Annotated in this window: 180 protein-coding genes, 6 tRNA genes, 1 riboswitch and 1 other annotated feature (1 of these 188 running past the window's edge); of the genes, 33 read left to right on the forward strand and 153 right to left on the reverse strand. The window is 37.3% G+C overall.

All coding sequences use genetic code 11. The annotated features are described in order from the left end of the window. From EKM68_RS01540 to rpsL, 43 genes are all read right to left on the reverse strand, one after another. Nucleotides 1-497: the 5' end (the start) of an ABC transporter substrate-binding protein gene (locus tag EKM68_RS01540; protein WP_125587918.1), read on the reverse strand. 505 nt of this gene lie to the left of the window's left edge; only the first 497 of its 1,002 coding nucleotides appear in the window; its start codon is at nt 495-497; the stop codon falls past the left edge of the window. Between the two features lie 16 nt (nt 498-513). Further along, nucleotides 514-1,275: an ABC transporter permease gene (locus EKM68_RS01545; RefSeq protein WP_164509327.1), complete on the reverse strand. Its 762-nt coding sequence runs from the start codon at nt 1,273-1,275 to the stop codon at nt 514-516. Further along, nucleotides 1,244-1,540: a thiamine-binding protein gene (locus EKM68_RS01550; protein ID WP_125587919.1), complete on the reverse strand. Its 297-nt coding sequence runs from the start codon at nt 1,538-1,540 to the stop codon at nt 1,244-1,246. Before EKM68_RS01550 ends, EKM68_RS01545 begins: the two co-directional genes overlap by 32 nt. Nucleotides 1,541-1,608: 68 nt before the next feature. Continuing rightward, nucleotides 1,609-1,706: riboswitch (TPP riboswitch) on the reverse strand. 191 nt (nt 1,707-1,897) lie between these two features. Then, nucleotides 1,898-2,467 carry an SOS response-associated peptidase gene (locus EKM68_RS01555; RefSeq protein ID WP_125587920.1) on the reverse strand — a complete coding sequence of 190 codons (570 nt, stop codon included), beginning with the start codon at nt 2,465-2,467 and terminating at the stop codon, nt 1,898-1,900. A gap of 22 nt (nt 2,468-2,489) precedes the next feature. Beyond that, the gene (locus EKM68_RS01560; protein WP_125587921.1) at nt 2,490-2,888 is read right to left on the reverse strand and encodes a hypothetical protein; all 399 of its coding nucleotides are present in this window, start codon (nt 2,886-2,888) and stop codon (nt 2,490-2,492) included. A 109-nt stretch (nt 2,889-2,997) separates the two neighbouring features. Continuing rightward, entirely contained in the window at nt 2,998-3,390 is a 393-nt protein-coding gene (gene rpsI / locus EKM68_RS01565; RefSeq protein ID WP_025023827.1) for a 30S ribosomal protein S9, read from the reverse strand. 13 nt (nt 3,391-3,403) lie between these two features. Then, nucleotides 3,404-3,847, reverse strand: a complete 444-nt coding sequence (rplM, locus tag EKM68_RS01570) for a 50S ribosomal protein L13 (RefSeq protein WP_125587923.1) — start codon at nt 3,845-3,847, stop codon at nt 3,404-3,406. Nucleotides 3,848-3,974: 127 nt separating this feature from the next. Continuing rightward, the gene (truA, locus tag EKM68_RS01575; RefSeq protein ID WP_125587924.1) at nt 3,975-4,721 is read right to left on the reverse strand and encodes a tRNA pseudouridine(38-40) synthase TruA; all 747 of its coding nucleotides are present in this window, start codon (nt 4,719-4,721) and stop codon (nt 3,975-3,977) included. Nucleotides 4,722-4,723: 2 nt separating this feature from the next. Then, nucleotides 4,724-5,521, reverse strand: a complete 798-nt coding sequence (locus EKM68_RS01580; protein ID WP_125587925.1) for an energy-coupling factor transporter transmembrane component T family protein — start codon at nt 5,519-5,521, stop codon at nt 4,724-4,726. Beyond that, nucleotides 5,522-6,376 (reverse strand): energy-coupling factor ABC transporter ATP-binding protein, encoded by an 855-nt coding sequence (locus EKM68_RS01585; protein ID WP_125587926.1) that lies wholly within the window; start codon nt 6,374-6,376, stop codon nt 5,522-5,524. It lies immediately after the preceding gene. After that, nucleotides 6,352-7,185, reverse strand: a complete 834-nt coding sequence (locus EKM68_RS01590; protein ID WP_125587927.1) for an energy-coupling factor transporter ATPase — start codon at nt 7,183-7,185, stop codon at nt 6,352-6,354. Before EKM68_RS01590 ends, EKM68_RS01585 begins: the two co-directional genes overlap by 25 nt. Before the next feature lie 186 nt (nt 7,186-7,371). Then, nucleotides 7,372-7,752 (reverse strand): 50S ribosomal protein L17, encoded by a 381-nt coding sequence (gene rplQ / locus EKM68_RS01595; RefSeq protein ID WP_125587928.1) that lies wholly within the window; start codon nt 7,750-7,752, stop codon nt 7,372-7,374. 30 nt (nt 7,753-7,782) lie between these two features. Next, the gene (locus tag EKM68_RS01600) at nt 7,783-8,721 is read right to left on the reverse strand and encodes a DNA-directed RNA polymerase subunit alpha (RefSeq protein ID WP_125587929.1); all 939 of its coding nucleotides are present in this window, start codon (nt 8,719-8,721) and stop codon (nt 7,783-7,785) included. 63 nt (nt 8,722-8,784) lie between these two features. After that, the gene (gene rpsK, locus EKM68_RS01605; RefSeq protein ID WP_025023834.1) at nt 8,785-9,171 is read right to left on the reverse strand and encodes a 30S ribosomal protein S11; all 387 of its coding nucleotides are present in this window, start codon (nt 9,169-9,171) and stop codon (nt 8,785-8,787) included. A gap of 22 nt (nt 9,172-9,193) precedes the next feature. Further along, nucleotides 9,194-9,559 (reverse strand): 30S ribosomal protein S13, encoded by a 366-nt coding sequence (gene rpsM / locus EKM68_RS01610; RefSeq protein ID WP_125587930.1) that lies wholly within the window; start codon nt 9,557-9,559, stop codon nt 9,194-9,196. Between the two features lie 23 nt (nt 9,560-9,582). Further along, on the reverse strand, nt 9,583-9,699 hold the full coding sequence (rpmJ, locus tag EKM68_RS01615; RefSeq protein ID WP_010018546.1) for a 50S ribosomal protein L36: 117 nt from the start codon (nt 9,697-9,699) through the stop codon (nt 9,583-9,585). Nucleotides 9,700-9,728: 29 nt separating this feature from the next. Beyond that, on the reverse strand, nt 9,729-9,947 hold the full coding sequence (infA, locus tag EKM68_RS01620) for a translation initiation factor IF-1 (RefSeq protein ID WP_010018544.1): 219 nt from the start codon (nt 9,945-9,947) through the stop codon (nt 9,729-9,731). A gap of 95 nt (nt 9,948-10,042) precedes the next feature. Next, nucleotides 10,043-10,696, reverse strand: coding sequence for an adenylate kinase (locus tag EKM68_RS01625; RefSeq protein ID WP_025023836.1), 654 nt, complete (start codon nt 10,694-10,696; stop codon nt 10,043-10,045). Nucleotides 10,697-10,710: 14 nt separating this feature from the next. Further along, nucleotides 10,711-12,006, reverse strand: coding sequence for a preprotein translocase subunit SecY (gene secY, locus EKM68_RS01630; protein ID WP_125587931.1), 1,296 nt, complete (start codon nt 12,004-12,006; stop codon nt 10,711-10,713). Further along, nucleotides 12,006-12,446 carry a 50S ribosomal protein L15 gene (rplO, locus tag EKM68_RS01635; RefSeq protein ID WP_125587932.1) on the reverse strand — a complete coding sequence of 147 codons (441 nt, stop codon included), beginning with the start codon at nt 12,444-12,446 and terminating at the stop codon, nt 12,006-12,008. The genes secY and rplO overlap by 1 nt, the downstream gene beginning before the upstream one ends. A gap of 28 nt (nt 12,447-12,474) precedes the next feature. Continuing rightward, complete coding sequence (gene rpmD, locus EKM68_RS01640) at nt 12,475-12,660, reverse strand: 50S ribosomal protein L30 (RefSeq protein WP_025023839.1); 186 nt, start codon at nt 12,658-12,660, stop codon at nt 12,475-12,477. A gap of 17 nt (nt 12,661-12,677) precedes the next feature. Continuing rightward, nucleotides 12,678-13,178, reverse strand: coding sequence for a 30S ribosomal protein S5 (gene rpsE, locus EKM68_RS01645; RefSeq protein ID WP_025023840.1), 501 nt, complete (start codon nt 13,176-13,178; stop codon nt 12,678-12,680). A gap of 18 nt (nt 13,179-13,196) precedes the next feature. Then, entirely contained in the window at nt 13,197-13,562 is a 366-nt protein-coding gene (gene rplR / locus EKM68_RS01650; protein ID WP_318530712.1) for a 50S ribosomal protein L18, read from the reverse strand. Between the two features lie 19 nt (nt 13,563-13,581). Then, nucleotides 13,582-14,112: a 50S ribosomal protein L6 gene (rplF, locus tag EKM68_RS01655; RefSeq protein ID WP_125587934.1), complete on the reverse strand. Its 531-nt coding sequence runs from the start codon at nt 14,110-14,112 to the stop codon at nt 13,582-13,584. 31 nt (nt 14,113-14,143) lie between these two features. Then, entirely contained in the window at nt 14,144-14,542 is a 399-nt protein-coding gene (rpsH, locus tag EKM68_RS01660; RefSeq protein ID WP_125587935.1) for a 30S ribosomal protein S8, read from the reverse strand. A 28-nt stretch (nt 14,543-14,570) separates the two neighbouring features. Next, on the reverse strand, nt 14,571-14,756 hold the full coding sequence (locus EKM68_RS01665; RefSeq protein ID WP_025023844.1) for a type Z 30S ribosomal protein S14: 186 nt from the start codon (nt 14,754-14,756) through the stop codon (nt 14,571-14,573). 18 nt (nt 14,757-14,774) lie between these two features. Beyond that, the gene (gene rplE / locus EKM68_RS01670) at nt 14,775-15,317 is read right to left on the reverse strand and encodes a 50S ribosomal protein L5 (RefSeq protein ID WP_025023845.1); all 543 of its coding nucleotides are present in this window, start codon (nt 15,315-15,317) and stop codon (nt 14,775-14,777) included. A 16-nt stretch (nt 15,318-15,333) separates the two neighbouring features. Continuing rightward, on the reverse strand, nt 15,334-15,579 hold the full coding sequence (rplX, locus tag EKM68_RS01675) for a 50S ribosomal protein L24 (protein ID WP_056979757.1): 246 nt from the start codon (nt 15,577-15,579) through the stop codon (nt 15,334-15,336). A 32-nt stretch (nt 15,580-15,611) separates the two neighbouring features. Next, nucleotides 15,612-15,980: a 50S ribosomal protein L14 gene (rplN, locus tag EKM68_RS01680; protein WP_125587936.1), complete on the reverse strand. Its 369-nt coding sequence runs from the start codon at nt 15,978-15,980 to the stop codon at nt 15,612-15,614. A 31-nt stretch (nt 15,981-16,011) separates the two neighbouring features. After that, nucleotides 16,012-16,287, reverse strand: a complete 276-nt coding sequence (gene rpsQ, locus EKM68_RS01685) for a 30S ribosomal protein S17 (RefSeq protein WP_125568053.1) — start codon at nt 16,285-16,287, stop codon at nt 16,012-16,014. Nucleotides 16,288-16,310: 23 nt separating this feature from the next. Continuing rightward, nucleotides 16,311-16,505, reverse strand: a complete 195-nt coding sequence (gene rpmC, locus EKM68_RS01690) for a 50S ribosomal protein L29 (protein ID WP_025023849.1) — start codon at nt 16,503-16,505, stop codon at nt 16,311-16,313. After that, on the reverse strand, nt 16,495-16,926 hold the full coding sequence (gene rplP / locus EKM68_RS01695) for a 50S ribosomal protein L16 (protein ID WP_125587937.1): 432 nt from the start codon (nt 16,924-16,926) through the stop codon (nt 16,495-16,497). Before rplP ends, rpmC begins: the two co-directional genes overlap by 11 nt. Before the next feature lie 3 nt (nt 16,927-16,929). Further along, the gene (gene rpsC / locus EKM68_RS01700) at nt 16,930-17,601 is read right to left on the reverse strand and encodes a 30S ribosomal protein S3 (RefSeq protein ID WP_125587938.1); all 672 of its coding nucleotides are present in this window, start codon (nt 17,599-17,601) and stop codon (nt 16,930-16,932) included. Between the two features lie 32 nt (nt 17,602-17,633). Further along, nucleotides 17,634-17,987: a 50S ribosomal protein L22 gene (rplV, locus tag EKM68_RS01705; RefSeq protein WP_125587939.1), complete on the reverse strand. Its 354-nt coding sequence runs from the start codon at nt 17,985-17,987 to the stop codon at nt 17,634-17,636. Between the two features lie 20 nt (nt 17,988-18,007). After that, the gene (gene rpsS, locus EKM68_RS01710) at nt 18,008-18,289 is read right to left on the reverse strand and encodes a 30S ribosomal protein S19 (RefSeq protein WP_125587940.1); all 282 of its coding nucleotides are present in this window, start codon (nt 18,287-18,289) and stop codon (nt 18,008-18,010) included. A 34-nt stretch (nt 18,290-18,323) separates the two neighbouring features. Beyond that, nucleotides 18,324-19,157, reverse strand: a complete 834-nt coding sequence (gene rplB, locus EKM68_RS01715) for a 50S ribosomal protein L2 (RefSeq protein WP_125587941.1) — start codon at nt 19,155-19,157, stop codon at nt 18,324-18,326. 16 nt (nt 19,158-19,173) lie between these two features. Beyond that, a complete protein-coding gene (rplW, locus tag EKM68_RS01720; RefSeq protein WP_125587942.1) occupies nt 19,174-19,461 on the reverse strand; it encodes a 50S ribosomal protein L23 in 288 nt (95 codons plus the stop codon). Then, entirely contained in the window at nt 19,461-20,081 is a 621-nt protein-coding gene (gene rplD, locus EKM68_RS01725) for a 50S ribosomal protein L4 (protein ID WP_025023856.1), read from the reverse strand. Before rplD ends, rplW begins: the two co-directional genes overlap by 1 nt. A gap of 17 nt (nt 20,082-20,098) precedes the next feature. Continuing rightward, a complete protein-coding gene (rplC, locus tag EKM68_RS01730; RefSeq protein WP_125587943.1) occupies nt 20,099-20,734 on the reverse strand; it encodes a 50S ribosomal protein L3 in 636 nt (211 codons plus the stop codon). A gap of 31 nt (nt 20,735-20,765) precedes the next feature. Further along, complete coding sequence (rpsJ, locus tag EKM68_RS01735; RefSeq protein WP_025023858.1) at nt 20,766-21,074, reverse strand: 30S ribosomal protein S10; 309 nt, start codon at nt 21,072-21,074, stop codon at nt 20,766-20,768. A 313-nt stretch (nt 21,075-21,387) separates the two neighbouring features. Then, a complete protein-coding gene (gene fusA / locus EKM68_RS01740) occupies nt 21,388-23,487 on the reverse strand; it encodes an elongation factor G (protein ID WP_125587944.1) in 2,100 nt (699 codons plus the stop codon). Between the two features lie 33 nt (nt 23,488-23,520). Further along, the gene (gene rpsG / locus EKM68_RS01745; protein WP_025023860.1) at nt 23,521-23,988 is read right to left on the reverse strand and encodes a 30S ribosomal protein S7; all 468 of its coding nucleotides are present in this window, start codon (nt 23,986-23,988) and stop codon (nt 23,521-23,523) included. 44 nt (nt 23,989-24,032) lie between these two features. Further along, a complete protein-coding gene (gene rpsL, locus EKM68_RS01750) occupies nt 24,033-24,446 on the reverse strand; it encodes a 30S ribosomal protein S12 (protein ID WP_076613697.1) in 414 nt (137 codons plus the stop codon). 224 nt (nt 24,447-24,670) lie between these two features. Between rpsL and EKM68_RS01755 the strand changes: the two genes are divergently transcribed. Continuing rightward, nucleotides 24,671-25,339 carry a prepilin peptidase gene (locus tag EKM68_RS01755; RefSeq protein ID WP_125587945.1) on the forward strand — a complete coding sequence of 223 codons (669 nt, stop codon included), beginning with the start codon at nt 24,671-24,673 and terminating at the stop codon, nt 25,337-25,339. Between the two features lie 4 nt (nt 25,340-25,343). On the opposite strand, the gene EKM68_RS01760 is transcribed toward EKM68_RS01755, so the two are convergent. From EKM68_RS01760 to pth, 22 genes are all read right to left on the reverse strand, one after another. After that, complete coding sequence (locus EKM68_RS01760; RefSeq protein ID WP_125587946.1) at nt 25,344-26,162, reverse strand: alpha/beta hydrolase; 819 nt, start codon at nt 26,160-26,162, stop codon at nt 25,344-25,346. Nucleotides 26,163-26,274: 112 nt separating this feature from the next. Beyond that, nucleotides 26,275-26,904: an alpha/beta hydrolase gene (locus EKM68_RS01765; protein ID WP_225422942.1), complete on the reverse strand. Its 630-nt coding sequence runs from the start codon at nt 26,902-26,904 to the stop codon at nt 26,275-26,277. Between the two features lie 170 nt (nt 26,905-27,074). Beyond that, the gene (rpoC, locus tag EKM68_RS01770; protein WP_125587947.1) at nt 27,075-30,743 is read right to left on the reverse strand and encodes a DNA-directed RNA polymerase subunit beta'; all 3,669 of its coding nucleotides are present in this window, start codon (nt 30,741-30,743) and stop codon (nt 27,075-27,077) included. A gap of 29 nt (nt 30,744-30,772) precedes the next feature. Then, a complete protein-coding gene (rpoB, locus tag EKM68_RS01775) occupies nt 30,773-34,378 on the reverse strand; it encodes a DNA-directed RNA polymerase subunit beta (RefSeq protein ID WP_125587948.1) in 3,606 nt (1,201 codons plus the stop codon). 255 nt (nt 34,379-34,633) lie between these two features. After that, nucleotides 34,634-37,126: an ATP-dependent Clp protease ATP-binding subunit gene (locus EKM68_RS01780; RefSeq protein WP_125587949.1), complete on the reverse strand. Its 2,493-nt coding sequence runs from the start codon at nt 37,124-37,126 to the stop codon at nt 34,634-34,636. Nucleotides 37,127-37,417: 291 nt separating this feature from the next. Beyond that, nucleotides 37,418-37,491, reverse strand: a tRNA-Pro gene (locus tag EKM68_RS01785). A 19-nt stretch (nt 37,492-37,510) separates the two neighbouring features. Further along, nucleotides 37,511-37,582, reverse strand: a tRNA-Gly gene (locus EKM68_RS01790). Between the two features lie 4 nt (nt 37,583-37,586). After that, nucleotides 37,587-37,659: transfer RNA gene (locus EKM68_RS01795), tRNA-Thr, on the reverse strand. 50 nt (nt 37,660-37,709) lie between these two features. Beyond that, a tRNA-Leu gene (locus tag EKM68_RS01800) sits at nt 37,710-37,792 on the reverse strand. Nucleotides 37,793-37,841: 49 nt separating this feature from the next. Beyond that, nucleotides 37,842-37,914, reverse strand: a tRNA-Val gene (locus EKM68_RS01805). 546 nt (nt 37,915-38,460) lie between these two features. Continuing rightward, nucleotides 38,461-39,948: a lysine--tRNA ligase gene (lysS, locus tag EKM68_RS01810; protein ID WP_125588076.1), complete on the reverse strand. Its 1,488-nt coding sequence runs from the start codon at nt 39,946-39,948 to the stop codon at nt 38,461-38,463. A gap of 74 nt (nt 39,949-40,022) precedes the next feature. Beyond that, a complete protein-coding gene (gene dusB / locus EKM68_RS01815) occupies nt 40,023-41,027 on the reverse strand; it encodes a tRNA dihydrouridine synthase DusB (RefSeq protein WP_125587950.1) in 1,005 nt (334 codons plus the stop codon). Between the two features lie 83 nt (nt 41,028-41,110). Next, entirely contained in the window at nt 41,111-41,992 is an 882-nt protein-coding gene (gene hslO / locus EKM68_RS01820) for an Hsp33 family molecular chaperone HslO (RefSeq protein WP_125587951.1), read from the reverse strand. A gap of 67 nt (nt 41,993-42,059) precedes the next feature. Next, nucleotides 42,060-44,222: an ATP-dependent zinc metalloprotease FtsH gene (ftsH, locus tag EKM68_RS01825; RefSeq protein ID WP_125587952.1), complete on the reverse strand. Its 2,163-nt coding sequence runs from the start codon at nt 44,220-44,222 to the stop codon at nt 42,060-42,062. 82 nt (nt 44,223-44,304) lie between these two features. Next, nucleotides 44,305-44,850, reverse strand: a complete 546-nt coding sequence (gene hpt, locus EKM68_RS01830) for a hypoxanthine phosphoribosyltransferase (RefSeq protein WP_125587953.1) — start codon at nt 44,848-44,850, stop codon at nt 44,305-44,307. Between the two features lie 2 nt (nt 44,851-44,852). Further along, entirely contained in the window at nt 44,853-46,181 is a 1,329-nt protein-coding gene (gene tilS, locus EKM68_RS01835; RefSeq protein ID WP_125587954.1) for a tRNA lysidine(34) synthetase TilS, read from the reverse strand. Nucleotides 46,182-46,258: 77 nt separating this feature from the next. Beyond that, nucleotides 46,259-46,660 (reverse strand): S1 domain-containing RNA-binding protein, encoded by a 402-nt coding sequence (locus EKM68_RS01840; protein ID WP_125587955.1) that lies wholly within the window; start codon nt 46,658-46,660, stop codon nt 46,259-46,261. Nucleotides 46,661-46,682: 22 nt separating this feature from the next. Further along, complete coding sequence (locus tag EKM68_RS01845) at nt 46,683-47,075, reverse strand: FtsB family cell division protein (protein WP_125587956.1); 393 nt, start codon at nt 47,073-47,075, stop codon at nt 46,683-46,685. Nucleotides 47,076-47,169: 94 nt separating this feature from the next. Beyond that, a complete protein-coding gene (locus EKM68_RS01850) occupies nt 47,170-47,412 on the reverse strand; it encodes an RNA-binding S4 domain-containing protein (protein ID WP_125587957.1) in 243 nt (80 codons plus the stop codon). Nucleotides 47,413-47,414: 2 nt separating this feature from the next. Next, nucleotides 47,415-48,971, reverse strand: a complete 1,557-nt coding sequence (locus EKM68_RS01855; RefSeq protein WP_125587958.1) for a putative polysaccharide biosynthesis protein — start codon at nt 48,969-48,971, stop codon at nt 47,415-47,417. 5 nt (nt 48,972-48,976) lie between these two features. Next, the gene (gene mfd / locus EKM68_RS01860) at nt 48,977-52,504 is read right to left on the reverse strand and encodes a transcription-repair coupling factor (RefSeq protein WP_125587959.1); all 3,528 of its coding nucleotides are present in this window, start codon (nt 52,502-52,504) and stop codon (nt 48,977-48,979) included. A 279-nt stretch (nt 52,505-52,783) separates the two neighbouring features. Continuing rightward, on the reverse strand, nt 52,784-53,341 hold the full coding sequence (gene pth, locus EKM68_RS01865) for an aminoacyl-tRNA hydrolase (protein ID WP_125587960.1): 558 nt from the start codon (nt 53,339-53,341) through the stop codon (nt 52,784-52,786). Nucleotides 53,342-53,485: 144 nt separating this feature from the next. Here pth and EKM68_RS01870 point away from each other — a divergent pair, with 144 nt between their 5' ends. Both EKM68_RS01870 and cbpA read left to right on the forward strand, forming a co-directional pair. Further along, nucleotides 53,486-54,469: an L-lactate dehydrogenase gene (locus tag EKM68_RS01870; protein ID WP_125587961.1), complete on the forward strand. Its 984-nt coding sequence runs from the start codon at nt 53,486-53,488 to the stop codon at nt 54,467-54,469. 107 nt (nt 54,470-54,576) lie between these two features. Beyond that, nucleotides 54,577-55,239 carry a cyclic di-AMP binding protein CbpA gene (gene cbpA, locus EKM68_RS01875; protein WP_125587962.1) on the forward strand — a complete coding sequence of 221 codons (663 nt, stop codon included), beginning with the start codon at nt 54,577-54,579 and terminating at the stop codon, nt 55,237-55,239. Nucleotides 55,240-55,288: 49 nt separating this feature from the next. Here cbpA and EKM68_RS01880 read toward each other — a convergent pair whose 3' ends face one another. The 6 genes from EKM68_RS01880 to EKM68_RS01905 all read right to left on the reverse strand — a co-directional run bounded on the left by EKM68_RS01880 (nt 55,289) and on the right by EKM68_RS01905 (nt 63,596). Then, entirely contained in the window at nt 55,289-57,076 is a 1,788-nt protein-coding gene (locus EKM68_RS01880) for an ABC transporter ATP-binding protein (protein WP_125587963.1), read from the reverse strand. Next, nucleotides 57,069-58,829, reverse strand: a complete 1,761-nt coding sequence (locus EKM68_RS01885; RefSeq protein WP_125587964.1) for an ABC transporter ATP-binding protein — start codon at nt 58,827-58,829, stop codon at nt 57,069-57,071. Before EKM68_RS01885 ends, EKM68_RS01880 begins: the two co-directional genes overlap by 8 nt. Before the next feature lie 131 nt (nt 58,830-58,960). Beyond that, the gene (gene alr, locus EKM68_RS01890; protein ID WP_125587965.1) at nt 58,961-60,073 is read right to left on the reverse strand and encodes an alanine racemase; all 1,113 of its coding nucleotides are present in this window, start codon (nt 60,071-60,073) and stop codon (nt 58,961-58,963) included. Nucleotides 60,074-60,101: 28 nt separating this feature from the next. After that, nucleotides 60,102-60,470: a holo-ACP synthase gene (gene acpS / locus EKM68_RS01895; protein WP_056979751.1), complete on the reverse strand. Its 369-nt coding sequence runs from the start codon at nt 60,468-60,470 to the stop codon at nt 60,102-60,104. 111 nt (nt 60,471-60,581) lie between these two features. Then, on the reverse strand, nt 60,582-62,150 hold the full coding sequence (locus EKM68_RS01900; RefSeq protein WP_125587966.1) for a DEAD/DEAH box helicase: 1,569 nt from the start codon (nt 62,148-62,150) through the stop codon (nt 60,582-60,584). Between the two features lie 81 nt (nt 62,151-62,231). Beyond that, a complete protein-coding gene (locus EKM68_RS01905; protein WP_125587967.1) occupies nt 62,232-63,596 on the reverse strand; it encodes a UDP-N-acetylmuramoyl-tripeptide--D-alanyl-D-alanine ligase in 1,365 nt (454 codons plus the stop codon). Between the two features lie 89 nt (nt 63,597-63,685). Between EKM68_RS01905 and EKM68_RS01910 the strand changes: the two genes are divergently transcribed. Continuing rightward, nucleotides 63,686-64,924 (forward strand): multidrug efflux MFS transporter, encoded by a 1,239-nt coding sequence (locus EKM68_RS01910; RefSeq protein ID WP_125587968.1) that lies wholly within the window; start codon nt 63,686-63,688, stop codon nt 64,922-64,924. 14 nt (nt 64,925-64,938) lie between these two features. Here the strand turns inward: EKM68_RS01910 and EKM68_RS01915 are convergent, their stop codons facing one another. From EKM68_RS01915 to EKM68_RS01940, 6 genes are all read right to left on the reverse strand, one after another. Further along, nucleotides 64,939-65,187 carry a type B 50S ribosomal protein L31 gene (locus tag EKM68_RS01915; RefSeq protein ID WP_125587969.1) on the reverse strand — a complete coding sequence of 83 codons (249 nt, stop codon included), beginning with the start codon at nt 65,185-65,187 and terminating at the stop codon, nt 64,939-64,941. Nucleotides 65,188-65,287: 100 nt separating this feature from the next. Next, nucleotides 65,288-66,781, reverse strand: coding sequence for a ribosomal protection-like ABC-F family protein (abc-f, locus tag EKM68_RS01920; protein WP_125587970.1), 1,494 nt, complete (start codon nt 66,779-66,781; stop codon nt 65,288-65,290). A gap of 237 nt (nt 66,782-67,018) precedes the next feature. Further along, nucleotides 67,019-68,296: a UDP-N-acetylglucosamine 1-carboxyvinyltransferase gene (locus tag EKM68_RS01925; protein ID WP_125587971.1), complete on the reverse strand. Its 1,278-nt coding sequence runs from the start codon at nt 68,294-68,296 to the stop codon at nt 67,019-67,021. 38 nt (nt 68,297-68,334) lie between these two features. After that, on the reverse strand, nt 68,335-69,948 hold the full coding sequence (locus tag EKM68_RS01930; RefSeq protein ID WP_125587972.1) for a CTP synthase: 1,614 nt from the start codon (nt 69,946-69,948) through the stop codon (nt 68,335-68,337). Between the two features lie 161 nt (nt 69,949-70,109). Then, complete coding sequence (gene rpoE / locus EKM68_RS01935; RefSeq protein WP_125587973.1) at nt 70,110-70,766, reverse strand: DNA-directed RNA polymerase subunit delta; 657 nt, start codon at nt 70,764-70,766, stop codon at nt 70,110-70,112. Nucleotides 70,767-70,812: 46 nt separating this feature from the next. Then, complete coding sequence (locus EKM68_RS01940; protein ID WP_125587974.1) at nt 70,813-71,253, reverse strand: DUF1934 domain-containing protein; 441 nt, start codon at nt 71,251-71,253, stop codon at nt 70,813-70,815. A gap of 63 nt (nt 71,254-71,316) precedes the next feature. On the opposite strand from EKM68_RS01940, the gene EKM68_RS01945 reads away from it, so the two are divergent. The 5 genes from EKM68_RS01945 to mscL all read left to right on the forward strand — a co-directional run bounded on the left by EKM68_RS01945 (nt 71,317) and on the right by mscL (nt 76,502). Beyond that, the gene (locus tag EKM68_RS01945; RefSeq protein WP_125587975.1) at nt 71,317-72,147 is read left to right on the forward strand and encodes a lipoate--protein ligase family protein; all 831 of its coding nucleotides are present in this window, start codon (nt 71,317-71,319) and stop codon (nt 72,145-72,147) included. Continuing rightward, complete coding sequence (locus EKM68_RS01950) at nt 72,147-73,487, forward strand: HD domain-containing protein (RefSeq protein WP_125587976.1); 1,341 nt, start codon at nt 72,147-72,149, stop codon at nt 73,485-73,487. Before EKM68_RS01945 ends, EKM68_RS01950 begins: the two co-directional genes overlap by 1 nt. Nucleotides 73,488-73,580: 93 nt before the next feature. Continuing rightward, on the forward strand, nt 73,581-75,281 hold the full coding sequence (locus EKM68_RS01955; RefSeq protein WP_125587977.1) for a glycerol-3-phosphate dehydrogenase/oxidase: 1,701 nt from the start codon (nt 73,581-73,583) through the stop codon (nt 75,279-75,281). Nucleotides 75,282-75,334: 53 nt separating this feature from the next. After that, on the forward strand, nt 75,335-76,012 hold the full coding sequence (locus EKM68_RS01960; RefSeq protein ID WP_164509328.1) for an MmcQ/YjbR family DNA-binding protein: 678 nt from the start codon (nt 75,335-75,337) through the stop codon (nt 76,010-76,012). Nucleotides 76,013-76,088: 76 nt separating this feature from the next. Then, nucleotides 76,089-76,502, forward strand: coding sequence for a large conductance mechanosensitive channel protein MscL (gene mscL, locus EKM68_RS01965; protein ID WP_125587979.1), 414 nt, complete (start codon nt 76,089-76,091; stop codon nt 76,500-76,502). 42 nt (nt 76,503-76,544) lie between these two features. Here mscL and EKM68_RS01970 read toward each other — a convergent pair whose 3' ends face one another. The 14 genes from EKM68_RS01970 to EKM68_RS02035 form a co-directional block, all read right to left on the reverse strand. Next, on the reverse strand, nt 76,545-77,576 hold the full coding sequence (locus EKM68_RS01970) for a hypothetical protein (RefSeq protein WP_125587980.1): 1,032 nt from the start codon (nt 77,574-77,576) through the stop codon (nt 76,545-76,547). A gap of 83 nt (nt 77,577-77,659) precedes the next feature. Further along, nucleotides 77,660-79,075: a DASS family sodium-coupled anion symporter gene (locus tag EKM68_RS01975; protein WP_125587981.1), complete on the reverse strand. Its 1,416-nt coding sequence runs from the start codon at nt 79,073-79,075 to the stop codon at nt 77,660-77,662. 95 nt (nt 79,076-79,170) lie between these two features. Beyond that, entirely contained in the window at nt 79,171-79,362 is a 192-nt protein-coding gene (locus tag EKM68_RS01980) for a hypothetical protein (protein ID WP_125587982.1), read from the reverse strand. A 138-nt stretch (nt 79,363-79,500) separates the two neighbouring features. After that, complete coding sequence (locus EKM68_RS01985) at nt 79,501-80,478, reverse strand: ribose-phosphate diphosphokinase (RefSeq protein ID WP_125587983.1); 978 nt, start codon at nt 80,476-80,478, stop codon at nt 79,501-79,503. Between the two features lie 12 nt (nt 80,479-80,490). Further along, nucleotides 80,491-81,879: a bifunctional UDP-N-acetylglucosamine diphosphorylase/glucosamine-1-phosphate N-acetyltransferase GlmU gene (glmU, locus tag EKM68_RS01990; RefSeq protein ID WP_125587984.1), complete on the reverse strand. Its 1,389-nt coding sequence runs from the start codon at nt 81,877-81,879 to the stop codon at nt 80,491-80,493. A 75-nt stretch (nt 81,880-81,954) separates the two neighbouring features. Further along, nucleotides 81,955-82,797: a pur operon repressor gene (purR, locus tag EKM68_RS01995; protein WP_125587985.1), complete on the reverse strand. Its 843-nt coding sequence runs from the start codon at nt 82,795-82,797 to the stop codon at nt 81,955-81,957. A 156-nt stretch (nt 82,798-82,953) separates the two neighbouring features. Further along, nucleotides 82,954-84,573, reverse strand: a complete 1,620-nt coding sequence (locus EKM68_RS02000; protein ID WP_125587986.1) for an SLAP domain-containing protein — start codon at nt 84,571-84,573, stop codon at nt 82,954-82,956. A gap of 269 nt (nt 84,574-84,842) precedes the next feature. Further along, a complete protein-coding gene (locus tag EKM68_RS02005; protein ID WP_025024823.1) occupies nt 84,843-85,130 on the reverse strand; it encodes a Veg family protein in 288 nt (95 codons plus the stop codon). A 79-nt stretch (nt 85,131-85,209) separates the two neighbouring features. Then, on the reverse strand, nt 85,210-86,100 hold the full coding sequence (gene rsmA / locus EKM68_RS02010) for a 16S rRNA (adenine(1518)-N(6)/adenine(1519)-N(6))-dimethyltransferase RsmA (protein WP_125587987.1): 891 nt from the start codon (nt 86,098-86,100) through the stop codon (nt 85,210-85,212). Continuing rightward, nucleotides 86,090-86,656, reverse strand: coding sequence for a ribonuclease M5 (gene rnmV, locus EKM68_RS02015; protein ID WP_125587988.1), 567 nt, complete (start codon nt 86,654-86,656; stop codon nt 86,090-86,092). Before rnmV ends, rsmA begins: the two co-directional genes overlap by 11 nt. Beyond that, a complete protein-coding gene (locus EKM68_RS02020) occupies nt 86,656-87,420 on the reverse strand; it encodes a TatD family hydrolase (protein ID WP_125587989.1) in 765 nt (254 codons plus the stop codon). Before EKM68_RS02020 ends, rnmV begins: the two co-directional genes overlap by 1 nt. Next, the gene (metG, locus tag EKM68_RS02025; RefSeq protein ID WP_125587990.1) at nt 87,420-89,438 is read right to left on the reverse strand and encodes a methionine--tRNA ligase; all 2,019 of its coding nucleotides are present in this window, start codon (nt 89,436-89,438) and stop codon (nt 87,420-87,422) included. The genes EKM68_RS02020 and metG overlap by 1 nt, the downstream gene beginning before the upstream one ends. 60 nt (nt 89,439-89,498) lie before the next feature. Next, the gene (locus EKM68_RS02030) at nt 89,499-90,200 is read right to left on the reverse strand and encodes an NAD-dependent protein deacylase (RefSeq protein ID WP_404810783.1); all 702 of its coding nucleotides are present in this window, start codon (nt 90,198-90,200) and stop codon (nt 89,499-89,501) included. A 38-nt stretch (nt 90,201-90,238) separates the two neighbouring features. Beyond that, entirely contained in the window at nt 90,239-91,195 is a 957-nt protein-coding gene (locus EKM68_RS02035; RefSeq protein ID WP_125587992.1) for a hypothetical protein, read from the reverse strand. A 44-nt stretch (nt 91,196-91,239) separates the two neighbouring features. Here EKM68_RS02035 and EKM68_RS02040 point away from each other — a divergent pair, with 44 nt between their 5' ends. Continuing rightward, entirely contained in the window at nt 91,240-91,752 is a 513-nt protein-coding gene (locus EKM68_RS02040; RefSeq protein WP_125587993.1) for a YbhB/YbcL family Raf kinase inhibitor-like protein, read from the forward strand. Here the strand turns inward: EKM68_RS02040 and EKM68_RS02045 are convergent. The 5 genes from EKM68_RS02045 to EKM68_RS02065 all read right to left on the reverse strand — a co-directional run bounded on the left by EKM68_RS02045 (nt 91,749) and on the right by EKM68_RS02065 (nt 95,878). Then, nucleotides 91,749-92,672, reverse strand: a complete 924-nt coding sequence (locus EKM68_RS02045) for a Ppx/GppA phosphatase family protein (protein WP_125587994.1) — start codon at nt 92,670-92,672, stop codon at nt 91,749-91,751. The two genes, EKM68_RS02040 and EKM68_RS02045, sit on opposite strands and share 4 nt — an antisense overlap. An 88-nt stretch (nt 92,673-92,760) precedes the next feature. After that, entirely contained in the window at nt 92,761-93,300 is a 540-nt protein-coding gene (locus tag EKM68_RS13795; protein WP_318530713.1) for a transporter, read from the reverse strand. 139 nt (nt 93,301-93,439) lie between these two features. Next, a complete protein-coding gene (locus EKM68_RS02055) occupies nt 93,440-94,402 on the reverse strand; it encodes an aldo/keto reductase (protein ID WP_125587995.1) in 963 nt (320 codons plus the stop codon). Between the two features lie 51 nt (nt 94,403-94,453). After that, nucleotides 94,454-95,227 (reverse strand): ABC transporter permease, encoded by a 774-nt coding sequence (locus EKM68_RS02060; protein WP_125587996.1) that lies wholly within the window; start codon nt 95,225-95,227, stop codon nt 94,454-94,456. After that, entirely contained in the window at nt 95,228-95,878 is a 651-nt protein-coding gene (locus tag EKM68_RS02065) for an ABC transporter ATP-binding protein (protein WP_318530714.1), read from the reverse strand. Nucleotides 95,879-96,188: 310 nt separating this feature from the next. On the opposite strand from EKM68_RS02065, the gene EKM68_RS02070 reads away from it, so the two are divergent. The 3 genes from EKM68_RS02070 to EKM68_RS02080 all read left to right on the forward strand — a co-directional run bounded on the left by EKM68_RS02070 (nt 96,189) and on the right by EKM68_RS02080 (nt 102,666). Next, entirely contained in the window at nt 96,189-98,645 is a 2,457-nt protein-coding gene (locus tag EKM68_RS02070; RefSeq protein WP_164509329.1) for a hypothetical protein, read from the forward strand. 207 nt (nt 98,646-98,852) lie between these two features. Continuing rightward, entirely contained in the window at nt 98,853-101,282 is a 2,430-nt protein-coding gene (locus EKM68_RS02075; RefSeq protein WP_125587998.1) for an ABC transporter permease, read from the forward strand. Nucleotides 101,283-101,847: 565 nt separating this feature from the next. Beyond that, nucleotides 101,848-102,666, forward strand: a complete 819-nt coding sequence (locus EKM68_RS02080) for a 2-keto-4-pentenoate hydratase (protein ID WP_125587999.1) — start codon at nt 101,848-101,850, stop codon at nt 102,664-102,666. Between the two features lie 47 nt (nt 102,667-102,713). Here the strand turns inward: EKM68_RS02080 and EKM68_RS02085 are convergent, their stop codons facing one another. From EKM68_RS02085 to trpS, 5 genes are all read right to left on the reverse strand, one after another. After that, on the reverse strand, nt 102,714-102,926 hold the full coding sequence (locus EKM68_RS02085; protein ID WP_125588000.1) for a hypothetical protein: 213 nt from the start codon (nt 102,924-102,926) through the stop codon (nt 102,714-102,716). 147 nt (nt 102,927-103,073) lie between these two features. After that, nucleotides 103,074-103,796: a DUF4811 domain-containing protein gene (locus tag EKM68_RS02090; protein ID WP_125588001.1), complete on the reverse strand. Its 723-nt coding sequence runs from the start codon at nt 103,794-103,796 to the stop codon at nt 103,074-103,076. Next, complete coding sequence (locus EKM68_RS02095) at nt 103,796-105,295, reverse strand: MDR family MFS transporter (protein WP_125588002.1); 1,500 nt, start codon at nt 105,293-105,295, stop codon at nt 103,796-103,798. Before EKM68_RS02095 ends, EKM68_RS02090 begins: the two co-directional genes overlap by 1 nt. Before the next feature lie 35 nt (nt 105,296-105,330). Further along, complete coding sequence (locus EKM68_RS02100) at nt 105,331-105,774, reverse strand: MarR family winged helix-turn-helix transcriptional regulator (RefSeq protein ID WP_164509330.1); 444 nt, start codon at nt 105,772-105,774, stop codon at nt 105,331-105,333. Nucleotides 105,775-105,910: 136 nt separating this feature from the next. Further along, nucleotides 105,911-106,936 (reverse strand): tryptophan--tRNA ligase, encoded by a 1,026-nt coding sequence (gene trpS / locus EKM68_RS02105; RefSeq protein ID WP_125588004.1) that lies wholly within the window; start codon nt 106,934-106,936, stop codon nt 105,911-105,913. Nucleotides 106,937-107,230: 294 nt separating this feature from the next. Between trpS and helD the strand changes: the two genes are divergently transcribed. Continuing rightward, on the forward strand, nt 107,231-109,519 hold the full coding sequence (gene helD / locus EKM68_RS02110) for an RNA polymerase recycling motor HelD (protein ID WP_125588005.1): 2,289 nt from the start codon (nt 107,231-107,233) through the stop codon (nt 109,517-109,519). Here the strand turns inward: helD and EKM68_RS02115 are convergent. Both EKM68_RS02115 and EKM68_RS02120 read right to left on the reverse strand, forming a co-directional pair. Further along, a complete protein-coding gene (locus tag EKM68_RS02115) occupies nt 109,492-109,797 on the reverse strand; it encodes a hypothetical protein (RefSeq protein WP_125588006.1) in 306 nt (101 codons plus the stop codon). The two genes, helD and EKM68_RS02115, sit on opposite strands and share 28 nt — an antisense overlap. A 149-nt stretch (nt 109,798-109,946) precedes the next feature. Further along, on the reverse strand, nt 109,947-110,612 hold the full coding sequence (locus EKM68_RS02120; protein ID WP_125588007.1) for a CPBP family glutamic-type intramembrane protease: 666 nt from the start codon (nt 110,610-110,612) through the stop codon (nt 109,947-109,949). A gap of 112 nt (nt 110,613-110,724) precedes the next feature. Here EKM68_RS02120 and EKM68_RS02125 point away from each other — a divergent pair, with 112 nt between their 5' ends. Continuing rightward, nucleotides 110,725-111,792 (forward strand): acyltransferase, encoded by a 1,068-nt coding sequence (locus EKM68_RS02125; RefSeq protein ID WP_125588008.1) that lies wholly within the window; start codon nt 110,725-110,727, stop codon nt 111,790-111,792. A gap of 41 nt (nt 111,793-111,833) precedes the next feature. Here the strand turns inward: EKM68_RS02125 and EKM68_RS02130 are convergent, their stop codons facing one another. The 3 genes from EKM68_RS02130 to EKM68_RS02140 form a co-directional block, all read right to left on the reverse strand. Then, complete coding sequence (locus EKM68_RS02130; RefSeq protein ID WP_125588009.1) at nt 111,834-113,474, reverse strand: collagen-binding domain-containing protein; 1,641 nt, start codon at nt 113,472-113,474, stop codon at nt 111,834-111,836. A gap of 133 nt (nt 113,475-113,607) precedes the next feature. Continuing rightward, the gene (locus tag EKM68_RS02135; RefSeq protein ID WP_125588010.1) at nt 113,608-115,704 is read right to left on the reverse strand and encodes a collagen-binding domain-containing protein; all 2,097 of its coding nucleotides are present in this window, start codon (nt 115,702-115,704) and stop codon (nt 113,608-113,610) included. A gap of 191 nt (nt 115,705-115,895) precedes the next feature. Further along, entirely contained in the window at nt 115,896-117,833 is a 1,938-nt protein-coding gene (locus tag EKM68_RS02140) for an elongation factor G (RefSeq protein ID WP_125588011.1), read from the reverse strand. Nucleotides 117,834-117,981: 148 nt separating this feature from the next. Here EKM68_RS02140 and EKM68_RS02145 point away from each other — a divergent pair, with 148 nt between their 5' ends. Then, nucleotides 117,982-118,668, forward strand: a complete 687-nt coding sequence (locus EKM68_RS02145) for a YjjG family noncanonical pyrimidine nucleotidase (protein ID WP_125588012.1) — start codon at nt 117,982-117,984, stop codon at nt 118,666-118,668. Between the two features lie 48 nt (nt 118,669-118,716). On the opposite strand, the gene EKM68_RS02150 is transcribed toward EKM68_RS02145, so the two are convergent. Together EKM68_RS02150 and EKM68_RS02155 are read right to left on the reverse strand one after the other, a co-directional pair. Next, nucleotides 118,717-118,790: transfer RNA gene (locus EKM68_RS02150), tRNA-Thr, on the reverse strand. A 51-nt stretch (nt 118,791-118,841) separates the two neighbouring features. Further along, nucleotides 118,842-119,363, reverse strand: a complete 522-nt coding sequence (locus tag EKM68_RS02155; RefSeq protein ID WP_125588013.1) for an HdeD family acid-resistance protein — start codon at nt 119,361-119,363, stop codon at nt 118,842-118,844. 128 nt (nt 119,364-119,491) lie between these two features. Between EKM68_RS02155 and EKM68_RS02160 the strand changes: the two genes are divergently transcribed. Continuing rightward, a complete protein-coding gene (locus EKM68_RS02160; RefSeq protein ID WP_125588014.1) occupies nt 119,492-120,142 on the forward strand; it encodes a metal-dependent transcriptional regulator in 651 nt (216 codons plus the stop codon). A gap of 24 nt (nt 120,143-120,166) precedes the next feature. On the opposite strand, the gene EKM68_RS02165 is transcribed toward EKM68_RS02160, so the two are convergent. From EKM68_RS02165 to EKM68_RS02215, 11 genes are all read right to left on the reverse strand, one after another. Then, the gene (locus EKM68_RS02165; protein WP_125588015.1) at nt 120,167-121,051 is read right to left on the reverse strand and encodes an alpha/beta hydrolase; all 885 of its coding nucleotides are present in this window, start codon (nt 121,049-121,051) and stop codon (nt 120,167-120,169) included. After that, nucleotides 121,051-121,410, reverse strand: coding sequence for a carboxymuconolactone decarboxylase family protein (locus tag EKM68_RS02170; RefSeq protein WP_125588016.1), 360 nt, complete (start codon nt 121,408-121,410; stop codon nt 121,051-121,053). The genes EKM68_RS02165 and EKM68_RS02170 overlap by 1 nt, the downstream gene beginning before the upstream one ends. Before the next feature lie 91 nt (nt 121,411-121,501). Continuing rightward, on the reverse strand, nt 121,502-123,100 hold the full coding sequence (locus tag EKM68_RS02175) for a TIGR03766 family XrtG-associated glycosyltransferase (protein ID WP_125588017.1): 1,599 nt from the start codon (nt 123,098-123,100) through the stop codon (nt 121,502-121,504). Further along, the gene (locus EKM68_RS02180; protein WP_125588018.1) at nt 123,093-123,521 is read right to left on the reverse strand and encodes a 6-carboxytetrahydropterin synthase; all 429 of its coding nucleotides are present in this window, start codon (nt 123,519-123,521) and stop codon (nt 123,093-123,095) included. Before EKM68_RS02180 ends, EKM68_RS02175 begins: the two co-directional genes overlap by 8 nt. Before the next feature lie 3 nt (nt 123,522-123,524). After that, complete coding sequence (locus tag EKM68_RS02185; protein WP_125588019.1) at nt 123,525-124,880, reverse strand: TIGR03111 family XrtG-associated glycosyltransferase; 1,356 nt, start codon at nt 124,878-124,880, stop codon at nt 123,525-123,527. Further along, the gene (xrtG, locus tag EKM68_RS02190) at nt 124,880-125,479 is read right to left on the reverse strand and encodes an exosortase family protein XrtG (RefSeq protein ID WP_125588020.1); all 600 of its coding nucleotides are present in this window, start codon (nt 125,477-125,479) and stop codon (nt 124,880-124,882) included. The genes EKM68_RS02185 and xrtG overlap by 1 nt, the downstream gene beginning before the upstream one ends. A gap of 37 nt (nt 125,480-125,516) precedes the next feature. Further along, nucleotides 125,517-126,710: a Firmicu-CTERM sorting domain-containing protein gene (locus tag EKM68_RS02195; RefSeq protein WP_125588021.1), complete on the reverse strand. Its 1,194-nt coding sequence runs from the start codon at nt 126,708-126,710 to the stop codon at nt 125,517-125,519. Nucleotides 126,711-126,924: 214 nt separating this feature from the next. Then, nucleotides 126,925-127,731 (reverse strand): DUF975 family protein, encoded by an 807-nt coding sequence (locus tag EKM68_RS02200; RefSeq protein ID WP_125588022.1) that lies wholly within the window; start codon nt 127,729-127,731, stop codon nt 126,925-126,927. 51 nt (nt 127,732-127,782) lie between these two features. Continuing rightward, entirely contained in the window at nt 127,783-128,712 is a 930-nt protein-coding gene (locus tag EKM68_RS02205; RefSeq protein ID WP_125588023.1) for a DUF4097 family beta strand repeat-containing protein, read from the reverse strand. Then, the gene (locus EKM68_RS02210; RefSeq protein WP_125588024.1) at nt 128,712-129,368 is read right to left on the reverse strand and encodes a DUF1700 domain-containing protein; all 657 of its coding nucleotides are present in this window, start codon (nt 129,366-129,368) and stop codon (nt 128,712-128,714) included. Before EKM68_RS02210 ends, EKM68_RS02205 begins: the two co-directional genes overlap by 1 nt. Next, nucleotides 129,358-129,675: a PadR family transcriptional regulator gene (locus tag EKM68_RS02215; protein ID WP_125588025.1), complete on the reverse strand. Its 318-nt coding sequence runs from the start codon at nt 129,673-129,675 to the stop codon at nt 129,358-129,360. Before EKM68_RS02215 ends, EKM68_RS02210 begins: the two co-directional genes overlap by 11 nt. A 170-nt stretch (nt 129,676-129,845) precedes the next feature. After that, nucleotides 129,846-130,069, forward strand: a binding site (T-box leader). A 175-nt stretch (nt 130,070-130,244) separates the two neighbouring features. Between EKM68_RS02215 and EKM68_RS02220 the strand changes: the two genes are divergently transcribed. The 6 genes from EKM68_RS02220 (at nt 130,245) to arsB (ending at nt 135,265) form a co-directional block, all read left to right on the forward strand. Then, on the forward strand, nt 130,245-130,898 hold the full coding sequence (locus EKM68_RS02220; protein WP_125588026.1) for an amino acid ABC transporter permease: 654 nt from the start codon (nt 130,245-130,247) through the stop codon (nt 130,896-130,898). Between the two features lie 15 nt (nt 130,899-130,913). After that, nucleotides 130,914-131,555: an amino acid ABC transporter ATP-binding protein gene (locus tag EKM68_RS02225; protein ID WP_125588027.1), complete on the forward strand. Its 642-nt coding sequence runs from the start codon at nt 130,914-130,916 to the stop codon at nt 131,553-131,555. Nucleotides 131,556-131,576: 21 nt separating this feature from the next. Continuing rightward, complete coding sequence (locus EKM68_RS02230) at nt 131,577-132,434, forward strand: amino acid ABC transporter substrate-binding protein (RefSeq protein WP_125588028.1); 858 nt, start codon at nt 131,577-131,579, stop codon at nt 132,432-132,434. A gap of 443 nt (nt 132,435-132,877) precedes the next feature. Continuing rightward, a complete protein-coding gene (locus tag EKM68_RS02235) occupies nt 132,878-133,744 on the forward strand; it encodes an aldo/keto reductase (protein ID WP_125588029.1) in 867 nt (288 codons plus the stop codon). A gap of 115 nt (nt 133,745-133,859) precedes the next feature. Next, the gene (locus EKM68_RS02240) at nt 133,860-134,165 is read left to right on the forward strand and encodes an ArsR/SmtB family transcription factor (protein ID WP_125588030.1); all 306 of its coding nucleotides are present in this window, start codon (nt 133,860-133,862) and stop codon (nt 134,163-134,165) included. Between the two features lie 59 nt (nt 134,166-134,224). Beyond that, nucleotides 134,225-135,265: an ACR3 family arsenite efflux transporter gene (arsB, locus tag EKM68_RS02245; RefSeq protein WP_125588031.1), complete on the forward strand. Its 1,041-nt coding sequence runs from the start codon at nt 134,225-134,227 to the stop codon at nt 135,263-135,265. 46 nt (nt 135,266-135,311) lie between these two features. On the opposite strand, the gene EKM68_RS02250 is transcribed toward arsB, so the two are convergent. From EKM68_RS02250 to EKM68_RS02265, 4 genes are all read right to left on the reverse strand, one after another. Then, on the reverse strand, nt 135,312-136,085 hold the full coding sequence (locus EKM68_RS02250; protein WP_125588032.1) for a PhzF family phenazine biosynthesis protein: 774 nt from the start codon (nt 136,083-136,085) through the stop codon (nt 135,312-135,314). Nucleotides 136,086-136,272: 187 nt separating this feature from the next. Further along, a complete protein-coding gene (locus EKM68_RS02255; protein ID WP_125588033.1) occupies nt 136,273-136,887 on the reverse strand; it encodes an NAD(P)-dependent oxidoreductase in 615 nt (204 codons plus the stop codon). A 26-nt stretch (nt 136,888-136,913) separates the two neighbouring features. Beyond that, nucleotides 136,914-137,312 (reverse strand): SRPBCC family protein, encoded by a 399-nt coding sequence (locus EKM68_RS02260; protein ID WP_125588034.1) that lies wholly within the window; start codon nt 137,310-137,312, stop codon nt 136,914-136,916. 63 nt (nt 137,313-137,375) lie between these two features. Next, the gene (locus tag EKM68_RS02265; protein ID WP_125588035.1) at nt 137,376-137,957 is read right to left on the reverse strand and encodes a TetR/AcrR family transcriptional regulator; all 582 of its coding nucleotides are present in this window, start codon (nt 137,955-137,957) and stop codon (nt 137,376-137,378) included. Between the two features lie 171 nt (nt 137,958-138,128). Here EKM68_RS02265 and EKM68_RS02270 point away from each other — a divergent pair, with 171 nt between their 5' ends. Beyond that, nucleotides 138,129-138,776, forward strand: a complete 648-nt coding sequence (locus tag EKM68_RS02270; RefSeq protein ID WP_125588036.1) for a GntR family transcriptional regulator — start codon at nt 138,129-138,131, stop codon at nt 138,774-138,776. Here EKM68_RS02270 and EKM68_RS02275 read toward each other — a convergent pair whose 3' ends face one another. The 5 genes from EKM68_RS02275 to EKM68_RS02295 form a co-directional block, all read right to left on the reverse strand. After that, entirely contained in the window at nt 138,777-140,198 is a 1,422-nt protein-coding gene (locus EKM68_RS02275) for an anion permease (RefSeq protein WP_125588037.1), read from the reverse strand. Nucleotides 140,199-140,232: 34 nt separating this feature from the next. Further along, nucleotides 140,233-140,751 (reverse strand): LeuD/DmdB family oxidoreductase small subunit, encoded by a 519-nt coding sequence (locus EKM68_RS02280; RefSeq protein WP_318530716.1) that lies wholly within the window; start codon nt 140,749-140,751, stop codon nt 140,233-140,235. 6 nt (nt 140,752-140,757) lie between these two features. Then, nucleotides 140,758-142,038, reverse strand: coding sequence for a 3-isopropylmalate dehydratase large subunit (locus EKM68_RS02285; protein WP_125588039.1), 1,281 nt, complete (start codon nt 142,036-142,038; stop codon nt 140,758-140,760). Nucleotides 142,039-142,228: 190 nt separating this feature from the next. After that, a complete protein-coding gene (locus EKM68_RS02290; RefSeq protein WP_125588040.1) occupies nt 142,229-143,005 on the reverse strand; it encodes an ABC transporter permease in 777 nt (258 codons plus the stop codon). A gap of 18 nt (nt 143,006-143,023) precedes the next feature. Then, nucleotides 143,024-143,959, reverse strand: coding sequence for an ATP-binding cassette domain-containing protein (locus tag EKM68_RS02295; RefSeq protein ID WP_125588041.1), 936 nt, complete (start codon nt 143,957-143,959; stop codon nt 143,024-143,026). A gap of 151 nt (nt 143,960-144,110) precedes the next feature. Between EKM68_RS02295 and EKM68_RS02300 the strand changes: the two genes are divergently transcribed. Beyond that, nucleotides 144,111-144,629: a MarR family winged helix-turn-helix transcriptional regulator gene (locus tag EKM68_RS02300; RefSeq protein ID WP_125588042.1), complete on the forward strand. Its 519-nt coding sequence runs from the start codon at nt 144,111-144,113 to the stop codon at nt 144,627-144,629. A 96-nt stretch (nt 144,630-144,725) separates the two neighbouring features. Here the strand turns inward: EKM68_RS02300 and EKM68_RS02305 are convergent, their stop codons facing one another. Continuing rightward, nucleotides 144,726-146,969, reverse strand: coding sequence for an ATP-binding cassette domain-containing protein (locus EKM68_RS02305; protein ID WP_125588043.1), 2,244 nt, complete (start codon nt 146,967-146,969; stop codon nt 144,726-144,728). A gap of 425 nt (nt 146,970-147,394) precedes the next feature. On the opposite strand from EKM68_RS02305, the gene EKM68_RS02310 reads away from it, so the two are divergent. Beyond that, entirely contained in the window at nt 147,395-147,868 is a 474-nt protein-coding gene (locus tag EKM68_RS02310) for a nucleoside 2-deoxyribosyltransferase (protein WP_125588044.1), read from the forward strand. A 39-nt stretch (nt 147,869-147,907) separates the two neighbouring features. On the opposite strand, the gene EKM68_RS02315 is transcribed toward EKM68_RS02310, so the two are convergent. After that, entirely contained in the window at nt 147,908-150,382 is a 2,475-nt protein-coding gene (locus tag EKM68_RS02315) for a MucBP domain-containing protein (RefSeq protein ID WP_125588045.1), read from the reverse strand. A gap of 186 nt (nt 150,383-150,568) precedes the next feature. On the opposite strand from EKM68_RS02315, the gene EKM68_RS02320 reads away from it, so the two are divergent. Together EKM68_RS02320 and EKM68_RS02325 are read left to right on the forward strand one after the other, a co-directional pair. Then, on the forward strand, nt 150,569-151,744 hold the full coding sequence (locus EKM68_RS02320; RefSeq protein ID WP_225422944.1) for a CynX/NimT family MFS transporter: 1,176 nt from the start codon (nt 150,569-150,571) through the stop codon (nt 151,742-151,744). Nucleotides 151,745-151,895: 151 nt separating this feature from the next. Beyond that, complete coding sequence (locus tag EKM68_RS02325) at nt 151,896-153,113, forward strand: MFS transporter (protein ID WP_125588047.1); 1,218 nt, start codon at nt 151,896-151,898, stop codon at nt 153,111-153,113. Between the two features lie 52 nt (nt 153,114-153,165). Here the strand turns inward: EKM68_RS02325 and EKM68_RS02330 are convergent, their stop codons facing one another. From EKM68_RS02330 to EKM68_RS02425, 20 genes are all read right to left on the reverse strand, one after another. Then, nucleotides 153,166-154,137 carry an alpha/beta hydrolase fold domain-containing protein gene (locus tag EKM68_RS02330; RefSeq protein ID WP_125588048.1) on the reverse strand — a complete coding sequence of 324 codons (972 nt, stop codon included), beginning with the start codon at nt 154,135-154,137 and terminating at the stop codon, nt 153,166-153,168. Between the two features lie 80 nt (nt 154,138-154,217). After that, the gene (locus tag EKM68_RS02335) at nt 154,218-154,652 is read right to left on the reverse strand and encodes a CopY/TcrY family copper transport repressor (RefSeq protein ID WP_225422945.1); all 435 of its coding nucleotides are present in this window, start codon (nt 154,650-154,652) and stop codon (nt 154,218-154,220) included. 84 nt (nt 154,653-154,736) lie between these two features. Then, nucleotides 154,737-155,306 carry a VIT1/CCC1 transporter family protein gene (locus tag EKM68_RS02340; RefSeq protein ID WP_125588049.1) on the reverse strand — a complete coding sequence of 190 codons (570 nt, stop codon included), beginning with the start codon at nt 155,304-155,306 and terminating at the stop codon, nt 154,737-154,739. Nucleotides 155,307-155,402: 96 nt separating this feature from the next. After that, complete coding sequence (gene leuD / locus EKM68_RS02345; protein WP_125588050.1) at nt 155,403-155,987, reverse strand: 3-isopropylmalate dehydratase small subunit; 585 nt, start codon at nt 155,985-155,987, stop codon at nt 155,403-155,405. Beyond that, nucleotides 155,987-157,348 (reverse strand): 3-isopropylmalate dehydratase large subunit, encoded by a 1,362-nt coding sequence (leuC, locus tag EKM68_RS02350; protein WP_125588079.1) that lies wholly within the window; start codon nt 157,346-157,348, stop codon nt 155,987-155,989. Before leuC ends, leuD begins: the two co-directional genes overlap by 1 nt. A gap of 10 nt (nt 157,349-157,358) precedes the next feature. Continuing rightward, on the reverse strand, nt 157,359-158,429 hold the full coding sequence (gene leuB / locus EKM68_RS02355) for a 3-isopropylmalate dehydrogenase (protein ID WP_125588051.1): 1,071 nt from the start codon (nt 158,427-158,429) through the stop codon (nt 157,359-157,361). Further along, nucleotides 158,429-159,583, reverse strand: a complete 1,155-nt coding sequence (locus EKM68_RS02360; RefSeq protein ID WP_125588052.1) for a 2-isopropylmalate synthase — start codon at nt 159,581-159,583, stop codon at nt 158,429-158,431. The genes leuB and EKM68_RS02360 overlap by 1 nt, the downstream gene beginning before the upstream one ends. Before the next feature lie 370 nt (nt 159,584-159,953). Beyond that, a complete protein-coding gene (locus EKM68_RS02365; RefSeq protein ID WP_125588053.1) occupies nt 159,954-160,814 on the reverse strand; it encodes a helix-turn-helix domain-containing protein in 861 nt (286 codons plus the stop codon). Between the two features lie 200 nt (nt 160,815-161,014). Next, a complete protein-coding gene (locus EKM68_RS02370) occupies nt 161,015-161,923 on the reverse strand; it encodes a glycine betaine ABC transporter substrate-binding protein (protein ID WP_125588054.1) in 909 nt (302 codons plus the stop codon). 36 nt (nt 161,924-161,959) lie between these two features. Continuing rightward, nucleotides 161,960-162,808, reverse strand: coding sequence for an ABC transporter permease (locus EKM68_RS02375; RefSeq protein ID WP_125588055.1), 849 nt, complete (start codon nt 162,806-162,808; stop codon nt 161,960-161,962). Next, nucleotides 162,801-164,000: a quaternary amine ABC transporter ATP-binding protein gene (locus EKM68_RS02380; protein ID WP_125588056.1), complete on the reverse strand. Its 1,200-nt coding sequence runs from the start codon at nt 163,998-164,000 to the stop codon at nt 162,801-162,803. The genes EKM68_RS02375 and EKM68_RS02380 overlap by 8 nt, the downstream gene beginning before the upstream one ends. A 439-nt stretch (nt 164,001-164,439) precedes the next feature. Then, the gene (gene dltD, locus EKM68_RS02385) at nt 164,440-165,696 is read right to left on the reverse strand and encodes a D-alanyl-lipoteichoic acid biosynthesis protein DltD (protein WP_125588057.1); all 1,257 of its coding nucleotides are present in this window, start codon (nt 165,694-165,696) and stop codon (nt 164,440-164,442) included. A gap of 3 nt (nt 165,697-165,699) precedes the next feature. After that, nucleotides 165,700-165,936 carry a D-alanine--poly(phosphoribitol) ligase subunit DltC gene (gene dltC, locus EKM68_RS02390; RefSeq protein ID WP_125588058.1) on the reverse strand — a complete coding sequence of 79 codons (237 nt, stop codon included), beginning with the start codon at nt 165,934-165,936 and terminating at the stop codon, nt 165,700-165,702. A 20-nt stretch (nt 165,937-165,956) separates the two neighbouring features. Continuing rightward, nucleotides 165,957-167,168 carry a D-alanyl-lipoteichoic acid biosynthesis protein DltB gene (gene dltB, locus EKM68_RS02395; protein ID WP_125588059.1) on the reverse strand — a complete coding sequence of 404 codons (1,212 nt, stop codon included), beginning with the start codon at nt 167,166-167,168 and terminating at the stop codon, nt 165,957-165,959. Then, nucleotides 167,161-168,681 carry a D-alanine--poly(phosphoribitol) ligase subunit DltA gene (gene dltA / locus EKM68_RS02400; RefSeq protein ID WP_125588060.1) on the reverse strand — a complete coding sequence of 507 codons (1,521 nt, stop codon included), beginning with the start codon at nt 168,679-168,681 and terminating at the stop codon, nt 167,161-167,163. Before dltA ends, dltB begins: the two co-directional genes overlap by 8 nt. A 26-nt stretch (nt 168,682-168,707) precedes the next feature. Continuing rightward, a complete protein-coding gene (locus EKM68_RS02405; RefSeq protein WP_125588061.1) occupies nt 168,708-168,857 on the reverse strand; it encodes a teichoic acid D-Ala incorporation-associated protein DltX in 150 nt (49 codons plus the stop codon). 548 nt (nt 168,858-169,405) lie between these two features. Further along, nucleotides 169,406-170,041, reverse strand: coding sequence for a GNAT family N-acetyltransferase (locus EKM68_RS02410; protein ID WP_125588062.1), 636 nt, complete (start codon nt 170,039-170,041; stop codon nt 169,406-169,408). Nucleotides 170,042-170,118: 77 nt separating this feature from the next. Beyond that, nucleotides 170,119-170,829, reverse strand: a complete 711-nt coding sequence (locus EKM68_RS02415; RefSeq protein ID WP_125588063.1) for a hypothetical protein — start codon at nt 170,827-170,829, stop codon at nt 170,119-170,121. A 60-nt stretch (nt 170,830-170,889) separates the two neighbouring features. Continuing rightward, nucleotides 170,890-171,159 (reverse strand): 30S ribosomal protein S14, encoded by a 270-nt coding sequence (gene rpsN, locus EKM68_RS02420; protein WP_125588064.1) that lies wholly within the window; start codon nt 171,157-171,159, stop codon nt 170,890-170,892. A gap of 108 nt (nt 171,160-171,267) precedes the next feature. Continuing rightward, nucleotides 171,268-171,891: a GyrI-like domain-containing protein gene (locus tag EKM68_RS02425; protein WP_125588065.1), complete on the reverse strand. Its 624-nt coding sequence runs from the start codon at nt 171,889-171,891 to the stop codon at nt 171,268-171,270. Nucleotides 171,892-172,041: 150 nt separating this feature from the next. Between EKM68_RS02425 and EKM68_RS02430 the strand changes: the two genes are divergently transcribed. Next, nucleotides 172,042-172,761, forward strand: a complete 720-nt coding sequence (locus tag EKM68_RS02430) for a WxL domain-containing protein (RefSeq protein WP_125588066.1) — start codon at nt 172,042-172,044, stop codon at nt 172,759-172,761. A 12-nt stretch (nt 172,762-172,773) separates the two neighbouring features. Here EKM68_RS02430 and EKM68_RS02435 read toward each other — a convergent pair whose 3' ends face one another. Together EKM68_RS02435 and EKM68_RS02440 are read right to left on the reverse strand one after the other, a co-directional pair. Beyond that, nucleotides 172,774-174,273: an N-6 DNA methylase gene (locus EKM68_RS02435; protein WP_125588067.1), complete on the reverse strand. Its 1,500-nt coding sequence runs from the start codon at nt 174,271-174,273 to the stop codon at nt 172,774-172,776. A gap of 24 nt (nt 174,274-174,297) precedes the next feature. Then, the gene (locus EKM68_RS02440) at nt 174,298-176,001 is read right to left on the reverse strand and encodes an N-6 DNA methylase (protein WP_125588068.1); all 1,704 of its coding nucleotides are present in this window, start codon (nt 175,999-176,001) and stop codon (nt 174,298-174,300) included. Between the two features lie 206 nt (nt 176,002-176,207). Between EKM68_RS02440 and EKM68_RS02445 the strand changes: the two genes are divergently transcribed. Both EKM68_RS02445 and EKM68_RS02450 read left to right on the forward strand, forming a co-directional pair. Next, nucleotides 176,208-176,996: a WxL domain-containing protein gene (locus tag EKM68_RS02445; protein WP_125588069.1), complete on the forward strand. Its 789-nt coding sequence runs from the start codon at nt 176,208-176,210 to the stop codon at nt 176,994-176,996. A 154-nt stretch (nt 176,997-177,150) separates the two neighbouring features. Continuing rightward, nucleotides 177,151-179,049 carry a glucose PTS transporter subunit IIA gene (locus EKM68_RS02450; RefSeq protein WP_125588070.1) on the forward strand — a complete coding sequence of 633 codons (1,899 nt, stop codon included), beginning with the start codon at nt 177,151-177,153 and terminating at the stop codon, nt 179,047-179,049. Here the strand turns inward: EKM68_RS02450 and EKM68_RS02455 are convergent. Continuing rightward, nucleotides 179,046-179,777 (reverse strand): GntR family transcriptional regulator, encoded by a 732-nt coding sequence (locus tag EKM68_RS02455; protein WP_125588071.1) that lies wholly within the window; start codon nt 179,775-179,777, stop codon nt 179,046-179,048. The two genes, EKM68_RS02450 and EKM68_RS02455, sit on opposite strands and share 4 nt — an antisense overlap. A 178-nt stretch (nt 179,778-179,955) precedes the next feature. On the opposite strand from EKM68_RS02455, the gene EKM68_RS02460 reads away from it, so the two are divergent. After that, nucleotides 179,956-181,035: an SGNH/GDSL hydrolase family protein gene (locus tag EKM68_RS02460; RefSeq protein WP_125588072.1), complete on the forward strand. Its 1,080-nt coding sequence runs from the start codon at nt 179,956-179,958 to the stop codon at nt 181,033-181,035. Nucleotides 181,036-181,853: 818 nt separating this feature from the next. Beyond that, a partial coding sequence (locus tag EKM68_RS02465; protein WP_125588073.1) for a BspA family leucine-rich repeat surface protein occupies nt 181,854-184,294 on the forward strand: 2,441 nt, incomplete at its 3' end.

Raw genomic sequence — 184,294 nt, forward strand, 5'->3', positions numbered from 1 at the left:
TTGCTGTAATCTCCACCATCTTGTTCCATGACATTCTTGATCATTGCTTTTTCGATCGGTGAATCCCAGGTTGCATAGGTCTTTCCTTCTAACCCCTTAGGGCGATCGATACCATCACCTTTACGTGACATAATGCCTGATGTATTGTGCTGCATGATAGCCGCTACAGCAGTGATTGGCAATGGTTTCTTGGAAGCATAGTTAGCTGCTAACGTATCTTGAGCTGAAATACCAAAATCAGCCTTACCACTGGCTACAATCGAACTCGCATCACCATCTGATGGTTGAACAATTTTTACATCCAAACCTTGTTTCTTAAAATACCCCTTTTGTTTAGCAACGTATAAACCAGTATGATTCGTATTCGGTGTCCAATCAAGTACGATCGTTACCTTTTTTAAATCTTTAGCTGCTTGTTTTGAATTTGCCTTATTACTACATCCCGCAAAAATTGTAAAAATACTTAAAATCAATAATACTTTCCATTTTAACTTCATGTTGTTCCCCCGTAATTTAATTCCTTTTCCAAGGCATACTATATTTTTCAATCACATTAACCACTGCAACCAATAACAAACTTATAATTGAGATCAGAAATATCACTGCAAACATCTTGTCAAAGTCATATGACTTGCGAACTCGCGTCATGTAGACACCCAGACCAACAAATCCTCCCAGCCATTCTGAGATAACTGCACCGATAACTGCGTAAGTAACTGCGATTCGTAACGCTGAAAAGAAATCTCCTAAACTAGCCGGCAATTTGATATGAGTAAAGATTTGAAATTGATTAGCACCCATTGATCGTAATAACCGTATTTCATCCGCATCAACTGACGAAAATCCATTCAACATCGCTACCGATACTGGAAAAAATATCGTGATAACGATCAAGACTACTTTTGGCATAATTCCAAATCCAAACCAAATCGTTAATAACGGTGCGATTGCTACTGTGGGAATTGTTTGAGTCAAGACTAGTACTGGATACAGCGCATCTTTGACGCTCTTGAAATGATCCATGAATATTGCTGCAATAATTCCTAAACTGACACCCGAGATCAACCCGACTACTGCCTCAACCAACGTGACTTTAGCGTGAAATACCAGTAAGTGAAAATCACTGATAAACGCCTGAACAACTTGTAATGGCGACGGAAGCATAAAATCCGGTACTAACTTAAAAAAGCTCGCTGACTGCCAGATAATAATTACTAAAACTACCGAAAGAATTGAGTAAATATTAATGTTGGTGCTTCTTTGTTTTTTTCTCAATACTCAAGACTTCCCCTTCTGGCTTATACACAATCTTAATATATGCAGAAACACTAGGTGCACCAGCTTCAATGGCAACAAGCTGACATTTTTTAACGATTTCCATTAACTCATCGTATTCGCCTTCGATTGAAGTCTCAAAAGCTCCAACTTGATAATTCAAACCAGTACTGGCAATATAAGCAATAACCTTATCTACAATACCGATCAAGTTATCTTCATCCTTGGCGTTTGGTAAAACTTGAATTGCTACACTAGCTTCCATATTGATTTCCCCATTTCAATTATTTATAAAAAAAGACACTCCCCCAGAATAGAGAAATGCCGAATTCGTCAACTAAATGACTCGCTCCCTACGCTGGTATTGACCAACAGGTTCAAAGGGTCAGGTTATACCTTCTCAACGCATACGCGTTCCCCTGCAAAATATTATATTGCTCCTAAAATGATGTACTTGTGATATATCTGCTGCTTTAGGACTCCCAAAGATTACAGGATGAAAAAAGGCCTGTCAATTTATCAACAATGGACTTATTGATTCATGACAGACCTACACATCGTGCTATGATTGAATTTTTATCTAAATTTTTACCTAGTTATTATATTAACGTATAACCATATATTAATTATTAAATGGCACTGATTCTAGCATTGGCATTGGCGAATTCAAAAATTCAATGGCAAATTTTTGATCGTAGATCCAGGATTTAATTTGCGTCTTTTGTAAAATCAATGGCATCCGATCATGAATTTTTATCATTGAATCATTGGGTGCAGTTGTCAGCAAGACACTATGTGGTTCCCCATCAAAATTCTTATAACAACCGGCAATATAGAGTGTTTCAGGATCACTACCATAATTAAAACGATGTTTAACTTTGTCATCCGACCATTCAAAAAATCCTGTCGTGGGATATACACAACGCCTATTCATAAATGACTCCGCAAACATTGGCTTTTGCATAATCGTCTCTGAACGAGCATTGATCACATTTTGACCTTGTTTAAATCCGGGAAATCCCCATTTCATCGTTACAACTTGGACCTGATTTGTACCAGATCTAACGATTGCTGTTTGATCTGTGGGAAAGATTTCTCCAGTCTTAGGCTCATAGCCGTTTTCCACAGCTAACTGATAGATTTTGTTGATTTCGTCATTATCATTGGGTTGAAAAGTAAATCTTCCACACATAGTAATAGCTCCTTAATACTTATTATCTTGCGGTAAGCCCACATATATACGCCACATAACAGGCAAAATCACCTTGGCGTTTCCGTTCTTGACCGAAACGTTCTTTACCAATGATCTTGCGCCAGCCAGTGTCCATATTTCTTTGCTTTAAATATCTTTCTAAAATATCTACATTGTTGATAACCGCATCATGTTTTCTAGTTCTTTTTAAATCAGTATCATTTCGAACCTTGTTAGTTGAAATACTCCAGACCGCTCTAATATTTGCATATGAAATACAAGCATTTACAAGATCATTATATAGCTCTCTTGCATCTTTACCCGCTCCATCCACTGATGACAAGATATGTTGATGTGCTTTTTTAGCCTCCTCAAAAGTAAGGACTGGTGCTTTCGATAAGATTTCATCATAATCAAACATTATCTGACCTCTTTAATTATATTTACATTCTATGTTATCATACAAAATTTTGAGCACAAAAAAACACTCACCAACAGGTGAGTGTCCAAAGTGTAATATCTGGAATATATTAACGTTTTGAGAATTGTGAAGCTTTACGAGCTTTTTTAAGACCTGGTTTCTTACGTTCCTTCATACGAGGGTCACGTGTTAAGAGACCAGCTGCTTTAAGAGTAGGTCTAAAGTCTGGATCGACATTTAGAAGTGCTCTAGCAATACCATGTCTGATTGCTCCAGCTTGTCCTGAGAAGCCACCACCATTAACGTTAGCAATAACGTCATAGTTAGCACCTGTTTCAGTAAGATCTAATGGTTGTTTCATATCAGCAATCAAATTGTCAAAAGGAATGTAATCTTTGACATCACGCTTGTTGATAGTAATTTTTCCGTTTCCGGGAACTAATAGAACACGGGCTGTTGAGTCTTTACGACGGCCTGTTCCAGCATATGATACTTGTGCCAAAATGTTTTCCTCCTTAAATTAGTTTGTTGATATCCAACTCTTCTGGATTTTGTGCTTGGTGATTGTGATCAGGACCTGCATAAACATGCAACTTCTTGATTTCAAGACGACCAAGAGTGTTCTTAGGTAACATACCACGAATTGAGTCTTCAACAAACATCTCAGGTTTTGTTGCTCTCTTTTCGCCGGCACTAATGCTCTTCAAACCACCTGGATGATCTGAGTGAGAATAATAAATCTTTCCCTTTGCTTTTTTACCTGTTAATTTTACTTTATCTGCATTGATGATAATAACATTATCACCTGTATCAACGTTAGGTGTGTAAATTGGCTTGTTCTTACCTCTAAGAATTGAAGCTACAACTGATGAAAGTCTACCTAAAACGACATCTTCACCATCAATCACATACCATTTACGTTCAACTTCACTTGCTTTTGCTAATGGTGTTGTACGCACTTTAAATTCCTCCAGTTTCTACGTCTGTTTGACACTCAATAAGTTTCCGGGGCTCATCGTGGGGCAAACAATACCAACAACAATAATACTTGGTATTGTTCCATAAGTCAATAATTATCCACAGGTTTTATTCATAAAATACCTGTTTCAAATAAAGCCCACTAGCCGGTGCCGTCCCGCGTGCCTCTTGACGGTCTTTTACTTCAAATAATCTCAAAAAATCATGAACGTCTCGTCTGCCATTACCAATTTCCAGTAATGTAGCAACAAGAATGCGCACCATATTATATAGGAAACCATTTCCGGTAAATTCAAAAACCAATTCATTTTCCGATTCTATATATTTTACCGTAGCTGAGTAGATTGTGCGAACTTTATTTTCAATTACTCCACCAGATGCCGCAAAACTTGTAAAATCATGCTCACCTTCAAGGTCTTTCAGCGCAACTTTGATCTTGTCCGCATCGATCGGATATTGATAATGACCTGTGTAAAACCGCTTAAAGGGATTAGTGTAATGGCCCAAGTCGACTCGATATTGATAAGTTTTTCGTTTTACACCAAAACGCGCATGAAAATTCTCGTCAACTATCTCAGAGTTTTCCACAATCACATCTAAAGGCATAAGTGAATTGATTGCCCTCAACATATTTTCAGCTGCCATATTCCCAGGATAATCAAAGTGAATAACTTGGCCTAACGCATGCACGCCAGCATCAGTTCTACCCGAACCATAGACTTCAACATGTGTACCTTTAGTCATTTTGGATAATGCCTTTTCCACTTCACCTTGAACTGTACGCATATCTGGCTGACGCTGAAAACCATGAAATTTGGTACCATCATAAGCAATGGTTAACTTATATCTTGTCATATTTAATAACTCCGAATAAATAATAAAATTACCGTGATCAGCAACATCACAATTGCTGCAACCGTATCACGTGTAGACCAACTCAGAACACGATATTTACTACGTCCCTCACCGTCTTTATATCCACGAGACTCCATGGCGATGGCCAAATCATAAGCAATCGAAAAACTACTGACAAATAGAGGAATCAAAATTGGTACGAAAGATTTGATCCGTTTGATCAATCCACCTTCACCAAAATCAACCCCACGTGCTCTTTGAGCATCCATGATCTTAGTTGTCTCATCGATCAATAGTGGCACGAACCTTAATGCAATCGACAACATCAAAGCAACTTGTGTTACTGGAAACTTGATAGCCTTTAACGGCTTTAAAATGCTCTCGATTGAATCAGAAATCTCGATAGGTGTCGTTGTCAATGTCAGTAAAGTTGAAACAAAAATAATCAGCACGAAACGTACAAAAATATATGCTGAGATAACCAATCCTTCTTTGGAAAGAGTCAGTATTCCAAAGCTCCACAGAGGATGTTGACTTGGAGTAAAGAACATCTGCAGCACAACTGTAAACAATATTAGCCAAAACATCGGTCGAAGTCCTCTAAGAAAGAAACCTAAATTGATTTTTGACAGATATACCGCAAATAAAACAAACAATAGCAAAAAGCCATAAGATGCAACATTGTTTGCTAAAAATACAATTCCAATAAAATAAAATGTAATCAAAAACTTTCCACGAGGATCAAGCCGATAGAGCAATGAATCCCCTGGTAAATATCTCCCAAGAATTAATTTGTTCATTTAATCACCATTAATTTGTCGTTTTATTTCAGTTGATAAGTCACTGATAGTTATAGGTAATTGATCGAAGTTAAAATACTTTTGTGATAACTTCTGTGCAAAAATCGCACTTTGGGGAAGTGTCAACATATCATCTGTTAATAACTTTTGATTGTTGAAAACTTCCATAGGTGTTCCTTCAGCAATTTTTTTACCATCATGCATAACTACTACTTCGTCTGCATAGTTGGCAACATCATCCATATTGTGTGTGATCAGAATAATAGTACGGCCCTCTGTTTGTAAATTCTTAAACAGATCCATTATTTCCTTGCGACCAACTGGGTCAAGTCCGGCTGTTGGCTCATCCAAAATAATTGTTTCCGGATGAGTTGCTAGAACTCCAGCAATTGCTACACGCCTCATCTGTCCACCTGATAGATCAAAAGGAGATTTGCTTAAATATTTTTCGTCCAAACCCACAAGTTTAATCATATCATGTGCAGCCGTCTTTGCATCCTCTTCAGAGACACCAAAATTCATCGGTCCAAACATAATATCTTTTTCCACAGTGTCTTCGAATAACTGACTTTCAGGAAATTGGAATACCATACCGACATTTTTGCGAAGTGACTTCAAATTCTTATTATTAGTTTCAGCGTTGATCTCCCTGTCGCCGACCATAATAGTCCCACTAGTAGGTTTCAATAGTGCGTTAATATGCCGTACTAAGGTTGACTTCCCACTACCTGTTTTACCGATAATTGCTGTGAACTTTTTATCTTTGATATCAACTGACACGTCATCCAGTCCCAAGGCTGCCAGAGGATTATTTGCTTCATATGCGTGCGTTACATGTTTGAAGATGATTTCCATATGCTTTTAACTAACTCCTCTTCATTTAAGTAGCCTTCAGGCAATTCTACAGTGTCTCTTAATGAGTTTGCCACTTGACTCGAAAACGGCTCCTCAAGTCCAAAATTGGTCAGCTCAGGGCCAAGATCGTAAATAGCTTTGGGATCAGAATCTTCCACAACTCTTCCATCATTTAAAACAACGATTCTTTCAGACAATTGTGTTTCTTCAATATCATGAGTGATCGAAATAATTGTGATCTCTTGCTCTTTGCGAAGACGCTTAATCAAATCCAGAACTGTCTTACGCCCATTAGGGTCTAGCATACTGGTAGACTCATCCATGATAATAATCTGTGGCTTGGTAGCCAGCACTCCAGCAATCGCTACACGCTGTTTTTGTCCACCTGAGAGAGATTGTGGATCACGTGTCTTATATGACTGCATGTCAACCATCTGTAGAGCTTGATCAACCTCTTTGATCATCTTATTGCGAGGTACACCCTGATTTTCTAAACCAAAAGCCACATCGTCCTCAACCGTTGCTCCAACGAATTGATGATCTGGATTTTGAAAAACTATTCCGATTTTTTCCCTAGCTTCCCAGATATTTTCTTCGTCTATGATTTGACCAGCTATTTCAATCGTACCTGAGTCACATTCAATTAGACCATCAATGAGTTTAGTAAGTGTAGATTTACCACTACCGTTCTTACCAACTATTGATAGCCATTCATTAGAATGAATATCTAATGAAAGATTATTGATTGCGGGAGCCTCTGAATCCGGATATGTATATGTTACATCTTTTATAGAAATTATATTCTCCAATTGTTTCTCCTCAATATCTGCTAGTTATATCATAGCGAAAAAAAGTGTTTTTGGGTAAAAAAAAATCATTCGACAAATTAGTGTTTCGTTTTACCGAAATCTCAGAGATAGACTTAGCTATTTTCATAACCATCATCTTAACACTCACTAATTCATCAGAATGACTGATTTTTAATAAACTTATTATTAAACTAATTCAATAATAACCATTGGAGCTGCGTCGCCACGGCGAGGGGCAGTCTTCAAAATACGTGTATATCCACCATTACGCTCTTGGTAACGAGGTGCAATATCACTAAACAACTTTTGAAGTGCTGATTGAATAACAACTGCATCGTCTTCTTCTGAAATGTTAGCAACTTCGTTTCTAACATATGCAGCAGCTTGACGACGAGCGTGAAGATCTCCACGCTTACCAAGGGTAATCATCTTTTCAGTTGTACGGCTGATTTCCTTAGCACGAGTTTCAGTTGTAACAATACGTTCATTAATGATTAAATCAGTAGTTAAATCACGTAACATTGCTTTTCTTTGAGAACTTGTACGTCCTAATTTACGGTAGCCCATGTCTATACCTCCTGTTTGAATTTCAGACTATTAGTCTTCTTGCCTTAATGACAATCCAAGATCAGCGAGCTTTTCTTTAACCTCAACTAATGACTTGCGTCCAAGATTACGAACTCTCATCATATCAGCCTCAGATTTTTCAGTTAGCTCTTGCACAGTATTAATACCGGCACGCTTCAAACAATTGTATGAACGAACTGATAAGTCCAATTCTTCAATTGTCATTTCAAGCTTCTTCTCTTTTTGTGTTTCTTCTTTTTCGATCATCATATCAGCGCTCTTAGCTTCTTCTGTAAGGTTTACAAAACTTGTTAAGTGTTCTGTAAGAATCTTAGCAGATAAACTAATAGCTTCTCTTGGTCCAATTGAACCATTTGTCCAGATATCAATTGTTAATTTGTCGAAGTCGTTTCTCTTACCCACACGAGTGTTTTCAACTTGATAGTTAACTTTATCTACTGGTGTAAAAATAGAGTCAACTGGCAAAACACCGATAGGTGTTTCATCTGTCTTATTTTGTTCTGCAGGAGTATATCCACGACCATTTTTAATTGTCATTTGCATGTGGAAGTGTCCACCCTCAGCAACAGTACAAATAAATTGTTCTGGATCGAGGATTTCCAAATCATCGTCAGCTTTGATGTCCTTTGCCGTTACAGTAGCAGGACCAACAACGTCGATTTCAGCTTTTAAACTGTCTTCAGCATAAGATTTTAGGTTTAAACCTTTAACGTTTAGCACAACTTGTGTAACGTCTTCGATCACACCATCAATAGCTGAGAATTCATGCAATACACCATCTATTTGAATATCTGAAACCGCTGTGCCGGGTAATGATGCCAATAGTACTCTACGTAGAGAGTTTCCTAAAGTTGTACCATAACCTCTTTCCAACGGTTCGATAATATACTTACCGTAATCATTGCTTTCTTCAACTGCAGTGATAGTTGGCTTTTCAAATTCGATCATTCGGTTAGTTCCCCTTTCAAAACGAAATGTGTGTAGCTTAGTTCATATGGGTATAAAACCATTCTATACACGACGACGCTTTGGAGGACGTGAGCCATTATGAGGAACTGGTGTGACGTCACGAATAGCTGTGATTTCCAATCCAGTAGCTTGTAATGAACGAATTGCAGCTTCACGACCTGAACCAGGACCCTTAACAGCTACTTCGACTGTTTTCATACCATGTTCCATTGATTCTTTAGCAGCTGCTTCACCAGCCATTTGTGCGGCAAATGGTGTTGATTTACGGCTTCCTTTGAATCCTAATGCACCGGCTGATGACCATGAAACGGCATTACCGTTAACATCAGTAATCATAACTAGTGTGTTGTTGAAAGTGGAGTGGATATGTGCAACACCAGATTCAATATGCTTCTTAGTACGGCGCTTACGACCTTTACTTTGTGCCATGAATTAACCTCCTATCTGTTAATTACTTCTTCTTACCCGCGATAGATACTTTCTTACCTTTACGAGTTCTTGCATTGTTCTTTGTGTTTTGACCTCTAACTGGTAAACCACGACGATGTCTCATTCCACGGTATGAACCAATTTCTTGTAGTCTCTTAATGTCCATGCTTACTGAACGACGTAAGTCACCTTCAACACGTACTTTGTCAACTTCTGCACGAATCTTATCTTCTTGATCAGGAGTTAAGTCTCTTGTACGTACGTCTTCAGAAACGCCGGCATCTTTTAGCACTTTTTGGGCTGTTGTATTACCAATACCAAAAATGTATGTTAAGGCAATAACGATTCTCTTATCACGAGGTAAATCTACACCTGCTATACGAGCCATTAATTGCACCTCCTATATTTTTATTATCCTTGTCTTTGTTTGTGCTTTGGATCTGCAGAGCAAATAACCATAACGCGACCGCGTCTCTTAATTACTTTACAGTGTTCGCACATAGGTTTAACGGATGGTCTTACTTTCATGTTGGAACCTCCATTCCATTAAAATCATATTATCTGTATCTATATGTAATTCTTCCCTTGGTTAAATCATAAGGGGATAATTCCACGGTAACTTTATCACCGGGTAAAATTCTAATGTAGTGCATACGGATTTTACCTGAGACATGGGCCAACACAGTTGCTCCATTTTCAAGCTTTACCTTAAACATTGCATTAGGCAATGTTTCTGAAATTGTACCTTCTACTTCAATGACATCTTCTTTTGCCAAAGATATTAACCTCCATCGGGATGAAATTCATCTGCATATACCGCAAGATTATACAATAATCTCACGAACATGTAAACAAATAAAAGTAAAAAGTCTTACAGACTTTGTAAAACTTTCTTTACTTCGTTATAAACTTCATCTATTTCTTGTTCACCATTGACCTTATGTAACAAGTTTAACTTGTCATAAAAATCAATTAATGGTGTATTCATTTCAATATTAACTTTTAATCTGTTCTTAACTGTTTCTGGTTTGTCATCCTCACGTTGGAAGAAATCATGTCCGCCACAGACGTCACACGTTCCTTCAACCTTAGTAGGATTGTAGATCTTATGGTACGTAGCTCCACATGTTGAACAAATATATCTTCCAGATAAACGATCAACTAATGCCTCAGGCTTTACATCTATGTAGATGACAGCATCTATAGGTTTGTTTACATTCTTTGCAATTGTCTGTAAAGCATTTGCCTGTTCAAGAGTTCTCGGAAATCCATCAAGCATATATCCATTCTTTTGAACGTCTTCCTTAGCTAAACGTTCTTCAACGATAGCTTCAGTAACGTCATCAGGAACTAACGCACCCTTGTCGATAAATCCTTTGGCTTTTAGACCAACTTCAGTTTTATCTGACATAGCTTGTCTGAACATATCTCCAGTAGAAATATGAACAACCTTAAAATCTTCAACAATCTTTTCAGCTTGAGTACCCTTACCAGCACCAGGTAATCCCATCAATACAATATTCATTGTCACATCTCCAATTATCTAATAAACCCAACGTATTCACGTTTCATCAATAGACCTCTCAATTGACGATCCATTTCTAGCGCAACACCAACGATGATCAACAAACTTGTACCACCTAATCCAATGGATTGAGGTAAGTTGAACAAGTTGGCAGCTAACAATGGAAGCAATGAGACAAGTCCTAGGAACACTGAACCAACAGTTGAAAGCTTCATTAGGACGCTTGACATGAACTTGATAGTCTCATTACCAGGCCATACACCAGGGATATAAGCTCCCTGCTTTTGCAAGTTTTCAGCAAGCTTCTCAGGATTTACTTGAACAAATGCATAGAAGAATGTGAATAACACAATCAACAATGTATATAGTAGAGATCCTGTTGTCGTTTGCATACTGAATATATTAGTTAATACTTGATACCATGTATCTTCACTATGATTTGCTTGGAACGCCATCAAAATTGTTTGAGGCGTAACAATAAATGAACTAGCGAAGATAACTGGAATAACACCAGCAACGTTAACTTTCAATGGTAGGAAACTTTCGCTACCACTTCCAGCTGCACGTCTTGTATATTGGATTGGAATTCTTCTATTTGCTTGTTGTACATATGTAACAAATAGTACAACCACCAAAATAGCAATGGTCAATCCGACCATGAATGCAATGTTCTTTGCGAGATCTGCAGAACTAGCATTTGTAATATTATCACGGTAAATTTGGTAAATTCCATTAGGGAATCTAGCAATAATACCAGCAAAAATAATTACTGAAACACCATTTCCAAGACCTTTATCAGTAATCTGTTCACCAATCCAAGTAAGCAACATAGTACCACCAGTTAAGATGACACCAATTGTTATAAATGCTCGCATGTTTGGTGACTTGACTAGTCCCAAACCACTCAATTGGTTAAATCCAGCAGTGATACCGATTGATTGAACAAAACCTAAAACAATCGTCAAATATCTCGTTACTTGATTTAATTTTCTACGACCAACTTCACCTTGTTTACTCCATTCAACAAATTTAGGAACAATATCCATCTGTAATAGTTGAACAACAATTTGAGCGGTAATGAATGGCGAAACACCCATTGAGAAAATAGAGTAGTTTGAAAGACCACCACCTGTTACGGTATCCAGTAGGGGAACTAACCCTGAGGAACCAACCTTGTCCATCGCAGCAGCGTTAACACCAGGGACCGTAATTTGTGATCCTAAACGATATATCACAAGTAACATCAAGGTAAATAGAATCTTTTTACGAATTTCCTTCACCTTTAGAGCATCTCTGATAGTTCTAAGCATTAGATCACCTCTACAGTTCCACCAGCAGCTTCGATTGCTTTAGTAGCAGCGTCAGAGCTTTTAGCAACTTTTACAGTTAACTTAGCACTAACTTCACCATTTGCAAGTAATTTGACACCGTTATATTCTTTCTTAACGATTCCAGCTTCTTTTAATGTAGCGATATTAACTTCAGCACCGTCATTAAACTTGCTTAGGTCTTTAAGGTTTACAATAGCGTATTCCTTGCGGTTGATATTGTAGAAACCACGTTTTGGCATACGACGGAACAATGGCATTTGTCCACCTTCAAAACCAATACGTGTTTTACCACCAGATCTAGCTAATTGACCTTTTTGTCCACGACCAGCAGTTTTACCTTGGCCACTTGAAGTACCACGACCTAGACGCTTTCTTGATTGTCTTGAGCCTGTACTTGGTTTAAGTTCGTTTAGTTCCATTATTGCACCTCCTAATCTTTAAAAATTATTAATCTTTAACTTCTTCGACACTTACTAAGTGAGCGATTTTAATTACAGCACCACGAATAGCAGGATCATCCGGCTTAACAACAGAACTATTAACTCTTCCGAGTCCTAGTTCTTTAACAATTGTGCGTTGAGCAGGAAGGCGGTGAGCTGCACTTCTAATAAGAGTAATCTTAAGTTTAGCCATTGTTACACACCTTTCTTCTAGTTAAGCAAGTTTTGAGCTGAGATTCCGCGCATTTCTGCAACACTTTCAGCAGTCTTGATTTCTTTTAGTCCTTCGATTGTAGCACGAATTACGTTAATTGGTGTATTTCTACCAAGTGATTTACTTGTAATATCACCAACACCAGCTAATTCGAGAACGGCACGAACAGCACCACCAGCGGCGATACCAGAACCTTCAACAGCTGGCTTCAACATGATCTTACCAGCACCGAATTTACCGATTACTTCGTGAGGAATTGTTGAACCTACCATAGGAACATTGATCAAGTTCTTTTTGGCATCTTCAACAGCTTTACGAATGGCTTCAGGAACTTCTTGAGCTTTACCTGTACCGAAACCGACGTGACCATTCTTGTCACCAACGATTACAATAGCAGCAAAACGTAGACGGCGTCCACCTTTAACAACCTTAGTAACACGGTTGATTGAGACAACGCGATCTTCTAGTTCGAATTGAGATGGATCGATATATGTCATAAATTTGGTTTCCTCCTTCTAGAATTTTAGCCCATTTTCACGAGCTGCTTCAGCAAGATTTTGTACACGACCATGGTATAGATATCCTCCACGATCAAATACAACATTACTGATCTTAGCTTCATTAGCTCTTTGTGCAACTAATGCACCAACAGCTTTAGCTTGTTCAACTTTTGAACCGTCTTTGACTTCTTTATCAAGAGTTGAGGCACTTGCTAGCGTTACACCCTTTACGTCATCAATTACTTGAGCGTAAATGTTTTTATTAGAACGGAATACATTTAAGCGTGGGCGCTCAGCAGTACCAGAGATTTTACCACGAACACGTTTTTGGCGCTTTTGACGTGCTTTGTTTTTATCTGGTTTTGAAATCACAATATTCACCTCATAGAATTATTTAGAACTATTTACCAGTCTTACCTTCTTTACGACGTACATATTCGTCAACATAACGAATACCTTTACCCTTATATGGTTCTGGGGGACGTACATCGCGAATTATAGCAGCAAATTGTCCAACCTTTTGCTTGCTAATTCCTGAAATATTGATTTCAGTATTTGAAGGTGATTCGATTTTGATACCTTTTGGTGCTTCCATAATAACAGGATGTGAGTAACCAACTGAAAGTGTTAATGTGTCACCTTTAACTTGTGCACGGTAACCAACACCTCTAAGTTCAAGCTTCTTTTCGAAACCTTCTGTTACACCAAGAACCATGTTGTTAAGGTTGGCACGCATAGTACCATGAAGAGCTTTGTCATTATCGTTTTCACGATCAAACTTAGCTTCGTTACCTTCAAGAGTTAACTTGATTTTTGAATTAAAGCGTCTTGTTAATTCACCCTTTGGGCCTTTAACAGTGATGTCTTCATCTTTTTGTGTAATTGTAACTCCTGCTGGGACTTCAATTACTTTATAGCCGATACGACTCAAATTAGTGCACCTCCTTGTCTTTTAAAAATTATTACCAGATGTAAGCAATTACTTCTCCACCCACGTGTTGTGCGCGAGCTTCTTTGTCAGTAATAACACCTTTTGATGTTGAAAGAATAGCGATACCTAATCCATTAAGAACCTTTGGTACGTTATCTGAATCAACATAACTACGCAAACCTGGTCTTGAAATACGTTTCAAGCCTGTGATAACGCGTTGTTGATCTTTACCATACTTAAGGAAAATACGAAGTACACCTTGTTTGTTATCTTCGATAACTTCGTAATCCTTGATAAATCCTTCATTCTTCAAAATCTCTGAGATGCTCTTCTTTATGTTTGAAGCAGGAACTTCTAGAGATTCATGTTTAACCATATTAGCGTTACGAATACGTGTTAGGTAATCCGCAATAGGATCTGTCATGACCATTAAATTTACCTCCTTATTAGTGTTGTTTCTACCAACTAGCTTTTCTCATGCCAGGGATTTGACCTTTATGAGCCAATTCGCGAAGGCAAACACGGCAAAGCTTAAATTTACGATATACAGAATGTGGACGACCACAGCGTTCGCAACGAGTATATGCTTGTGATGAGAACTTAGCAGGTCTATGATTCCGTACAATTTGAGATGTCTTAGCCAATGAATTTGACCTCCTTTATTATTTTGTGAATGGCATTCCGATTTGTGTTAATAGTTCACGTGATTCTTCATCAGTATTAGCTGTTGTTACAATAACAACGTCCAATCCACGAATCTTATTAACCTTATCGTAGTCAATTTCTGGGAAAACCAATTGTTCTTTAAGTCCTAGTGTGTAGTTACCACGGCCATCAAATGAGCGTGTACCAACACCACGGAAATCACGAACACGAGGTAATGCAATGTTAATCAACTTGTCAAGGAAGTCGTACATACGGTCACCACGAAGTGTAACCTTAGCACCGATTGACATACCTTCACGAAGTCTGAAACCAGCGATTGATTTCTTAGCCTTAGTGATCAAAGGTTTTTGACCAGCAATTTGGCCTAATTCTTCAACTGCTTCATCAAGATTCTTTGAGTTAGCAATTGCGTCACCAACACCCATGTTCAAAACAATCTTTTCGATCTTTGGTGTTTGCATAACTGATGTGTAATTGAATTTTTCCATCATTGATGGTGTAATTTCTTTTACATACATTTCTTTTAATGCATTAGCCATTTAGTTTTCTCCTTTCTTATTTATCTTCTTTTTTATCAGATGATTTACTTACTACTTTTACGTTAGTTACACTAATAGGTCTCTCAACGTCGATGATTCCACCTTGAGGTTGTGTATTAGTTGGCTTCGAGTGTTTCTTAACAACATTTACGCCTTCGACGATAACTTTATTGGCTGAAGGGATAGCTTGTTTAACTACGCCTTCTGTGCCTTTGCTATCACCAGAAATAATTTTAACGTTGTCTCCAGTTTTTACAAACACTATTCAGCACCTCCTGAGTTAAATTGATCTTTTTATAGCACTTCTGGTGCTAATGAGACGATCTTCATAAAATCGTTATCACGTAGTTCACGAGCAACGGGTCCGAAGATACGAGTTCCTCTAGGTGTCTTGTCAGCGTTAATAATAACCGCAGCGTTTTCGTCAAATCTGATGTATGAACCATCTGTACGGTGAGCACCGGACACTGTTCTTACGATAACGGCTTTAACAACGTCACCTTTTTTAACAACGCCACCTGGTGTTGCTTGTTTGACAGTAGCAACAATGACGTCACCGATATTAGCTACCCTGCGGTTTGAACCACCAAGAACTTTAATAGTTAGAATTTCACGAGCTCCAGAGTTATCTGCAACTTTTAGACGACTTTCTTGTTGAATCACTTCTTGGTCCTCCTCTCATCAGTAATTGTTTCTAGATAATAACTGCTTTTTCGACGATTTCTAATAAACGGAAGCGCTTTGTCTTTGACAAAGGTCGAGTTTCCATGATACGTACAACATCGCCAATCTTTGCTTCGTTCTTTTCATCTTGAACGTAGAACTTCTTTGAATATCTAACACGCTTCTTGTATACAGGGTGGTTCTTGTATGTTTCAACAACAACTACGATAGTTTTGTCCATCTTGTCTGATACAACGCGGCCTTGATATACCTTACGGCTATTACGGCTTTCTTGTGTTTCGCTCAACTTGAGATCTCCCTTCCTGTTTATTAGTTTTCGTTATTCTTTTGATTTTGAACAGTTCTTAATCTTGCAATGTTTTTTCTTACAGCCTTAAGACGAGCTGTGTTTTCCAATTGGCCTGTGGCTTGTTGGAAACGCAAGTTGAATAGTTCTTCTTTATATTCGTTAACTTTATCTTGCAATTGAGCAGCAGTTAGCTCTTTGATTTCACTAGCCTTCATCAGCGCCACCTACTTCCTCACGTTTTACGAACTTAGTTCTAACTGGTAATTTGTGAGATGCAAGTCTCAATGCTTCACGGGCAACATCTTCTGGAACGCCACCGATTTCGAATAAGACTTTTTCACGCTTTACAGGAGCAACCCAACCAGCAGGTGCACCTTTACCATTACCCATACGAACTCCGACACCTTTTGCAGTGTATGATTTATGAGGGAAGATTTTAATCCAAACCTTACCACCACGCTTCATGTAACGAGTCATAGCAACACGGGCTGCTTCAATTTGTCTATTTGAGATCCAGCTTGAGTCAAGTGACTTCAAACCGTAATCACCAAAATCAACATTCTTACCACCCTTAGCTTCTCCGCGCATCTTGCCACGGAATTCACGACGGTGTTTTACACGTTTTGGTACTAGCATAGATTATTCTCCTTTCCCTTCAGTATTTTCTTGGTTATGTTTTGGCTTGTCAGGAAGAATTTCACCACGGTAGATCCAAGTTTTAACACCTAAATTACCATATGTTGTGGCTGCTTCAACCCAAGCATAGTCAATATCTGCACGTAATGTGTGTAGAGGAACAGTTCCCTCTGTATGCCATTCTCTACGAGCCATATCGGCACCGTTTAAACGACCAGAGATTTGAACCTTGATACCCTTTGCACCGGCACGTCTTGAACGTTGAACGGCTTGACGTTGTGCACGTCTAAATGCAATACGAGCTTCTAGTTGACGAGCAATGTTCTCACCAACAAGTTTTGCATCCAAATCAGGTTTCTTGATTTCGATAATATTAATATGAATGTTTCTGTTAACTAATTTGTTTAGTTGGTTACGTAATTTTTCAACTTCAGATCCACCCTTACCGATGACCATACCAGGTTTAGCTGTATGAATTGAAACTGTAACGTTCTTTGCAGTACGTTCGATTTCGATTCTTGATACGGAAGCATTTGATAAATTGTCTTCAATATACTTACGAATCTTAAGGTCTTCATGTAAAAATGTTGAAAAGTCTTTTTCTGCATACCATTTGGCATCCCAGTCACGGATAACACCAACACGGAATCCGACTGGATTAATCTTTTGACCCACTCAAGTTACCTCCAATACTAATCTTTTAAATACTAGTCTTTTTCACTTACAACAACTGTAATGTGACTTGTTCTCTTGTTAATTGGTGATGCTGAACCTTTAGCTCTAGGACGGAAACGTTTTAGAGTTGGTCCTTCGTCTACGAAAGCTTCGCTAACGAATAAGTTTTGTGCATCTAAATCAAAGTTATGTTCTGCGTTTGCAATTGCTGACTTAAGAGCTTTGGCAATAATTGGAGAGCCTGCTCTTGGTGTGAATTGCAAAATTGCAAGTGCTTCAGCAGCGTTCTTACCTCTTATTAAATCAATAACAAGGCGAACTTTGCGAGCTGCAATACGAACATTCGTCACTCTGGCTGTTGCAGATGTAATTTCTTGTTCTGCCATCTTTTAAGTCTCCCTTCTTATTACTTAGCTACTGTTTTCTTATCGTCAGTACCATGACCATGGAATGTACGTGTTGGTACGAATTCGCCCAACTTGTGTCCAACCATATCTTCTTGGATATAAACTGGAACGTGCTTACGACCATCATGAACTGCGATTGTGTATCCTACGAAACTAGGAAAAATTGTTGAACGTCTTGACCATGTCTTAATAACTGACTTCTTTTCAGAATCTGCTTGAGCATCGATCTTCTTTAAAAGATGTGCGTCTGCGAATGGTCCCTTTTTTAAACTACGACTCATCTTATGTCCTCCTTATATTATTCTAACGAAATAACTACTTACCTTTTCTGTGACGAACGATAAGCTTTTCAGATTTGGCATGTGATGAACGAGTCTTCTTACCCAAGGTCTTCTTACCCCATGGTGACATTGGTGATGGATGACCGATAGGTGCTTTACCTTCACCACCACCGTGTGGGTGATCGTTAGGGTTCATAACTGATCCACGAACTGTTGGTCTAAATCCTTGCCAACGTTTACGTCCAGCTTTACCAATCTTGATTAACTCATGTTGTTCATTACCAATGGCACCAATACTTGCGCGGCAAGCTGAAAGTACCATACGTACTTCACCTGAAGGTAAACGTAATAGTGAATACTTACCATCTCTACCTAGTAATTGGATTGAAGTACCAGCAGAACGTCCTAGTTGACCACCCTTACCAGGTTTCATTTCTACGTTATGTAGAATTGTACCAACTGGAATGTTTTCTAGTGGAAGTGCATTACCGGGTTTGATATCTGCATCAACACCTGATTCAACAACTTGTCCAACTTCAAGACCCTTAGGAGCTAAGATATATGCTTTAACACCATCTGAGTAGTGTAGTAGTGCAATATTAGCTGTACGGTTAGGATCGTATTCAATAGCTTTAACTGTAGCTTTAACACCGTCTTTAATACGTTTGAAATCAATAATACGGTATTTTTGTTTGTGACCACCGCCACGGTGACGAACTGTAATATGACCGTAAGAATTACGACCGGCTGTATGGCTTTGTGATTCTAGAAGTGTCTTTTCAGGAGTTGTCTTTGTGATCTCTGAAAAGTCAGAACCTGTCATATTACGACGACCATTTGTGGTTGGCTTATACTTGATAATCGCCATTATTTGACCTCCTTATTTATTCTTCATCAAAAATTTTAATTTCGTCTGAATCAGCTGTAAGTGTGATGATAGCCTTACGACGTCTTGCTGTTTTACCAACGTAACGACCTTGGCGCTTCTTCTTACCAGCAACATTCATAATGTTTACTTTTTTAACTTTAACACCGAAAACTTCTTCAATAGATTGGCGTACAAGTACTTTGTTTGCATCAAGTGCAACATCAAAAGTATATTTCTTGTCGCTCATAGCATCCATTGAGCTTTCAGTGATAACTGGGCGAATAATTACGTCTCTTGCGCTCATTATCCAAGCACCTCCTCAATCTTAGAAAGTGCTGCTTGTGTAACAACTAACTTCTTAGCGTTAATAACGTCAAGAACGTTAACACCTTCTGGTGCAACAACTGTAACTTTATCAATGTTTCTTGCTGATAAAGCAACGTTGTCATTACCATCTTCAAGTACTACTAAAGCTTTGTCAGCACCTAACTTATTAAGCAATTGAGCAAAGTTCTTTGTACTTGGTTTGTCGTATGAAATTGAGTCAATAACGATTAGGTTACCGTCAGCAGCTTTTTGTGAAAGTACAGACTTCAATGCCAAACGGCCAACCTTCTTAGGAAGGTGATATGAATATGATCTAGGAGTTGGGCCGAATACGACACCACCACCTACCCATTGAGGTGATCTGATAGAACCTTGACGAGCACGTCCTGTACCTTTTTGACGCCATGGCTTCTTACCACCACCACGTACTTCAGAGCGGTTTTTAACATCATGTGTACCTTGTCTTAATGAGGCACGTTGCATGATAACTGCATCTGTGACTACGCTGTTGTTTGGTTCGATACCAAAGATTGAATCATTTGCTTCAACAGTACCGTTTTCAGCACCGCTATCTTTGTAAGCTGTGATTTTTGTCATAACTCATTTCCTCCTTCCTATTTTTGATTAGCTTTAATAGCTGTTTGAATTTTAACTAGTGAGTTTTTTGCACCAGGTACATTACCCTTAATCATAATTGCATTACGATCTGCATCAACTTTAACAACAGTTAAGTTTTGTGTAGTTACGCGATTGTTACCCATGTTTCCGGGAAGCATCTTACCTTTAAATACACGGTTGATGATGGCACCCATTGAACCTGCGATACGGTGATATCTAGAACCGTGAGTCTCAGGACCTCGAGCTTGTCCAAACATCTTAATGTTACCTTGCATTCCATGTCCCTTTGTTGTACCTGTAACGTCGACAACATCACCAGAATTAAATGAATCTACTGAAACTTCTCCACCTAATTCATAGTCTCCCATTTCAACATCGCGGAATTCGCGAATGTAATGCTTAGGAGTTGTGTTTGCCTTATCTGCATGACCTTTGGCTGGTTTGTTTGATAGAACTTCGCGTCTATCTTCAAAACCTAGTTGAACGGCCTCATAACCGTCAGTTTCTACTGTTTTAACTTGCATAACAACATTTGGTGTTGCTTCTACAACTGTAACGGGAACTAATTCACCGTTATCAGTGAAAACTTGAGTCATTCCGACTTTTTTACCAAGAATTCCTTTTCTGGCCATGTTTGCACCTCCAATAATTTATTTTTGATAATTATAATTTAATTTCGATATCTACGCCTGATGGTAGATCTAGCTTCATTAATGAATCAACTGTCTTAGGTGATGGATTAACGATATCAATAAGTCTTTTATGTGTACGCATTTCGAATTGTTCTCTAGAATCCTTGTGCTTATGTGGTGAACTCAACACTGTATATAGTGAACGTTCTGTTGGCAAAGGAATTGGACCTGAAATCTTAGCACCAGTTCTTTTTGCTGTTTCCACAATTTTGTCAGCTGATTGATCTAGAATACGATGTTCATAAGCCTTCAAACGAATGCGAATCTTTTGACTTGCCATGGGGTTACCTCCTTTTTGTCTCTTTCAAGATGACCGGCTCCGTGAAAATATCCGCCAGCCCTGCCGTGGCAAAGCGGCCGGGTGTGTCGCAACCTCTCACTTCTAAACCGTCGATATTATTTATTAATACCTCTAAGCACATACTTCTACTAGAAATAAGCACTCTTATAATAATACACGCCGTCTTCTCATATTTCAAGAGTTTTCACATTTTTTTTGAATTTGAAATACGTTTTCTTTATATAGAAGAAACATGACTTTTTTTGTAAATAAAAAAGCAAATCCAAATGGATTTGCTTTTAATTTAATGCTATTACTTTTCTTCAGCGTTTCCGCCATTCTTTTTAATAATATCAGCTTGAATTGACTTAGGAACTTTTTCGTAATGATCAAAGACCATTGTGAAAGTACCACGTCCTTGAGTAGCTGAACGAAGTGTTGTGGCATAACCAAACATCTCTGAAAGTGGAACGAATGAATTAACAAGTTGTGCATTACCACGAGCTTCCATTCCTTCAACACGTCCACGACGAGCTGTGATTTGGCCCATAACATCACCAAGGTAATCTTCTGGAGCAACAACTTCAACCTTCATAATAGGTTCAAGAATTACAGCACCGGCAGACTTAGCAGCGTTACGTAAAGCAATTGAAGCAGCAATCTTGAAGGCAGCTTCTGATGAATCGACTTCGTGATATGAACCATCATATAACTTAGCTTTAACATCAATCAAAGGATAACCAGCAAGAACACCGTTTGCCATTGATTCTTTCAAACCTTGTTCAACTGAAGGAATATACTCACGAGGAACAACACCACCGACGATAGCATCTTCGAACTCGAAGCCTTTTCCTTCTTCATTTGGTGTAAATTCAACCCATACGTCACCGTATTGACCTTTACCACCAGATTGACGAACGAACTTACCTTGTGCACTTGTTGACTTAGTGAATGTTTCACGATAAGCAACTTGTGGTTCACCAACTTTACATGCGACCTTAAATTCACGTTTCATACGGTCAACCATGATATCCAAGTGTAATTCACCCATTCCGGCAATTAATGTTTCACCAGTTTCAGGATTTGTTTCAGATTGGAAAGTTGGATCTTCTTCAGAAAGTTTTTGGATAGCGATATCCATCTTGTCTCTATCTTCCTTTGAATCAGGTTCGATAGAAACTTGGATAACTGGATCTGGAATATCCAATGATTCAAGAATCAATGGATCATCAGGATCTGTAAGTGAGTCACCAGTTGTAGTATTCTTCAAACCGATAACAGCAGCGATATCACCTGAGAATACTTCTGGGATTTCCTTACGGTGGTTAGAATGCATTTGTAGCAAACGACCAACACGTTCACGTTTGTCTTTTGAAGCATTAAGAACGTATGAACCTGATTCCAATGTTCCTCTATATACACGAATGTATGTTAGACGACCAACGAATGGGTCAGTAGCAATCTTAAATGCCAAACCAGCAAATGGTTTTGTATCATCAGCCATAAGTTCAACTTGGCTATCATCCTTAGGATCTGTAGCGTTGTATGGACGAACTTCAAGTGGTGATGGTAAGTAATCAACAACGGCATCCATTAACATTTGAACACCCTTGTTCTTGAAGGCAGAACCTGCAAGTACAGGGAAGAATTTCAATGCAATAGTAGCTTTTCTGATTGCTGTACGTAATTCATCATTGCTAATTTCAGTGCCATCAAGGTATTTCTCCATGATGTCATCATCAACATCAGCAACTGATTCAACTAATTCAGCACGTTTTTCTTTTGCTTTTTCTAAGTATTCGTCAGGGACATCAACTGTATCCCACTTTGTACCTAATTCATCTTCGTCATATAGATCGGCTTTCATTTCGATCAAGTCGATAACACCTTCGAAGTTGTCTTCAGCACCAATAGGCATTTGAACAGCATGTGCGTTAGCATCTAGTCTGTCATGAAGTGTTTGAACTGAGTAGTCAAAGTTAGCACCGATTTTATCCATCTTGTTAACGAAAACAATACGGGGAACACTATAGTTTGTAGCTTGACGCCAAACATTTTCAGTTTGAGGTTCAACACCTGATTGAGCATCAAGAACTGTAATAGAACCATCTAGAACACGTAGTGAACGTTCAACTTCCATTGTGAAGTCAACGTGTCCTGGAGTATCAATAATATTGATACGGTTACCTTTCCATTCAGCAGTTGTAGCAGCTGATGTGATGGTAATACCACGTTCTTGTTCTTGGGCCATCCAGTCCATTTGTGAAGCACCATCATGTGTTTCACCAATTTTGTGAATCTTACCAGTATAGTACAAAATACGTTCTGTAGTTGTAGTTTTACCAGCATCGATATGAGCCATGATACCAATGTTACGAGTATCTTCTAGTGGGAATTCACGTTTATTAGCCATTAAACTTTGTTTCTCCTCTCAATTTATTATTAATTACCAACGATAATGAGCAAATGCACGGTTAGCATCAGCCATCTTATGTGTATCTTCACGTTTCTTAACAGCTGCACCTGTGTTGTTAGCTGCATCCATAATTTCATTTGCTAGACGTGCGTCCATTGTATGTTCACCACGTAGACGAGCATAACTAACGATCCAGCGAAGACCTAATGTTGTACGACGATCTGGACGTACTTCAATAGGAATTTGGTAGTTAGAACCACCGATACGGCGAGCCTTAACTTCAAGAACAGGCATAACATTGTTCATGGCTTCTTCGAAGACATCCAATGGTTCGTTGCCAGTCTTATCTTTAATAATGTCAAATGCACGGTAGAGAATTGATGAAGCAGTTCCTCTCTTACCATCGTACATTAAATGATTGATCAAACGTGTAACTAACTTTGAGTTGTACATTGGATCAGGTAATACATCGCGTTTTGGAGCGCTACCTTTACGCATATTAAATTCCTCCGTTATTACTTATTTCTTTGTTTGTGATTAAATTATTTCTTAGGCTTCTTAGCACCATATTTTGAACGGCTTTGCATACGTCCATCAACACCGGCAGTATCTAAAGCACCACGAACAACGTGATAACGAACACCAGGTAGATCCTTTACACGTCCACCACGGACAAGGACAACACTATGCTCTTGCAAGTTGTGACCAACACCTGGGATATATGCTGTGATTTCGATAAGGTTTGATAGTCTAACACGGGCATACTTACGTAGGGCTGAGTTAGGCTTCTTTGGTGTCATTGTTCCGACACGAGTTGCTACACCACGTTTTTGTGGTGCTGGGTTCTTTGTAGCAACTTTCTTCATACTGTTGTAACCGTAGTTCAATGCAGGGGCATTTGATTTTGACCCTTGTGACTTGCGGCCTTTACGTACCAATTGATTAATTGTAGGCATTCAAGGTTCCTCCTAAAAATTTAAGTACACACATCCAGGTGGTTCATAATTTTGTAAAATAATAAACCACCTGGGTGGCATACGATATGAGCTTATACTTAAACAAACTACTACTCTGCTAATAAAAGCACGTCTACTAGAATATCATCTAAAAAAGTACATGTCAATGAAGTATCAAAGAAAAGATTCAAATAAAACACGTAATTTAGTTTGAGGTGATAAAAATGACATACTTATTTAATTTAGTAGTATTTGTCCTAGGTTCCAGTATAGTCTCATTTTTGACGGTTATCGCACATGATTTTCCAAAAATCCAATTAAATCGGCGTTCACAGTGCAATAATTGCCAGAATATTTTAAGTTGGTATGAGCTTATACCAATTTTTAGTTTCATACTAACCGGTGGAAATTGTAAAAAATGTAATTTTGATATTCCCATAATGTATCCCATAACGGAAACTATCGGTGGATTATACTTAATAGTAGTTTTAATCAAAGATAAAGATATTTACTTTGCCATTCCACTTATGATAATGCTGGTTACACTTAGTTTCATGGATTATTTTTATGGATATATCTACCCTGTCTGTTATGCTCTAATCTTGCCAACTTTCATTTATGCATTACTGCACGGATATCCATTGTATTTCATCACTGGAATATTGACTTACAGTGCATTATTTTTGATGAATCATTTCTATCAAAGCATTGGGCTGGGTGATGTTGAACTCTTAGGACTTCTAGCCATTCTATTTGGTTATGAAGATATTTTAAAAATAATTCTGATCTCCTGTTTGTTATGTATTATTCATTATTTTGGCAATAAAAAAAGATCATTTAGATTTATTCCTTACATCACTGCAGCAACGGGAATAGTCTATCTGATCTCATAATTATTTAAACCGGTAATATTCTTTGTAACTTGAGCCAATTCAGGCACATGCTCCACCATTTTGCATCAGCATAATTCACATATGAACCTTCTCCAGGATCCTCAGTAATATGAGTTGCCAAGGACAATCCATGACGTCCGGTTGCGAACAAATGCAACTCATACGGCAATCCTAATAAATCCATCTTCTGTGCATAAACAATCGAGTTCATAACAGGAACCGTTTCATCACTAACAGTTTGCCAAATGAAAGTCGGTTTAGAGTTTTTTGTCAGATGCTCCTGAGTCTGCCAATAAAAAATATCTGGGCTGATTTTTGTTGCCTCATCGACACTATCAGGATATCCCATTGTTAAATCGATTACCGAATAACTCAAAATAGTAGCACACGGTTCAACTTCTATTGGTTCATCAAATATTTCATCACGTGTTTCCGGATCAGTCATCAATGAATTGTAATTAGCAACGATATGTCCTCCAGCCGAAAATCCAATTAAAAAAACCTTATCCAAATCTATTTGATGTAATTCTGCCTGACTTTTGATCCAGTTCAACGTCACTGCCGTCTCTTGTAAGGATATTGGATAGATGGGTTTGCCATCATTTATTAGTTTGTAATGCAAAACTATAGCGTGAATTCCTGCCGCGGCGAACTTAAGCGCAATTGGCTGTGCTTCACGATCAGAATGAAACGTGAAACCTCCTCCTGGAAAAATAATTACCAACGGATGCTTGACTTCAGATGTAAAATCACTGATTGGATCCAGCCAATATGTATCTATATCAAATTTAACATTCTTATAGAACAATTTTTGTGTATTCATAAGAAACATCTCCTTGGACGTTTATCAAAAGCACTATAGAAGATTGATCGACTTCAACCAATTCATTCCTAGCTCCCACCAATTTGCTACAAAACTATTCAAATGTAATTCATTACCTGGTTGTTGCGTGAAATAAGTTCCTAGCGACAAGCCATGTTTGCCAAATAAAAGTCGGTTTAGCATCTGTTGTTAAATGTTCTTGCGCTTGCCAAAACAATTCATCAGATGTGACTGCTAAACGATGAACTTCAGTTCGCGGATAGCCAGCGGTTAAATCAATAACTGGATAACATAAAAAATTAGCAGCTGGTAACACGTTCACTTCATCAATCATAACCTTATTTTGTGAAGTTTTATTTGTCATAATCGAATTGAAATTAGCAACCACATGTCCTCCGGCCGAGAATCCCACTAAAACTATCCGATTTAAATCAGTCTGATGTACTTCAGATTGACTTTGTAACCAATTCAATACTGTTGCAGTCTCTTGTAAAGCTAGTGGATAAACTGGTGTATTATTTTCAATCAATTGATAGTGCAATACTATCGCATGAAAGCCTTCTGATGCAAACTTCAAAGCAATTGGTTGTGCTTCTCGATCTGTTTGAAAAGTAAATCTTCCACCGGGAAAAATAATTACTACTGGGTGTTTAACTACGGTTGTAAAATCATTAATTGGATCTAACCAATACTTATCTATTTCAAAACTATGATTCTCGTACATTAATTTTTGTTTATCCATGATGTTCCCTCTCAGCAACATGTTTATACATCTATTCTAAACTTAATTGTTTATTTTGCCATTATATTTAATTATTAATAATAATTAAATGGTATACAATTCGTATCGTTTACCATTAGACAAAAAAGAACTCCATTACTAATTTAATAGTGATGGAGTTCTTTATTTAATTAATGCTTTTCTTCTTTAGCAGATTCTTCAGCCTTCATTTGGGCCTCAATATCTGAAATTGTATATGCACCATTAAGTGAGTTATCAGCCATAGGACCTGTCTTCTTAGGTTCCATGTGGTTGTACTTAGCCATACCTGTACCAGCAGGGATAAGTTTACCAATAATAACATTTTCCTTAAGTCCAAGAAGTGGATCATTCTTACCTCTGATTGATGCATCAGTAAGAACTCTTGTTGTTTCTTGGAAGGAAGCAGCTGACAAGAAACTGTTTGTTTCAAGAGATGCCTTAGTAATACCAAGCAATACTGGACGTCCTGTAGCAGGAATACCACCGTTAAACAATGTCTCACGGTTGTGATCTGTAAATTGAGAAATATCCATTAATTGACCTGGTAATACATCAGTATCACCTGGATCAAGGATTCTGATCTTACGTAGCATTTGTCTGATCATAACCTCGAAATGCTTATCAGAAATATCAACACCTTGCATACGGTAAACTTTTTGAATTTCCGCAAGTAGATAGTTTTCTGTTGTTTGAACGTTTGTAACCTTAATCAATTCCTTAGGATCGATTGAACCTTGTGTCAACTTGCCACCACGATCAACGTGATCGCCTTCAGCAACAGCGACACTTGATGTATAAGGAACACTATAAGATCTAGTATCAATAGCACCTTCAACCGTGATTTCCTTAGTATGTTCTGCAGGGTTTTCATCGATGGCAGTAATTGTACCGTCAACCTCTGAAATAATTGCAAGACCTTTAGGGTTTCTAGCTTCAACAACTTCTTGAACACGAGGAAGTCCTTGTGTAATATCGTCGCCACCAGCAACACCACCGGTATGGAAGTTACGCATAGTCAATTGTGTACCTGGTTCACCGATTGATTGAGCAGCAACAGTACCAACTGCCTCACCAATTTCAACTTCTTCACCAGTAGCCAAGTTACGACCATAACATTTCTTACATACACCGTGTTTTGTATCACAAGTAAATGCAGAACGGATTGTTACTTCCTTAACACCAGCATCAATGATCTTTTGTGCCAATGTTTCGTCCATAAGAACGCCACGAGCAGCAAGAACATCACCAGTTTCGGGATCTTTAACAGTCTTTTGTGTATAACGTCCAACAAGACGGTCATACAATGGTTCGATCATATCTGTACCTTCCATGATTGAACTTACAAGAAGTCCACGGTCAGTACCACAATCCTCTTCACGAACAATAACATCTTGAGCAACATCAACTAGACGACGAGTCAAGTAACCTGAGTTAGCTGTCTTCAAGGCCGTATCAGTCATACCTTTACGAGCACCGTGGGTTGACATGAACATTTCCAAAACAGATAGTCCTTCACGGAAGTTAGAAATAACAGGGATTTCCATCATACCACCATTAGGGGCAGCCATAAGTCCACGCATACCTGCGAGCTGTGTAAAGTTTGAGATGTTACCACGGGCACCAGAGTCCGACATCATTGAGATAGGGTTTGTTGGATCAAATGAATCAATTAGTAATTGTTGAATTTCGTCTTTAGTATCATTCCATACACTGATAACACGATCATGTCGTTCATCATCAGTGATAAGTCCACGACGGAATTGCTTAGAAATTGAAGCAACTTGTTTGTGGGCCTTTTCGATGATTTCAGGCTTTTCAGTTAAGTTAGGAACATCTGTAACACCAACTGTTAATCCAGAGATAGTACAGATTGTGTAACCTAATTCCTTCATATCATCAAGTAATGATGAAGTTCTTTGAACACGATAAACCTTGAATACTTTGGCAATGATATCTGACATGTAACCACTCTTGACTGGGTCTACAAGATCCATTTCATCAAGACGTTTGTTGATGTCTTCACCTTTACCTAAGAAGTACTTATCAGGAACACCGTTTTCCAAGTTATCATCAGTTGGTTCGTTCAAGTATGGGAAATCTTCTGGAAGAATTTCGTTGAAGATAACCTTACCAACACTAGTCATAATAATGCTATCGCGTTGCTCATCAGTAAATGGCTTGTTTGGCATTGATGATACAGCCAAACCAATACGTGTATGGTAGTGAACATCACCATTAAGCAATGCAGTTTGAACTTCGTTTGAATCTCTGAAGATCTTACCTTCACCAGTCATATGTCTTGTTTCAATTGTTAAGTAGTAGTTACCCAAAACAACATCCTGTGATGGTGTAACGATAGGCTTACCATCTTTAGGAGCAAGGATATGGTGAGCAGCAAGCATAAGCATACGTGCTTCAGCTTGAGCTTCATCTGATAGAGGAACGTGAATGGCCATCTGATCACCATCAAAATCGGCATTGTAAGCTTCACAGGCCAATGGGTGAAGACGGATCGACTTACCATCAACCAATACAGGTTCAAAAGCTTGAATACCAAGTCTGTGAAGTGTAGGGGCACGGTTAAGTAATACTGGACGTTCTTTAATAACGTCTTCTAGTACATCCCAGATATCGTCATCTTGACGATCAATCTTTCTTCTAGCATTTTTAACGTTAGAAGCAATTTCACGTTTAACTAATTCGTGCATTACGAATGGCTTGAATAATTCCAGAGCCATTTCACGAGGAAGTCCACATTGATAGAACTTCAATGTAGGACCAACGTCGATAACAGAACGACCAGAGTAATCAACACGTTTACCAAGTAAGTTTTGACGGAAACGTCCTTGCTTACCTTTAAGCATATGTGATAGTGACTTCAATGGACGGTTACCAGGTCCTGTAACAGGACGGCCACGACGACCATTATCGATCAACGCATCAACAGCTTCTTGGAGCATTCTCTTTTCGTTTTGAACGATGATATTAGGAGCATGTAGATCTAACAATCTCTTCAAACGATTATTACGGTTAATTACACGACGGTACAAGTCATTCAAGTCAGAAGTAGCGAAACGGCCACCTTCTAGTTGAACCATAGGACGTAAGTCAGGTGGGATAACGGGAATAGCTTCCATTACCATCCATTCAGGCTTGTTACCAGATTTTTGGAAAGCACTAATAATATCCAAACGTCTAATAGCACGTGTACGTTTCTGACCTTGTGCAGTCTTCAATGTTTCACGTAATTCTTTAACTTCGGAATCCATATCAACTTTGCTGAGAAGTTCTCTGATACCTTCGGCACCCATTTTGGCAACAAATTTATCACCGAATTCTTCACGCTTCTTACGATATTCAGATTCTGTAAGTAGTTGTCTTTGTTCTAGGTCTGTATCGCCTGGTTCAATAACAACATATGAAGCAAAGTAAATTACTTCTTCAAGGTTTCTTGGAGTCATGTCCAATACAAGTCCCATACGTGATGGAATTCCCTTGAAATACCAGATGTGTGTAACTGGTGCAGCTAATTCGATATGAGCCATACGTTCACGACGGACCTTTGAACGTGTAACTTCAACACCACAGCGGTCACAAACGATACCCTTATAACGGATACGTTTGTATTTACCACAGGCACATTCCCAGTCTTTAGTTGGTCCAAAAATTCTTTCGTCGAATAGACCATCTTTTTCTGGTTTCAAAGTACGGTAGTTGATTGTTTCAGGTTTCTTAACTTCTCCATAAGACCAGCTACGAATCTTGTCAGGAGATGCTAAACCAATTTGCATACTTTCAAATTTATTAACGTCTATCAAAAGGTAACCTCCCTAAATCTAAATTATTACTATTTTTCTGATTTAGTACTTTGTGATTCGGCTGATTGTTGTTCTTCAAGCTTTTTAGCTTCTTCTTCAGCACGTTTTTGTTCTTGTTGTTTAGCAAACTTAGATAGAGCGTCAATACTTACCGTATCTTCATCTTCGTCCATATCTCTAAGTTCGATTTCTTTGTTATGAGAGTCAAGAACCTTCATATCAAGTCCCAAAGCTTGTAATTCTTTAACCAGAACACGGAATGATTCCGGAACACCTGGCTTAGGAATACTTTCACCCTTGACAATAGCTTCGTAAGTCTTCACACGACCAACGATATCATCTGACTTGTATGTCAAGATTTCTTGAAGTGTATAAGCAGCACCATAAGCTTCAAGTGCCCAAACTTCCATTTCACCAAATCTCTGTCCACCAAATTGTGCTTTACCACCAAGTGGTTGTTGAGTAACTAGTGAATATGGTCCGATTGAACGAGCATGTAACTTATCATCAACCATGTGGGCTAATTTCATGTAGTACATGACACCAACAGCAACACGGTTCTTGAATGGTTCACCAGTACGTCCATCATAAAGGATCGACTTACCATCTGAATCCATATCAGCTTCTTTAACAATATCCCATAATTCATCATCTTGAACACCATCGAAAACAGGTGTAGCAACGTGAATTCCAAGTTTTCTAGCGGCCATTCCTAAGTGAAGGTCTAGAACTTGTCCGATATTCATACGAGATGGAACACCCATTGGGTTCAATAGAATATCTACTGGAGTACCATCGGGCATATATGGCATATCTTCTTGAGGGACAACGATCGAAACGGTACCTTTGTTACCATGACGTCCGGCCATCTTGTCACCAACTTGAATCTTACGTTTTTGAGCGATGTAAACACGAACTAACATGTTAACACCAGGGTCTAATTCGTCGCCGGCTTCACGAGTAAATACCTTAACATCTTGGATAATACCGCCACCACCATGTGGTACACGAAGTGAAGTATCACGAACTTCACGAGCTTTTTCACCGAAAATAGCATGTAATAGACGTTCCTCGGCTGATAATTCTGTAACACCTTTAGGTGTAACCTTACCAACTAAGATATCTCCGTCACGTACTTCAGCACCAACACGGATAATACCAAACTCATCAAGATCTTTAAGTGATTCCTCACCAACGTTAGGAATCTCACGTGTGATCTCCTCAGGTCCAAGCTTTGTATCACGTGCTTCTGATTCGTACTCTTCAATATGGATTGAAGTATAAGCATCTTCACGTACAAGTTTCTCTGAAAGCACAATGGCATCTTCGTAGTTGTACATGTTCCATGTCATGAAAGCAATAAGTGGGTTTTGACCAAGAGCTAATTCACCATTTTCCATAGCAGGACCATCAGCGATAATATCGCCAGCCTTAACTACTTCACCCTTGCGAGCAATAGGTCTTTGGTTGTAACTCTTACCGTTATTTGAACGACGGAATTTTGTAACTTTATATTCATCAGTTGTACCATCATCATCACGTTTGATAGTGATCTTTTTAGCATCAACATAATCAATCGTACCAGCATGCTTAGCAAGTAATGCAGCACCAGAATCGTGGGCGGCAATATATTCCATACTTGTACCAACAAGTGGAGCATGTGGATTGATCAAAGGAACAGCTTGACGTTGCATATTAGCACCCATCAAGGCACGGTTAGAATCATCGTTTTCCAAGAAAGGAATACATGCTGTAGCAACTGAAACTACTTGCTTAGGTGAAACATCCATGTAATCGACTTTTTCAGGTGTTGTTTCAATATTGTCATCTTTGTGACGAGCCAAAATTGTGTTATCAACAAATGAACCATCATCGTTCAATAGAGTATTAGCCTGAGCAACAATATAGTTATCTTCTTCGTCAGCTGTTAAGTAATCGATCTTATCTGTAACTTTATGTGTATCCCATGAAACACGACGATAAGGTGTTTCGATGAAACCGTACTTATTAATAATGGCATAACTAGCCAAGTTATTGATAAGTCCGATATTAGGACCTTCGGGAGTTTCAATTGGGCACATACGACCATAGTGAGTATAGTGAACATCACGGACTTCATATCCGGCACGGTCACGAGTCAAACCACCAGGTCCAAGAGCTGATAGACGACGTTTGTGTTCTAGCTCACCAAGTGGGTTAGTCTGATCCATGAATTGTGACAATTGTGATGAACCAAAGAATTCCTTGATTGAAGCTACAACAGGTCTAATGTTGATCAATTGTTGAGGTGTAACAGTTGATGAGTCTTGAATTGACATTCTTTCACGTACAACACGTTCCATACGTGACAAACCAATACGGAATTGGTTTTGAAGTAATTCACCGACTGAACGAATACGACGGTTACCCAAGTGATCAATATCATCGGTTGTACCAACACCTTCTCTAAGGTTCAAGAAGTAGTTGATTCCAGCTAAAATATCAGCAGGTTGAATTGTACGAACATGTTCGTCAATGTGACCATTACCAATTAAGTTAACGACTTTTTCGTTATCATTTTCTGAATAGATCTTAATTGATTGAATAGTAATAGGATCTGTCAAGACACCTTCGTCTGATGGTTGAAGTGTAACGGTCTTGAAATCGTCACGGTCAAGGTATGGGCTAAGTTTGCTCATAGCATCGCGATCTAATAATGTATCCTTAGCCAAAATAACTTCGCCTGTGTCAGGATCAGCTAATGTTTCAGCCAATGTCTTATTCAATAATCTTGTCTTAATGTTGAGCTTCTTGTTGACTTTGTAACGACCAACAGGAGCCATATCATATCTACGTGGGTCAAAGAATCTAGCATATAGCAATGAACGAGAACTATCTGCAGTCTTTGGTTCACCAGGACGGAGTCTTTCATAAACATCCTTCAAGGCTTCTTCAACACGCGAATCACTTTCATCCTTATGTACGTCTTTTTCAAGAGTAAGATTCAAAGTGTCATTTTCACCGAAGATATCAAGAATTTCAGAATCAGCACCGAAACCTAAAGCTCTGATCAATTCAGAAATAGGCAACTTTCTAGTTCTATCAATTCTTACATATCCAAGGCCTTTAGCATCTGTTTCAAATTCTAGCCATGCACCACGGTTAGGAATAACTGTTGTACCGTAGTTAACACGACCGTTTTTGTCAGTATCATCATTGTAATAAATACCAGGTGAACGTACTAATTGAGAAACAATAACACGTTCGGCACCATTGATAATGAAAGTACCTTGTTCTGTCATTAATGGGAAGTCACCGAAGAAGACATCTTGTGTCTTGATCTCACCAGTTTCGTGATTAGTTAACTTCAAAGTGACATGCAATGGTGCTGAGTAGTTAGCATCATGTTGTCTTGCTTCTTCAACAGTATATTTAGGTTCTAGTAATTTGTAGTCAACATATTCCAATGAAAGATTTCCAGCAAAATCATCAATAGGCATAATATCGTCAAACATATCTTTTAGTCCTTCATCTAAGAACCAATTATAAGAATTTGTTTGGATGTCTATTAAATTTGGCAGTGGAAGTACTTCCTTGATCTTTGCATAACTACGACGAACACGGTGTGCACCATAATTAACGTTATGATAAGTCAAATTTTTCACCTCAACATATAATTTGTTCAAAATATAACGCCGTCCTAATATTACAATTGTGTTACAAATTGCAAGAAAACGGTTTACAAACCGGTTTTTAGGCAAAAAAAAACCAAAAATAGAACTGAATCTATTTTTGCTTTTTCTTATTACGGCATAACCACGGACAATAGATCGCGGCTTACGTTTTGAACTTTAAATCTCATAAAAGAATATTACTCGCAATCATTATCATTGTCAATAGTCAAGCTCTTTTTAATGAGTTAATGATTTGCCAGCCTTGGTTGTAGTCTTAGCTTTTTTAGCAGCGACACTGATCGATAGTTTACCTTGCTTCGAACCAACCTTGATCGTATCACCTTCGTTGACCTTGTTCATCAGCAACAATTCACTGACTGGATCTTCGATCTCACGTTGAATAGTTCTTCTCATTGGACGAGCACCATATTCTGGATTATATCCGTCCTTAACTAAATCACTAAATGCCGATGGAGAAATAACTAGTTTGATATTTCTCTCTTCTAGACGTTTAGCCAAATTACTACTCATAATCTTGGCAATTGCCTTAAGTTGATCCTTATCAAGTGCCTTGAAAACAATCGTTTCATCAACACGGTTCAAAAATTCTGGTCTGAAGAATTTTTTCAATTCAATATTGATACGATCTTGCATTTCCTTGAAATCGTCGTGAACATCCTTAGCACCAAATCCAACTGACTTATCATCTTGTAATGCACGAGCACCCAAGTTAGAAGTCATGATGATAATCGTGTTTCTAAAGTCGACTTTACGACCTTTGGCATCAGTCAAGATACCATCATCTAATACTTGTAGCAATAGATTGAAGACATCTGGATGTGCCTTTTCAACCTCATCAAGTAAGATTACTGAATAAGGCTCATTTCTAACCTTCTCAGTCAATTGTCCACCTTCGTCAAATCCAACATAACCAGGTGCTGAACCAATTAACTTAGACGTACTGTATTGTTCCATGTACTCTGACATGTCAACACGAATCAAATTATCTTCTGAACCAAACATTACTTCCGCAATGGACTTAGCAAGTTCAGTCTTACCAACACCAGTAGGTCCAAGGAACATAAATGAACCAATTGGACGGTCAGGATCCTTCATACCACTTCTGGCACGACGAATTGCACGTGATACAGCTCCAATAGCCGCATTTTGTCCGACAACACGCTTGTGTAGCTCACGTTCAAGGTTTAATAGACGTTCGCTCTCTTTACGAGTGATCTGTTTAACTGGAACACCAGTCCATTCAGCAATGATTTCAGCAATATCATCGACCTTAACAACTGGTTTCTTAGAACGGCCATTGTTTTGGTCTTCTTTGATCTTAGCAATTTTTTCTTGAATATCTTGTTCGTGCTCACGAATCTGAGCAGCCTTTTCAAAATCTTGATCCAAAATTGCGTCATTCTTATCGTTGATAAGTTGCATTGATTCATTAGTTAATTTTTCAAGATCATTATTCTTAGACACATTGTGGATACGCACCTTAGCTGAAGCCTCATCCATCAAATCAATCGCCTTATCAGGCAAAAAACGATTTGTTAGATAACGTGATGACAACTTAACGGCAGCTTCAATCGCTTCGTCGGAAATCGTCAAACCATGATGTTGTTCATATCTTGGACGCAAACCTTCAAGAATCTTAACTGATTCTTCTTCAGTAGGCTCCTCGATGTGTACTTGAGCAAAACGACGTTCCAGCGCCGTATCTTTTTCAATGTACTTTTGATATTCATTCAATGTAGTAGCACCGATCAATTGCAATTCACCACGAGCAAGTGCTGGTTTCAAAATATTAGAAGCATCGATGGCACCTTCAGCACCACCAGCACCAATCAATGTGTGCAATTCATCGATGAATAAAATAACATGTTTGTCTTTGTAAATTTCTTCGATGATTTTCTTTAATCTATCTTCAAACTCACCACGATACTTAGTACCGGCAACTAATGAGCCCATATCAAGCATCATGATACGTTTATTTTGCATATCTAGTGGAACATCCTTGGCAACGATTGCGTTGGCCAATCCTTCAGCGATAGCAGTCTTACCAACACCAGGTTCGCCAACTAGAACAGGATTGTTTTTTGTTCTACGACTAAGAATCTGAATAGTACGTTCAACTTCTTTCTCACGGCCGATAACAGGATCGATTTGATTTTCAGCAGCGATCTTAGTTAAATCACGTGCTAAGGAATCAAGTGTTGGTGTCCCAGCGACTTCTTTTTTCTTTTGACCTTGTCCAATACCTCGACGAGTTGTCTTGTTAGACATTCCCATCTTGTTCAATAGTAGACTCTTTGTCTTTGTGAGACTTAATCCCAAATTAGATAAAATACGATTTGCCAAATTATCAGCATCATCCAAGATAGCCAGTAGAATATGTTCAGTACCAATACGACTCGTATTGTACTGATTTGAAATTTCTTCGGAACTAGCGAGAATTGTTTGTCCCTTAGGCGAATAAGGAAGGTAAATTCCCTTTGCGGTATTAGATGAAACATCACCATAGCCAGTCAGATGTTCGATTTCTTCTTTGACATCCTTGTCGCTAACAGCTAAGTCTCTTAAAGTAATACCGGCGATACCATCATTTTCCATTGTTAGACCTAATAGAATATGTTCAGTACCAACAGCATTATGATGAAATGTTTTAGCTTGATCTTGGGCCAAAACAAGTGCGTTCTTTGCGCTTTCGGTAAATACTTTGTCCATGATAACTACCTCGACTTATAAATTCTTTAGTGTAGAAAGTATAATTCTGTTGTGTAAAAATGCAAGTGATTAGCTTAATTACTCTATAAAACCACTTATCCCACAAAAAAGTTTGATTTCTATCTTAACATTAATATAATTTTTTTTGTACCAAAGTTACTTATTTTCAAGATAAATAACTTTCTATTGCTATTATCCCACAATCTGAACTTTGACATTACTAAAGAGCACAAACAAAAGAGATCATCCACTTCGTATAGAAGTCGATGATCTCTCTTTAATTGTTTTGAATCGGGAAAACAAGATTCGAACTTGCGACCCCCGCGCCCCGAACGCGATGCTCTGCCAAGCTGAGCTATTTCCCGATAGCTCCATGAATAATGAAGCGGAAGACGGGATTCGAACCCGCGACCCCCACCATGGCAAGGTGATGTTCTACCACTGAACTACTTCCGCATAATGCCGACTAGAGGATTCGAACCTCCGACCCCCTGTTTACAAGACAGGTGCTCTGCCAACTGAGCTAAGTCGGCATCAGTATAACACTTAGTGTAAACCTAATTCAATATCATAAATATCGAAATACGGGTGAAAGGACTTGAACCTTCATGTCCATAGGACACTAGAACCTAAATCTAGCGCGTCTGCCAATTCCGCCACACCCGCAAAGTGTTAATGATACTATGAAAACCACTAAACTTGTTTAAAAGTTTAATGGAGGATACAGGGATCGAACCTGTGACCTCCTGCTTGTAAGGCAGATGCTCTCCCAGCTGAGCTAATCCTCCATGTGTCGTGTAACAAACAACTATATTATTATACCCAAAATACACAAAAAAAGTCAACGATAATTCGTCAACTTTTCGAAAAATATCATATTTAGTTAATTGGTTATTCTGTTTCCGACTGCGGTTACAAAATATTTCATCTGCCGTGGGGACCGGCTCGAGCCAAAATACGGTCTCGAACCTCGACTTGAAGCTTTGCTTCGCAAATCTCCCAGCTCGTCCCGTGGTGTAAGAACGGATAATTTACCGTTCTAACGCCACCTTCACGGCTGATGAAATATTTCTCCACCTTCGTCTAATACTTAGCAGTAATTTAGATATGCTATCCAAACTAATATTACGTTCAGGATATATAGCCGGAGATCAAAAGTGATAAGACAGCTGTGATAGTTCTGTAAGACGGGGTTTCACCGTCCTACAGAACTGGACGACTTTTGAAATCTGCGGTCTATGCAGAGTTCAAAAACGAGACCTCAGACCGCACTATGGCTGAGGTCGGTCCCACAGCAGTCTTATCACCTTTTGATTGTAGGCGAAGAAGCGCTATTACTCGTTATTACTATTATCTTCAGGCTTCATAGTAGGGAAAAGCACAACATCACGAATTGTTGGTGCATCTGTCAATAACATAACTAGACGATCGATACCAATTCCTAGTCCACCTGTTGGTGGCATACCGTATTCCAATGCTTCAACATAATCATCATCGATACCTTCAGCTTCATCATTACCTTCGGTTCTTTCAGCAGCTTGAGCTTCAAATCTTTGACGTTGGTCAATTGGATCATTCAATTCAGTAAAGGCATTACCATATTCATGTCCTAAGATATACAATTCAAATCTATCAGTGAAACGTGGGTCTTGTTTATTCTTCTTAGCAAGTGGTGAAACTTCGATTGGATAACCATAGATAAATGTTGGTTCTTTGATCTCATCTTCGACAAATGTTTCAAAGAATTCACTAATGATGTGTCCAACTTGCCAATATTTTTCATAATGAACATTGTTGTCATCGGCTAATTTACGAGCTTCATCAACTGTCATTTCTTGAGTGAAATCAATCCCAGTCTTTTCTTGAATAGCATCGACCATTGATACACGTTTGAATGGCTTGCCTAAATCAACATCTTCACCTTGATACGTAATTTCAGTTGTTCCAAGAGCTTTTTGAGAAGCATGTCTGATGATCCCTTCAGTTTCATCCATTACATCATTGAAATCAAAGTATGCAGCATATGTTTCAAGTGATGTGAATTCAGGACTGTGTTGTGTATCTAATCCTTCATTACGGAATACACGTCCAATCTCATAGACACGTTCAAATCCACCAACGATAAGTCTCTTCAATGGTAATTCAAGCGCAATTCTCAAATACATATCTTCATTTAGAGCATTGTAATGAGTAATAAATGGCTTGGCATTAGCTCCACCAGCTTGGGCATTCAAAGTAGGTGTTTCAACTTCCATGAAGTCTTCACCATCTAAATATTCACGTACAGCTGAGATGATTTTTGAACGTTTCTTGAAACGGTCGAAACTGTCTTGGTTAGCAATCAAGTCAAGATATCTTTGACGATACTTTTGTTCAACATTTGTTAAACCATGGAATTTGTCAGGCAATGGGCGTAATGACTTAGCTAGCATAGTTACCTTAGTAGCTTTAACTGTCAATTCACCCATATCAGTCTTCATAACATGTCCTTCGATACCTAAGTTATCACCGATATCTGAACGTTTGAAGATATGATAATTCTCTTCACCGACTTCGTCTTTACGCACGTAAATCTGAATCTTACCGCTTCTATCCTTGATATCAGCAAATCCAACTTTACCCTTACCACGTTTAGTCATCATACGACCTGCAATGATAACTGGTGTATTTTGTTCTTCCAAAACATCCTTAGCCTCTTCGCTATATTTGTCTTGAAGTGTTTGCGTCAAGTCAGTTCTGACAAAACGTGAACCGTATGGATCTACACCTTCATCATATAATTCTTGAAGTTTTTCACGTCTAACCCGTAGTTGGTCATTCATGACTCTTGTTTTCTTTATATCTTCTTTAGTTGGTTGCTTCTTATTATTTTCGTTACTCAAAATTTTTCCCCTGTCTACGAAATTTTTGAAGATCTGGCTTCTCGTTGTTCGTAACTTTCAACAAATTGATCTAATGTGTCAAAAACTTCATGAATTGAATTTTCATTCATCACTTTAGCACGAGTTCTGACTGCATGGGGAATCCCCTTTAGATAATATGCTGCCTGTTGACGAAATTCTGGAACACCGACGTGCTCACCTTTTAAGTCTACCAGACGTTCGAGTTGAAGTTTAGCTATATTCACTTTTTCTCTGACAGTTGGATCAGGTAATATGTCCCCCGTTTCAATATAATGCTCCATGGCATTGAGCTTCCATAAGTTACCAAGTACGGCTCGGCCGACCATAGCAGCATCTGCACCAACTTCTTCAATCATGAACTTAGCATCTTGAGGCGTTCTGATGTCACCATTTCCCATGAAGGGAATGGTTAGTTTTTCTGCAACATCATGTAAAATATCCCAGTTGGCATGTCCATTATAGAATTGTGCTCTCGTACGTCCATGCATAGCAATGGCAGAAGCCCCAGCCTCTTGCGCCGCAAGTGCATTCTCAACAGCATACAAATGGTCCTCATCCCAACCGGTCCTCATCTTTACAGTGACCGGCTTATCAATGGCGGAACTAACCGCATGGACCATTTCATATACTTTGTCTGGATCTAATAGCCAACGCGAACCAGCATCATTTTTCACCACTTTTTTGACCGGACATCCCATGTTGATATCAATTATATCAGCAGCGGTGTTTTCAGCAACAAACTTAGCGGCATTAACAAGTGAATCCTTATCACCGCCAAAAATTTGAATACTGACTGGGTGTTCTTTTGGATCAACGAACAACATATTCATTGTTTTTTCGTTATGATACTTGATTCCTTGATCACTGATCATCTCACAAACTACTAATCCAGCACCGAATTCACGAGCAGTCAGTCTGAATGACGAGTTAGTGATTCCGGCCATTGGAGCAACAACAATCTGATTAGGTATCGTCACGTTGCCTATTTTCCATTCCATACCGTCTACCTCAAGAGAACTTCTTACATTTTTATTTACAACTTGACATGATAACAAATTTTACATTTAATTGGCAAACATCATTACTTTTTTTCAGAAATTATCTTTTGCAACTCTGCTTCATTAAATTGATATTTGTTCCCACAAAACTTGCAGACAGCCTCTGCTCCATGGTTCTCATCAATCATTGCTTGTAATTCATCAGTTGCTAATGTAGCAAGTGACTTTGAAAACTTTTCTTTTGAACAGTCACACTTGAATTGAATTGGCATCGTGTCGAGGATCTTCATGTCGATTCCGTTCATCAATTTGTTCATAACTTCTTCATTACTCAATCCTTCGTTCAGCAAGGTCGAAAGATTAGGGACAATTTTTAAATTGTTTTCAATTTTGTCAATATCAGTATCTCCAGCACCTGGAAGTGTTTGAATTAAGAAACCGCCCGCAGCACCCACTGTTTCATTGGGTTGCACGAAGACAGATACACCGATAGCTGAAGGAATCTGTTCTGACTTGGCCATATAGTATGTAAAATCAGCACCGATCTCGCCTGAAACTAATGGTACTTGACCAGTAAATGGCTCTTTTAAATGCAAATCTTTAGTTATGCTCAGAACACCCTTAGTTCCAACCGCACCTTTAACATCAATATGATGGTCGTCATTCAATGGCAAACTAACGTGATTATTTTGGATATATCCTTTAGTATCACCATTAGCATTGGCATCAACAACAATAGCACCGGCTGGCCCATCACCCACAATACGTGTTGTCAAAACTTCGTCCTCTTTAAGCGTCGAAGTGGCAACTAGGATCGAACCAATCATGGTCCGACCAAGAGCGGCAGTAGAATTGCTCCAAGTATCGTGTCGCTTTTGGACTTCCGCAATTGTTTCAGTCGCGTTCACAACATAAACTCTGAATTTACCGTCTTTGGAAACAGCTTTAGTTAAAATATCAGACATTTTTTAATTTCCTTTCCGTGAAAAAAGCGACTCGAATGAGTCGCTTCTTTGATTGATACATATTTTACTACTTATCTTCATTATTGTTATCAGAATTATCATCTTTTGATGAATCTGACTTGTTATCTGCATTGTCATCATGTTCAGAATCGTCTGATTTTTCTGATGGGAATTCAGTTTCATTCGCATCAGTATCATCAGTCTTATCTGTAGTTGACTTAACGCCTTGTTTAGCAGCATCCTTAGCATCAACAGCACGTTTTGCTTGTTCAAAAGTAGCAGCACTTTCTGATGGGAATTCTGTATTGATATCATTATCGGGCATCTTGCCGTCATTGAACAAACTCAAAATTTCCTTTTCGTTAAGTGTTTCATACTTCAATAGAGCTTCAGCAATTAGTTTATGTTGTTCACGATGGCTTTCGATGATTTCTCGAGCTTGTTCGTGACCTTCATCAAGAAGACGTTTAACTTCTTGGTCAATAGCCTTAGCAGTATCTTCTGAGTAAGCAGGTATTTGACGATATCCACCACTACTAAATGGTTGTCCATCTTTTTCAAGTTGAACTGTACCTAGACGATCAGTCATACCATATTCAGTAACCATTGTACGAGCAATTTGTGTTGCTTGCTCGAAGTCATTTGAAGCACCCGATGATTGTGAGCCAAAGATTATTTCTTCAGCCGTACGTCCACCAAGTAATCCAGCAATTTGTTCTGTAAATTCTTTCTTAGTTATAAGGTTTTGATCATCCTTAGGAAGCATGATGGCATAACCACCAGCCTTACCACGAGGAACAATAGTAACCTTTCTAACAACTCGTGAATCATTTAGAACCAAACCAATAAGAGCATGTCCGGCCTCATGGTATGCAACCATGTGACGTTCTCGATCAGAGATGACACGGTTCTTCTTAGCTGGACCAGCAATAACACGGTCTTCAGCTTCGTCAATATCAGTTGGATCAATTCTTTGCTTACCACGTCTAGCAGCAACTAAGGCAGCTTCGTTAAGTAAGTTTTCAAGATCAGCACCAACGAAACCAGGAGTTGTTTGTGCTAATTGTTTCAAATCAACATCATCAGTAAATGGTTTGTTCTTGGCGTGAACTTTAAGGATAGCTTCACGTCCTTTAACATCAGGTCTACCGACAAGAATCTTACGGTCAAAACGTCCTGGACGAAGTAAAGCAGGATCCAAAACATCTGAACGGTTAGTAGCTGCCATAACAATGACACCTTCATTACCAGTAAATCCGTCCATTTCAATAAGTAATTGGTTAAGTGTTTGTTCACGTTCATCATTTCCACCACCGGTACCAGAACCACGTTGGCGACCAACGGCATCGATTTCATCAATAAAGATAATTGATGGAGCGTCCTTCTTGGCATTCTCAAACAAATCACGAACACGCGAAGCACCGACACCAACGAACATTTCAACGAAATCTGAACCAGAGATTGAATAGAATGGAACTTTAGCTTCACCAGCAACAGCTTTGGCAAGCAAAGTCTTACCAGTACCAGGAGGACCTTCGAGAAGGACACCTGATGGGATTCTTGCACCTAGAGAAACATACTTACGGGGATCTTTCAAGAACTCAACAACTTCAACAAGTTCTTGTTTCTCCTCTTCTGCACCAGCAACATCTGAAAATCTAACTTTGTTCTTCTTAGGGTCTTCAGGTTTAACTTTGGACTTACCAAAGTTCATAACACGGTTTGCACCGCCACCTTGTCCTCCACGCCCCATCATCGCAAAGATGATAAAGAAGAAAAGAATAAATGGTAGTACTAAAGTAAGAATTATTGAGATCCATTGAGATGACTGTGATTTGGCACTAGCAGTCGTCTTAACTTTCTCAGCCGAAGCGGCGTTATTAATTCTCTTCAGCGTATCATTATTGGGTAGTACGGTCGAAGTAAATTGAGTCACTTTAGATTGACTAGTAGTTTGGCTTCTATTGAAAATAGATACAGAACGTGTTGTCTCTGTAGTTTGAGCCTTCTTGTACTGACCAGTAACTTGGTAAGCACCACTAACTGGTTCAATCTTAAAGCTCTTAACCTTCCCTTGTTTCAACTGTGTAATAAATTGATCCTGACTTAGAGTTTTAGATTGATCTGAGGATTGACCACCAGCAAACCAACTTGCTGCGAGCACTAAAACTACGAAGAGCAAGATATAAAACAGGCTATTATTGATTAACCTATTTCGATTATTTTTCATATATTTCCTCCTAATTACTTAGACGTTACATATTGTAACATTGACAAGCATTAACACAATAATAATTGTACCGCTAACTTAATTATTTTGTACTATAAACATCTGGCTTCAAGACACCGACATATGGCAAGTTGCGGTAGTGTTCGTTATAGTCCATACCGTACCCCACGACAAAGGCATCAGGTATCTGTACACCGATATAATCAACCTTTACGTGCTTGATTCTACGAGATGGTTTATCCAAGAATGAAACCAACTTGATAGAATTAGCTTCACGAGTCTCAAATAGTTTAACCAAACGATCCAATGTATATCCTGTATCGATAATATCTTCAACGATAACTACATCGCGTCCTCTTAATGAAGTATCTAAATCTTTAATAATTCTGACATCACCCGTTGTAGTAGTATTTTCACCACCATAACTAGAAACATCCATGAAATCATATTCCATAGGAATATCAACATGCTTGATCAAATCCATCATAAACATGGCTGCTCCACGCAGAATACAGACAAAAAGTGGATTCTTACCTGCATATTCCTTAGTTAGTTCCTTTCCAAGACGCTCATTTGCTTTAGCGATTTCTTCTTCCGAAACTAATATTTTTTCAATATCCGAATTCATTTCTATACCTCATCCTCAAAGTCGATTTTCAAAAAGTAATTACCTTTTTTTAAATAATCGCTTAATTTATAAATTTTTTCAACCCAAACTACCTGATTATCGAATAATATCAAAGGAATTTTGTTTCTTTGGTATTCTGGAATTTTTTCGTTGATAAATCTTTTGCTTAACTTTTGATGTCTGCCATCAGAAATTAATAGTTTATCACCATTACGGCGATTACGTAATGTTATTTTATCAGGTATCTTGTCTGTGATGATCATTGCTTCATCTTGAGAACATTCTTTTAATAGAAATCTTTTGTTATTAACTGAAATTGGTTCTCCAACTTTAATCGCATAACTATAATCAATATTGTCAGTTTTATCTGACAGTATGAAGTCATTGTATGTGCGAATAAATTTCCAGCCATATTCTAAATCGATAGAAGCATTAGGATTATCTCCCAATATAACGGTAATTATTTGTTCCACCTGTTTATTGCTGACAGGAATATCCAAGTTACGAGTGAAGAATTCACCCCAGAATAATGTCTGTTGGTTTTCATCCAATACCTCTAGTGGTTTCAGTCTTCCTTCGATTTTGTGACCATCGATTTTCACTTTCATATTCACTTGAATGGCTTGAAATTGCGAAACCGCCAAATTTATCAACGCAGTTAGTTGTTGATCAAACAATCTGAAATGAGATAACATCTGTCCATTTTCTTTTTGTAACTCCGGAAAAATATTATTTCGTAATCTATTACGCATAGTTATATTCTCAAAGTTCGTCTCATCTTGAACATGATCTATATCATGTTTTTTTGCATAAGTTCGTAATTCTGACTTAGTAAAATCTAATAAAGGTCGAACGAGTTGACCATTTTCAAACGAACGCTGTTGCCGCAAACTAGTAACTTCATAGACATTTCCAGAGCGGATCATCTTCATTAGGATATTCTCAGCCATGTCATTGGCATGATGAGCAGTTAATAACGTATCATAATTATCTTTGTCCATTATATTAGCAAAGTATTGATAGCGAAACTCACGGCCAGCCGCTTCCATACCCACTTCATCATCCGGTTGATCAGTCCATTTGGTGGTATAAAATTTATAAGATTTTTTTTGACAATGCCGTCTTAAAAATTCCACTTCAGTTGCACTATCTGGACGCAGATCATGATCAACATTGATGACTGCAAATGAATCTTTATCAACTATTCTAGCAATCAAATCCAATAGAACCATCGAATCAACGCCACCAGAAACAGCGACAAGTAGTCTCTTAGTATGATATTTTTTTAAAATTTTTCTAACAGTTCCTAGTAACTTTGTATCTAATTCCACATTTGACCTCCAAAGTCCCTGAAATAAAAAAAGCTGAGACAATCGTCACAGCTCTTATTTTGTTCTATTAGTTTTTATTAACTTCTACGGCCACCACGGCCACCACGTTTGCCTTCAGTATTCTTGCGAATAACGCTCATTCGTTCTTCGCTTTCTTTCATGAATCCTGACATCATGTCATCAAAAGTCTCAACTGGTTTGTGTTGTGGCTTTCTTTCACGGTGTTGGAATTTAGGCTTTCTTGGTTGTTCTGTAGCTTGTTTAATTGAAAGTGCAATTTTGTGATCTTTATCGTTAAGAACTAAAACCTTTACGGTATCGCCGACTTTAAGTACATCGTGAATGTCTTTAACGTAGCCATTAGCAATTTCACTAATGTGAACCATTCCGCTTTGTCCTTCACCTAGGTCAACAAATGCCCCAAAATTTGTAATTCCAGTAACCTTACCTTCTGTTTTAGCTCCTACTTCAACTGTCATCTAAATATAATAGTTCCTTCCCCTATTTTTGAATCGCATTAACATTATCCGGCAAATTGTAAACTAACTCGCCAGGCTTAGAGTACATATATTTTTCCCGAATATATCTCTCTAAGTAATTCTTATCTTTTAGTTGATTTATTTCTACTTTCAAGTCACTTTGAGTGGCTTTTTGCTTGTTAAGCTTTTTTTGACTGACTTCAATACTCTGTGCAGTCGATGTATATGTCATATGTGCACTGATGATCTGAAATCCCAAAGTAAACAAAACAATAGCAAACATAACACCAATAGCAACTAGTCGCCGTTTATGAACTTTTTTTTCAAAGTCACTGCGACCAGGTTTTGTAGAAGTTTTTTGTTGCTTCGGTTCAAGAACTGAAACATTGGAATTTGCTAATTTACGTACTTCCATGCCACTACTCCCCTAGAAATTATTACTTTGAGTATAACAATTTTAGAGAATGTTTTGAACCTGTTTTGACTTTTTTTAATCTAATTGCAATCTTTTAATCAATTTCTTCGAACATATCGGCGGAATCAGTCTTCTTAGTTGTTTCTTTAATGTTCAAAACTCTAATCTTCATAGTCTTTTCACCAAAATGAAGTTCCATTGTGTCACCAACGGAGACCTCTGTAGACGATTTGGCTACACGATCATTGATCAATGCACGGCCGTTGTCCGCAAACTCCTTTGCAACGGTTCTTCTCTTAATAATTCTACTTACCTTCAAAAATTTGTCTAATCTCATAATTAATCCTCAATCTTCATGAATTTTGTAATGAACTCGCCCATTGGCAAAATTTCCCATTCACTTTTGCTCAAAACTTTTAATTTCTTGGATAATTCCAAATAAATCATTACCCCAATTGGAATTAACACAATACTAATTAATATACTGTGCTCACGGCTTAAGAACAAGTAATGTGAGCTAATAGTAGCCAAAATCTTAAGAACAACGCCCATAAATATTCCGATTGAAATAACTTTGATCAAAAAATCTCGATTCAATAGGAAAACACCATTATCGTAGATCAAATACATTCCTACCAGAATAATGCATTCACTCAAGATGGTTGCTAAAGCTGCTCCAACAATATTTAAATATGGTATCAGCAAAATATTCAATGCTATCTTTGCGACCAATGAAATGATGAATAAAACCAACTTTATCAAGTTTTTTTCATCATCACCACTAGTTATCGCCACCATCAAGTTAATGAACGAAACGATCACGATCGACAACATGTAAATTGCCAAAGCTAGTGAACCGTCTGCCGTCGTGAACAGCATCGTATTAACTTCCGGCATCAAGGCGACCAATCCTGCAGTCTCAGCGACCGCCAGCCAGAGACAGACACGCATCATCTTCTGAATGATCGTCTTATTGACCTTGGTCTGATTAGTCTCTCGTAGCTGCGGCATGATCGTCGATACGAATGAAAGTGAAATAACAATTCCTAGTTGTATCAATGGTTGTGCCCGATCGAAGACGCCCTTTAAAATTTCGGCATGGTCGATCGGCATGCCACTATGCATCAGCAATCTCAAAATTGTAAACGAATCAATAAACTGATAAAAAATCGTAATTCCTGTAAAAACAACGATCAAAAGTATTTCTAATGCTAATCCACGTTCAATCTTTATCTTAACTTCTTGATCATCTCGTAACCAAGTCTCGCGTTGCTTAACAAAAGTTATCATCAATACCACGACTGCAAACAGACCACCAATAAAAGCTCCACTGTTAGCAATTGTACCCATTTGGTAAATATCAAAAAAACCTCTGCCAAATAAAATTGCTGAACCAATGATAATTATAATTCTAATAAATTGTTCCAAAATTTGTGAAATCGCACTCGGTGTCATTTCTAGATCACTCTGGAAGTATCCTCGAAAAGTTGCCTCAAAAGGAACTAGTAAAAACGTTAAGGACACCGCTCGAATCTCATGAAACAACTGTGAATCTCCCATAAAAATGGCTAAGTATCTAGCCGAACCCCAAAGAAAAATAGTTATTAGCAAACATCCTGCTAGTAGTGCTATAAAAGTCAGCTTGAGAAGTTTACTTTTTGCCGCCGGACTTTCCTGCTGAGCAAAGGTCTTCGAAATAACTACTGGTAATCCTGATAAAGCTAAAACTGAAAAAATACCATAGATTGGATAAACCTGCTGATAGATAAAATATCCCCGATCACCAACAATGTTTTGTAGCGGAATTCGATAAATTGCGCTCATCAGTTCTGAAAAAAGTGAAGCAATCGTCAGAATCCACGTACCTTTGATGGCTCTTGATACTTCTCTCTTCATTGTTATTAGTTTTTAATTTTTTCCTTTTTTAGTTTGTCGAACTCTTTTGCCATTTCTATAGCAAACTTTTGTAATTGTGGGAACCATTCACCTTTTCCAACACTACCTGAATCCAAAGAAATACTGAATTCATCTTTGTTGTTGTGAACAGTTGCTTTCATCGTCGTATTACCTAAGAATTTGAAGACCAAGTCACCTGTCAAATAATCATTAGCTTTGTCGGAGAACTTCAAGACGATCATACCGCTCTTCATAATGACATTCTTAACCAATGACTCATCTAATGATGTCTTCAACAAACTGACATCCAACAAATTAGAAACTTCTTGTGGATAATCACCAAAACGATCCAACAATTCGGATCTAACCTCTTGATAATTCTCATCTGAATCAATTTGACGGATACGTTTGTACAATTCAACTTTTTGACGTTCATCACTTATATAATCAGATGGAATATAAGCATCCAATTCTAAGTTCAATTCAGCGTTAGTCTTCTCAGCCTTAGTATGACCACGTTTCTTGGCAACAGCGTCATTTAACATCTGTGTATAGAGATCGAATCCAACTGAATCAATGAATCCATGTTGTTGCTTACCTAGTAAGTTACCGGCACCACGAATTGACAAATCACGCATTGCAATCTTGAAGCCTGAACCTAATTCTGTAAAGTTCTTGATGGCTTCTAGTCGTTGTTCTCCTACTTCGGTCAAAACCTTGTTAGGTTTGTACATCAAATAGGCATAGGCAACTCGATTAGAACGTCCCACACGTCCACGAATTTGATACAGCTGTGATAAGCCATATCGGTCAGCATTTTCAACAATCAAGGTATTAGTGTTTGGCATATCAACACCGGTTTCAATGATAGTCGTTGTAACCAAAACATCATAATCACCGGCAAGATAATCGGAAATAACACCTTCCATTTGAGTCTCAGTCATGCGACCATGTGCCGTCGCAATTCTGGCATCCGGAACTAATGCTTGTAATTGCCCAGCAACTTGCTCCATATCATCAACCCGATTGTGCAAGTAAAAGACTTGTCCGCCACGCTCCATTTCGCGCTTGATTGCCTGAGCAATGACATCGTAATTTTGTTCCATTACATATGTTTGGACTGGATAACGATTGCTTGGTGCTGTTTCGATCAATGATAGATCTCGCACACCTAGCATCGACATGTTCAATGTTCTAGGAATCGGTGTCGCTGTCAGCGTAAGCACATCCACATTGGCTTTTAATTGCTTGATTTTTTCCTTGTGCTTAACGCCAAAACGCTGTTCCTCATCAATTATCAATAGACCAATATCTGAGAACTTAACGTCCTTTGACAACAATCGGTGTGTACCGACAACGATATCAACTTGGCCTTCGGCCAATCCTTGAATGATTTCCTTACTGTGTTTTCTTGATTGGAATCTTGATAATACCTCAATATTAACTGGAAATCCCTCGAAACGATCTTTCATCGTTTGGTAATGTTGTTCAACTAACAAGGTCGTCGGAGCCAAGAAAACAACTTGCTTACCTGCTTCAACGGCCTTGAAGGCTGCACGTAAGGCAACTTCTGTCTTACCAAAGCCAACATCTCCAACTAATAATCGATCCATGGGGTGGGCCTTTTCCATATCGTGTTTGATCTCATCGATTGAACGCAATTGATCTGGTGTTTCTGGATATGGGAAAGCATTGTCGAAGTCATGTTGCATATCATCATCTTTAGGGAATGGATAACCCTTTTCAGCCTCACGCTTAGCATATAGGTCAATCAAGTCATCAGCAATATCCTCAATACTTGATTGAACTTTACGCTTAGTTTTTTGCCATTCATTACCACCAAGTTTGTTGACACGCGGTGACTTGCCTTCAGCTGAAACATATTTTTGCACCATATCCAATTGTGATACTGGAATAAATAGTCGACCATCGTCACGATATTCGATGGTAATGTAATCTTGATGCTTCCCATCGACTTCCATCGTCTGCATCCCAATGAACTTACCAATACCATGATTAACATGAACCACGTAATCACCAGGCTTGAGTTCGTTGTAGCTCTTCAAACGTTCAGCATTAGCCAAGGTCTGATGACGACGACGTTTAGGCTGCTTATTAAACAATTCTTTTTCCGTAATGATGGCTACTTTTTCTTCGGGCATCTCAAATCCTAGTCCCAAACTAGCATTCATAATTTGCGTCTGATCTTCAATTACTTTTTTATCAGTCGTCAAAGTAGCCTTGATTCCGAAGTCGATCAAAGTATTATTGATGGCCGAAATACGTTTTTCATTATTGATCAACAGTAAGATCGTATAGCCTTGTTTTTGCCAACGCTCTACTTCTGACTTCAACAATGGCATCTGACTGAAAAATTGTTGCATACTTCTGACGGGCACATTGTGTAATTGATCAAGGCGGATATGTCCCATTCCTTGTTGAAAAGCTGACATGTAAACTTGCGAATTTTCGTTTGTTTTCATCATTTCAATGAAATCTTGACGAATTACTTGTTCAGGCAACGCCTTACCAAACTCTAACTGACTAGCTAACCAGGCTTGATTATCAGCTCTGTTGTCATTGGACTGCTCAACCAAACGACTGTATTCGTTGAACATGATAATATCATCAGTGTCTAAATAATCCAATAAACTACTAGGTTCGTCCGATAAGAAGTCAATAATGCTACCAATATTATCAGGACGCATTCCTTCTGACAATTCTGCAATCATTTGTGAAAAAGTCAGATCTAGATTAGTCTTAACTTCTTTATTATCGCCTGCTGATTTAACTTGTCTGTCATAACTTTTCTGAAGTTTTTTCAATCCAGCTTCAACTTGTTCAGCAGTAATAACACGATCATTGGATGGTAAAATTTCAATTTCATCGAGTTCCTCCATACTACGCTGTGTTTCAGTATCAAAGAATTTAATCTTATCGACGTCATTACCAAAAAATTCGATTCGGACAGGATTATCGACATTCAGTGGGTAAATATCAACAATATCACCACGAATAGCGAAGTCACCTGGCTTCGCAACTAATTTATCTTTGTTATAACCCATTTGTACAAAAGTCGAATTAAGACTTTCCAAGTCATATTCTTCATTCATGGCAATTTTCATTTGTGCTGATTTGAATAGTTCCTTTGACGACAGTGCATATTCCAGTCCAGCAACTGAAGTCACCACGATACCTGGTTCATCACTGACCAAGAAACTAAGGGCATCGATCCGCTGACTCAATTCATCAGGTGAACTAGTTGCTATTTCAGTTGATATAGCCTCTTCAACTGGAAAAATATGCATGTGTTCACTATCTAACAGGTTTAAATCATCGTATAAACGGTTTGCATGAAAGTTAGTGTTTTCTACTATTAATATTTTTTTGTTTTTTTGTTTAAGTGTTTGTAATGCAAATAGGGAAATCGTTGAACCAATCAATCCCGTCAACATATTTTTTGTCTTTGGTTTGACTTGTTCAATAAATTCCCCAAGATTCAATTTATTTGCAATAAAGTCTATTAGGTTCACGTTTGATTCCTTTCTGTTAAGAGAGTGGAGAAAGCCGGGAGATTCTGAGCACTGCCTAAGATAGCGAAGGTGCCAACGAAGTTGGTGCATTTGCTATCTGTAGCAGGCGCAGGAATCTGGCTTTCGGAACTCGTTTTGGAAAACGGATAAGTATGCGAAAACGAGTTTCGGAGGGACAAACCTCTGCGCTTACTACGATTAATAATTGCACCAACTTCGTTGGCACCATCATTAATCTAGGTAATGCTCAAGGTCTGACCGCCCCTCCTACACTCTCTATCAATTATACTTATTCATCAACTGATCAAACGTATCTCCAGCGATCCAATCTTTTACAGCACTTGCTGCGTTATCGATCCCAGTCAATGCGACTGGTGCTTGGTCCTTGGTAAATGGAGTCAAAACCCAATTTACGACGGTCTGTTTGTCTGGATGTTGAATACCGATCTTAATACGTTTGAAGTCTTTTGTACCCATAGATGCGATTATACTCTTAATCCCATTATGACCACCGGCTGAGCCCTTGGCACGTAGTCTAATTTTACCGATTGGCATATCAAGGTCATCTTGGATGACCATAATTTCTTCTGGTTTGATTTGATAATATCCTGTCAAGAATTTCACAGCTCGACCGGATTCGTTCATAAATGTTAAAGGTTTAACTAGAAAAACCGTTTCGCCGTCAACTTTGAATTTACAATATTCAGCCTCAAAATCTTTTTTCATTTGAGTTTGACTATATTCTTCCATTAACTTGTCGATCGTCATGAAGCCCATATTATGCTTTGTACGGTCGTATTTTTTTCCTGGATTTCCTAATCCAACGATAAGTTTCATATTAATACCTCATTTCAACTTGTAATTATATCATGCAAAAAGTGGGAATTTTTTACTTTTTTCACAATCACCCTGTTTATTTTCAAAAATTATTTGTATAATTGGATACGAAACATATTTATTTCGAAGGGATGATAAAAAAATATGACAACTCCAACAAATGAAAAGAACCACCAAAAAGTACTTCTAGTTGGTGACGGTGCTGTAGGTTCAACTTTTGCCTACGCAATGACACTTCAAGGTATTGCACAAGAACTAGTAATCTGCGATATCGCCAAAGATAAGATTAAGGGTGACGCAATGGATCTTGCTGATGCACTTCCATTCTCATTCCCTAAGAACATTCACGCTGGTGAATATTCAGATGCCAAGGATGCTGACATCGTTGTTATCACTGCTGGTGCTCCACAAAAACCAGGTGAAACAAGACTTGACCTTGTTAACAAGAACTTGAACATCTTGAAGACAATCGTTGACCCAATCGTTGAATCAGGATTCAATGGTATCTTCTTAGTTGCTGCTAACCCAGTTGATATCTTGACATACGCTACTTGGAAACTTTCAGGCTTCCCTAAGGAACGTGTAATTGGTTCAGGTACATCACTAGACTCAGCTAGACTACAAAAATTCGTTGGTGAAGAATTAGACATCGACCCTCGTGCCGTTAATGGTTACATCATGGGTGAACATGGTGATTCAGAATTCGCTGCATGGTCACACTTGTCAATCGGTGGAGTTACAATGGCTGAATGGATGGAACAACACCCAGAGGTTACACAAGATACTCTTGATGCAATCTACAAGAAGGTTGTTAACGCTGCTTACGACATCATCAATACTAAGGGTGCTACATTCTACGGTATTGGTACTGCACTTGCAAGAATCTGCAAGGCATTGCTAAACGACGAAAACACTGTTCTTCCATTATCAAACATGATGACTGGTCAATATGGCGTTTCAGATATTTATATCGGTTCACCTGCTATCATCAACCGTAAAGGTCTAAAACAAATCATCGAAGTTCCATTGAACGATGAAGAATCAGAACAAATGAAGAAATCAGCTGCAGAACTTGAAAAAATTCTTAAAGATGGTTTTGAAGCTACAGGTATCAAGGGTCGTCAATAATCCTTAATATTCAAGCTAAGAGTTGAAACTTATGTTTCGACTCTTTTTTTTTTCATTTTTTTACTGTATTATTGATTCAACTAGAGAAGATTGGATGTGTGATATATATGTTAGTAAAATCATTGGTTTTAAAAAAGGAAAAACTCACAACCGTCAAAGAAACTGTAACTCTTGAAGAAGCCTTGAAGGTTCTTGAAGACTCAGGTTATCGTTGTGTACCAATTCTTGACGAAAGTGGTCAAATATTCAGGGGAAATATTTACAAGATGCACATTTATCGTCATAAGTCACGTGGCGGAGACATGAACTTGCCCGTAACAACATTGATGAAAAACGCTACTAAGACAATTAGTGTTGACTCACCTTTCTTCAAAGTATTCTTCAACATCAAAGATCTTCCTTACATTGCCGTACTCGATGAATCAAACTTATTCTACGGAATCCTAACTCACTCAAGATTATTGAGCATGTTATCTGATTCATGGAATCTAGAAATCAGCAGTTACGTTTTGACTGTAAGTTCATCAGGCGATCGTGGTGATCTTGAAAAAATGTCGAAGATAATTTCGAAGTACGCTTCAATTTCCGCCTGTGTAACATTGGACGCTAAGTCGAACGAAGTTGTCCGTCGTACATTGTTCACATTGCCTTCAGGTACAAGCATTGACACCTTGAAAGAAATTATCAAACGTCTTGAAAAGAAGAGCTTTGTCGTTGCTGAGATCGATGATTTGAAGTCTGGTAAGATTTTGAACCGTGACACTTTATAATTAATGAAAAATAAAAAATTGTTACCTTAATTGGTAGCAATTTTTTTGTTTAATCCATCGATTGAAGTTCATATAATTCTGAATACAATCCTCCAGCCGCAAGTAATTCATCATGTGTTCCTCGTTCAGCGATACGACCGTGGCTCAAAACTAATATTTGATCAGCATCTTGAACAGTCGACAATCTATGCGCAATGGCAATCGTCGTTCGATCATCCCTCATTTTTGATAATCCCTTGGTTATACTCTGTTCAGTCTGGGGATCGATATTTGCGGTAGCCTCATCCAGTATTAATACCTTCGGATTACGGACAATAGTTCTAGCAAACGAGATTAATTGACGTTGTCCAGCTGAAAAACTGCTGCCGCGTTCAATTACCTTAGCATGGTACTGGTCAGGTAAATTCTCAATAAACTCATCTGCATCAACAAATCTCGCGGCCTGTTCAACTTGCTCATCTGAAATACTGTCATCATACATGCGAATATTATTAGTAATGTCGCCATAGAATAAGTATGGTTCTTGAATAACTAACCCCAACTTATCACGCAATTCCTTAGTTGAATAATCACGAATATCATGATCATCAATCAGAATCTGACCTTCGCCAAACTCATAAAAACGCAGCAAGATATTAATAATCGAACTCTTACCACTTCCCGTATGTCCAACCAAGGCAACGGTTTGTCCTGGTTCAACCGTGAAAGAAATATCCTTCAAGATTGGTTCTCCTGGTACATAACCAAAGGTAACGTGGCGAAATTCAATTTTACCGACCGCAATCTTAGCATCACTGGCTTCATTTTGTTTCGGATTAGTTGTCTGATTATCAAATAATTTCATAATTCGATATCCAGCAACCATTCCATCTTGGAAGTAGGACATATAGTTCATAACATTAGAGAGTGGATTAAAAAAGTTTTGTTGATATGAAATAAAAGCATAGATGACACCTGCTGCCACAATTGTATGTGTGCTTTCTAATCCAAATCCACCTAAGGCAATTACTTCAGCCAATGTGAACATCAAAGTAATCGTTGGATACAGCAAGAATGAATTAACATTGATCATCTTATTTCTTTGTGTGAAGTACAAATTATTCTTATGTTCAAATTCCTCGATCATCCGCTTCTGTTGACCAAACTGTTGAATGATGCTGATACCCATTAGTGACTCATTCAGTTTGGTATTGATCTGGCTCAAATATTCACGCAAACGTTGATAGATTTTGGAGCTCAAATGTTGATACAACCAAATCAAAACATACAGTGCTAAAACAAATAGCGCTGTCGCAATTGCCAATGTAGCATTAACTGACATCATTGCCACAAAGGCTGAAATTATTGAAAATGCTGCCACTAAGATCATCAAAAACAATGTCCAAAAATCATACAAGGTCTTAGTATCATTGGTCACTCTGGAAACAATCGATCCAGCAGGTGTCTTGTCAAAGTAGTCCATCCCTAAAGTATGTAGCTTGCGGAATAACTGACTGCGAATTTGTTCCAGTGTCCGTTCGGCTCCCATTGAAAAAGCAAAGTTTTGAACAAATTGAACCATCGCCTTGATGACTGTTCCGATAAAATAAACAATCGCAAAACCAATAATGATCTGAATACCAGTGTCTTGATGAACCAAGTAGTGATCCATATAATATTGCAACAATCTCGGTAAAATTATATTAATCACGCTCAAACCAACGGCAAAAATTATTGCCGTAATAAATTGGCGTTTGAATGCCCAAGCAAAACTAAACAACCGTTTCAAAATATTTCGTTGCTGTTTTCTAGAAAGTGTTTGAATGTCATCAATTGTTGTTTCTTCTTTTTTATCCACGATTGTCTAATCTCCCTTCTATTTCTGCATTTTTAGCTTGCAAATTGAACGTATCATAATACCAGCCCTTATTAGCCAGTAATTCTTGATGGGTTCCGTGTTCGATGATCGTCCCATGATCAACCACCAATATTTGATCGGCATATTCTACTGAACTCAATCTGCTGGCGGCGATAATTGTCGTACTCTTACTTCGGTTGGCGGCAATGCGTTCTTCAATATTACGTTCCGTTTTCGAATCCACCGCTGATAATGAATCATCTAGAATCAATAACTCAGGATCACTCAAAACAGCCCTAGCAATCGCTAGACGTTGTTTTTGTCCACCAGACAGTGAAACACCTAACTCACCTACTTGAGTGTCGTAACCCTTAGGCATACCATCAATATCATGATTCAAATCCGCAATGTGCGCCGCTGCCGTAACTTGTTCCTGTGTCGCATCAATATTCGCAAATCTAATATTGTCACGAATATCGGTTGAGAACAAAAAGTTAGTCTGTGGAACATAACCAATGGTGTCCAAATAATTATTTAACTTAAAGTCACGAATATCGTGATCACCGACAGTAATTTGACCGTTGTAGTGATCGAAGTCACGCATCAATAAGCTAATGATCGTTGACTTACCACCACCAGTTGGACCAACGATACCCATTGTTTGACCCTCTCTTAATTCAAAACTGACATTGTTAAGTGCAGCTGCTTCGTCATCTGGATAATGGAACTTTTTCATTTCAAAATCTAAAACACCGTTTGGTGCGGATTTCACTTCGTGACGTGGGGCAACTAATGATGATTTTTCATCCAACAATTCAGTAATACGATCATAACTAGCCGAGCCACGTTCCAAAATATTAAACAAGCTACCAATAGCAAACATTGGCCAAGTTAACTCTGCCATATAAGTAATAAAGGAGACTAATTCACCAATCGTAATCTGTGAGTGGATAACCGCCAGTCCGCCAAGGATAATTGTAATGACATATGAGATACCCATGATTATTGAAGTCAATGGATCAAACATAGCATCTAGTCGATAGGACTTTTTATTTGCTTTAATATTTTTATCCACATACTTATCAAAGTCTTGTTCATCTTGATGTTCCTGACCTAATGCCTTTAATACTTTGATTCCAAGAATACTCTCCTGCGTCTTGTTGTTGATACTGGAGAATGCTGCTTGCGACTTCATGAAGGCATCATGAATCTTATTTCCAAGTACATTCGCCATAACTGCCAACAGAAGCAATGGCAAAATAGCATAAAATGTCAGCTTCCAATTAACAAACATCCCCATCGCAAAAATCATCGACAGTCCGGTTATTAAAGAATCAGCCAGCGTCAACACTCCGGGACCAGCAACTTCACGAACCGCATCAATATCATTTGTCGCGTGTGCCATTAAGTCACCAGTCCGCCACTTCTGATAAAAAGTTGTGTCCATCTTCATAAAATGCCTGAAGAGACGATTACGCAAATCTCGTTCCAAAACATAAGAACTACCAAAAATCATTTTTTGCCAAACAAACCTCAGCAAATATCCCAAGATAGCTACTAAGACTAATAAAATCAAATTCATCATTAAAAAATGAATCGTCAGCGTCCTCTTACTGACAGCATCGACAATGATACCAACTATACGTGGTGGTATTACATTACAGGCGGCAACCAATAATAGTGCCAGAACTCCTAATGTATACTGCTTCCATCGATGCTTAAAAAACCAACTTAATCTAGAAAAAATCCCCATATTAATTCACCTATCATTAAAAATTCAATACTAGTTACTTTACACCTTCAAGTAGACTATAAGGCAACATTTTTGTTTTAAAAATTTCAATAAAAAAACCACATCATTTCTGATGTGGTTTGATTTTTAATCTATTTAACATACTTTCTAGGTAATCTCTCACTCAATCCACAAAGAACTTCATAATTAATAGTTCCAGCATATTGAGCAACTTCAGTAGCAGTGATCTCATCATCGCCATCTTTACCGATCAAAGTAACCTTACTGCCAACTGGCATTTCTTCAGGTAATTTAACCATGAATTGGTCCATGCAGACGCGTCCGACAATTGGGCAACGCTTGCCATTGACCAAGACTTCAAATTCTTGCATACGACGCAACCAACCATCAGCGTAACCCATTGGAACAGTTCCGATCCATTCGGAATCTTCACTGGTATAGGTGGCACCATAGCCAACACTATCACCTTTATTGATCCGCTTAACAAAGACTAGTTCTGAATATAGACCCAAGGCAGGTTTCAATTCATATGGGGTCTTTGTAATATCAGTTTGTGATGGATTCAAGCCATACAAGGCAATTCCGTCACGAATCAAATTAACTGCTAAATCTTGATGCCATAAGGCTGTGGCTGAATTAGCACAGTGAACATATTTGAATTCAGTTGGTAAGTCACTAGACATTTCTTTGAAACGACTAACTTGTTTTTCAAAGTATTTTTCATCCGGATTGTCAGCTGTAGCAAAATGAGTAAATAATCCTTCAGCAATAAATTTATCAGAATTATCATTTAAATAATTACAAGCAGAAATTAAATCAGCTTTTTCTCTAAAACCAATTCTACCCATGCCACTATCAATTCCCAAATGAACTTTGAGATCTTTAACTCCAGTAGCAGCAGCTTGCTGTAACCACTCTAAACTACCCACAGTTAACGAAATATCAGCGTCTGCGGCAATTTTGGCATTATCTACACCAGTTATGCCCAAAACTAATATTGGAGCTTGAACGCCATTTTGACGTATTTCAAGGCCTTCATCCAGGGTAGCGACACAAAGTCCGCTAGCGCCGTATTCTAGTTCAGCCGTAGCGACTGCCACTAGCCCATGTCCATAAGCATTGGCTTTGACCACAGCGAAGACATCTGTACCTTCTGGTACAGACCTCAATTCGTTCTGCAAATTTTCCTTTAGATTACTTAAATTAACCTCGACATATGCGGGGCGATGGATTGATGGTAACATGTGATACCTCCTAAAAAGTTACAAACAACTATTCAGACTTATCAACATCCTCAATAATAACTTCTGTTATTACAAGTTCATCCGTATCTGAAATAGAAATTTGAATGTTTCCCTCAAAAATATCCGTTTTTATATATGGTTGACCAGACTCATAATTTAATACACTCAAATCATGAAATCCAATCTTGCCTAATCCGGTTCCCATGGCTTTGGTAAATGATTCTTTAGCTGAAAACCTACCTGTCAAATAAGTCATTTGAGCTTTTTCAGTCTTCTTAGTTAAGAATACCGCCATTTCCTCACTTGTCAAAACCTTATCCGCAAATCTAGGATGTCGACCATAGATCTTACGAACACGATCGATTTCCGCAATGTCTACTCCTAGTCCTTTTATCATAATATCTCTCCATAATTTTTTTGAAAAAAAAGACAAAGCAAATTTAATCACCTTGTCTTCATTACTTATATTATAAAACAAATGTTTTATTTTCCAAATATTTACGTCAAATTAAAGATTTGTTCTAATCTTGAAGTTCTTCTTTGATTGACCCTTTGACTTAGATGAACTGTTGCGGCTGTCATGACGTTTTTCGCCTGACTTACCACTACCACCACTGTGGTTGCTGTTTCCACCACGATCATCATGTCTTCTTGAATGATGGTTGCCACTACCGCCACCATTACGGTTACGATCACGGCCGCCACCAAAACGTCCACGTCTACCATGGCCTGAACGGCTGTGACTAGTTTTACGTGAAGGAAGTGGTCTTTCTGGAGCAATCTTAACAGGAACACTTTGTGCGTCCTTGATAGTTGTGCTCAAGTAAACCTTAACTAAGTCTTCTGGTGAATACTCTTCTAACAATTGCTTAACAGCATAGTCGAAACGATCTAAGTTCTTGTCAACACCAATAGTATTCTTAACTTCTTCTTTAACTGCCTCCAATTGTCCTACAAGAACTTCATTGTCAGTAGGTGGAGCAAGTGGTTTCATACGCTTCTTTGTAAGATTCTCAATTGTACGTAAGTAACCCATTTCGTTAGGTGTAACGAATGTTACAGACACACCAGAATGTCCGGCACGACCAGTACGGCCAATACGGTGAACATAACTGTCAGGGTCTTGAGGAATATCATAGTTATAAACGTGTGACACACCTGAAATATCTAGTCCACGAGCAGCAACGTCAGTTGCAACAAGGAATTCTAGCTTACCAGCTTTGAACTTACGAAGGACACTAGTACGTTTGTCTTGTGACAAATCACCGTGAAGTCCTTCAGCATTGTATCCACGAGCTTGCAAACCACGTGTTAATTCATCAACACGACGCTTCGTTCTACCGAAGATCAAGGCTAATTCTGGTCCTTGAACATCAAAGATTCTTGTCATTAAGTCGAACTTCTCGAAGTCGCGAGCCTTAACGTAGTATTGATCGATCTTGTCAGCAGTTAATTCTTTTGACTTAATCTTAACGATCTTAGGTTCTGTCATGAACTTATCAGCAATACGCATGATAGGCTTAGGCATTGTTGCTGAGAACAATAGAGTTTGGTGTACGTTAGGAACATTTGAAAGAATACTTTCAATGTCTTCAACGAATCCCATATCTAGCATTTCGTCGGCTTCGTCCAAAACAACTGTTTTGACGTTACCTAATTTAAGAGTGCGTCGGTTGATATGATCGAGCATACGACCTGGAGTACCAACAACAATATTAGGATGATTCTTTAAGGCACGAATTTGTCTTCTGATGTCAGAACCACCATAAACAGATTGAACTCTAACTTTTTTGTCGCGGCCTAATCTGTATAACTCTTCTTGAGTTTGGATAGCTAATTCTCTAGTAGGTGAGATAATTAGCGCTTGAATATCTGTAGATGACATATCGATGGCATCTAAAATTGGTAGACCAAAAGCAGCGGTCTTACCTGTACCTGTTTGGGCTTGTCCAATGACGTCGTCTCCGGCTAATACCATTGGAATAGTTTCTGCTTGAATGGGGGTAGTTTCTTCGAAACCGGCCTCATTTACAGCTTGTAGTAATCTTGAATCTAAATTTAATTCACTAAATTTCACAAAAATCCTCCAGTTGTTACGCGTTAAAATCACAATTGGCAACTATAACACGTTATTCAATCATTCTCAAATAACACACTCTTATACTAATTTACTTAATACGTTCTCCAAATGAATGCCATGACTAGCCTTTAATAAGACAGTGTCAGTTGAGTTTATTTCTTTTTCTAAATCATTTGTTAATTCCGTTAATTGATCCTTGCTATACCAAATCAAATCATTATCAGCATATTTTTGATCCAACTTGGTTTTCAGAGCCTTCATTTCATCCCCTACAAGATAAACTTTTGCAAAGTCCCTTGTATTGATGTGGTCCGCAAGTGATTCGTGCAAATGTTTTGATGCACTACCGAGTTCCAGCATGTCTCCTAGAACGACGATCTTACGTCCAGGGGTTGAAATCTTTTTGAGACTTTCTAGAACTTCAATTGCAGCAGTCGGGTTTGAGTTATATACATCACTTAAAATGTCTGCGCCATTTTTTGCTTTTAACCATTCTGTTCTATTCTCGGTAACATATAGGTCAGCCAAAGCTTTTGCCATAGCCTCTGGCTTAACATGAAGGGCTTGACCAACTAAAATTGCAGCCAAGGCATTCTTAACATTATATTCGCCCATCATCGGAATATCAAACTCTAAGTCCGGCCAAAGGTTAGTTTTGAACGAAGTTGTCGACTTCCCAGCCTTTATTGACGTAGCGTAAAGCGTATTCACATCTTTTTTTCCAAAAGTTAATTTTTTTTGTTCAACTTTTTGAGCACGTTCGGTCAATAGCGGTTCGTCACCGTCAAAAACAAACTTGCCGTCCTCTTGCAGATGATCGACTATCTCCATTTTAGCATCAGCAATCTTATCACGTGTGCCAAAGAACTCAATATGAGCCTCACCGACCATTGTAATAACTGAAATATCCGGATTAGCCAGACTACTTAAGTGATCGATCTGACCTGGACGATCCATTCCCATTTCTACCACTAATACCTCTGTATTGATCGGCATGTTCAAAATAGTAAATGGCACTCCGATCTCATTATTAAAGTTCATTGGTGTCTTAGCCACATTGTTATTAGTTGCTAGGATTGCTGCAATCATATCCTTAGTAGTTGTCTTACCGTTACTTCCGGTAACAGCCACTACCTTAGGATTGACCTTTGCCAAATAATACTTAGCTAATGTCTCAAACGCAGTTGAAACATTCTTAACCACTACATAAGGAATCTCTTGATTAGGGATTTCGTGATCACTCTGCCAAACAGTTGCACTGACCCCATTAGAAATTGCACTGCCGATAAATTCATGACCATCACGTTCACCTTTTAGTGGGAAGAACAAGTCTCCCTCCTTAGCTTTGCGACTATCAAAACAAACCCCAGTAATATCTACGTCAGGCACAGAGTCAACGTTGATTTTTAAAGCAGAATAAACTTCTTTTAACTTCATTTTCATGAATATTTTTCCCCAATTCTGAAAAATTATTTTAATCCACACTAAATAAAAAGAGTATAGTATATTATTTAGAAAGGAATTGATGCACTATGACATCTAAATCATCAAAAGTATCTGGGGAGAATAGTTATTGGCGACGTAATCTAACTGTTCTCTGGTTCAGTACTTTCATGACAGGTATTGGCTTTAGTATGATAACACCCTTTTTGCCATTATACATTAATCAACTGGGGAATTTCACAAAAAACCAACTTGTCATTTGGAATGGTATTGCATTCTCTTCTACCTTTTTAGTTATGGCGATCGTATCTCCTATTTGGGGGAAAATTGCTGATCGTAGGGGCCGTAAGCTCATGCTTATCCGTGCCGCTCTTGGTATGGCAATCGTCATCTCACTTCAAGCCTTTGTCACAGCTGCTTGGCAAATTGTCGTTTTAAGACTCTTGCAAGGTGTCTTCTCAGGTTTTGTAAGTAACGCTAATACTTTGATTGCATCAACTGCCCCACGTGCAGAAAGTGGTAAAGCACTTGGTACATTGAATACCGGTGTCATATCTGGTACATTACTCGGACCATTAGTCGGTGGTGTAATTGCACAATACTTCGGATATAGAATTCCATTTATGCTTACTGGATCTTTATTATTCTTGGCATTTATTTTGGTCACGATCTTTATTAAGGAAGATTTCACCCCTATTCCTAAGGGTGAAGAAGAATCAACCAAAGAAATTTTCCACAAGTTGAAAAATCCTAATTTGATCCTAGCAATGTTTGTTACTACCATGATCATTCAAACATCTAATAACTCGATCAATCCAATTATCAGTTTATATGTTAAACAACTAATGCATGGATCTGACAAAGTCACCTTGATTGCCGGCTTCGTTGCTGCTGTTCCTGGTATTGCTAATATCATTGCTGCCCCACGTTTTGGAGCACTAGGCGATAGGATCGGTACCAGTAAGATTTTGATCGGTGGCTTGATTTTTGCAGTTCTAGTATATATTCCACAGGCGTTTGTTACTAACGTCTGGCAACTGGCAACCTTGAGATTCTTTGTTGGAATCTCAGATGCTTGTCTAGTTCCACAAGTTCAAACCTTGCTGGCGAAGTATACTGACGCAAAATACACTGGTAGAATCTTCGGATATAACCAGTCGTTCCAATCCGTTGGTAATGTCTGTGGACCGTTACTTGGTTCGTTCATTTCTAGTACCCTAAGCTACTCCGCTGTCTTCATCAGTACCAGCTGTTTGGCAGCCATCAACTTGGCCTGGGTATCCACGCATTTCAGAGCAAAAAAAGGTAAAAAAATAAAAGCCTCCTAATATAGGATGGCTTTTTATTTTTGTGATAAACCATATTTCTTGTTGAAACGATCGATACGTCCATCTGCTTGAGCAAACTTTTGCTTACCAGTATAGAAAGGATGTGAGTCTGATGAGATTTCAACACGAATTAGTGGATATTCTGTACCTTCGTAATCAGTTGTTTCGCTTGATTGAACTGTTGAACCAGCTAAGAACTTCTTACCTGTTGATGAGTCCATGAATACAACTTGGTGATAATCTGGATGAATTCCTTGTTTCATTCTATGTCGCTCCTTTGCCCTAAATCTTTTGCAGAAATAGAGATTAATTTACTAACGGTATTAAATATTAACATGAACTTCCACTTTATTCAATACAATTTTATTTTTGTAAGACTACTTTTTGATCAGAAACCTCATCTATTAGATCTTGATCGTGATCAATCAGCAGCATCGTTGGATGCTGTTTTTTGATTGCATCAATAATCTGTTGGCGCGTAATAACGTCTAAGAAGTTTAGTGGCTCGTCCCACAGATAGACATTTGCTTCTTCCGACAAACTAATTGCCAAAGCAACTTTTCTCTTTTGACCTTGACTCATGTTTTCCACAGGTTGATCAAATAGCTCACGTTCAAAGCCTAATTTGCGCAGATTTGAAAAAATCATTTCTGCATCAAGATGTTTTTTAGTAGCAAGCTCTCTGATCATACCGGTTAATTCGTCTTCTTGAGCTAGATACGAGACTTTTACATTGCTGCCAATATGCAACTCTCCTGTTTGTTCAAATGGCTGTCTGAGGCCCAGAATCTGTTTAAAAACTGTTGTCTTCCCCACACCATTTTGTCCAACTAAAGCAATAACTTTATTAACAGGCAACTTAAAGCTTATTTCTGGGGTTACCACCTCATCGTGTCTTAATTGTAACTTATCCACAGTAATTAAATGTTTCGGATGGTTTAATTCCACGTAATTTAGTTTGATGGGGTCTTCGATCTCAATATTTTTGAGTAGACTCTGTTTCGTGTCGATTTCTTTATCCACACGATTAGCAATCGTTTTAGCCTTTTTCATCATTTTGGCAGATTTATGACTGATGAAACCCTTGTCCAAGTTGACTTGTTGCAATCCAGTTTTAAATTTACCTTTCTCAGTCTGGCGTGACCAGTTTTCTCTTTTCACAGCCGTTTCGTGTAACCTGTTGATATCTTTTTTGAGATGATTCTTTTCCTCAAGCTCCGATTTATCTTGTAAATTCTTCTCATGTTCCCAAGTATCGAAGTTTCCCTTATACACATCAACATCTTGACGATTGATCGAAATAACATGATCGATAACTTGATTCAAGAAGGTCTTATCATGACTGATAACAATGAAGCCCTTCTTACTCTTGAGATAATCGGCGACCACCTTACGTCCAACAATATCTAAATGATTAGTTGGTTCATCGATCAACTGGAATCCATAATCATCAATGAATAGAATCGCCAATAATATTTTGGTTTGTTCTCCCGGACTTAAGGTCGAAAAATCCTGTTCTAGAACATCAGACTTAACTTGTAACTTATCCAACTCCACTTCAATTTTCCACATATCGTAATCTTCTAAGTCAGTTAATTCTTTGACGATTTCCACAGCCGAACGGTTTTTATCAGCAATCTTCTGTGGATAATAATAAAAATTCAAGTTGGAAATAATTTGTCCACTGTACGGCAACTTTCCCAGTAAAATATTCATCAAAGTTGTCTTACCACGGCCATTGCGACCAATCAAGCCTAGCTTCCAGCTCTCATCGATCCTCAGATTTAGTGAATCGAATAAATTATCCACCATTTGATCATATTTAAAGTTTAAATTTTCTATTTGTATTGTTCCCATAAATAAAACACCTCGTTTACGGTGCTTTGACTCCAACAAAAAAAGGACACTAATTATCAGCATCCTTTAAAATTATATCTTTTAAGGGACAGACATTGAGACACACTAAGTCGAAGTCAAATTACACACTTATTTTGTATAATTTAAAATTTCAACTTAATTTCTCAACGGCTGCACTCCCTTTCTTGTTATAAACTATTTAATAATCTACCAACAAATTAAATATCTGTCAATACTTTATTCAACTAAATCATCTTCACCGATCAACTTAACATCGGCACCTAGACAATGCAACTTCCAAACAACCTGGTCGTATCCACGCAGAATATTCTCAGCATTGTTAATAGTTGTTTGTCCATCAGCCAACAATCCGGCAATCATTAAGCAGGCTCCAGCGCGAATTTCTTCAGCTGAAACTGTTGCTCCCTTGAGCTCAGCACCACCACGAACAAAAATCAAATCATTTTCACTCGTAATATTAGCGCCCATCTTGTTGAGTTCTGCAATGTGCTTGATACGCTTAGGATAAATCGTATCGATCACCATTGCTTCACCACTAGCCTTCATCAGAAGTGGTGTGATGGGTTGTTGCAAGTCTGTCGCAAAACCTGGATATGGCATCGTCTTAATATTTACTGCCTTTAATTCCGGAGAATTCTTGACATAAATACTATCTTCACCAATTTCCAAATTAACGCCCATTTCATCTAACTTAGCCAAGAATGCATCCAAGTGTTCACTGATGATATTTTTGACTAATATTCCGCCACCATTGGCAGCGGCCAAACTCAAATATGTCCCTGCTTCGATACGATCAGGAATGATAGTATGTGCATTATTTGAACGCAGACTATCAACACCTTCGATACGAATAGTTTCCGTACCCACGCCACGAATAACAGCTCCCATATTGTTAAGGAATGTTGCTAAGTCAATAATTTCTGGTTCCTTAGCAGCATTTTCAATGATGGTCGTACCTTTAGCTTTTACAGCAGCCAAGATAACATTAATAGTAGCCCCAACTGAGACCATGTCCAAAAAGATCTTTGCACCTTTTAGTCCGCCATTTGGGGTTGTAATAATGATCTGACCGTGTTTGTTTTCAACCTGAGCGCCGAGTGCTTCGAATCCCTTGATATGTTGATCAATTGGACGTGGTCCAATGTCATCGCCACCTGGGAAACCAACCACAGCTCTGCCAAAACGGCCCAACATAGCTCCCATAAAGTAATATGAAGCACGCAAACTGCTTACCTTACCACTAGGTAGTTCGGCAAATTGAATCTTTGTCGGATCGATCTTTAATACGTCATCTTTCATTTCTGAAGAAACGTTCATATCTTTCAAAATAGAACGTAAATTTTTTACATCTCTAATTTGTGGAACTGAATCTAACACAACAGGTGTATCAGATAATATAGCGGCTGGAATTAGCGCCACAGTGCTATTCTTAGCACCGCCAATTGTTACTTCACCTGATAACTTTTTTCCACCATTGATTACAAGTTTTTGCATAAGCTTTTCCCTAACTAATTTTTAACTACTTCAGGAAATTACATATCCTCTTCGTCTAGCCCTGAAGCTGCACCAATAAATGCTTTGAATAGACCTTCTGGTTTTGTTGGTCTTGATAAGAACTCTGGGTGATATTGAACTGCAATATGGAACTTATTGCTTGGAACTTCAATAATTTCAACCAAATGGTTATCGGGAGAAACACCTGAGAATACTAATCCTAAATCTTCGAATTGTTTACGATATGAGTTGTTGAATTCATATCTATGTCTGTGTCTTTCTTGAATTACTGATTGATCATCATAAGCAGCAGCTGTCTTTGATCCTGGTTTCAACTTACATGGATATGCACCTAAACGAAGTGTACCACCACGATCTTCAACATCCTTCTTATCTGCCATGATATCGATAACTTTGTTTTCTGCATCAGGATCAACTTCACCAGTTGTAGCATCCTTGATACCGGCAACGTTTCTGGCAAACTCAATACTTGCCATTTGCATACCTAAACAAATACCGAAGTATGGAACATCATGTTCACGTGCATACTTGATTGTTGTGATCATGCCTTCAAGCCCACGGCTACCAAAACCACCAGGAACTAGGATACCATCAGCATCACCCAGCATCTCCTCAACATTATCTTCAGTAATCAGATCCGCAGAGATCTTCTTTAACTCGATATCTGTATTATAAACATAACCAGCCGAGTGAAGTGCTTCTGTAACAGAAATATAAGCATCTTGTAACTTTGTATACTTACCAACAAGTGTGATCTTTGTTGTGTGCTTCAAATTATGCACACGATCAACTAGCTTGTTCCAGTCTGTCATATCAGCTTCTGGAGTTTCAAGATGTAAGTAGCGACATACGATATCATCAAAACTTTGTGCCTGTAGATTCAATGGAATGTCATATAGTGAACTAGCATCACGTGATTCGATAACAGCTTCTGAATCAACATCACAGAATGATGCAATCTTGTCTTTCATATTTTGTGGCATAGGTTTTTCGGTACGAACAACCAAGATATTAGGTTGAATACCAATTCCACGTAATTCTTTAACACTGTGTTGTGTTGGCTTTGTCTTCATTTCGCCAGCAGCCTTCAAGTAAGGTACTAGTGAAGTATGGATATAGACAACATTTTCTGAACCAACTTCAGACTTCATTTGACGAAGTGCTTCCAGATATGGAAGTGATTCGATATCACCAACTGTACCACCGACTTCTGTGATAATAACGTCAGAATCAGTTGTTGTAGCAGCGCGCATTATTTTTTGCTTAATCATATCTGTAATATGTGGAATAACTTGTACTGTTGCTCCGTTGTAATCACCACGACGTTCGCGACGAATTACTTCTGAGTAAATCTTACCTGTTGTAACGTTTGAATACTTGTTCAAATCGTTATCAATAAATCTTTCATAGTGTCCTAAGTCAAGGTCAGTTTCTGTACCATCATTGGTAACGTAAACCTCACCGTGTTGATATGGACTCATGGTTCCTGGATCCACATTAATATAAGGGTCGAATTTTTGCATTGTTACCTTTAGCCCACGGTTCTTTAGTAATCTACCAAGGGATGCCGCAACAATACCCTTACCAAGAGATGAAACAACTCCACCTGTAATAAAAATATACTTAGTCATAGCTTTCCTCCACATATTCTTTCTAGGGAATTCCTACTCAACCAAAAATAAAAAAGTCCCCTATTCTACTGAACAGGGAACTTGTAATTAGACAATCTAATAGAGCCCAAACAATATAATACTGTTATCTATCCAAATCGTCAAACTTTAAATTCACAAATTTAAATATCGTCGTCTTCATCATCGTCTGAGTCGTCTTCATCATCTTCGTCACTAAGGTCGATGTCAGCGTCCTTATCGTCTTCGTCATCAGTGTCAAATTCTGATAGTTGACCTTCGATACCATCTTCTAAACCAGTATCTTGTTCGTCATCACTATCGTCATCTACTGCAAGATCTGAATTCGTAAACTTAGAAAGATCTGGACCATTACTTGATGAACCATCACTCTCGTCATCGTCGTCATCCATATCATTTACATCTAAGTCAGCGTCATCATCGTAATCGACAACATCATCATCTTCAGCATCATCACTCATGAAGGCATTAACCTTTTGGGCTGCCTTATGTGTATTTTCAGTACCGTTATCTTCTGGATGGTTAACTTCTTCATCAACAGAATCAAATGGATACCATTTGCGCAATCCCCAAACGTTCTCACCAAGTGAAAGAAAACTTCCGTCATTATTTAAATCTGTATAAAATTGAGGAAGTGAGTCCTTAACATCATCATCTGATCTACCTAAGTAGTCCTGAATCTTATTAACAATGTCAGAAAAGTTCATTGCCTCTTTCTTGCTTGTATCAAGAATTTCGTAAGCAACCTCAATTAGAGAAAGCTCATCTTTGTTTTGGTTCTTGAATTTTTCAAATTCCAAACGGGTACACGTCCTTTCGCAGCGTCTTATTTATAATGATAGATTGTCAAGCACTAAAAATCAATCGAAACTTGTAATTACCTACTATATTATTGTCATAAATCAAATCATAATCAATATTTATTTTGCCAGATAGCGGTTGATCAACGATTTCGACTACAGAATCTTTTGTAAAAGTATTTAAAGGCATAACGCCATACTCTGTTTCCAGATGTCCACTGTTGTGATTTTTATGAGTGAAATACAATAGAGATGCCAAGTTTGTTGACTTAGCAACACGTTTGACGTGAATTTCTCCACTATCCATGATCTTAACTAAGATTGATGCTTTATCATTATTTTCTAGACTCTCATTAAATCTCAAGTACATTGATTTACCAATTTTGGTAAACTTACCAGGTTCGGCAATCTTTGTATGAGTCAGTTCTCCAGATTGGAGAGTTTCCATATTTAGTTCTACATTTACATTCACACTGTTATTTTCCAATATACGACGCCTCTACATGCTAAAATTAGAATAACAATTAATTTTAAAGAAGTGATTAACTAAATGAATAAATCATTAGACAATACAATTCTATTATACAATCAAGAAATAATTAATGACGAAGATATGCTCGTACCATTCGCTGATACTGGAGCAATCCTAAAATTCGTCTCTGAAAATTCCATCCCTGTGGCCCACTTTTGGACCACACCACCCACTGTTATCCTAGGTCTTCAAGACCAACGACTCAAGAATATCGCGGGAGGAATGCGGCGATTAGAAGAAAAAAACTATATCTATTATGTTAGAAACTCCGGTGGTCTCGGAGTCGTCACAGATTCAGGAATTCTCAATTTTACATTATTTTTACCAAATAAAAACAATATCACAATTGACCAAGCATATGAACAGATGCATCAAATTATGCAAAAAAGTTTTTCTGACCAAATTGAAACTGGCGAAATAACTCGTTCATATTGTCCCGGTACCTATGACCTGAGTATCCACGGTAAAAAAATTGCTGGAATATCTCAGCGTCGTGCTGGCGATGCAGTCGCCATTATGGCCTATATCAGTGTAACAGGTGACCAGAAGAAACGCTCGCAATTAATGAAAGATTTTTATGAAATTAGTAATTATCCAAAACACGAAAATATTGAATACCCTAACATCGACGTCCACTGTATGAGTAACCTAGATGAAATACTCACTGATACTTTGACGATCGACATCGCCAAGCAAAGAATTCTTGCCGAATTAACCACAAACGGCTATCAAATAGATCGAGGTAACTTTAATATTGTCAGAGAATCCTTACCTTATAAAGATGCTTATAACCAAACAATGAATGATCTTATTTACAAAAACAAAAAACTACTATTGGGGGAAGAATAATGACTTATAATCTCGAAATGTTGCCCAGAGAAAAAGTTTTCCGTGATCCGATCCACAATTATATTCATGTTCAACATCGAGTGATTCTCGATTTGATCAATACCAAAGAATTCCAAAGATTGCGCCGTGTTAAACAATTAGGAACTGCCTCATTTACTTTCCAAGGCGCTGAACATTCTCGCTTTACTCACTGCATGGGTGTCTACGAAATAACCCGTCAGATATGCGATAACTTCCAACGAAACTATCCAACCAAAACTCCTGGTGACGGCTTGTGGGATGATAATGAACGAATTGTCGCTCTATGTGCCGCATTGTTGCACGATGTTGGTCACGGTCCGTACTCGCACACCTTTGAACACATCTTCAATACTGACCACGAAGCCTGGACACGTGAAATAATCACATCCCCAGAAACCGAGATCAATCAAGTATTACGCAAAGTATCCGCCGATTTCCCTGAGAAAGTTGCCGGCGTCATTGCCCATACATACGAAAATCCTCAAGTTGTTCAAATGATTTCTAGTCAAATCGATGCTGACCGCATGGACTATTTATTGCGTGATGCCTACTTCACTGGTACCAAGTACGGTATGTTTGATTTAACCAGAATCTTAAGAGTTATGCGTCCTTACAAAGGCGGCATTGCCTTCGATAATGATGGCATGCACGCCGTTGAAGATTACGTACTCTCGAGATTCCAAATGTATCAACAAGTCTATTTCCATCCCGTATCACGTGGTATGGAAGTTGTCCTAACAAAACTATTACAGCGTGCTAAGGACCTATACGAACACAATCATATGAACGACTTTGAAATGCCGAGTTTGTTGATCCCATTCTTTGAAAATCACGTTGATATCAATGACTACTTGTTACTAGACGACGGAGTTTTGAACACTTACTTTACCTTATGGCAAGACTATCCTGACGAAATTCTCAAGGATCTGGCTTATCGATTCTTGAATCGCAAGCCATTCAAATCGGCAGAATACAATCAAGTAACCGAAAAAATGTTACCGGAACTCGCCGATATCGTTGAGAGTGCTGGCTTCGACAAAAAATACTATACGGCTATCAATACTAGCTATGACTTACCATACGATACGTACAGTCCCAATAGTAATAAGAGTCGTACCCAAATCGAAATCATGAATGATGACGGGTCATTGATTGAACTTTCGACTATCAGTAACTTAGTCAACGCCTTGACTGGCAAGATATCTGGCGACGAACGTTTCTACTTTCCTAAGTCAATGTTGATTGAACATCCGAGTGATATTTTCAGCGACGCCTATGTTAAATTCCAAAGCCATATCCATAATGATTCACTCATCTAAGTTTTTTCCATCGTTCCAAGGTGAAACGCTTCCAGTTTGTTACTTAATTTACTAAAATATAAGCAAATGAACTTTTTTTAGGAGGAACACTCAATGAAAGAATTCTCAGAAAAAACTAGAACTGATAACTTGCAAGCTATGCAAGACGATGAACTTGATCTTTTGGTTATCGGTGGTGGTATTACCGGATCAGGTATCGCCCTTGATGCACAAACTCGTGGTTTGAAGACCGGTCTAGTTGAAATGCGTGATTTTGCTTCGGGAACATCCAGTCGTTCAACTAAGTTAGTCCATGGTGGCCTGCGTTACTTGAAACAAGCCGCTATCAATGAAGTTCACGAGGTTGGTAGTGAACGTGCCATTGTCTATAACAATGGTCCACAGATTACTACCCCTTTGAAGATGATGCTACCATTTTATGATGGTGGAACTTTTGGTCCTTTCAGTACTGCTATTGGACTTGATGTTTACGATCGTTTAGCACAAGTTAAGCCTTCTGAACGTAAGTACATGCTTGATCCACAAAAAACCATTGACCGTGAACCATTCATCAAGAGTGAAAATCTCAAAGGTTCAGGTGTCTACGTTGAATATCGAACTGACGATGCCCGCTTAACATTGGAAGTAGTAAAAAAAGCTAATGAACTCGGCGCTTTGATTGCTAACTACACCAAAGTCACTGGACTGTTATATAATGCCGAAAACAAAGTCTGTGGCGTAATCTTTAAAGATATGGTCACCGGTAAAACTGGTGAGATCCATGCCAGAAAAGTTGTTAATTCATGCGGTCCCTGGGTCGATGAAATTAGAGATATGGACGGATCTAACGAAGGCAAACACTTGCACTTAACAAAGGGCGTTCACTTAGTTATCGATCATGAAAATTTCCCTATCTCTAACTCCATTTACTTCGATACACCTTTCCACGATGGCCGAATGATGTTCGCCATACCTCGTGAAGGAAAAACTTATATTGGAACAACTGACACAACTTGGACTGATGATCCCAAAGAACCAAATATCACTGTCAAAGACGTAACTTATATCTTAGCTGCTGCTAATCAAATGTTCGACTTGCCAGAACAACTAACTCCAGATGATGTTGAATCTGGTTGGTCTGGTGTTCGTCCATTGATTCAAGAAGAAGGTAAATCACCTTCAGAAATTTCTCGTAAAGACGAAATCTTCAAGTCAGACTCAGGCTTGCTTTCGATTGCTGGAGGTAAATTAACTGGTTATCGTAAGATGGCTGAAAAAATCGTCGATGAAGTTGCCTTCGAGTTATACACTGAAACCGACTACGAATATCAATCAGCAGAAACTGAGAACCTCACTCTATCCGGTGGTGATGTTGGCGGAGATGAAGGCTGGCGTAACTATTTCGATGAAATGGCTGAACAAGGTATCGTTAACTTTGACTTGGACCGTGAAGATGCTGAAAAACTAGTTCAAAGATACGGTTCAAATGTAACTGACATCTACGACCTGTTACCTGATGAAGAAACTAAAGATAATCTTCCGCGTGTCGACTGGGCCATGCTACAATATGGGTTGCAGGCAGAAATGGTTGAACATCCAATCGATTATCTACTCCGTCGTAGCAGTCAAATGTTATTCGATATCAATCACATGAAAGATATTGAAAATGCCGTAATCGACTATATGACCAAGTTCTACAATTGGGATGAAGATACAAAGCAAGCGATGACTGATGAGGTCAACGAAAAACTTAAATTAACTGATTTGAGCGATATTAAAGATGCTTATCACGAACATATCGCAAAAGAAATTTAATTACTCAAAAGCCTGTCTAATTAGACAGGCTTTTTATTTTAGGGGGAAATATCTTGGCAACCACAATCACGGACAATGCACTCAAGGACAAAAAGTTTAACTCAGACAAAGCACTAAGTTTCGGTTTCAAAGAAACCGCACCTGATCAGTATAACTTTCAAACTACTATTCTCGATAACCAATTCAATTTGGCGATTGAGCTTAATTCCAACGGAGACCTGACCACCGAATTACTCGATAATAATGGCGAAATATATAGTCTCCATTTAGATCCACAAGCAAACGGCACCTTCGTCAATGAGGTCAGAACCGCCTATCTTGAGGTCATCTACAATATCTCGTCAGAATGTTTCGACTCCGACGTTTTCAAAACACAACAAGTCAAAGACATCACCAAATATATCAAACAAAAATATAACAGTGACCTAGAATTCTTGTGGAGAAAATTCCCCAAGAACGCCATCTGGCGCAGACCTGACAACAATAAGTGGTTCTGCCTAACGATTGGTATTAATGGCGATAAAATTGGTTTAGAATCCGATGCCGACATTGAAATCATCGACCTTAGAATTGATACTGACGACTTAAACCAAGTCATTGATAACAAAGTATTCTTCCCTAGTTATCACATGAACAAAAAACACTGGTACACAGTCTACCTTGACGGGAGTCTTTCGAATGCAGAATTATTCAAACGAATTGATGACAGCTATGACCTCGCTAAAAAATAATTAATTTATTGTCACACACTTCCGAATTTATAGTAAAGTAGTCAGTATATTCAAAACTGTAAAGGAGAGCAACTTAATGTTTAAAGAATTTCAAGAGTTTATCTCTCGTGGTAGTGTTGTCGACTTGGCCGTTGGTGTTATCGTTGGTGCCGCCTTTAATAATTTGGTATCAGCGTTGACTACTTACATCATCAACCCATTACTAGGTATTTTAATTGGTCAGATCAACTTGTCCGAAATGAAGTTCGTCGTACTTGGAGCCAGTTTCCAAATTGGTGACTTCGTCAATGCCTTGATCAACTTCTTGATCATCATGTTCGTTATCTTCACCATTGTTAAATTAATGAATAAGATGCGTCGTGACGGTTCTAAGAGTAAATTCGACGAGAGTGTCGAAGAACTTGACCCACAACTTGAATACTTGCAACAAATTCGTGATTTGCTAAGATATCAACAATTACGTGACCAAGAAAAAAATAAAAGAAGATAAAAAAGAGCCGATGAAAAAATCATCGGCTTTTTGAGTACAATTTTATTTAAGTGGCGTAACGACTTTCAAATCAAGTGCTTGAATAAAACCACTATCTCCATCAACCACCATTGGAATAACGTTGACACTTGGTGCAGCACTAGTTACATAACTCTCATCAAGTGGCATCATACCATCGATACTAATATCCAAGGTCTTAGGAATACCTTCAATGTGGATCTTATTATCAATTGCCGGAACCTTAGCCACATCATCACAGATTTTATGAACATAGACCAAACTTACTTTTTCTTCACCATTGACCATTCCAGTCATAGTAAACCTATGTCCACTGATAGTACCTTTTTTAACTGTCCCAAATGTGGGATGCAAATCTTCAGGCGCAGTGAAGCATTCATGTTCAATCTTCATATCATCGAACTTGAATCCTAATCTTTCACCCATTTCGTAGACGCCCGATACATAATACGAAGCAATGCCCATCTTAAGTCTATCTTGTGGGAAACTATCTGGGTCCATTCCGTATCCAAATACTTTTACCCAACTAGAATAATTGTGTTGATCATCTTCACCAGATTGAACCACGATCTTATCCACTCTGCCCATTAAACCAGCCATTACAGTTGGAATGTACGAAGCATATGCACCTGGCAATAATCCTGTAGGTAAATATGAAACCCCATTTTCCTTCGCAGCATCGTTAATCATATTATACAGATCCGGAGTTGTTACTTGTGAATAATAAATTGGCAATGTTGTAATGACATTCTTTTTTTCCTTCAGAACACGGCAGATATCCACAGCACTTGGTGTAAAACCACCCTTTTCGTCACGAACCAGCGGCGTGTAATCAAGAACAACATCTGCATCGATCTTTAGAGCATCGTCAATATTATCCAAAACCGTAATACCAGTCTTAGGAAAACCAAATATCTCACCAGAATCCTTGCCGACCTTCTTAGGATCAACATCAACCGCACCCACTAATTCCAATGACTCTTTGTCTTGAATCATTCTGACAGCTGCACGTCCAACGTTTCCTAGACCCCAAACGATTACCTTATATTTCTTCATCAAATCACCCCATTACTTGTATTTTTCATGCTCAGCATATCACAAAGTAACGAGTGTTTATAGTTGTATAGACAAAATAGTAATTAAAACATACCTAGTAGTTTCCACCAGCCAATTCCTATAATCATGAAGATCAAGAATTCAGTTAGAGAAACAATAAAACCGACTCTCCACCATTCTTTCTGAGTTACATACCCCGTCGCAAAATAAATTGAGGCGGTTCCTGTTCCATAGTGAGTTGTACTTGGTGAAATACAAGTTAACATTGCAAACATCATGATGACCATTGTTGGATTAGCACCCAAACTAACTAAGACCGTTGCGAATGGAATATAAAGTGCCTGCATATGTACCAAAACACTGGTAAAGAAATAATGAATATATAAATATACTAATGCCAAAATAATAAATGCTAATGTCAGGCTCATTCCTTTGACACTATCCGCCATAATATTCTTGAACCATTCAATGACGCCTGTCTGTGCCAAATATGGTGTGATTGCCATCAATGGTGGTAACCATAAGAAAATATTCCAAACTTTTTTCTCAGTTAAAATATCCTCCAAGCCGATAATGCCTGTCACAATTAAAATTGCTAATCCCAACAAGGCAATACTTGTGTTATCCAATTTTGTAAACTGCGTTGTCGACCAAAGTACGATCATCAGAATAAACACGGCGACCATAATACTTTCTTTGAGCGAAATTTTTCCCATCTTATCTAATTCCTTCTTCGCAAAACTTTGCGCATTGGGAATTTTTTTTAATTCCGGCTTGTGAATAAAATAAATCACCAGTGGAACAATAATCAACGCCAGAATACTCGGAACTGAAGCGTACTTGAACCAGTCAAACCATGATATTGAAATATGAAAAACACTCTTCCCCATACTGATTGCCAGCGGATTAGTTGCCATCGCTGTCAAAAAGAGTGAACCAGCAATCAAGTTCTGATGAAAGCTAGTTAATAGCAAATACGAACCAATCTTATTCTGAGTTCCATCGTCTGGCTCTGAACCAAGCGACTTTGATAATGACATCGTGATCGGATACAACACTCCCGCTCCACGGGCGTTAGTATTCGGTACAAATGGCGCCATGATCACATCACAGATCGTCAATACATATGACAACGCTAATGATGAATGACCGAATCGATAGATCAAATAATAAGCGATTCGAAAGCCCAATCTAGTTGTACGAAAACCGATTGCCACAAAAAAGGCGAACATGATCAGCCAGACTGCACTATTACCAAAACCGGCATAAACTAATTCTGCCGGCATCGCCTGTGAAATAGTTAGCGTCGCCATCATAATGATTGATAGTATCGCCAATGGTGCAATATTCAGTAGACACCCCAAAATAAAACCCACAAAAATTGCAAAAGTATGCCATCCTGCTGCCTTAACACCAACTGGAACTGGTAAAAACCAAATCACAGCGACTGCTAAGACAATCAGAATCGAATAAACTATTTTTTTATTACGTCCTTGCATTGTTTCTCCCCTTAATTAATTTCTTTTATTGTATCAAAAAAGAGGATGACAAAAATATAAAATTCAGTATATAAAATTATAATTAATTTATATATTTAAAAGAGCATATCCGCATGTCCACTGACAACGATGAAACTCAAACAGATAACCGCTGTAATTCCTATAGCAAATCCAACCGTTATCAAATCCGACTTGTAAGTTTTGATATTGCGACTATATCGATCATTTTTTAAACAAAACATTAGAATAACTACAATCATTGTAAAAGTCCAAAACATTGGAATCATCGTCAACACCACCAGTAAAAGTACTTTTTGTTTACAAAAAATACTACTTTGAAACAAGTTAATCAAAGCATCGACTCAGAATAGACTGATTGGAAATAAAAAAGACGAAACTCCAAATGAGTTTCGTCCTAACAATTATTATTTATTACGTTTGAAACGTGTATCGAACAATGGACTAACTGGTTCATTATCATGGATACGACGAATTGCGTCTCCGATAAGTGGTCCAACTGAAACTTGGATCATACGGTCGATGATTTTGTCTTTAGGAAGATTGATTGAATCTGTAACGATCAACTTCTTGATTGGTGAAGCTTCAATTCTTTCAATTGCTGGGCCTGAAAGGATTGGATGTGTACAACATGCATAAACTTCAGTAGCACCGGCATCGATCAATGCTTGTGATGCCAACGTAATTGTACCCGCAGTATCGATCATATCATCGATGATAATTGCACGTTTGCCTTTGACATTACCAATGATGTTCATAACTTCAGCAACATTAGCACGAGGTCTACGTTTATCAATGATAGCAATCGGTGTCTTCAAGAATTCAGCAAGTTTTCTGGCACGAGTAACACCACCATGGTCAGGTGAAACAACCACAGCATCTTCTTCAAGATGATTTGTTAAGAAGTAATCAGCAAGAAGTGGAGCACCCATCAAGTGATCGACAGGAATATCGAAGAAACCTTGGATTTGTGCAGCATGTAAATCAAGTGCAAGTACACGGTCAACACCGGCACGTTGCAACATGTTAGCAACTAGTTTAGCAGTGATAGGTTCACGTGAACGTGACTTTCTATCTTGTCTAGCATAGCCATAGTAAGGAATAACTACGTTGATCAAGTGTGCTGAAGCACGCTTCAAAGCATCGACCATGATCAATAATTCCATCAAGTTATCGTTAACTGGAGCTGAAGTTGATTGAATCAAGAAAACTTCGGCACCACGAATACTCTCTTCAATGTTGATTTGGATTTCACCGTCACTGAAACGTGTAACTGATGATTTTCCTAGCGGAATTCCTACTTCTTTGGCGATTTTTTCTGCCAAAGGCTTGTTTGAGTTCAACGCAAAAATCTTCATTGGTCGTTCGTTATTTTGATATGACATTAATTTCCACCTTTATTTCCAATCTTCACTTTTTGATAATGGTAATTTGTTCCAAAAATCTTCTTTGTTAGTTTGTCTCTCTCTAGCAATCGCCATAGCGTGCTTAGGAATATCTTTGGTAATCGTTGAACCAGCAGCGATGAAAGAATGATCTGCCATATCCACCGGAGCGATGATGTTTGAATTACTTCCGATGAATGTGCAGTCACCAATATTACTGTGCCACTTTTTAACACCGTCGTAATTGACAAAGACTACACCGCAGCCAACGTTGATATCAGTTCCAAGAGTTGCATCACCAACATATGTTAAGTGACCCACCTTAGTACGATCGCCAATTGTCGCATTCTTGATTTCACAGAAATTACCGACGTGAACTTCCTTGCCGATCTCCGCCTTGGGACGCAAGTGTGAATTAGGACCCAAGTCACTGCCTTCATGCATAATTGCACTTTCAACCGTTGAACTGATGATCTTAACATTGTTATCAATTGTAGCATCTTCAAGTCTTGAACCTGAACCAATCAAACAATCAGAACCGATAGTTGTCTTACCAAAAATCTTGGTATTTGGTTCGATAACAGTATCACTGCCAATTTTAACATCGACATCAATATATGTGTTGTCAGGATCGATAATCGTCACACCGTCACGCATGTGCGCTTCATTGATACGTGTTTGCATCAACTTTTCAGCGTGTGATAGAGCAACTCGATCATTAACACCCATTGATTCAGATAAATCAGCCATTTGATATGCAGCAACCTTCTTACCTTGATCCTTGAACATAGAAATTAAATCTGGTAAGTAATACTCACCTTGTGCGTTGTCATTCTTGACATTGTGCAAATTGTTAAATAACAATTCGTTATCGAAACAAAATACACCAGTGTTGATTTCTTGAATCTTCTTTTCAGTTTCTGAAGCATCTTTTTGTTCGACGATCTTCACAACATCACCATCAGCATCACGAACCATACGGCCATATCCGAACGGATTGTCTGCATGAGCTGTCAAAATAGTAACGGCAGCATTTTGTTCTTCATGATAAGCAAATAGTTTTTCGAAAGTTTCAGCAGTAAATAATGGACAGTCACCATTGATAATCAGTGTTGTTCCTGCTTTACCAGCCAAAACATCTTCAGTTTGTAATACAGCATGGGCAGTACCCAGTTGTTCTTTTTGCAAGGCGTACTTAGTACGATCTCCTAGAAGATCACGAACTTTTTCAGCACCACTGCCGATAACAGTTTCAACGATAGTAGGATTAACTTTTTCTACTTGAGTCAAAACATGATCGACCATAGCTCTACCAGCTACAGGATGCAATACTTTGTACAATTTTGATTTCATTCTTGTGCCCTTGCCGGCAGCGAGAATTATTACATAACGATTCGACATTGGAAACTCCCTTTCAGTCACTCAAATATCCTTATATATAATAGCATTATTCACATACTCTACTCAATTATGTTTTTACTCAAAATAACTGAAATCTGTTTTTGCTAAATAATCGCCGGATTCCATCTTGAGAATACGATTGACTGTATCTATTTCTTTGACCTTAAAAATCGAAGTTACCTTATTGTCTCTGAATTCAGACTTCACGTTAATGTTCTCTGCGAAGACAGTTGCTCCAGCAAAAATCGCATTGAATTCAGAAATAAGGCTGCGCATACCGTTGATAGTCCCACCGCCCTTCATGAAGTCATCGACTACTAAGACACGTGACCCCTCTGGCAAACTACGTTTGGATAACTCCATTTTTTCGATTCGATCTGATGAACCGGAGGCGTAATTAACACTGATAGTTGAACCCTCAGTTATCTTTGAATCACGTCGAACAATCACAAATGGGATGTTCAAAAAACTGGCGACACTTTGGGCAATTGGAATCCCCTTAGTGGCAACGGTCATGACCACGTCAATTGAACTTTGTGAATATTGCGTTGCAATCATTCTTCCAATCGTTCTCAAAACTTCTGGATCAGCTAACAAATCCGTGAGATACAAATAACCACCGGGCAGAATTCTGTCAGGTTCTTCTAATCTCTTAGTAGTCGTAGTTACAAAATCTGTGGCTTCCTTCTTGGAAATACCGGGTGTGAAAATAACCCCTCCACCAGCACCGGGCAACGTCTCCAAGGCACCAATGCCGCGAATCATAAATGTGCGTCTTAAAATACCTAGATCCTCAGAAATCGATGACTTAGCTGATTCGAATCTGTCAGCGAAAAAAGCCAAAGAAATCAGAGTGTGTGGTCTCTCCAGCAAATAACGAGTCATGTCGATTAATCGTTCGCTTCTTCGTGTTTTCATATATCTCTCTCCTAAAAAACCTGTCTCAATTAAAATTATAAAGTAAATTACATAACAATCAATTCATTTTCCACTAACTTGTTAAGATTTTCAAGTCTTTTTGCTCAAATGGACATGAAAAAAGCCCTGATATTTAATCAGAACCATTTTGAGTCGTTATTTTAATGTTACTGCACTTGCTGGAATCCATTCGTCTGTTGCCACACGATACATCAATTCACCATTGATCGTGGCTGACTTGTCAGTAACGAATTCCGAACCAACCTTCAAGCCTCGATTGCCAGTCTTACCCTGACTGTTGTACAACACAGAACTCTCATTGATCTTCAATGTTCCACTAACTGAAGCATATTTGACCACATCACTGTCACGAACCCATTCATGAGTCGCTACCCTGTGGTATTTTTCACCTTGGAACAAGGCATATCTGTCCGTTGACCAATTACTAGTTGCCTTCAACGCACGATTCTTCTCCACACCACTGTTACGGAATTTCACGATTTCCTTGTAATCCCCACCGTGAGTTTGCTTAATTGAACTATTGTATTGGAAAATTTTCACATCAGTTGCTTTAACCCATTCGTTGTCACCAATTCCATAATACTTTGTGTCACCAACCGTATTTTCTTGTTTTGTGACGAAATCAGTTGTTTCTTTTGTAAGAGATTTATTCCCAATACTCTTACCATTTTCATCATAAATTGGAAGTGACTTTTCATCTGTCATGATGTTAGTTGGATCGATAACTTGGATGTTTGAATCATCTGAACCGTTATTTCCGCCACCCCCATTACCTCCACCAGAATTTTCATCTGGATTTTTCCCAACTACGACCGTGATTGGAAAATCATGACCATCTATCGAATATGTTACTTGGAACTCCTCACCCTCTTTTTCAGTATTTTCGTCATTCCAATCAGTAGTTATTCTACTTTCATATTCATTTTTGTCTATAATTTCCCCATATTTATCAGTTACACTCTCAATCAAACTATACGGATCCCATTTTGAATTAAATTCCACTTCAACACTATTATCTTGTGCATTGTCTTTAAAATTAATCTTAGGATCTTGTACTGTGAAACTATATGGCTGATTTATAGTAACGCTTTGGTCTCCGCTCAAAATCAGATTGTTAATATTAAACATATGTTGGAAAGATACTTCTATTTTTCCTGAGTAATCACCAGACGAAAAGGGTTGGTATTCACTATTCGCCATTAAATCAGAAATAGTTAGTATGCGATTCCCCATAAACTTACTTTGTACTTCTTTTCCATTCAACTTTACAGTAAATTTACCAGTCAGACCACCAATTAACGAATTTTCACCAATATAATGATTCAAATCAATAGATATTGAATCATTATTGGGTATTACATTTTCTTCGTTAATGGTCACTTTAGAATCATAAAAAATCTTTTCTAAAGATTTCATCTTAGATAATTCATCAAAATTAGTAATTGAATTTCCAGTAGCAAACAAAGTTTTAACATTTTTAGCATATTCTAGTCCCTTTAAACTTTTAATGTTAAAACCCTTCAAATCTAATATTCCACTAAGATTACCAAGATCTTCCTGTGTAAAATCTTCATTCCCCAGTTTCCCACCAATAACTCCCCGCAAATTACCATCTGGCATCCATGCAGATTGTGAGGCCATAACTGTCTGAACCTGACTCAAATTAGAGATCACCGGCATATTCACCACCGTCGATGTCAATAACATCCCTGCAGACAACCCTGTAGCCACCAAAATTATTTTTTTCTTACTCATAACATTCACTTCCTTTTTTGTGATTTTTTTAACGTAATATCATTGTATATAGTTACCTGTTGCCCTGTCACGTTTAAACACAACTAAAATACAAAAAAATTTATAATAGTGTGTGAAAAGCCCATCAAATAGGCGTTTCAGCACTACTCATCTATCACTACGAAACACACATCTCACCACTAAGTCTCGCAACTTTGTCATTTTGAAACACAAAACAGCACAAAAAAATAGGATTGCCTTCTCTCGGCAATCCTATTTTTTAGTATCTATTATTCAGCGTCAGCAACCTCTGCATCGGCGCTTGAATCTGCTTCTGTTTCTTCACTGTCGAATGTAATATCGATAGATTTTGTTAGTAGATCAGCATAACTATATGAAACTCTTTCAAAAGAATTTTCATTTTGATCCAAATCAACTACAAAAACTGAATGGAATGTTTCTGCTAAAGTTCCGCGACGGCGGATAACTTTTTTACGACCTGCTTGTGCTACAACCGTTAAGTTCTCGCCTAAATGAGCATCTAGACGACTCTTAATTGATTTCAATGACGTTGGCATATTATATATCACTCCTTAGGAGTGCAATTTTACCACGGTTTCATGAAAATTACAAGAAGATTATCATTTTATAAACTAATTATTTTTCAGTTCTTTGTTTTAGTTCCGTCGCCATCTTCTTATATTGTTCAATCGAAACCTGTTCACCACGTGCATTTTCAGCAATTTCACAGTCAGTGAAAACTTCCTTGATCAGTGCACGATTTTCATCTGTACGGCCAAGCCAATTTAAGAAATTATTCATAAGACTCTTTCTCTTCTGAGCAAAAGCTGAACGAATAACTTTATTAAAGAAAACAGGATCTTCAATATTTATCTCGGCTTTTGGTTTTCGTTCCAAAACAGCCACGGCTGAATCGACCTTCGGTCTAGGAATGAAAGAATTCTTACCAACGATACGAGCAATTTTTGCGTCCATTTGTGTTTGGACAGCAATTGTTAGTGAGCCATATTCACGGTGCCCCGGATTAGCAGTGATTCGCTCAGCAACTTCTTTTTGCATCATTAAGACTAGTGCTTGGAATGGATAATCACTATTGATCAAGTTGAGCATGATCGGTGTTGTGATGTAGTAAGGCAAGTTAGCAACAACTTTGATTGTCTTACCTTCCAAGTGATGCTCTTCAACGAATTCATCTAAGTCAACTTTTAGAATATCCTGATTGAAGACTTCGATATTATCGTAATAACTCAATGTATCTTCTAGAACTGGGATCAATGTTGAATCAATTTCGAATGCATAAACTTTCTCAGCCACTTGTGACAATTTTTCGGTCAAAGCACCGATACCAGGTCCAATTTCAATAGCAATTTCGTCTGACTTTAAGCCACTTGCATCGACAATGTCATCCAAGACTGTTTCGTTGGTTAAAAAATTTTGTCCCAAACTCTTCTTAGCACGCAACTTATATTTACGAAGAATATCATTGGTGCGGATCGGATCAGCAATACTTAATCTATTAATTGTCATGGGAACTTCCTTTATCAAATTTTTCAACTGCAGCGAGTAAGTCTTGTGGTGCAACTTGTAACATATTCAAGCGATTCAAGAATTGTTTAGCATTCGTATAACCAAGTTTTAACTCTTCACCAACGAATTCACGGCGCTTCTGAGATTGGATATCTCCAATCAAACCAAGGTCGATCATGTCATCAGTACTATAATCGTCAACTAAATCTGAGGTCGTATAAACAGCTGCCAACGCCTTTTTTATATCTTCATCTTTAGCATGTTCGATTCCTAGGCTGCCATCACTCTTCTTAGGTACAGCCTTGTCTCTTGGCAAAAATGCTTGTTTAGCATCTGGTACAACTTTGGAAATTATCGTCCGCAATCGATTACCGTTGAAGTCAGGATCAGTAAAGATGATGACACCACGCTTTTGTTGGGCCATTTTAATTCGTTGAATCGTTTCATCATTGATAGCTGAACCGATAGTTTCAATTGTATCGACATCACCCAAACAATCCTTTAAGCGATTAGTGTCGGACTTTCCTTCCACTACAATTATTTCTTTTATTTTCATTATTTAATGTTATAGACTCGATGTGCGTTTTCAAACGTATGCTTGGCAACTACTTCTGGGTCCATATCCTTATATTTGGCGATTGCATCTAACACGAAGCGAGTATATCCCGGCTCATTCTGGTGGCCACGATATGGAACTGGTGCTAGATAAGGTGCATCAGTCTCAACCAGTAATCGATCAAGCGGTGTGTTCTTAGCGGACTCATGAACTTCAGGCGCATTCTTGAATGAAACGACCCCGCTATATGAAATCATCAAGCCTAAGTCTAAGAATTTGTTCAACCAATCGAGCCCACCGTTGAAACTGTGCATGATAATACCTGACTTAGACATATCATGTTGCTTCAAAATTTCATACATATCAGCAAATGCATCACGACAATGAATTGAAACTGGCATGTCATATTGTTGGGCAACGTCTAATTGCTTCAGCAAAGTTGTCTTTTGAACTTCTGGTTCAGGATTCTCATCCCAATGATAATCCAAGCCAATTTCACCAATGGCGACAACTTCAGGCAACTTGATCTGATTGACTAGTTGTCCTTCATTGTATTCTTTGGCAAATTCAGGATGCCAGCCAATAACAGCATGAAGTGGTTTGTAATTTTGAGCTAAGCGAATAGCTTCAATATTGTACTCTTCATTCTGACCAATGATCGCCATCTCATCGACATCGTATTCAGCAGCACGATCAATATACTCTTGAGTTTTGCCAGCAAATGCTGGGTCATTCAAATGTGTGTGCGTATCAAAAATTTTCATTATCCAAGAATTGCTCCATTTTTGTGTGAATTATCAACAAGAACTAGCTTAACATCGTCGCCCATCTCAGTTGAAAGCAACATACCGTTACTCCATTCACCACGAATCTTTCTTGGTTTAAGGTTGATGCAGGCAACAACTTTTTTACCGATCAATTCTTTATAGTTAGGATAGAATTCGTACATGCTTGAGAGAATCTGACGTTCAATACCCGTCCCATCATCCAATGTGAATTGTAGTAACTTATCAGCATTAGCGGCACGTTTACAATCAAGGATCTCAGTTACGACCATCTTAACTTTTGCGAAATCATCAAAGCTGATTTCCTTAGGATATTCATCCTCTTCTTCTTTTTGAGCCTTAGCTTTGGCTTTAGCTGACTTACTCAACTTGCCGCCACCATTCTTAGCTTGTTCTTCTGCCATCTTACCCTTGATGTATTCAACTTCTTCATTGGCATCAAGTCTAGGGAAAATTGGTTCAGGATCACTAGTTACAGTCTTACCCACAACTGTGTCACCGAAGTCTAAGCTCTTGTCGTTATCATAGTCTAAGCCTAATTGAGCGAAGATCTTGATTGGTGATTGTGTCATAACTGGACTGATCAAGAGTGCAATCAATCGCAATGATTCTGCTAGATGACCAAGAACTGATTGTAGTTCAGCCTTCTTAGCATCATCTTTAGCCAGGACCCAAGGTTTTGTTTCGTCAATGTACTTATTAGCACGACTGATAAAGGCCCAGACACTAGCAAGTGCTTCTGGGAATTCAAACTTGTCCATATGCTCACGATAGTCTGTCAATGTGTCAGCATATGACTTCTCAAGATCCTTATCTAAGTCAGTTACAGCAGCAATTGAAACAACCTTACCATCATCATACTTATTGATCATTGAGATAGTTCTATTGAGCAAATTACCAAGATCATTAGCGAGGTCATAATTGATTTTATCAACATAATCTTCTGGCGTGAAGACACCGTCATTACCAAATGGCATTGCACGCATCAAATAGTAACGAAGTGAATCTAGTCCGTAACGGTTAACTAACATTTCAGGATAAACAACGTTACCCTTAGACTTCGACATCTTACCGTCTTTCATCAACAACCAGCCATGTCCGAAGACTTGCTTAGGTAAGTCAATATCAAGTGCCATAAGAATGATTGGCCAGTAGATAGTATGGAAACGAACGATTTCTTTACCAACGAATTGAACATTAGCAGGCCAGAACTTCTTAAATAGCGAATCATCTTCACCCATATAACCAAGTGCCGTGATATAGTTCAACAACGCATCGACCCACACGTAGACAACATGCTTAGGGTCACTAGGAATTGGAACACCCCACTTGAAGCTAGTTCTTGATACCGCTAAGTCTTCAAGGCCGGGTTTGATGAAGTTATTGATCATTTCGTTCTTACGAATTTCTGGTTCGATAAAGGTTGGATTATCTTCGTAATACTTCAATAGACGATCAGCGTACTTGCTCATCTTGAAGAAATATGAAGGTTCCTTAACTAGAGTAACTTCGTGACCTGATGGAGCTTTACCACCAGTAACATTACCGTCCTTGTCACGGAAAACTTCAGCCAATTGTGATTCTGTGAAGTATTCTTCGTCATCAACTGAATACCAGCCAGTGTATTCACCTAAGTAAATATCGCCTTGAGCAATCAATTTTTCAACAATTTTTTGAACAGCTTTAACGTGATAATCATCAGTTGTACGAATGAACTTGTCATTAGAAATCTCAAGTGTCTTCCACAATTTCTTGATGTCAGCTGCCATCATATCAACATATTCTTGTGGTTCCATGTTCTTAGCTTCGGCTTTTTGTTCGATCTTCAAACCGTGTTCGTCAGTACCAGTTAGGAAGAACACATCGTAGCCTTCATTACGTTTGTAACGAGCCAATGTATCCGCCGCAATGGTCGTATATGAATTACCAATCGTCAATTTACCTGATGGGTAATAAATAGGAGTAGTTATGTAAAAAGTCTTATTATCTTTAGTCATTTATATTCTCAAGCCTCCGCAAATAAATAGTTATGCAATAGTTGTTATTAGTATATCATTTTAAATTTGAGAAAAAACATTAACTGCGTCATCAGAAATAGCCAAAACTTCGGAATCCAAGTCCAAGTTCTCCTTATTGATAACGACTAACTTGGCGTTAGGTTTCGCATATCTCAGCAATCCCGCAAAAGGATAAACCTTGAAGCTAGTCCCGACAACAACCAATAAGTCGGCACGTTCGACGTCTTCGACCGCATGCTCAACATTATCTGGATTGATATTTTCACCATAGAGAACAGTCGTACCAGGACGAATGATTCCATTATCCTCGTGATGACGATAATCCTTAAGATAGTACTTGTAATCAAATTCTTTACCACAAGTTAAGCAGTGAATATTGTCGTACAAGTTACCGTGGAATTCCACGACGTTCTTGGCACCAGCCTTAGTATGGAGCTTATCGACATTCTGTGTGACAATGGCACCTTTTTGATTACTGATCTCAGCCATTTTCTTATGAATGATATTTGGTTCCGCATCCGGAAAGTACATATTGTGAACTGTGAAGTCGTGAAAAACATCAGGATGTTCAATCAGATTATCATGACTCAACATATATTCAGGTGGAAAATCATACTTTTCACGCTTATATAAACCATTCTTCGAGCGATAATCAGGAATCCCTGATGGTGTCGAAACACCAGCACCAGTCAAAAATGTCACAAACTTAGCCTTCTGAAGCAGATCTTTGAATTCTGAAATTTTGTCCGTCATAAAATCCTCCTTATATTTTTCAAAAACTATCTAGTAATGTACTTTACTCCGCTTTGCGCAAATGCTTTTTCTACTGTTTGTTGATAGTAAGCCTTATAAAATTCTGGCGTTACTTTTTTGGGATCAATATTCAATGTCGCTACACTCTGGCCGTCATTAACGCCAAGTAAGATAAAGGCATCTTTTTTAGTAGCACGATTAGTATAAGGCGAATGTTTGATCTGGAACAATTGATTCAATGTCAATCTCAATTGTCTGCTTGATACGACTGGTGTTACATTCAAGAATTCATGATAATGCATCCCTTCGTAGCCGTTAGAAATAATCAAGTCATTATAGCCTTCCAGAACGTGGATCAAAGTACGTCTGAATTGGAAAGGAACTGTCATATCATTTTTTTCTAATTGTTCAACGAAGTCCGCAGCAACCTTATAGGAAACAGGAAATTCCATCTTCCATTCAGCATCTTTAGCATGTTCGCCGAAGACGATTCCATCAAAGATAATTAAGGAACGATAGAATCTCATATTAGCAAGATCTAACGTAACATGTGGATTCAAAGCATGGTCGATCCCTTTGATGTATTCTTGCTTGATTTCGTCAGTATAACTGCCGTCTTCAATTTGCTTCTTAACAATCTCTGAATGCTCCAGAGTTTCAAATAATGAATTAGCAGTTGAAAGAATACGACCATCATTATCTTCCTTACCTGATGTAACAGCACAAGAAATAATTGGTTCACCAGAATTTTCTAGTTCAATATGATAGAGTTCATGTAATAAAACAAAATCTTTATATTTTTCATTAGTAATAATTACTTCGATTTGGCCATTGTTATTCTTATGACTAGCTTGATCCAATGTTAGATACTCGTGGTCGGAATAATCACTATAAACAACTACGGGTCTTCCAACTAATTGTTCAATTTTTCGAATCTGATTTACAATAACATCAGATAGATTTTTTATATCTATTTGTTCCATTATATTACCTCGTTATAAATAAATTTTTAAGGAGATGGGTTTATATGGAAATAAATGTACATTTGGATAACGGATTGTTACCAGATAAATACGGTAAATTTGCATCCGCTAACGATATTAAAAATGGGAAACCGCTTATTAGTTTCCCAATTAAATTATCAAATATTCCCGCAAGTACAAAATCACTTGCCTTCACATTCACTGATCCAGATTCTATTCCAGTCTGTGGATTTGAATGGATCCATTGGACAGCCGCTAATATCTCGCCTGATCAATTGGAACTTCCTGAGAACTTCAGCCGTATGGCTAAAGATCCAGTAGTTCAAGGCAAGAATAGTTCTGCCAGTCCTTTATTAGGCGACACTGATGATGATTTAAAAATCGGCTACAATGGACCTTACCCACCTGACGCAACACATGATTACGCACTAAAAGTATACGCCTTGAGTGACGTTCTTGATATTAAAGAGGGCTTTTGGATGAATGAACTTCTCCACAAGATGGAGGGAGAAGTTCTTGATTCAGCTCAAATAACCCTACCTAGTCGTGCTAATTAATCTTTTTCCTGTAGATTCATCTTATGAAAATAATCAAAGACATAACCTTCTCTAACACCGAAATTCGAAAAGCGAATTTCTTTAGAGGGGGTTTTTTTGATGATCTCAGAAATAATCAACATTCCACCAAGGATAACTTCATATCTGCCATCACTCAATTCTTTGATCTGACTACGTTCATCATTAGAAGCATGCACTAGTCGATTGAATAGCTGATCGATCTGATCAATCGTTACGATAGAATTATGAAGGGTCTTCTTACGCTTACCCTCACGATTCAAAATACTAGTGACAGCGCGTAAAGAACCGCCTAAACCTACAAAGGCTGCACTAGCATTCATCCATTGTAAAGTATCCAAATGTTCACCAATTTCTCGTTTGGCCGCATTCAATTCTTGAGACTTAATTGGGTCACTCTTTAAGTAGAGGTCAGATATGGATATCGCTCCGATCGGAATACTCAATCCATGCTTCAGTCGGCCTTTTTTTGCCAAACTGATTTCACTACTACCACCACCAACATCGACGATCAGTGCATCTTTGACCCGCATTGTATTGCGGACAGCTACGTAATCATAGTAGGCTTCTTCTTGCTCATCAATAATATGCAGTTGCAGCCCTGTTTCTTTCAAGACTGCAAAAATTAATTGTTCTTGATTTTTTGCCATTCGCACAGCTGCCGTGGCAATTAAACTAATTCTATCTACTTCATATCTTTGGATCCTATTTTGAAACTTCTTAAGAACATCAATTGTTTCTTCAATTTGTTCATTCGTTAATAATCGACTATGTGCAATCGATTTGCCTAACCGGACAGGCTCACGCCATCGATCCAAGGTTTTAAAACGATTCCGCTTTGAAGATCTATACACTGATGTTCTGATGGAGTTAGATCCTATTTCTATCACTGCTAACTTCACATTGCATCACATCCCATTGTGATAATTATATAAAAAAAAAGACCCACATAGTAGGTCTATCTTCACAAAGTTATAAAAACAATAAAATTTACTTACTTCTTCTACTCATTCTTGTGCCAGTGCTGCCATAATTTTGGTTATTTTGTGGATTATTATAATTTTGAGCTTGTTGTTGATTTGCTTGATTGTTATAGCCATATTGCTGATTATTCGGCTGATATTGATTTTGTTGACGAGAATTATTTTGTATATTTGATGAATTATTTATCGCATATCCGTTTTTTGATGGATGATGCAAAAACACAAATACTACTCCTATAATCAACACAACAATTGCAGGAAATGCCATGATTGCTGAGGCTAAAAATAACGCATTTCCGATAATTCCCAAAATTGGACCTACTAATGAAATACCAACTTTTTTGCTTTGAATCAATGCAACTATGTTCAAGACTATCCCGATACCAGCCATTACATAGAAGAAGGCTCCCGTACCTCCGGTCACATGCGTCCCCGTGAACCCATCACTCACTGCTGCTCCAAAAATCATTGGCCAGGATATTGCGAACAAAACACAATTTATAATTTCAACGATCCCAGTAGCTAAATTAATTTTCAAATTTTTCATAGTCATCCCCCTTAATATTTAATTCCCTTAATTTAATATTATTCTGAATAAGGCAGGGCTTCAATATATTTCGTTATTTATGCCCAATTAAATTTCAAAATAAAAAATGATCCCGATTTTTCAATCAGAATCATTTTGTTTAGATCATTGGTTTTTCCCATACTCCACGAGTATCGATACTAGTTTCATAGGCCAATTTTTCCATTAATAGACATTCTTCTTCGGTCAAAGATACTTTACTTGCTGCTAAGGCATCTTCAACATGAGAAGGTTTTGTTACGCCCAATATAGGTACAGTCCCCTTAGAAATCGCCCAAGCCGTCGCCACTTGTGCAACTGATAGGCCCTTGTCTTTTCCAATCTCACGCATCGCTTTAATCAGTTTTTCCAGTTTAGGAAGCAGTGGATTGTATTCCTTAGCTCTGCGACTACCTTCTGGCAAAGGATGATTCGTATCATACTTACCTGACAAAGCTCCCTGCTCGAGCACCATGTATGAGAAGAAAACAATATTATTTTGTTTACAATAATCAATTATACCGGCTTGCTCTGAAGCACGATAAAGCAAACTGTAATGATTTTGAACAGCCGAAATCTTCAACCCAGCATCTGCCAAAATGCTAGCGGCCAATTTCAAATCATTCAAATCGTGATTTGATAATCCAATATGCTTGATTTTTCCTGACTTAACTAACGGAATCAATTGTGGTGTCCACTTCTTCACGTCAGCTGAATTGTGAATCCAATAAATATCCGTGTAATCGGTGTGCAGTCGCTTCAAGCTACCATCTAGCATTGTTTCCATGGGATGTTCTACATCTTGAGCAATTCTGGGCGTGAACTTAGTCGACAAAATGACATCCTTACGGTCGATATTTTGCAAGTAATCACCCAAAATTGTTTCTGAATCCCCCATCGCATAAACCGCAGCGGTATCCCATAAATTCAAGCCACATTTCATTCCGGCATCAAAAACTGATTTCAAATCATCCTTATTAAGGTGATTACCAAATATCTGATCACCACCATTATTGCCAGAACCCCAAGACCACGTTCCTAACGCAACTGGTGGAATACTTAATTCATTATCAAGTTTTACCATGTTATTTGTCCTCCTCAACTAATACATCTATGGAGTCAATTATAGTATTAATTATGAAAGCAAGTTGGAATTAAGCTGTTTTTGATCGTTATAAAATTGTTGATAAGCGAGATAACAAGAAATGAACGAGCCAATACTTGTTGAAGCTAACAACATAAAAGTAACCATAATTTGATACTTAATAGCTTTGACCGGATCAACCCCAGCAATAATCAAACCTGACATCATCCCTGGCAATGCGACCAAGCCAAGTGTCTTGATAGAATCAATCGTTGGCTGCATTCCACTCTTGATGCTTTCACGAATAATATCTTCGGATGCTAATTTGATATCAGCACCTAATGCAAGTTTTTCAAGAATCTGTTGGTGACGATCGGTGAATGACTGCTTCATATTGCGATAACAGAGACCGATAGCAACCATGATGTTACTAGCAATCATTCCGGTAAATGGCACAATCTGTTCAGGAATAAATTGAATCGAACCAGTCCATACTAATGTACCTAACGTAACGACTGTTCCAACTGATATTGCCAGAAGTGAGAATTGAAATGCCTTGGGAATACCATTTCCACGTTTGCCAGCATTCCATGAAGCATTAATAACAATAATCACAAAAAATGCCATTGTCAGCCAAACGTCATTAGCCTTGATAACAAATTTTAAAACGTAACCAACGATCGTCAATTGGATAATCGCACGGACAACGCCGATGATAATATCTTTATCGATCTGAAGCTTCTGCCAATAGCCGATAACCAAAGCAATAATTACTAGAATAAATCCTAATGCTAATGTTGAATTTGAAACTGTTAAATTAGCCATCTAGATTACCTCGCCATTCTTGACCGTAACTTTGTCAATTGCTTGCTCGATCTCTGAATCATCATGTGTAACACGTAGAATTGTCAAACCATCATCTTGATTGAACTTGTTCAGAATATTATGCACGATTTCTTTGTTATCGGCGTCTAATCCAGCGGTAACTTCATCTGTAATCAGAACTTCCGGTGGAAAAATCAAATTTCGTAACAAAGCAATCCGTTGCTTTTCACCACCAGAAACATCATTGACACTCTTGTCAATATAGCTCTCATCTATATTAACGTAGTTCAAAAATTTGATGACTTGATCGCGATCAAAATCTTTTCCACGAACGGTGTAAGGAAATTCTAGATTATCTTTGACCGTCTTACCAAATAATGTCGGCTGCTGAAAAGCATAGGAAACTCGACGACGATAATCGGTTGGCTCGTATGAGCTTATTTTTTTACCCTTAAATAAGGCTTCACCCGATGTGGCGCTGATCATCGATGCCAAAATCCGCATTAAAGTACTTTTACCACTACCGGATGGGCCAATAAATGTAATGTACTTTCCTTGCTCGATATTTAAATTAATATTTTTCAGAATTTTCTTATCTCCTACCTGATAAGAAAGGTCAGTTAGTTCAAAAATGTTATTCAACTGCTTCACCCCATAATTATTTTTGAAACCCTCTGCGTTACTTATACTACTTATAAGATTATCTTTCATTTTGTGCCAAATTGCCAATAACTTAATCGCCATCACAAATAAAATCATAACTCACTAATTGCTGTTGTATTAATCATTTAATACTAATCAAACGAATGATTAATAATATTAAACAATTATTCTTACAAAAATTGAACCGTATACGCCATTATATTTATATATAATGGCAGTGAACGTAATTAGGAAGATACCACAACTTCCTAAACACACGTAGAAGCATTCTAAAAAATATGAGCGAGGGGCTAATATTATGATGAGGAGAAAAGAATACTTCAGAAAATCTTTTTTAATCTTTTTCTGTTTTTTAAGTTTAATTTTATCTTTTGGCTTGGTTAAGACGGCTCATGCATCGGTAATTGATGGAATTGATGACGGAATTACTAATTGGATACCAGCTAGTCAAAACCAAGTTGGACTAAAGGATCTTGGCCATGGACTACATTTGGGTTACACCTTTGGACTTGCAAGTGATTTGAATCTAAATGTAACTAATGGTAGCGACGGCACCATTACTAAAGATTCCACTGCTGTTGGTGGTAATAATCTTTATTATTCAAAATTTAATGTATTCCTTAAAACACCAGCAGGAACTTATGTTCCAACTACTATGCAAGGCGGACTAACCGGTACAAGTCTAACCGTTGCTGCTGACCAAGTTTCACTCTCATCCCCAGACTTCTTAATTGCACCAACTAATGATTCTACTGGTGACGGTGCACTTGGCCTAAAGACGCAAGAATACGCATTACTTTCAAATGCAAAAGTAGGTAATGTTACAAACTCATTTACAAACAAAAAATTCTACATTGGATCTGATGCCAACAACAATCCTGCGTACAAAATAGTCGGAGATTTTAATCGTACCGATACAGGTGGTAAAAATATATGGGGCACCTATAAAAATCTTAAGGCGGAATTATTAATAAGGATATCGCCTGGTAATGCTCCTGTCGTACAAAGAGAACTATACATAAGGAATAATGACACTACAACTCAATCGTTCGGTGTATTGTTTGGTGAGGATACCTCCTTCGGTACTGCTAAGGGATATGAAAATGATTCTGTTCCCATATACGATTTAGGTAATAAAAGTGGATTATATATCGAGAATCAAAGGGTTCATACGACTGACCCCAGCTATAAATTAATGATTACTAACAAATTAAAAGACGGACCAACTAGTTACGTTGGGCAAAAAATGGCAAGTCCACAAAATTGGCTCACCGGTTTTTCAGGAAGTAAGTTCTCAGGTACTGGTGATGAATCCAAAGGTTATTCGTATGGTTCAATGATAACAGGTGGTAACGTTGATTCAGCCTATACTCAAAAATGGGATTACACTACTTTAGCACCGGGGAAAATTGCCCATTATGCAACCGCAATTGGTGCTACTGAGTCACCCTATGCACTGCCAGTTCCAAATAAATCATTTACCAACGAAACAAGTACTGATGGCAAAAATCATGTTGGCGATACATTGAAGTTTTCACTGAATATTATTAATTACGGTTTTCAAAGTAGTTGGGGCTACAAACAATTAGTTGATAAGATACCTGATGGTCTTCAAATAAAACCAGGATCAATTAAAATGACTAGTGCTAATGGAACAACCTCATCTATTCCAGATGATGATTATGATTCTTCAACTAAGACACTAACAATTCCGATGGCAAATGAATCCATTACTGATGGTAAGGAAAACACCGTCACATTTGAAACAATTATTGCTTCATCTGCAAGTTCTCAAACACTGACTAACACCGGTGAGTTTACTGGTACTGATAACGCTACAGGTTCAAATTCAGATACCTACAAGGCATCTGTAGATATTCCCATTGAAAAATCCGCATTCACGTATAACTTTACTCATTATTTAAAAAATGAAACTACCGGCGAAACAACTTATGGTACATCAACGAAAGCTAAGGCCGGAGACATCATTGATTATGAGACTACCTTTACTGTTCCTTCGGATAGTACAGATTATTATCAAAGCGGTACTTTAACCAATCCTATTCCCGACGGTCTTGAAAAAGTAACCGCAACGATGACAGGTTCTGACAATAATACTTACAATATAAATCCAAATATTCCACAGGGTATTTCGTATATTAAACGGGGCAATTCAATAAAAATGAATGTTCGTGCAAAAGTAACAAAAGCCACTGCTGGAATTATCAGTAGCACAGCTCTCATAACTGGTACAACAAGTTCAGGTGCATCAACCGGTGATATAGTTTCAAATGAAGCTGACGTCAACATATCTGACGTAGTCGGTTTCACCGAAACCCCAAGTCTAATCAACTTCGGTTCATTAAACTTCACTGGACAGGAAGAATCCTTAACCAATGTTGCCACAACTGGACAGTTAATTGTCAATCACCCAACTGACAACAACTACACTGTTTCAGTTGCTTATGATAATGACAACGCTACTACCCAGATGAGAAACAGTGATGGTGATACATTATCACCTACTTCTGATGGATTGATATTCATCAAGTCACGCACTAGTTCTCCTGACGACAAAGGTACATGGATGCCGATCACACCTAGTGGTACGCCAATTCAGACCAGTACCTTCAATGGTACACAGAACCTAACGAACTACATCGGTGTGGGTGATTGGAAATTGAATATCAATTCCAACACCAAGCCTGGTGCTTACAATGGTACATTGACGTGGTCAATGGCAGATTCCATTTAATACACAAATCAAAATACGTTCAAATTTCATCTAATGATTATGATAAATTTGAACGTATTTTTTGTTTTTATCATTTAATATCAAATAATTATATTCTAAAAATATTCTTTAAAAGCTTTTTTATAACTACTGAAATAGCTGTGAAATTAATATACCATGTTGTTGACGAATCCAAAAAATACGTTAACTAACCTGGAGGATATTATTTTGAAAGGCAAAGTGCGACTCAAAATATTATTTTTGATATTATTTATTTTTTCATTTTTATTTGTCTTATTTATCTCAACCGAAACTACAACCATTGCGGACACATCCCCAACAACAAAAATAACTTGGAATCCTGGTGTCGTCTTTGACGATGGTATTAAAAAATGGTCCTATCAAAGTAATAATCAAGTTGGTAACTTAAAAATAAGTAACAATCTTCAACTTGGTTATGCCTTCGGGTTAGCCGCAAATACGTCTAAGAAGGTCACCACCGGTGGAGATGATCAAATCGCAACAGATTCATTTTTCAGTGGACAAAATACTTATTATTCTAAGATAAATACTTTTTTAAATGACAATGGAAACTACATAAGTGCACTATTTCAATCCGGAATTACCTCCTCGTCAACTGCAAGTCAATATGTTTCAGCTTCCTCACCTGATTTTATGTTAGTACCAAGCAAAACATCTAGTAACATTAGTGCCCCTAAATATTCTATTTTAAGCAACTTCTTATCTGGAAAAAAATACTACGTGGAATCAGATGCTAGCAAAAAGAACTTAGCATACAAAGTTGCTGGTGATTTCATAAGAAATGATAGCTCTGGCAATTACAACTTGCAGATGGAAATAGTCCTCCGACCATCACCAAGTAATGCCGCCATCGTCCAACGCGAATTGTATATCAAAAATAATACTCAAACCGAGCAAGACTTTGGAATACTGTACGCGGAGGATACACAGCTTGATGGAAATGACCGTATACCAATTTATTCGTTAGGAAATAACAGCGGTATTTTCATCCAAAATTACGCCTACAAATTATTATTTGATCGTAGCTTGCCAGATGGTCCGTCTAATTATGTCGTCTCATCGTATGACTCCAGTTCAATGGATTGGACCAAGGGATTTACTCCCGCAAACTTCTCTGGTAATGGTACTGAGTCTAAAAATCTGAATTATGGCGACAAGATTATCAGTGGTGCTATTGATACTTCCTACACGATGAAATGGCCATACACGACCTTGAAACCCGGTGCAACAGCGCATTACGTTTCATCAGTCGGTGTCTCTCAACCAAAATACGCTATACCAAAGGTCACAAAAACTTACACGAATAAAACTAGTACCGATGGCAAAAATCGTATCGGTGACAAATTGAATTTTGATTTAAAAATAGCAAACATTGGATACAACAGTAATTGGTCCTTTACCAAACTAGTTGATAAGATTCCTGACGGATTACAGATTGACCCTAATAGTCTAGTTCTCAAAAACCCTGATGGCACAACAACTCCTCTGCCTGCCGAAAACTATGATACAAGTTCCAAAACTTTGACGATCCCACCGGCCTTAACTGTTCCTGATGGTAAATCAGCGTCAATCTTATTTGATACGACGATACTATCAAATGCTGGTGGCACTACGGTTCACAATATTGGAACATTCTCCGGCATTGACACGGGCTCAGATGATACAGAAGAAAGAAATTATACCGCTACAGTTGATATTCCAGTCGAAAAACTTGCCTTTGATTATACCTTTACTAAACAAGTCAGAAATTTAACTAATGGCGAGGCGACTTACAGCGATAGTACCAACGCCAAACCAGGAGACATCGTTGAATTCAAAACTAAATTCATGGTCAACCCGGCCAGTGCTAACTCGCTCAATGAAAATAGTTATATCTACGAGGTACTACCCAGAGGCCTAATTGGAGAAATGGGAAGACCAGTAAAAACTGAATACACTAACTCAGCTCTAAATGGTCAAACATCGTTCAAAGACACGCAGAATATGTCGGCTTGGATTCAAAAAATCGATCCTGGAAACAGCGTAACAATGGTATTTCCTGCCATAGTTACACAACCGTCTTCAGGAACTCTGAGCAGTACCACAAAAATAACACCCGTAAATACAAGTGGCGGTTCGAGCCTCGGAACACTCTACACAAATGTAGCCGATGTAGTAGTTCAAGATATGAATACTAGTGGCTTCAGACAAACACCATCATTGATCGACTTCGGACAAATCAATTACGGTGCAGAGAGTCGTCTTCTGACTAATGTTTCAACTGTCGGCCAACTTCTAGTTGAGCATTCTGCCGCGACGAACTACAAAATATCCGTCGCCTACGATAATGATAACGAAGATACAAAACTCAAAAACGAAGCCGGCGATACCCTACCAAGTTCAAAAGATGGGCTATTGTTCATCAAACAGCGTGAATCAAATCCAACCGATGCTGGTACTTGGAAACCTATTACGCCAAGTGGAACTCCGATCCAATCTGCCTTTTTCAATTCACCATCGCCTAACTTAACTGATTATGTTGGTGTCGGAGACTGGCAACTAGCAATCGATTCACAGGCCAAACCAGGAAAATATACTGGAACATTAACTTGGACGATAGAAGACGCGATGAGTTAATTAGAAGCATTATCAGAAAAAAGCTGATAATACTTTTTTGTTTTTCAATCGCTTGATATAAAAGGATTTACAAAATTTTAAATTAGAAAATAATTAATTTATTTTAATTTTAGCATTGACATATCTAATAAAAGAGTTTAAATTAGCAACCAATCAATAACAAACAAAAAAGACGTTCATCAGAAATTTGCTTATCTCAGGTATCTCAGAAAGTTGTCGGTCGATGCGAGGCAACACATTACCTGAATAATCATTATCACCTGACAGTCGTGCTTCAAATCGGACTCTCCGTATTAGAAGTCACTGGTTGCACCCATTATCGTGCCGACAAATTATTTATAGTTTGTTTGAGGTACAAGTGAGTAATCACATGTGCGAATAAAGGTGGTAACACGTCCTAGACGTCCTTTGATGACTTAGTTCATCTTAGGGCGTCTTTTTGTTTATTGTTAATTAATTTCAAATCAAAAGAGGTGAGTCTCTATGGAAGCAAATATTAGTGAATCCCAGATTAAGGGTCAGATTAAGATTTTACATATAACACAAATAAATGGAGGCTCCACCTATGACACAAAATACAACTGAGACTTTAACAAATACACGACTAACAGAAAAAGAAGCTGAATTAACACAAGCACTCTACAATTCATGGAAAACTCAAAATCCGCTCAATGAAGACGAGTGGTCATATTATGCCACTGACGACGAGACCGCTTATCGCGTCCAAGACGAATTAACTAGATTGAAGAATGAATCAGTTGGTGGCTACAAGGTCTCGCTTACTAGTCAACAAACTCAAGACATGTTCAGCTCAAATGAACCACTGTATGGTGCTCAACTTACCAGTCACTTCCTGCATGCACCAACTTCAGTTAACTTGAGTGATCTAATGGAACCACTAGTAGAAGTCGAACTTTGCTTCCGAGCTAAGGAAGAACTGAATGCCAATGACACATTGGAAGATTTATTAAATAAAACCACCGTGGCTCCGGCTCTGGAAGTGCCTGATTCAAGATTCAAAGATTGGTTCCCGAGCCTATCGAAGTACTTGGTCATGTCAGATGCAGCAGTTGGCGGCTTAGTTGTTTATGGGGACGAGTTCGATACCAAGTTATTTCAGACGGTCGACGCGCTTGAGAATGTCAACTGTACTTTACTTCACGACGGGAAGGAACTGAAGTCCGGTAAATCGACTGAGGTGCTTGGTAATCCACTCAAATCACTCAAATGGTTAGTCGATAAATTAGCAACTCAACATAAAACTTTACGGAAGAATCAACAAGTATCGTCAGGCACCTTCGTCTTACCACCAACACTTACAAAGGGTGTCTGGCAAGCAAGATTCGATAACGGTCTTGGTAATGTTGATCTCGATGTTAAATAACTCCACAAAAAAAGAGCCGATAGACTCGACTCCCAATTTTAAAATTATTATTTACAATCGTTAAATGCACTAATGGCGTTGTTAGCAACGTTAACATCAGTATCAACAACTTTATCGCCAATTTTAGCAGGTGCTGGAATACTTGTATCTGTATCGATCTTTGGGCTTACCGTGGCTGCTGAAACAGTTGTTACTAGTCCTGTTGCCAAGGCCGTCAACAAGGCGCCACCGTATAAAAACAATTTCATGTTATTTTTCATAATAGTTATCTCCTAGGAGTTTCCTATTAATTAACAGATCCCTCAATGAATTCTTTCCTTATTTCCATCTTCATGGCCAGTTATACTCGCTAATAATAGTTAAGTCGACAAAAAAAGCCGGATCTCTCCGACTTGTCTACTTAGCTATTATTTAGTTACTTCTTCAACGACTTTTGCCATTGCTTGTGCTTTAAATTCTTTTTGAGCTTGTTGCATAACTTGCTTTTGTTGCGCAGAACTCATTGAAGGATTGACTGTCATTGCCTTTGTAACTGCTGCTTTGATGTATGCTTCACCTTCGGTCTTCATTTGAGCTTGGACTTTTTTACTCTTCAATTCTTTACTCAACTTAGCAGCTTGAGTGGTTGACAAGACTAACCAATCATTCCCAACGTGGAATGTATTCGATTGTTTGATGAACTCTTTGTTATTACCTGAGATACTGAATAGGAATGAATAAAAACCATTCTTATATTCCCAACGAGTCGTCTTCTTAGTCAAAGTATTTGAGCTCGAACCCTTCTTAACTTTGTTAGTAACGTTAAGATCTGCTTTAGTATGGTTAGGATTCTTAGCTTTTTCCGTTTCAGGGGTGCGATAGACATAAACATTTTCATCACCGCTTGTTCCCAATTCCTTATAAAGTAGGACATTAGAACCCTTTTGTACGGTTTGAATTTGAATTGTCTTTTCACTAGTTACCTTTTCCATACCGAAGTGACTATATTCATTTGATACTAATAGAACAATACTTCCGATAAACATAATAATAAAAATCGCTGTTAAACTATAACCGACTTTTTTATTTTGAATAAAGACGGCAAAGTAATATGCCAAAATGGCACAAATAATAATTGATGCTATAACCATTATTTGTCACCTTCCATTTCAACGTTCATTTTTTCAGGATCTATTTCTTTTGACTTAGTGTTATTTTTTACCATAAACGTAGTACCAAGAGCAATAACACAGAATAGAATAGCAACACCGAAGGCTGCATGATAACCATTCAAGGTTGCATTGAAGAACTTATCTTGATACTTAAGTGGTGATTGAGCAAGGATGCTCTTACCAGGTTTCAAATTATTTGTAACGTTAGTCAAGACACTGACCAAGATGGCTGTACCCATTGAACTGAAGACCTGACGAACAGTGTTATTAACAGCAGTACCATGACTTATCAAGTCAAATGGCAAAGCATTCATACCATCAGTTGTAACAGGCATCAAGACCATTGAGATACCAAACATACGAACCATGTATAAGACAACAATATCTAGAACAGGTGTTGATTTAGTTAAGAATAAGAATGGAATTGTACCGGCAGTCAACAAGAACATACCCATACGAGCTAAATCCTTAGGTCCGAATCTATCGAATGCACGACCTGTGATAGGACTCATAACACCAATTAAGATGGCACCAGGTAATAGTGTTAATCCAGAATGGAAGGCACTCATACCCTTAACAATTTGAAGATACAATGGCAAGATCATTTCAACACCGACCATGGCCATATTTGTTACAGATGATAAGGTAGCTGAAACAGCGAACTTCTTCACCTTGAAAACACGTAATTCCAAGAAAGGTGTCTCCATCTTGAGTTGACGATAACCGAATAGAACAACGATAATTGCTCCACCGATGATAGTACTCAAGACGATCGGTGAACCCCAACCGTCATCACCAACTGATGAGAATCCGTATAGCACTGAACCAAATCCAACCGTCGAAAGAATAAGCGAAAGAACATCAAGTTTGGTTCTCTTAGTTTGAATAACAGGTCTCATATAAATAAGAGCCAAAATAAGTACGATGACAACGATAGGAATAATCATTCCAAAAAGATCGCGCCATGTAAAGTTATCTATGATCCAACCAGACAATGTAGGTCCGATAGCTGGAGCAAGTCCGATAACTAAGCCAGCTAGTCCCATGGCAGTACCACGTTGATTAGCTGGGAATATCGAAAGCATAATAACTTGCATAAGTGGCATTGTAATACCAACACCAACAGCTTGAATCAAACGTCCTGCTAGGATAGTTTGAAAGTTTGGAGCTGTAAAACACATAATCGTTCCGACTAAGAACGTTGACATAGCTATAATATATAAAATCTTATTACTAAAATTATTACTTAACCATGCTGTAACAGGGATCATGATACCGTTGACCATCAAAAATCCGGTAGTCAACCATTGTACAGCAGAAGTTGTAACATTGAATTCCTTCATTAAAGTTGGAAATGCAGTAGTTAAAATTGTACCGTTCAAGACAGTACAGAATGTTCCGACAAGCAATACCATAACTAATAAGTTACGGTTGAATGGTTTGCCGTTGACATCCAAATGTTCATTACTATTTGCCATAATAGTAAATTCCTTCTTTCATTTTTTGTATCTATCTATTTATTACTATCGGGGATTTTCACTTTATCAAGATTGGCATAAACCTTCGCCATAATGACACCCAATTGCTTCAATTCATCTTCTGTAAGACCTGAATATATGATCTCATTTGAATCCTTGAATGACTCTCTTAGTTTGTTGCCAAACTCTTTTCCCGCTTCAGTAATTTGAACAATTTTTCTACGACGGTTGTTTACATCAACTTCACGAGTTACAAAACCTTGTTTTTCGAGTTTCTTTAATGATCGAGCAATTATCGCCCCATCGAACAAAGTAACCTCGCCAATCTTCTCTTGGTTGTAACCGGGATGTTTCGTAACAATCATCATTATTATGCAATCAGCTAAATTCAAGTCTTTTCCCTTAAGAAAAGCTGATATGATCCGCTTACGCTGCATCATAAATCTAACTGCAAAACCTATCAAATCGTAATCGTCCATTGTTCTCCTCATAAAATTAAAATTTTATTTCTAAATAGCAACAAAAAATATGCTATACCCAACTGTTGATAAAATCAAGAGTTAAGCACAGCATATTTTTATGAAACTGTTTCCATGTAAAAAACACGGAGATGATCTACTTCAAATCATCAAAATAATTAACACCGATAGCAGCTCTAACTTCAGCCAATGTTTGATTAGCAACTTCATTAGCACGGTCACTACCATCTTTTAGAATTTGATAAACACCAGGAATATCTTTTTCATATTCTGCACGACGCGCACGAATTGGTTCCAATACTCCTTGCAAAACATCGTTCAAATAACGTTTAACTTTGACATCGCCCAAACCGCCAGCTTGATATTGTTCCTTCAATTCAGCAACCTTAGCTTGATCATCGGCGAATGCATCAAGATATGTGAAGACAGTATTGCCTTCAATTTTACCTGGATCTTCAACGTGAACATGGTCAGGATCAGTGTACATTGACATAATCTTCTTAGTTACAACGTCAGCTGGATCTGACAAATAGATACAGTTACCGATCGACTTACTCATCTTGGCATTGCCGTCTGTACCAGGTAGACGTCCCTGACCCTTAGGAGGGAATACTCCTTCAGGTTCAACTAACGTATCCGTATTGTAAATACTATTAAATGAACGAACAATTTCGCGTGTTTGTTCCAACATTGGTTCTTGATCATCACCGACAGGAACTGTATCAGCTTTAAAAGCTGTAATGTCAGCGGCCTGACTGACAGGATATGTTAAGAATCCTGCCGGAATACTTTGACCAAAATCTTTTTGTTTTATTTCTGCCTTAACAGTTGGGTTTCTTTCCAAACGAGATACATTGACAATATCCAAATAGTACATTGTCAATTCATTCAAAGCTGAAATCTGTGATTGAACCAAAATATTAGTCTTAGCTGGATCAATTCCAACTGACAGGTAATCCAAAGCGACTTGGATCAAACTGTTACGGACTTTTTCTGGATTTCTGGCATTATCAGTAAAAGCTTGCATGTCCGCAATCATGATAAACATGTTATACTTGCCTTCGTTTTGTAATTTCACACGGTTCTTCAATGAACCTAAGTAGTGTCCAATGTGAAGCTTACCTGTTGGACGATCACCTGTTAAAATTGTATTAGTTTTCATATTATTTCCTCCATTATTATCATCAAAGCAATAAAAAAGCATCCCATTATAAAATATATAATAGGACGCTTGCACGTGGTGCCACCTGTTTTGTAGAAATTTATCTACCACTCATTAGCTGTATGGTGGCCAACCGTATCCATTTTCCAATTCAAGAGCGACGACTTTTTCAGACTAGAAGTCATTCTCTGATTCAACTTACTTGAATTAGTACTCAAAAATGCTTATGCTTTAATGTACTCAATTGCTATAAGCATAATTAAAAATAACCAAATTGTCAACGAGAGGTAACTTATGACCATTAACGAAACTAAGGAACAAGAACAAATTCGAGTTAATGAAATTGCACAAAAAATTGACGATAAAATCAATCGTGCCACAGAAAATCTCGAAAAAGCACATACTGAAACTCATAATATTTACCAAAATTATGGTGAAAATACCAAAGTTAATACTTTTGAAGTCGATGACCAAATGGAAACTAACGCTTCCGTTCAACAACAGAAACAATTAGTTGCCTTAGCCGTTGAAAATGAAAATATTCTTGAATCAAATAAGCTTAAATTAGAGAACCTACAAGGATCACCGTATTTTGGACGAATCGACATCGTCGAAGATGGTGAAAAAGATACCCTCTATATCGGAACTTCAACATTACAAGATGATGATGGCGAGTTCTTGATTTACGATTGGCGTGCGCCAATTTCTGGAATTTACTACAATGGTGTTCTCGGAAAAGTTAGCTATCCTACACCCAATGGGAAGGCCGAAGTTGACCTTCAGAAAAAACGCCAGTTTCAAATTATCAATAACAAAATCAGAACTATGTTTGATACGAATGAAACCGTCGGGGATGAAATTCTTCAATCTGTACTAAGCGAATATAGCGACGAATATATGAAAAATATTGTGGCAACGATTCAACGTGAACAGAACACTATCATCCGTGATACACATTCTGACGTCCTATTAGTTCAAGGAGTAGCTGGTAGTGGCAAAACTTCTGCTATTTTGCAGCGTGTAGCTTACCTGCTATATCACAGTCGCTCAACTCTCGATGCTGATAAAATTGTATTATTCTCACCAAATAGGCTTTTCAGTAATTATATTTCTGAAGTTCTGCCTAGCTTAGGTGAAAGAAACATGCGTCAGGTAACCTTTAATGAATTCGTATCATTACGTTTGACCGGTATCCAAGTTGAGACTCTATTCGAACGTTACGAAAAAGACGAGCGTAATCTTCCACAAACAACTGTTGATATTCGTTTGTTCAAAGAAAGTGCTGAGTTCCTAGAAACACTGGAACAGACTGAAAAAGAAAACAAAGAACACACCTTGTATTTTGAAGACATTATTTTTGAGGGTAAGCCATTCTTTACCAAAGAAGAAATATCCGAAATTTATGACCGCCAAAATACAGCTTTTAGTATTCCTGATAGATTTCTCAAGACTAAAAACACTCTGATCAAGCGTCTTAAAAGACGTATTCACAATGATCGTGATGAAGATTGGGTTCAAGCTGAAATCGACAATCTCGACGATGAAGATTTCCAACAAATCATCACTGATAACAACATTGAAGAATCGACTAATCAGCGTTCAATTATCGCTGAAGAATTCTTGAAGGAACGCTATGCTCCAATCTACAATGCTCTGATCAATAATTATTTCTTTGATCCATACAAGGAATATGTCTTCCTATTATCAAATATGAAACAAAACTTGGTCTCTGACAGTGTTTGGCAAACTATGATTGAAGCGATCGATCATGCTGTTGAAGCTCACAAACTAGGGTTGAGCGATTCTGTAGCAATTCTTTATTTACGTGATTTCATTACCGAAAGTGGCATCAACCACAATATTCAACATATCTTCATTGATGAGATTCAAGACTACACTATGGCGCAATTGAAGTACATCTCTCACTCTTTCCCTAACGCTAAGATGACACTTCTAGGTGATCGTGCTCAAGATGTACTAACTAGTTCATACCGCAACAAAGACGTTATCACGGCTATCTGTGAGTTGTATCAAGGTAAGAAGGTCACAACGATCACTCTAAACCAAAGTTATCGTTCGACTGCTGAGATAACTGACTTTGCTAAGTCACTATTGCCCAACGCTGATGAGGTAAAGTCTTTCTCTAGAAAAGGTGAAGTCCCTACTATTAAAGTCTTTGATGACGATAATGAATACTATCAAGGATTGAAACAGACCGCTCGTGAATTAACTGAAAAATATGAAACAGTTGCTATTCTAACTAGAAATCAGGCTCAAGCTGAACAGGTCTATGCTCACTTCAGTGATGAATCGATAATCACGCTAGTCGATGCTGGTTTCCGTTCAATTCCGAAGGGGATTATTGTTATGCCGATTTATCTTGCTAAAGGGTTAGAATTTGATGCCGTTATTGGACATGATGTTTCAGCTCAGAATTACCCTGATTCAAGGAGCCGTGATACACTCTACACCATTTGTACTCGTGCAATGCACAGCTTGACAATCTGTATCGATAAAACAGCTTCACCACTTCTGGAGAACGTCAAACTGGCAAATTATGACACTTCTTCTGCAATCAAGTAAGTCTCGTATAACAGAATACTAGCTAATGACGTACAAGTGGCTAGTCCAAAAATCAACTGTAATTTACTTCGACGAGTATAACCGAGATACGTTAAAATAACGCCCATCACAAAAATAACCATCAATGGCATCAGAACATCATCTACAAAAAGTGAATCGAGCATCAATAAAAATAACAAAATCATCATAGCTCGTGATCGGGAAATATTAACTATTAGGATTGTTTCAAAAATTTGGAATAGGAACATTACAATTGATATGTTAGACAATTCGAACATTGACTCCACCCTCTTATCAAAATGATAATCGAGCAATGTAAATGTTCAGTAAATTTAGTGTAAATTTTATGTAAAAAATTGAATAAAATATATTACAAAGCAAAAAGGCTGCTGGTGAAATGAATATTTCATCAACAGCCTTTTTTAATTTATATCAATATTGTTCCAACAATTGCACTAACAATAGCAACTAATACTGCCATCTTCTCATCTTGCGTATATAGATACGTCAATGCGTAACACCATCCTAGCGCCATCATCATAAAGAACTGTAGCAATGATCCAGGCAAGCTGAGTGCACCAGCAATAATACCACTGCAGACAATTCCAATAACTGCATTAGAAGGAGTACTCTTTCTAAAGAAATAATTGAAGAAAAATCCTGTTTGAACCAACTGTTGTTGAACAGTAATAATAAATACATTTGCAATCATATTAAAAATAAAAACTTTTTGATCTGAACTAACAACATCATCATTTTTGAATTGAGGCAGCTTACCAGTAACTTGTAAATAACTGACCATAATTCTCAGTGCACATACAAGAATAATCATCAATGATACTAGTCCAATGTTTGAAACTAAAGAACTCATGAATCCGCTGGGATTGTCAGAGAATGAACGTCTCTCACGTAAGTATCGTCTTGCCATTAAGAATAAGAACACGATTCCGACTGCAAAAAAGACGACAGCCAGAATAACATTCAAGCCCTTAGCAGTAGCGGCAATATTCTTTAAACTCAATGTGATTATAGAAAATATAATCCAAATTATATATCTTACTAAATCTGTTCCCGGAGATTCTCCTACTCGCATAATTAATATCTTCCAATCAATAATTTTACTTTGCTATTATATCATATACGAATACTTCAATTTTGTGAGGTTTTCATCTATTATTAGTTAGGTATACGGAGGGAATTTAAAAATGAACAACCACAAACGAATTTTTTATCTAGACTTTATTCGTGTTATCGCAATTTTTCTAGTTATCTTCATCCATGTTTCTGCCATTGATACAACGCTTCACATCGGCAGTACTCAGTGGCAGATCACCAAGATCATTAATTATTTTGCACACATCAGTGTACCGCTCTTCTTCATGATCTCCGGTTCACTATTGTTAAATAGTAAAAAAACTAAATCTATTAGTTACACTTGGAAGCAAAGAATTCCTAGAGTCGTGATTCCATTTGTACTCTGGTCAATTATTTCACCAATTGTTGTTGGTATCTATGCGCACTCATTATCAGTACACAACGTTGCTGCATCAGTCAAAATGATGCTCTATCAACCAACATCACCAACACTCTGGTTCATGTATCCATTGATCGGTATCTATATTCTTTCGCCAATTATCCGTACGTTCGTTGAAAATGCCAATCGAGAAATGCTCTGGTATGTAACGTTGATTTGGCTAGTAACCAACTCACTATTACCATCACTTGCCAATGTGATGCCTAAGAATTGGGTCAACGCACTAACGATTTATCCAGTTGCTCAATTCTACTTAGTTGGTGGTTTTACCGGTTACTTCATTCTGGGGTACTTGTTGACAAAAATCAATATCCACGAATTGAGTAACATTTGGTTATGGATCATAGCCTTAATTGCCGGTTTTGCAGGAAATTATGTTTCAGAAGTATTCCCCAAGATATTCGACGCTTTCAACGGTTACTATGTAACTTCAATTTTCATCCCTATCATGTCAGTTGCCGCATTCATTCTGCTACAAAAATGGGGCGAACGAATCAATTCAAATGGGGTCATTAAGACCTTCGAGTTCTTATCCCCATTAGTATTTGGAATTTACTTGATTCATAATTTGTTAATTCTTTATATGGAACCATGGTTCATGTCATTCTTGCCATTTGGTGGACTAGCTGCTACCTTTATCAGATACATTGCTGTCGTAACTGTTTCAACATTAATTATTTGGATCATTAGTTTGATTCCTGGACTTAATTATTTATTAACAGGAAGTCGTAAAAAATAGAGTTCGCAAATGCGAGCTCCATTTTTGTATATAGTTACATATTAATTTTGTTTACGTTTATATCCGAACCATCCTAAAAATGACATCAAAGCTAATCCTAAAATACTTAGGACACCACTATTTGCTTCACTTGTCTGTGGAAATGTTCCTTTGTTATCTGAAGTCGACACAGTACTAGCACCCTTTGTTGTCCCAGTATTCGATACATTTTTTAGTGGTGATGCATTGTCAGATGAATCAGTCTGATCATTCATTTCAGACGAAAGTATGGGATATGTAGTACCTTCCTCTGCATCAAGATCCTCCATATACGAATTTTCTGACCCCGAATCTGTCTTAGGTATTAACTCTAGATCTTCCGGATCTATTTCTTCCTCCGGTTCTACTCCATCTCCCGGTTCTACTCCATCTCCCGAATCTACTTCTTCCTCTGGATCTACCTCATTCTCTGGCTCTCCTTTATCATCTGGATTTTCTCCATCCTTTTCCTCCTCCTTTTTTTCTTCTTCTTTTTCTTCTTCTTTTGGATCTACTTCTTCTGTTATTTCATCACTACCATCTTGAAAGTCCCACCTATGCGTCTCTCCGCCAACAACATTCACATCATCAGCAACAATATTGCCATCCAAGTTATGATGGATATTTATAGTCGCCTTAGGTACCAATACACTTCCCTGAAATGCACTATCCATTTCAATTGTTCCATGATACAACCCATCACTTGAAGTCCTATCATAGAAATTCCATAGTAAATGATTATCATCAAATATTTCCGTTTCTTGATTTCCTCTATGTGTTCCATCATTATAATTAATATAGATTTGTGATTTCATACTATATGAACTGATTCCCTCGGTATCAACGTTGATAATTATTGTCGTACCTTCTTTATCTTTGGATAATCCATTAATAGTTAATGGCCTATCTCTCTGTAAGACATCCGCAGACAAATTAATAACAATTTCATTCTCATCATTTGGAACATATTCTAACAAATTGATTTCTCGTTTATTTTCATCTTGTATAAAATCATTTGCTGTGAATTTTGCATTAATTTCCTGATTAGATAAATATCTTGACCGATTATTCAAAAGATTGAACATTTCATCAAAATCAATATATTTATCATTTCCCTTATCTTGAAATAGTTCATCACGTTCAAGATTGCCTAATTTTTCCCCGGCCGCATAAATTTCATCTCCTGAAACATCTAATAAAACGCTGTTTCCAAAAATCACTTTATTAGTTCTAGTATCCGTCTTATTAACAAATGAACTACTAGCGATATTTACTATCTCCTGCGCATAAGAAATTTCTTTTTCTAGCGTTTTTTGATGAATTTTAGTACCAAAATTAATTTTTCCGTCCAATTTACCAACTGCCAAATTTCCATTCGTATGTGCGGTTAAAGTTGCTGAATTGGCAAAGATATGAAAGTAAGCTGCATAACTCAGCAAATTATTCGAAGCATTTTCATAATCATCTTTAACAAATCCTCCACTCTCCACCGCTGGATTATCTGTACTAATTTGCGTTAAATCAGTATCTACTTCCGGTTCACTCATTGCCTGAACATTTTCAATTTTTATCAAGTTGGATACCAACGGTATATTCGTTACCGGCTGTGACAATATCAATCCCATCGACAATCCAGTTGCAGTTATAATCAACTTCCTTTTCATGATCTTCACTTCCTCTTTGTGATTTTTTTATCTTAATACCATGATATATAATAGCCTGTTGCTTTGTCACTTTTAAACACAAACATGGGATTCGTATTTTTACGAATCCCATGTTTTGATAATATATTATATTTTAATTTTGTTTACGTTTATATCCGAACAATCCTAAGAATGACATTAAAGCTAATCCTAAAATGCTTAGGACACCACTATTTGATTCACTTGTCTGTGGGAATGTCTCTTTGTTATCTGAAGTCCCTGGATTATTTGATACTTCTTGTGCAGGTGCTTCAACACTAGGTGATGTAATTGGTGTATCTGGAACGCCATCTCCATCTGTATCGACTTCTGGTGTATCTGGAATGCCGTCACCGTCTGTATCCACTTCAGGATATTCTGGGAGACCAGGTACTTCTCCAGGGATCGTTACAGGTTTATCTGGATTACCGGGTTCCTCAACATCAATTCCTGGTTTGCCGGGTGTTTCAGGTCCTACCGGATTACCGGGTTCCTCAGTGTCAATTCCTGGTTTGCCGGGATTTTCAGTATTGCCTTCATTACCATCTCCAGGTTCCCAAGGAGTTGCTGGAATTCCTGGTTCTCCAGGAGTTTCCCAGTCCCCCTCTTCACCAGGTTCTTCGACGCCAATTCCTGGTTTACCAGGAATTTCCCAATTTCCACCATTGTCACCAGGGTCTCCTGGATCAGGTAAACCTGGTATTTCAATTGGAAGTGTTTGAATTTCTTCAACGGGAGGAACAATCTCTTCAGGATCTTTCACATTATCTTGAAGATCCCATCTGTGAGATTCACCTTTGATATTTACTTTGTCAGCGACAATGTTACCATCCAAATTATGGTGAACAGTAACTTCTGCCTTAGGTGCAAGTACACTACCTTGGAACGTATTATTGAAGTCTATATTACCATCGAATAAACCATCTGATGCTGTACTGTCATGGAAATTCCATAATAAATGATTGTCGCCAAAATATTCTGTTTCTTGATTATTTCTGTCAGAACCATCATCATAAATAACTTTGATTTGTGAACCAACCGTATACTGTTGATTACCATTATCGTTTAATGCTAAATTACTTCCTTGAGTATCAACATTAATAATTACTGTATCGCCTTCAGGAACACTTGATAATCCTCTGATAGTCAATGGTGTGCTTTGTTGCAAAACTTCTGGTGACAAGTAAATAACTATTTGATTATCAGTATTTGGTTTCATATCCATCAAATCGATCACACGATTGTTTTGATCTGGAAATTGGCTGTTAGTAATCAATGCACTATTGCCAGAACTAATAATTTCACTTGGATCCAACTTAGCCAGTTCTTGAGACTTTGGTTCCAAATAATTATTAAACATATCGGCAAAGTCGATGTAAACATCTTTGCCCGCTTTATCTTGGTAAGTCTCACCTGCTGTTAAATGGTCAATGTACACTTGATCATCATTATCACCATAAGTAACTAATGGTCTGTTGGGATTAGAAACATCTATGGCTATCCCATTCCCGAAGACAATTTTATTTGTACGTGTGTCACCACCGGATACAAATGAACTTCCGGCAATCTTTGAAATTGCTTGAATATAAGAAACATCATAATCCAGCAATTCTTCTTTGATATTAGTACCAAAATTTACCTGTCCGTCTAGTAATCCTGTAGCCACGTTACCATTGGTATGTGTACTCAAATGAGCTTCATTCGCAAAAATATGAAAATATGCGGCGTAGCCAAGTTCATTGTCCTCAGGATGTAAATCATATCCAGTATTATTACTACTACTATACGAAGCTACATCGTTAGCAAATGTTCCCCCAGCTTTGACGTCAGGATTATCGGTTGACACTTTAGTAGATTGTTCTGCTTGCTGCGCAACTGGAGCATTAACAGTAGCCTCACTCAATGGCTGACCTTGAGTAGATTTAAATCCAGCAGTTTGTTGCTCTGACTGACCATTATTCTGACTATTTATTTTGGCATAAGTAGCTGAATAATTTGATTGTGAACTTGGATCAGTCTGTGTTGCAGTAGAACTAGCTGTAGTCTGGCCACTAGCAGCTTGTGTTTGGACAACTGGATTGTTCCCATCAGTAGATTGTGTAGCGTTAGTATCATCGGCTAACACACTATTTGAAACAACAAGGAATGACAATACAGCGGCACTAGTTGCCACACACGACAAAGCCCACTTAGTTCCCTTTTTATTATTCATATAGATCCCCCCATACGCATTAATACAACGAATTAATTCAATTACATTAATGTTAGATATAAAATATTATTAACATTTTTATTATTGCGCTAATCTTTTTTTACGTCAATTTCATATCAAAAAAACATCACAACCGCTAATTGTGATGTCATAATTTAATTTTTCTCTCCAAAAAAATTACATGGGTATACCTAATCACTTAATGGATAAGTATAAGGAATGTGCGCCATCTGTGGAACCTCATCCCAATGTACTGGATAACCAGCACCATGAGCACAGAAAACTGAACCTGGCGTATTGTCCAAATCTGAAACTGGATCATAATCAAATCCACTAATAATTTCCCGATCATTATGGCAAGATTGATATCCATCAACTACTGCTTCAAATAATCCCCGACCATGTGTATAACTGTTAACTTCTTTTGCATATCCACGCATCTCAGAAACTGGTGCAGTACCAGTCAATATCGCCGTGCCAGTTCCACCATCTGGTGTATCAAAGCCACCATTCATTCTCTGAATATCGCTCATTGCTCGTCCAACTTGATCTTGAGCAACTTCCAATCTGAATCTATACCAAGGTTCTAACAATTGACATTCATTACGTTTTTTTAGTTCCATCAATCCTTGTCTGACAGCACGCCAGGTTGCTTCTCGGAAGTCCCCACCAACTGAATGTACGTTGCTTGATTTGCCACTGACTAGGCTGATTTTGACATCCGTTAGGGGCGAACCAGTTAAAACTCCTAATTGTTCTTTTGCACCTAGATTAGTTAAAACTTGATGCTGCCAATTTTTACCTAGGATTTCTAAGCTACATTGTGAAGCAAAAGTTAATCCATTTCCAACTTCTGCTGGCTCCAGTAACAAATGCACTTCAGCATAATGACGTAGCGGTTCAAAGTGACCAACTCCTTCAATTGAGCTGGTAATAGTTTCCTTGTACAAAATATTTCCTTGATCAAATCCAATATCCAGATCAAAACGTTCTGACATCAGTTGTACCAAAATTTCCAATTGAATTTCTCCCATTATTTGAACACGGATCTCTTGCAAATGACTGGACCAGGAAACATGAAGTTGAGGATCCTCATCCTCTAATTGACGTAAGGCCATCAAACAAGTATGAATATCATTATTTTTTACGTCCAAAGCATAATTTAGAACTGGTTGTATTTCAGGGGTACCACTATTGGGTTCGATTCCTATTCCCTGTCCAGGAAGAGTCCCAATCAATCCAGGAATGGCACAAACTCCACCAGCTAGTATTTCTTGAGTAGTCGTAAATTTACTACCATTGTAAATTCTTAATTGATCAGCCTTTTGATCATCGAATACAATTGACTTATTTTGTAATATTCCGCTTGTCACCCGTATCCAGGTTAGTCGTTCACCTTTTTCATCATGCGACACTTTAAATACTTTTGCACCGAAATCTTGTTGATAAGTTGTTTCGGCGCTCCATTTATCTAGACCGTCCAAAAAGTTTTCCACACCATCTTGTTTCAAAGCCGATCCAAAATAACACGGGAAAATTTGTCGATTACGAATCATGTTACGAATAGTATCGTCTTCAACTGTTCCAGAATTAAGAAAATTTTCCAATACATCATCATCTTGCATTGCAATTTCTTCATATGATTCTTCAGACATATCAGTTGTGAATGGAATACAGCCTTGAGAAAAAACATCCTGTAATTGATCAATAACACGTTCTTTATCAGCACCAGTTGCATCCATCTTATTAACAAAAATAAAGACAGGGACATTGTAATGCTCTAACAATCTCCACAACGTCCTAGTGTAACCTTGAATTCCGTCAGTCGCAGAAATCACCAAGATAGCATAATCTAATACACTCAATACCTGTTCAGTTTGTGCTGCAAAGTCTACGTGTCCTGGGGTATCCAAAAGTGTTATTTCTGTATCCTTATAACGTAAACTTGCTTGATGAGAAAATATCGTGATCCCACGTTGTTTTTCTAGTTTGTCAGGATCTAAGAAGGCATCACCATTATCAACACGTCCCAATTTACGCAACTCTCCTGATTCGAATAATAACGATTCTGAAAGTGTCGTTTTACCAGCATCAACGTGAGCCACTACTCCTGCTACTATGTGTTTCATTAATATTTCCCCCATAGATTAAAAAATAGCCGTAATCTAATTATACAAATATTCCACATACACATGTTAATAAACGACTCTTTATTTTTATCCTTGTTTATTTTTTAAAATATAATCATAATGATTGGAATAACCTGGAGGGCAACTGATGTATAAATATGTGATTTTTGATTTAGATGATACTTTATTCGACTTCCACCGTGGTGAAGTTGAAGGCGTTCGAAAACTGATGAAGCAAGAAGGTGTACAACACGTTGACCAGGGTCTACAAATATATCTTTCTATTAACAAACATGTTTGGGAACAAATAGAACTAGGAGAACCTAGTCAAAAATTGTTAGACACACGTTTTGCACTAGCATTTTCAAAACTTGGTATAACCGTTGATGGTAAAGAATTGGAGCTTCAATATCGAGAAATACTTAATCACAATTTTTATACTATAAATGGAGCTGAACAATTATTGCAAGATTTAAAATCTGTTGGAACAACGTTGATTGTCGGTACTAATGGCGTCAAAAAAACACAGTTAGATCGACTAGATGGCTCTCATTTAGGTCAATATTTTGACGACTATTTCATATCAGATGATATTGGATTCACTAAACCTGATAAACGATTCTTCAGACCCATATTCAAAAGATATCCAACCATTACTAATAAAAACACTATAATGGTCGGAGACAATTTGAATTCTGATATTTTAGGAGCCAAGAGAGTCGGCCTGAAAAATATTTGGTTCAATCCACAAAGGAATATTAATAGCTTAGATTTCAAGCCTACATATGAGGTCCAAACTTATCAACAAGTTGAAAACATTATTAAATCAAATTAAAAATAGCTACAATCACTATGAAAACAGTGATTGTAGCTATTTTCGATAAGCCGTCTATCGGATTTGAACCGACGACCCCCACCTTACCATGGTGATGCTCTACCTATCTGAGCTAAGACGGCAATTTCATCTATTATTTTACCAAAAGTACAATATAGATGAAATATCTAAAACTAAAATGCCTCGATTAATTCGGCAATGCCTGTGGCAAAGAAGAAAAATGCTAATAAGAAAACAATAATTCCTCCAGCAATTACCGGATTAAACAGTAATACTATGGCAAATATCAAATTTAAAATTGCTAAAATGACAATCAACAGATAATATTTTTTGCCAAAGAAGTGATAGAATCTCGCTGTTATCAATTGGAACACTGCATCAAGGAGAAACCAGATGGCAAACATATAGATAATCGTCATCACTCCAACATGCAGATTGGCTATAAAAATAACGCCAATAATAATATCTAAAATAGATGCAAAGATGGTCCATCCACTGCGGACTCCTAGAAACTTAGTCATTTGTGAACCAAACCATAGTTGATAGATCCCACGTAAAATAACAAATGCTCCAAAAATTGTGGCCACAGTTGATAAACTATTCAATGGATACCAGATAACCAAATAACCTGCATATAGTGAAATCAAACCAATAATAAAACCAAACCAATCAAAACGTCGTTCGGAATAATTCATATACATTCTCCCTCTCACACTTATATATACTATTTATTTTAACATTATCGGTCCTCAAGTTTTAATTAAATGCGTTATAATATTAGTATAACTAACAATATTTTTAGTCTAAATGAAAGGTCAAAAAATTGTCCCCTAACAAAGAAAATTATCTTAAGACTATTTACGAATTAAATTATGACTTCACGAAGGTCACTAACAAACGTATAGCAGAAATAATGGATGTCAGTGCACCATCTGTAACTGAAATGCTCAACTCACTAGCAGCTGACGGCTACTTGACACACTCGCCATACAACAAGATCACTCTTACGCCAAAGGGTAATCACATCTCAGAAAAGCTGGTCAAGACACACCGTCTCTGGGAAGTGTTCTTGAACCAATGCCTTAACTATCCTGTCGATAATGTTCACAATCACGCTGATGCATTGGAACATTCATCAGATAAGGACTTGATGGATCACTTAAATGATTTCTTAGGTCATCCCCAACGTTGTCCACATGGTGGTATTATCCCCGGCAATGGTCAGGGTGAAACGGATGCTGATGATAAGTTACTAAGTATGATTCCCGATGGCGACAAAGTTCAAATCGTTCGTATCTCAGATAACTATGATTTCCTACAATATTTCAGTAGTTTGAATATCAAAATCGACGATATAATTACCATCATCAAACACGAAAAATTCGACAACTCACTGGTTGTGGAAAAAGACGATGGAACAAAACTTACAATTGGTGCAAAAGCCATTGATTATATTTTTGTTGAAGAACGATAAAAGGCAGCCAAACGGCTACCTTTTTTATTTTGTTACTTTTTCAAAAAATGCTTTCTCGTCCGCATTACATTCCATCGCAATCTTATCACGAACATTCAATTCAAAATTATGCGTTCGAATATTCTCATCATTGCCATAAATATGAAAATCATGGGCAATATCGTGATCGATCAAGAATTGATCCATTCTAACTCCTTGATCATGTGCCAAATCACGATTTGCCGTCACGATAGCTAATGGTGGTACATTTTTGTCCACATAGTTTTCTGGAGATAACTCGGATTGCATATCACGCTGAACTTTTTCAGTGAAGTAAGCTGTCATCGCACCACTCATCTTGCCACTGTGATCCAATAAATAAACTCCACAATTCATTAGTACACCAACAATCTTGAGGTTTGGTTTCTTGAAACCAAATAACTCACGATATTTATCCTGTGTATAAGTTGTGATATATTGAAATGCCAGAGTTCCGCCGGCACTATCGCCAATCAATATAACTCTATCCAAATCCAAGTTATATTCCACACCATGTTCTGCAACCCACTGAATTACAGCATTGGTGTCAACCAAGGCACCTGGAAATACTGTCTTAGGAGCCAAGCGATAATTGAAGTTTACAAAAGCGAATCCTTGTTGTGCCCAATAGATACCATAGGCTTGATAAGTCTCCTTATTCCCATAAAAAAATCCGCCACCATGGCAACTAATTATTACTGGTACTTTTCCTTTAACATTCTTGGGAACATAAATATCAAGTAGATTTTCATCACCATAAGGTCCATAAGTTAAATTATCATAGCGTTTCACATCCGCTGGATTCGTTGGTAATCCTGAATCTCTAATGTCATCGTTATGTTTCCATTCAGCACTGATTTTATCAATTTCATCCAAAACTTTCTCAGACATTACTTATTTTCTACTCTTTTCTTGTCAAACAATTCTTCCATGGCTTCCAAAGCCGTTCCACCATATACATAAGCAGGACCACCACTCATAACTAACGCAGTATTAACTGTCTCAGTAATTTCATCCTTGGTTGCTCCAGCATCGATGGCATTGCTCAAATGATCCAAAATGCAGCCTTCACAACGAATCGAAATGGCAACACATAGACACATTAATTCTTTTTCTTTGTGTGACAAAGCTCCGTCCTTTAGAGCAGATACGTGCATACTCAAAAAGTCCTTACCCGGCTCACCTGACTTCTCTGTAAGTAATCCGTAGTTCTTGTGAATATGATCTAGCTTCTCACTATATACTGACATCTCTCTACCTCCAGTTTTTTGTACGAATTTATGATAACGCTTACCAAAAAAAGTATCCAGTTTTCACAAAAACTGAATACTTTTTTAATTTTTAAACTTTCTCGTCCGCCGTTTTAGCCTCATCAACTTTGAACTCATACCAGCCAAATAATCGTTTGATATTAGCAACTGCTCGTTCAAATGAAATTGTTGCAAGTAACAATATTGAAGGCAAATACTGAATCAAATAACGGCTACGACCACCTTCAAATAGTAATAGGAACATGAAGCCACCTACCAATGATAGTCTGAACATCTGGATCAAGTCACTACGAGGGCCGAATCCTAACGCAATAATCACTAGCAACGTTATCCACCACAGTTGTGCAGCAAATCTAAAGTCCGCAATGTGACGCCCGTAAAGAAAAACATAGTTCTTTATCTTATTACTGATTCCCCTATTGCTAGGCTTTTGATTCTCGCGGAAGAAATGTCCTTCCTTCAACCAAGCAAAAGTTCCGTCCGCAGTGTTATTACGCTGTTTCATTACTAAGAACTTCAAGTAGCCCCAGACACCCAATTTTTTTAGACGTTTGGTCAACATCTTAACTGAATAATCTGTCTTTTCTTTTTTGGTTGGCAAAATCGACATTTCAATCGCCTGTTTAGTATCGTATCCACCCTCACCGTAAACTCCCATTGCCATGAAATGAATTGGTGGGATCGCACGTGACTTATCTATTTTTAGATAAGTTTGATCACGACTTTCGTTATTTGCAATTTTGTATGTCAAACCGGCACTGCCACCGATTAGAACGAGCATTGCTAGAGTCAAAATGACTTGTCGCATGGTAAAATGCTTCTTTTGGATCAGCCACGATAGTAATTCAATTATTACGATGGCAATAACCGGCACGATTGCTGATGGTTTGACAAAGTATGTCAATACGACACTAATGCCGAAACCAATGGACGACAATACTAATACCACTTGAGATAAGATCGTATTAGAGGTAGCGGACTTACGCATAAGAAAATAAAATAACAAGAATAGTGAAACAAGCGGAAGTACCCACGCATCTGTATATGGCATGATGATGCTTGGAAAAACTGCTAGCCAAGCACAGTGAATATATAGAGCGACTCCTAATGAGCGTTTTTGAACAACATAAACACTCAACAAATTAAACATCGCTGATAAATCTACTAGCACCAAAGTTACATAATCAAAAAATTGCCAAGATGTTTGTCCACTGACTTCAGTTAGCCAGTGCATAAATAATGTCGTCAGCAAATTATTAGGATATAAGCTGTAATAAGCCGTCATATTAGGTTCTTTGGCATTTTCAGCACTAATAGCCGCATAGTGTAATGCTCCGGCATCAAATCCTGCAACAGGATGAACATACGTTACAAAGAAAATTTGAGCGATTAGAACTACTAATAACATTAAACTACCCGTCAACATTCGATGAGTAATAAACACATTGTACAAAAATTTGTGTGCCCATGGATAAGCATAATTCATGACAAGAATCACGATAATGGCGATCACTAACCCAGTCGTCACCATTGTTGTACTTGTACCAAAAGTATCATTATCACCAATAATAATATTAGGTGATATCAATGCAAAAAAGAGAGTCAAGAAAAACAAGACTCTCCAAAAAATATTAATAATTGTATGACTAAAATTATAAAATCTACGCATCTGTTTTATCCTGTTTAGTTTGTTCTGATTTTAGTTCCGCCTCTGTAGGCAATTTACGTTCAGTTACATCAATACAAAATGCACGCGTTGGCGAATCACTGACTTCAATTCGCATTAACATGGCCCCATTAGCCCGTAAAATAGCATCTATTTCATCAAAGAGATATTCAGTCACGTTCTCAACCGTAGGATTGATCACCTTGAACTCAGGTAAATCATTCAAATACTTACCCGACAATGCATCAATAGCTCTATGCAAGGATTTTTCAATATCAAAGAAAGAAACCATGCCTTCAAAGGCATGCAATTCACAGGTTATTTCCCAAGTATGATTATGTTTTTTACCAGTACCTGATTTCAAACGAACTGCATGACTAGCATTGACATATGATTTTATTTTATATGATCGCTGTTTTTCCATAAATTATTTCCCTTCCTTGTCTTTACGGCGATGTTCACGAACTGTTTTTACGTCATCTTTAACAACATTCTTCAATTGATTTACCTCGGTATTGATGCCGCGTAACTTCCACGAAGCCTTAGTTGTCATCCCATTAATGATGCCAATCAAACGTATCCATGAACAGATGAACATATAAATTGGCAAAGTTAGAGTTACCCACCAAAGATGCATGTAGTATTTGTGTTCATCCGGATATCTTCGAAGTAATGCACCCACACTAAGATAATTAATAATTCCAACAAACACATATAGAGCATATATCAATAAATATGACAACAACATGATTGTCGCTGAATAACCGAAAGCTATTAGTACAAAACTGGCAAAGAACCAAATCATTCTCGGGAAACTAAAAGTATGGTCAATGATCATTCTTCTAATTAAAAAATTCTTAAAAAAACGATTTAATCCTGCTGTCTGTGACATGTAATTGTGCGTAACTTCCATTTCACCACGCTGCCATCGTTGGCGCTGCGTGTATAATTCTGAGAATCCCGAAATCGGCTCAGTATAAAAAATAGCATCCGCACAAATAATAACTTTTTTACCCAAACGGGTTCGAATTTGGAATGTCATATCGGTATCTTCACCGATCGTATCAATATCATACAAAAAAGTTTCCATTAATACTTCACGCCTAAAGGCTGAGAAAGCACCTGACATTGTAAATAATTGATCACGAGAAGATTCAATCGTACGTCCAGACAAAAAAGCTTGAGCATATTCATAATATTCATTCTTGGCCAAAAGCCGATGCCAAAAACCTTTAACTCCTTGAACTAGCTCTTCCTTGGGTAAGATCGCACCAGTCATCGCAGCGATGCTAAGATCATTCTCAAATCTCAAGACCATATTCTCGACGGCATGTGATTCCAGTACACCATCACTGTCAATATTAATAATATACGTCCCAATACTCTCATAAATAGCCGTATTCAAGGCTTTTGCTTTACCATTATCAGTATTAACATAGCGTAAAATCAACTCCGGAAAAGTATTCTGTGCTTTCGCATACGCACCGAAGCTATCATCTGTGCTTTGATTATTCGCCAAAATTATCTGCATGGCGTCCTTAGGATATGTCTGATTATTGATTGAACGAATACAATCAAATAAGGTATCCTCAGAATTATAGACCGGAACAATTATTGAAACATAAGGCCATTTTCCTGGTGGCGTTGGCTTCTTTTCTTTTGAGTGCATATACATCAATTTAATTGTTGAAATAATTGCTGGAATGATTTCAACAACAATAGGGATAAGTGCCCAAGTGATCCAGAAGCCCATTCTAGTTAACGCCAAATTAATCCAGTACATCAATCCTTATGCTCCCTCCAATCTATGAATTCTCGATAAATCCCACGCGCAAGCTGGGAATATGTGAAGACGTTGTAATATAGTGCAATTACTAATACATAGAATACCAATCTTCCGATGACTGAGTGAGCTAAGAAAAATGATTGTCCACCAGCAAAATGAACGATTGTGATAACTACAATTAATCGTAATACGTTGCTTAAATAAATATAGATTAATCCGAAAACAGCGTAGAACACCTTTTCCTTACGTTTGTACATTGGGAAAAACACGACCAAAGAAACAAACGCACATGTTTCAATAATTCCTGAACATTCATAGTCGATCGACATAACTACGGGATTGTTACTGTTAGTTATGTACACTAATCCTGTTTTTAGCATTACTGTACTCCATTTGGTGATGTGACTGAACAGGTCGACACCATGGATTACAGCGTGGGTAAAAAACCAGACCCAGTACGGCTGGCTGATTGCTGTGAGGATAAAGAAAAGTCCAGCACTGCCGACAATGAAGAAGAAAGCAGATAGCTGGGCTCGCTTTAGTACTGACAACATATACAGCCATACTACTATTCCAAGTAGTATGTATACGTTCATTTAACATCAGTCCCATTATTTAATTTATTAAGAAATTTTATTTACCTGAAATATTTGATTCTTTACGACTCAAATATCCGGCCTTCTTTAATTTGATATAACCGAATCCGGCAATCAATACACCAACTCCCGAAATCAGAATTGGACCTGTTGAACCACCAGCAGTTGTAACTTTTTCATTACCAATATTAGGATTGTACATTGTAATTGTCTGACCAGCCATATTTGAAATCTTGAACTTAGTTAAATCAACTTTGAATTCACCAATATTATTTTTACCATCATTCGTAATATATCCATTACCAACTGTGCCATATTGATTACCTTCGTTATAATCGCCACCAGTAAATGAAATCGTCTTAGTTTGTCCTGAAGCTACATTAGTATCTTCACTCGACCAAACATAGACCTTCTTACCACCGATATCAAAATTATAATCTCCATAGCCTGGGAAATTACCATACTTCATTTTGACGTAAACATAGACATAATTGCCATCACTGACCATAGCGGTATAACCGTTATAACCCTCGGTCAACTTCATATTCTTCCAGTCCTGATATTTACCATCAATATTGATATTCAAATTATCATTAGTATTATCGGCATTCGCATCGGTAGGTGTGTCACCTTTTTCGTTTGTATCACCTTTATCAGTAATAACCCCGGCATCAGAAGTACTGCTACTACCAACGGCATCAACTGTTGCGCTAACAGAATCAGAACCAATATTAGGGTTAGACATTGAAATTTTTTGTCCGACTGCAGAATCAGGAAGATTAAATTTACTTAAATCAACTCTGAATTCAGCAATGCCGTTTCCATCTTCACTGGAAACATAGCCAGTAGCAACTTGACCGTATTGATCTCCCTCATTCCAATCGCCACCGTTAAAAGTAACTTGTTTAGCGTCGCCAGTATCAACGTTACTAGGGATATTATTCGATGAAACATAGTAAGTCTTATTATTAATAGTAAAATTATAGTCACCATAACCAGGTACTTGACCATTCTTCATCTTAACGTAGACATCAACATACTGCCCATCACTCTTCATGGCCATGTATCCGCTATAACCCTCAGTTAAGTCGGCATTTTGCCAATCCGAAAAATTACCATCAATGGCAATATTAGAACTAGCATCAACACTGGTTATAGGTTCTATCAAAGCTACTGAACCAGCCATTCCTAATGACAACGCACCAATCAATAACATTTTACGTAATTTCATAGCGTTACATCCCTTCTTTAAAACTAAAAATCATTCCTCAATTATTTTCTTTATAAATATACTTATACCTAATTATATTTTAACTCATTCGAAAGCAGTGTTAAAGATACTTTAGTTACTTATCATGACATAGTCAATACCTATTTAAAAAAATATTTCTAAGTATAAAAAAATGCACATCTTTCGATGTACATTCTTATCAAAATTATATTAATTAAGCAGCTTGTTGATCACTCTTTGCCTTATCTAATTCCGACATCTTAGTATAGAATGCAGCCAGTGTTAATTGCTCATATGGATGCAACCAGATCGACAAAATCTCATGTGTCATCAGATTAACGATTTCCCATAAAAAGAACTCAATACAGATAAATAGCAACGTTGTCTTGTGACCACGAATCACGCGGGCGCTTCTGCTGAAACTAGCAAACGCCATCCGTAATGACCACTTACCAGTCTTGTCCACATCATCCTTGAATACATAAAAACTCTGACTAAACATCAGGAAGAACCAAATGCCAGGGAGAAGATAAAAACCTAATCCTGCTTCAACGAAAATTCCAAAAAGTGCTGTGATGAATAGCACTGGGAAAAAATAACGATTACTAAAGACTTGCAAACTATCCTTGAATGCATTGATCTCATAATCAGGATTACGCATCTTATCGACCATCGTATAGCCGACACCAGCACAAATTAGAACGAAGAAAAATGCAAATGCATAAACAACTACATTGCTACCAGGTGTCAAACTCAACGCATACTTCGTAGCAGTACTAGGATCAGTTGCCATTTGTTGTGTAATTGCTGTCAGCTTCTTACTAGCTTCTTCAGGATTACTCATGCTGACACCAAGTTGTGCCAACCATGAATTATAAATTTGTGTCCCGAAGTACATAGCAATCAGACGCATTAGAATCGGAAAAATGTTTAACGCAATGTTACCTTTGATATCTTTGAAAAATGTTTTGTGTGCCATCCTTCTGATTTCTAAGGAAGTAACACGATTATTGTTATTCATTAAAATCCCTCACAGTAACGAATATTATAACATATCGTTACCGAGTTACTACTAGTTACCACCGACCTCGATCGAACCATTCGTTGAGTCTACTTTGAGAAGATTTTCTGAATCAGCATCGTGTTGATAGCTCTTACCTTGGCTTTCACCATAATAAGTGATGCTGCCGTTAATAACAGAGAGATCTACGCCATCAACATTAGTTCCTTTAGCCGAGAAACTACCGCTTCTCATCTTAAAGCTATTCTTTCCTCTCAATGTAGATTGACTGATTTCGGTATTACCACTTCTAGATTCAACGGTTAAATTATCCAAAATCCCTTTAGTCATACTCAAATCTATATCACGGGCATTTAGTTTGGAATTTTTAATATTCGATTCAATAAACTCAATCTGAGAATTAGATGACTCGCTCATTTCGAAGTTTTCAATATCAGATTGTTGGAATTCCAAATAGCTAGAATCCAATTCAATATTTTTAGCATTTTTGATTTGTGAATCAACAAAATTCAAACTACCATTCGATCCACTAGAAATTACTAGGTTATCGATTTTGGCTCCATTAACATCCATACCTAATTGATTCATGTTAAGATTCAATTCTTTTAAAGTAACATTAGCTGGAACAGTGATTGTGATGCTTGGGTTCTTATAACCGGAAACAATGTCACTGTATTTTCCAGATTTATTGCTGGTAATATGCAGTGTTTCATCGGAAACATAGAACTCACTACTACGAAGTAAATCACCAACGACGTGAACTTTGTAACTGTTACCTGTTTCAATATTTACACTGTATGCATTACCATCAACTTTGACTTTATCAAATTTTTGAACAGTTTCAGTTTTATCAATTTGTCTAGAAATTTTAAATCCATGATCCCATAATACTGTTTTATCAGCGCCCATCACTAGTCCAGCACCCACGAGAAGACCACCAATGATGATTAAATATAATCCCGTTACGAAATATTTACGCATTATTCTTGTCCTCCCTTACTTGGTGTTTTTCTGCCATAGAGTAATTTTTTACCGACCCAGCGGAAGAAAATAACCACAATCTGGAATGCCCACTTGAAAATGGCAATTATAATCGGTATCAAGAAGAAGTCGATTCCGAGAATTAATAACCCGGCACCAACATAGAATAATGTCGTGGCAAAGGATTGCATAAATACCGATACTCCAACAAATATTGAACCGACGCCCAGGATTACAGACAAAGCCACTAAGAATACAAACGATAAAATCCCTAAAACTGCAGTAGCCACGATACCAGCTAGTAAAAGAATCAATGCAATAGCTAATGGAATTGCCACTGGAGTTGCAAATAACCCCAAAATAATCAACCAGATCATGCGCACGTTCTTTTTGGCTTTTTGTTCCGTTGGAATATTACCATCATCAACATTTTGATAATCTTCTTCTGACATTTTGATTGAATAATCAGTTAGAACCTTTCTAGCTAGATGTTTAGGTGTTCCCAACTCATTAATGATCTTGTCCGAATTATTCAGATCAGCATCTATAATAAATTCTCGATAAAATTCTAAAACATCTTTGCGTTCATCGTCATCTAGTTGACCCAAATAAACTTCAAGTTCATCGATATATGACTCAACAACTTTAGTTTCCATCGTTTCCCTCCAAAATAGCATCCGTGGCTTCTTTTAGTTCATTCCAATTGGAACGGATCCTAATTAATTCCCCTGTTCCTAATTCAGTGATTTTGTAATAACGGCGATTGCGTCCTTCATAAGCCTGGTCATAAGTTTCCAACCAACCTTCTTTTTTTAACCGTCTGAGAATTGGATACATTGTCGATTCTGAAATTGGAAATACCTTCTGTACTTCCCTAGTAATCGCATATCCGTAGTAATCTTCTCGAGTTAACAAGGATAGGACTGATCCTTCAAGAATCTCAGTTGATACTTGAATTGCCATATTATCTCCTCATTTCTTAATACTATACGAACCATCAATACTATACGACGTATAATATCATTGCACAAATAATATAACGTAATCTATAATGTAAGTCAATTAAATTTCACAAATTAATTCTTGACAATCGATAATTTTGGCTATATTATTGTCACAACATTTAAACACATACAAAAACGACGACAGAAGAGTAGTTCGTTAAGTTGGTTCAGAGAGTTGACGGTGGTGCGAGTCAACCCACTTTGTGAATGAAACACATCTGTAAGTTGAATAACTGAAATCTAGTAAGTTATTTCGGTAGTCCCGTTACCACTGAAGTTATGTAATAACTTTATGAGTCTAATATTGTGAGATATTAGAAATCAGAGGTGGTACCGCGAAATTCGCCCTCTTAGTCTTTTTGACTGAGAGGGCTTTTTTTATACCACCATTGCATAACTTCCTGAGGTTAGTGTCGCGAGATATTAACGAATCAGAGGTGGAACCACGACACGTCGTCCTCTTAGCAATTTTTGCTAAGAGGATTTTTTTGTAGGTTTTTAAAGATAGATATAGGGGAGGAAATAATTATGAATTACATTTTTGAAATTTTACCATCGCTGTTGAGTGGTACCGTTATGACATTAAAAATTTTCTTTTGGACGTTGATCTGTTCACTTCCATTAGGAATCTTGGTTTCCTTAGGTAGAAATTCCAAGTTCAAACCATTGAGTTGGCTCATTTCATTTTATATCTGGGTTATGCGTGGAACTCCATTACTATTACAATTAATCTTCGTATTCTACGGTTTACCAAACATGCCATTCGCACATATTGTTTTTGAAAGATATGACGCCGCACTCTTTGCCTTCATCTTGAACTACACAGCCTACTTCGCAGAAATCTTCCGTGGTGGCTTCGGTGCCATCAGTGATGGTCAATTCGAAGGTGCAAAAGTTCTCGGATTGAATTATTTCCAAACAATTAGAAAAATTATTGTTCCCCAAGTTGTTAAAATTGTCTTACCTTCAATTGGTAATGAAGTAATCAACTTGGTCAAGGATTCATCATTGGTCTACGTAATTGGATTAGGCGACTTGCTTCGTGCCGGTAACATTGCCAGTTCACGTGATGTAACACTCGTACCACTTGTTCTAGTTGGTATTATCTATCTATTACTTACATTAGTATGTACATGGGCTTTGAGATTACTCGAAAAACGTTTCAGTTATTACAGAGATTAGTGGAGGGAAAAACATATGCTTAAACTTAAAAATATTACTAAGAGCTTTGATGGAAAAACAATTTTGGATAATCTTAATCTCGAGGTTCAAGATAATTCAATTCTAAGTATCGTTGGCCCTTCAGGTGCTGGTAAAACAACTTTGCTACGTTGTATTGCTGGACTTGAAACGACTGATTCGGGTTCCTTCTTATTAAATGACCAACCATTCGATCCTGCCGATGAATCGGCCAAAGAACGAGTCGTTGGGGTTGTCTTCCAAGACTTCAATCTCTTCCCTCATCTATCAGTCCTCGAAAACATTACCCTCGCTCCTATGATGGTTTTGAAACAAGACAAAAGCACTGCTAAACAAAATGCTGATAAAATTCTTAAACAACTAGAATTAACAGACTTAGCAAAACAGTATCCATTTGAATTATCTGGTGGTCAAAAACAACGTGTTGCTATTGCTCGCGCCTTAGCCATGCAACCTAAAATTCTCTGTTATGATGAACCAACATCGGCCTTGGATCCAAGTCTTCGTGATGCTGTGGCGGATGTTATCCTCAACTTGAAACAAACTGGAATTACACAAATCGTCATTACCCATGATCCGGAATTTGCCAAAAAAATTGCTGACCAATTACTCGAAGTTAAACCAATCGCTAATAAATAATCAAAGGGGGATTAATATATTATGAATAAAAAAGTCATTAAACTAGTTACCCTCTTGGCTGTTTTAGTTATGGTGCTTAGCTTGAGTGGTTGCGGGAACAAAAAATCAGTTGCTCAAGAAGCCAATACTGCCGATACTTGGGCAGCCATCAAGAAACGTAAACGTGTTATTATCGGACTCGACGATACTTTTGTACCAATGGGGTTCCGTGAAAAAAACGGTAAGTTAGTCGGTTATGATATTGACTTGGCCAAGGCTGTTTTTAAACAATATGGTATCAAAGCTGACTTCCAACCAATTGATTGGAATATGAAAGAAACCGAACTACGTAATCGTACAATTGATTTAATTTGGAATGGTTACACGATCACGCCTGAGCGACTCAAACAAATTGCTTTCTCACGTCCTTACATGGCTAACAGACAAGTGTTAGTAACTAAAAAAAGTGAGGGTATCACTAGTTTTGCAGGCATGAAAGATAAGACTCTTGGTGTTCAAACCAGTTCTTCCGGTGCTAGTTTATTAGACGAGAAACCTGCCCTGTTGAAGAATTATATTAAGGGTAAGACGCCGGTTATGTACGATTCATTCAACAATGCCTTCATGGATCTCGATGCTGGTAGAATTCAAGGAATGCTGATTGATAGTGTTTACTCTGGATACTATATTCAACACGAAAAAAATCCTGAATCATATCAAACCACTGTCGGTGGTTTTGACGGTGAAGATTTCGCCGTTGGTATGCGTAAAGGTGACAAAACTCTGAAGAGAAAAATTGATACTGCTTTACAACAGCTTGCTAATGATGGCGAGTTGCAAAAGATCAATAAGAAGTGGTTTGGTACTAATGATAATTCTTTGATTGAACCTGAAAAATAAGGTTGTTGGTTGTTGTTCTATTTCCGTTTCCGGTTGCGAGATATTTTACCTGCCGTGGGGGACCGGTTCGAGCCAAGGTCTCTAACCTCGACTTTAGGCTTTGCTTCGCAAATCTTAAAGTTCGTCCTGTGGCCTCGCCACACTCACGGCTGGTATAAATCTCTCCACCTCCAGCTAACACAACCTATAATTGAATAAATTTAATATATTAAATACAGTTTAGACCTCAGCTGAAGTCGGTCCCACAGCAGACTAAATCACTTTCAACCAAAGTCGGAAACATAAAAATAAATAGAAAAAGCACATATGGGAAACTTCATTTCCCATATGTGTTTTTCTGTTCAGAATACGTAAAACGTATACTAGCATAACTATTTAGTAATTTTTAAATTTTAACTTCGGACTTATAGTAGATTCATTAAGAAAAGAGCAGGTAAACAAATATGACAGATATTCCTACAATTAAATTAAATGATGGAAATGAAATTCCAGCAATCGGTTTTGGAACTTTTCAAATTCCTAACGACGGTTCTACATACAAAGCAGTTAAAGAAGCTTTAGAGTTTGGCTATCGTCACATCGATACAGCAGTGGCTTACTTCAATGAAGGCGAAGTTGGTAAAGCCGTAAATGATAGTGGAATCCCTCGTGATCAAATCTGGGTCACAAGTAAACTTTGGTTACAGGATTTTGGCTATGAAGCTGCCAAAAAGGCCATCGATGTGTCACTTAAAAAATTGGGTTTGGATTATATCGACTTGTACTTGATCCATCAACCATACGGCGACGTTCCCGGTGCTTGGCGTGCTATGGAAGAAGCTAAAAAAGACGGTAAAATCAAATCAATTGGTGTTTCAAATATGACTCCTAAAATTTGGAATAACTTTGTACCACAGTTTTCTACTATGCCATCAGTCAACCAAGTTGAATTTAATCCTTACTTCCAACAAAAAGAATTACGTAAAATATTGGATGAGAACAATGTTAAATTGGAAGCTTGGGCACCACTAGGTCAAGGTGATAAAGAATTAATGCATGATCCAGTGCTCGCCAAATTAGCCGAAAAATACAACAAGGATATCGGACAAATCATCTTACGTTTTGAAAATCAAGATGATGTCATCGTCTTCCCTAAATCAGTTCATGCTAGTCGTATCAAGAGCAATCTAGATATTTTTGACTTCGAACTAACTAATGACGAAATGAAACAAATCAAAACACTAGATAAGAACAAAGGAATGCACGATCCTGATGCAGCTGGCGTTGAAAAGATGTTACTATCAGCATTCGATGTCCATGCTAATGATTAGAAATTAAATATTACTCAGGACAAATATTAATATTTGTCCTGGGTATTTTTGACTATATAAATTATTTAAGTTATTATAAATTCATACATAGATGAATATCTATATGAGGTGAAAAATGAATTATAAAAATTACGTGAACTCTTTAAAAGCTCTCTCTGATGAAAACCGACTCAAAATTATTGAATTAGTATCAGACAAGACTTTGTGTGCCTGTGATTTATTAGATCACTTCAACTTTACTCAGCCTACCCTCTCCCATCACATGAAAGTTTTGGAAGATGCCGGTATTGTGACTAGTTATCGTGAAGGCAAATGGAAACACTACTCTTTAAATAAAGAATTTGCATCAGGATTCTTCGAAAACACCAAACAACTATTGTCCAGTGGCTCAGAATGTGTTTGTGACTACGAAAAGGAGTAGCCTGTTTTTTTACTCAATAGATAGATAATCATCTATATGTTATAAGGGGGGAATTTATTTTGGAGAAGACTAGTAAAAAGTTATCAATCTTTGACCGATATATGACTTGGTGGATAATCTTGGCAATGGTCATCGGTGTAGCAATCGGCTATTTCTGGCCTAATACTGCCAATGTTATTAATGCCTTATCGATTGGTACCACATCGATTCCAATTGCTATTGGTCTGATATTAATGATGTATCCGCCACTTACTAAAGTTAAATATGAAGAAATGGGACATGTTTTCAAAGACTGGCGAACTTTGACCGTTTCATTGGTTCAAAATTGGGTCGTTGGTCCAATCGTCATGTTCACTTTAGCAGTTATTTTTTTGCACGATTACCCTGCCTATATGACTGGTTTGATCATGATTGGTTTGGCAAGATGTATTGCCATGGTTATTGTTTGGAGTGAATTAGCACAAGGTGACAGTGAATATACTGCTGGACTTGTCGCCTTCAATGCCGTCTTCCAAATCATTTTTTATTCATTCTTTGCGTACTTATTCATAACTGTCATCCCTGGATGGCTGGGATTACAAACTCATACAGTCAACGTTCCGATGACATCAATTGCCAAAAGTGTCATGATCTATCTGGGAATTCCTTTCCTTGCTGGAATCTCTTCAAGATACTTGTTGATACATTTCAAAGGTAATAATTGGTTTGAAAATGTCTATGTACCAAAAATCAGTCGTATCACTTTTTGGGCATTGATTTTTACTGTAATCGTCATGTTCTCAGTAAAAGGTGAAAAGGTAGTTCAATTACCATTAGACGTTATAAGAATCGCTGTTCCATTATTGCTATACTTCCTAATAATGTTTTTCGTTTCCTTTGGTATTGCACATCATCGTGGTACAAGCTACCCTATTGCTGCATCACTATCGTTAACTGCTGCAAGCAATAATTTTGAACTTGCCATTGCTGTTGCAGTAAGTGTCTTTGGCATCAGTTCAGGAGAAGCATTCACTGCTGTTATCGGCCCACTAGTTGAAGTACCAGTACTATTGAGTTTGGTTAATGTCGCGCTCAAATATCGTCATACCTTCAAAAAATAGAGCAGTAACAACTCGGTTCAATCCGAATTGTTACTGCTCTATTTATTTATAAACTAATTTCTGAAGTAGAATACAAAACAGCTTTACCAGCCAAATAGGTTTTACTTCCTTCATATCGCCCATACAAGACTCCAGTTCTCTGTGATGCTTGAAATGCCACAATATTCTTCTTACTTAATTTATTAGACCAATAGGGAACAATGTGGCAGTGTCCACTTCCACAAACTTGATCTTCCAACACACCATGCTTGGGAGTAAATGTTCTTGAGACACAGTCATAGTTTTTACCTCTCGCCGTAACGTTTAACAACACTCCATCCAGGGATGCAATCTTGTCAAAATCAGGTTGCAAGCTGGCGATTACTTTTGGACTATCAACTACACATAATAAATCACGGCCGAGATAAGCCTCTTGAATAGGCGCACTAATACTGTCTTCCATGGCTTTTGTTACCTCAACTTGATTCAGTTCAAATGAGGGAAACTCCAATTCATATCCATCAATTGTTTTGGCAACTTTTACTTCACCACCCAAAGTTTGAAAAGTAATAACATCGGCTTCAAATTCATAATAATTCATCAATACAAATGCTGTCGCCAAAGTAGCGTGCCCACAAAGTTCAATTTCACATGTGTGTGTGAACCATCTTAACTTATATGAACTTCCCTCTTTAACTGTAAAAGCTGTTTCCGCAACACCATTTTCGATGGCAATCTTTTGTAGTATCTCATCTGGCAGCCAATGATCCATAATTACGACTGCTGCTGGATTACCTTTGAAAATCACATCTGTGAATGCATCTACTAAATAGCTTTTCATTTGATTAACTCCATTTCTAATGGTGGTGTAAACTTTCATAATTCATCTAACAATTTTAACATTATTATTCAAAAAAAATACATTGGGTCAATATCCCAATGTATTTTGATTATTCCAATATCCAGCGCTAAACAGTCCTCACTTGTTTAACGTTGAATATTGGGATTAATATATTTCTTTCAAAAGATCATTGCTGAACATAAACAGATTCATTGATATATCGTGAATCGTCTAAGTTATTTATCATGAAATCTGCTAAGTCAGCACGACTAATGTTTCCCATAATGGACTTGCCTTCGTAGTTACCATAGCGATAATTACTAGTCTTATCACCAAAAGTTAGCGTTGGTGGTTGCACGATGGTAAAAGACAAGCCAGAATTTCGGACACTTTTATCTTGTTTTTCTTTAGACGCAAATCCGGCATGAGTAGCCAATCTTATTCCATTTACAACAGTTCTCATAGCTGGATTCAACATCCTACGACTCTCTGGACTTGTTCCAAAGCCCGTCAATAGTTCAATACGTTTTACATTAGTATTTTTCATGGCCTGAATTATATTTTCAGTCGGTTGAGCAACGTTGAAGTCACCCAACGATATGATTGCGGCATCACTTCCTTTCAGTGAAGCCTCAATAGTTTTGATATTAGTATAATCTACAACCGCTTCAGTCACTATGTGCTGTGCCTGAATTTTTCCAGGACTTCTGGTAACGGCTACAACCTCATGTCCTCTAGAAACTGCCTCATCTATCAAATATCTTCCTACACTACCGCTGGCTCCAAAAATTGTAATTTTCATTTTATCTCCTAATTAATGACTAAACGTTAAATCAAAGCTTTTCCTAAATCATCCAAGTAAATATTTAATTGTTTTTTGAAGAAACGATTAATTGGAAACTGGAAAAACTTGTTTTTTGCGTCAAATTCTTCGGTTATTTTTAACGTAGTAGTATCTTCACTATCTTGATGAAGTTCAAAAGTTCTTCTGCCCGTTCCATCCACATGATCAATATCTAAGGCACGATTTACATTTTGAATTTGAGTAACCAGAGTATATTTCTCTGGTGAATTAGTCTCAGAACTCATCTCACTATATTGTTTTTCATTTTCAATCGTTACTTCAGGTACATTTGATCGCCATGAATAATCTTTCGGATTGGTGATTTTAGCCCAAATCTCTTCTGAAGTTGCTTTAAATTGTTTTTCTCTGCTGTACATTGACATATTTGTTTTCTCCTTTATTGACTAAATATTTATTTAATTAACTTTTAAATAAAAAACCGATAACTATCGATTTTTTAAAATTCCTTCTATTGATAAGTGAATAATATCTTCCACTGCTTTTGGATCAATTTCTCTTTGCTCCGAACGACGTTGGTTCATCATCATAATGAATGGTGCAAACAATAAATCATTAATATATTCAATATTGTAAGTTTTTAAACATTTCTTATCGGATGCTTCTTGAAACAAATCAATCAGTGGCTTAGTTAATTCATTCCCACATTGAACTGCATTCAATGTAATCAATTCTGAATTTGCTTGTACAGCCTGCATGAAACTTGCTTCCAATGGATGTTCCATAAACTTCTTTGCAAAATGATTTATTCCGAAGAATAACATTTCTTCCATTGAATTACCCTTAGCAATATCTGCCGCTAAGTCTTCATCGATCATACCCTTAATCTCTATATAAATTTTGGATAACATATCGACTTTGTCCTCATAATAAACATAAGGTGTCCCCGAACTAACATTAGCTCGTTTGGCAATTTTTCCAAATGACAATGCCGGAATACCTTCCTCATCCACTATTTCAAAAATTGCCTGTTTAATTCTGTCTTTTTTGTTCTCGTCTATCTTTCGCATAGATTTATAATAAACGGTCGTTTAGTTAATGTCAATATAATTTCTAAATTAACTAAATAATCATTTAAAAAATAGATGGACTATCTGACAAACAAAATTTGGTTGCTTTGACATCAAAAGACCACTATGCTAGCTTTTAATTAAGACAATATACAGAATAGGACAAGCTAAATGGAACCTATAAAACAAATGCCGACTAGTACTCGTGTCGCCTCATTATTAAGAAAAGCTATTCTCAGTGGCGAATACAGTGGTGACGAAGAATTGAGTCTCACAAAAATATCAGATCAGTTGGGTGTTAGTCGCACTCCTGTGAGAGAAGCGTTCCAACAACTATCATCTGAAGGATTGATTACCCTAAGAATGAATAAGGGTGCAATAGTAAAATCCATTGATAAAAAATTTATAATTGACCACTTTGAAGTTCGCATTCTTTTAGAATGTGAAGCTGTTAAACGCGCCGTTAAAAACAATATGGACGTTTCAGATTTGTTGATTCGAGAAAAAGAATTACAAAAACAATCGAATGTAGCAAAAATCGAAGATTATATTCAAGCTAATCAAGATATCCATCGATCAATTTGGAAAGCAGCTGATAATCAAAAACTCTTCCAATTGTGTGAAGAATTATGGAACGGTTCAAGTACTAATAATGTTTATCCAGCAATTGAACATCATCTTAAGTCAGTAGATGAACACATTGAATTACTAACAGCTATTCAAAATGGCGAAGCTAGTAAAGCAAGTAATATTATGAAAAAGCATTTAACACGCAGTATGAACAACCTGATCGACAACTTCGATAATCAATCAGATTAATTACCACATACCAAGTAACTTCATCCACATAGAACCAACACCGATCCAAATTACCAAATAAACAATTCCCAAAACGAGGTTCATCTTCCACCACTCAGATTGAGTTATATAACCCGATCCCGCATAAATTGGAGCGGGTCCCATTGAATAATGCGTTGTGGAGCCAAATAGATTTCCAAAGAAGCCAAGCATCAATGCTGCTAACAAAGGTGGGACACCGGTTGAAATGGCTACACCTAACAGTGCAGCGTACATTGCACTAATATGTGCGACAGCACTAGCAAACAAATAATGAGAATAAAAATAAACTAGGATCAAAATAACTAATATTATCATCCAACTAAAACCGTGTAATGACGACGAAACTTGTTTGCTCAACCATGGAATAAATCCTAACGAGTTCAGTTGTGTTGCCATCATTACCATAATTGAAAACCAGAAGAAAGTATTCCATGCTCCACTTTCGTGTGTTATATCTGACCAAGTCAAAACACCTGAAAGTAATAATAATGAAATTGCAATAAATGCTGTAAGAGTCGCATCGATTCCAGTAATACTCCCAGTAATCCAAAGCAGTAAGGATATTACAAAAACGCTTGCCATTACTTTTTCAGGCAATGTGACTTTGCCTACTTTCTTTAACTCAGAATCAGCCCATTCACGTGCATTAGGAGTTTCTTTGATTTCTGGTGGGTACATTTTATAAATAATGAATGGAATTAAAATTAATGAAATTACGCCAGGAACTAATGCAGCTAAAAACCAATTCATCCAAGTAATTGAAATGTTCTGATTCTTAGCAAAAGCCTGTGCTAATGGATTACCTGACATAGCCGTTAAAAACATAGCAGAAGTAATTATTACACCATGGAACTCTGCGAACATTAGGAAGGAACCTATTTTTCTTTGGGTTCCTTTTTTTGGTGTCGAATCAAAAACATTTGCCAACGATTGAATTATAGGATAAATAATTCCACCTGATCTAGCGGTATTACTTGGTGTTGCAGGTGCTAGTATCAAATCCACACCAATAATTGAATATGCCAAAGTCAAAGTTCGTTTACCAAACAGACTTACAAAATGCAAAGCAATTCTCTTACCTAATCCAGTTTTAATGAATCCTCTCGATATAAAGAACGCCATGGCAATCAACCAAATACTGTTATTTCCAAATCCAGCAATTGCATTATCCATTGAAATAGTTCCGGTTAAAACACCAATAACAAATCCAATGATAGCTACACCACCAATGGGTAGAGGTTGTGTGATGCAACCAATTATTACCGCAACAAATAACGCAAACATGTGCCATGCAGCAACCGATAAAGTATCAGGTCTTACAGGAGCCATAAACCATATAATTAAACCAACAAGGACCGGAAACAAAAACTTTTTATAATCTACATGTTGTAAGGAAGTCATAAGGGCCATCCCCCTATTCTATTAATTTGTAGAATTATTCAGATTTTTCTGCAGCAAATTTATTGATCATATATTTCTTTATGCCACCGGCAGCCAAAATTTTTAACGGTTGACCAGTAATTTTTTCAGATTTAAATTCTTCACCTGTATCTTTGTCTGAAATAATTCCTTTTTCCAAATCTATTTTCAATGTTTGACCATCCTTAACATGTTGACTAATTCCTTTGCAAATAACTGGAGTTAGCGACAAATTAACAGCATTACGATAAAAAATTCTTGCGAATGAATCTGCGATTACTGCACTGGCTCCCATATGGATCAGGGTAATTGCAGCATGTTCTCGACTAGATCCACAGCCAAAATTAGTGCCGGCAACTACAATTCCACCCTTTGGAAAGTTTTTTGAAATATTCTTATCCAATCCTTCTAAACAGTGACTGCCTATTTCTTCTGGATCGGTCAAGGCAAGATATGGTGCAGGATAAATTTGATCGGTATCAATATTATTTCCTAGAACTATTATTTGACCTTCAATTTGTGTTTTCAGAATAATTTCCCCCTAGTATGCAATGCTGATTTCACTGACATATTTACGTGGATCAGTAATTTTCCCATTTAAAATACTTGATGCAACTGCTGCTGGACTAGCTAAATATATTTCGGCTTCAACTGAACCCATACGCCCTGGGAAATTACGATTTGTACTACTGATACATACTTCGCCAGATGCAAGAATACCTTCATGGATTCCTAGGCAGGCTGCACATCCCGGTGCAGCAATGGTTGCTCCAGCTTTCATCAGATCTTGAATGTAACCAGCTTTAATACATTTTTGCATCACTTCAGCTGAAGCAGGCACAACATCTAATCTCTTGTATTTTGGAATATGTTTACCCTTAAGAATCTTTGCAGCAACCTCAATATCTTCGAATCGTCCACCTGTACAACTGCCGATGTACCCTTGATCGATTTCAACATCATGATCTTCAACAACACTGGTTAAGTTATGAACATTATCTACACTGTTTGGACATGATAATGTTGGTTCCATTTGTGAAACATCAAATATATGTGATTCTTGATATTCAAAATCATCGTCCGTATATTGAATTTCATAGGGTTTAACGGCTCGCTTTGAAACATAATCCAAAACTTTTTGATTAGGTTGCATATAAGCTGTCTTGGCTCCCATTTCCACAGCCATATTACAAATAGTCATTCTTCCTGGAACACCCAATTGATCAACATAACTTCCGGTGAAATCAATGGCCTTATACACAGCTCCATCAGCTTTTAATTTTCCCAAGACGTTCAAAACAACATCCTTTGGATATACACCTTCAGGTGCATCGCCATCTAACCGAACTTCAATTATTTCAGGGACTCGGAACCATAATTTACCCGTTAAAAGAATCGTGGCCATATCAGTAGCACCGACTCCTGTACCAAAAGCGCCAAAAGCACCATGAGTTGTTGTATGACTATCAGTAGCGACTAAAATCATTCCTGGATATGCCAAGCCAGCTTCTGGCATTACTTGATGACAAACACCACAATTTGTATCGAAGTGATATTTCAAATTGTTTTTCTTCGCAAATTCACGCATCTCTTTGTGGTTCTGAGCACTCTTTTCATCAGGTGCAGGAGCATAGTGGTCAAACACAAATGCTGCCTTGGTATTATCCCAAACCTTTTTACCACCCATTTCATAAAATGAATAAACTGTTTGTAAATATAAATCGTTGATTTCAGCAAAATCAATATCTGCTGTAACTATTTGGCCAGCACTAACCGATTCAAGTCCACTATTCTTAGCTAATATTTTTTCTAAAGCATGCATGATATCACTCCCATTTTTATTTTATAAATTGGATATTGAATATTGTATACGATATTCAATTTATTTAATGCAAGTGTAAGTCCTCACAAAGTGTCTAGTCAAAGATAGTTTTGGTATATTTTTATTATTCTTTTTAGGAATAAATGGCAATAAAAGAACGTGCAATCATCTTAGATTGCACGTTCTAAATCTAATTATTACGGTTATAAGCCCAAACAGTCAACGGGGCAAAAACAACAACTATTCCAATTCCAAAAATCAACACTAATACTGCTTCATGTGTCCAACTACCTGTTGATAAAATTTGTCTAATGGCAGTAATTACATAAGTTATTGGATTCATATATGCAATAACTTGCATAGTCTTCGAGAGTGTTTTGATTGGAATAAAGGCATTCGATAAGAATGACAAAGTCATCATTGTTATCATTGAAAAACTTTCTACCGTCGTGGCATTCTTAGCAAGCAATCCTACCAAAGCAAAAACCCATGATAACGACCAACCTATAAATATGGCAAGTAATCCACTTACAATTACCCAACCGAATCCGGCGGTTGGCCTCCATCCCATCACATAACCAGTTGCCAATGAAGTAACCGTAGCAATTAGCAAGCGCAAAATATCTGCAAAAAGTTGACCGGCCAATGGTGCAATGTGTGCCATTGGTAATGACTTAAAACGATCAAATACTCCTGAATCTAAATCTTCTCTAATTTGGGATCCTGATCCTGAAGCAGCTGAAAGCATTGTTTGAATCAATATTCCAGGAACTATTGTAGGTAAATAATTTTTAACATTGCCTGCAATGGCGCCTCCAAATAAGTATCCGAACATCAGCATAAACATAATTGGTTGAATTATTACATCCATAAATCTATCAGGATTATGAAATGTTTTGAGCAAGTTACGATATGCCATTGTAGCAGTATTCATAATCAAATTACCGCGATGTGTTTGTACGTCCATAATTAATTCTTCTCTCTTTTAATTTTTACCAACAGTTAAATTCATGAAAACATCATCCAAAGATGGTTCCTGTATTGTTAAATTACTAATGGAAATTCCGGCCTGCTGCAAAGCTACCAATAATGGTGTCAGTTGACTGGTATGCTTTAAGCTAGCATGCACCTGTTGTCCATTAAAATGAATGGAATCCCCCAGTTGGTCTGTCATTATTTTTGCAGCAGGATCTATCTGTGATACCTGACCAATAGTAAAATTAAGCTTTGTTCCACCAATTTGTTGCTTAAGTTTTTCCGGAGTTCCAATCTTTATTAATTTTCCATGATCAATGACCGCAATTCTATCTGCCAATTGATCCGCCTCATCTAAATATTGCGTTGTAAGTATAATAGTCGAACCTTGTGTTACCAACTTTCTAATCGTATCCCACATCTGCATTCGAGTTCGTGGATCCAGTCCCGTTGTTGGCTCATCTAAAAAAACTAGAGCTGGACTAGAAATCAAACTAACTGCTAGGTCCAACCTACGGCGCATCCCACCTGAAAAATCTTTAAGTGGCTTGTCAGCTGAATCAACCAATGAAAACTCGCTTAATAATTCCTGCGTCCGTTGTTTAGAAGCTGATCGAGACAAGCCATTTAAGCGTGAAAAAATCATCAAATTTTCACGTGCAGAAATATCTTCATCAACTGATGCATACTGACCAGTCAAACCAAACATGGATCTAGCTAATCGGCCTTCTTTAACAGTATCGTGACTAAAAATCTTCACACTGCCACGATCAGCCTTCAATAATGTAGTCATCATTCGCAAAATAGTTGTTTTACCAGCACCATTTGGTCCTAACAATCCAAAGACTTCACCTTGCTTCACATTAAAAGAAACATTATCAACTGCAATTTTATTACCGAATTTTTTCGTTAAATGATTAACTTCAATTGCATTAATTACTTCCATTATTCACTACCTCATTACTTTAATATTTAATCAGGTAACCTGATTAAATATATTGTAAGGGTACCTGACTAAATATGCAAGAATTTTATCAGGTTACCTGACTATCTTTTTATAAATCAATCAGTATAATGGTATTTGGAGGTTAAATCATATGCCCAATTTACTTAAACAAAAAAATGCAGCTGGAAAACTCATTGAGTTCGGCATGGTACGTCACCTTGCAGATAATGTAGCTCACAGAGATTCCGATAAGGGTGAGCGTCAATCTATGTTTCAAGGCCAAGGTAAAATTTTACTAGCATTAGCACAGACCGATGGGCTTTCACAAAAAGAATTAGCCACAAAACTTGATTTGACAGCTCAATCTACTGCAGAATTCGTCAATAAACTTGTTAAAAAACATTATGTAACCAAAGAAAAATCTGTCACTGATCGCCGTATGACGATTATTCGATTAACCGACTTGGGACGTCAAACTGCTACTGATGAATCATCAAAAATACCAAATTTTTTAAACGTTCTGACTGACGAAGAATTAGATCAGCTTACTAACATCCTGACAAAAATCAATAACAGTCTTTACGAAGAAATAGATAGTTCTGATCAACCATCACTATTTAAAAAATCTCAACAAGTCATCAAGGACCACATTCGTGATTGGTTCCTTTAATACCAAAACAGGACCAGACTTTGCATAAGCAAAATCTGATCCTATTTTTTTCACTATCATTAGTTTGAAAAATAACATACTAACTGGAAACAGCATTTAAATATACTTTGCAGTAACTGACTTCTCAACCTCAATAATCCCGGCAACTGGACCTTCATAAAGAATCTCACCGCCACGAGATCCACCATCAGGACCAATATCAATAATCCAATCAGCACTGCGCATAACATCAACATTGTGCTCAATAACCACAACTGTATTGCCCTTATCGACCATGTCATTAACGATTCGAATTAAATTTTCGGTATCAGAAACATGCAAACCAGTTGTTGGCTCATCTAATATAAAGATACTGCCTTTTTTATTCAATTCTTTAGCTATCTTCAAACGTTGGCTTTCACCACCAGACAAGGTATTCAACGCTTGCCCCATTGAAAGATAATCCAAACCAACGTTATGGATATTTTTCAATTTGTTACTGATTTTTTTATCGTCAAAGAATGAAAATGCTTCTTCAATCGTCATATCCATAACTTCAACAATATTTTTATCTTTAAACTTGTATTGCAAAACCTCTGGATCAAATCTACCACCATGACATTTTGGACATTCAATCTCCGAATTATCCATGAATGACATGTTCAATTCGATTACACCTTTACCATTGCATTCTGGACAAGCACCCTTGGAATTATAACTGAAAAAACTATCTTCAACACAGTTTGTTGAAGCAAACAGTTTCCTGATTTCATTCATGATTCCAGTATAAGTTGCCGAATTAGAACGGCTATTGGCATGCAACGGGCTCTGGTCAATAACCACAGCATCCGGATTTTCCTGAGCAAATACCTGCTCAACTAAAGTACTCTTACCTGAGCCAGCAACACCAGTTACAACTGAAAATAAACCTTCCGGAACGTTCAATTGAATATCCTTTAGGTTATGAAGTGACGATTTAGAACTTCTAACAAACTTGTCAGCTTTTCTTGGATGCCCATTCATAGGTAAATCGTGATTTAAATACTTACCTGTTAATGTATCTGATTTCAAAAGTTCCTCATATGTACCTGTAAAATCAATCTCACCACCATGAATACCGGCATGTGGGCCAACATCAACAATATAGTCCGCAATCTTAATAACATCTGGATCATGCTCGACCACTAAGACAGTATTACCATTGTCTCGAAGCTTCAGAAGCAAGTTATTAAGTCGATTAACATCCCTTGGATGCAGTCCAGTACTAGGTTCATCCAAAATATAAATCAAATCGGTCAAACTATTGGATAAGTATTTCACTGTTTTAACACGTTGGCTTTCTCCACCAGACAAAGTCGAAGTTTCACGGGTAAGATTCAAATAATCTAATCCAATATTGATCAAGTCTTGAATTCTAGCTTTCAGATCAATGATAATTGACTTCATTCTTTCGTCAGTAAATTCATCCAAAGTAGTAATCAGTTGATCTAGTTGCATGTCAGTTAAGTCAAAAATATTGTACCCATCGATTTTAGAATCCAAGACCTTTTGATTGAATCGAGTTCCATGACACATCGTGCAAGTGGACATTTCAGCGTATTTCTCAATTTTCTTACGAGCACCATCAGACATAGTTCTGTTCTCTTGAATATTTGTCCTGTAGAACCTTTTGATAATTCCCTCATAATTAGTTTGATATTCACTACCCTTGTACTCAACTTTGATGGCTGCCTCACCATTAAGTAAATTCTTCATCTCGTCATCGGTAAAATCTTTGACAGGTTTGTCGTTATCAAACAAACCAGAATTCAACAATGTCTTCAAATAAAAAGAATTATTACTATAACCCGGTAATAGTACGGCACCCTCGTTCAAGGATTTATCATAGTCCAGTGCTTCATCAAGTTTTACAACGTAGCTTCGTCCAATTCCTTCACACTGAGGACACATACCCTCCGGATCATTGAAAGAAAAAACATTGCTAGCATTACCATACTTAGGGGTTCCAAATCTTGAGAACAGTATTCTAAATAACGGACTGATATCACTGATCGTACCCAGAGTCGAACGATCATTACCGCCTAGAGGCTTTTGATCAATGATAATTGCAGTTGAAAGATTATGGATCTCATCAGCATCAGGACGTTTGTACTTAGGTAAATATAATCTTGTAAAACTACTATAAGTACTATTCAATTGGCGACCGGCCTCTTGGGCAATTGTGTCAAATACGATTGAAGACTTACCAGAACCAGACACACCAGTGAAAACAGTCAGTTTGTTTTTTGGAATCTTCAAACTGATGTTTTTTAAGTTATTTTCACGGTCATTAACTATCTCGATAAACTGTTTCTCAGACATTTGGAACCCCCAATATACTTTTATTTTTATTCAAAAGGAAATTAATTATAGCATATTATTTGATAAAAAATGGCAAAACAAAAAGGAATGTGTTTCCGCACATTCCCTGTAATCAGAACTTTAAAATAATTTCCTAATCTTACCCAACTATAGCGCGTCATATACCTAAAAGATCAATAGCAAAAATGCTATCAATATCCCCACGATTGCAAGATAACTCACGTTGCGTTTATCATCACGTAAGTTCTTTTGTTTCTTCATGGTATCGTCCTCCGTGCTTACTACTGTTATATCATCTTTCAGAACTAATTGAAAGTAAATTTTCATCCAAAAACAACTTAGTAACATAACGGTAATGTGGAATTTTCCAACCGTTATAACGTATAATATATTATATATATTATTAAGGAGAAACTAACAGTTTAATGGACAAAAAAAATCGTGTATATTTAGCCGGACCATTCTTCAGCAAAGAACAAATTAGTCGTCTGGATGAAATTGAAAAATTATTAAATAATAATACAACCATTGGGGACATTTTTCGCCCGGGAGTGGATGAATATCAAGACGCTAAGATGGGGACTTTTGAGTGGCAAACGGCCGTCTTCAAACATGATATCAACAACATCAACATCTCCGATATCGTCATTGCCATGCTGGATTACAAAAATGAGAATGGCGAATTTGAGCCTGATTCAGGTACAATCTGGGAATGCGGCTATGCCTTTGCGAACAACATTCCAGTTATCGGTGTTCGTTACGAACCTGAACAACCATTAAACCTCATGTTAGCTGGTAGTTTTACAGCCTTCTTCAAAGGTGAGGATCACATTCAACTTATCAAAGATTATAATTTCAACACACTGATGACTCGTTATGAAGATGTTGAAGTACTATAAAATCACTCAAAAAAACTAAACATCAAATGTTTAGCTTTTTTATAGTGAATCATTAACTGTCCAACTCAATACAGCATTATACTTGCCCGGCATAGTATTTTTAGGCAACTGAATCATTGGACCTCCTATTTGTTCATTCTTGTCAGTTGGATTATCCCACCAAAAATTATCAAAATTTAAAATGTCATCATATCCATCTTGATATGATTCTACCTCAGATTGACTATCATCAACATTCATCAATCTTCCATCAGAAGTAAGGTACTTCATTATGTTAGTCAAACTATTATTATCGGAAACAAATTTTGTAGTAGACAATAATAATTTCCAATTGTGATCATTAGTCGTATCTTTAATCCTTAGACTATTAGTTTGATTCTTTATATGTACTAATCCTCCGGCACTATCATTCTGACCATAGTCCAAGGTTGGTGCACTTTGAATCTCCACTGTTCCTAATTTGATATATTTCAAAGTTGCTTCATTAGTTCCACTCTGTAATACTCCAGAAATTTCAGATGGCATAGATACTAATGCGTAATCCCCAATTTCTTTAGGAAAATAATTATTATCCGAAACATCATATGTACTATTGGCTTGACCATATATGGTATTTGAATCCTTAATGCTATTACCATCAGCGTCTTCATAATTTATTTTTAAAGATCCATTTGCCGGAATATTTATAGATTCAACATTAGAAACACTAGCATTTTCATTCGTCGGGCTTCCGTTATCCTCGGCATATACATAGATTGTATGACCATCAGTTGATGGATCAGCTAATGTTTTCAAATCAGATGAATCTGTAATTTGTGAAGTAGATAATTCGGTTTGATCACCTGGATAATCTACCCAATTTGGTTTGATATTATCAGCACTGGTTAAATTAACAGTACTAAGCAACTTACCGTTCGTTGTAACAGGATCATCTATTTTATAGTAAACTTTCACTTGCGAACTGTCCAAATCCCGAACACTTCCCGATATATCTAGATTAGGTAATGATTCCTCGGTCTTATCACTACTGTAATCCAGTTCTGTTTCGTCAGTACGAACGAAGGGCGCACGGTTATCAGAAGCAGATACGGAATATTTCAATGTAGGTGATGACTTACCGTAATCCAAAGGGCCCATTTGATCTTGATTCCAGTACATTGACAGTGAGGTTATTACATCATTGAATGCAATTGTGTCTGGTAAATTTCCAATTATCTTCTGACCGGGATCATTAGTTCCGTTGAATGGTATCGAAGCAAAGGACATACCACCATAGACTCCCCAGCCAAAAGGACCGTCGTCTGATGAAAAGTCAAAAGAAAATCGGTAAATATCTTCCGTATTTTCTACACTCGTGTCACCTACATATACCCCTTTTGGTTTACCTGCATTAACTCCAGTAGAAATCAAATCAGAAAACCAAATGGGCAAATTGTAATTATTATTTAATTCAATATTACAATTTGCTAACAGAAAGAAGTCCGAAGGTAAATCAGCTTCATTTCCGTTATCTGTTGTCAAATTAATAAATCTTGTTTTAATTTCAACGTCATCTTTTGATGATGAAGGCTCCATTAATTGTAATAAACGAAACGTTAGGACTGTTCCTGAATTAAGTTTTACAGTGTAATCACTTTGAGCCATCAAACGTTGATTATTTTTTGGATCAACAAATTCATAGCTATGTGTTGCGGTTTGTACCCGAGTATACCCAAAGTTTAGATTTGTCTGACGCAGCACATCTCCTAAATAAAAGGCTGAATCCCTACCATCATTAGTCTGAGTATTAATAACTTCATCATTATTAAGAATATGAAAATTAGGTGCAAATGACCTAATTGTATAATCAACAGGATCCATATCATTATCATCCTGATTATACATATACTGTAACTGCATCCCTGAACCTATATCCAAGCGAACATATGGTTGAGTAACATAGTTCCTCCAAATACCGATCGTCAACTGTCCTGATTTCCCTGATGATGACTTAACATCCAAAATAACTTGAGTACCGGCCCCATTAGTCTTCATCAATGAATCATCATTGATATTTATAGTTAATGATGAAGGGGTATATTTAAAGGAAAAGTCTGATTCCTTAAATGGTGAAGAAGCTGATATGTTAAAATTAGCAGTTTTTAAGTCGGCTATTTCACTACTTGTGAAATTATTTAAATAAACCGATTTTGTATTACCATCTGGTTTATTTCCTGAAACTATTGGAACTGATAGTGATTTATTAGTCAAACTAATCTGTTTATCAACATAGCTATTATTCTCCGGTTGAGGAATATTTTCTTGATTAAATGAAGAAAACTCTTCATCATCATCGTCATTATTAATTATTTTCCCCTTTTGAACACTATTAATTGGATTAATTAATGAAGATTTTTGACTATTGCCCATTAATGGATTGGTACCCATGACATCTGCATTTACGTTAATAGTACAAAATGCAAAGCTTATTTCTGTAAGTATCATTATAATAATTATCTTCAAAAGTTTTATCATTTGAATTCCCCTAAAAATAAAAATGTAATTCTAACAAAGATAATTATATATTCCATAGCTATATTTTCTTAGTACGTGATGTATATAAGACTATGTGTATTTATCTATAAATGGTTAAGCTGTTTTGTTAGCATGTCTTATTTGCTATACACTATTAAGGTAACTATCTCAGAGGGGGACCATATTTTGAATTCAGCAACACCAAAAATATCCAAAAACTACTTCATATTCAGTATGATGCTGATAGCTGCTAACTTGCGGTTGCCAATCACAATCATGCCGCCATTATTGAACAGCATCGAACACGACCTCAATATTCCTAGCTCCATGGCTGGTTTATTGACATCAATTCCACTGATTGCTTTCGCCATTTTTTCACCGATTATTGTCAAGATTTCTAAGAGCAAAGGCAATGAAGTAACTATTTTTATTTTCTTTATCCTACTAATATTTGGAAGTTATATTAGAATCATTCCCAAAACATGGGCCTTATTCTTCGGTACTGCTCTAGTTGGTGTTGGTATCGATAGTGGTAACGTCTTACTACCAGCTGTTATCAAAGATCGTTTACCCAAACAAATCCCGATGGGAACTGCCTTATACACAATGACCATGCTTCTCATAGCCGCCATCGGTACGGCGCTCTCAGGATTCCTAATTACAAAAACAAGTCTAAATTCAACCCTATCAATTTTGTCACTGACTGGAGTTCTCGCAATAGTATTCTGGACTCCAAATATTCTCAGTAATAAAAAAAATAATACTGTTAAAAAAGCAGAGATACCGGATTATCAAAGTGTTTGGCATCAATCGCTGGGATGGCTGATAACTTTATATTTCGGCTTACAATCAACCGTTTATTATTCCATCCTAACCTGGTTACCCAGGATTCTAAGTAGTCACGGAGTATCTACCGTTTTCTCAAGCAACCTCCTAACTATTCTCCAAATTGCCGGACTGCCACTATCATTTATCGTCCCCATGCTGGCTCCAAAAAAATCTGGAATGATTGCTCTAACAGTATTCGTCGCACTCGGGTATGTCATTTCTCCGTTGGCCTTTATGGTCAACACTACTTCAGCTGCATATTTGATTTTACTGACAATTTTCGTTGGTATCGCTCAAGGAATTGCCTTCAACACGGCAATATTCTTCTTTACCAGCAAAACGACTAACCAATATCAAACGGCTGAAGTCTCAGGTATGGCGCAATCAGCTGGTTACCTGTTAGCGGCCTTTGGACCAGTATCATTTGGCTTACTCCATCAAAGTTCTAATATTCTAATCATCCTTGCCATCTTAGCTTCATTCCTGACGGTGACTGGAATAATAGTAAATAAATCTCAATTAATAAAAGAATAAATATCCAGGCCTCAAAATACTGCTACATCAATATTTTTATAACATAATCAAAAGTTTCAACCCTTGTATATATTTTTCCCGCGTGATACGATACGGTCAAGCAAAATAATCGAACGACAGAGAGCGTTCATTTTGGAGGAAAATATATACTATGAAAATAGTCGAAGACAATAATTCAAACCATCTAGATATCTATCGAGCCAAAGTAGTGGCTTCCACAGCCGCCGGATTCGGACTGGAGAATATGGACGTAATGTTCTTATCATTCGCCCTTTCTTCAATCATCGCTGAATTCGGATTAAGTGGAACGCAAGCGGGAATGATTTCCACGGTCACTAATATCGGCATGCTTATAGGTGGTATTTTTTTTGGAATTTTAGCTGACAGAGTCGGCCGTATCAAAACTTTTACATACACAATCTTTATTTTTGCCATCGCAACTGGAGCAATGTTCTTTGCACACAACCTAACGTTGGTCTACATCTGCCGTTTCTTCGCCGGAATCGGTGGTGGTGGTGAGTATGGGATTGGAATGACTGTACTTGCTGAAAGTTTCTCGAAGAAAAAGCTCGGACGTGTATCAAGTTGGGTCGGTATGGCAGGACAAGGTGGTGCCATCATGGCAGCATTACTTGCCGCATTCATTATCCCTACACTGGGTTGGCACGCACTCTTCTTATTCGGAGTCTTACCAGTAATCATCATCTTCTTCATCAGACATCACTTAAAAGAAAGTGATACCTTCATCAAATCCTCCAAAGAAAAACACGGAAGTGTTAAAGAACTATTCGCAACACCAAAAATTGCTCATCAAACAATTGCACTAACCGTTATGGCTATCGTTCAAATTGCCGGCTACTTCGGACTTATGAACTGGTTACCAACAATCATGCAAAAACAACTGAACTTAACCGTTGCTAGTTCAACTTGGATGATTGCTACGATCCTAGGAATGTGTGCCGGAATGTTAACTTTCGGTTGGATTCTTGATACACTTGGACCCCGTATGGCATTCGGTATCTTCTTAGTTTGTTCAGCCGTCGGCGTATATGTTCTAACGCTACCAACTAATATGATTTCACTAATTATTGTTGGAGCAATCGTCGGATACTTCTCTAACGGAATGTTTGCCGGATACGGAGCAGTTGTCAGTCGTCTTTATCCAACTGAAATTCGTGCTACTGCCAACAATGTAATCATGAATACTGGCCGTTGTATCGGTGGATTCTCCAGCTTGGCTATCGGTTGGATTCTCGACAACTATAGCGTAATGACCGTCATGATCTTCATCTCAACACTCTACATTATTAGTTTTATCGTCATGCTAACAATCAGTAATCTAAAGGCATCAAATTATAAACAAGCTTAAATACAAACGAAGGGTCTCATCAAAAATAATTGATGAGACCCTTTTTAGTTGCTTATTTAATTAATGAAGCTATTTTCTTCAGTACTTCTTTAGCTTCGGGAATTGGGTGAGCTGGGAAAACATGATCCATATTTGGATATGTATACATCGTGAGATCGACATTATCCTCAAAGGCAATCTCGTTGATTTTTTTAGCATCCGCATAAAAAATATCGTGTGTACCAATGAACAAATGAATTGGCGGTAACTTTGTCAGATCACCGTATATAGGACTGACCAACGGATCTTTAACACTTAATCCATCGGCATATATTTTACCTTCAAACCGTAAATCTTCAATATGTAAAATTGGATCAACCTTTTGAAGTTCTTCCATTTCAGGATTGCTGTTAGATACATCCAACCAAGGAGATATTAGGATTGTCTTACTTGGCAATGGATACTTACGATTGCGCATAACTTGAAGTAATGACAAAGCCATACCACCACCAGCTGAATCACCTACTAAAATAATATCTTCAGGGTCAATGTATTCTTCATTGATCAAATGCAAATATCTCGATAGAACCATCGCCGTGGCTTCATTAGCATTGTGAATCGGAGCCTTAGGATAAATTGGCATAATAACTCTGGCATCAGCCAAATTAGATAGCTTGTGTATCATCCTATATTGAAAATTACCAGGCTGGAACCAATAACCGCCACCATGAATATAGAAGATCACCTTACTAGTCTGTTCCTTAGGAACGTACTCTAAAGTATCGTCGAATCCTTTAAGATATTTGAATCTATATCGCAATTTTTCCTCTTCAGGTAATTTGAACGGTTTGTAATAGCTTCCGATATAACGTTCCATATCTTCTTTTGAACGAATTGTTGGGTACAACTCAACTGTGTCCAATGTTTCCTCAATTAACAAACTTCTCAAGCTTCTTTTTTCTTTGATTGCTTGGAATTTCTTAAATGCTATGAAACCAGCACCAAGTGCTCCAAGAATTTTCCCTGCTTTTTTGATATAAATCATCTCCCCTGTAGCATTTCAACTTCTATTATACATACAGATTATAAATTAAATAGCAAAAAAGCGAATCTAAAAAGATTCGCTTAATCACAATCACATTCTCCTGGCACACAATTACAATTTATTTGTTCAACGGCTTGTTTATGATCTAATTTATCTTGGATTTTATCAAGGTCTTCTTGCGTCAATTCAGACTCGTCAATAATATAGGCCACAGCTGAGCCAACTTTTTTAGCACAAACTTGATTGAAGAATTTTTTGGATGCTAAGTCGACTGTTCGACTTTCTTCCATCACAGCTGAATAAATAAACTTATTACCATCTTTTTCAGCCTTAACTATTCCCTTGTCGTTCAACCGATGTAAAAGCGTTTTAATAGTAGCGGGCTTCCAGTCCATCGAATCACCAAGTACATTGATCAATTGGCGTGATGTAACAGTATCTAGCGCCCAAATGACACGCATGATACGCCATTCCGCATCTGTAATGTTGACGTTGTTACTATCTATTTCCATCATAATTATTACCTCACTAACATTTTAGCTGAAAAACCAAATAAAAACAGCCCCCAGAGATTGAGAACTGTTATTTGTAATTCAAATTTAATTTGTTGATATATGAAAGATATTTCCAATCATATACGTAATAACACTGGTAGCAACGCCAATAATTATATTTCTAATAATTGTCTTTTTTGTTGAAATGGTTGTATTCACTGTACTAACTGTTGCATTAAGACTTAAAGCAATAATCATTGCAATCGAAGTATTGATTACCCGCCACTTATCACTCGAAACACACATTGTCACTAATGGTATCAAGGCCCCAATAATGAACGAAACAAACGAAGCCGCCGCGGCATGTAACGGAACTAACAAATCATCTTGTTCTATTTTTTGGGAGTCAGACTCTAGGGTCTTCTCCTGTACATCGTGTTGTGTACTAACAGACATCCATTCACCGCCAGCCATCGAGCAAGCCCCAGCTAACATGCCTGAAATACCAGTAATGAAAAGAGTTCTGCTATTAAAATTAGCACCTGCTGCACCAAGCACAATTCCTGACACTGAGATAATACCATCGTTAGCCCCTAAAATACCAGCTCGTAAAACATTAAGCCTATCCCAAAAATGTATTTTAAAAAAAGAACGTTTATTAGTCGACTTTTCCATTAATTAACCCCTCAATCAAATCGTATACAATTTGTCTACTAATTTTATTGTAGTCTCTCTGTTATCGACTTCAAGTCATTCTAAGGTTTTAATAACTTAATTAAATCTAGGTATTCTAATTTCATATTCCGAAATCTGTTTATCATATCCCATAGTAATGGCAATATCATCTAGTCCATTAATAAATTTGTGTTTCCACAAAGGATCAATATCAAAATCAAAATTATAATCTTTATAGCATACTTTTTGTTTTGGTAGATCTACAATGATTTTTTCATTCGGTTTGATAGCTGCCAAAATATTTCGTTGCTCTTGTGACAAAACTATTGCCAACAATCCGTTTTTAGTACTGTTCATATAAAAAATATCACTATAACTTCCCGCAATTATCACTTTAAATCCATAATCTTTCAGTGCCCAAACTGCATGTTCCCTAGAAGACCCACAGCCAAAGTTATCTCCAGTAATCAATATCTTAGCATTACTATATTCCGGTTGATTAAGAATAAAATCCTCATTAACCGTGCCATTCTTTTTATAGCGCCAATCAAAAAATAAATTTCGACCATATCCCGTCTTAAGAATATTTTTTAAAAACTGCTTAGGAATCAATTGGTCAGTATCAATGTTATCTTTCATAATTGGAATAGTCGCATTCGTGATTGTTGTGATTGGTTTCATTATATAGCTTCCTTTCTGATGTCAATAAAATGTCCATGAATTGCTGCGGCTGCAACCATCGCTGGACTAGCAAGATGAGTTCTGGCTCCAGCACCCTGCCGTCCTTCGAAATTACGATTTGAAGTTGATGCGCAATGGACTCCAGCTGGTACTTGATCTGGATTCATCCCCAAGCATGCTGAACACCCTGGTTCCCGCCAATCGCATCCAGCAGCTTTAAATATCTTATCTAATCCGAGTGATTCTGCTTGTTCCTTTACTTCACGTGACCCTGGAACTACCAACGCAGTAACACCTTTAGCAACATGATGACCCTTGATTGCCCGTGCTGCAATTTTCAAGTCCGACAATCGTCCGTTAGTACACGATCCAAAAAATGCGAATCCAATCGGAATTTGCTTAGCCGTCTGGCCAGGTTCTAGTCCAATATAGTTATAAGCTTTTTCATCTTCCTCAGTCTTAATACTTGGAAATGGCTGATCAACTGGAACTGACATACCCGGGTTGGTTCCCCACGATACAAATGGTGCCAAATCATTAACATCAAAATCAATAATTCTATCAAAGGCAGATTCGTCATCCGTCGTAAATTGCCGCCAATATTCAATTGCCTTACCTATTTGTCTAGGGGCATATTTTCGCCCGTTTACATAATCAAAAGTTGTCTGGTCTGGCTGAATACTTCCCATCTTTGCACCACCTTCGATTGACATGTTACAAATTGTCATACGCTCTTCCATATTCATATTACGAATCGTATTACCGTAATATTCGACCGCATATCCTGTACCAAAAGCAACACCTTCACGGGCAATGAGACCCATAATAATATCTTTAGCATAAACGCCATGAGGTAATTTACCATGGATATGAATTCCCATTGTCTTAGGTTTAGTTTGCCAAATCGTCTGTGTAGCCAGCACATGTTCTACTTCACTAGTTCCAATACCAAATGCAATTGAACCAAAAGCACCATGAGTTGCAGTGTGTGAATCTCCACAGACAATTATCATTGCCGGTTGTGTCAATCCGAGTTGTGGACCAATCACATGGACTATTCCTTGATCTTCAGTTCCCATTCCAGCCAGGCGAACACCGAATTCTTTAGTGTTTTTAGCTAACGTATCAATTTGCTTGCGAGAAATTTCATCCTTTATATTAAAAATATCTACTGTTGGAACATTGTGATCCATCGTAGCAAAATTACGATCTGGACAACGCACCTTCCGCTTGTTTTCGCGCAATCCTTCAAATGCCTGTGGTGAAGTAACTTCATGAAGCAACTGCAGATCAACATATATTAATTGTGGGTCTCCCACTTTTCCTGTGATAACATGCTGATCCCAAATTTTATCAAACATAGTTCGAGCTTTACTTTGTAGCATACTCATTCCGGCTTTCTTTGATTGACTTGATAATGCACTCTGTTACTTCATTTGTTGATGCTGTACCACCCAAATCTGGTGTCAAAATTCCTTGTTCGATTGATCTATTAACTGCTAAATCCACTAACTGTGCCAAGTCGTGCCGATCAAATGAGTTTTCTAGCATCATTGACACTGATTTGATCATTGAAATTGGATCGGCGATTCCTTTACCTGCGATATCAGGAGCTGATCCATGAATAGGTTCGTACAATACAGGCCCACTTTTTCCTCTGCTCATTGACGGAATTGTTCCTAAGGAACCAGTTATTTGTGCCGCCTCATCACTCAAGATATCCCCGAATAAATTCTCAGTCAAGATAACATCGAACTGATTTGGTTCTGCAATAATTTTCATTGCCGCTGAATCTACGTAACTAGTGTCATAGCTAACATCTGGATAATTTTTTGCTACTTCAGAAACTATCTCTCGCCACAGTTTGCTAGTAGCCAATACATTTGCTTTATCAACCAGAGTAACATGTTTCTTTCGTCGCCTTGACATTTCAAAAGCCACTTCGGCGACTCGATGGATCTCGTTAAAGTTATAACTCATGGTATCTACAGCTTCTGTTGAAGTTCTAAAACGTGGTGTTCCAAAATAAATTCCACTAGTTAATTCTCGAACAATAACGAAGTCAACTGGATGATTAATTTTGATAGGTGAGTAAGGTTGCATTGACTTCGTGATGACTGTTGGCCGAATATTTGCAAACAGTCCTAATCTCTGCCTAATTTCCAATAATCCACTTTCTGGTCTTTTGATTGATGAGTCCCACTTAGGCCCCCCAATCGCCGATAACAGTATTGCATCACTATTTTGACAAGTTTCAATCGTTGATTCCGGTAAGGGATTTCCCATTTTATCAATTGCCTCCCCACCGAAGAGAATGTGTTTGATTTTATACTCAAAGTTTTGATGCTTACTGACCTCTTCTAATACTCTCAGACCAGCAGACATTATTTCTGGACCAATATAATCTCCATCCATAACTGCTATTTGGTATTCTGAATTCATTAGGCCCTGACCTCCTTCATTATTTGTTGAAGATCATTTTCGGAGACAATATCAGTTCTATCAGCAATAGATTTAAATTTTGGAAAAATAAATTTCATTGCATCTCTATCAACCTGAAAACCCATTTTTTGTAGTTTGACCATAACCGCATGCGATCCGGATAATTTACCGAGAGGAAGGGTGGTTTTGTGTGCCCCGACAACTTCTGGAGTTAAAATTTCATATGTTTGTGGATTCTTAAGCATCCCATCCTGATGAATTCCTGATTCATGTGCGAAAGCATTAGCCCCAACAACAGCTTTATTGTGTGGAACCGGCATCTTAGCAAAATCACTTATCATATCACTGGTTTTCTTTGTTTCCGAAAGATTAATATTAGATTCCGCATTGTAATAATCTTTGCGTACATACATTGCTGCGGCGACTTCTTCCAAAGCTGCATTACCGGCACGTTCACCGATACCATTGATTGTTCCTTCTATCCGAGTTGCACCATTTTCAATTGAGGCCAAACTATTTGCGACAGCCATCCCAAGGTCATCATGACAATGAACTGAAAAGGTTATTTCGTTAAAACAAGAAATATTAGTTCGGAGATTCTTGAACAATGTAGCGAATTCAACTGGATTAGTGTATCCAACCGTATCAGGAATATTAATCACCGTGGCACCAGCGTCAATTGCCGTTTGAATAGCTTGCACTAAGAAGTCAGGTTCAGTACGTGTTGCATCTTCTGGAGAGAACTCAACAATATTGAAAAATTGATGTGCATAGGTTACACAACTCTTGATTGACTCAATCACCTGTTCTCTAGTCATATGAAGTTTTGATTCACGATGGATTGGACTTGTTGCAATGAAGACATGTATTTGTTTGTGAACCGCCTCCTGTGTAGCTTTGACACAAGCATCAATATCATCTTTTTTAGCTCTAGCAAGTCCAGTCACTCGTGTATGTTTTATAGCTTTAGCAACAGCACTAACTGCTTCAAAATCACCTTCAGATGCAATTGGGAACCCTGCTTCAATCACATCTACGCCCCATTTTTCCAGTTGCTTAGCAATTTTGATTTTCTCATCAATACTGAAATTGACGCCAATCGTTTGTTCACCATCTCTTAATGTTGTGTCAAAAAATTGAATTTGCTTAGTCATAATAATCTTCCTCCCAAATTTTGAATATAAAAAAACACCTCACTGATTGAATGAGGTGTTCACGAAAAAGATTATTCGCCTAGCCCCATTCCTAACACAAACAGGGCTCGACATGAATTGTCAGAGTCCTAAAGTTAGAGCAGTAAGGCCAATAAAAAGGCTACAGATTTGATATTCATTTTGCTTTTAATGCTAATTTGATTTTTCATAAATGTAACCTCCTTGATTTGATAGTGGTTATAATATCACCCAAAATTAGAATATACAAATCTTTTTTTAATTTGATTAGTTATATTCACATCATAATGATTGATATATCAATCATTATGGCAAAATAAAAAAATCATATTTTGTATGATTTTTTTAAGTATCACTTATAATTTTTTGATAAATCTTTAATAATTTTCAACTCTTTTTGATTGTTATTAAATTCAGAAAATACACGTGCTTTAGTAAAGTATTCAGTTATCTCATCACTGGGACCATTGACAGCACAATCATTAATAGCCAGTTGCGCATATAATCTCGCAATATAATAAGTTACATGATTATCAGCACAAATTTTCACTCCATAATTAAGCAAAGTATTAGCCGTTTCATAATCGTGTTGGTCAGAATAATAAAGAGCACAGTAGAAAATAATATTGATATAACGCCAAATTTCATCAATATTCTCAATTGACATACCATAAATATCGTTAAAGACCTTACTAAAATAGTATTCACTCTTAGCAGCATCCTTTTGCTTAGCGTATACCATTCCCATACCTGTGTAAGCCAAAAAAGTAAAAATGGTTTTACCCTCAGAATCCAGGTTAGTCAGAATTTGATTAAAATCAAAAACTGCGTCAAACAAGTCTCCGTCATCTAAAACATTCAAGTAGCCCTTCAGATAGTAATACTGCATCAAAGCATCATTATCATCCTTGAGCAGGTCCTGATCAATTTTATTAATAATATTCCACGATTCTTTATACTCACTAGTAATCAAATTGAATTCAGCTTTGTTCATCGACTTAACAATTTTTTTGGCCGTGCTATCGTTCACACCCATGACATCATCAAGTGACAAGTCTAGTCGATTACACAGCTGAATCAGAATTTTTAAAGATGGAATCTTACCATTATTTTCAAATTTGCTTAAGGTTGCTTGAGTACAAATACCATTGCTCAATTCCTTCTGTGACAAACTTAATTCTTTTCTTTTATTTACAAAACTTTGTATGTTCATATGAACACCTCTATATAAAATATAAATATCTTCATTAACTAAATTATATACTCATACCGATCCGCTTGCCACACTAACCAAATAAATCACAATGTACAAATCGTAATTAATCCCTATAATAACGGTCTTCTTAAAATTTGATATGCGAATAATGTATAAAAAAAGATTGAGAAACTTATTTCTCAATCTTCCAATCAATATTATTTATTTTTTAAATCTTCAATCGAATTAATATTCTTCATATACTTAGGAACTGCCAATCCGACTTTGGCACCCTTCAAATTAGGTCCCAAATCTTCAAAACGTCCCTTGTAATCTTTGTAATATAATCCTGCTGTCTTAGGCAACCAGGCACTAACTTGTGCATCAGCTGCTTTGGTTGCAATTGAAGCCCAAACTGGCTGTTGTTCCATCGCTTGAATAGTTACCTTGTACCCTTGATCACGAAGAACCTGTGCAACAACGTTAGTTGAAGCAATTTCCGAATCCCAGGCAACGTAAGTCATCTTAAGAGACTTCCCATGAACTTTTTTAACACCTTTAGTCCATTCGCCAACTAGCTTAGGATTAGCCTTGATCCACTGCTCAGCAGCCTTTTGTGGGTCCATCCCACCATTTACCTTCAACATAACTTCAGACATCTGTGCTGGCTTCCAGTGGAATCTATCCAGAATCGTATATGCTTCAGGATCATCCTTTTTGAGCCCTAATCTAACGATTGTATGAATACTTTCAGCTTTTCCGTAGACATTTTTAGGATCTTTTAAGAATTTGATGGGATACTTAGTGAACATCCAATGCGGTTGCCAACCGGTAACCACGATGGGACGTTTTTCTTTGATAGCTTTATCTAGTGTACTGGTCATTGCTGCAGTCGAACTAGTCTGCAATTGCCAGTTATTCTTACTCAAGCCATAATCTTTCAAAGCCGTTTGCGTGGACGACATAATTCCGGCACCGGCATCTATTCCGGTAATCGTATAGTTGATCTGTTCCCCGACTTTTTTGTTACTATCATATGGTTTGGTCTGCGAACTGCATGCAGAAATTAGCGGAATAATCAGCAATGCTACAAAGAAAAGACTTAAATTTCTTAATTTTTTCTTCAAACAATCCCTCCTTAAATGAGCTTCATAAAAAGCCCTCTATCCTCTTTTATGATCACGTGTCAATGACTGTGTCAGTCTATCCAAGATAATTGCCAAGATAACAACAGCAAGTCCAGCGGCGAAACCACCACCGGCGTCATTTCTACCAACGGCGAAGTATACCTTAGTACCAAGACCCATGGCACCAATCATTGATGCTGTAACAACCATAGATAATGAAAGCATCATGCTTTGATTGACACCAGCCATCAAGCTAGTCTTAGCTAATGGTAATTCAACTTTAAATAATTTTTGCCACTCAGTGGAACCGAATGAATCAGCGGCCTCGATCAATTCACCAGGAACTTCTCGAATACCCATATTTGTCATTCTAACTGTAGGTGGCATCGCGAAAATAACTGAAGCAACGATACCAGGTACCATACCAATACCGAATAAAGCAACGGCAGGAATCAAATAAACGAAAGCTGGCATAGTCTGCATGAAATCAAGAATCGGCTTCAAAATTATTTCAGCGATACGACTTTTGGCCATCAATATTCCCAATGGAATACCAATAACTAAAGCAATCAAACTAGATGTTAGTACTAATGTTAATGTTTGGGTCATGTCACGCCAGAAGTCCAAGTTCCAAATCAATAATAATCCGAAGAACTCAAAACCTAATAGACTCCAACGCTGATCATCTCGGTTGACATAATAAGTTAATGCCAAGACTAAGGCGATAAATAACCAAATTGGAATCAAATCGAATACCCATTGAAAGGCATTGTTGATCCCACCGATAAAGTTAGTTACGCCATTAAAGAAACCAGTGAACGATACTAACCAAGCGACGAAACCATCGATCCAGTGTGCTAATGGTATTTGTGGAATGTTATTCAAAATGACTCACCTCATTTCCTGCTAAGGCACCAAGCACGGCACCACGAACAATGATTCCCTTCAGTTGCTTATCATCATTTACGACGGCAAATGGAATACCAGTTTGAGAAATATCATCCATTAAGTCATTGATAGGAGTGTCAACGTGAGCAGTTGGAACATCGGTCTTAACGATTGATCTCAAATCACTGCTGTCTTTACGCACTAATCCAATCACATCATTAGCATCGACGATACCAACAAGTGTCCGTTTATTATCAACTACGTAAGCAGTTGAAACTTCATTATTCTTCATACGCTTCAAGGTTAGTCTTGGACCAGCCTTATCGATATTGATCGTAACTGGACGAATCATAACGTTACCAGCTGTAAGGACTTTACTACGATCAACATTCTCAATAAACTCTTCAACATATTCATTAGCTGGATGTGTCAAAATATCTTCTGGCGTACCAGTCTGGACGACTTCACCATCGCGCATAATCATAATGTGGTCACCAAGTTTCAGTGCCTCGTTCAAATCATGACTGATGAAGATGATCGTCTTGTGTAATCTCTCTTGAATATCCAATAGTTGATCTTGCATATCAGTTCTATTCAGTGGATCCAATGCCGAGAAAGCCTCATCCATCAATAATATTTCAGGATCATTGGCTAAGGCACGGGCCAATCCCACACGTTGCTGCATCCCACCAGATAATTGGTCAGGATATTCATTGTTGTAACCGGTGATGCCAACTTGCTCTAGTGCAATATTAGCTTTTTTCTCACGAGTTTCTTTGTCGACACCTTGAATTTCAAGTCCATATTCAGCATTTTCTAGAACTGTTCGATTAGGAAGCAATCCAAAATTCTGAAATACCATACTCATTTTTTTACGACGCACTTCACGAAGTGACTTCTTATCCATCTTCATTAAGTTCTCGCCATCAATTAAGACCGAACCATCTGTTGGTTCGATCAAACGATTGATCATACGAACCATAGTTGACTTACCACTACCAGATAGACCCATAATTACGAATATCTCACCGTCATTGATTTTAAAATTTGCTTGATCAACACCAACGGTGGCACCCGTTTCTTTCAGAATTTCAGGTTTAGTCTTACCCTGCTTGATCAAATCTTTCGCACGGTTGACATGTTTACCAAAAATTTTAGTTAAATTTTTAACTTCAACTTTTACTGTCATCAAAATCCCCCATTCTTTTTTTATATCATCTTTAGATAAAAGCGGCTCTTGAGTAAAGCGGCTCTTGAGTAAAGCAACACTAAACTCAGGAGTCTTTTTATCAAAATTTTCAATTAAAAATACTATTATTTATAGGACAAAAATAATAGCAACACGTAGAACACCGTAACAAACATGATGGCATTTTGCAAATTATGTGTACTATAAATGCCCGCATACGGGCATTTGTGAGATTTTTTCACAAACCTGGATATCCTAACCTCATAAGATTAACAGGGCTTTCAATTTTTCAAATAAAAAACTCAAAAAAAAATACCGAGATTCTACTTTTATTGTAGAAATCTCGGATTTGCGGGCATGCACTGTTTTTTGAGGGGGAAACAGTACTACGGAAAAGGTATTACGGTTTACTTCCCTTACCTGCCAGGTTTGGGAAGTCTTAAAAATCAGTATGATTAGCCCACTTCTTAGTTAAGAAGTAACTATTCATCTTGTAGTTGGTCTTATTTGGATCTGCCTTCTTATCTTTGAAGTAAGGTTCCAAATGCTTATCTAAGATAAGCCAACCACGCCAGCCCATATGAATCGTATCTTCAGCGATATAGTTAGGATTCTTTTCGTGAGTCAAGTCAACAATGTTATTGAATCCTTGTGACTTCAATTGATAACTGATTTTCTTATCAAAATCTACCAAAGCATCCTTAGGCATTCCTGTATACTTGATCCACTTAGGATTTACTGGCTGAAGAACAAACATTACTTCAGTGTGGTTCTGGTTGAACATGTATAACATTGCTTGGAAGTCATTATATTCAGGTGAGTGATTATAATCGACATTTCTGTGAGCATTCTTATACGTGCGAATTCTTTTACTTAATTGTTTCTTATAGAATGAATCACCAATTTGCAAGTCATTTTCACGAGAATGATTTTTAGCCATTTTGACGGCTAGTTTATCTAAGTCTTTGTAATCATAATTAGCTGGCAACTTAGATGCAGCTTTATTAATCATACCTTGATGATCATTCAAGGAAATAGTACCAAAAAGACTATCTTGGTTTTTCAAACTATTACGACTCAAACCATTGATATAAAAACGTTGAAAACTAGTAATCTGCTTGCCGTCAGCAATTCTCAATAAAGCATTGGTTTCGATAGTACCTAAACTATCGTCCAAAGTAAGAACTCTGTTAGCAATATATTTGTTCATCTTCTTGTCACCATGGTCAGAATTAACAATGAAACCAGTTAATTGTAGTGGCGATAAGAAATATTTGAATGCATCTGAAGGTACACCCTTTTTTGTAAACCACTGAGGCGAAATAATCACCACGGCTTTTTGATTTTTCAAGCCACTCATTCCAGAGACACTCAATGTTTGTGTCAATGAAGCAGTTCCCGGGTTACCTAAAAGAAAAGGCTTATTCTTCCAGTGGTATTTTTGTGCCACTGAAGAAGGATGAAATGGGTCCATTCTAGAAAGTTCAGATGATCCAATAATAGGAATGTAATTTTCTTTTTCGGCCGCATTCTTAACACTTTCACCCTTGAGAACTCTAACATCCAATGAAGTAGATGCTTGATCTATCTTGAGTGGAGTAACTGTTTTGAAATTAATCGGAGTCCATAAAAGAATCAATAAAGCAACAATCGCAACTATTACAGGTCCAAAAATCATCCATAACTTTTTTTTCATAGTCTATTCCAATTCTGTAACACGGTCTGAAATTTTGTTGATAGTTGACCATTGTGAACGATTAAATTCTGAAACAGGAACAGCAATGCCGAATTGATCCTGTAATGTTACTAGAACTTCAACTGTTGCCATTGAATCTAGAATGCCAGTTGCGAATAAATCTTGATCCAAGTTGTCGCCAATATTATCCAAACCTGTTACATCTTTTAAAATATCTACAATTTTATCTGTTTTTTCCATAATGAATATTCTCCTTTTAATTAACTAAACCAAAGTGTGTTTAAAAATCCTGAGAAAATCAGGAAACTGAAGCAAACAACGTTGAAAGTTATGAAGATTGCTAGAGCCTTAGTATATTTGTTGCTTGGAATCTGTTGACGATGTTTCTTCTTAAACCTCAACCATGCATCGTTAGTAATCATGGCACAAGCGTGAAAAATACCATAAACAATATAGTACCAAGTCTCGCCATGCCAAAATCCCATGATCAAAAACAATGTAACGTATCCAATATTGGCCATCACAATTCTGTTCTTGACTAATTTTTTCTTCATCATCATAAAGATCAGACGCATATAAATGAAATCTCTGAACCAAAATGATAATGTGATATGCCATCTATTCCAGAAGTCTTTGATGTTGACTGACTTGAACGGTTGTCTGAAGTTCATTGGTGTTTCGATACCCATGAAATTACTGATTGCAACCGCAAAGAGTGAGTAACCTGCGAAGTCAAAGAATAGATACATACTATATGTGTACATGTAAGCCACTAATGCCCAGGAAATACCAAGTGGCGCTTGATCTCCATATGACAAGGCTAGAATTGAAACTTTTGGTAATAGCAATGTCCCAAAGAAATATCCCAAAATGAACTTATAAACTAATCCCAACATCAATCTGTTTGTACCGGTATGTAAAAGTTCCAAGTATTTTTCACGACTTGGTACTTTTAACACGTCTTTTTGAAAACGGCGGAAACGGTCAATTGGTCCTGAAGAAATTGTGGGAAAGAATAGTAGGAATCTTGCGAACTCGGTTGGCTTGATTTCTTTGATTGTGCCATCTCTAAGTTCCATAATTATCTCTACTGCCTTAAAAGTTAAATAACTTATTCCCATAAATGCGAACAAAGAAATCGTCGTATTCTTTAGTAATGGATCCAGTTTTACAAAGACCAGAGGAATAATCGCCAGAACTACCATTAAACTAAATACCCAGAAGTTATTGTGGCTCTTTCGATAATGCTTATATGTAAATACAATGATCATTTCAAATATTATATAGAATATTAATGAAATACCTTGTCTTGCATCACCTCCGAAGAAAGTGATGGCTAAAATTACAACTGTTGCAAAGAAATCATATATTTTGAAACGTTTGCCGTATAGTAAACCAATAACAATAGGAAGTAGAAGGACGAATAGATATATAAAGTAATGCGGTGAGCTATATGGTGTAATGTTATGCATTAATCTCGCCTATTAGAGCCTTTCTATCGATCTTTCCATTTTTACTGATCGGCAGTTGTTCCACAAACTTCAAAATATTCGGAATCATATAGTCCATTGTTGTCGTCTTCAATTCATCTTTGATCTGTGAATTCAACTCAAGTTCATCAACTGTCTTGAATTGATCTTCCAGAACAATATGAGCAATCATCTTGCTAACTTGTTTCTTATTGTTATATAGCGGAACTGTACAAGATTGTTTTACTTGATCCAAATTACCAAGCATTGAATCTACTTCTTCTAGTTCAATACGATATCCGTGCATCTTGATTTGGAAATCAGTTCTACCTTTGTAGAATAATAATCCATCTGGTGCTTCGCTGACCATGTCACCTGTATGGTAGAACGTCTCACCATTGATAATTTCGAAGGCCTTTTCGGTTTGAACTTGGTTGTTCAAGTATCCCTTAGAAACATCTGGTCCACTGACCATTAATTCACCAGTTAAATAACCATCGTCACCTTTTTCAAAGTTATAAATAATGTGATTCATATTTGACTTAAGATAACCAATTGGCAATCGATCGTATTTCGTCAACATATCATGGTCAATCAAGATAGAAGTGATCGCCACAGTATTTTCAGTTGGACCATACGTATTATAAAGTTGTGCTTTTGGAAATTTCTTAAGTAACTTAGTGGCGGTAGCATGTGTTAACTCTTCACCACAAAAAATAAATTTATTAAGTTGCGGTAGGTTCACACTGTCAAAACCTCTGAACAACAGGCACATTTCAAAGAATGATGGTGTCGAGATCCAAGTATTAAACTCAGAATTAGTGATAGCCTCTTGAAGCTTTCCAAAATTCTTAGTTGTGTTCTTGTCGACAACTGTCAAAGTTGCACCGTTAGTTAAACCCGGATAAATATCAAAGACTGATAAGTCAAATGAAAACGGTGCTTGTAACATTAAGTTAGTATCAGCTGAATAATCGAATTTGCTATCGACCCAATTAACGAAGTCTGTCAGGTTATTCGTACTGATTTGAACACCCTTAGGAGTACCGGTGGTTCCAGAAGTGAAGATGATATAGAAATCATCGTCTGGACCAATACTCTTGGCAGTATCATAAATATTCTTATCAGAATTCATTGCTTCAATTAATTCTAACTTCGAAATAACTGGTGTCTCAATTCCAAAGTCTTCAACGTCGCTCCAATTCAAAACTAATGATGGTTTTGCGACAGAATTAATTTGAATAATACGTTGTGGATCTGAACCGTCATCAACGGGAATGTATGGATGTCCTGACTTGATGGCTCCGAGGAACATTACCAACATTTCAAATTGTTGACCACCGTAGATAACGATTGGACTTTTTTCAGGCAAGAATTTGTCTTGCAAAAAATTAGCGATTCGATCAGACTTTTGTCCCAAATCACGATAAGTTTCTGTTACTGAGCCATTCTTGTAACAAATTTTGTCAGGTGATTCTGCAATAACATCTGTAATCTTTTCAATAATTGAATTCATGACTATTCCCTTCTCTCAATCTTAATTTAAAAGTCAGCATAGATAAATTTGACACTACCTACACCGTTGTATCCGTAAATGTACAAAAGAACTAAGAAGATTGCGAAAAAGGTTATAGTTTTAATTACAAATAAATTGACTGGATTTTTTAAAAATATAAGTAAATTTTTCTTCATAATTTACACCTCTCCGATTATCCCGCTATGTAAGGCCTATATAACCATTCAAATATATAGGGTGTCAAACAAAAAAATTAATAGATTTTATGAATTAGAGTTTTATCTATATAACTTTTATAAGTATTATAATAATTCTTGTTTAAACATATTTTGCTATTTTTGTAAATTTTTTTTTCTCTTTTTGACCAAACCATAGAGTCTCAGTCGATTAAGCCAATATATGTTTAAACATGTTATTTTAAAAATTACAAACATCCTAGATTACAATTACTTTATATAAGAAAATTCCGCTTTACGCTCAATTATTCTAAGAATATATATGCAAATCCTATATAAAATAATTTTAGTAATTATTCAATTTCAAAATAATAATATTGAACAATAATTAACAGTTGTTTATTGGCCTTGAAAAATAATTTAGTCAATATAGGTTTTGCAGCCAGATCAGCAGTAACAATTTAAGTACGTTTTCTATAATAGTTTTCTATTTTCTGTAAGTCGTCTGTATCTTCTTACAACTATCTTACAATTTTGTAAGATGGACATTATAAGAGTCTTTGAAAGCTCCAGTTTTCGACTTGTCCCTTACCGAAGTTCAGTCGAATATGAGAAGAAATTGCAAAACCATTCTTTTCATAGAAGTAACAATTTGTCTTTGTATTAGTCATCAACGTAACCCGTCTAGCATCATGCTCCCTTAACATCGGCAACAAACAATCTTGAATCATCTCACTACCTAAGTGTCGCTGTTGATACTTAGGATTAACTGCCAGAATACTCAAGTACCAAGTCGGTGATTTGGAAGGTTCGACACTTTTACTTTCAGCTCGATCCAGTTCCTTCAAGTAACTCCACAATTTGCATTTAAATACATAGGGAAAAAGCTTGATTGCTCCAGCTTCCATTAATTCAAAGAATCCAATCTGCTTATCTTCTAACGAATGAATCAATGCCACTGAGGCAATTTCATCATTCACCATCCCCACGTAACCATTGCCACGTTTTAGATCTACTGTTAGTTCCACGGTCAAAATCAATTTCAAAAATTTGCGATATTCAGTATCGTTCTTGAATTTCTTTCTAAGTACATCCCAATACAATGGATAATCAAAGAACGCCTCTGTTTCCAGTTCAGCGATTTCTTCTAAATCTTCTATAGTAGTCTTACGATATTCAGCCAAGTGTTTTCTCCTTATACACTAAATTACGTGGAAAGTTTTGAATTGTACTAAAAAAGGATTGCCCATTTCTAGCAATCCTAATTTTTTGTATCTGGGAAGAACTTCGATAATTCATAATTCATATGAAGTAATTCTAATGAATGTTCATTTTGTAATTTATCTAATTTCAACTTATTATTATCAACCTTCAACAATTCACGAATATCCTGAAACGATTGTGCAACTTCAAAATAATATTGATAACGTAACGAAGTAAACTGAATATTGATTTTTTGTTTTCTCCAACTTGGGGCCTCTTCTGAACCTGTCAACAAATGCTCCAAGAATTTATAGTCAAAATCTGACCATTCCTTCAGATTATATTCTTGAACTAATGATTTGATGTCATTCATATTATCAAAGATGGAAGCAAAATTAAGCAGCCAATTCATCTTTTGGGTAAACGCATTTTTTTGTGATAAAGCCGCAACCAAATAAATGATGCGCAAATATTTGGCATCTTTGAACTTAAAGCGTTTGTCCAGATCATCGATTAGGAAAAATGCATTCTGCAAGTAATAGCTCTTGTTCTTACGCTTGTTCATAAAGTTTTCCAACAAGTCCTGTGTATAAATAGTTATTACGCCAGTATTGAATAATTTGTCCACAGGCATCTCTTGTCCCACGAGTGCTGCCAATTGTGCTTCTTTGTCATCTTGTAATTTTAATTGAGCTGGTTTATCGTCATCGCTCCACGGTAAACACAGTTCATTATTTTTTAGAATTGAATAATAAGTTATCTCTGTCATTTCCCTCATCACCTTACTTCTATTGTACCCAAAAAAGCCGCCGAATAAACGACGACTTTTCTACCAACTGGCTTTTTTTACACCAGGTATCTGTCCAGCGTGAGCTAACTTACGAAAGTTCAACCTCGACATTTCAAATTTACTCATGTAACCATGAGGACGTCCATCAATCAAATCACGAGAATGTAATCTCGTAGCTGATGAATCCCTTGGTAATTTGCTGAGCTCTTCATAATTACCGGCTGCCTTTAATTCCTTGCGCAATGCTGCGTAACGTTCAACAGTCCGTTGTAATCTTTTTTCACGTTCAATCTTTGCTTTACGTGCCATAAATCTAATACCTAACCTTTTCCTATTTTGTAGTACTTATATAGGAAGTCAATACTAGTATTTTTTGAATCGACTTATACACTAACAAATTAACATCTACATATCAAATTATTTGATTTCATATCTTAAAACAGTCTTCAAACGCTCCGGTTCAACTCGTCTAGCATCTGACAAATAAATTTCACGATGAATCTTAGATTTTCTAACTCGGCCTATTTCATTGGAAAATTGATCCATCAATGCAAAGCTAGCCGGTTCATCATCATACTTACCAACGTGAAGTATTTCGATGGCATCATATGCTGATCGTTGAATTATTCTTAATTCTTCCATTAAAGGTTGGTATTTCTTTTCTTTGACATCTTTGATAGCTTCATCTATTACATTATCCGGTACAAAATCAGGAATGCGCATCATAATATCATACTCAAACTCACTCTTATCCAAACGTTCTAGCTGTTGGCCCTTTTCAGTCAATGACCAAAGTCCTTCTAATGGAAAAACAACATAGTCATCGAATTCTACTTTTTGTGACAGACAATATTTTTTATACATCCCTTTGATTCCATACGAAATCGGATATAACGTCGTCAATCGTTCTTTGAAGGCAGCTTCGTTTGGATCACCAATTCCATGTAATGAAACAAAGCGCTGATTTGGTACTTGAACTAAGACCGCTTTTTTCTTAGGTAGATACAAATTTTTTTCCTGTTTGCGCCATTCATATTTCATATTTTTACCTCAAGTATTTATTTTCAATCATATCATATTATTATTTTCCATATTTTGTAAAAACTTTTTACAAAAATTGACATAAAAATGGTTCAACTTTGTGCTACGTGGTATTATTTATTTAATAAATAAGCCGCTGGGGGATATATCATGAAATTATCAAATTTGATTTTTAGCACAATCGTTAGTTTAAGTGTCTTATTCATGTTTCCTTCAGTAGCCCAAGCTGACACAACTAATACTCTTGATAATTCAGATAACGTCGATATTTTTACCAGTAACACTCCGGACGATTCAGAAGTACAAACTGCCACATCAAACGTTAATGTGACTGTAGTTACTGGATTACTGACACTCGATTCTGTACCTAACTTCAACTTTGGTAATGGTGCATCTGGTAGTACCGTTAATTTAAAAGATAACTCAAGCGATGGAAATATCATTGTCGATGGTAATTCTCAAGGTACCTTACAAGTTACTGAATCTCGTCAAAACTCTGAAGGCAAGACACCTGGATTCAATTTATCAGCTCGTTTGAATGGCTTTAATTCTAATGGTAATCAAATCAACGGCTTCACTATGACACTTAATTCAGAGGGACTATACGATGATAATGGTGACAATATCAGTACTAACTCTGACAAACTTACTACTAACAAAGCAAAACTAGTTGCTGGTAGTGATCAAGAAACCAGCGTGATTAACCTTGCTGCCGGATCATACAAAGCTGGTACGATCAAATCTAGCTTTACAGACTCTGATTCAGCTAGCATGTATATTCCTAAGAAAGCTGACACATTAAGTAAGTCGGTTAAAAAATATGAAAGTTCAATTGTTTGGACTTTAACACCTACACCTTCAGTAAACTAAAAAAATCTTCCTTTAATCGGGAAGATTTTTATTTATAATCTCAAATACTTTGCTTATACCCATATTTTCATACAGTCGCTGATCAACTTCATTGGCAGCTTCATCCAAGTTAGCAGTCACATTTTCCACTTTGATTCTAACTCGATTAAATTTTTGAATAGATTCAATCTGTTGTTTCAAAGGTACAATGGGGACCCGCAAGTTACCCACAGTCTTTTTATTAAACTTAGCCAGTTGTGTTTTACCTAGTGGACTATCTAAAAACGCCTTAAGCCACTGTTTATCTACATATTTGGAATCTACTTTAACCTTGACCGTACTTTTACCATTAACTTTCAATTCAAAATCCGACTTATTTTTACCATAAGTATAAACTTTTGCAATATCAGATAATTTATACATGTCTGCTTCTTCTAGCTTCGAAATATCCACTCTAACTGACAAATCTTCTTGTATTTGAAAGGCCTCACTTTGAACATATCTATTTGGAAGCAGTGCATTGTTATTTTTTTCAATTTCTTTGAGTGATACATTTCTAACGAAACCAGCATACTCATTATTTTTGTTCCAAGTTTTAATCGCCCTATCGGCAACTTGTTTATTAAATATACTTTCCATAAAATTCTTGGACACATAACTATCACTTGCATTAATCATTCTAATGCTTCGATCATCTCTGACTCTAGATTTACGAACAACTAGAATAATACTCATCAACTGTCCAATTTTATTCGAAAGTTGAATTACCGTATCTATCAAACCTCGTTTGATGTAATCATTTTTTAGCGTGCTGTCCCTATCTAATAGCCAGTCGATAACCCCAAAAATCCCATACCCATCTGATTTTATTTGTGACATATCAGTATCGATCTGCTCAAAAATATCGATTGAGAATTCCTTTTGTCTAAACTTCCAAATATTTGATTTTTTGTAATTAATCACAGAAAGGGTCTTATCATATTTTTTATCACTAGCAACATACTTACCATACTTTAGATTAGTATTCGTAGCATCCAAACCATATACAAGAATCAAATCAAAATCATAAAGCGTAGTTTTTTCAAATCCATCTATTTTTTGATCAATATTATTTTTTAAGACATACTCGATTAAATTGCCATGGTTCAAATTATCGATCAGTACACTATCTGACTTTTTTAAACCAGATATTTCATTCATCACATACAGTGCTGGTGAATCTTCAGTTGTTGCATTCATTCTATACCAGGCTTTTACCTCCTCACTTGCAGAAGTTTTTTCTAACTCCAGACAAATTTTTTGTACCTTGTCCATATCAATGATTTTAGGCACCTTATCAGTAAATTTAAAATTAAGCTCTTTAGCCTTTTCGTTAAACATCGGCACTAGTTCTTCAGGATTAGCCTTCAAATACTCCAACATCACAGAGCGATTACCATGAATCACAAAAAGAATCATTGCTAAATGATATTTGATGATGGTGCTTTTATCCATTAACTTCACAAGTTTACTGTAATTAAATTTTTCACCCATTCAATACTCCATTACTACTCAACATTATTTAAAGAATTTATTCAATCCCATTTCACGGTACAATTCTGATTTTGCATCATTCAGATTTTCAGTTATTTTTTTACGAGTATCATTGATAACTGCCATATCTTGATTATAACTGCGAACACCGGCAATTTGAGACGCCAACGGTATAACCGGAACTCTCACCTTAGAAATAGGAAAATCTGCTTGATACACTCGTTTTAACTCTGTTTTTGCAAGTGGTGTAAGTAAGTATTGTGCCAGCCATCGACTATCAAATTTACTATCCTTCAAGCGGATAATTGTTCCAGTGAAGAGTAAGTTTACATAACTCTTAGTAACATAAGATACTTTTTCATGAGTAACTCCATCAATCAAAATATCGTATTTCTGGATCATATTATTTGATACCGGATAGTTCTTCCACATATTTAGCCAATCAAAATCATTCAGGACAAAATCTCCATCATTGTTTCCCATAATTATCCGATATTTGCTTTTACTGTTTCCTTGAGTAGTGTAAATGTGCCCACCCAATATATCTGCGATTTCACCCAGTTCAATTGTCTTGATATTGTAAAATTCACTTCTATGCACTTTTATATCAAACTGTTCGAACTGTTTGTATACTCTGTCTTTCACATAAGCTTCCGGCAACAAATCATAACCGCTATTAACAATCTCATCTATATCAACTGTTCTCACAAAATCAGCATAACTATTATTCTTATTCAGTGTATCCAATATTCTTTTCTTCATGGCAGTGATTTCACTATTATTTTTGTTTCCCCAAGTCATTTCTGAAGCATCAATCATACGAACCTTTTTAAGATTCTTCTTTTTAGCTTTGTCCAAAATTAAAATAACAGCACCCACAAAACCAGCTATCCAACCTAATTGAATAACATCCGTAATCCAGTCATTTTCAATAAGTTCTCTTTTTAGAGGGTTATCCCCTTGTAAATCAAAGATATCAAAGGCAAAAATTCCACGTCCGTCAGGTTTGGTTTTAGATATACCTAATTTTATATAATCATAGATATTCATCCAAGGTAAATTTTCAAATTCTTGAATCCTTTCATTTGAATTGTCAGCGATATACATCTTACGAAAAAATTGGTCAAATCGTATATCTGGTGAAATTGAAATAACCCAATCAAAGTTAGTATCTGACTTCGATGAGATTTTTTTGTGCAAAAGGTTCACATTACTAGCATGTTTTAAATAAGTTACCAACAGTATAACGTCAAACAATGTTGTCACATCATACCCCGTAATCGACTGATGAATATTTATATCTAAAAGATGTAACAATATGTCTCCATAGCCAAATTCAACATCTAAAACCGTTTCATCTTCTTGAACATTAGCAATGTCCATAACCAATTCTGCCATCAAATCATTATCCGAGTTTAGACACAAAGCTAATATTGTTTCAGCATCTTCATCCGGGCCTTGTTTCGCTAATATATCGCATAAATTCCGGATCATTTCCAAATCAATTGTTTTGGGAATATTATCAGAAAAATTTAATTTTTGCTGTTCAGCTTTATCTTTAAACAATGAAACCAATTCACCTGGATGAGACTTGAGAAATTTTATTGAATCTTTTCGATTGTCATGTGTCACAAAAAGAACCATCATAATGTGATAGATTTCCTTATTATCAATTTCACCGATTTTTAAAAATTTTTCCTGTTCATACCTAATGATATTTTTATCCATTGTTTACCCCACTTTCAGTAATTTATCATTTTTTCGGATGAAAAAGCCGGCATTACTGAGTTTTACTAAACTAAATGCATTATATCCCAAATTTTGAAAGAAAGATTTATGAATTTAGAAATATATTGATACTTCTTTTTTGATACTATTCTAGTAGATAATATTGTCGTGGCTATTTATATTCATAAAATAAAGGGGGAAAACAAATGAGATCGTACAAACACTTGATTGCTAAATCATTGCTTATTGCCAGTATAATCTTGGGTGCCTTAGGCACAACTGCTTCCCCCGTAAAAGCAGCTACTGTCAATAATGCTCTACCTGTAACAGATACCACTGCAACTTCAACAGATAGTAGTACTTCACAAACTACTCAAGCAGGAGACCCAGCCTATTCTAACGTTAGTGTTGATATTTTGTCTGGAATTCTAACACTTGAACAAGTTCCAGATTTTGCCTTTGGTTCGACAATGCTTGGTTCAACTGTCAAATTACAATCTAATGTCGTTGATACAACTGACATGTCCAGCTCAACGCCCGTTGGTGAAGATGGTAATTCCAATGGTGTTCTTAAGATGATTGATTCACGTACTGCTCAAAATAATGATGGTACAGGTCCTGGATTTTCATTGAGTGCCTCAATGACTAAGTTAAATCCATATGTTGCTGGTGACAAATCACTAGATGCAATTCTTCACTTGAGTTCATTACCCTTAATTGATCAAAACAAAGAAAATATTGTGTTCAAGAGCAGTGATGCTGACTTAAAGACTAACGCTGGCGATTTAGACAGTGCCACAGCAAGTGATCCTACATTGATCAACCTACAATCAGGAACATATCGTGCAGGTGTAATTCAAGCGCTATTCAACACTTCCGATTCAGCAACTTTAGAAATTCCCAATCAAGATAATGACAACACGAGCGGTACAGTCAAAAAATACAATGCCGTAATAACATGGACCTTAAATGCTGCTCCAGTTGTTAATCCTTAAAACAATTATATTCATCAAAGACCCACGGATAAAAATCTGTGGGTCTTTTTTTAGTTGTTTAAACATGTTTTACTATTAAAAATTTACCAAAGGTTATACAATAAAGTAAGTATTTAAATATTTTTATTTTTAATTAAGTTCGGGAGGATTAACTATGGCAGACTCATTAGATATCCTAGCACCAGTCTCAGGCAATATCATGGAATTATCATCCGTAAATGACCCTGTCTTCTCCCAAAAAATGATGGGCGAAGGATTCGGAATAGCTCCATCTGACGGGGAAATACGTGCACCTGTCACTGGGAATGTAACCTTCATCGCCGAAACAAAACACGCCTTCGGAATAACTACCAAAGATGGTGCAGAGATTCTCGTTCACTTAGGTATTGATACAGTATCCCTCAACGGTGCTCCTTTTGATTTGAAAATCAAAACTGACGATTCCGTCACTGCTGGTCAAGTCGTTGGTACGGCTGATCTACAAAAAATAACTGCGGCTGGCAAGGGAACTACCGTCGTTGTGGCAGTTACCAATACCAAAGACTATCTCGAGAATATCACTATAAAATCCGGTAAAGTTTCATCCGGAACAACAGCCGCAATCATTCTGCCAAAGGTTTCAGCTGACTTACAGAGTGAAACAACTGTAGATAGTTATCAACAGTTGGCTGCTGAAATAATTAAAGACGTCGGTGGAAAAGAAAACATCAACTCACTTATCCACTGTATAACTCGGTTACGATTTTATTTAAAAAACGACCGATTACCAAATGATGAAGCCATCGAAAACCTAGACGAAGTAATCAATATCGCTCGATCTGCCGGTCAGTACCAAGTCGTCATCGGTACAAAAGTAACTGAGGTCTATAATGCTGTGATCAGCGAACTGGGACCAACCTTCAAAAATCTTCCACCAAGTGAAACTAAAAAGAAGCCAAAGAACATCTATGAACTAATCAAAGATGGATTCAATGACTTCATTGGTGTCCTAACCGGTTCAATGATTCCAATTATTGGTATACTTGGTGGATCTGGAATCCTTAAGGGTATTCTTGGGGCACTAGTTGGATATAATCTGCTCGACAAAACTAGTGGTACTTACCTATTGTTCTCCTCTATTGCTGATTCACTATTTTACTTCCTGCCAATAATCTTAGGATTCACTGCTGCCAAACAGTTAGGATCAAATCCAATTACCATAGCTGTGGTCGGCAGTGTCCTGACCTATCCAGCGTTGATTGCAGCAAGTGGTAATTCGATTCAGTTAACAGTTTTTCGAATTCCAACAAAAATCATCAGTTACAGTTCTTCGGTTTTTCCGATTATTCTTGCCGCTTGGGTTGGTAAATATTTAGAAAAATGGCTCAAAAAAATCATTCCTTCAGTAATTAGGTCTGTTTTCTTGCCAGTAATCGAAGTAACCATTTTGGTGCTAATGATCTATGTTGGAGTTGGACCATTTGTTATCTACCTAAGCCAATTACTTTCTCACGGGGTTGAGTCGATTTACTTTGTCAATCCCGCGTTAACAGGATTCCTAGTCTCAGGGTTATATCAAATAACCGTGGTCTTCGGACTCCATTGGGCAATTATACCAATTGTGGTAAATGACCTCGCCATTAGTGGTCATAGCTACCTCAACGCCATGGTCTCAGTCACGATGGTTGCCCAAGGTGCAGCTGCCATGGCGGTTGCCATAAAAACAAGAAACAAAAAATACCGCGACCTTGCTTGGGCAGCAACAATTTCAGCCTTTTGCGGCGTTACTGAACCAGCACTCTACGGTATTACACTTAGATATAAGCGAGTATTTTTCTTATCAAATATAGGTAGTGCAATCGGTGGATTTTTGACCGGATTCTTCAAAGTAGATGCATATGCCTTTTCCGGATCACTGATCGGCTTTCCAGCCTTTATTAACCCCAGTATAGGTGTCACCTCTAACCTAATTGGTTACGTAGTCGCCCACATCACAACTCTGGTAATTACCTTCGCTATGATAATGCTCTGGGGTTACAAGTCAGAAGACGATATCAATCCTGTCCTCAACTAGAAGGACTTGAAGCCAACCATTGAGAAATGATTAGGCACATATCTTGTTTGAGTATGTTCGAACAATCTGCCGGTATCCGTGTAGACAAACTTAGTTAATGCTCCGACACAATTCATGTCGCCTACATCAAGTACTTGTAGATCACGCTTAGTTGCAGATTCAACCGTGGTAGTTGAACGTTCAGCCGCAATCTTGAATAATTCGTTCTCACGAATATATTCATAGATTGAGTTTTCTGCATCTTCACGCGTCATTTCACCGAGCAAACTCTTACGGAAATAACTATTATCAACGGCCAAAGCTTTACCATCAAATAATCTTAATCGTTCAATAAAATAAGCAACGTCACCTGCATTAAATGAGGTTAGTTGTTCAAGCTTTTCATCCACTTCTACCTCTTCAAAAGTTAGAACTTCCGTGGCAAGGCGTTGAATGAACTTGTTCTGAGGGAAATTTCTTAATGCTTCAAACCCTTCAGTGTTTTCAGCTTGAAAAATAACACGGTCGTCACGAATAGGTTCTAAGACAACGACACCACGTCCCTTTACAGCATAAACAAGCCCGTCACTTTGTAATTCTTTCAAGGCACGTCGGACAGTGTTTCTTGTCACTGCAAAACGTGCCGCAAGTTCTTCTTCACCTGGTAAAGTATTACGTGGTTGGTAGACTTGCTTATTGATTTCTTGCTTTAATGTATCATAAATGTCGGAATATAATTTTTTAGGCATTGTACCTTCTCCTCAATAAACAAATTGTGTGGTATATGTTTAAACATTTTGTATAATAAGTGTTTAAACAAGTAATTTACACTAGAATTATAACATATGATTCAAACTTAGAGCATAACTTATATAAAATAATAATAAATATATTATTACATACTGAACTCAGGAGTGGTGACTAATTATGACAATCATCAATACTTGGACAAAAGAATTTTCGTATTTTCCAAACATCAAACACATAAATCATGGCAAAGCACAAACCATTACAGTCTTTCAGCCTTTGGCTGCGGACAGAATTCGCCTGTTGATCAACAATCAATTTGGCAGGATTCCACTAGAAATAAAAAGTATAAAAATAATCGTAAATGACAATGATTACGATTTAACTATGAACAATAATACTAGTTTTAGTATAGCCTCCAAACGGTGCTTGTGGAGTGACTGGTTGCCAATTCATTTAAAAGGGAATTCGACTTTTGATATTGAAATACGTTCATACAATCATTCGATTCACACACTTGGATCAACAATATCAACCGAACTAGCAGATTCTAATAACTACATAGATGGCGACAATCGATTTTTTTACGGTGTATCGGCGGTCCAATCTGATACTGATGAATTGGTTAATAAAATTGCTTTCTTCGGAGACTCACTAACCAATCAGGGACGATTTACTGCCCCTCTGGCCAAACTATTATCTCAAGAAAATACCGTGACCGCTAATTACGGCATTTCGGGAAATCGATTATTACATAAGGGTAATAGCACATCGATCTGGTCTAATAGTTTTGGACCCGCAGGGGTCAATCGTTTTGAAAAAATGATCAATGAGTTCAATCCTAATACAGTTATCTTACTTGAAGGCACTAATGATTTGTTACTGCCAGGAACAGGAACACCAACCTCAGAATTACCATCAGTGCAGAATATGATGGATGGATACAAAAAAATTGAACAGTATTGCAATGACAGCAACGTTAAACTAATTTGCCTAACATTACCCCCATTTCAGGGTGCAATCATCGATGGTCACGATGCTTGGAGTTCAGAAAAAGAAGCATTGCGTACCGAGATAAATGATTTTATCTTAAGTTTAACCAATACCATCGACTTAGCAACCTTTGTTTGCGATGATTCACAAAAAAAATTAGCTAAGGAGTTTGATAGCGGCGATCATACCCATTTCTCTGATGACGGCGGCAAATTAATTGCTCAATTTTTGGAAACTAGTTTGAGTGGTGAATATATTAATTACTAACAAAATAAGATTGCTTCTAAGAGTACAATCCTTAGGAGCAATCTTATTTTTCTGTATCAATTACTTAGTATTCAAAATCAATTCTAACTTGATCCACGTATTTGCATCTTCTTTTTTAGTCGCCATTATCTCCCAAAAAATAAAAGCCACCAGCTCCATTAGAGCCAGTGGCAAATAGGTTTTTTCGTCCTCAGCGGACAACTGCATACCTAAACGGAATGCGATAATATCTGAGTTTTTCGTCCCCAGCAGACAACTGCGCACCTAAAGCGGAACGCGATACATATCTGATTTTATAGATGCCTATTACATCTTTTTCTTACAAGTTCATTTTACCTATTTAATTGATGTATTTCAACTATGAAGCTCCGTGTTGCAAGTAATTATCTTCGATTGAAAAATGCTTTGAGTGGTGAATATATTAATTACTAAAGTTAGGTTTAATCTAAAATATAATACGATCGGGTATCTTGGCATATAAATTGACCAAGGTACCCGATTTTTTTGGTTCATTCCTTATGATAAGGATTATCAAAAAGTGATAACCACATATACAACATGTCATATAAATATTTTTGTATTTACCTGGTTGCTTATATAATAACGTTCAACAGCATTTCTGTTAGTTTCAAAAATAAATTGTTAATATCATTTTTTGATCAGTTTTCAAACGTATATTGATTAGATAGTACAAATAATTCAGTTTAGCAAAATAATTCTTACAGTATGTGAAATATATAGATAATGTTTAAATATTATAATTTGTTCATGCCATGTTAGACACAATTAACAATATATGAAGATAGAGGGTAAATATTATGAGGTTTCAACAATTAAAACGCGATCCAAACGCTGTAATGAGAAAAAAGCTCGTTAAGTCAAAGAAGAATTGGATTGTTGTAAGCAGTCTTTCTATCGCCGGAGGTTTATTTTTGCTGGGCGGACCAAGTACTGTTGCTAAAGCTGACGTCGCAACTGCATCAGTGAAAACTGAATCAGTTACTCCAAGTGCTACAACGCCTTCCAGTACGGGGACTACTGAAGGAACTACTCCAGCAGCCGATACTAGCGGCAAAACTACAGATACAACAACTACGCCAAGCGTAGAAGATAGTACTACTGCTCCAACTGCCGACTCCACTAAGGACACTACACCAGATACACCAGTCGAAACTACGACACCTGAAAAAGACAATGCTGTAGTAGAAACTCCTGCTGAAGAACCTGCATCTGATACAACTACAGACAGCACAACTGTTAAACCAGCTGCCTTTTTAGCTGCAGCACCTACTGCACTTGCAGATGAAACTACTACTCCTACAGACGGAGAAGACACAACTGCAAAAGCTGCTGAAACTCCTGTCGCCGATCCAACAACTACTGGTGCTGATGGTAGTACTGTTACTGGTGACACAACAACTACAGATCCTACCAAAATAGTTTCTGAAGAAAAAACTTTGGATGCAGACGCATCAACTGTGGAAGCACTTGATGCCGTTGCTCCTGTTGCTGAAGACGCTGCTGTTACAACTGATAGTGGTACAGGTTGGACTTACGATTCAACAAATACAACACTGAATATTACTGGTGCTCTAACCGATTATAAGGGGGGAGATACTGAACATTGGGGTGGCAATACTAGTGCCATCACTACTGTTAATATTTCAACACCAATTGTTGCTCCTGCAGATTCATCATATATGTTTGCTAATATGACAAATCTAACGTCATTTAATAATGACACACTATCTAATCTAGATACATCAGCTGTTACTAATGCAGAAGGTATGTTTAAAAATGACAAAAATATCAGTATCATAGATTTATCAGGAAATGATGTATCTAAAGCTGAAAACATAAGTCACATGTTCGAAAATGACGATCTTCTTACAACTATAAAGTTTTCAGATACTGGTCTTAAAAATATTGTAAACGGTAGTTACGCCTTTGCAAATGACCCATTACTAAGCTCTTTTACTAAACCTAATACCGATATATCCAGTATGAATTCATGGAATGCTTACAATGCAACCGATTTAAAGGCTATGTTTAAAAATGACGTTTCATTAGGAGATATAAACTTAGGGACATGGTCTTGGACGAAAGGAACCGGATCTACTAATGGTTCAAGAAATCCTGCTGAATGGCCAAATACTGGAGATTCATCTATAGGTGAAGGTATGTTCGATGGTACTAATTTAAATAGCATCACTTTAAACTCATATTTATCATTTAGCCCTGGAACAGCTCTGACATCTGATTCAGGATCAACTTGGAGTAATTCCACTTATAATGCATCCTTCTCTGGGATTCCACAATTCAACGGTACTACTTTAGTTAGTGGTATTGCCAAATTATATATAGGTACAGGTATTATAACAACATTAGATGGTTCTACAATTAATGGAGTTACAGATGTAAAACAACGTATGTTTGCATATACTCCTAGTGGAGCTGTACAAAACGGACAAACCGCAACCAACCAAGTAACAATTCACACTACTCAAGGTGATATTGTTGTAATCCAAGACGGACTTGTAGGAACAACTGATCCTGTACAAACAGTAAATGTTCCTAGCACTTGGACATTCAATGGTGTTCCTTACTTTAGAACAAGTGCTGACACAGCTAACGTAGTGTATGGACAAACAAAATCTACTGCTGACGGAATTGCAGATTTTGAAAGTGTGAAAGCATCTGGTAAAACAGGAATGTCTATTCCAACTAATAAAACTGGGCAATCAGTAACAATTGATATTCCAGATTATTATGAGGGTGGAACACAAACCATTACACTAACTGATGATAATCTACCTAGTGGATATACTTTTGCAGATGGATCAGATAAAACTGTTACCGTTAAGTATAATGGTGATACTGCAACCAATCCTTATACATTATCACCTGATGAAATTGAATTAGTTGGTGAAGACGTTCCTACTGACGCTACTATCAATAATCCTAGTGCTACTAACAATGCTGGCAACAACGTAGACACTACTGTTACAGTTCCTGAAGGAACTGTAATTGGTACTCCTACTGATGTTACTGTCTCTGCTCCTGGTTATAAGGACGCTACTGTCAAAGCTATTGTTTCTAAAGATGCTGATGGTAACTACTCTGTTACTTACACTAACCCTGATGGAACTACTAATAGTTCTACTAATGCCGTTGCTTTAACTGGTGAAGATGTTCCTACTGACGCTACTATCAATCCTGTTGTTACTGATCAAGCTGGTAAGAATGTTGATGTTTCAGT

The sequence above is a fragment of the Companilactobacillus jidongensis genome (genome assembly GCF_003946575.1).
Taxonomy (GTDB): domain Bacteria; phylum Bacillota; class Bacilli; order Lactobacillales; family Lactobacillaceae; genus Companilactobacillus; species Companilactobacillus jidongensis.

Excerpts from the sequence above, each read along its gene's own strand:
- EKM68_RS02140 (WP_125588011.1), bottom strand. The coding sequence starts at position 117,833 with ATGAAACACATAGTAGCAGGAGTAGTGGCTCACGTTGATGCTGGTAAA.
- leuD (WP_125588050.1), bottom strand. The coding sequence starts at position 155,987 with ATGAAACCAATCACAACAATCACGAATGCGACTATTCCAATTATGAAA.
- EKM68_RS02430 (WP_125588066.1), top strand. The coding sequence starts at position 172,042 with ATGAAATTATCAAATTTGATTTTTAGCACAATCGTTAGTTTAAGTGTC.
- dltC (WP_125588058.1), bottom strand. The coding sequence starts at position 165,936 with ATGGAAAAAACAGATAAAATTGTAGATATTTTAAAAGATGTAACAGGT.
- hslO (WP_125587951.1), bottom strand. The coding sequence starts at position 41,992 with ATGTCTGATATTTTAACTAAAGCTGTTTCCAAAGACGGTAAATTCAGA.
- EKM68_RS01910 (WP_125587968.1), top strand. The coding sequence starts at position 63,686 with ATGACATCTAAATCATCAAAAGTATCTGGGGAGAATAGTTATTGGCGA.
- EKM68_RS01585 (WP_125587926.1), bottom strand. The coding sequence starts at position 6,376 with ATGGAAATCATCTTCAAACATGTAACGCACGCATATGAAGCAAATAAT.
- EKM68_RS02315 (WP_125588045.1), bottom strand. The coding sequence starts at position 150,382 with ATGATAAAACTTTTGAAGATAATTATTATAATGATACTTACAGAAATA.
- EKM68_RS01885 (WP_125587964.1), bottom strand. The coding sequence starts at position 58,829 with ATGGGGATTTTTTCTAGATTAAGTTGGTTTTTTAAGCATCGATGGAAG.
- EKM68_RS02165 (WP_125588015.1), bottom strand. The coding sequence starts at position 121,051 with ATGTCTGAGAAAGTTTTGGATGAAATTGATAAAATCAGTGCTGAATGG.
- EKM68_RS02230 (WP_125588028.1), top strand. The coding sequence starts at position 131,577 with ATGAATAAAAAAGTCATTAAACTAGTTACCCTCTTGGCTGTTTTAGTT.
- EKM68_RS02415 (WP_125588063.1), bottom strand. The coding sequence starts at position 170,829 with ATGACAGAGATAACTTATTATTCAATTCTAAAAAATAATGAACTGTGT.
- rpmC (WP_025023849.1), bottom strand. The coding sequence starts at position 16,505 with ATGAAGGCTAGTGAAATCAAAGAGCTAACTGCTGCTCAATTGCAAGAT.
- dltD (WP_125588057.1), bottom strand. The coding sequence starts at position 165,696 with ATGAAAAAAAAGTTATGGATGATTTTTGGACCTGTAATAGTTGCGATT.
- EKM68_RS01780 (WP_125587949.1), bottom strand. The coding sequence starts at position 37,126 with ATGGACAAAGTATTTACCGAAAGCGCAAAGAACGCACTTGTTTTGGCC.
- EKM68_RS02425 (WP_125588065.1), bottom strand. The coding sequence starts at position 171,891 with ATGAAATATGAATGGCGCAAACAGGAAAAAAATTTGTATCTACCTAAG.
- acpS (WP_056979751.1), bottom strand. The coding sequence starts at position 60,470 with ATGATAAAAGGACTAGGAGTAGACATTGCGGAAATCGATCGTGTTCGT.
- rplB (WP_125587941.1), bottom strand. The coding sequence starts at position 19,157 with ATGGCGATTATCAAGTATAAGCCAACCACAAATGGTCGTCGTAATATG.
- EKM68_RS02330 (WP_125588048.1), bottom strand. The coding sequence starts at position 154,137 with ATGATTTATATCAAAAAAGCAGGGAAAATTCTTGGAGCACTTGGTGCT.
- rpsN (WP_125588064.1), bottom strand. The coding sequence starts at position 171,159 with ATGGCACGTAAAGCAAAGATTGAACGTGAAAAAAGATTACAACGGACT.
- EKM68_RS01755 (WP_125587945.1), top strand. The coding sequence starts at position 24,671 with ATGACATACTTATTTAATTTAGTAGTATTTGTCCTAGGTTCCAGTATA.
- EKM68_RS01845 (WP_125587956.1), bottom strand. The coding sequence starts at position 47,075 with ATGGAAGTACGTAAATTAGCAAATTCCAATGTTTCAGTTCTTGAACCG.
- EKM68_RS02080 (WP_125587999.1), top strand. The coding sequence starts at position 101,848 with ATGACACAAAATACAACTGAGACTTTAACAAATACACGACTAACAGAA.
- EKM68_RS02020 (WP_125587989.1), bottom strand. The coding sequence starts at position 87,420 with ATGAAAATTTTTGATACGCACACACATTTGAATGACCCAGCATTTGCT.
- rpsG (WP_025023860.1), bottom strand. The coding sequence starts at position 23,988 with ATGCGTAAAGGTAGCGCTCCAAAACGCGATGTATTACCTGATCCAATG.
- EKM68_RS02210 (WP_125588024.1), bottom strand. The coding sequence starts at position 129,368 with ATGGAAACTAAAGTTGTTGAGTCATATATCGATGAACTTGAAGTTTAT.
- rpsH (WP_125587935.1), bottom strand. The coding sequence starts at position 14,542 with ATGGTCATGACAGATCCTATTGCGGATTACCTAACACGTATTCGTAAC.
- rpsL (WP_076613697.1), bottom strand. The coding sequence starts at position 24,446 with ATGCCTACAATTAATCAATTGGTACGTAAAGGCCGCAAGTCACAAGGG.
- EKM68_RS02060 (WP_125587996.1), bottom strand. The coding sequence starts at position 95,227 with ATGGCTAATTTAACAGTTTCAAATTCAACATTAGCATTAGGATTTATT.
- EKM68_RS02215 (WP_125588025.1), bottom strand. The coding sequence starts at position 129,675 with ATGGCAATTCAAGTATCAACTGAGATTCTTGAAGGATCAGTCCTATCC.
- EKM68_RS02205 (WP_125588023.1), bottom strand. The coding sequence starts at position 128,712 with ATGCGTAAATATTTCGTAACGGGATTATATTTAATCATCATTGGTGGT.
- EKM68_RS02455 (WP_125588071.1), bottom strand. The coding sequence starts at position 179,777 with ATGCCTAAAAAATTATATTCCGACATTTATGATACATTAAAGCAAGAA.
- EKM68_RS02220 (WP_125588026.1), top strand. The coding sequence starts at position 130,245 with ATGAATTACATTTTTGAAATTTTACCATCGCTGTTGAGTGGTACCGTT.
- EKM68_RS02135 (WP_125588010.1), bottom strand. The coding sequence starts at position 115,704 with ATGAATAATAAAAAGGGAACTAAGTGGGCTTTGTCGTGTGTGGCAACT.
- EKM68_RS02340 (WP_125588049.1), bottom strand. The coding sequence starts at position 155,306 with ATGGAAAAGTCGACTAATAAACGTTCTTTTTTTAAAATACATTTTTGG.
- EKM68_RS01950 (WP_125587976.1), top strand. The coding sequence starts at position 72,147 with ATGACTTATAATCTCGAAATGTTGCCCAGAGAAAAAGTTTTCCGTGAT.
- EKM68_RS02275 (WP_125588037.1), bottom strand. The coding sequence starts at position 140,198 with ATGACTTCCTTACAACATGTAGATTATAAAAAGTTTTTGTTTCCGGTC.
- rplO (WP_125587932.1), bottom strand. The coding sequence starts at position 12,446 with ATGGAACTAAACGAACTTAAACCAAGTACAGGCTCAAGACAATCAAGA.
- EKM68_RS02460 (WP_125588072.1), top strand. The coding sequence starts at position 179,956 with ATGACAATCATCAATACTTGGACAAAAGAATTTTCGTATTTTCCAAAC.
- EKM68_RS02360 (WP_125588052.1), bottom strand. The coding sequence starts at position 159,583 with ATGACTAAGCAAATTCAATTTTTTGACACAACATTAAGAGATGGTGAA.
- EKM68_RS02090 (WP_125588001.1), bottom strand. The coding sequence starts at position 103,796 with ATGGTTATAGCATCAATTATTATTTGTGCCATTTTGGCATATTACTTT.
- rplC (WP_125587943.1), bottom strand. The coding sequence starts at position 20,734 with ATGGCCAGAAAAGGAATTCTTGGTAAAAAAGTCGGAATGACTCAAGTT.
- trpS (WP_125588004.1), bottom strand. The coding sequence starts at position 106,936 with ATGAAAACTAATACAATTTTAACAGGTGATCGTCCAACAGGTAAGCTT.
- EKM68_RS02130 (WP_125588009.1), bottom strand. The coding sequence starts at position 113,474 with ATGAAAAGGAAGTTGATTATAACTGCAACTGGATTGTCGATGGGATTG.
- rplD (WP_025023856.1), bottom strand. The coding sequence starts at position 20,081 with ATGACAAAAATCACAGCTTACAAAGATAGCGGTGCTGAAAACGGTACT.
- EKM68_RS01600 (WP_125587929.1), bottom strand. The coding sequence starts at position 8,721 with ATGATCGAATTTGAAAAGCCAACTATCACTGCAGTTGAAGAAAGCAAT.
- EKM68_RS01850 (WP_125587957.1), bottom strand. The coding sequence starts at position 47,412 with ATGAGATTAGACAAATTTTTGAAGGTAAGTAGAATTATTAAGAGAAGA.
- EKM68_RS02335 (WP_225422945.1), bottom strand. The coding sequence starts at position 154,652 with ATGATGGAAATAGATAGTAACAACGTCAACATTACAGATGCGGAATGG.
- EKM68_RS02440 (WP_125588068.1), bottom strand. The coding sequence starts at position 176,001 with ATGGATAAAAATATCATTAGGTATGAACAGGAAAAATTTTTAAAAATC.
- leuC (WP_125588079.1), bottom strand. The coding sequence starts at position 157,348 with ATGTTTGATAAAATTTGGGATCAGCATGTTATCACAGGAAAAGTGGGA.
- dltA (WP_125588060.1), bottom strand. The coding sequence starts at position 168,681 with ATGAATTCAATTATTGAAAAGATTACAGATGTTATTGCAGAATCACCT.
- EKM68_RS02310 (WP_125588044.1), top strand. The coding sequence starts at position 147,395 with ATGGACAAAAAAAATCGTGTATATTTAGCCGGACCATTCTTCAGCAAA.
- EKM68_RS01905 (WP_125587967.1), bottom strand. The coding sequence starts at position 63,596 with ATGAAAATGAAGTTAAAAGAAGTTTATTCTGCTTTAAAAATCAACGTT.
- EKM68_RS01930 (WP_125587972.1), bottom strand. The coding sequence starts at position 69,948 with ATGACTAAGTATATTTTTATTACAGGTGGAGTTGTTTCATCTCTTGGT.
- EKM68_RS02155 (WP_125588013.1), bottom strand. The coding sequence starts at position 119,363 with ATGAATTATTCCGAACGACGTTTTGATTGGTTTGGTTTTATTATTGGT.
- EKM68_RS02040 (WP_125587993.1), top strand. The coding sequence starts at position 91,240 with ATGGAAATAAATGTACATTTGGATAACGGATTGTTACCAGATAAATAC.
- EKM68_RS02085 (WP_125588000.1), bottom strand. The coding sequence starts at position 102,926 with ATGAAAAATAACATGAAATTGTTTTTATACGGTGGCGCCTTGTTGACG.
- EKM68_RS01955 (WP_125587977.1), top strand. The coding sequence starts at position 73,581 with ATGAAAGAATTCTCAGAAAAAACTAGAACTGATAACTTGCAAGCTATG.
- EKM68_RS13795 (WP_318530713.1), bottom strand. The coding sequence starts at position 93,300 with ATGAAAAATTTGAAAATTAATTTAGCTACTGGGATCGTTGAAATTATA.
- alr (WP_125587965.1), bottom strand. The coding sequence starts at position 60,073 with ATGTTACCATCAATCCATCGCCCCGCATATGTCGAGGTTAATTTAAGT.
- EKM68_RS02100 (WP_164509330.1), bottom strand. The coding sequence starts at position 105,774 with ATGGACGATTACGATTTGATAGGTTTTGCAGTTAGATTTATGATGCAG.
- EKM68_RS01555 (WP_125587920.1), bottom strand. The coding sequence starts at position 2,467 with ATGTGTGGAAGATTTACTTTTCAACCCAATGATAATGACGAAATCAAC.
- rplE (WP_025023845.1), bottom strand. The coding sequence starts at position 15,317 with ATGGCTAATGCATTAAAAGAAATGTATGTAAAAGAAATTACACCATCA.
- helD (WP_125588005.1), top strand. The coding sequence starts at position 107,231 with ATGACCATTAACGAAACTAAGGAACAAGAACAAATTCGAGTTAATGAA.
- rpsS (WP_125587940.1), bottom strand. The coding sequence starts at position 18,289 with ATGAGTCGTAGTTTAAAAAAGGGACCATTCGCAGACGCACATCTTTTA.
- rpmJ (WP_010018546.1), bottom strand. The coding sequence starts at position 9,699 with ATGAAAGTAAGACCATCCGTTAAACCTATGTGCGAACACTGTAAAGTA.
- EKM68_RS01625 (WP_025023836.1), bottom strand. The coding sequence starts at position 10,696 with ATGAATATTGTATTGATGGGATTACCTGGTGCTGGTAAGGGTACTCAA.
- EKM68_RS01980 (WP_125587982.1), bottom strand. The coding sequence starts at position 79,362 with ATGATTCCAATGTTTTGGACTTTTACAATGATTGTAGTTATTCTAATG.
- EKM68_RS02055 (WP_125587995.1), bottom strand. The coding sequence starts at position 94,402 with ATGGTAAAACTTGATAATGAATTAAGTATTCCACCAGTTGCGTTAGGA.
- EKM68_RS01985 (WP_125587983.1), bottom strand. The coding sequence starts at position 80,478 with ATGTCATATCAAAATAACGAACGACCAATGAAGATTTTTGCGTTGAAC.
- EKM68_RS02115 (WP_125588006.1), bottom strand. The coding sequence starts at position 109,797 with ATGTTCGAATTGTCTAACATATCAATTGTAATGTTCCTATTCCAAATT.
- EKM68_RS01970 (WP_125587980.1), bottom strand. The coding sequence starts at position 77,576 with ATGAAGAAATATAAGGTAATCGTTTGGGGTCTAGGAAACGTTGGACGT.
- EKM68_RS02005 (WP_025024823.1), bottom strand. The coding sequence starts at position 85,130 with ATGCCAACGTCATTGAAATCAATTAAGAGTCGTCTAGATGCTCATTTA.
- EKM68_RS02145 (WP_125588012.1), top strand. The coding sequence starts at position 117,982 with ATGTATAAATATGTGATTTTTGATTTAGATGATACTTTATTCGACTTC.
- dusB (WP_125587950.1), bottom strand. The coding sequence starts at position 41,027 with ATGGAATGGAAAATAGGCAACGTGACGATACCTAATCAGATTGTTGTT.
- EKM68_RS02185 (WP_125588019.1), bottom strand. The coding sequence starts at position 124,880 with ATGTACTGGATTAATTTGGCGTTAACTAGAATGGGCTTCTGGATCACT.
- EKM68_RS01855 (WP_125587958.1), bottom strand. The coding sequence starts at position 48,971 with ATGAAGAGAGAAGTATCAAGAGCCATCAAAGGTACGTGGATTCTGACG.
- EKM68_RS01760 (WP_125587946.1), bottom strand. The coding sequence starts at position 26,162 with ATGAATACACAAAAATTGTTCTATAAGAATGTTAAATTTGATATAGAT.
- metG (WP_125587990.1), bottom strand. The coding sequence starts at position 89,438 with ATGACTAAAGATAATAAGACTTTTTACATAACTACTCCTATTTATTAC.
- EKM68_RS01870 (WP_125587961.1), top strand. The coding sequence starts at position 53,486 with ATGACAACTCCAACAAATGAAAAGAACCACCAAAAAGTACTTCTAGTT.
- EKM68_RS02000 (WP_125587986.1), bottom strand. The coding sequence starts at position 84,573 with ATGAGTAAGAAAAAAATAATTTTGGTGGCTACAGGGTTGTCTGCAGGG.
- rplP (WP_125587937.1), bottom strand. The coding sequence starts at position 16,926 with ATGCTAGTACCAAAACGTGTAAAACACCGTCGTGAATTCCGTGGCAAG.
- EKM68_RS02365 (WP_125588053.1), bottom strand. The coding sequence starts at position 160,814 with ATGAACATACAAAGTTTTGTAAATAAAAGAAAAGAATTAAGTTTGTCA.
- glmU (WP_125587984.1), bottom strand. The coding sequence starts at position 81,879 with ATGTCGAATCGTTATGTAATAATTCTCGCTGCCGGCAAGGGCACAAGA.
- rnmV (WP_125587988.1), bottom strand. The coding sequence starts at position 86,656 with ATGAAAATAAAAGAAATAATTGTAGTGGAAGGAAAGTCCGACACTAAT.
- EKM68_RS02035 (WP_125587992.1), bottom strand. The coding sequence starts at position 91,195 with ATGGAACAAATAGATATAAAAAATCTATCTGATGTTATTGTAAATCAG.
- EKM68_RS02380 (WP_125588056.1), bottom strand. The coding sequence starts at position 164,000 with ATGACAGTAAAAGTTGAAGTTAAAAATTTAACTAAAATTTTTGGTAAA.
- EKM68_RS02125 (WP_125588008.1), top strand. The coding sequence starts at position 110,725 with ATGAACAACCACAAACGAATTTTTTATCTAGACTTTATTCGTGTTATC.
- EKM68_RS02240 (WP_125588030.1), top strand. The coding sequence starts at position 133,860 with ATGAATTATAAAAATTACGTGAACTCTTTAAAAGCTCTCTCTGATGAA.
- EKM68_RS02435 (WP_125588067.1), bottom strand. The coding sequence starts at position 174,273 with ATGGGTGAAAAATTTAATTACAGTAAACTTGTGAAGTTAATGGATAAA.
- fusA (WP_125587944.1), bottom strand. The coding sequence starts at position 23,487 with ATGGCTAATAAACGTGAATTCCCACTAGAAGATACTCGTAACATTGGT.
- rplW (WP_125587942.1), bottom strand. The coding sequence starts at position 19,461 with ATGAGCGCAAGAGACGTAATTATTCGCCCAGTTATCACTGAAAGCTCA.
- secY (WP_125587931.1), bottom strand. The coding sequence starts at position 12,006 with ATGCTTAGAACTATCAGAGATGCTCTAAAGGTGAAGGAAATTCGTAAA.
- rplQ (WP_125587928.1), bottom strand. The coding sequence starts at position 7,752 with ATGGGCTACCGTAAATTAGGACGTACAAGTTCTCAAAGAAAAGCAATG.
- EKM68_RS02260 (WP_125588034.1), bottom strand. The coding sequence starts at position 137,312 with ATGTCAATGTACAGCAGAGAAAAACAATTTAAAGCAACTTCAGAAGAG.
- EKM68_RS02405 (WP_125588061.1), bottom strand. The coding sequence starts at position 168,857 with ATGAAGAAAAATTTACTTATATTTTTAAAAAATCCAGTCAATTTATTT.
- hpt (WP_125587953.1), bottom strand. The coding sequence starts at position 44,850 with ATGAATTCGGATATTGAAAAAATATTAGTTTCGGAAGAAGAAATCGCT.
- cbpA (WP_125587962.1), top strand. The coding sequence starts at position 54,577 with ATGTTAGTAAAATCATTGGTTTTAAAAAAGGAAAAACTCACAACCGTC.
- EKM68_RS01765 (WP_225422942.1), bottom strand. The coding sequence starts at position 26,904 with ATGGATAAACAAAAATTAATGTACGAGAATCATAGTTTTGAAATAGAT.
- EKM68_RS01840 (WP_125587955.1), bottom strand. The coding sequence starts at position 46,660 with ATGACAGTTGAAGTAGGAGCTAAAACAGAAGGTAAGGTTACTGGAATT.
- purR (WP_125587985.1), bottom strand. The coding sequence starts at position 82,797 with ATGAAAACACGAAGAAGCGAACGATTAATCGACATGACTCGTTATTTG.
- EKM68_RS01580 (WP_125587925.1), bottom strand. The coding sequence starts at position 5,521 with ATGAACAAATTAATTCTTGGGAGATATTTACCAGGGGATTCATTGCTC.
- ftsH (WP_125587952.1), bottom strand. The coding sequence starts at position 44,222 with ATGAAAAATAATCGAAATAGGTTAATCAATAATAGCCTGTTTTATATC.
- rplV (WP_125587939.1), bottom strand. The coding sequence starts at position 17,987 with ATGGCAGAACAAGAAATTACATCTGCAACAGCCAGAGTGACGAATGTT.
- EKM68_RS01975 (WP_125587981.1), bottom strand. The coding sequence starts at position 79,075 with ATGCAAGGACGTAATAAAAAAATAGTTTATTCGATTCTGATTGTCTTA.
- leuB (WP_125588051.1), bottom strand. The coding sequence starts at position 158,429 with ATGAATTCAGAATACCAAATAGCAGTTATGGATGGAGATTATATTGGT.
- rpsE (WP_025023840.1), bottom strand. The coding sequence starts at position 13,178 with ATGACATATATCGATCCATCTCAATTCGAACTAGAAGATCGCGTTGTC.
- EKM68_RS02285 (WP_125588039.1), bottom strand. The coding sequence starts at position 142,038 with ATGCATGCTTTAGAAAAAATATTAGCTAAGAATAGTGGACTTGAATCG.
- pth (WP_125587960.1), bottom strand. The coding sequence starts at position 53,341 with ATGAAACTTATCGTTGGATTAGGAAATCCAGGAAAAAAATACGACCGT.
- EKM68_RS02265 (WP_125588035.1), bottom strand. The coding sequence starts at position 137,957 with ATGCGAAAGATAGACGAGAACAAAAAAGACAGAATTAAACAGGCAATT.
- EKM68_RS01915 (WP_125587969.1), bottom strand. The coding sequence starts at position 65,187 with ATGAAACAAGGAATTCATCCAGATTATCACCAAGTTGTATTCATGGAC.
- EKM68_RS02445 (WP_125588069.1), top strand. The coding sequence starts at position 176,208 with ATGAGATCGTACAAACACTTGATTGCTAAATCATTGCTTATTGCCAGT.
- EKM68_RS02295 (WP_125588041.1), bottom strand. The coding sequence starts at position 143,959 with ATGGAAGTAATTAATGCAATTGAAGTTAATCATTTAACGAAAAAATTC.
- truA (WP_125587924.1), bottom strand. The coding sequence starts at position 4,721 with ATGACAAGATATAAGTTAACCATTGCTTATGATGGTACCAAATTTCAT.
- EKM68_RS02200 (WP_125588022.1), bottom strand. The coding sequence starts at position 127,731 with ATGAATAACAATAATCGTGTTACTTCCTTAGAAATCAGAAGGATGGCA.
- rsmA (WP_125587987.1), bottom strand. The coding sequence starts at position 86,100 with ATGACAATTAATAGATTAAGTATTGCTGATCCGATCCGCACCAATGAT.
- lysS (WP_125588076.1), bottom strand. The coding sequence starts at position 39,948 with ATGAATGACCAACTACGGGTTAGACGTGAAAAACTTCAAGAATTATAT.
- xrtG (WP_125588020.1), bottom strand. The coding sequence starts at position 125,479 with ATGAACGTATACATACTACTTGGAATAGTAGTATGGCTGTATATGTTG.
- rpmD (WP_025023839.1), bottom strand. The coding sequence starts at position 12,660 with ATGGCTAAACTTAAGATTACTCTTATTAGAAGTGCAGCTCACCGCCTT.
- EKM68_RS02450 (WP_125588070.1), top strand. The coding sequence starts at position 177,151 with ATGGCAGACTCATTAGATATCCTAGCACCAGTCTCAGGCAATATCATG.
- abc-f (WP_125587970.1), bottom strand. The coding sequence starts at position 66,781 with ATGGGAACAATACAAATAGAAAATTTAAACTTTAAATATGATCAAATG.
- EKM68_RS02270 (WP_125588036.1), top strand. The coding sequence starts at position 138,129 with ATGGAACCTATAAAACAAATGCCGACTAGTACTCGTGTCGCCTCATTA.
- EKM68_RS02300 (WP_125588042.1), top strand. The coding sequence starts at position 144,111 with ATGCCCAATTTACTTAAACAAAAAAATGCAGCTGGAAAACTCATTGAG.
- EKM68_RS02290 (WP_125588040.1), bottom strand. The coding sequence starts at position 143,005 with ATGGACGTACAAACACATCGCGGTAATTTGATTATGAATACTGCTACA.
- EKM68_RS02175 (WP_125588017.1), bottom strand. The coding sequence starts at position 123,100 with ATGCGTAGATTTTATAATTTTAGTCATACAATTATTAATATTTTTTGG.
- EKM68_RS02325 (WP_125588047.1), top strand. The coding sequence starts at position 151,896 with ATGAAAATAGTCGAAGACAATAATTCAAACCATCTAGATATCTATCGA.
- EKM68_RS02170 (WP_125588016.1), bottom strand. The coding sequence starts at position 121,410 with ATGTCAGTATATAGTGAGAAGCTAGATCATATTCACAAGAACTACGGA.
- rpsK (WP_025023834.1), bottom strand. The coding sequence starts at position 9,171 with ATGGCACAAAGTAAAGGTCGTAAGCGCCGTACTAAGAAGCATATTGAA.
- EKM68_RS01945 (WP_125587975.1), top strand. The coding sequence starts at position 71,317 with ATGAATAAATCATTAGACAATACAATTCTATTATACAATCAAGAAATA.
- EKM68_RS02235 (WP_125588029.1), top strand. The coding sequence starts at position 132,878 with ATGACAGATATTCCTACAATTAAATTAAATGATGGAAATGAAATTCCA.
- rpsM (WP_125587930.1), bottom strand. The coding sequence starts at position 9,559 with ATGGCTCGTATAGCAGGTGTAGATTTACCTCGTGATAAGAGAATCGTT.
- EKM68_RS02070 (WP_164509329.1), top strand. The coding sequence starts at position 96,189 with ATGATGAGGAGAAAAGAATACTTCAGAAAATCTTTTTTAATCTTTTTC.
- dltB (WP_125588059.1), bottom strand. The coding sequence starts at position 167,168 with ATGCATAACATTACACCATATAGCTCACCGCATTACTTTATATATCTA.
- EKM68_RS02195 (WP_125588021.1), bottom strand. The coding sequence starts at position 126,710 with ATGAAATTACGTAAAATGTTATTGATTGGTGCGTTGTCATTAGGAATG.
- EKM68_RS02255 (WP_125588033.1), bottom strand. The coding sequence starts at position 136,887 with ATGAAAATTACAATTTTTGGAGCCAGCGGTAGTGTAGGAAGATATTTG.
- EKM68_RS02120 (WP_125588007.1), bottom strand. The coding sequence starts at position 110,612 with ATGCGAGTAGGAGAATCTCCGGGAACAGATTTAGTAAGATATATAATT.
- EKM68_RS02250 (WP_125588032.1), bottom strand. The coding sequence starts at position 136,085 with ATGAAAAGCTATTTAGTAGATGCATTCACAGATGTGATTTTCAAAGGT.
- EKM68_RS01925 (WP_125587971.1), bottom strand. The coding sequence starts at position 68,296 with ATGCAAAAACTTGTAATCAATGGTGGAAAAAAGTTATCAGGTGAAGTA.
- rpsJ (WP_025023858.1), bottom strand. The coding sequence starts at position 21,074 with ATGGCAAGTCAAAAGATTCGCATTCGTTTGAAGGCTTATGAACATCGT.
- EKM68_RS02180 (WP_125588018.1), bottom strand. The coding sequence starts at position 123,521 with ATGGAAAAACAGCGATCATATAAAATAAAATCATATGTCAATGCTAGT.
- EKM68_RS02305 (WP_125588043.1), bottom strand. The coding sequence starts at position 146,969 with ATGTCTGAGAAACAGTTTATCGAGATAGTTAATGACCGTGAAAATAAC.
- mscL (WP_125587979.1), top strand. The coding sequence starts at position 76,089 with ATGTTTAAAGAATTTCAAGAGTTTATCTCTCGTGGTAGTGTTGTCGAC.
- EKM68_RS01560 (WP_125587921.1), bottom strand. The coding sequence starts at position 2,888 with ATGTTTGATTATGATGAAATCTTATCGAAAGCACCAGTCCTTACTTTT.
- EKM68_RS01550 (WP_125587919.1), bottom strand. The coding sequence starts at position 1,540 with ATGGAAGCTAGTGTAGCAATTCAAGTTTTACCAAACGCCAAGGATGAA.
- EKM68_RS02225 (WP_125588027.1), top strand. The coding sequence starts at position 130,914 with ATGCTTAAACTTAAAAATATTACTAAGAGCTTTGATGGAAAAACAATT.
- EKM68_RS02095 (WP_125588002.1), bottom strand. The coding sequence starts at position 105,295 with ATGGCAAATAGTAATGAACATTTGGATGTCAACGGCAAACCATTCAAC.